The sequence below is a fragment of the Acinetobacter sp. GW821-FHT01C12 genome, assembly GCF_059422625.1.
On the sequence record NZ_JBWKXD010000003.1, the window covers coordinates 1 to 230,686 of the forward strand.

203 protein-coding genes, 1 tRNA gene and 4 pseudogenes (1 of these 208 cut by a window edge) are annotated in these 230,686 nt (G+C 38.0%); 111 read left to right on the plus strand and 97 right to left on the minus strand.

All coding sequences use genetic code 11. The annotated features are described in order from the left end of the window. Positions 1-163 precede the first annotated feature (163 nt). A complete protein-coding gene (locus AC07WY_RS09275; protein WP_494736241.1) occupies positions 164-1,537 on the minus strand; it encodes a dihydrolipoyl dehydrogenase in 1,374 nt (457 codons plus the stop codon). A gap of 142 nt (positions 1,538-1,679) precedes the next feature. On the opposite strand from AC07WY_RS09275, the gene AC07WY_RS09280 reads away from it, so the two are divergent. Continuing rightward, positions 1,680-3,695, plus strand: a complete 2,016-nt coding sequence (locus tag AC07WY_RS09280) for a CARDB domain-containing protein (protein WP_494736242.1) — start codon at positions 1,680-1,682, stop codon at positions 3,693-3,695. 352 nt (positions 3,696-4,047) lie between these two features. Here AC07WY_RS09280 and AC07WY_RS09285 read toward each other — a convergent pair whose 3' ends face one another. The 4 genes from AC07WY_RS09285 to thyA all read right to left on the minus strand — a co-directional run bounded on the left by AC07WY_RS09285 (position 4,048) and on the right by thyA (position 7,093). Then, positions 4,048-4,488 (minus strand): META domain-containing protein, encoded by a 441-nt coding sequence (locus AC07WY_RS09285; protein WP_494736243.1) that lies wholly within the window; start codon positions 4,486-4,488, stop codon positions 4,048-4,050. 77 nt (positions 4,489-4,565) lie between these two features. Next, complete coding sequence (locus tag AC07WY_RS09290) at positions 4,566-5,627, minus strand: Lnb N-terminal periplasmic domain-containing protein (protein WP_494736244.1); 1,062 nt, start codon at positions 5,625-5,627, stop codon at positions 4,566-4,568. Between the two features lie 31 nt (positions 5,628-5,658). Beyond that, positions 5,659-6,171, minus strand: a complete 513-nt coding sequence (locus AC07WY_RS09295; RefSeq protein ID WP_154130104.1) for a dihydrofolate reductase — start codon at positions 6,169-6,171, stop codon at positions 5,659-5,661. 79 nt (positions 6,172-6,250) lie between these two features. Further along, positions 6,251-7,093 (minus strand): thymidylate synthase, encoded by an 843-nt coding sequence (gene thyA / locus AC07WY_RS09300; RefSeq protein ID WP_151801587.1) that lies wholly within the window; start codon positions 7,091-7,093, stop codon positions 6,251-6,253. Between the two features lie 174 nt (positions 7,094-7,267). On the opposite strand from thyA, the gene AC07WY_RS09305 reads away from it, so the two are divergent. Next, on the plus strand, positions 7,268-8,065 hold the full coding sequence (locus AC07WY_RS09305) for a YwqG family protein (protein WP_494736245.1): 798 nt from the start codon (positions 7,268-7,270) through the stop codon (positions 8,063-8,065). Between the two features lie 407 nt (positions 8,066-8,472). After that, positions 8,473-9,000 (plus strand): hypothetical protein, encoded by a 528-nt coding sequence (locus AC07WY_RS09310; RefSeq protein ID WP_004726489.1) that lies wholly within the window; start codon positions 8,473-8,475, stop codon positions 8,998-9,000. A gap of 108 nt (positions 9,001-9,108) precedes the next feature. Here AC07WY_RS09310 and AC07WY_RS09315 read toward each other — a convergent pair whose 3' ends face one another. The 3 genes from AC07WY_RS09315 to lgt form a co-directional block, all read right to left on the minus strand. Further along, positions 9,109-9,480 (minus strand): hypothetical protein, encoded by a 372-nt coding sequence (locus AC07WY_RS09315; protein ID WP_494736246.1) that lies wholly within the window; start codon positions 9,478-9,480, stop codon positions 9,109-9,111. Beyond that, on the minus strand, positions 9,480-9,866 hold the full coding sequence (locus AC07WY_RS09320) for a hypothetical protein (RefSeq protein ID WP_494736247.1): 387 nt from the start codon (positions 9,864-9,866) through the stop codon (positions 9,480-9,482). The genes AC07WY_RS09315 and AC07WY_RS09320 overlap by 1 nt, the downstream gene beginning before the upstream one ends. A gap of 86 nt (positions 9,867-9,952) precedes the next feature. Next, complete coding sequence (lgt, locus tag AC07WY_RS09325; RefSeq protein ID WP_004726496.1) at positions 9,953-10,771, minus strand: prolipoprotein diacylglyceryl transferase; 819 nt, start codon at positions 10,769-10,771, stop codon at positions 9,953-9,955. 94 nt (positions 10,772-10,865) lie between these two features. On the opposite strand from lgt, the gene AC07WY_RS09330 reads away from it, so the two are divergent. Then, on the plus strand, positions 10,866-11,648 hold the full coding sequence (locus tag AC07WY_RS09330; RefSeq protein ID WP_262084986.1) for an NRDE family protein: 783 nt from the start codon (positions 10,866-10,868) through the stop codon (positions 11,646-11,648). Between the two features lie 51 nt (positions 11,649-11,699). On the opposite strand, the gene AC07WY_RS09335 is transcribed toward AC07WY_RS09330, so the two are convergent. From AC07WY_RS09335 to tatA, 4 genes are all read right to left on the minus strand, one after another. After that, positions 11,700-13,865, minus strand: a complete 2,166-nt coding sequence (locus AC07WY_RS09335) for a PhoX family protein (RefSeq protein WP_262084988.1) — start codon at positions 13,863-13,865, stop codon at positions 11,700-11,702. Between the two features lie 584 nt (positions 13,866-14,449). Next, a complete protein-coding gene (tatC, locus tag AC07WY_RS09340; protein ID WP_004818877.1) occupies positions 14,450-15,232 on the minus strand; it encodes a twin-arginine translocase subunit TatC in 783 nt (260 codons plus the stop codon). After that, complete coding sequence (tatB, locus tag AC07WY_RS09345; protein WP_004818879.1) at positions 15,229-15,684, minus strand: Sec-independent protein translocase protein TatB; 456 nt, start codon at positions 15,682-15,684, stop codon at positions 15,229-15,231. The genes tatC and tatB overlap by 4 nt, the downstream gene beginning before the upstream one ends. Positions 15,685-15,701: 17 nt before the next feature. Then, positions 15,702-15,926 carry a Sec-independent protein translocase subunit TatA gene (gene tatA / locus AC07WY_RS09350; protein ID WP_004726505.1) on the minus strand — a complete coding sequence of 75 codons (225 nt, stop codon included), beginning with the start codon at positions 15,924-15,926 and terminating at the stop codon, positions 15,702-15,704. A 174-nt stretch (positions 15,927-16,100) separates the two neighbouring features. Between tatA and AC07WY_RS09355 the strand changes: the two genes are divergently transcribed. Beyond that, positions 16,101-16,976 (plus strand): AEC family transporter, encoded by an 876-nt coding sequence (locus tag AC07WY_RS09355; protein WP_494736248.1) that lies wholly within the window; start codon positions 16,101-16,103, stop codon positions 16,974-16,976. 125 nt (positions 16,977-17,101) lie between these two features. Here AC07WY_RS09355 and rdgB read toward each other — a convergent pair whose 3' ends face one another. From rdgB to AC07WY_RS09410, 11 genes are all read right to left on the minus strand, one after another. Then, positions 17,102-17,725 (minus strand): RdgB/HAM1 family non-canonical purine NTP pyrophosphatase, encoded by a 624-nt coding sequence (gene rdgB, locus AC07WY_RS09360; RefSeq protein WP_494736249.1) that lies wholly within the window; start codon positions 17,723-17,725, stop codon positions 17,102-17,104. Between the two features lie 84 nt (positions 17,726-17,809). After that, the gene (locus AC07WY_RS09365) at positions 17,810-18,307 is read right to left on the minus strand and encodes a hypothetical protein (protein ID WP_494736250.1); all 498 of its coding nucleotides are present in this window, start codon (positions 18,305-18,307) and stop codon (positions 17,810-17,812) included. Positions 18,308-18,334: 27 nt separating this feature from the next. Then, positions 18,335-18,712, minus strand: coding sequence for a nuclear transport factor 2 family protein (locus AC07WY_RS09370; protein WP_262084992.1), 378 nt, complete (start codon positions 18,710-18,712; stop codon positions 18,335-18,337). An 84-nt stretch (positions 18,713-18,796) separates the two neighbouring features. Continuing rightward, entirely contained in the window at positions 18,797-19,393 is a 597-nt protein-coding gene (locus AC07WY_RS09375; protein WP_262084993.1) for a tetratricopeptide repeat protein, read from the minus strand. After that, complete coding sequence (gene metW / locus AC07WY_RS09380; RefSeq protein ID WP_004726517.1) at positions 19,390-19,983, minus strand: methionine biosynthesis protein MetW; 594 nt, start codon at positions 19,981-19,983, stop codon at positions 19,390-19,392. Before metW ends, AC07WY_RS09375 begins: the two co-directional genes overlap by 4 nt. Continuing rightward, complete coding sequence (gene metX / locus AC07WY_RS09385) at positions 19,983-21,143, minus strand: homoserine O-succinyltransferase MetX (RefSeq protein WP_004726519.1); 1,161 nt, start codon at positions 21,141-21,143, stop codon at positions 19,983-19,985. The genes metW and metX overlap by 1 nt, the downstream gene beginning before the upstream one ends. A gap of 464 nt (positions 21,144-21,607) precedes the next feature. Continuing rightward, on the minus strand, positions 21,608-23,305 hold the full coding sequence (leuA, locus tag AC07WY_RS09390; protein WP_004818892.1) for a 2-isopropylmalate synthase: 1,698 nt from the start codon (positions 23,303-23,305) through the stop codon (positions 21,608-21,610). Between the two features lie 278 nt (positions 23,306-23,583). Continuing rightward, on the minus strand, positions 23,584-24,684 hold the full coding sequence (locus tag AC07WY_RS09395; protein ID WP_494736251.1) for an alpha-hydroxy acid oxidase: 1,101 nt from the start codon (positions 24,682-24,684) through the stop codon (positions 23,584-23,586). A 62-nt stretch (positions 24,685-24,746) separates the two neighbouring features. Further along, positions 24,747-25,430 (minus strand): Fe2+-dependent dioxygenase, encoded by a 684-nt coding sequence (locus tag AC07WY_RS09400; RefSeq protein WP_209826917.1) that lies wholly within the window; start codon positions 25,428-25,430, stop codon positions 24,747-24,749. Between the two features lie 72 nt (positions 25,431-25,502). After that, on the minus strand, positions 25,503-27,842 hold the full coding sequence (locus tag AC07WY_RS09405; protein WP_494736252.1) for a TonB-dependent receptor: 2,340 nt from the start codon (positions 27,840-27,842) through the stop codon (positions 25,503-25,505). Positions 27,843-28,261: 419 nt separating this feature from the next. After that, positions 28,262-30,487, minus strand: coding sequence for a TonB-dependent receptor (locus tag AC07WY_RS09410; RefSeq protein ID WP_419335133.1), 2,226 nt, complete (start codon positions 30,485-30,487; stop codon positions 28,262-28,264). A gap of 430 nt (positions 30,488-30,917) precedes the next feature. On the opposite strand from AC07WY_RS09410, the gene tig reads away from it, so the two are divergent. The 4 genes from tig (at position 30,918) to AC07WY_RS09430 (ending at position 35,311) form a co-directional block, all read left to right on the plus strand. Continuing rightward, positions 30,918-32,249 carry a trigger factor gene (tig, locus tag AC07WY_RS09415; protein ID WP_004726530.1) on the plus strand — a complete coding sequence of 444 codons (1,332 nt, stop codon included), beginning with the start codon at positions 30,918-30,920 and terminating at the stop codon, positions 32,247-32,249. 189 nt (positions 32,250-32,438) lie between these two features. Continuing rightward, complete coding sequence (gene clpP / locus AC07WY_RS09420; protein WP_004726532.1) at positions 32,439-33,050, plus strand: ATP-dependent Clp endopeptidase proteolytic subunit ClpP; 612 nt, start codon at positions 32,439-32,441, stop codon at positions 33,048-33,050. Between the two features lie 36 nt (positions 33,051-33,086). Next, complete coding sequence (gene clpX / locus AC07WY_RS09425) at positions 33,087-34,397, plus strand: ATP-dependent Clp protease ATP-binding subunit ClpX (RefSeq protein ID WP_034609735.1); 1,311 nt, start codon at positions 33,087-33,089, stop codon at positions 34,395-34,397. 164 nt (positions 34,398-34,561) lie between these two features. Next, entirely contained in the window at positions 34,562-35,311 is a 750-nt protein-coding gene (locus tag AC07WY_RS09430) for a DUF2846 domain-containing protein (protein ID WP_004726536.1), read from the plus strand. Positions 35,312-35,371: 60 nt separating this feature from the next. On the opposite strand, the gene AC07WY_RS09435 is transcribed toward AC07WY_RS09430, so the two are convergent. From AC07WY_RS09435 to AC07WY_RS09450, 4 genes are all read right to left on the minus strand, one after another. Continuing rightward, entirely contained in the window at positions 35,372-35,905 is a 534-nt protein-coding gene (locus tag AC07WY_RS09435; protein WP_494736253.1) for a DUF2059 domain-containing protein, read from the minus strand. 57 nt (positions 35,906-35,962) lie between these two features. Beyond that, positions 35,963-36,496: a DUF2059 domain-containing protein gene (locus tag AC07WY_RS09440; RefSeq protein ID WP_004726539.1), complete on the minus strand. Its 534-nt coding sequence runs from the start codon at positions 36,494-36,496 to the stop codon at positions 35,963-35,965. A 10-nt stretch (positions 36,497-36,506) separates the two neighbouring features. Next, a complete protein-coding gene (locus tag AC07WY_RS09445) occupies positions 36,507-37,055 on the minus strand; it encodes a hypothetical protein (RefSeq protein WP_494736254.1) in 549 nt (182 codons plus the stop codon). A gap of 82 nt (positions 37,056-37,137) precedes the next feature. After that, positions 37,138-38,664, minus strand: coding sequence for a fumarate hydratase (locus AC07WY_RS09450; protein WP_244014929.1), 1,527 nt, complete (start codon positions 38,662-38,664; stop codon positions 37,138-37,140). Positions 38,665-38,927: 263 nt separating this feature from the next. Here AC07WY_RS09450 and AC07WY_RS09455 point away from each other — a divergent pair, with 263 nt between their 5' ends. Further along, entirely contained in the window at positions 38,928-39,539 is a 612-nt protein-coding gene (locus AC07WY_RS09455; protein ID WP_494736255.1) for a class I SAM-dependent methyltransferase, read from the plus strand. Positions 39,540-39,819: 280 nt separating this feature from the next. Next, complete coding sequence (locus AC07WY_RS09460) at positions 39,820-42,006, plus strand: TonB-dependent receptor (protein WP_494736256.1); 2,187 nt, start codon at positions 39,820-39,822, stop codon at positions 42,004-42,006. A gap of 161 nt (positions 42,007-42,167) precedes the next feature. On the opposite strand, the gene pta is transcribed toward AC07WY_RS09460, so the two are convergent. The 3 genes from pta to AC07WY_RS09475 all read right to left on the minus strand — a co-directional run bounded on the left by pta (position 42,168) and on the right by AC07WY_RS09475 (position 47,486). Next, positions 42,168-44,309, minus strand: coding sequence for a phosphate acetyltransferase (pta, locus tag AC07WY_RS09465; RefSeq protein ID WP_262085000.1), 2,142 nt, complete (start codon positions 44,307-44,309; stop codon positions 42,168-42,170). A 276-nt stretch (positions 44,310-44,585) separates the two neighbouring features. After that, on the minus strand, positions 44,586-45,803 hold the full coding sequence (locus tag AC07WY_RS09470; RefSeq protein WP_034610100.1) for an acetate/propionate family kinase: 1,218 nt from the start codon (positions 45,801-45,803) through the stop codon (positions 44,586-44,588). Between the two features lie 417 nt (positions 45,804-46,220). Beyond that, the gene (locus tag AC07WY_RS09475) at positions 46,221-47,486 is read right to left on the minus strand and encodes a glutamate-5-semialdehyde dehydrogenase (protein WP_262085001.1); all 1,266 of its coding nucleotides are present in this window, start codon (positions 47,484-47,486) and stop codon (positions 46,221-46,223) included. A gap of 303 nt (positions 47,487-47,789) precedes the next feature. Between AC07WY_RS09475 and AC07WY_RS09480 the strand changes: the two are divergent. Next, positions 47,790-48,837 (plus strand): annotated as a pseudogene (locus AC07WY_RS09480) (alpha/beta fold hydrolase); the annotation flags it as partial. A gap of 77 nt (positions 48,838-48,914) precedes the next feature. Then, positions 48,915-49,136 (plus strand): annotated as a pseudogene (locus tag AC07WY_RS09485) (alpha/beta fold hydrolase); the annotation flags it as partial. Positions 49,137-49,269: 133 nt separating this feature from the next. Here AC07WY_RS09485 and AC07WY_RS09490 read toward each other — a convergent pair. Continuing rightward, a complete protein-coding gene (locus tag AC07WY_RS09490) occupies positions 49,270-50,115 on the minus strand; it encodes a class I SAM-dependent methyltransferase (RefSeq protein ID WP_262085002.1) in 846 nt (281 codons plus the stop codon). Between the two features lie 257 nt (positions 50,116-50,372). Continuing rightward, the gene (nagZ, locus tag AC07WY_RS09495) at positions 50,373-51,392 is read right to left on the minus strand and encodes a beta-N-acetylhexosaminidase (RefSeq protein WP_494736257.1); all 1,020 of its coding nucleotides are present in this window, start codon (positions 51,390-51,392) and stop codon (positions 50,373-50,375) included. A 196-nt stretch (positions 51,393-51,588) separates the two neighbouring features. Between nagZ and AC07WY_RS09500 the strand changes: the two genes are divergently transcribed. The 11 genes from AC07WY_RS09500 to AC07WY_RS09550 all read left to right on the plus strand — a co-directional run bounded on the left by AC07WY_RS09500 (position 51,589) and on the right by AC07WY_RS09550 (position 66,892). Further along, positions 51,589-53,772 carry a carboxy terminal-processing peptidase gene (locus tag AC07WY_RS09500; protein ID WP_419335117.1) on the plus strand — a complete coding sequence of 728 codons (2,184 nt, stop codon included), beginning with the start codon at positions 51,589-51,591 and terminating at the stop codon, positions 53,770-53,772. 210 nt (positions 53,773-53,982) lie between these two features. After that, positions 53,983-56,058, plus strand: coding sequence for a putative bifunctional diguanylate cyclase/phosphodiesterase (locus tag AC07WY_RS09505; protein ID WP_262085005.1), 2,076 nt, complete (start codon positions 53,983-53,985; stop codon positions 56,056-56,058). Positions 56,059-56,243: 185 nt separating this feature from the next. After that, on the plus strand, positions 56,244-56,603 hold the full coding sequence (locus AC07WY_RS09510; RefSeq protein ID WP_494736258.1) for a hypothetical protein: 360 nt from the start codon (positions 56,244-56,246) through the stop codon (positions 56,601-56,603). Between the two features lie 215 nt (positions 56,604-56,818). Then, entirely contained in the window at positions 56,819-58,408 is a 1,590-nt protein-coding gene (locus AC07WY_RS09515) for a peptide chain release factor 3 (protein ID WP_004723253.1), read from the plus strand. 140 nt (positions 58,409-58,548) lie between these two features. Then, positions 58,549-59,316, plus strand: coding sequence for a hypothetical protein (locus tag AC07WY_RS09520; RefSeq protein WP_270382754.1), 768 nt, complete (start codon positions 58,549-58,551; stop codon positions 59,314-59,316). 225 nt (positions 59,317-59,541) lie between these two features. Continuing rightward, a complete protein-coding gene (locus AC07WY_RS09525; RefSeq protein WP_494736259.1) occupies positions 59,542-60,516 on the plus strand; it encodes an RsiV family protein in 975 nt (324 codons plus the stop codon). Then, positions 60,516-61,337: a TatD family hydrolase gene (locus tag AC07WY_RS09530; protein WP_494736260.1), complete on the plus strand. Its 822-nt coding sequence runs from the start codon at positions 60,516-60,518 to the stop codon at positions 61,335-61,337. The genes AC07WY_RS09525 and AC07WY_RS09530 overlap by 1 nt, the downstream gene beginning before the upstream one ends. Before the next feature lie 113 nt (positions 61,338-61,450). After that, the gene (gene acnA, locus AC07WY_RS09535; RefSeq protein WP_494736261.1) at positions 61,451-64,210 is read left to right on the plus strand and encodes an aconitate hydratase AcnA; all 2,760 of its coding nucleotides are present in this window, start codon (positions 61,451-61,453) and stop codon (positions 64,208-64,210) included. A 136-nt stretch (positions 64,211-64,346) separates the two neighbouring features. Further along, positions 64,347-65,108 (plus strand): tRNA threonylcarbamoyladenosine dehydratase, encoded by a 762-nt coding sequence (locus AC07WY_RS09540; protein WP_494736262.1) that lies wholly within the window; start codon positions 64,347-64,349, stop codon positions 65,106-65,108. Positions 65,109-65,207: 99 nt separating this feature from the next. Continuing rightward, positions 65,208-66,317, plus strand: a complete 1,110-nt coding sequence (locus tag AC07WY_RS09545; RefSeq protein WP_494736263.1) for a DUF695 domain-containing protein — start codon at positions 65,208-65,210, stop codon at positions 66,315-66,317. 65 nt (positions 66,318-66,382) lie between these two features. Then, the gene (locus AC07WY_RS09550) at positions 66,383-66,892 is read left to right on the plus strand and encodes a hypothetical protein (protein WP_494736264.1); all 510 of its coding nucleotides are present in this window, start codon (positions 66,383-66,385) and stop codon (positions 66,890-66,892) included. A gap of 27 nt (positions 66,893-66,919) precedes the next feature. Here AC07WY_RS09550 and AC07WY_RS09555 read toward each other — a convergent pair whose 3' ends face one another. Next, complete coding sequence (locus AC07WY_RS09555; protein ID WP_167468923.1) at positions 66,920-67,057, minus strand: hypothetical protein; 138 nt, start codon at positions 67,055-67,057, stop codon at positions 66,920-66,922. 103 nt (positions 67,058-67,160) lie between these two features. Here AC07WY_RS09555 and AC07WY_RS09560 point away from each other — a divergent pair, with 103 nt between their 5' ends. Then, positions 67,161-68,051 (plus strand): LysR family transcriptional regulator, encoded by an 891-nt coding sequence (locus tag AC07WY_RS09560; RefSeq protein WP_262085012.1) that lies wholly within the window; start codon positions 67,161-67,163, stop codon positions 68,049-68,051. Positions 68,052-68,129: 78 nt separating this feature from the next. On the opposite strand, the gene dusA is transcribed toward AC07WY_RS09560, so the two are convergent. Together dusA and AC07WY_RS09570 are read right to left on the minus strand one after the other, a co-directional pair. Further along, entirely contained in the window at positions 68,130-69,134 is a 1,005-nt protein-coding gene (gene dusA / locus AC07WY_RS09565; RefSeq protein ID WP_154130081.1) for a tRNA dihydrouridine(20/20a) synthase DusA, read from the minus strand. 200 nt (positions 69,135-69,334) lie between these two features. Continuing rightward, complete coding sequence (locus AC07WY_RS09570; RefSeq protein WP_494736265.1) at positions 69,335-70,090, minus strand: SDR family NAD(P)-dependent oxidoreductase; 756 nt, start codon at positions 70,088-70,090, stop codon at positions 69,335-69,337. A gap of 123 nt (positions 70,091-70,213) precedes the next feature. On the opposite strand from AC07WY_RS09570, the gene AC07WY_RS09575 reads away from it, so the two are divergent. Continuing rightward, positions 70,214-71,122: a LysR family transcriptional regulator gene (locus tag AC07WY_RS09575; RefSeq protein ID WP_244014955.1), complete on the plus strand. Its 909-nt coding sequence runs from the start codon at positions 70,214-70,216 to the stop codon at positions 71,120-71,122. Positions 71,123-71,228: 106 nt separating this feature from the next. Here the strand turns inward: AC07WY_RS09575 and AC07WY_RS09580 are convergent, their stop codons facing one another. Together AC07WY_RS09580 and AC07WY_RS09585 are read right to left on the minus strand one after the other, a co-directional pair. After that, positions 71,229-71,543 (minus strand): AzlD family protein, encoded by a 315-nt coding sequence (locus AC07WY_RS09580; RefSeq protein ID WP_004723188.1) that lies wholly within the window; start codon positions 71,541-71,543, stop codon positions 71,229-71,231. Further along, the gene (locus AC07WY_RS09585) at positions 71,540-72,250 is read right to left on the minus strand and encodes an AzlC family ABC transporter permease (RefSeq protein ID WP_244014957.1); all 711 of its coding nucleotides are present in this window, start codon (positions 72,248-72,250) and stop codon (positions 71,540-71,542) included. The genes AC07WY_RS09580 and AC07WY_RS09585 overlap by 4 nt, the downstream gene beginning before the upstream one ends. 173 nt (positions 72,251-72,423) lie before the next feature. Between AC07WY_RS09585 and AC07WY_RS09590 the strand changes: the two genes are divergently transcribed. Continuing rightward, entirely contained in the window at positions 72,424-73,293 is an 870-nt protein-coding gene (locus AC07WY_RS09590; RefSeq protein WP_244014959.1) for a LysR family transcriptional regulator, read from the plus strand. Between the two features lie 175 nt (positions 73,294-73,468). Here the strand turns inward: AC07WY_RS09590 and AC07WY_RS09595 are convergent, their stop codons facing one another. Then, positions 73,469-74,191 carry a FadR/GntR family transcriptional regulator gene (locus AC07WY_RS09595; protein WP_004818986.1) on the minus strand — a complete coding sequence of 241 codons (723 nt, stop codon included), beginning with the start codon at positions 74,189-74,191 and terminating at the stop codon, positions 73,469-73,471. Between the two features lie 129 nt (positions 74,192-74,320). Between AC07WY_RS09595 and AC07WY_RS09600 the strand changes: the two genes are divergently transcribed. The 8 genes from AC07WY_RS09600 to AC07WY_RS09635 all read left to right on the plus strand — a co-directional run bounded on the left by AC07WY_RS09600 (position 74,321) and on the right by AC07WY_RS09635 (position 82,249). Next, positions 74,321-75,073, plus strand: coding sequence for an SDR family oxidoreductase (locus tag AC07WY_RS09600; RefSeq protein WP_004818987.1), 753 nt, complete (start codon positions 74,321-74,323; stop codon positions 75,071-75,073). 26 nt (positions 75,074-75,099) lie between these two features. Continuing rightward, positions 75,100-75,942: a fumarylacetoacetate hydrolase family protein gene (locus AC07WY_RS09605; RefSeq protein WP_004818989.1), complete on the plus strand. Its 843-nt coding sequence runs from the start codon at positions 75,100-75,102 to the stop codon at positions 75,940-75,942. A gap of 114 nt (positions 75,943-76,056) precedes the next feature. Then, positions 76,057-77,334, plus strand: a complete 1,278-nt coding sequence (locus AC07WY_RS09610; protein WP_004818991.1) for an L-fuconate dehydratase — start codon at positions 76,057-76,059, stop codon at positions 77,332-77,334. Positions 77,335-77,578: 244 nt separating this feature from the next. Further along, complete coding sequence (locus AC07WY_RS09615; RefSeq protein WP_494736266.1) at positions 77,579-78,403, plus strand: amidohydrolase family protein; 825 nt, start codon at positions 77,579-77,581, stop codon at positions 78,401-78,403. A gap of 35 nt (positions 78,404-78,438) precedes the next feature. Beyond that, positions 78,439-79,227 (plus strand): SDR family oxidoreductase, encoded by a 789-nt coding sequence (locus AC07WY_RS09620; protein WP_419335085.1) that lies wholly within the window; start codon positions 78,439-78,441, stop codon positions 79,225-79,227. A gap of 23 nt (positions 79,228-79,250) precedes the next feature. Then, positions 79,251-79,586 (plus strand): L-rhamnose mutarotase, encoded by a 336-nt coding sequence (locus AC07WY_RS09625; protein WP_244014968.1) that lies wholly within the window; start codon positions 79,251-79,253, stop codon positions 79,584-79,586. Positions 79,587-79,611: 25 nt separating this feature from the next. Next, positions 79,612-80,841 (plus strand): L-fucose:H+ symporter permease, encoded by a 1,230-nt coding sequence (gene fucP / locus AC07WY_RS09630; protein ID WP_004818999.1) that lies wholly within the window; start codon positions 79,612-79,614, stop codon positions 80,839-80,841. Positions 80,842-80,932: 91 nt separating this feature from the next. Then, on the plus strand, positions 80,933-82,249 hold the full coding sequence (locus AC07WY_RS09635; RefSeq protein ID WP_494736267.1) for a carbohydrate porin: 1,317 nt from the start codon (positions 80,933-80,935) through the stop codon (positions 82,247-82,249). 171 nt (positions 82,250-82,420) lie between these two features. Here AC07WY_RS09635 and AC07WY_RS09640 read toward each other — a convergent pair whose 3' ends face one another. Beyond that, the gene (locus AC07WY_RS09640; RefSeq protein WP_494736268.1) at positions 82,421-82,993 is read right to left on the minus strand and encodes an HD domain-containing protein; all 573 of its coding nucleotides are present in this window, start codon (positions 82,991-82,993) and stop codon (positions 82,421-82,423) included. Positions 82,994-83,469: 476 nt separating this feature from the next. Here AC07WY_RS09640 and AC07WY_RS09645 point away from each other — a divergent pair, with 476 nt between their 5' ends. Further along, complete coding sequence (locus AC07WY_RS09645) at positions 83,470-84,153, plus strand: Crp/Fnr family transcriptional regulator (RefSeq protein ID WP_494736269.1); 684 nt, start codon at positions 83,470-83,472, stop codon at positions 84,151-84,153. 168 nt (positions 84,154-84,321) lie between these two features. Here the strand turns inward: AC07WY_RS09645 and AC07WY_RS09650 are convergent, their stop codons facing one another. The 7 genes from AC07WY_RS09650 to AC07WY_RS09680 form a co-directional block, all read right to left on the minus strand. Beyond that, positions 84,322-85,584 (minus strand): mechanosensitive ion channel family protein, encoded by a 1,263-nt coding sequence (locus AC07WY_RS09650; protein ID WP_004819007.1) that lies wholly within the window; start codon positions 85,582-85,584, stop codon positions 84,322-84,324. Between the two features lie 257 nt (positions 85,585-85,841). Then, positions 85,842-86,189 (minus strand): hypothetical protein, encoded by a 348-nt coding sequence (locus AC07WY_RS09655; protein ID WP_262085061.1) that lies wholly within the window; start codon positions 86,187-86,189, stop codon positions 85,842-85,844. 140 nt (positions 86,190-86,329) lie between these two features. Continuing rightward, complete coding sequence (locus tag AC07WY_RS09660; RefSeq protein WP_494736270.1) at positions 86,330-86,746, minus strand: lysozyme inhibitor LprI family protein; 417 nt, start codon at positions 86,744-86,746, stop codon at positions 86,330-86,332. A 501-nt stretch (positions 86,747-87,247) separates the two neighbouring features. Continuing rightward, a complete protein-coding gene (locus tag AC07WY_RS09665) occupies positions 87,248-88,438 on the minus strand; it encodes an MFS transporter (RefSeq protein WP_494736271.1) in 1,191 nt (396 codons plus the stop codon). A gap of 22 nt (positions 88,439-88,460) precedes the next feature. Beyond that, entirely contained in the window at positions 88,461-88,892 is a 432-nt protein-coding gene (locus AC07WY_RS09670; RefSeq protein ID WP_262085063.1) for a RidA family protein, read from the minus strand. Positions 88,893-89,262: 370 nt separating this feature from the next. Continuing rightward, positions 89,263-90,135, minus strand: a complete 873-nt coding sequence (locus AC07WY_RS09675; protein ID WP_494736272.1) for a S66 peptidase family protein — start codon at positions 90,133-90,135, stop codon at positions 89,263-89,265. A 24-nt stretch (positions 90,136-90,159) separates the two neighbouring features. Beyond that, a complete protein-coding gene (locus AC07WY_RS09680) occupies positions 90,160-91,086 on the minus strand; it encodes a DMT family transporter (RefSeq protein WP_494736273.1) in 927 nt (308 codons plus the stop codon). Between the two features lie 930 nt (positions 91,087-92,016). Here AC07WY_RS09680 and AC07WY_RS09685 point away from each other — a divergent pair. The 4 genes from AC07WY_RS09685 to AC07WY_RS09700 all read left to right on the plus strand — a co-directional run bounded on the left by AC07WY_RS09685 (position 92,017) and on the right by AC07WY_RS09700 (position 95,766). Further along, complete coding sequence (locus AC07WY_RS09685) at positions 92,017-93,144, plus strand: Re/Si-specific NAD(P)(+) transhydrogenase subunit alpha (RefSeq protein ID WP_004723168.1); 1,128 nt, start codon at positions 92,017-92,019, stop codon at positions 93,142-93,144. Between the two features lie 11 nt (positions 93,145-93,155). Beyond that, positions 93,156-93,476: a proton-translocating transhydrogenase family protein gene (locus tag AC07WY_RS09690; protein WP_004723166.1), complete on the plus strand. Its 321-nt coding sequence runs from the start codon at positions 93,156-93,158 to the stop codon at positions 93,474-93,476. A 3-nt stretch (positions 93,477-93,479) separates the two neighbouring features. Beyond that, positions 93,480-94,934 carry an NAD(P)(+) transhydrogenase (Re/Si-specific) subunit beta gene (locus tag AC07WY_RS09695; RefSeq protein WP_151801647.1) on the plus strand — a complete coding sequence of 485 codons (1,455 nt, stop codon included), beginning with the start codon at positions 93,480-93,482 and terminating at the stop codon, positions 94,932-94,934. Between the two features lie 124 nt (positions 94,935-95,058). Continuing rightward, positions 95,059-95,766: an XAC2610-related protein gene (locus AC07WY_RS09700; protein WP_494736274.1), complete on the plus strand. Its 708-nt coding sequence runs from the start codon at positions 95,059-95,061 to the stop codon at positions 95,764-95,766. 181 nt (positions 95,767-95,947) lie between these two features. Here the strand turns inward: AC07WY_RS09700 and secF are convergent, their stop codons facing one another. The 11 genes from secF to queA form a co-directional block, all read right to left on the minus strand. Next, the gene (gene secF / locus AC07WY_RS09705; RefSeq protein ID WP_004723159.1) at positions 95,948-96,916 is read right to left on the minus strand and encodes a protein translocase subunit SecF; all 969 of its coding nucleotides are present in this window, start codon (positions 96,914-96,916) and stop codon (positions 95,948-95,950) included. Positions 96,917-96,926: 10 nt separating this feature from the next. After that, positions 96,927-98,828, minus strand: coding sequence for a protein translocase subunit SecD (gene secD / locus AC07WY_RS09710; RefSeq protein ID WP_004723158.1), 1,902 nt, complete (start codon positions 98,826-98,828; stop codon positions 96,927-96,929). A gap of 53 nt (positions 98,829-98,881) precedes the next feature. Continuing rightward, positions 98,882-99,211, minus strand: a complete 330-nt coding sequence (yajC, locus tag AC07WY_RS09715) for a preprotein translocase subunit YajC (RefSeq protein ID WP_004723156.1) — start codon at positions 99,209-99,211, stop codon at positions 98,882-98,884. A gap of 134 nt (positions 99,212-99,345) precedes the next feature. After that, positions 99,346-100,476, minus strand: coding sequence for a tRNA guanosine(34) transglycosylase Tgt (gene tgt / locus AC07WY_RS09720; RefSeq protein WP_004723155.1), 1,131 nt, complete (start codon positions 100,474-100,476; stop codon positions 99,346-99,348). A 275-nt stretch (positions 100,477-100,751) separates the two neighbouring features. Next, complete coding sequence (locus AC07WY_RS09725) at positions 100,752-101,168, minus strand: hypothetical protein (RefSeq protein ID WP_056514982.1); 417 nt, start codon at positions 101,166-101,168, stop codon at positions 100,752-100,754. A gap of 238 nt (positions 101,169-101,406) precedes the next feature. Then, positions 101,407-102,420 (minus strand): AAA family ATPase, encoded by a 1,014-nt coding sequence (locus AC07WY_RS09730; protein ID WP_494736275.1) that lies wholly within the window; start codon positions 102,418-102,420, stop codon positions 101,407-101,409. Between the two features lie 11 nt (positions 102,421-102,431). Then, entirely contained in the window at positions 102,432-103,148 is a 717-nt protein-coding gene (gene pnuC / locus AC07WY_RS09735) for a nicotinamide riboside transporter PnuC (protein WP_494736276.1), read from the minus strand. Positions 103,149-103,499: 351 nt separating this feature from the next. Then, positions 103,500-104,069 carry a LemA family protein gene (locus AC07WY_RS09740; protein WP_419335066.1) on the minus strand — a complete coding sequence of 190 codons (570 nt, stop codon included), beginning with the start codon at positions 104,067-104,069 and terminating at the stop codon, positions 103,500-103,502. A 19-nt stretch (positions 104,070-104,088) separates the two neighbouring features. Beyond that, on the minus strand, positions 104,089-105,114 hold the full coding sequence (locus AC07WY_RS09745) for a hypothetical protein (RefSeq protein WP_096733038.1): 1,026 nt from the start codon (positions 105,112-105,114) through the stop codon (positions 104,089-104,091). A gap of 88 nt (positions 105,115-105,202) precedes the next feature. After that, the gene (locus AC07WY_RS09750; protein ID WP_494736277.1) at positions 105,203-106,225 is read right to left on the minus strand and encodes a hypothetical protein; all 1,023 of its coding nucleotides are present in this window, start codon (positions 106,223-106,225) and stop codon (positions 105,203-105,205) included. Positions 106,226-106,371: 146 nt separating this feature from the next. After that, the gene (gene queA, locus AC07WY_RS09755) at positions 106,372-107,409 is read right to left on the minus strand and encodes a tRNA preQ1(34) S-adenosylmethionine ribosyltransferase-isomerase QueA (protein WP_494736417.1); all 1,038 of its coding nucleotides are present in this window, start codon (positions 107,407-107,409) and stop codon (positions 106,372-106,374) included. Between the two features lie 184 nt (positions 107,410-107,593). Between queA and AC07WY_RS09760 the strand changes: the two genes are divergently transcribed. The 3 genes and pseudogenes from AC07WY_RS09760 (at position 107,594) to AC07WY_RS09770 (ending at position 108,837) form a co-directional block, all read left to right on the plus strand. Further along, a tRNA-Leu gene (locus tag AC07WY_RS09760) sits at positions 107,594-107,680 on the plus strand. Between the two features lie 221 nt (positions 107,681-107,901). Further along, a pseudogene (locus AC07WY_RS09765) lies at positions 107,902-108,205 on the plus strand (tyrosine-type recombinase/integrase); the annotation flags it as partial. Positions 108,206-108,300: 95 nt separating this feature from the next. Further along, on the plus strand, positions 108,301-108,837 hold the full coding sequence (locus AC07WY_RS09770) for a hypothetical protein (RefSeq protein ID WP_494736278.1): 537 nt from the start codon (positions 108,301-108,303) through the stop codon (positions 108,835-108,837). Between the two features lie 115 nt (positions 108,838-108,952). Here the strand turns inward: AC07WY_RS09770 and AC07WY_RS09775 are convergent, their stop codons facing one another. The 4 genes and pseudogenes from AC07WY_RS09775 to AC07WY_RS09790 form a co-directional block, all read right to left on the minus strand. After that, complete coding sequence (locus AC07WY_RS09775; protein ID WP_494736279.1) at positions 108,953-109,693, minus strand: IS5 family transposase; 741 nt, start codon at positions 109,691-109,693, stop codon at positions 108,953-108,955. Positions 109,694-110,014: 321 nt separating this feature from the next. Beyond that, complete coding sequence (locus AC07WY_RS09780; RefSeq protein WP_494736280.1) at positions 110,015-111,070, minus strand: SH3 domain-containing protein; 1,056 nt, start codon at positions 111,068-111,070, stop codon at positions 110,015-110,017. 126 nt (positions 111,071-111,196) lie between these two features. Beyond that, positions 111,197-111,337: a hypothetical protein gene (locus tag AC07WY_RS09785; protein ID WP_494736281.1), complete on the minus strand. Its 141-nt coding sequence runs from the start codon at positions 111,335-111,337 to the stop codon at positions 111,197-111,199. A 67-nt stretch (positions 111,338-111,404) separates the two neighbouring features. After that, a pseudogene (locus tag AC07WY_RS09790) lies at positions 111,405-111,611 on the minus strand (IS5/IS1182 family transposase); the annotation flags it as partial. Positions 111,612-111,691: 80 nt separating this feature from the next. Between AC07WY_RS09790 and AC07WY_RS09795 the strand changes: the two are divergent. From AC07WY_RS09795 to AC07WY_RS09870, 16 genes are all read left to right on the plus strand, one after another. Continuing rightward, on the plus strand, positions 111,692-112,639 hold the full coding sequence (locus AC07WY_RS09795) for a hypothetical protein (protein WP_494736282.1): 948 nt from the start codon (positions 111,692-111,694) through the stop codon (positions 112,637-112,639). Between the two features lie 99 nt (positions 112,640-112,738). Further along, positions 112,739-115,510 carry a type VI secretion system Vgr family protein gene (locus tag AC07WY_RS09800; RefSeq protein ID WP_494736283.1) on the plus strand — a complete coding sequence of 924 codons (2,772 nt, stop codon included), beginning with the start codon at positions 112,739-112,741 and terminating at the stop codon, positions 115,508-115,510. A gap of 29 nt (positions 115,511-115,539) precedes the next feature. After that, the gene (locus AC07WY_RS09805; RefSeq protein ID WP_494736284.1) at positions 115,540-116,526 is read left to right on the plus strand and encodes a DUF2515 family protein; all 987 of its coding nucleotides are present in this window, start codon (positions 115,540-115,542) and stop codon (positions 116,524-116,526) included. A gap of 21 nt (positions 116,527-116,547) precedes the next feature. Next, positions 116,548-117,438 carry a hypothetical protein gene (locus tag AC07WY_RS09810; RefSeq protein ID WP_494736285.1) on the plus strand — a complete coding sequence of 297 codons (891 nt, stop codon included), beginning with the start codon at positions 116,548-116,550 and terminating at the stop codon, positions 117,436-117,438. A 43-nt stretch (positions 117,439-117,481) separates the two neighbouring features. Continuing rightward, a complete protein-coding gene (locus tag AC07WY_RS09815) occupies positions 117,482-118,375 on the plus strand; it encodes a hypothetical protein (RefSeq protein WP_494736286.1) in 894 nt (297 codons plus the stop codon). A gap of 8 nt (positions 118,376-118,383) precedes the next feature. Beyond that, on the plus strand, positions 118,384-119,883 hold the full coding sequence (locus tag AC07WY_RS09820) for a hypothetical protein (RefSeq protein WP_494736287.1): 1,500 nt from the start codon (positions 118,384-118,386) through the stop codon (positions 119,881-119,883). Beyond that, positions 119,884-120,429, plus strand: a complete 546-nt coding sequence (locus AC07WY_RS09825) for a PAAR domain-containing protein (protein WP_419279890.1) — start codon at positions 119,884-119,886, stop codon at positions 120,427-120,429. It begins immediately after the preceding gene. After that, complete coding sequence (locus AC07WY_RS09830; RefSeq protein WP_494736288.1) at positions 120,426-121,127, plus strand: alpha/beta hydrolase; 702 nt, start codon at positions 120,426-120,428, stop codon at positions 121,125-121,127. Before AC07WY_RS09825 ends, AC07WY_RS09830 begins: the two co-directional genes overlap by 4 nt. Further along, positions 121,111-121,518 carry a hypothetical protein gene (locus AC07WY_RS09835; RefSeq protein ID WP_494736289.1) on the plus strand — a complete coding sequence of 136 codons (408 nt, stop codon included), beginning with the start codon at positions 121,111-121,113 and terminating at the stop codon, positions 121,516-121,518. Before AC07WY_RS09830 ends, AC07WY_RS09835 begins: the two co-directional genes overlap by 17 nt. A gap of 462 nt (positions 121,519-121,980) precedes the next feature. Next, on the plus strand, positions 121,981-122,343 hold the full coding sequence (locus AC07WY_RS09840; protein ID WP_419279882.1) for a hypothetical protein: 363 nt from the start codon (positions 121,981-121,983) through the stop codon (positions 122,341-122,343). A 380-nt stretch (positions 122,344-122,723) separates the two neighbouring features. Then, positions 122,724-123,254, plus strand: a complete 531-nt coding sequence (locus tag AC07WY_RS09845) for a hypothetical protein (RefSeq protein ID WP_419279880.1) — start codon at positions 122,724-122,726, stop codon at positions 123,252-123,254. 15 nt (positions 123,255-123,269) lie between these two features. Further along, positions 123,270-123,962, plus strand: coding sequence for a hypothetical protein (locus tag AC07WY_RS09850; RefSeq protein WP_419279878.1), 693 nt, complete (start codon positions 123,270-123,272; stop codon positions 123,960-123,962). Positions 123,963-124,916: 954 nt separating this feature from the next. After that, positions 124,917-125,897, plus strand: a complete 981-nt coding sequence (locus tag AC07WY_RS09855) for an aspartyl/asparaginyl beta-hydroxylase domain-containing protein (protein WP_494736290.1) — start codon at positions 124,917-124,919, stop codon at positions 125,895-125,897. 455 nt (positions 125,898-126,352) lie between these two features. Beyond that, positions 126,353-127,630: a sensor histidine kinase gene (locus AC07WY_RS09860; protein WP_419335061.1), complete on the plus strand. Its 1,278-nt coding sequence runs from the start codon at positions 126,353-126,355 to the stop codon at positions 127,628-127,630. A gap of 138 nt (positions 127,631-127,768) precedes the next feature. Further along, a complete protein-coding gene (gene glnE / locus AC07WY_RS09865) occupies positions 127,769-130,519 on the plus strand; it encodes a bifunctional [glutamate--ammonia ligase]-adenylyl-L-tyrosine phosphorylase/[glutamate--ammonia-ligase] adenylyltransferase (protein ID WP_419335059.1) in 2,751 nt (916 codons plus the stop codon). Positions 130,520-130,545: 26 nt separating this feature from the next. Further along, a complete protein-coding gene (locus AC07WY_RS09870; protein ID WP_004723137.1) occupies positions 130,546-131,472 on the plus strand; it encodes a branched-chain amino acid transaminase in 927 nt (308 codons plus the stop codon). A 133-nt stretch (positions 131,473-131,605) separates the two neighbouring features. On the opposite strand, the gene AC07WY_RS09875 is transcribed toward AC07WY_RS09870, so the two are convergent. Both AC07WY_RS09875 and AC07WY_RS09880 read right to left on the minus strand, forming a co-directional pair. Next, on the minus strand, positions 131,606-132,628 hold the full coding sequence (locus AC07WY_RS09875) for an NAD-dependent epimerase (protein WP_419335057.1): 1,023 nt from the start codon (positions 132,626-132,628) through the stop codon (positions 131,606-131,608). Then, entirely contained in the window at positions 132,625-133,794 is a 1,170-nt protein-coding gene (locus tag AC07WY_RS09880; protein ID WP_494736291.1) for a nucleotide sugar dehydrogenase, read from the minus strand. Before AC07WY_RS09880 ends, AC07WY_RS09875 begins: the two co-directional genes overlap by 4 nt. Before the next feature lie 236 nt (positions 133,795-134,030). Here AC07WY_RS09880 and AC07WY_RS09885 point away from each other — a divergent pair, with 236 nt between their 5' ends. The 4 genes from AC07WY_RS09885 to AC07WY_RS09900 all read left to right on the plus strand — a co-directional run bounded on the left by AC07WY_RS09885 (position 134,031) and on the right by AC07WY_RS09900 (position 137,601). Further along, positions 134,031-134,798, plus strand: coding sequence for a hypothetical protein (locus AC07WY_RS09885; RefSeq protein ID WP_004723130.1), 768 nt, complete (start codon positions 134,031-134,033; stop codon positions 134,796-134,798). Positions 134,799-134,836: 38 nt separating this feature from the next. Next, positions 134,837-135,823, plus strand: a complete 987-nt coding sequence (locus tag AC07WY_RS09890) for a stealth family protein (protein ID WP_262085075.1) — start codon at positions 134,837-134,839, stop codon at positions 135,821-135,823. Positions 135,824-135,833: 10 nt separating this feature from the next. After that, the gene (locus AC07WY_RS09895; protein ID WP_419335051.1) at positions 135,834-136,592 is read left to right on the plus strand and encodes a glycosyltransferase family 25 protein; all 759 of its coding nucleotides are present in this window, start codon (positions 135,834-135,836) and stop codon (positions 136,590-136,592) included. Positions 136,593-136,689: 97 nt separating this feature from the next. Next, positions 136,690-137,601 carry a glycosyltransferase family 32 protein gene (locus AC07WY_RS09900; protein WP_494736292.1) on the plus strand — a complete coding sequence of 304 codons (912 nt, stop codon included), beginning with the start codon at positions 136,690-136,692 and terminating at the stop codon, positions 137,599-137,601. Between the two features lie 98 nt (positions 137,602-137,699). Here the strand turns inward: AC07WY_RS09900 and AC07WY_RS09905 are convergent, their stop codons facing one another. From AC07WY_RS09905 to AC07WY_RS09915, 3 genes are read right to left on the minus strand one after another with little or no spacing between them, the layout of a single operon-like run. Further along, complete coding sequence (locus AC07WY_RS09905; RefSeq protein WP_494736293.1) at positions 137,700-139,631, minus strand: acyltransferase family protein; 1,932 nt, start codon at positions 139,629-139,631, stop codon at positions 137,700-137,702. 38 nt (positions 139,632-139,669) lie between these two features. Then, positions 139,670-140,587, minus strand: a complete 918-nt coding sequence (locus tag AC07WY_RS09910) for a WaaZ-like lipopolysaccharide core biosynthesis protein (protein WP_494736294.1) — start codon at positions 140,585-140,587, stop codon at positions 139,670-139,672. 53 nt (positions 140,588-140,640) lie between these two features. Continuing rightward, the gene (locus AC07WY_RS09915) at positions 140,641-141,546 is read right to left on the minus strand and encodes a glycosyltransferase (protein ID WP_494736295.1); all 906 of its coding nucleotides are present in this window, start codon (positions 141,544-141,546) and stop codon (positions 140,641-140,643) included. 141 nt (positions 141,547-141,687) lie between these two features. Between AC07WY_RS09915 and AC07WY_RS09920 the strand changes: the two genes are divergently transcribed. Continuing rightward, on the plus strand, positions 141,688-142,494 hold the full coding sequence (locus tag AC07WY_RS09920) for a glycosyltransferase family 25 protein (RefSeq protein ID WP_262085081.1): 807 nt from the start codon (positions 141,688-141,690) through the stop codon (positions 142,492-142,494). Positions 142,495-142,549: 55 nt separating this feature from the next. Here the strand turns inward: AC07WY_RS09920 and AC07WY_RS09925 are convergent, their stop codons facing one another. The 4 genes from AC07WY_RS09925 to AC07WY_RS09940 all read right to left on the minus strand — a co-directional run bounded on the left by AC07WY_RS09925 (position 142,550) and on the right by AC07WY_RS09940 (position 146,520). Continuing rightward, positions 142,550-143,413, minus strand: a complete 864-nt coding sequence (locus tag AC07WY_RS09925; protein ID WP_262085082.1) for a lysophospholipid acyltransferase family protein — start codon at positions 143,411-143,413, stop codon at positions 142,550-142,552. 10 nt (positions 143,414-143,423) lie between these two features. Continuing rightward, entirely contained in the window at positions 143,424-143,642 is a 219-nt protein-coding gene (locus AC07WY_RS09930) for a hypothetical protein (RefSeq protein ID WP_004723114.1), read from the minus strand. Positions 143,643-143,780: 138 nt separating this feature from the next. Then, positions 143,781-145,565 carry an aspartate--tRNA ligase gene (gene aspS / locus AC07WY_RS09935; protein WP_004819069.1) on the minus strand — a complete coding sequence of 595 codons (1,785 nt, stop codon included), beginning with the start codon at positions 145,563-145,565 and terminating at the stop codon, positions 143,781-143,783. Between the two features lie 190 nt (positions 145,566-145,755). Further along, positions 145,756-146,520, minus strand: a complete 765-nt coding sequence (locus AC07WY_RS09940) for a DUF4184 family protein (protein WP_262085083.1) — start codon at positions 146,518-146,520, stop codon at positions 145,756-145,758. 138 nt (positions 146,521-146,658) lie between these two features. Between AC07WY_RS09940 and znuD the strand changes: the two genes are divergently transcribed. The 3 genes from znuD to AC07WY_RS09955 all read left to right on the plus strand — a co-directional run bounded on the left by znuD (position 146,659) and on the right by AC07WY_RS09955 (position 152,096). After that, entirely contained in the window at positions 146,659-148,752 is a 2,094-nt protein-coding gene (gene znuD / locus AC07WY_RS09945) for a zinc piracy TonB-dependent receptor ZnuD (protein WP_494736296.1), read from the plus strand. 396 nt (positions 148,753-149,148) lie between these two features. Beyond that, positions 149,149-150,612, plus strand: coding sequence for a phospholipase D family protein (locus tag AC07WY_RS09950; RefSeq protein ID WP_494736297.1), 1,464 nt, complete (start codon positions 149,149-149,151; stop codon positions 150,610-150,612). 89 nt (positions 150,613-150,701) lie between these two features. Beyond that, a complete protein-coding gene (locus AC07WY_RS09955; RefSeq protein ID WP_494736298.1) occupies positions 150,702-152,096 on the plus strand; it encodes a tetratricopeptide repeat protein in 1,395 nt (464 codons plus the stop codon). A gap of 132 nt (positions 152,097-152,228) precedes the next feature. On the opposite strand, the gene AC07WY_RS09960 is transcribed toward AC07WY_RS09955, so the two are convergent. Beyond that, the gene (locus tag AC07WY_RS09960; RefSeq protein WP_004723101.1) at positions 152,229-152,681 is read right to left on the minus strand and encodes a hypothetical protein; all 453 of its coding nucleotides are present in this window, start codon (positions 152,679-152,681) and stop codon (positions 152,229-152,231) included. A 169-nt stretch (positions 152,682-152,850) separates the two neighbouring features. On the opposite strand from AC07WY_RS09960, the gene AC07WY_RS09965 reads away from it, so the two are divergent. After that, positions 152,851-153,348 carry an RcnB family protein gene (locus AC07WY_RS09965; protein WP_494736299.1) on the plus strand — a complete coding sequence of 166 codons (498 nt, stop codon included), beginning with the start codon at positions 152,851-152,853 and terminating at the stop codon, positions 153,346-153,348. A 153-nt stretch (positions 153,349-153,501) separates the two neighbouring features. Here AC07WY_RS09965 and AC07WY_RS09970 read toward each other — a convergent pair whose 3' ends face one another. Further along, a complete protein-coding gene (locus AC07WY_RS09970) occupies positions 153,502-153,996 on the minus strand; it encodes a phosphate-starvation-inducible protein PsiE (RefSeq protein ID WP_004723097.1) in 495 nt (164 codons plus the stop codon). Between the two features lie 340 nt (positions 153,997-154,336). Here AC07WY_RS09970 and AC07WY_RS09975 point away from each other — a divergent pair, with 340 nt between their 5' ends. From AC07WY_RS09975 to AC07WY_RS09985, 3 genes are all read left to right on the plus strand, one after another. Next, positions 154,337-154,678 (plus strand): hypothetical protein, encoded by a 342-nt coding sequence (locus AC07WY_RS09975; RefSeq protein WP_494736300.1) that lies wholly within the window; start codon positions 154,337-154,339, stop codon positions 154,676-154,678. Positions 154,679-155,200: 522 nt separating this feature from the next. Continuing rightward, positions 155,201-155,614 (plus strand): ADP-ribosylation/crystallin J1, encoded by a 414-nt coding sequence (locus tag AC07WY_RS09980; protein ID WP_494736301.1) that lies wholly within the window; start codon positions 155,201-155,203, stop codon positions 155,612-155,614. Positions 155,615-155,624: 10 nt separating this feature from the next. Next, a complete protein-coding gene (locus AC07WY_RS09985) occupies positions 155,625-156,251 on the plus strand; it encodes an FMN-binding negative transcriptional regulator (protein ID WP_494736302.1) in 627 nt (208 codons plus the stop codon). A gap of 221 nt (positions 156,252-156,472) precedes the next feature. Here AC07WY_RS09985 and AC07WY_RS09990 read toward each other — a convergent pair whose 3' ends face one another. The 5 genes from AC07WY_RS09990 to AC07WY_RS10010 all read right to left on the minus strand — a co-directional run bounded on the left by AC07WY_RS09990 (position 156,473) and on the right by AC07WY_RS10010 (position 164,788). Then, entirely contained in the window at positions 156,473-158,254 is a 1,782-nt protein-coding gene (locus AC07WY_RS09990; RefSeq protein ID WP_494736303.1) for an acyl-CoA dehydrogenase C-terminal domain-containing protein, read from the minus strand. 192 nt (positions 158,255-158,446) lie between these two features. Next, entirely contained in the window at positions 158,447-160,249 is a 1,803-nt protein-coding gene (locus AC07WY_RS09995; RefSeq protein ID WP_034610112.1) for an acyl-CoA dehydrogenase C-terminal domain-containing protein, read from the minus strand. Between the two features lie 471 nt (positions 160,250-160,720). Continuing rightward, a complete protein-coding gene (locus AC07WY_RS10000; protein ID WP_494736304.1) occupies positions 160,721-161,239 on the minus strand; it encodes a hypothetical protein in 519 nt (172 codons plus the stop codon). 611 nt (positions 161,240-161,850) lie between these two features. Then, entirely contained in the window at positions 161,851-163,497 is a 1,647-nt protein-coding gene (locus AC07WY_RS10005; RefSeq protein ID WP_494736305.1) for an acyl-CoA synthetase, read from the minus strand. Between the two features lie 235 nt (positions 163,498-163,732). Continuing rightward, entirely contained in the window at positions 163,733-164,788 is a 1,056-nt protein-coding gene (locus AC07WY_RS10010) for an AraC family transcriptional regulator (protein ID WP_419335030.1), read from the minus strand. 122 nt (positions 164,789-164,910) lie between these two features. On the opposite strand from AC07WY_RS10010, the gene AC07WY_RS10015 reads away from it, so the two are divergent. The 10 genes from AC07WY_RS10015 to AC07WY_RS10060 all read left to right on the plus strand — a co-directional run bounded on the left by AC07WY_RS10015 (position 164,911) and on the right by AC07WY_RS10060 (position 174,387). Beyond that, complete coding sequence (locus AC07WY_RS10015) at positions 164,911-166,665, plus strand: neutral/alkaline non-lysosomal ceramidase N-terminal domain-containing protein (RefSeq protein WP_419335028.1); 1,755 nt, start codon at positions 164,911-164,913, stop codon at positions 166,663-166,665. A gap of 12 nt (positions 166,666-166,677) precedes the next feature. Next, positions 166,678-167,991 (plus strand): D-arabinono-1,4-lactone oxidase, encoded by a 1,314-nt coding sequence (locus AC07WY_RS10020; protein ID WP_494736306.1) that lies wholly within the window; start codon positions 166,678-166,680, stop codon positions 167,989-167,991. 52 nt (positions 167,992-168,043) lie between these two features. Beyond that, positions 168,044-169,204 (plus strand): alanine racemase, encoded by a 1,161-nt coding sequence (locus AC07WY_RS10025; RefSeq protein ID WP_494736307.1) that lies wholly within the window; start codon positions 168,044-168,046, stop codon positions 169,202-169,204. A gap of 219 nt (positions 169,205-169,423) precedes the next feature. Continuing rightward, positions 169,424-171,346 (plus strand): threonine--tRNA ligase, encoded by a 1,923-nt coding sequence (thrS, locus tag AC07WY_RS10030; protein WP_004723075.1) that lies wholly within the window; start codon positions 169,424-169,426, stop codon positions 171,344-171,346. 5 nt (positions 171,347-171,351) lie between these two features. Further along, positions 171,352-171,903 (plus strand): translation initiation factor IF-3, encoded by a 552-nt coding sequence (gene infC / locus AC07WY_RS10035; RefSeq protein ID WP_081401514.1) that lies wholly within the window; start codon positions 171,352-171,354, stop codon positions 171,901-171,903. Between the two features lie 88 nt (positions 171,904-171,991). Continuing rightward, positions 171,992-172,324, plus strand: coding sequence for a DUF7709 family protein (locus AC07WY_RS10040; protein ID WP_494736308.1), 333 nt, complete (start codon positions 171,992-171,994; stop codon positions 172,322-172,324). A 180-nt stretch (positions 172,325-172,504) separates the two neighbouring features. Further along, a complete protein-coding gene (locus AC07WY_RS10045; protein ID WP_262085098.1) occupies positions 172,505-173,122 on the plus strand; it encodes a glutathione S-transferase N-terminal domain-containing protein in 618 nt (205 codons plus the stop codon). A gap of 89 nt (positions 173,123-173,211) precedes the next feature. Further along, the gene (locus tag AC07WY_RS10050) at positions 173,212-173,499 is read left to right on the plus strand and encodes a hypothetical protein (RefSeq protein ID WP_004723070.1); all 288 of its coding nucleotides are present in this window, start codon (positions 173,212-173,214) and stop codon (positions 173,497-173,499) included. A gap of 35 nt (positions 173,500-173,534) precedes the next feature. Then, on the plus strand, positions 173,535-173,957 hold the full coding sequence (locus AC07WY_RS10055; protein ID WP_419335022.1) for a hypothetical protein: 423 nt from the start codon (positions 173,535-173,537) through the stop codon (positions 173,955-173,957). 4 nt (positions 173,958-173,961) lie between these two features. Further along, positions 173,962-174,387: a YqaA family protein gene (locus AC07WY_RS10060; protein WP_262085100.1), complete on the plus strand. Its 426-nt coding sequence runs from the start codon at positions 173,962-173,964 to the stop codon at positions 174,385-174,387. A gap of 56 nt (positions 174,388-174,443) precedes the next feature. On the opposite strand, the gene AC07WY_RS10065 is transcribed toward AC07WY_RS10060, so the two are convergent. Both AC07WY_RS10065 and AC07WY_RS10070 read right to left on the minus strand, forming a co-directional pair. After that, complete coding sequence (locus AC07WY_RS10065; protein WP_262085101.1) at positions 174,444-175,199, minus strand: TonB family protein; 756 nt, start codon at positions 175,197-175,199, stop codon at positions 174,444-174,446. Positions 175,200-175,336: 137 nt separating this feature from the next. Then, on the minus strand, positions 175,337-176,587 hold the full coding sequence (locus AC07WY_RS10070; RefSeq protein WP_494736309.1) for an MFS transporter: 1,251 nt from the start codon (positions 176,585-176,587) through the stop codon (positions 175,337-175,339). 224 nt (positions 176,588-176,811) lie between these two features. Between AC07WY_RS10070 and rpmI the strand changes: the two genes are divergently transcribed. The 6 genes from rpmI (at position 176,812) to ybiA (ending at position 179,654) form a co-directional block, all read left to right on the plus strand. Next, a complete protein-coding gene (gene rpmI / locus AC07WY_RS10075) occupies positions 176,812-177,006 on the plus strand; it encodes a 50S ribosomal protein L35 (protein ID WP_002054552.1) in 195 nt (64 codons plus the stop codon). Between the two features lie 11 nt (positions 177,007-177,017). Then, positions 177,018-177,377, plus strand: coding sequence for a 50S ribosomal protein L20 (rplT, locus tag AC07WY_RS10080; RefSeq protein ID WP_004723060.1), 360 nt, complete (start codon positions 177,018-177,020; stop codon positions 177,375-177,377). Between the two features lie 224 nt (positions 177,378-177,601). Beyond that, complete coding sequence (locus tag AC07WY_RS10085) at positions 177,602-177,979, plus strand: hypothetical protein (RefSeq protein WP_262085102.1); 378 nt, start codon at positions 177,602-177,604, stop codon at positions 177,977-177,979. Positions 177,980-178,114: 135 nt separating this feature from the next. Then, positions 178,115-178,312, plus strand: a complete 198-nt coding sequence (locus AC07WY_RS10090) for a hypothetical protein (protein ID WP_004723056.1) — start codon at positions 178,115-178,117, stop codon at positions 178,310-178,312. A gap of 98 nt (positions 178,313-178,410) precedes the next feature. After that, entirely contained in the window at positions 178,411-178,941 is a 531-nt protein-coding gene (locus tag AC07WY_RS10095; protein ID WP_494736310.1) for a P-loop NTPase family protein, read from the plus strand. 164 nt (positions 178,942-179,105) lie between these two features. Then, complete coding sequence (ybiA, locus tag AC07WY_RS10100; RefSeq protein ID WP_494736311.1) at positions 179,106-179,654, plus strand: riboflavin biosynthesis intermediates N-glycosidase; 549 nt, start codon at positions 179,106-179,108, stop codon at positions 179,652-179,654. A 44-nt stretch (positions 179,655-179,698) separates the two neighbouring features. Here ybiA and AC07WY_RS10105 read toward each other — a convergent pair whose 3' ends face one another. After that, the gene (locus tag AC07WY_RS10105; protein WP_494736312.1) at positions 179,699-180,727 is read right to left on the minus strand and encodes a hypothetical protein; all 1,029 of its coding nucleotides are present in this window, start codon (positions 180,725-180,727) and stop codon (positions 179,699-179,701) included. A gap of 217 nt (positions 180,728-180,944) precedes the next feature. Between AC07WY_RS10105 and pheS the strand changes: the two genes are divergently transcribed. The 3 genes from pheS (at position 180,945) to AC07WY_RS10120 (ending at position 184,731) form a co-directional block, all read left to right on the plus strand. Beyond that, on the plus strand, positions 180,945-181,925 hold the full coding sequence (gene pheS / locus AC07WY_RS10110) for a phenylalanine--tRNA ligase subunit alpha (RefSeq protein WP_004723046.1): 981 nt from the start codon (positions 180,945-180,947) through the stop codon (positions 181,923-181,925). A 131-nt stretch (positions 181,926-182,056) separates the two neighbouring features. Beyond that, positions 182,057-184,438 (plus strand): phenylalanine--tRNA ligase subunit beta, encoded by a 2,382-nt coding sequence (pheT, locus tag AC07WY_RS10115; RefSeq protein WP_494736313.1) that lies wholly within the window; start codon positions 182,057-182,059, stop codon positions 184,436-184,438. Continuing rightward, on the plus strand, positions 184,435-184,731 hold the full coding sequence (locus tag AC07WY_RS10120; RefSeq protein ID WP_004723042.1) for an integration host factor subunit alpha: 297 nt from the start codon (positions 184,435-184,437) through the stop codon (positions 184,729-184,731). The genes pheT and AC07WY_RS10120 overlap by 4 nt, the downstream gene beginning before the upstream one ends. A 552-nt stretch (positions 184,732-185,283) precedes the next feature. On the opposite strand, the gene AC07WY_RS10125 is transcribed toward AC07WY_RS10120, so the two are convergent. The 3 genes from AC07WY_RS10125 to trxA all read right to left on the minus strand — a co-directional run bounded on the left by AC07WY_RS10125 (position 185,284) and on the right by trxA (position 187,853). Then, positions 185,284-185,532: a hypothetical protein gene (locus AC07WY_RS10125; RefSeq protein ID WP_056514861.1), complete on the minus strand. Its 249-nt coding sequence runs from the start codon at positions 185,530-185,532 to the stop codon at positions 185,284-185,286. A 381-nt stretch (positions 185,533-185,913) separates the two neighbouring features. Next, positions 185,914-187,182 (minus strand): transcription termination factor Rho, encoded by a 1,269-nt coding sequence (gene rho / locus AC07WY_RS10130; RefSeq protein ID WP_004723038.1) that lies wholly within the window; start codon positions 187,180-187,182, stop codon positions 185,914-185,916. A 344-nt stretch (positions 187,183-187,526) separates the two neighbouring features. After that, positions 187,527-187,853: a thioredoxin gene (gene trxA / locus AC07WY_RS10135; protein ID WP_004723035.1), complete on the minus strand. Its 327-nt coding sequence runs from the start codon at positions 187,851-187,853 to the stop codon at positions 187,527-187,529. Positions 187,854-188,145: 292 nt separating this feature from the next. Here trxA and ppx point away from each other — a divergent pair, with 292 nt between their 5' ends. From ppx to AC07WY_RS10160, 5 genes are all read left to right on the plus strand, one after another. Beyond that, positions 188,146-189,666, plus strand: a complete 1,521-nt coding sequence (gene ppx / locus AC07WY_RS10140) for an exopolyphosphatase (RefSeq protein WP_004819129.1) — start codon at positions 188,146-188,148, stop codon at positions 189,664-189,666. Positions 189,667-189,768: 102 nt separating this feature from the next. Continuing rightward, complete coding sequence (locus AC07WY_RS10145) at positions 189,769-190,593, plus strand: acetyl-CoA carboxylase carboxyltransferase subunit alpha (RefSeq protein WP_004819131.1); 825 nt, start codon at positions 189,769-189,771, stop codon at positions 190,591-190,593. Continuing rightward, positions 190,530-191,909: a tRNA lysidine(34) synthetase TilS gene (gene tilS, locus AC07WY_RS10150; protein WP_494736314.1), complete on the plus strand. Its 1,380-nt coding sequence runs from the start codon at positions 190,530-190,532 to the stop codon at positions 191,907-191,909. Before AC07WY_RS10145 ends, tilS begins: the two co-directional genes overlap by 64 nt. Next, complete coding sequence (proC, locus tag AC07WY_RS10155; RefSeq protein WP_494736315.1) at positions 191,906-192,736, plus strand: pyrroline-5-carboxylate reductase; 831 nt, start codon at positions 191,906-191,908, stop codon at positions 192,734-192,736. The genes tilS and proC overlap by 4 nt, the downstream gene beginning before the upstream one ends. A gap of 26 nt (positions 192,737-192,762) precedes the next feature. Further along, positions 192,763-193,332: a YggT family protein gene (locus AC07WY_RS10160; RefSeq protein WP_004723028.1), complete on the plus strand. Its 570-nt coding sequence runs from the start codon at positions 192,763-192,765 to the stop codon at positions 193,330-193,332. A gap of 139 nt (positions 193,333-193,471) precedes the next feature. Here the strand turns inward: AC07WY_RS10160 and polA are convergent, their stop codons facing one another. Beyond that, positions 193,472-196,234, minus strand: coding sequence for a DNA polymerase I (polA, locus tag AC07WY_RS10165; protein ID WP_096733204.1), 2,763 nt, complete (start codon positions 196,232-196,234; stop codon positions 193,472-193,474). Positions 196,235-196,396: 162 nt separating this feature from the next. Here polA and AC07WY_RS10170 point away from each other — a divergent pair, with 162 nt between their 5' ends. Continuing rightward, entirely contained in the window at positions 196,397-199,114 is a 2,718-nt protein-coding gene (locus AC07WY_RS10170) for a DUF2339 domain-containing protein (protein ID WP_494736316.1), read from the plus strand. A 405-nt stretch (positions 199,115-199,519) separates the two neighbouring features. Continuing rightward, positions 199,520-199,852: a DUF2834 domain-containing protein gene (locus AC07WY_RS10175; protein WP_419335000.1), complete on the plus strand. Its 333-nt coding sequence runs from the start codon at positions 199,520-199,522 to the stop codon at positions 199,850-199,852. Positions 199,853-200,046: 194 nt separating this feature from the next. On the opposite strand, the gene AC07WY_RS10180 is transcribed toward AC07WY_RS10175, so the two are convergent. Both AC07WY_RS10180 and AC07WY_RS10185 read right to left on the minus strand, forming a co-directional pair. Beyond that, positions 200,047-201,222, minus strand: coding sequence for a thiolase family protein (locus AC07WY_RS10180; protein ID WP_494736317.1), 1,176 nt, complete (start codon positions 201,220-201,222; stop codon positions 200,047-200,049). Between the two features lie 117 nt (positions 201,223-201,339). Continuing rightward, positions 201,340-201,762: a GspH/FimT family protein gene (locus tag AC07WY_RS10185; protein ID WP_494736318.1), complete on the minus strand. Its 423-nt coding sequence runs from the start codon at positions 201,760-201,762 to the stop codon at positions 201,340-201,342. Positions 201,763-202,246: 484 nt separating this feature from the next. Here AC07WY_RS10185 and omp38 point away from each other — a divergent pair, with 484 nt between their 5' ends. The 3 genes from omp38 (at position 202,247) to AC07WY_RS10200 (ending at position 204,457) form a co-directional block, all read left to right on the plus strand. Next, entirely contained in the window at positions 202,247-203,278 is a 1,032-nt protein-coding gene (gene omp38, locus AC07WY_RS10190; protein ID WP_262085117.1) for an outer membrane protein Omp38, read from the plus strand. Positions 203,279-203,395: 117 nt separating this feature from the next. After that, positions 203,396-203,851: an OmpA family protein gene (locus tag AC07WY_RS10195; RefSeq protein ID WP_262085118.1), complete on the plus strand. Its 456-nt coding sequence runs from the start codon at positions 203,396-203,398 to the stop codon at positions 203,849-203,851. Between the two features lie 75 nt (positions 203,852-203,926). Next, positions 203,927-204,457 (plus strand): cysteine peptidase family C39 domain-containing protein, encoded by a 531-nt coding sequence (locus AC07WY_RS10200; protein WP_262085120.1) that lies wholly within the window; start codon positions 203,927-203,929, stop codon positions 204,455-204,457. Positions 204,458-204,532: 75 nt separating this feature from the next. Here AC07WY_RS10200 and AC07WY_RS10205 read toward each other — a convergent pair whose 3' ends face one another. From AC07WY_RS10205 to AC07WY_RS10220, 4 genes are all read right to left on the minus strand, one after another. Further along, positions 204,533-205,738 (minus strand): RtcB family protein, encoded by a 1,206-nt coding sequence (locus AC07WY_RS10205; RefSeq protein ID WP_419334997.1) that lies wholly within the window; start codon positions 205,736-205,738, stop codon positions 204,533-204,535. Positions 205,739-206,133: 395 nt separating this feature from the next. Beyond that, positions 206,134-207,597, minus strand: coding sequence for an amino acid permease (locus AC07WY_RS10210; RefSeq protein WP_004723010.1), 1,464 nt, complete (start codon positions 207,595-207,597; stop codon positions 206,134-206,136). Between the two features lie 2 nt (positions 207,598-207,599). After that, positions 207,600-208,631, minus strand: coding sequence for a methyltransferase (locus AC07WY_RS10215; protein WP_262085122.1), 1,032 nt, complete (start codon positions 208,629-208,631; stop codon positions 207,600-207,602). Between the two features lie 69 nt (positions 208,632-208,700). Then, positions 208,701-210,074, minus strand: a complete 1,374-nt coding sequence (locus AC07WY_RS10220; RefSeq protein WP_494736319.1) for a uracil-xanthine permease family protein — start codon at positions 210,072-210,074, stop codon at positions 208,701-208,703. A 174-nt stretch (positions 210,075-210,248) separates the two neighbouring features. On the opposite strand from AC07WY_RS10220, the gene typA reads away from it, so the two are divergent. The 3 genes from typA to AC07WY_RS10235 all read left to right on the plus strand — a co-directional run bounded on the left by typA (position 210,249) and on the right by AC07WY_RS10235 (position 213,489). Next, positions 210,249-212,084, plus strand: a complete 1,836-nt coding sequence (gene typA, locus AC07WY_RS10225; RefSeq protein ID WP_004723004.1) for a translational GTPase TypA — start codon at positions 210,249-210,251, stop codon at positions 212,082-212,084. Positions 212,085-212,277: 193 nt separating this feature from the next. Beyond that, positions 212,278-212,709 (plus strand): large conductance mechanosensitive channel protein MscL, encoded by a 432-nt coding sequence (gene mscL, locus AC07WY_RS10230; RefSeq protein ID WP_004723003.1) that lies wholly within the window; start codon positions 212,278-212,280, stop codon positions 212,707-212,709. Positions 212,710-212,850: 141 nt separating this feature from the next. After that, positions 212,851-213,489, plus strand: coding sequence for a hypothetical protein (locus AC07WY_RS10235; protein ID WP_096733220.1), 639 nt, complete (start codon positions 212,851-212,853; stop codon positions 213,487-213,489). Positions 213,490-213,744: 255 nt separating this feature from the next. On the opposite strand, the gene AC07WY_RS10240 is transcribed toward AC07WY_RS10235, so the two are convergent. Together AC07WY_RS10240 and mutM are read right to left on the minus strand one after the other, a co-directional pair. Then, positions 213,745-214,029, minus strand: a complete 285-nt coding sequence (locus tag AC07WY_RS10240) for a peptidylprolyl isomerase (RefSeq protein WP_004819160.1) — start codon at positions 214,027-214,029, stop codon at positions 213,745-213,747. Next, positions 214,026-214,877 (minus strand): bifunctional DNA-formamidopyrimidine glycosylase/DNA-(apurinic or apyrimidinic site) lyase, encoded by an 852-nt coding sequence (mutM, locus tag AC07WY_RS10245; protein WP_262085123.1) that lies wholly within the window; start codon positions 214,875-214,877, stop codon positions 214,026-214,028. The genes AC07WY_RS10240 and mutM overlap by 4 nt, the downstream gene beginning before the upstream one ends. Before the next feature lie 389 nt (positions 214,878-215,266). On the opposite strand from mutM, the gene AC07WY_RS10250 reads away from it, so the two are divergent. The 4 genes from AC07WY_RS10250 to AC07WY_RS10265 all read left to right on the plus strand — a co-directional run bounded on the left by AC07WY_RS10250 (position 215,267) and on the right by AC07WY_RS10265 (position 220,905). Beyond that, the gene (locus AC07WY_RS10250) at positions 215,267-216,565 is read left to right on the plus strand and encodes a carbohydrate porin (RefSeq protein ID WP_262085124.1); all 1,299 of its coding nucleotides are present in this window, start codon (positions 215,267-215,269) and stop codon (positions 216,563-216,565) included. Between the two features lie 20 nt (positions 216,566-216,585). Beyond that, positions 216,586-218,724, plus strand: a complete 2,139-nt coding sequence (locus tag AC07WY_RS10255; RefSeq protein WP_494736320.1) for a TonB-dependent receptor domain-containing protein — start codon at positions 216,586-216,588, stop codon at positions 218,722-218,724. 19 nt (positions 218,725-218,743) lie between these two features. Beyond that, the gene (locus AC07WY_RS10260; protein WP_262085126.1) at positions 218,744-219,871 is read left to right on the plus strand and encodes an NADH:flavin oxidoreductase/NADH oxidase; all 1,128 of its coding nucleotides are present in this window, start codon (positions 218,744-218,746) and stop codon (positions 219,869-219,871) included. A 110-nt stretch (positions 219,872-219,981) separates the two neighbouring features. Beyond that, positions 219,982-220,905, plus strand: a complete 924-nt coding sequence (locus AC07WY_RS10265) for an AEC family transporter (RefSeq protein WP_262085127.1) — start codon at positions 219,982-219,984, stop codon at positions 220,903-220,905. A gap of 39 nt (positions 220,906-220,944) precedes the next feature. On the opposite strand, the gene AC07WY_RS10270 is transcribed toward AC07WY_RS10265, so the two are convergent. The 5 genes from AC07WY_RS10270 to AC07WY_RS10290 form a co-directional block, all read right to left on the minus strand. Next, the gene (locus AC07WY_RS10270; RefSeq protein ID WP_209826796.1) at positions 220,945-221,757 is read right to left on the minus strand and encodes a tetratricopeptide repeat protein; all 813 of its coding nucleotides are present in this window, start codon (positions 221,755-221,757) and stop codon (positions 220,945-220,947) included. 222 nt (positions 221,758-221,979) lie between these two features. Beyond that, entirely contained in the window at positions 221,980-222,687 is a 708-nt protein-coding gene (locus tag AC07WY_RS10275) for a DsbC family protein (RefSeq protein WP_262085128.1), read from the minus strand. Between the two features lie 102 nt (positions 222,688-222,789). Further along, positions 222,790-224,529 (minus strand): DKNYY domain-containing protein, encoded by a 1,740-nt coding sequence (locus AC07WY_RS10280; protein ID WP_494736321.1) that lies wholly within the window; start codon positions 224,527-224,529, stop codon positions 222,790-222,792. A 110-nt stretch (positions 224,530-224,639) separates the two neighbouring features. Beyond that, the gene (locus AC07WY_RS10285) at positions 224,640-224,960 is read right to left on the minus strand and encodes a low molecular weight protein tyrosine phosphatase family protein (protein WP_166783178.1); all 321 of its coding nucleotides are present in this window, start codon (positions 224,958-224,960) and stop codon (positions 224,640-224,642) included. Continuing rightward, positions 224,957-225,214 (minus strand): hypothetical protein, encoded by a 258-nt coding sequence (locus tag AC07WY_RS10290; protein WP_239046415.1) that lies wholly within the window; start codon positions 225,212-225,214, stop codon positions 224,957-224,959. The genes AC07WY_RS10285 and AC07WY_RS10290 overlap by 4 nt, the downstream gene beginning before the upstream one ends. Before the next feature lie 175 nt (positions 225,215-225,389). On the opposite strand from AC07WY_RS10290, the gene AC07WY_RS10295 reads away from it, so the two are divergent. From AC07WY_RS10295 to AC07WY_RS10310, 4 genes are all read left to right on the plus strand, one after another. Further along, positions 225,390-225,635 carry a hypothetical protein gene (locus AC07WY_RS10295; RefSeq protein ID WP_004722984.1) on the plus strand — a complete coding sequence of 82 codons (246 nt, stop codon included), beginning with the start codon at positions 225,390-225,392 and terminating at the stop codon, positions 225,633-225,635. A 377-nt stretch (positions 225,636-226,012) separates the two neighbouring features. Next, positions 226,013-228,937, plus strand: coding sequence for a type VI secretion system Vgr family protein (locus tag AC07WY_RS10300; RefSeq protein ID WP_494736322.1), 2,925 nt, complete (start codon positions 226,013-226,015; stop codon positions 228,935-228,937). Between the two features lie 2 nt (positions 228,938-228,939). Beyond that, positions 228,940-230,442 (plus strand): N-acetylmuramidase family protein, encoded by a 1,503-nt coding sequence (locus AC07WY_RS10305; RefSeq protein WP_494736323.1) that lies wholly within the window; start codon positions 228,940-228,942, stop codon positions 230,440-230,442. 12 nt (positions 230,443-230,454) lie between these two features. Further along, a protein-coding gene (locus tag AC07WY_RS10310) for a hypothetical protein (protein WP_494736324.1) crosses the window boundary here: on the plus strand, positions 230,455-230,686 show its beginning. The gene runs 404 nt beyond the window's last position; the window shows 232 of its 636 coding nt (coding positions 1-232); the start codon lies at positions 230,455-230,457; its stop codon lies beyond the right edge, outside the window.

The window sequence follows — 230,686 nt, forward strand, 5'->3', positions numbered from 1 at the left end:
CCATGTGAGAGTAAGTCATCGCCAGCTTTTAAATCTAAAACACCCCGATCTCTAGCGAGAGCGGGGTGTTTTTTTATGCCCAGATGAAAGAAAAAGATAAGAAATTAAGAAGCAAAATAAAAGCTCTAGCCTTAGCAGGAGCTTCATTCAATAGGCAAAAGCGTTATTTAAGTTGTCTTCGGGCATGTTTTAATGCAGTTCTTAAGCCTTCTTCCAAGGTTGGGTGATAAAAAGGTTTTGCTAATATCTCATCAATTGTCAGCTGTTCTGCAATGATCCAAGAGAGTAAGTGGGTCATATGTTCGGCAGACTCAACAAAAAGTTCAGCCCCTAAGAGTTTTCTGCTTTGCTGATCTACATAAACTTCAACAGCACCTTTATTTTTACCTAAAACCAATGCGCGACCTTGTTTTTCATAAGAAGCAAAACCTGTAACAAAGGCTGTGTCTGATTTTGACAGCGTGGCAAAGTTTTGCCCAGCAATCCCCATTTCTGGACTACAGAACACAATACCTAAAGGGGATAGGTTATTTAAGTTGTGTATATTGGGAAAATTTAAACAACTTGAAACGACATTTCTTCCTTCATTTGCAGCCTCATGTTGTAAAGGCGTTTGGGTAAAAGCATCGCCAATAATAAATATTGGAAAATCAGCCAGTTGTTTAGTGGTGGGATGAACTGGTAATTGTTTTAAATCTGAGAATGACTGATCAATGTTTTCGAGGGACAAGGTTGATAAGTGTGTAGCACGACCAGTCGCATTTAAAATATAGTCAACCTGTATGGATTTAGATTCATTATTTTCAATAAATGATATTTCAACCCCATTTTTAATATCTTGGATTGAATCAGGTAAAACTTCAAATTTAATATTCAGTTCTTTGGATAATTCCGCTTGAGCGATTTCTTGTAAATTAGGGCTACTAAGCACCCCCACTTTTTTGCTTCTTGCAAAAACAGTCGTATTTACACCTAGGCGATGCATTGCTTGAGCTAATTCAATTGCAATCACACCGCTCCCGATCACGGCAATAGACTTAGGCAGTGTCTCAAGCTCAAATACTTCATCTGAAGTAATCAGTTTATTGCCTAGTTTATTTTTCCAATCTTGGTTATAGGTCGGCGTTGAACCTACAGCAAGAATAAATGATTTAGATTGATAATGTTTTCCATCGACCTCAACCGTATTTGCATTTACAAATTTAGCTTCGCCATCAATTTTATGTGCAGTTTCCCAACTTTCTACATCTTTTAGCGTCGCACGAGCAAAGCGGTCACGTAAATTTCTGACATGTTGCATAACTTGACGTGTATCGATCTCTGCTTTTACCTCTAAAGCGACTTCTTTGGCATTTTGAATGTCATACATCCGATTTGCAGTTGAAATGAGAACTTTACTTGGCATACAGCCAACACGGACACAGGTTGTATCCCATGGACCTTTATTGATAATCAGTATGTTAGATGTATATTTGATTGCTTCTTTATATGCACTAATACCCGCAGTTCCTGCGCCAATGATAATGATGTCGTACATGATATAAACCTGATTTTAAATAATAGTAATTACATTAAAAAACATTTTGAAATAGCATATTTACACATATAGATAACTATGCTTACATAGCATTCAAAATAATCTACAACAATTTTTGGGGATTCTTAGGTTGAGTAAAATTATGGATACTAGAAAACTTACTGGAAAGTTAAGTGCTATTGCAATTTCTATTTTGTTAGCAAGTTGTGGTGGGGGCGGTGGAGGTTATTATGATAAAAATGATAACGGAACAGGCAATGGTAATGGTGGAACTACAGTTGAAGCTGTGAACATTACAAATATTGCTTTATACGATGTAAATAACGCAGTTACAAACTCTATTACTGCTGCTGGTGTAACAGCAAAAGTAAAAGTGACAGATAAGACTGGTAAAGGTATTAGTGGTGCAGTTGTCACCTTTAGTGGGGAAGGCGTAGTTTTTGGGACAACAAATGCCGCTGTACTTACAAATGCTGATGGTGAAGCCAGTATTTCAATTAAACCCCAAGACTTAAATACAACGGGTGCATATCAGATATCTGCTACTGCAAATTATAATGGTACTTCAGCAACAACAAGCCCTTATAATTTCAGCTTACAAGCAGCAAATATTGTCTTAGTGGGAATGGTTGCAGCAACGACTGATTTAGAGTCTGGTGCATCAACAAATATCACATTAAAGACACAAGATGCAAATACAAAAGTTAATCAAAATAACGTTACTGTGAATTTTAGTGCATCATGCGGTACCTTTGAACCAGCAATTGTTGCTTCTTCAAACCAAGGTGATGTTACGACTTCTTATAAAGCGATTGGGACTGATGGGAAGTTATGTGAGGGTACACATACAATTAGAGCTTCAGGTTCGAATATTCCTGAATCAAAAGTTGAAGTAAATATAGCCGCTACTGAAGCAAACTCTTTAGTTTATACAACGACTAATGCTGTAAATTTAGGTATAAAAAATAGCGGTTCTGCTGCATCAGGTCAAATTGAATTTACTTTGTACGCGAACGGTACACCAGCCGCGAATAAAGATGTAAACATTGAGCTGGTTCGTGCTCCTGAGGATTTAAGTTTTATCTCTTTAGGTAATCGTGCGATTAAAACTGTAAAAAGTGATCCAAATGGTAAAGTTGTTGTAACTTTATATCCAGGAGATAAACCTGGACCTGTGGAAATAAAAGCAACACTAGTATCAAACAATACCGTCTCCGCTTTATCTAAAAATGTAGCAGTTTCTACAGGTAGAGTAACTCAAGACGGTTTCAGTTTATCTGTTAGCAAAAATGCTTTGCAGAACAAGGTTGATGGTGATAGTGCAACGATCAATGTGATGCTGAGGGATCGTACTGGTAATCCTGTACCAAATGGTACGGTTGTGAGCTTTGTTAGTGAAGGCGGTGTTGTTACCCCTAATTGTTCTACTACAGATGGACGATGTTCAGTAACATTATCAGTGCAAGATCCTCGTCCTTTAGATAATCGAGTTACTGTTTTAGCTTATGTTGAAGGGGATAAGCAGTACATTGATAAGAATGGTAATAATCTTTATGATGAAGGTGAACCATTTGCTAAATTGGTAAATGATAGTACTGGAAAATTAGTAGAAGAAAATACGAATATTGGTGATTTCTTTCGTGATGATAATGAAAATAATCAATATGATGCAAATTTTGGTGAATATATTTATAAGCGTAGTTTTGGAAACTCATTATGTGGTCTTTCTACAATAGATCAACCAAATATTGCAGGTACATGTAATAGTGGTTTAAGTGCTGTTCTCCGTCAGCAGTTACTATTTGCATTTTCAGAAAATACAGCAACATTTACAAATGTGACTGCTAGCGGTAGCTTATTGTCTTTTAATTTATATGGGAACAGTATGCAAAGTGTTCCTATGCCGACAGGTTCTACTGTAAGTGTTACACCTGAAGATAATACCAAAGACAATAATTTGTCCTGTTCAGCTGAACTAGTGCAAGGAAGCTCTCCAGTAGCAAGTGTTTTTAACCTATTAACACCAACAACATTTAAAAATAGTACACAAGCATTCTATGGCTATCGCTTAAAAGAGTGTGCGGTGGGTGATATGTTCAAGGTGTCAGTTGCTGCTCCTGATGGTAAAGTTTCAACGATATTTGTTGCATATAAATAGAGAAAAAGTACTTTGATAAAAAACAGCGCTTCGGCGCTGTTTTTTATTTAACAGATGTTCCCATACTTACCCCAACCGTAGGTCTTACATTCATTGAACTACATGCAGATAAAAGTAGACATGAGATCAAGATAAGGCCAATAACTTTCATAGAAATATCCAAATTTTAAGTTGTTGTTATTCTAATCCCATTGATAAGACGGCGTGTGTAGTAAAATTATTGTCTTTCATTGATTGAGTTAAAATTTTTATTCAATTTCATTGTTGATATTGGATTCTATAATCTGAGGTGTTTAAAAGCCTAACGTTTTAAGCTTTTAAACTGTATATATAAATAACTGATTCGGTGATGTTATGGTGTTGTAAATTGCAAAACACGATTACCATATTGATCAACTAACTTTAACGTTTTGTCATAGACTTGATAACCTTTCACTTTATTGAGTGCTTCAGTATAGTCAGCCGCAAGTTTCATAGTGTCCTGACAATACATACGAGTAGAGCCGAGTTGTCCTAAGGTCAAGTGTTGTCCTTTGATCGCATAGGCGCCCATAATGCGATTACAGCCATCTGCTCCACTTATCTGTAAATCTGAACCAAATTGAATGCTTGGTATGTTGTGAGCATTTGGCGTTGCTTTATATTCTGTTGCACCAATATGCGTGAGTGTCCAATTTTTGTTTTGCAACAAACTTAAATTTTGGCTTTGTTGATCGGCACTTGGTGTAGATGCACATCCAGAAAACAAGAGCGTTGCTGTGATGAATGTGGTTGCGAGTATGGATTTAAACATGCGTATTCTCCTAATTTTAATGATTATATAAACAAAATTGAGTTAAACCATAAAGACGAGCTGACTAAAGCTATACATTATTGAGCATGTTCATCAGGTAAACCAAAACGAATCACTTTAGAAAAGTTATCGCTATTTTGATATTTAAACTGAGCATATTCAGCCGTTCTTGGATTGATATGTGCTTTTTTATACCATTCTTTGATTGACCATTGATGATTTAATGCACCCAAATCATAAAGATAATTGGGTAAATAACCTGAAGCCAATAAACGATAATCTGTTGGTAATTTTTCAGGGGAAATCGCCTGAACCATATCAAAAACCAAAGTTGTACAGTTACTAGTTAGGGTGTTGTACCACTTTGGATGTTCTGCCAAAGCGGAAGATTTCAAAAGATACTCTTCAAATAATGCTTTGGTTTCTGCTTTTGGTAATTGAATCGGGAAAAAATAAACCTGTTCACCTCGAATATTACTTCGTGTATAAACAATATCTTTTTCATCTGCAGCGATTAGGCTTAGCTCAAATTGTCTAAAAAACCCACCAATTGCAGAAAAATTTTCATTTTTTTCTTTCCGAATTTCAATAGAAAAAACGAGTGGGCGCTGGTTTAAAAAATCAAAGCTGACCAAGGTATGGGCAATATGTGGTCCCATCCAATAAGAGGTGATGATATTGACGCCTGTAATCTCATCTAAGTTGTAGCTTCTGGTTTCCCAGCGTTCGTCATATTGATCAGGGGAGTGCCAATTAAAGTTGCGGACATTATGAATCGTGACAAGATTACCTTGCTGCTGGTAAGTAAAAATTCTGGAAACTTCTGGACTCCATTGACGATCTTGCTGCGCAGGAATATTAAAGTACCAGATTAAGCTGACAATAAAGGCGATGATATAGATCAGACTGTCCGTTTTTCGGCTAAATATATTTTTAGTAAAATAGATCCCAAGAATACTCAATGCAAAAATAATCCAAATAGGGATGATGATATAACTGAAAATCTTTCCTAATGGGTGTTGAATCCAAATCGCGAAACAAAACCACAGGCTGCTCAATACCACAAATAAGCTAAACAAGGAATGGATTATCCCCATTCCAAGTGTATGCAGTATTGATCTTGTTTTTAAGCTATCCATAAGCCACTATTTTTGTTCATAAAGTTCAGTGCTATTTTCGGTATGTTGCAAACTCAAAAGCAATAGCTGTTTTGTCATCAACATGTGACTCGCTCGCAACTTTTTTAAATTCCGCTGGAATTTCTGGATAATACGCGTCACCTTGTACATCGAGCTCAATGTGGGTGAGCTCTAAACGATCGGCAATGTGCATGGTTTGTTTAAAAATTTCACCACCACCAATGATAAATATACTGGCAGGTTTTTCTGATGCCAATACATCAGGAATCGCTTGCTCCAAAGCAGCATCTATACTATGGGCCGTTTTAACCCCAGCAAAGCTCCAATCCTGATCACGGGTAATTACCCAATTGACACGTTTAGGTAATGCACGTCCCATCGATTCAAGCGTTTTACGTCCCATCACCACAACACCACCTTGGGTGATTTCTTTGAAGTGCTTAAGGTCTGCTGAAATATGCCATGGAAGATCGTTCGCTTTACCAATGCAGCGTTGTTGATCCATTGCAACGACATGCACAATTTCAAAGTTTTTAAATGTCATAATGAATTCGCTTATTATCCATTGGAAAATTTTCCCTCCTATTACAAGGAGGGAATAAGGAAAGACTGGATTAAAATATTTAAACAGCTACAGGTGCTTTAATTGCAGGATGTGACTCATAACCTGTAATTTCAATATCTTCAAATTTAAAGTCAAAAATATCCTTAATTTCAGGATTTAACTTGAGTTGACACAATGGTAAGGGTTCACGTGTTAACTGAAGTTTTGCTTGTTCAAAATGGTTAACATATAAATGTGTATCACCACCAGTCCAGACAAAATCACCTACGCCTAAACCACAAACTTGAGCAACCATATGAGTCAGTAGAGCATAGCTGGCAATATTAAATGGCACCCCTAAGAAAACATCTGCACTACGTTGATAAAGTTGGCAAGACAACTTTCCATCCTGAACAAAAAATTGGAATAAAGTGTGGCATGGCGGTAAGGCAACTTTACCTGCTTCATTTGGGTTCCAGCCAGACACAATCAAACGACGTGAGTTTGGATTGGTCTTGATTTCATTGACCAACCAACTGATTTGGTCAAAACCATCATTTTCAAACAAACCATTGTCTTTTTGCGTTGCGCCAAAGTTACGCCATTGATGACCATAGACTGGGCCCAATTCACCCTCAGGGCGTCCAAAACGGGCAGTCTGCTCAGCGGTAGACCATTCATCCCAGATTGAAACCTTATTGTCTTTTAAATATTGAACATTGGTGTCGCCTTTTAGGAACCACAGCAGTTCAATCACAATTGAGCGGAAATGAACTTTTTTAGTGGTCAGTAGCGGAAACCCTTTTGACAAGTCAAAACGCATTTGATGACCAAATACAGAACGAGTACCTGTACCAGTACGATCACCTTTGTCACCGCCATCGTCTAGGATATGTTGTAGAAGGTCTAAATACGCTTTCATATAGTGTCCAATTTGGGGCGTCTATACGACACAAATGACAGATTATGTCGCATGATTACCCATTCGTAATGTTTCTGAATAGCTTCAGAGTTTATACTAATCTGACTCTCTTTTTAAGCTAGATTATTTTCTGTTTTGCATCCATCTAACATCTAAAACTAAGAGTATTTGAAAATGAGTATAAATTTGAATGAGCTCCCAGCATGTTTACAGCCTTATAAAACGCAAATTATTGCGACAAAAAAAGACAGTATAGAAATATCATTAGTGCCGACTGAAGATTTACAGATTTGGCAAAGCAAAGTGGGTGGAAATCCTTATTTACCTGTAGGCAAGCAATATCCGCAGAGTGCGGAGGGGGATGACCTACAATTATTGGCGCAGATCAATTTTGCAGAATTGCCAGAAAATCAACATTATCCAAAATCTGGAATTTTACAGTTTTTTATCAATCCGCATGATGATTTATATGGTCTCAATTTTGATGATCAAAAAAAGCAAGATGGCTTTCGCATGGTTTTTTATGACAAGATTGAGCAAGATCTTGCACTTTTACAAAGCGATTTTCCAAGTTTTGCTGAGGACGATATTTATAGTCCTATTGCAGGGCAGTCTGCGATTCAGTTTGAGAAGGCTGAAAGCTATATTGATATGAACAATTTTGATTTTTCTCAAAAAGTCACAGACCCTTATGAAAGAGACGATGAAGAAGAGTTTTGTGATGAATACAGTGAAGTTTTTTCCGCAAGCGGTCATCGTTTAGGGGGATATCCATTTTTTACTCAATCTGATCCGCGTGAATACAATGAATCTATTCAAGATTATATTTTGCTGTTGCAGATTGATACAGGTGAAGTTGAAGGTATTGAGATCATGTGGGGCGACTCAGGTGTAGGGAACTTCTTTATTCATCCTGATGATCTTGAAAAAAGAGATTTCTCTAAAGTGGTGTATAACTGGGATTGTTATTAAGCAGCGACGGCATAATTTCTAAAAAGCTGATGTTGATAACGTCAGCTTTTTATTGAAAAAATCTTTCTTTGGCATACGATTTTGCTGAATTTACAAAACAAAAGTGTGACTGAATTGACAGTTTAATGTGTTGATTAGATTAAGAAAATATTTTAATGATACGGCCGAGTAAACTTTTATTGATTAATTTTTAAACAAACAAACCCAGATGATGAATTATGTAATGTCAGCAGTTTCAGTAGCTTGAGGCATTACAAATGAGATTTATTAACACTTACATATTTTTTTACATGTTTTAAGTCTACATTTTAAGAATTGCTGATTACTATTCATGGCTTGTGAAAAGTTGTTATTGGTTTAAACAAGGTGGTTTGAATCAATTCAAAAGGCCAGTTTGAGGACAATGCATGATTTACGACCACAATGTTAATATGAATGAATACGTGAATCCCACGGTTCATATTCAGATTCGATCGGAAAATCAAAATAATAATTTTCGACCAGATGAATACTTAAAAAATAAAGCATTTGAAACTTTTAAAAATCAAACTGAAGCATTTAAGAAAGAAAGCTTAATCGATATTAGCAAATTTACTGAAAAACTTGTCAGTATGTCGCGTAGTACTACTGCACATCGTTGTGCAAGATATGTGCGTATAGCACTTGAATCAGCTGGTGCACGTTTTTCTGATCATCCTGTTGCCGCTTCAGATTGGGGTTCGACTTTAACTGAGATTGGTTATAAGCAAATCCGTCCTGACTTCGATAATCCTCAAGAAGGTGATATTTATATCATCAACAGCACCAGTCGCCATCGTTATGGTCATATTGCTGGATTTACAGGTTCTCAATGGGTTTCTGATTTTAGACAACGTAGTTACGATGTGTATAAAGACCCAAATGTAACCTATGAATATTATCGTCTAGCTGCTTAGTTTCACAGTCAAAAGCATTTAATCTATTACGGATTAAAAGATAAAAAAGGAAGCTTTTGGAATGAAAGGCTTCCTTTTTTATTACTATGCTTTTTTACTACAACACCTTTAGTCAAAACGTTTTGCGCGATTTTGATAAATTGACATGATAAATAGACCCAATGCAGCAAAACCAATGGCTTGAATCGAGGTCAATATTTTATGTTGTGCGGGTAAAAAAGCCATTAAAAGCATAAGTGCAAGCAATGGATAGATTGAAAATAAAATTTTAAAACCTTGAACATAGACATTATGTTGAGCAATTTTTAGCCCTAGCATTTTTAATAAATGCGTAGAGATTCCAATTGCTAAACATATCACGGTAAACGTTGAACTTAACCTCTCAATCGTGGCGCAATAATAAATTATCACACAGGTTAAGATTGAGATGATCACTTTCATTTCACGGCTACAGCGCGCTGAATACCAAAAATCTAACATTATTTAGATATTTGTTCAGATGAATTTTTATTGAGTAGCGAGAGTGGTGAAAAAATACAAACCGCTAGGGCCATAAAACCAATACCTTGAGCGCCTGGGATCAAAATTTCACCATTGTTCATATTTTTAAAAACCAATGCCAAAACTAAAGCCAGTGGAATCCAAGTCAATAAACGATAAAGAAATCCTGTTGGGCGTTGGGCTGCAAAATGAACCTTACAGTAACGACAAATCAGAAAAATAATACCTGTACCTGCAAAAAGTAAAATATTATCAAGGGTTAGAGGCTGGTACCAATATAGTCCAATAGTAACCAGCGCCAATAAAATAAGGAAAATGAGCTTCTTTGCAACCGAGACTTTAGGATCAAACCAAAATTCAAGCATAGTGATTTCGTTTAAATTGAATAATGATAATTTAGCATAAAAAAGGTGAAGCTTAGCTTCACCTTTTTAAACTTAGCCCATAAGGCTTAAGTATTTTTTTGTGGACCCCAGTCAAAAATTTTCTTTTGGTAAGCGTACCAAATTAACCATAATCCAATCAGAATCATTGGGAATGAGAGGATTTGACCTTTGGTCATCCAGCCAAACAGGATATAACCTTGATCTGCATCAGGTTCACGGAAGAATTCCATAAAGAATCGAGCACAGCCATAACCCATTAGAAAGATTGCAGATACGGCATAACGTGGGCGTGGTTTAGCACTATAGAACCATAGAATAAGGAACAGCAGCAGTCCTTCACACAGCGCTTGATAGAGCTGAGATGGATGACGAACCAAATGTAGTGGATCAGTCGGGAAGATCATACCTAGCGCAAAGTTAGGGTCAGAAACTTGACGACCATATAATTCACCACCTATGAAGTTACCAATTCGACCAAACATCAAGCCCGTCGGTACACAGGGTGCAATGAAATCTAGTGTTTCAAACCAAGTTTTCTTGTATTTATGGCACCACAAAAGCATGGCGATCATTACACCAAGGAAGCCCCCGTGGAAACTCATACCGCCAGTCCAGACTTTAAATAGCCAGATAGGATCTGCTAAAAATTTGCCAAACTCGTAAAATAAAACATAGCCTACACGACCACCGAGCACAACCCCAAGTGCGCCAAAGAACACCAGATCTGAAACCATTTCAGAGTTCCAGTCAGCACGTTGTTTAGCGCGATAAGTAGCAAGTCCCCAAGCACATAAAAATGCCAAGAGATACATCAGTCCATACCAATGGACGTTGAGTGGACCCAGTGATATCGCAATTGGGTCAATATTCGGGTAGGTGAGCATTCCTAATCCTTGATTTTCTATTTTGCACAGATTTTAGCTGAAACATATTAAAAATGTTGTACATTCAATGTGTAAACTTCATGGAATGTATTTTATGTGTATTGTGGCATTGGCTTGGCAAGTTTTGGATGATTTACCTGTTTGTTTAATTTCAAATCGTGACGAATTCTACCATCGTCCAAGCACTCAATTACAGTCATGGGCGAACAGTCCGATTATTGCAGGGCAAGATTTGCAATCAGGCGGAACATGGATGGGGGTTACACCACAGGGACGTTGGGCAGTGATTACCAATTATCGTGATGGTGCTGATAAACAAACTTATCCCACTACGCGTGGCTATTTGATTCAAGCCTTTTTAGCGTCAGATCAAACACCAATTCGTTTTGCACAAGCATTGGAAAAGCAGCAAAGAGATTATGCGGGTTTTAACTTATTTGTGGGTGATCGACAGCAAGCTGTTTATATGAGTAATCGCGGTGAAGCCCCACAAGTGTTATCCCAAGGTGTATTTGTTGTTTCAAATGGCTTGATGTCAGATGATTGGGAAAAAACCAAGCATTTACGTAAACGCTTTACCCAAGAATTTTTACCCATGTTGCAAGTTCCTGCTATCCCAGAGCAAGATCTACAATTCGCTGTTTGGGACATTTTAGAAGATGAACGAAAAATTATTCCTGATTTACTGCCCAATACTGGAATTAATCCTGAAATGGAAGCGTTGTTGTCTTCAACATTTATTCAAAGTCCAATTTATGGCACACGCTGTTCCAACTTTTTAAGAATAAGCAGTACGCAGATTGATTGGATCGAAAAAACACAACAAGGTGAACATATGGGCGAGTTAGTCGAGATTAAGCGCACTATTGAAAAATAAAAAGCCATAGCAACTTTCGTCACTATGGCTTTAAAAAATAAATTTAGTTGATTAGCCAGCAATTACACCGCCATCTTTACGAGTAATGACGACCGTTGCCGAGCGTGGGCGAGCGGTCTTATTGCTTGGATCTTTTTGTGAGGCAGGCCAGTTACTTGATGGCTTATCAAAGCTAGGTGAGTCTTCACCTGGATGCTGAACATTGATAAAAATGGCTTTATAGTCGGGTGTCATGGTGACACCTGTGATTTCACATTGTTTTGGGCCTGTTAAGAAGCGACGCAGGTTTTCATCAGTGACTTGTTTACCTACGATCGTTTCTTGCCCAGCAGATGTTATTGCTTTTGCACCATCACCGACTTTACCAGGGAGTGCAGCAAGCATCATACAGTTGGTGGTATCTGTATAAGCACCGTCATCCGTTTGAATCCAAAGTACACCACGTGGATCGAACCACATACCATCTGGTGAAGATAAATCATTGTTATCATTTAAACCAGACAGATTGATATTGCTGGCCATTTTTGCTTCAGCACCAAAGAGGTAGATATCCCAAGTAAAGCTTTCAGCAGTGGTTTTATTATCTTTTTCATGGAAGCGAATAATGTGACCATTTACATTGCCTTTACCGCCTTCTGGGTCGCTATAGTTTCGTGGATTTGCGGCATCTAATGCATGTGCTGTACCACGGTTCGAGTTATTGGTTAGTGTGACATAGACTTCACCATTCTCGGGGTTCACCGCAACCCATTCTGGGCGATCCATTTTGGTGGCTTTGACCGAATCACCTGCTAAACGTGCAAAAGTAGTGACATCGGCTTGAGATCTAAAAGGATAGACGGTATTGCTATCATTTAAACCATTTTTACCGTATGCCAATTCAATCCATTTACCTGTACCATCATTATTGAACTGCGCAACATATAACTTGCCACTGTTCATATATTTATCGCCAGCGCGATAGCCACCATTTACATCTTTTGCATCCCACTTCGCATCAGATACAAATTTGTAGATATATTCGCCACGTGAGTCATCGCCCATATAGAAGGCCAGATTTTCCCCTTCGATTAAACGGCTTGAGCGACAGTCTTCATGTGCAAAGCGACCTAAAGATGTACGTTTAACTGGGTTTGAACGACTATCGAATGGATCGATTTCAACAATCCAACCAAAGGTATTTGCACCGTTGCGATAATCTTTGTCTGCTGAGTCAGCGGTAATTGAAGCGTTCCAACGGTCATATAAGTCTTGGCTCTCGATCGCCCCAATCGCAGTTTCCCAGCCATAACGTGAGCTGGCACCATCTTTTAAACCATAGCGATTCAGTGCGATGATTTCAGCAGCGCTGCGTTTTGCATCATCACCTTTATTACGCACAAAGTATCCAATAAAGTTTTCTTCTGTGGTGAGGTAAGTCCCCCAAGGCGTATAACCATTACCACAGTTATTATGTGTGCCACGTGTTTGCTTTGCTGAGCTTGAGTATTTGGTTTTTACCAAATCGGAACCTGCAACTGTACCTGCAAAGTCCATGACCGTTGACGCTGTAATACGACGATTAAATGGAGAGCTTTTTACAATCTCTACTTTTTGTGTAGTTGCATCTTTCTTTAATTCAATGACGGAAACACCGTGTGCATTGACTTCACGAATCACTTCATCTTCTGGGCGACGACCATTTACTTTTGTTGCACCTTTAGGATGTAAGAAGGTTTGGTTAATGTATTCATGGTTCATGACCAGTAAGCCACGGTTTGAGGCTTTCGCATCATATTTAGAGCTATTGGAATTTAAGCCAAAATAACTCATACCATCATGACAATCGCCTGAACGCGCTGTAAAGCTGACCCCTGAAGGAACATTATTGTCATCCCAGTCAGGGATCGTTTGCGTTAATGGATCACCTAAAGCATAAAGCACATTTGCCTCATAACCAGCAGGAACAGTGACGATGTCATTGAGGTTTTTTGCAACAGGGTTAAAGGTGAATTTTTCTGGTTTTTTAACGGTTGTTGTTGGTGTTGAATTATTGTCATCGTCGTCATTACAGCCGACTAGGCTTGATGCTAAAGCGAGAGCAGCTGCACCACTTGCTGTTTTTGTAATTAAACTACGACGAGAAATCCGTTGTTCTAAAATGTCACGGAAATGTGTGTTATTCGAAGTATTGTTATCTAACTCTTGATTTTCATGATATGGCGTGAGGTCTGTCATACGATTCCCTTTGGCTTTAAGTCTTGATTAAATGTGATTTTGATTCAGCTTAAAAACATACAGAACAAATGTGTAAGATCTCTTACTCTTATATTTAATATTGGTTAAATTTAATCTTATTTTAAGAAAGTAATAGGATTGTCATATTTGTATTTAGATAATTACTGTGCTGTTCAATTTCTATAAACATTGTGATATGACTGATTGAGCTTGATATGTGCTTGGTGAATTGAATCAACAGGATTAACTTGTAGTTATTTTTTTTATAGAGATGTTTCATAAAGAGATTTTAATAATAGGCTTCTTTTCTAAGCGCTTATTAAAAGCATAGATCAACAGAAAGTCCCCCTCATCCTAACCTTCTCCCGAGGGGGAGAAGGAACTTTCAATCGCAATATAATTCACTCAACATGATCATTTTTGACTTATGAAATAGATCTAATGTATTCGAATAAAAGGGCTCTGAAGATTAAGCAATAGACTTTTTTTTATAGTTGTTTCTAAAAAGAATTTAACACGCTTAAAAATAAAAAATGACCTCAAAAGAAGTCATTTAAATATTAAAAAGCTTTTTATTTTGATACTTAAGCATCTACAGTTTTACGCTTTTCAATCACTTTACCCAGCAATAAACCCAGCTCAAATAGCATCCACATTGGAATTGCGAGCATGATCATTGAAATTGCATCTGGTGGGGTAATAAACATAGATACGAAGAAACATCCCACCACGATAAAGCGGCGCTTTTCAGCCAATGTTTTAGTGGTGACCAAGCCAACTAAAATTAACACTAAAGTAATGATCGGGATTTCAAATGTTACGCCAAAGACCAAGAATAATTTTAGGCAGAAGCTTAAATAACTATTGATATCAGTCATTGGCGCGACGGTTTCTGGTGAAACACTGATAAAGAAATGCAGGATAGATGGCAATGCAATAAAGTAAGCAAAAGCAATCCCTGAATAAAACAGCACAATACTGCCAAACAACAACGGAAATGCTAGATTTTTTTCTTTTTCGTATAATGCAGGTTTAATAAAAGCCCAAAGTTGATAGATGATAAAGGGCATCGCCAACATCAGCGCAATAAAGAAGTTTAACTTAAACGGCGCCATGAAGGTTGCTGTAACATCAGTTGCAATCATGGTTGAAGTTGCAGGTAATTGTTTTCTGAGTGGTTCTGATAATGCAATATAGGTCTTATTGGCAAATGGCAATAAACAAAAAAATATAGCGATGAGTGCGCCAACAATTTTAAATAAATGCTTACGTAACACCATCAGGTGTTGAGTAATCGGCATCGCATCTAAAGGCGGCGTCTCGGTAGATGAGGCATCATGTACTTGTGGTGCTAATGAGTCGCTCATACAGCCACCTTCAATTGCGGTACTTCTTTAACAAGAACAATTTGTGGTCGAGTTACAGTACAGTTTTGTTTATCTAACCAAGTCTTTGACATATAAATAGCGGGAACCGTAATATCAAGTTTATGATAAGTCGTGTGAATTTTTTTATTGTCTGTTATTGCGAGATGACTTTCTTGTTCTACAGCAATTTTTTGTTGCTGTAACTCCTGCATCTGAGCCTGCATTTTTTGTTCAAGTTCTTGAATTTTTTGCATCTCTTGTTGCATTTGTTCTCTAAATTCAGAAAGACGTAATTCACGGTCGATGTCATTTTGGACACTACTAATTGCACGTTTAAATTTGCTATACCATTTGGCAGCAAAACGCGCAGCTTCAGGAAGTTTATCTGGTCCCAATACCAAGAGAGCAATGATCCCAAACACTAACAGTTCTGAAAATCCAACATCTAACATGATCTACGCCTCACCGATTAGTGTTTTACTGTAGAGTTCACATCAGTATTGCTTGTTTGATGTTCTAGTGTACGCGTTTCAGTCAGTGAAGCAGTTGTTGCCTCTTCTTCTTTAATTGATTTCTTAAAATCTTTTACGGCACCACCAACATCTTTACCTAAGTTTTTTAGCTTTGATGTACCAAATAGTAGAATCACAACAATTGCAAAAATAAGTACATGCCAAATCGATAATCCAGCCATAGTTTTAACTCCTATTTATTAACAGCTATAACAACAGTTATCCATGACAAAAAAGTGACACTAATATTTCAATTTAAAGACAGACAATATTTATAGATTATTTTGATATGTTAAACGTCATCTATATTTGGAAAATGCTAGTATGTTCATGATTTGAGAATAAGGTGTAGTATTGTGGCTTTGTTATTTCCAGTTTTATCATTTATCTGTGGGCTGATACTGGCGAATAGCAAATTTTCAGTAAACTTAAAATCACTCATGTCTTTGCTGTTGGCTCGCTTATTTATCCCGATTGTGATTATTTACAATATGGTATTTTATAAATCGGGTAGTATTGCTTTAATTTTATTTGCTTTTTTCTCATGCTTTACGCTTTTCTTTATTTATCTCACGCTGTCTAAAGATCGTTTAGCTTCATTGTGTTTTAGCTATACCAATATGGCATGGCTCGGCTTTCCGATTGCCTTGGCTATATTTGGTCCAGACAATAGTATGGTGATGATACCGCTCTATATCGGGGTTTCAATTTTTGGAAACTCTTGGGCTGTGACTTCGGTGAGCTCAGCTCCACAATCCAAACGATTGCTTATCAAAAAAGTATTGCAATCGCCACCTGTGATTGCCTTGATCATTGCAGGGCTTTTACGTTGTTTTGATGTGCAACAGTTTCAGACAAATGATTGGATTAATTGGATTTATACTCTGGCTAAATGGAGTATGAGTTTTACCGGTATGTGTGTATTGGGGATGTGGTTAAGAAAAACAAAAGTCCATATCGAGGATTTACTGTCCAGTACTAAGCTCGCAATATTAAAGTTAGTTTGTGGTGTTGTATTGTGCAGTCTGGCTTATTTCTTTTTACCTGTTCCACAGATCCATCAATATATTGGGGTGATGTTTTTACTGTTTTGTTTACCGCCAGCCGCCAATATTGTCGCATTGGAAACCCACTATCAAGGCACTGGCGTTTCAGCAAAATATATTGCTTCAGGAACGATAGTCAGTTGTGTGGTATGTGTCCTATACGGTGCATTGATTCATTTTTTATAGTTTTATCGGTTTATTTCGCTTCGTTTTAGATAAGCTTTAGCGATATCTATCATATTCCTCCTTTGCTCAACGGCGAGGAGGAATCTAACAAAATCATATGATCTTAAACGGCTGGTTTTAACTGCTTATTTCAAGCTTGCTTTAAACAATTGCATCGCCTGACCTCGATGGCTAATTTTATTCTTTTCTTCTTTACTCATTTCTGCGCTTGAAATATTTAGCTCGGGTAGCCAGAACAGTGGGTCATAACCGAAACCATTTTCACCACGAGCTTGCTCGAGTACTTCACCTTGCCAGATCCCTTGGAAGATTTGTGGTAAAGGGTCATCTGCATGTTCAACCAATGCCAATACACATACGAACATTGCTTCAATCGCTTGATCGTCTTGGCGTAAAGGCTTAAGGTTTTCCAGCAATTTTGCATTATTGGCTGCATCATCGCCATGTTCACCGGCATAACGTGCAGAGTAAATTCCAGGTGCTCCACCAAATACGGGAACGCAAATCCCAGAATCATCTGCAATCGCAGGTTTACCTGAAATACGGCTTGCATGACGTGCTTTGATAATTGCATTTTCAATAAAGCTTAAGCCATCTTCAATCGCGTCTTCGATATTCAGTCGACCTTGAGGAATCACTTCAACGGGTAAAGCCAATTCAGCAAACAATTTTTCAAATTCAGCAATTTTGCCTTTGTTATTGCTTGCGAGTACCAGTGTTCCTTGTGATAACCAATCTTTTGATGACATGATGCAGACTCAAAATTTAAAATTGAATTATTTTAACTTAATCTGTGTCATAAAATATGGCTAAATTCTCTTGTTCTTTACGCTTTACTGGATGTGTTTTGCTTTTGCGCTAATGCGTTTGTCCAATTCTTGTTTTAAATCGAGAACATCCTCATTTTTCATAAAACCTAGTCCAAGATTGAGTTTCTGTTTGCTGTTATCTTTCATGATAAAAAGTAAATAATATTGTCGATCAAGTAAGGTTTTTTTTAGCTCAACTTCATAGATCTCCGGTATTTTAATGTTTTTTTTAATTATCACTCGACCTTTAAAATCAATGCTTCTAATCATGTCTTGGGAGAGGGTTAAAATAGGACGTTGATTGCTAAACATCTGAATAGCTTTATTACTGAAAAAATAAGCAATGAAACCCAAAGGCGTAACAAGAAATAGCGAAAAGAGACTTTTTAAGCCATTCTTCCATTCAAACATTTCCAAGATTAAAAGCATGGTCGCAGCCCAAAAGGGGCAGGTCAAAATTCCAGAAAAAATCGCCAAAGGAATCATTTGTTTGCGTGAAGCATAATATTTTTTCTTTTGCATATTTTTCCATACATAGAAGAATTCGATTTACTTTTCAAAAGCACAAGTGGTGCCTTGATGGAAAATCATTTGCCATATACCGTGATCATTCATAACCCAAATTGAACTGCGTAAAGCCACATTGTATTGAGCTTGAGTTGCCACATTGATTTGATGGCTTTGATAGGTCAGTAAAACGCTATGATCAGATAACGGCTGAACTTGAAAATCCTGTGCTTGAATGATGTCGCTATCTGTATCATTTAAAAGTGCTTCAATCATTTGGGCTTTATGCACAACCCACCCTGATTTGGTAATTTCTTTAAAATCTGGATGTAACCGTTGATCAAGTATTTGAAAGTTTTGACGATCACGATGATGCAACCCGCATTCATATTGAATTAATTGTTTGAATAGGTCTTGCATTGTCAACAATCCCAGCTGAAATACTTAAATAGATGGCAGTAAAAAAAGCACCCGAAGGTGCTTTTATGATTGATGAGAATCAAATTATTGAGCTTGAATCCATTGATCTGCACGTTGTGTTGCAGTACGAATTTGGTCTTGAGTTAAGTTAGCAGCCAAAGCAGTTTTCTTGGTTTGCGACATGTTAATTACTTTATTGTCTAACATACCATCACGTGTAGAAAGCTCATACCACTGATAAGCGCCCATGTAGTTTTTCTTTTGCTCTTCCATCACCGCAAGATTAAAGCTTGCACGGTTATCGCCGTGGCTTGCTGCTTTTTCAAAGTATTGACGTGCAGATGTTTCGCTTTTAGAAACGCCTAAACCATCAGCATACATACGACCAACATTTAACTGAGCCGCAGAAATACCTTGGTCAGCCGCAGCTTTAAACCATGTAAATGCTTGTTTAATGTCTTTAGATACACCGCCAGTACCAGCCTGGTAATGTGTTGCTAAATAAAATTGTGCAGCAGGTTGACCAGCTTTGGCTGCTTTTTGCAAATCTGTCACATTCATATGTGCATATTGCGCTGCCATTGCTGATACAGATTGTTGTTGCTGCGGTACATAGTCCGCATGGGCTTGAATACTCACTAGCCCAAAAAATAACGTACTGCCTAATAATAATTTCTTCATAGAGCGCTCACTCGATAAATAGCGACTTCGCCGAACAAATTCGGTATGGCTTTACTTAAAAAGCTACCTTGTTGGTTCCCATTTACAGCGAGTCGATCAATAATTTGAATCTGATTTTCAGCACATAATGCTTCAAAATCACGAAAGGTGCATAAGTGGATATTAGGTGTATTGTACCACATATACGGTAAGGCATCAGAAACAGGCATCTTGCCTTTCAGTGCAAGGAAAGACCGTGTTTTCCAATACGCAAAGTTAGGAAACGTAATAATTGCTTGTTTCCCCACACGCACCATATCGCGCAGAAGCACATCAGGTGCATCTACAGCTTGCAAAGCTTGTGCCATAACCACATAGTCAAAAGACTGGTCGGCAAAGCGTCCCAAACCGAGGTTTAAGTCTTGTTGTATAATATTTAACCCTTTGCTGACGGCAATTGCAATCTTTTCTTGATCGATTTCTAGCCCGTAAGCATGAATTTGCTGTTTTTTGCTCATTTGTGACAATAATTCGCCATCACCACAACCTAAATCGAGCACACTCGCACCAGCATTGATCCATTTTTCTGCAAGTTGTTGGTCAATACGCATTACAAAGCCTCCTTAGGTGTTGAATTAAGGTGTTCAATACCACCTAAAAATGCACGTAAGGATTTGACGTACAAGGGGATAGGGAATAGGAATGAGTCATGGCCCTGCTCAGCATCAATATCCAAATAACTCACAGGCTTTTGATTGGTAATCAATGCATTAACAATCTCTTGCGAACGTTCTGGGCTAAAACGCCAGTCTGTTGTAAATGACACCACTAAAAAGCGGCATTTGGTATTAGATAGGGCTTTCGTCAGTGACTGTTCATATTCACGTGATGGATCGAAATAATCCAGGGCTTTGGTCATGATCAGATAAGTATTGGCATCAAAGTTACGGCTGAATTGTTCGCCTTGATAACGCAGATAGCTTTCAACTTGGAACTCAACATCGAAACCATACATAAACTTGCCTGATTTTAAATCACGGCCAAATTTTTGTTTCATGGCTTCTTCAGAGAGGTAGGTAATATGACCCACCATACGTGCCAAAATTAAGCCACGTTTTGGATAACTATCGAGTTCTAAATAACGGCCATTGTGAAAATCTGGATCAGATAAAATAGACTGACGTGCCACTTCGTTAAATGCAATATTTTGTGCGGAAAGCTTTGGTGCGCTGGCAATGATGACACATTTTTGTAAACGGTCAGGATAGTCCACAGACCATTGTAAAGCCTGCATGCCACCTAAAGAACCACCAATGATTGAATACCAAACATCTATCCCTAAGCGATCAGAGAGGAGGGCTTGGGTTTTAACCCAATCACGTACAGTCACTAATGGAAAGTCGGGACCGTATGGGCGATTTTCATTTTCAGGGTTAGGTGAAGTGGGTCCCGTTGAGCCACTACAACCTCCGATATTGTTGAGTGCGACCACGAAAAACTTCGAGGTATCAATGGCTTTACCCGGCCCAATACATGCATCCCACCAGCCTGTTTTTTTATCGTCTTCATGGTGATAGCCAGCCGCATGATGATGTCCGGAAAGTGCATGGCAAATCAAAATTCCATTTGATTTATCTGCATTGAGCTCACCATAGGTTTCCACCATGATTTCATAGCGTGGCAATACTCGACCACACTCAAGCTCTAACGGTTCTTCAAATTCAAACTTTTGTGGAGTAACGAGCCCCACTGAATCAGCTGGAAAAGACACTGGAAATGTTCACCTTAAAATTTTAGAAGGTCGATAAATTACGGATATTAGAGATATCTAAGTCATCTGTATGGCTAATAAATTAATGATATTCCATGGTTTTCACAATAGCTTTTATCATTAAAGTTCACTTCATGATGAGTGATGATGTCTAGTAGCGTCACAATGAATGTTTTGACTTTGCTGAGGCGCAACGTATTCTTCTTTCGAAAAAATGAAAAGCTTAAGCTTTATAAGAGAGCGATCTTGTCAAACTTTGCTTCTCATCACCAAGCATGTTCACTACTCACCAACACCAGTCTGATCTCAAACAATCATGGATGAAATTTCCATGTATCTTTTTATCTTTAAATTATTTTTAAAAGATATAAAGCTGTTTGAAGAGATTGCTTGATAACATCAATAAATAAAAGAAAGGATACCACTAGGGGGCATCCTTTCTAAAGTCTTTTAATTGATATCGCTTATACAGCAGCAGCGATCACTTGTTCAGTACTTAAAACACCTTGGTCAATTAAACGATTGGTTGCCGCAATGATTGCTTCAATTGAAGAGGTGACGATATTGTCATGTACACCAGCACCGAATGCAGATTTACCAGTACCTTGAACTTGAAGTTCGATCAATGCCAATGCTTTTGCATGTGCGCCTGAACTGATACTGCGTTCTTCGTAGTTTAAGACATCAATTGGTAATTGAAGTGCATTTAAAATCGCAGAAATTGGACCATTCCCTTCACCACGTAAGCGCTGAGTTTCACCATTGATGACCACATCAAGCTCAATCACTTGGCTACCATTTTCATCTGACAATCTATAATTTTTCGCTGAATAATGTGCATCTTTTGCAGCAACATAGGTGTCTTTAAACAAGGTCCAAATTTGTTGAGCTGAAACTTCAACGCCTTCTTCATCTGCAACTTGTTGAACAATTTGTGAGAATTCAATCTGTAAGCGACGAGGTAAAACCACGTTATAGTTTGACTCTAATAAGTAGGCAATACCGCCTTTACCCGACTGTGAGTTGACACGGATCACTGCATCATAATCACGACCTAAGTCTTTAGGGTCGATCGGTAAATAAGGCATATCCCAAATTTCTTCGTCTTTTTGGAACTCAAAGCCTTTTTTAATTGCATCTTGGTGAGAACCAGAGAAAGCAGTAAAAACCAAATCACCAGCATATGGGTGACGTGGATGTACAGGTAAACCAGTACATTCTTCTATTGTGGCAATAATTTCATTAATGTTTGAGAAATCTAACTCACATGCTACACCTTGTGTGTACATGTTTAATGCAATTGCAGCAACGTCTACGTTACCAGTACGTTCACCATTCCCAAATACACAACCTTCAACACGATCAGCACCAGCCATGATCGCTAACTCAGATGCTGCAATACCACAACCACGGTCATTGTGACAATGTACTGAAATAATCACACCATCACGACGTTGCAAATTACGATGCATCCATTCGATTTGGTCGGCATAGACATGCGGACCTGAAACCTCAACAGTTGCAGGTAAATTTAAAATGACTTTATTGTCAGGTGATGCTTCCCAAATTTCAGTCACTGCATCACAGACATCTTTAGCAACTTCTAATTCTGTTGCTGTAAAACATTCTGGGCTGTACTGAAAAATAAATTCAGTTTCAGGCTGTTTTGCTGCATATTCTTTTACTTTGCTTGCTGCATTGATGGCCAATTGTTTTGCACCATTGACATCAACATTCAATACTTTTTTACGGAAAGTGGGTGAGTTCGAGTTATAGATATGCACAATGGCACGTTTCGCACCTTGTAAGGCTTCAAAGGTACGTGCAATTAAATGATCACGCGCTTGCACCAAGACTTCGATATAAACGTCATCTGGAATATGACCTTCTTCAATCAACTTACGAGTGAAATCAAAATCAACTTGTGATGCTGAAGGAAAGCCAATTTCAATATGTTTAAAGCCGATTTTGACCAACATTTCGAACATTTTGAATTTTTGCTCAATGTTCATTGGCTCGAAAATCGCTTGGTTACCATCACGAAGGTCGGTACTCATCCAAATTGGCGCTTTATTGATTTCGTTATTTGGCCATTGACGGTCAGGCAAGTCTACACGTTGATACATGCGACGATATTTTTTACTTGGATCAGCCAACATCATGAGGGAACTCCTTGTGTAGTTGTTGTTGCTCGTCTCTTGGGTAAAGGCAACTTACTACAAATATAGATTGTGTCTATCTGTTCAATTTACAAGTGTTTTTAAGATGAAAACACAGTAAATTTTCATAAACTTATACGTGGGTAGCACGAGATAAATCTAAACACTGATAACTTACAAATGGTTTAACTTGAGATTAATTCTAAAACAATTATCTTGGAAATAATTTCCTTAATTTGCATAAAAAATATCAGTTGAGAGAAAATTTTCCTTTGAATGACTTAATCTTGAAAAATATATTCTTGATTGATTTCTTTTACGGTAGCAGTTCCCATTAATGCCATGGTAATTTCAAATTCTTCCTTTAAAATTTTAATTACATGGGCGACACCTAAAGCACCAGCAACAGAGAGCCCGTAGATCGCAGGACGGCCAATCAGCACCGCAGATGCGCCTAATGCCAATGCTTTAAATATATCGGTACCACGACGGATTCCACCATCCAAAAGCAAAGGAAAATCATGAGGAACAACTGCCTTAATTTTTGCTAAGGCGATCAGTGGGGAAATACTCGTATTGAGTACTCGTCCGCCATGATTAGAAACGATTAAGCCTTTTACGCCGATTTCGACTGCTTTTTTTGCATCGAGTGGATGTAGCACACCCTTTAAAATTACAGGCAAATGGCTATGGGCAATTATAAATTCGATATCTGCCCATTTGGGTGCAATTTGCATTAAACCGTTGAATACAGGATGTTGATGCTCAGAAATTTCGGGCAGGGGAATGTGGGTGGGTGTATGGGGGTGTTGCATGCCTTCTGGCAATTGAAAATTCACCCGACGTTCACGATCACGAATCCCTGTATGCGGTGAATCTACTGTAATCACAAGTGCTTTAAAATTTTGTTGTTCTGCGAGTCGAACTAAGGCCAATGATTTTTCACGATCACCTTGCCAATACAGTTGGAACCATTTCAGCGGGTTTTCTTGTTTTAAACTTCGCATATCGGTATTGGTGAAAGTGCTCAGTACAATATTACTTCCTAAAACTTCGGCTGCCAGTGCAGCCGCAGCTTCGCCCTCTGGGTGGAACAATTGTTGATGTCCAATCGGTGCAAGAAAAATTGGATGAGGAAATTTTTGCCCTAAAATTTCACATTCTGTCGAGCCTTGAGTTAAGTCATTGAGCAGTCTTGGAATCAGTTGAATATTTTTAAATTGTTGTAAGTTTTCTTGAACACTTTGCTCATCCATCGCCCCACCTTGCAAGTAGTGCCAAGTGTTTTCAGGCAGATGCTGTTCAGCTTGTTTCTCGTAATCCGCAATTGTCTGTAAATATGCTGGAATTTGAGTGAGTGGTGCTTGGATTTTTTTACTCATTTATTGATTGTCCAAATTTATACAAAACACTTTCATTACAATAATGACTTGCGAGCTAAAACTTATAAATCACTCCATTCGCGTAGGAGGTTGTGATAGATCCCCGTAAGACTAATCACTTGTTCATGTGTTGCAGACAGTTCGATGGTCAGCTTTTGAATATTTTGATCTAAGTCAAAGAGAATTCGTCGTTGCGCATCGGATGATACAAAGCTTTGTACCCAAAAGAACGAGGCAATACGTGCACCTTCAGTGACTGGGTTAACCTGATGTAAACTGGTAGAAGGATAGACAATTGCATCGCCAGCTGGAAGTTTTACTTCTTGTGTGCCAAAAGTATCTTCGATCACCAGTTCGCCGCCATCATATTCATCGGGATTGGTGAGAAAAACAGTGCAAGACACATCTGTCCTTAAGTACTGATTGAGTTGAGGATGGCGACGGATAGCATTATCAACATGCATCCCAAAATTTCCGCCGTGTTGATAACAATTAAACAGCGGAGGTAAAAATGTTTTTGGAAGTGCGGCACTAAAGAACAAAGGATTTGCGTTGGCAGCATTTTGAATGATTTGTCCAAGCTCTAATGCTTGTTGAGAGTCTTGAGCCAGTTGTAAATTATTTTTTAAATGCGCAGATTGATAGCCTGTTGTTGCTTTTCCATCTGTCCACTCTGCTTGAGAAAGTGTCTGACGACAATGATTCAGTTCATCCAGACTGAGTAAATTTGGAATGTGTAAAATCATGATTTTCTTCCCCAAAAAAGAAACAGCGTCTGATGAATCAGACGCTGAATTTTAACATAGATTGGCTAAATCTTAGAACTTATAGTTGATGTTGAATACGCCTTTGCGACCCTCACCAGGCATTGCCCAACCATTGTTACGGATATGGCTATAGTACTTCTCATCACTTAAGTTTTGCCCCAATAATTGGAAACTTAAATCTTTGTTGTAGCTGTACGTTACAGAAGCATTGTGAATCACATAATCTTCAGACTTGACCTGTGGCACAAGATTATTCGTCGCTGAACGTGTGCTTAAATACATTTCACCTTGATAGGTTAAGCCATAGCCAGCTTGCCACTGATCATTGAATTGATACGTTGTCCATAAGCTGCCTGAAACTTTAGGAACATTGACCAATTTGTCACCTTTTTGGAAGTCAATATTCGGTGAACCATTGACTTTAGTTTGGTCGTATTCTCCTTCCATATAAGCAGCACTAGCTGTGATGTTCCATTTTGGCGTAATTTCACCGGCTAAACCAAGTTCAACACCTTGTACATAGTTTTTACCATCTAATTTGGCATCTGGTTGTCCAGGTATATCATTGGTTACACGGACTTTATCTTGTTCATTACGAAATACTGCGGCAGACACTAAGAAGTTAGGATTTGCTTGCCACTTTGCCCCCACTTCATAGGCAACTGCATTCTCTGGGTCTGTACTGCAAGAATTTGCTGTGATTGCATTGTTGGTAATAGTTTGAGAACAGCCACCACTTGCAGTATTTTGTACCGGCTTTTGAGCATTAGCATAAGACAAATAAAGACTGGTTGCTGGTGTTGGTTTAAATGTCAAACCAGCATTATAGGAAATTAAATTATCAGACTGTTTATAGTTTTGACCACGAGTTACCGCTGCATTAGTTGTTGAAATAGTATCTGAACGATATTGACCGTCAGTATAATCATTACGCACACCAAGGTTAAGTAACCATTGTTCACCAAACTTTAAAGTATCAAACAAATACGCTGAATAAACATTTAAGTAGCCTTCAGCAACACCTGTTTTACGGAAATTTGTTGGACCATGCCAAAAGTTATCTGGATTGTACACATCCATGTAAAGCGGGTTAGTAATAGAACTACCTGCTGATGAACCATTTGAATTATATAAATAGCCAGCTGTGGTAATCGCATAGTCTTCACGACTAAAGCCCACCCCAGCAACAAGAGCATGATCGACAACGCCAGTTTTGAATTGCACATTGATGTTGGTGTCATTGGCAAATTGCTTATTATGGGTATCACGATAATAACCACGTGGGCCAGAAATATAATATGAACCCTTTGGAACAGTAATCGTGGTTGAACCAGAAGTTACATTACAATTTTTATAGCCAGTTTGGTTGGTATTGGTCAGTGCTGTTGGTGATGTGCCATCTGCTAAACAAAATGTTCCTTGTGGTGCAGAAACAGTTGCTTTTTGTTGAATGTCACTATAACGAGTAATGGAGTTCAGTTTTGCGTTGGGACTGATCTCGCTTTCTACTTTAAATGTGACAACCTGATTTTCAATATCTTGTTGATCTAAGTTGCTATAGCCATAGTTATTTTTATCTGAAATCCCTTTGACAGGTTTGCCATTATAATAAGGAACGCCGTACTGTGGATCATTTTCATCTTTTTGATATAAGTAAGATAAAGTTGCCTTAGTCGTATCACTGATTCCAAAAGTAACCGATGGCGCAATTCCCCAACGTTTCATTTCTTCATCACGACCCGCATAGGTGTTTTGATGCCCCATTACATTTAAACGAAATGCTAAATCTTCATCTACAACTTTATTAAAATCACCTGTAAAGCGTTTATAGCTATCTGAACCAAAACCTAAAGTAACTTCATTGCTGTCACGATTCTTAGGCGTTTTAGAGACTAAATTGACACCACCACTGATTTGTCCTACACCATTTTCAACAGAATTCGCACCTTTGATGATTTCAACAGCTTCATAGTTGAATAAATCAGAACGGTTGGTTAATGCTGCATCACGTAAGCCATCGACAGTTGTGTTATAGGTTGCATCATAACCCCGTAGGTTGATTTTATCGCCATAACCACCACCACCTTCGCCAGCACCAAAACTAATGCCTGGAGTTGTTGCAAGGGCTTGTTGTAGTGAAAGTAAGCCTTGATCTTTGAGAGCTTTTTCCGTGATGACCTGAACGGTTTTAGCTGTATCTAAAATGGTTTCTGTACGTTTAGTTGAAGATGTTTTTGCTGCTAAATATGCAGTATTTTGTTCTGCTCGAGCTTGAATCGTTGGGAGTTGTACTGTTGTATCTTCAGTTGCTGCAAAAGCTAGGTTGGGTAAAGCAATTGCAAGTGCAACTGTTTTAACTTTTTTGTTTTTTACAGAATTTTTTTGAGCCATTTTTTGCGTCCATCGCAGGTTGTGTCAAACTTAACCAATACTGCTCAGGAAACTTCATGACGCAATAATGGAGAAATTGTTAAGGTATGTAACTAGTGTTGCGAATTCTAATGATAATTATTTTCATTAACAATAAATAGTAAGTGATTATTCATACGGAAAAACTGTTTAATTCATTCAATATAATTAAAGAAAGCTATAGGAGATATGATTGATGGAGTTTGATCATATTGCTGAAATCTAAAGTATTTTTAATGATTGGTAAAAAGTAACCATTGGAAATTATAGAATTATTTTTTAGTAAGGGTTAATAACAATGAGATTTATCTTTAATAAAAGACACAACAAGCTAAATTATAGGTAAAAAATGGCCCCTATGAACAGGAGCCATTTCACTTTAATTTTTAAAGTATTAACTATTAATATTTAAAGTTAATTGATAAGACAGCATTACGGCCTTCAGCTTCTGTTGCATAGTGAGATGCATAGGCTTTAGTAAAATAACGCTTGTCTGAAAGGTTGTTTACATTAAGCTGTAAATCAACATTTTTGTTAACATTGTAACGAGCCATTGCATCATAACGGACATAACCAGATACATACTTAGTATTCGCAGCATCACCATAGACTTTGTCCATACCTAATGCACCAGCACCAACAGTTAACTGTGGAAGAACTTGATACGTTGTCCAAAGTGTTGCAGAGTTTTTAGGTACGTTAGGAAGTTGTTTGCCTTTCGCTGGGTTAGGGTATGTACATGTTCCAGCACGATTACATGACGGGCCAGGATTGGTCATTTCACTGTCTAGATAAGAGTATCCAGCCGTAATATCCCATTTGTCTGTAATTTTACCTGTAGCACTAAGTTCAACACCATCAACTTTACTTTCACCACCGTTGGTGTAGGTGCCAGCATCTAATTGGATACGAGTATTTTGTTTTTCTGTACGGAATACAGCAGCTGTCAAGTTTAAGCGATCATTGAAGAGGTCCCATTTAGTTCCAACTTCATAGGTACGTGCTTCTTCTGGCTTTAAGTCCATATAAGCTTGTCCGATCGCTTCCGAACCATCACCACCATCAACACCCACTGGGTTAGCTGATGTTGCATAGCTTGCATAGATCGAACCATTTTTCATAGGTTTATATGTCAAACCAGCTTGGTAAGTAAAAAAGTCTTTATTATTTTCTAGTTTAGCGCCTGTTGCATTCGTCACTTGTTCAGTGTCAAATTTGTCCCAACGAACACCTAGGTCAAGTAGCCATTGTGGATTAAATTCAATATTGTCAAGCAAATAAACTGATGTAACTTTTGTTGTGGTTGTAGTGGTATTACGATTGGCAACTGCTGAACCTAACCATTCTTCTTTCGAATTTGGATTTGTTAAAGACGTACACCATGCATCATTGATTTTACAATCGCTGTTGAAACCACCAGTTGTAGTACCTGTATAACCTGGATAAGTAGTTGTATAGCTACCTTTATCTGATTTTTGATCACTATATTCTGCACCAACATTAAACTTATGCTTAATTGCACCAGTGTTAAATTTACCAGTCAATGCAAGTTGATCTGTGAAAATATCTGTGTCAGTAATACGTGAGTTAATACGACGCCAAACTTTATCATTTAGGACATTACCTTTTGAGTCATCTGGTTGAGTCCAAAGATAATCATTCGTTGACTTGTTATACACTGCAGTATTGGTAATGGTTAAATTGTCAGTTAAATCATGTTCTAATTTAATTGTACCAATTTGGTTTTCTTGTTTTTGAAAATCACGATCATGTAAACCATAGTAAATGCCTTGTTTAACATCTACAGGCTTACCAAAAGTTGCTTTTTTCGAAGCATCATAATTATATGGCACACCCGAATCAGGTGTATCGTCTGACTTTAAATAGTAGTAACTTAACGTTGCACGAGTCGCAGTGTCTAAGCCAAAAGTAATACTTGGTGCAATACCAGCACGTTTATATTCTGCGCCGTCATGTTGGCCCGCTTTCTCATTTTGGTGTCCCATTAGTGCAATACGAGCAGCAATCCCATTGCCAAAGTCTTTATTACCATCTAGGGTAATACGTTGGTAGTTATCTGTACCACCCGCAACAGAACCCTCTAAAGCATCGCCTTTTTTAGCGACTTTAGAAATCATGTTTACACTACCACCAACTGATCCAGCACCACCAAGTGAAGATGCTGACCCTTTAATAACTTCTACTTGTTCTACTGCAAACATTTCACGGTTTTGTGAAGTGGAATTACGCACACCATCCACAAACATAGAACTTTCAGAGTTATAACCACGAATAAATGGACGATCACCATTTGGGTTACCACCTTCACCAGCGCCAAGGGTAATTCCTGGAACTGTACGAAGTGCATCTGCAAGTGTTGTTACTTGAGTATCTTGAATCAGTTGTTTTGAAATAACAGATACAGATTTAGGTGTATCCAAAAGTGGCGCAACAAATTTTGTATTGGCAGACTGATCTACTTTTAAACCTTGTTCAGTCGTTGCTTGTGCTTTAATTGTTGGTAGTTTTGCGATTTCGTCTTGAGCGATGGCTGACGTTGCAATAACTGAAAGAGATGAAGCGATTGCTGTAGTAACAATCTTTTTGCGTGATTTGATAAAAGACATACTTAAACTCACTAAGAGTAGTGCAAATTTGTATGCGAATAATAATGATTCTTATTGTTTATTTCATCTGTTTGAAATTGAATTTGTCGATGGTTTTAAATGTTTATGATGAGAAAATGAATTAAAAATGCATTGAAATTTCACTTAACTTTTTGAATTTTATTTATTTAATTTTATTTCTAGATATTTCAAAATGTAAATAAATTTATTCTAATGTCATTAAAGTATTTGAATTTGGTAAATTTCTCAAAATATGCGGATTTCTTGGTTTGGCTGCAAAGAAGGGGGTTGGTTTAAAAAAGCAACATAATGGGGAAATCTGTGACCGAAATAAAATGATTTACACAGGTGTTTTGTATATATTCAAATGTTGTCATATAATGTGGCACTTTTTGAAAAACTGTAATTATTAAATTCTATCGAGGAAGCCATGCAAGTAACTTCTGAAGCGGTTTCGGGCGTTGCCCGTCGTTTAAATGTATCTGTACCGACGAGCCGTATTAACGAGCAGTTTGAAGCTCGCTTGAAACGCACTGCCAAAACTGTGAAGATCAACGGCTTCCGTCAAGGTAAAGTGCCAGTAAACGTTGTACGTCGTGAATACGGCGCTGGTATTTACCAAGAAGTTGTAAACGACATCATTCGTGACACAGTATTTGAAGCAATTCAACAAGAAAAAATCAACGCTGTTGGTATGCCAAATATCGACAAAGTTGAAAACAAAGATGATGCTTTAGTTTATCAAGCTACAGTTGAAGTTTATCCTGAAGTTGAAGCTAAATTTGAAGGTCTTGAAGTATCACGTAAATCATCTGAAGTAACAGATAAAGACGTTGATGCAATGCTTGAAAACCTTCAAAAGCAACGTGCTGAATGGACTGAAACTAAAGGCATGGCTAAAAAAGACATGCAAGTAACTTTCGATTTTGAAGGTACTGTTGATGGTGAGAAGTTTGAAGGCGGTGCTGCTGAAGACTTTAAACTTGTTTTAGGTTCTGGTCGTATGATCCCTGGCTTCGAAGACGGTATCGTTGGTATGAAGAAAGGCGAAGAGAAAGTGATTGATGTAACTTTCCCTGAAGACTATCAAGCTGAAAACTTAGCAGGTAAAGCGGCTCAATTCAAAATCACAGTTAAGCTTGTTGAAAAACAAAAACTTCCTGAAATTGATGCTGAATTCCTTAAAATCTTCGGTTTAACTGAAGAAGAAGGCGTAGAGAAATTAAAAGCTGACGTTCGCAAAAACATGGAACGTGAAGTAAAAAATGGCCTACGTAACCAAGTAAAAGGTGCAACTTTTGATGCACTTGTTGCTGCAAATGACGTAGAAGTTCCTGAATCTATGTTGGCTCAAGAAATTGACCGTCAACGTCAACAAATGATTCAACAATTTACTCAACAGTTTGGTGCTCAAGGTGCTAAAGCATTTGACAGCAGCATGCTTCCAGATGAATTGTTCAAAGAACAAGCTGAAAAAGCAGTTAAACTTGGTGTATTGGTAAGCAAAGTATTGGCTGATGCTAAACTTGAAGTAGACCAATCACGTGTTGATGCTTATATCGAAGATATGGCTTCTTCTTATGAAGATCCAACTGAAGTGATTGAATATTTCAAAACTGATAAGCAACAACGTGCTCAAATCGAAGGCGTAGTGTTAGAAGATCAAGTTGTTGATCATATCTTAGCTGCTGCTAAAGTAACTGATGAAGTTGTTAGCTATCAAGATTTGTTAAAAGAGCAACAAGCGCGCCAACAAGGCTAAGTTGTTTGATCTAAAAAAAGGCGCTTTGGCGCCTTTTTTTATGAGATTAAACATGGATTTAATCATTCCATTCACAATACTTATGCAAAAAATATCTGATATTAAGTTGGGAATATTTTGCATTTTCAGCAATTATCCCTCATATTGTGAACATGAGTGAAGTAACAAGAATTCAGGAATAAATAACGTATGTATGTTCCATCAATTGAAAGCGCTTTGGTGCCAGTAGTCGTAGAACAATCTTCACGTGGTGAGCGTTCTTTCGATATTTTTTCACGTCTTTTACGTGAACGTGTGATTTTTTTAACTGGTGAAGTTGAAGACAACATGGCGAATCTTATTGTCGCGCAAATGTTGTTTTTAGAAGCTGAAAATCCAGATAAAGATATCCATTTATATATCAATTCACCTGGTGGTTCAGTGACTGCGGGTATGGCAATTTACGATACGATGCAATTTATTAAGCCTGATGTAGTGACCTATTGTATGGGCCAAGCTGCATCTATGGGGGCTTTCTTATTAAATGCTGGTGCAAAAGGTAAGCGTTATTGCTTGGAAAATGCGCGCGTGATGATTCACCAACCATTAGGTGGTTTCCGTGGTCAAGCATCGGATATTGAAATTCATGCACGTGAAATTTTATTCATCAAAGAACGTTTAAATCGTTTAATGGCTGAACATAGTGGTCAAGATTACGAAACTGTCGCTAAAGATACAGATCGTGATAATTTTATGACTGCACAGCAAGCAAAAGAATATGGTTTAGTGGATCAGGTATTAAGTAAACGACCTCAAGACTAAACATTTATAGATAAGATTTAAGAATTTGGAGTGAAAATGTCCGATCTTCCTCAAGGACAAAAGCATTGTTCATTTTGCGGTAAAACGCAGTCTGAAGTCGGTAAGCTGATTGCAGGCGAGGACGCATATATTTGTAATGAATGCGTGGATGTGTGCTTAGACTTAGTGCAAACGAGTCAACAGGTGGAAACAGGTGATTGGGCAACACGTCCATTGCCAAAACCACATGAAATTCGTGCGGCTTTGGACCAGTATGTAATTGGTCAAGACACAGCAAAGAAAACACTTTCAGTTGCAGTGTATAACCATTACAAACGTTTAAAAGTATCTCAAACAGGGCATAAGCCTAAAGATGCCGTTGAAATTGCTAAAAGTAATATTTTGCTGATTGGACCGACAGGTTCAGGTAAAACATTACTAGCACAAACACTTGCACGTTTGCTTGATGTACCTTTTGCAATGGCTGATGCAACAACTTTGACCGAAGCTGGTTATGTTGGTGAAGATGTTGAAAACATTATTCAGAAACTTTTGCAAAAAGCGGATTACGATGTAGAAAAAGCACAAAAGGGCATTATCTACATTGATGAAATTGACAAGATTACCCGTAAATCTGAAAATCCTTCAATTACACGTGATGTGTCTGGTGAGGGTGTGCAACAAGCATTGTTGAAAATGATTGAAGGTACGGTTGCGTCAATTCCGCCTCAAGGTGGACGTAAACATCCACAACAAGAGTTTATTCAAGTTGATACTGCAAATATCTTGTTTATCTGTGGTGGTGCGTTCTCTGGTCTTGAAAAAGTTGTTCAACAACGTCAAGAAAAAGGTGGCATTGGTTTCACGGCAGACGTAAAGAATAAAGACGATAGTAAAAAAGTATCTGAATTATTCCGTCAAGTTGAAGCCGCAGATTTGGTGAAATTTGGTTTAATTCCAGAATTCATTGGTCGTTTACCTGTGATTGCAACACTTGAAGAGCTTGATCAAGAAGCCTTGATGCAGATTTTAACAGAACCAAAAAATGCATTAACGCGTCAGTATCAATATCTTTTTGAGATGGAAAATGTAGACCTTCTTTTTGAAGACTCTGCTTTACGTGCGATCGCGAAAAAAGCGTTAGAGCGTAATACAGGTGCGCGTGGTCTGCGTTCTATTTTAGAAAATGTATTGCTTGAAACTATGTATGACTTACCAAGTCGTTCAGACATTGGTACTGTGATTATCAATGAAGCGGTGATTAACGATAAAGCTGCACCAGAGTTCAAATCTGAACGTCAACCAAAGCATGAAAATACTGAAGTTGAAAAAGTAGATTTGAAGGTGTTGGATACAAAATCAGCTTAAAAGCTGGATTCTGATACATCCTCAGTGCAATTCATCTGAAACGTGCAAGTAGCTTGACTATTTGCACGTTTTTTATTTTTAAATGGTCATTGAAATGTTAAGCTGGCTGTAGACAATAGGGTTTATTAAAAACGAAAATAAAAAATACGCGGTGAGGGAAAATCATGCGTTACATCGGTCTAGTCGTTTTGATCAGTTGTGGGTTGGCAGCTTGTCAAAGTCATCAATCTGTTGAACAGCAACCTGCAAAAGTTGTTTCAACTTTAGATCCTATCGATTTCAAAAAAGAAGATTCGTTGGTTCATGAAAAGCTTGAACAATATAAAGTTGCATCATTCTCTACCGGATCTTGGGTCAATCAAAAGCCGGGGCAATACTTTAAGCTGGTTAAGCCTCAGAATCCTCAAGCTGCGATTGTGTATTTTTATCGACCGGATAGTCGTTGGAATAGACAAGAAATTATTCCAAACAATTTTTTTCTGAATGGTAAGAAAATTCCAAGCTTGATCAGTAATCATTATTACTGGATTGAACTGGCTGAAGGTGACTATAAATTAAGTCTCAGTCGCCCATTAACGGTTTTTCATTTCCAGAAACCCAAAGTTGCTTACTTCTCAGTGGAAGCTGGCGGGCAATATTTTGTCAAATATGAAGAAGAAAAATTTCGCGGTGGTCCCAATGGTGAAGCAGGGTTATTACGTGTAGGGCCTTTAATGCAAATGCCTACTCGACAAGGGCTCAAAGAAATTGCAATGACTCAACTGAAAACTCCAGGCCTTAATTTCGTGGCTGAAGTGACTGCAGATGGTCGTGTGATCAAACCTAAAGAAAAAATCAAAGGTGAACCGTACAAAGTGAGTGATGATGTGCATTTGGGGCAGCAGTTTAAACTTTGGAACCCAATGACTTGGTGATCTATCGCTAGAGGATGCTTGATATAGAAAAGAGAGCGTGGCTCTCTTTTCTTATTTGTTTTATTGAGTATTTGCGGCCTTTTTTAAAGCATCTAGCTTTTTAGTCACTTCTTTAAAGTCTTCAGATGCGGTTTGTACACTTTTAATCAGTTGGCTGTTCATGACTTTCATGGTTTCTTGAGCAACTTGAGGTGTTTTTTTCAAAATAGACTGTCCAATTGCACTTGAATAAAAATCAATTTGAGCTTGAACTTCTTCAGCACTGTATATGTCTTTATAAATCTTAAGATAAACAGGTTTGATTTGATCCCAAGCAACAGTTTTTTTACTTTGCTCATACATTTTGTCAGCAAGCTCATTGGCGACAATTTGTTCTTGTGGATTGAGCTGATCTTTTTTTACTGTCATTTGAATGATTTGGTAAGCTTGTTGATCTAACTGAGGGCGAATCTGTTGTATGGTTTCTTGTAGCAGTTCATCAATATTCATGACTTTTAATAATTGTTGAACTTGTTGGTCTGAAGCGGGCGCTGCAAAAGCAAAATTTGTGCTGATACATGCGCTTGCAAGTAGTAAGTGTCGGAGTAATTTCATAAAATACCTATATAAGTTCTGGTTGTAATTCACATCATAAAATGGTTGAGTAAAAGCTTATTCAACTTGAAGAATTGGCTTTAAAATCGTTTCCATTTTTTCTTTCAGGGCTTTTTGATTTTCTACTTTTAGCATTTTTTCTTGAGAAAACTTTGCGGTTTCTTGCATGACTTCTGTCATAAGCGTGTTCATCTTTTGATTGATAGATTGTCCAATCGGTGTACTTAAAAAAGCGATATTGGCTTGAACTTCTTCTTCAGTAAAGGTCTTTTTAAATAATGATTTAAACATGTTGAGATATTCTGGGTCAGTCACCAGCTGTTGTTGAATATCACTATACAGCGCACTAATTTGTAGTGCTGCATTTTGTTGATCGATATTCAATGTTTGAGCCCCCGTCACTTGGCGAACAAGAGCTTCTGCTTGATCGTCAAAGTAGGGTTGCATATCACGAGTACTTTGTTTGAAAATCTCTGAGATATTGGAGAGCTGCATCAATTTGTCGACACTTTTATCTGTTGCTGGAGATGCAAAACTTGACACTGTGATACAGCATAAACTTAAAGTTAAAACGAACTGCTTAATTTTCATAGGTTTTCCTTTATTTATTTTCATCTAAATGATGCAGTTGCTGAATAATTTCTCCAATTTTATTGCGATATTGTTGGATAAATTGAGGATCATTGACTGCCTTATGAATAGCAGCATTGCTTTCTATGAATATTTCTGTGTCAATATTGGCAAGTTTTGTGTATAGCTCTTGGCTTGATGTTGTATCACGCTGAGAGAGCATATCAATTTCTTGAGAACTTAACGATTCTAAAAGAATTTGTTTGGTTTGGGCGATAAATTGTGGATCTCGGAGAATATTTTCTGGTATTGCCTGATAAATCTCTACAATTTGAGGGATGATTTGTTTTTCTTTATCAGTGAGTTCTATTGTACTTAATCCGTTTTTGATTAGATTTTCTGCTTGATTTTGATAGATCCGTTTTGCACTTTCATTGTATTGTAGGCGCCATATTTGATTGGTAATGATACCTTGCGCTAATCGGTCAATGGCATCACTATCTGTGTTTGAGGCAAAACTTTGAATAGAGATCAAGCATACAAATAACCCAGAAAAAATAATATATTTTATAAAGTTCATGATCTGACTCAAAATAAAAAGCACTCTAATCATAGAGTGCTTTTTAAGTGATGCTCAAGCTTAATCTAAGCTTTAGATCAGATTATTGTGCAACAGCATCAACCACTGGGATTTTACCAATTTTGGCTTGCCAGATTTTAGGTGCAGTCGCATGAATAGAAGTACCATTGACATCAACTGCAACAGATACAGGCATGTCTTGTACTTTAAATTTGTAAATAGCTTCCATACCTAAGTCAGCAAATGCAACAACTTCTGCTTCACGGATGGCTTTAGATACTAAATAAGCAGCACCACCAACAGCCATCAAATAAGTTGCTTGATTGTCTTTGATCGCTTCAACAGCAGCAGGGCCACGATCCGCTTTACCGATCATACCGAACAAGCCTGTTGCTTCAAGGACTTGACGTGTGAACTTGTCCATACGTGTTGCTGTTGTTGGGCCAGCAGGGCCTACAACTTCATCGCCTACAGGATCTACAGGCCCCACGTAGTAAATGAATTTACCTTTGAGATCTACAGGTAACTGTTCGCCTTTATTCAACATGTCAACCATGCGTTTATGCGCAGCATCACGACCTGTATAGATGGTACCGTTCAATAATAATGTATCGCCCGGTTGCCATGAGTTCATTTCTTCCTGTGTGATATTGTCTAAGTCTACACGTTTAGACGTTGACGTATCCCAAGTCACTTCAGGGTAATCTGAAAGTAAAGGCGCTTGAATATGTGCGATACCTGAACCGTCTAACTGGAAATGAGCGTGACGAGTTGCAGCACAGTTTGGAATCATACCAACTGGTTTACCAGCAGCATGGCAAGGGTAGTCTTTGATCTTGATATCAAGCACTGTGGTTAAACCACCAAGGCCTTGTGCACCGATACCCAATGCATTTACTTTTTCAAAGATTTCAATACGCAGTTCTTCGATTTGGTTCTGTGGACCACGGCGAAGTAACTCGTCCATATTGATTTCTTCCATGAGCGATTCTTTTGCAAGCATCATGGCTTTTTCAGCAGTACCACCAATACCAATACCGAGCATTCCTGGAGGACACCAACCCGCACCCATCGTTGGTACAGTTTTAAGTACCCAATCTACGATCGAGTCAGAAGGGTTAAGCATTGCCAGTTTAGATTTATTCTCTGAACCACCACCTTTCGCTGCAACAGTAATATCGACTTTATTGCCTGGAACGAGTTTGTAGTGAATTACAGCAGGTGTATTGTCTTTGGTATTTTTACGACCAAAAGCAGGATCTGCTAAAACTGAAGCGCGGAGTACGTTACTATTTTCTAAATAACCTTGGCGTACACCTTCATTGATCGCATCATCTAAGCTCATGGTTAAATCAAATTTAACATCTAAGCCCACGTCAACAAATACGTTAACAATACCAGTATCTTGACAGATTGGACGATGACCTTCTGCACACATACGTGAATTAATTAAGATTTGTGCAATTGCATCCTTTGCAGCTTGGTTCTCTTCACGATCATAAGCACGGCTCATCGCTTGGATAAAGTCTTGTGGATGATAGTACGAAATGAACTGAAGCGCGTCCTTGACCGATGTGATCAAGTCATCTTGTTTGATAATAGTTGTCATATCAAAAATCTCTTGAGCGGGCTGTTAGCTAGCGGGCTAAATTATACGTGATATTGCTTGTTTTGTGGTGGCTTAGATCTAATTTCAGCCTAAAGTTTTATGATTTTATTTAAGAAACTCAGCTTATATTTTGATTGATCAAGTCAACTTTTCTACTTTTTATATAAATGATGATAAAGCCGTATTGAAATAAATTTCAGATTTTACAGGGTGAAAAGCTCTATACTCTATTGAGTCAAAAGCTTGGGCTAAATAACAACAACATGGAAAACTATACGCATCTTGCGGAAAATATTATTGAAATTTATACAAAGCATGCTCGTGCATGGACTGAATTACGCGGGGAATTTCTTTATGAAAAAGCGTGGTTGGATCGCTTTTTAGCTTTAATTCCCGCTCACTCCCATATTCTTGACTTGGGTTGTGGTTCAGCAAAGCCAATTGCAGCTTATTTGATTGAGCAAGCAAATACTGTGACAGGTGTTGATAGTTCTGATGTGATGATTGAAATGGCAAAACAGAATTTTCCTGAGCACACTTGGATTTTAGCTGATATGCGAACTGTAAATTTAAATCACAAGTTTGATGCAATACTCGCTTGGGATAGCTTTTTTCATCTTACACCACAAGATCAGCGAGATATGTTTGAGATTTTTAATCAATATACAAAAGCTGGCGCTGCTTTAATGTTTACCAGTGGACCATCACAGGGTGAAGCGGTTGGAGAGATGTTTGGTGATGCGCTGTATCATGCGAGCTTATCATCCGCTGAGTATCATGAACTATTTAAAAAATATAATTTTGAAGTGATAAAGATGATTGCTGAAGATCGTGATTGTACTGGGCATACTGTTTGGTTAGCCAAGAGAATATAAAATACCTAGATGAAAATAAATTAAGCAATAAATACAAAAATATCTAAAAATTTTAATATTCTCAAATTAAGAGATTAATATATTTTAATTGTGGGTATTGAAGTTATTTTTTAGTTTAATTTCTAAATAAGTAAAAATAATCTTAGCTAATTTAATATACTTTTCACGTTTATTTTTTTACCTATCATTATTTTGTAGTTAAATTAGCGTGTTATTGTAAATTTTAGTGAAAAATCATATTATAATGATAATAATTCTCATTGTTTTTCTTGGTGCAATAATGCCTTTTGTTAAAAAAAGCTTAACTTTAATGATGCTGTCGACGGGAGGACTTTTCGTTTCCTCTTTAACATTTGCAAATACAGGTAGCAGTGAAGAACAGAAAAAAAGCACAGCAACGCTTCCCACCATTGTCATTGAAGCAATGAATGATGGTGACCCAATAAAAACATATGTGGACTATAAACAAGCCAATGTTACGAGAAATGGTTTAGATAAAAAAGATATACCACAAACGATTGATACAATTGATGTTTCTAAATATAAGCTGTATGGCGCAAATGATCTGAGTGTTATGTTACAAGGCACGCCGGGCGTTTCAACCAGTTATGATATGCGTGGTGATGGTATTATGCTGCGAGGGTTTAGTGCGGATTCTGGAGATATCTATCGTGATGGCGTGCGTGAAAGTGGACAGATACGTCGCAGTACCGCCAATGTTGAACGAATTGAAATTTTAAAAGGTCCTGCATCTGTATTATATGGCCGTAGTGGCGGTGGTGGTGTGATCAATATGGTCACCAAATATGCAAATTTTGATTCGGGAAGCTCAGTTGGGGCATACGTGGGTTCTTATGATAATGTTGGCGGAACGCTTGATATTAATAAAGTGCTTAATGATAACTGGGCTGTACGTTTGGTTGGTGAAAAGTCCGATACCAATAGTTTCCGTTCTGATATCGGTGCCAATGAGGAAATGATTTCTCCAAGTGTGACTTATCGTAGTGATGATGAAAAACTACTTTGGACGACCGAATTTACTTACGACAATATACATCGAGTTCCTGATCGTGGTCCTTCCTATGAGAACTTGCCTGCTGGGACTTCAATTAAGATGGGGTTTGCTCAATCTGGGGATTATGTAGAAGATATTCTTCAAACAATGCGTACAGATGTTAAATATGAATTTGCGCCAAATTGGAAATTTCATTGGGGCTTAAGTCATCGTGAGTCGGAACAAAATTTTGATCATTTTTATTTAGGCTCGATGTGTACTGCTGACGTGAAGCCAACGAATACAAATAAAGGATGTTATAAAGGTTATGTCAATCAAATTTATTATTGGCAGCAAACAACCAATAAAACTACAACTAATACTTGGGATATAACTGGTGAGTTTAATACTGGTGCGATTAAACATAATGTTCTAGTCGGTACAGACTGGTCTTATGAACAGCGAGAACCTTTACTATCAAATAAAAACAAGGATGGATCATTGATTTATGGATTTGTGAACCCACTAACAGGTGATCGTTTTAGTAACCGTGGCACAGGGCATATTACGACCTCTCACAATTATAATGAAGGAACAAATTATGCGCTTTTCCTTCAGGATCTCATTAGCTTTAATGATCAGTTTAAAATGATGTTAGGTGGGCGTTATGATTACTATGAGTCAAAAACCACAAATAAATTAGAGAGTTCAACATCATATCGACAATCACGTGCAGTTAAAGATGAGACATTTAGCCCAAATGTAGGTTTTGTATGGCAACCCGTCCCTGAACAAAGTCTATATGCATCTTATAGTCGAAGTTTTTCACCTTTTGGCGGCAATATGGGCGTCAATGTTATAAATGCAACCGATGATCTAAGTGCATTTAATTATGAGCCGCAATATCTTGATCAATATGAAGTGGGTATAAAAAGTGATTGGCTGGATTCTAAGCTAAATACACAATTATCTGTATTCAATATTAAAAAACATAATATCCGCGCGCGTAAAGATCCAGATGATAATAACTCGCCTTATGTTGTTGTTGGGGAAAATGAATCTAAAGGATTAGAGTTTAGTTTTATTGGTCAGGCACTGAATAATATTTATGTTCGAGGTGGCTATGGTTATACAGATGCCAAAATTACTAAACATGATTTAAGACCTGAATTGGTTGATAATAATTTACGCAATGTTTCCAAGCATACAGGCAATTTATTTGTACGTTATCTTCCTACCGAAAAAATTTATGGTGAGGTTGGTGCAACCTATATGGGGGATTATTATACTTCTGATGAAAATACCACCAAAATGCCAGACTGGACTCGTATCGATGCTGCAATTGGTTATAAAGATGATAAATGGGGCGCGACGATTGCTGTGAATAATTTAACAGATAAAGAATATTGGCGTTCAAACGCTATGCCGGGTACTCCTCGAAATTATTTATTCCGCGTGAACTATTTCTTCTAAGTTTTAATCTGATTGAAAATAAAGCTGTCTAATTGCCATGATAGCAATTGATTCGATGGGGATATCAGTATCATAAAGACTGATTTATGAGTTTTTAGTCAATATATTATAAAAAACCACCCAATTGATTTGGGTGGTTTTTTATGTCTAGCAGATCAGCATTAATGTGCGGCTTGTTGTTCTGACTGAATCGCGGTCAATGCAATGGTAAAGACAATATCATCTACCAATGCACCACGCGACAAGTCATTTACAGGTTTATTTAAACCTTGCAGCATTGGACCAACACTGACCACATTAGCCGAGCGTTGAACTGCTTTATAGGTGGTATTGCCTGTATTGAGATCTGGGAAGATAAATACATTGGCACGCCCAGCAACTTGAGAGTCTGGTGCTTTAGAGCGGCCAACGCTTTCAACAGATGCAGCATCATATTGTAAAGGACCATCAATCAGTAAATCTGGACGACGTTGTTTGGCAATTTCCGTGGCTTTTGCAACTTTTTCAACTTCTGCACCTGCGCCTGAAGTACCGGTTGAATAAGAAATCATGGCAATACGTGGATCAATACCAAATGCTTTTGCCGAATCTGCAGATTGAATTGCAATCTCTGCCAATTGCTCAGCATCTGGATCAGGGTTGATCGCGCAATCACCATATACATAAACTTCGTCTGGTAACAGCATAAAGAAGATTGAAGAGACCAAGGAGTATTCTGGTGCAGTTTTGATCAGCTGGAATGCAGGGCGCACTGTATTGGCGGTGGTGTGCACAGCACCAGAAACCAGTCCATCGACTTGATCAAGTGCCAGCATCATTGTACCGAGTACTACAGTATCTTGCAGTTGCTCACGTGCTTGTAATTCGTTGAGTTTACCTTTGCGTAATTCAACCATTTGGGTCACGTAGTTTTCACGGATCAGATCTGGATCTATAATTTCTAAATCCACAGGGAGTTCAATATTACGTGCTTTGGCGACTTCAAGTACCGCTTCAGGTTTTGCTAACAATACACATTGCGCAATACCACGAGATTGACAGATCGCTGCAGCTTGAATGGTACGCGGCTCATCGCCTTCAGGCAGTACAATACGTTTTTTTGCAGCAATAGATTTTTGTACCAATTCATGACGGAATGCAGAAGGAGATAAACGGGGTTTATAGTCACCATTCAACATTTGGGTCAACCATTCTGGATCAATATGGCTTGAAACGAAGCGGGTCACTTGATCGGCACGTTCAGTATCATCCACAGGAATTTCATTGCTTAAATTGGCAAGTTGCTGTGCTGTTTCAAAGGTACTGAGTGGTGTATGTAAAATCGGTAGACCATTTTTAATTGCAGACTGGCAGAACTCTAAAACCAATGGATTTGGCTCATGGTGTTCAGTTAAAACTAAACCTGCGAGTGGAATGCCATTGCTGGTGGCTAAACTACTGGCCAATAACACATCAATACGATCGGAAGCACTGATAATCAGTTCGCCTGCAACGAATTTTTGTAGCTCATGTTCAATATTTGAAGCAATTAAGCTGCTGTGCAATACACGGCGTGTGTTGGCTTTGCCCTGATTAATCCACGTGGCTTGAATTTGTTTTGCTAAGTCTGAGATGCGAGGCACACTCAAGGTGTCACTGAATGGAACTAAGCCAATAATTGGAAATGTTGCTGAGCCGATGTGTGCATGAGTTTTTTGAATTTCAGTTTTAAATTTTTCAGTATCTGCAACTAAACGTAAGCTTGGATCAATGGTCACTGGAATTTGTGCAGATTCAGCAGGTAGACCACGGGTACGCATAAACAATACGCCTGCATTACGCGATGATGATGCACCACCAAAATTACGTACTTGTGCTTCAACTTTTTCAGCAGTTTGTTCTGGTTTTTCGATATTGGCATTGCTGACAAAGATAACTTTAGCATCTAAAGCTTGCGCCAAAGAGGCATTTAAATCACTGGCAAAAGCATCACGTGCAGTAGGGACTAAGCCTTCTACAATCACAATGTCATGGGACTTTGCAATTTGGCGTTGTAAGCTGACTGCTTCTTCAAGGAGCTCATCAGTTTCACCATCATTGAGCTGTTGCGTGATTTTTGTATAAGCTATCGGTTCAACCGTATCTAATTTTGAGATATGACGGTAAAGCGCAGTGGTGCGGTCTGGTTCAGCGATTAATTCTTGTGAAAATGGTTTTACAAAGCCTGCTTTAACGCCTTGGCATTCCAATGCATAGACTAAGCCTAAACACGCAGACGTTAAGCCTACGCCTTCCCCAGTTGGAACCAATAAAATTGTTTTCATAGACGATTCTTTAATCAGTAAAAATATGTGAATTTATGGGTAAATTGAAGATGAATATCTCCAATCATCTGTTTCACTCAACATCTTTTTAGTGGTGTATACAGTGATCGCAAAACGATATTCATCTACAAGACTGGTTTATATATTTATGCCAGCTTAAACGATTACAAAACAGCTTTATATCAAAAATCTGCTCAAGATCATTTTTAATAACGAGCTTGAGTATGCTGCTATTTCAATAGGTATACTCAAAGCTCGTACAAGACTTACGACAGCTTAAGCTGTCGCAATATCAGATTCAGGCTTTTTTGCGGCCTGTTGTACCTCGTGTTCTACAACATGAACGGTTTCTTTGGCAATACGACCTTCTTCATCGGTTGGTATGACCCAAATTTGAGGACCTGTTCCAGCATCAATTCGACCTTCTGTACCACGTTTTAAACCATCATTCTGTTCTTTGCTGAGGTTGAAACCGAAGTGTGGTAAGTAAGCAATGGTTTTTTCACGAATATAGGCAGAGTTTTCACCAATACCGCCAGTAAAGAATAAACCATCGATACGTGGTAAACCGCAGCTTAATGCCGCAAGTGATTTGGCTAAACGATAACAGAATACTTCAATCGCCAAAGTCGCATCTTCATTGCCTTGTTCTGAAGCTTCAATCAAGGTACGCATATCATTTGAAAGATCTGATAAGCCCAGTAAGCCTGATTCACTATTCAGCATTTTATCAATTTTATAGATGTCCCAGCCTAGATTTGAAGCAAGGAAGCTATGAATACTTGGATCAACATCACCACTACGAGTACCCATCACCACACCTTCAAGCGGAGTCAGTCCCATGGAGGTATCGACACTTTGACCATTCCAAATGGCGCAAGTTGAGCTACCATTGCCTAAGTGTGCTGTTAACCAACCGCCATGTTTGTAGCTACCCGCGAGTTCAGAACCACGTTCAGAAACATAGGCATGACTGGTACCATGGAAACCATAACGACGAACGTTGTGTTGTGTATACAGGAACTTTGGTAAAGCATAACGATATGCATGTGCAGGCATGGTTTGATGGAATGCTGTATCAAATACTGCAACTTGCGGTAATTCAGGGAATAGGCGCATTGTCGCATCGATACCGACTAAATGAGCTGGGTTATGCAGCGGTGCAAGTGGTGTTGCTTCACGAATTTTTTCTACAATTTCAGGCGTCAATAACTCAGCTTTGGTTAAGGTACCGCCATGAACAACACGGTGTCCAATGGCTTGAGGTTTATACTGTGATAAACGACCTAAGATGGTTTCTAAAGCTTTTTCATGGTCTGCATAGGGAATTGAAAGCTCAAGCGGTTGATTGCCCGCCGTGATTCCTTTAATACGTGCATCAGCAGAGCCTAGGTTTTCTGCTAAACCAAAGATTCGATCTTCACGACGTTCAGAAACAAGCGCATATTTGATTGATGAAGATCCGCAGTTAATTACTAATACTGATGTAGACACGTTTGAATACCCGAAATTATAATTTAAAAAAGTCATCCTGATTGATCTGATTATGCTTGTTTATAAAGGGCAAATTAGATCAGCAGTCATGTTGTACCATGTGTAGTTTTTTTGTCCTAGATAGACTTTAGGTGATTAGACTTTTGGACTATCGACCTGATATTGATTAATAATTAATATTTATCAATTGATTGTTAAAAATTATCACTCATTGTTGTTTTAATCTATCTGCATTATATAGTTTCTTGTAAATAATCTTGTCCTATCCAAAGGCAATCTTTGCGTCTTTCTAAAAGACAAATACATATTTTTTATCAAAATTTTAAATTGATTGATGTTTATTACGGTGTATTAAAAATAAAAAACTCAGCACTTATGTTTGAGATAAATGCTGAGTCGAGTTATTCAAGCTTGGAATCAATGACGAATTTGACCATCGCCTAAAACAATCCATTTTTGCGAGGTTAAACCTTCAAGACCGACTGGGCCACGGGCATGGATTTTATCGGTAGAAATACCAATTTCAGCACCTAAACCGTATTCGAAACCATCAGCAAAACGCGTCGAAGCATTGACCATGACTGAACTTGAATCTACGCGGGTCAAGAATTGACGCGCTAAGCTAAAGTTTTCAGTGATGATTGCATCGGTATGATGTGAGCCATATTTGTTAATATGTTGAATGGCTTCTTCAATCCCAGTCACAATTTTCACTGCCAAGATTGGACCTAAATATTCTTCATACCAATCTTCTTCACTAGCTGGTTTTACAGCATTGCCTAAGATTTTTTGAACATTGATACAGCCACGCAATTCAACGTTTTTTTCTGCATACAGCTCTGCGATACGGGGTAAAAACTCTTCCGCAATTTTTTCATCAACCAAGAGTGTTTCCATTGCATTACACACACCATAACGATGTGTTTTTGAGTTTAATGCAATAGGAAGTGCTTTATGTAGATCCGCCTGAGCCTCAACAAAAACATGGCAGTTTCCATCAAGATGTTTAATCACAGGAATGGTTGCTTCATTGGTAATGCGTTCAATCAAGCCTTTACCGCCACGAGGTACGATGACATCGACATACTCAGACATGGTAATCAATTGACCCACGGCAGCACGGTCAGTGGTGTTAATCACTTGTACACAAGTTTCAGGTAAGCCCGCTGCTTTTAAACCATGTTGAATGGCTTCAGCAATTGCTTGATTTGAATTCAATGCTTCAGAGCCACCACGTAAAATGATGGCATTGCCAGATTTTAACGCAAGTGAGGCCGCTTCAAGGGTAACGTTTGGGCGTGATTCATAAATCATACCGACCACACCTAAAGGCACGCGCATTTTACCAATCTGAATACCTGTTGGACGGAAAGCAAGATCCGTGATTTCACCAATCGGATCGACAAGGCTGATGACATCTTTTAAGCCTTGTAACATCCCTTTAAAGCGTGTGGGGTTGAGTTCTAAACGATCAAGTAAAGCACTATCCAATTGATTGTCACGACCTTTGCTCATGTCAATGTGGTTGGCGGCCAAGATTTGCGGTTGACTATTTTCCAAAGCAGTATAAATCGCAGATAAGGCATTATTTTTTGCAAGTGTAGTTGCGCCTGCCAAAACACTAGCGGCTTGGCGTGCTTGCTTCCCTACAGTTTGCATATACTGTTCAATTGAGTCTTGCATAGCAGTTTATTTGATCATTAAAAATTTCCCTTTGATAGTAGCAGTCTAAGTAAAGCCAAGGAAGTATTTCACTGAAATAAACTTATTTTGCAGCGTTGAAGCGTTAAATATCTTGCAAAATCTTTTGCCATTTAAACTGGATAAACGGTCAATTTAGCGATTGCGTATAAATCACACATCTGTAAGAATGAAACAATAAGGACATTGATGTGATACAGAATTCATACGTATCACGAATTTGAAAGAATAATGCGGGTCAAAATCTTGCATATTAAAAGAATAAAGCAAGGATGGAGGAAGGATATGAATTCCATTATCCAAATGGACACAGAATCACACCAATCTTTATCAAGCTTTGGTTTTTTCGACATATACCACAAAAACAGTTTTAAGCAGGAGCCAAGAACAACTTGGATTGATGGCTGGAAAATTGAGTATATGGCGATCGCAGATCCACGAACAATTCACAATACCCCGATTGTGATTGTGGGCGGAGCGTTCCAAAACTTTAACTCATATAAGTATTGTGTTGAGCAGTTCTTTGAAAGTGGCCCAGTCATTTTGATTGATTTGCCCTCTATGGGCGCCAATCAACAAATCACCAATATCGACTCTGGTTTATCTGCGGGGACATTAGAATTACCTGATCTTTCTCGTATGTTGGGACAGTGGCTTGATATTGTCGCGATTGAAAAAGTTGCTGTGGTGGGAATTTCTTTAGGTTCTGTGATCGCTTCATTTTTTGTTGATCAACGCCCTGAACTGGTCGAAAAAATGATCTTGATGGGGGTGATGCAAGAAACTCGTAAAAGCTGGCGCATGTTGTTAGAAGAATCATTGATGTTGATGAAAGAACAACGTATGGGCGAGTTTGGTCAGGCCGTGATTTTGTATTTAGTCAATCATGCCAAGCTCGATAAAACGCGTATGTCGCCCACAGCCAAAAGATTATTCTTTAAGCAAATGGCTGAGTTTTCAAATACTGAACAAGAACGTTATGAAATCAATTGTAATCGTCTATTGCGGTTAAGCCATGTACCGGTTCCTCAAGTGAATACACTGGTGGCATGTGGTCAATACGACAGTTTTACCTTACCGCATGAAAATGCAAACTTTGCTTTGCAATGCCCAGATATGCAGTTTGCAATGATTGCCAATGCCGATCATGTTCCTCAATTACAACGCCGTAAAGAAACCATGACTTTATTCACCACTTACTTAAAAGGTGGGTCGATCCAAGGACTGGATGGGATTGTCAATTTCACACGAGAACAAATGCAGCATATCGAGCGTCGTGGTGAAAATCGTATTCAAGTACTTGATCCACATCGTCAGTTGACACATCGCCATTCAAATAAAGTGATTCAGGTTGATGTGATTGATTTAAATTACTTTGGTTTATTGATGCGTCTGGATCATCAACAAGATTTAGCTTTTGTAAATCAACATACCCGTGATTTGGCTTTAAATTTGAGTGATGATGAAGGTGAGTTTGCGATTGAATGTTTGATTTTTGAAACCTCCGCATCTGGTGTTCGCGCACTATTTAAGCATGGTAGCTTTGAAAATGCAGATCGCTTATTACGGTTTATTGCACGCCAGACCCAAGCAGTGCAGTTATGTATAGCGCAAGAAGGCGCAGTAGCTTAAGCCTTTGATATATTGATCTGTTAAAAAACCAGTCTTTTGACTGGTTTTTTATTTCTTAGAATTGAAGTATTTAAATCTCGAAGTGTTAATGTTTCGAAGGATTTAAGTCTCCAAATTTCAATACATGATTGCTTTAGCGTTGTGCATCAATCATCCACACCAAATCACCTAGATGTTCTTCAGTATTGTATTCAGTTGAATCTGTATTGAAATAGACACGGGGCTGAATCACGTCAACTTTTTGAAAACCAGCTTGGTAGATAAAATTTCTGACTTGTTCTGGTGTGACAAAGTGAAAAGTAAAAGCACTTCGTGACATGACTTTTAACAGCTTGCTGCTGTTCCAAATCACTTTTGCCAATTTGTTTTTTACTGGTTCAGGGTAAAGGTCGGTGAGATAATGCAGACTGTTAAAGTCTTGCCCATAATGTGCAATCGATTGAATCAATTGTTGTAACAGCTCTTTGGTGAAGTAGTTGATTAAACCTTCACTGATCACGACGAGTGGTCGTTGTGGATCAAATACCTCAAAGGCTTTTTTAAAATCCTCTGTAAATAAGTCGACGGACAACACATCTGGGCTCTTGTGATCAATTTGCTTAAGCGCCGCTTGCTTGGTTTTTGCCATACCGGGTAAATCTAATTCACGATAATCAATCAAGGGATAATGTTGTCTAAACCACCAGCCTCTTGGTGACAGCCCCGCGGCTATTTCCAATACTTGTAAGTTCGGAGACTGTTCAATCAGTTCAGCTAAGCGCTCATCCAACATGGTATGACGTTGCTTGAGTGTGGTACGCATACTGCCACCGACATATTTTTCTCCCCAACTTTCTATTGGGTGGGCAATCATAGCTAAAGTTTTACCTTTGGATGTGGCAAATAAGGGATGAGAAATGCCCATTTGATACCAAATATAGCCTGTGTAATGGGCTGTAAATGAAATATGGCGGTGCTTGGAAAGTTGCTGGTTTGACATAGTTATCCTTAACTTTTATTTTTTCTAATGGGGTCATGATGAAAAGCAATTAAAACACAACTAAAAATTTAATTTTGCTTCGTCGTCTTTTTTGATCCTTTGAACCCTCCTTTTAAAAGGAGGGTGGCTTAAATCTCTTTAATCATTAAGGGCTTATTAATCATTGAAGGCCTAAGATCCACCCCATTGATCATCAAGAGGGGGCAGGAGAATTGAGTTATCTAGCGCAATATCCTATGGATAGCTCGCTATTGGTTTTAAAGTGAATTTTTAAATTCTTCAATGACTTTTTTGACAGCTTGCCATTCATTTCCAAGATCAAATGTTTCATCAATACTGATCTGCGGAATTTTGCCACGCATACGTTCTAAACGTGCTTGATTCGGTAAAGGTAAGTTTTCGATCTCAGCCAATGCAATACATGCCGATTCACGGTTATTACACACCAAGCCCATATCACAACCTGCTTCGAGGGCAGCACGGATACGTGCATCTGCTCCGCCTGCAACACAAGCTGCTTGCATGCTTAAATCATCCGAGAATAACACACCATCAAATTGAAGCTCTTGGCGTAAAATCGTTTGAATCCAGTAAGGTGAAAAACCAGCAGGATTTGGATCTACTTTTTCATAAATCACATGTGCAGGCATAAGTGCATCCAGCTGGGTTTGTAGCTGAATAAAGCTTTGCATATCCTTGTTATAAATGTCTTGGTATTCACGTGGATCAATTGCTGCAGCAACATGTGAATCTGCTTTCACAGAACCATGTCCAGGAAAGTGTTTTCCTGTGGTTGCCATACCCGCACGTTGCATTCCTTTCATAAATGCGCTGGCAAGCGGCACAATATCTTGTACATTTTTTGCAAAGGCTCGATCGCCAATCACATCACTAACGTCATTCAGATCTAAAACAGGTGCAAAACTAAAATCAATCCCCACTGCAAGTACTTCAATTGCCATGAGCCAACCACATTGTTCAGCCAGAGTTAAAGCTTTTTCAGGTTGAGTTAAGTAAAGCTCACCAAAATGCCCCATGGCTGGTAGTAGGGTAAAACCTTGTTTTAGGCGTTGTACTCGTCCACCTTCTTGATCAACGGCAATAAGAATGTCGGGACGAATTTGGCGCATATGATCGGTTAAAGCGCGAACTTGAGCGGGTGATTCTATATTTCTTGAAAATAAAATCATGCCACCGACTTGCGGAGTTTGTAATAGTTCAATATCTTCTTGAGTAAGTTCTGTGCCTGCAATATCAAGCATCAATGCGCCGATCATAGGAATCCACGGTTGTATTTATATAAACTGGGAAACAATACCCGATTTCTGCAATGATTTGCTACACTTACTCAGTACAGATTATGCTAAAACTACACAACATAAACAGATAAAGTCGTTTAAGATATTGAAACTGTTGAGTTCAGATTGAAAAACGATATAGAAATTGGAAAACCCAAGGAAGTATTAAGAATTTATGAAAATTCAAACTCTCGCTTGCGCTATAGCACTTGCAACAGGTGGTTTATTCTTTACCCATACCATCAATCAGGCAATGGCGGAAACCAATGCTACAAACGTGTCTCAATCGATTCATCCTTCACAAGATCAAGCCTTAGTGACACGTCAACTTGCAACATTGATTGACCGTCAGCATTATTTGAATATGCGTTTAGATGCAAATACATCAAATCGTATTCTCGACATGTATATTGATAGCCTTGATCCAGAGCACACCTTATTTTTAGCTTCAGAAATTGAACAATATAAAAAGCAATATGGTGCAACACTCGGCGCAAAATTAAAAGCAGGCGATTTGTCTGGACCATTTGCGATTCATGCGCATTATCGTGCACGTTTAAAAGAATTTTATGAATTTGAATTGGCTGAACTTAAAAAGCCCCAGAACTTAAATCAGCCAAATGAATTTATTGATGCAGATCGTGAGAAAGCTGAATTCTTTGCCAGCAAAGCCGAGTTGCAAAACTATTGGCGTAAGATGTTGGTGTCGCAATTAATCAATCTCACCATTGCCAAGCAAGAAGATCAAGCCAAACAAAAAGCATTAAAAGATGATCCAACATTGGCCAATGGTCAGGATTTGGCAGCATCAGAAGATCTTACACCTGTTCAAACGCTTACCAAGCGGTATACCCGCCAACTAGAGCGTATTGGACGAACCAAGAGTGATGATGTACTGGAACGTATCCTCAATGCAATGACCTTGACCTATGATCCACACAGCAATTATTTCCCACCTGTTGATGCTATGGAGTTGAATCGTCAAACCACCTTACAACTTGAAGGTATTGGTGTTTCGATTCGTCCTGAGCGTGGTAATGAAGACTATACCAAGATTGAAACCATTGTAGATGGTGGGCCTGCAAGTAAGACAGGGCAGGTCAAATCTGGTGATCGCATTATTGGCGTTGCACAAGATGGCAATAAAATGGTCGACGTGATTGGTTGGCCAAGTTCTGAAATTGTCGGCTTGATTCGTGGTAAACGTGGCACCAAGGTGTCAGTGAAATTGTTGGCTGCGGGCGCTTCTATGAGCCAAGCACGAGTTGTGACCATTACTCGTGATGTGATTCAAGAAGAAGATGCCGGTGTGCGTTCACGTACTGTAGAGCTAACACGTGATGGTAAAAAACATAAGTTTGGTGTTTTAGAAATCCCATCTTTCTATCTGAACTATCGCGCACGTCGTGCAGGGACTGAATACCGTTCTGTTTCAGAAGATACCAATAAAGCATTGAAGTCACTTGCAGCACAAAATGTTGAAGGGATTATTATTGATTTGCGTAATAACCCAGGTGGTTCTTTAGAAGAAGTTGCCAAAATGATTGGGCAAGTGATTAAAGAAGGCCCTGTGGTTCAAATCCGTGATGGTAACGGCAATGTGAGCGTGTTTGAAGACACCGACGGTGGTGCGCAAACCTATGCAGGACCTTTGGCTGTTTTGGTTAATTTAGCCTCGGCTTCTGCCAGTGAAATTTACTCTGCTGCCTTACAAGATTACGATCGTGCTGTAATTTTAGGAAGTACGACTACGGGTAAAGGGACTGCGCAAGTTCAATTGGATAGCCTTGCTTATGGTCAAGCAACCTTAACGCAACGTAAATTCTACCGTGTGACTGGTGGCAGCACCCAAAACAAAGGCGTGATTCCAGATATCAAACTGGTGGATATTTATGATGAAGAGTTTGGTGAGCGTAAAGCTAAAAATGCTTTGAAATGGGATACGATTCCAACTGCGCCGTTTAAACGTGAAGGGTCAATTCAACCGTATGTGGCGCAGCTTGGCGAAAAATCAAAAGTTCGTGCGGCAGGTGATCCTCAGTTCCAATACTTAGAGACGCGTAAAGCGATTGCTCAAGAAACCAAGGATCAAAAACGAATCTCTTTAGATATTGATAAACGTAAAGCAGATTTGGTGGCGCTTGAGGCAAGAACATTGGCTGCGGAGAATAAGCGTCGCACTGAAACAGGATTAAAGCCATATTCAAATTGGGAAAGTTACCAAGCAAGTTTGGATGCATTGGCTGAATCAAGAGCGAAAATGAAGGTAAACCAACGTCCGGCATTGCCAGAGGAAGAGACCTTTGTGAATGAAGCTGCCAATGTTCTGTTAGATTTGGCACATCTAACAAGTAAATAACTAAAAATTCTATTTAGGTAAAATAAAAAAGCATATCTCGGATATGCTTTTTTTATTTCGATTCAAAAAATAACTTGACGTTCAATAGGATAGTGATATTTTAAGTAAAACGACCGTTCTTTAAAAAAGGTGAACCTTCTCGCAATTTTGCGTTGTATATATAGAGGTTGCTTATAACAAAAATAGGTTCATTACTGGAAGTAAATTTTTATGAGTTATATGAGTTATGATAGTAATCTCGTAATAGGTTCTGCATGTATTGCAGTTATCATCTGTTACGTAGCTATTTCATTAGAACAACTCATATTTACACAACATACCCCTCGTCTACAGAAAATTATCTTATGCTTAAGTGGCATGGTTTTTGGCTTCGCCATTTGGGCAATGCACTTTGTCGGAATGTTGGCTTGTGATCTACCGCAAGGTTATTCCTTTGATTTAACATTAACCGTGATCTCCTATATTATTGCGGCCATGGCTTCGACTTTTGCGATTTGGCTCACCACTCAAGAGACTTTGCCAATTGTACGGTTGATTTTAGGTGGCGTGTTGATGGGACTGGGAATTTCTGGAATGCACTATATCGGCATGCTGGGGTTAACTATTCCAAATCAACAAGTTGATTATGATGTTATTTTAGTGATGCTCTCTGTCATCATCGCGATCAGTGGTTCAGGATTGTCTTTCTGGCTCGCATTTAAATATAAGAACTCTTTTAATCATAAGATGCTTTATAAAATTGCTGTATCAATCATGATCGCACTCAGTATTGTGGGAATGCATTATATCGGTATGGCAGCAGCAACGATCTCATCGGTGCATGACAATCATTTTGGAAGTCAACTACACGAAGGGCAAGGTATTTTATTGTTTACCATTATTTTTGTAGCGAGTTTAATACTTGTCTCTGCTTTTTGTGTGGCGATTTTAGAACGAAGATTAGAAGAACGTAGTTTACAGTTATTACAAGCCAATAAAGAGCTTGAAGACTTAGCACTTCAAGATAATTTGACTAAACTTCCAAACCGATTATTTCTCGTTGAATACACCGATGCTTTATTTTTAGATTATAAGGACATACAGTCTAAAATTGCATTTATTTATATTGATTTAGACCGCTTTAAATCTGTTAACGACGCATTTGGTCATCATATCGGTGATGAGCTTTTGGTTAAACTCGCCCAGCGTTTATATCCGTTACTTAAGGATGGGCAAAGACTCACTCGTATTGGTGGAGATGAGTTTATTCTGATTCTTGAAGATTCTAATCGTAATGAAGCTGAAGAGATTGCCGAATTGTTCTTACAAAAAATACAAGATGGTTTTCAAATCTCAGGTAAAGAAATTAATATTTCTGCCAGCATTGGCATCGTATTTTTCCCCGACCATGGGCAGAACCTACAAGATTTATTGATCAATGCTGACTCCGCCATGATGCAATCTAAAGAGCAGGGGCGTAATACTTTTAGTGTTTATAGCAGTTCTTTAGACCAACAACACCAAAGCCGTAGTCAATCTAAACTCATCAATGATTTATATAAAGCAGTCGAAGAACAACAATTTATTCTATTTTATCAACCTAAATTTACAGCGGACTACCAAATTTGTGGGGTAGAAGCTTTAATCCGTTGGAAGCATCCAACCCTAGGCTTACTAGCCCCGAGTATGTTTATTGATGGTGCTGAGCAAACGGGGCTGATTATTCGTATGGGCTATTGGGCCTTAGAGAAAGCATGTAAGCAAATTCAAGAATGGGAAGATAAAAAATATGCTTTTGGTCCCATCGCCGTAAATCTTTCAGCAGTACAATTTGAACATAAACATTTGATTGAAACTTTAGAAAAATTGATTCAAAAATACCATGTCAAGAATGGTAATTTAATTATTGAAATTACTGAATCTACAGCGATGCATCATATTGATGACAGTATTCAAACCTTTGAGAAATTAAGAAATTTAGGTATCCGACTGGCAATTGATGATTTTGGAACGGGGCATTCGAGTTTCTTGTATTTAAAAGATTTACCAGTAGATGAATTAAAAATAGATCGAGAATTTATCCGTAATTTGTGTGAAGGTTCAAAAGAACAAATCATTTTAGAAAGTATTATTCATTTGGCGATTCGTTTGGGTCTGGTGGTGACGGCAGAAGGCGTTGAAACTGAACAGCAGGCGCAGATTCTTAAACGTTTAGGTTGCCAGCAATTACAAGGTTATTTGTTAGGCATGCCGCTACCTGTAGACCGTTTGGAAACCAATTATAGTATGGTTAAAGCTCTACCTTAAATATAAAAATATTCAGCAAGCTAAAGACTTACTACAATCATTCAAAATCTAGATGGTGTTGATAAACATCGAGATCACCAAATATTGAATCTGACAAATCAAAACAGTACATGTACATTCTCTTATTTAGAATAATTCCAACTTTAGCTTCACAATGACTGTCTTAATTATCGGGATGATGTGATATGAAATTAAAAGATATTTATGTAATTGTTGCACTACTGTTGTGTAGTGGGTTGGCTTATGCAAACGACTATAATGACGATGCGGTCAAGAAATGCTTTGATTTTGGAATTAAACAGAATGGGGAAAACGCTAAAATTTTGAATATAAAATATTTTAAAAAGAACAGTATTATTATCAATCGTTTTGATCAAAAGCTTGGAAATCAATATATTTCAACAGAAATTATGGGAAAAATTTACAAGAGTGAAAAGGAGCAGTGGAGTTTCGTTTGTTTGCTTGAAGATAGTGATCATGTTCAGTACTTTACGCTTTTAGATGATATGTACTTAAATCGCTTGGATGATCGTCACGAAAACTAATGTATAGATTTGGACTAATTTCAGCTCAGTATTGCTCTTCCTGTTTCTGGAATTTTTGCGATGTCTGCGCGATCAAAGTGCTTAATCATATAGCAACAATCGTTAAAAACGACGCTAAATCTGATACAATATCGCCAATTTTTGAATTCCCATTTTCCAGTTCAAGTACATATTTATAAATGTGTACATAACTGTGTACATATTGTAGATTTTTTATGTTTAAAGATGAATTAGCGGCGCAAGTCGCTCAGCGACGTACCTTCGCTATTATTTCCCACCCCGATGCTGGTAAAACCACAATGACAGAAAAACTGTTATTGTGGGGTAAAGCAATCCAAGTTGCAGGTATGGTTAAAAGTCGAAAGTCTGACCGTTCTGCGACATCTGACTGGATGGAAATGGAAAAAGAGCGTGGTATTTCGATTACCACCTCAGTCATGCAGTTCCCTTATAAAAATCATGTCATCAATTTACTTGATACACCGGGACATGAAGACTTTTCTGAAGATACCTATCGTACTTTGACTGCTGTTGACTCCGCGTTGATGGTGATTGATGGTGCAAAAGGGGTCGAGGAACGGACCATCAAATTGATGGAAGTGTGTCGTATGCGCGATACCCCGATCATTTCTTTCGTCAACAAAATGGACCGTGAAATCCGTGAGCCATTAGAATTGCTTGATGAAATTGAAAACGTGCTTAAAATCCGTTGTGTGCCGATTACTTGGCCATTGGGTATGGGGCGTGACTTCGCGGGTGTATATAACATCATTGAAAATAAGCTTTATGTATATAAAGCGGGTTTTGGTTCGACCATTACAGATATTGAAATTCGTGATGGCTATGACTATCCAGACATTCGTGAAAAAGTCGGTGATCTGGCCTTTGCTTCATTTGAAGAGTCTTTAGAGTTGGTGCAAATGGCGAATGATCCGCTAGATCCAGCGGAGTTTTTAGCAGGTCGTCAAACACCAGTATTGTTTGGTACAGCGTTAGGTAACTTTGCGGTTGACCATGTATTAAATGCATTTATTCAGTGGGCACCACAACCAAAAGCGCATCCAACACATGAACGTACTGTTGAAGCAACGGAAGAAGGCTTCAGTGGATTTGTATTTAAAATCCAAGCCAATATGGACCCAAAACACCGTGACCGTATTGCCTTCATGCGTATTTGTTCAGGTAAGTATGAGAAAGGTTTAAAGATGAATCATGTGCGCATTGGTAAAGATGTGCGTATCAGTGATGCATTGACATTCCTTGCGGGTGAACGTGAGCAACTTGAAGAAGCTTGGCCTGGCGATATCATTGGTTTACATAACCACGGTACCATCCAGATTGGTGATACATTCACTTCTGGTGAAAAGCTCCATTTTACCGGGATTCCACACTTTGCACCTGAAATGTTCCGCCGTGTACGCTTAAAAGATCCATTGAAATCTAAACAATTGCAAAAGGGTTTAAAAGAGCTTTCAGAAGAAGGTGCAACGCAGGTGTTTATGCCGCAAATCAACAATGACTTGATTGTTGGGGCTGTAGGTGTACTTCAGTTTGATGTGGTGGCGTATCGTTTGAAAGAAGAATACAAAGTAGATTGTATTTATGAGCCAGTGAACATCAACACAGTGCGTTGGGTTTCTTGTGATGATGAAAAGAAATTTAATGAATTTAAGAAAAAGGCACATGACCAACTTTCTGTCGATGGTGGTGGGCATTTAACTTATCTCGCACCAAGCCGAGTGAATCTACAATTAATGCAAGAGCGTTATCCGGATATTCAATTCCGTTCTACACGTGAGCATTAAGTTCTGCTAACTTATTGCAAAATGTAAAAACAGCTTCCTTGTGAAGCTGTTTTTGTATCAAAATACAATGCTTTTTGTCCAAAGGGATTTATGCAGTGCAATTTTCAAAAAAAATAATTTCAGTGCTTTGCTTAAGTACAATGGTTTTGGTTGCATGTGATTCTAAAAAAGATCAGGACAAAGATGGTTCTGTATTACAACCCAAACAAGAAGCCGCTGAAGTTTTACCCTATTTAAATATTCAAGAAACCAAAGCTGATTATGCCTTACCGTTTTGTGAAAAGAACAATTGCATTGAAATTGATATTCAAACCATTAAAACCCAAGACAATTGGTTAAATCAGTGGATTGCAAATAGTCAGTCCAACGTGATTCAGGCACAGATTGATTTAAAACAGAATATGACCTTACAACAGGCCATTAATGCTTTTGTCAAAAAGTCAGATACTTGGCAAGAAGAGTTCCCGAAAAATAAAGCCTTTGAACTGCATATGCAAACGCGTATGGCTTCACAACGTAATCAGTATGTTTTGTTGCAAGTTTCAGTCAATAGTTTACAAGCGGATGTCAGTATCAAAGAACGACAATACTTTTTTGTTGCTGACCGGAAATTGAAGAAAAGCTTAAGTATCTTAGATGTGATTGATGCCAAACATCAGAACCAACTGAATACTTGGGTCCAAGAAAAATATGCGGAATGGTTGGAAAAGCAAAATAGTGATGTGAAAAAGAATGCGCCTAAAAAGTTATATTGGGGGCAAGCCGATTGGTTCTTTGATGGTGAAGGTGTTGGCTTACATTATCGCGCCAATGAAATTGTCGAAGATGGTACCCAATTGGATATTTATTTGAGTAAAGAACAGACGCAAAAAATACTCAAGCCTGAAGTGTATCAACGTATGTTCTAAGGTGTATCTTGATTATTCTGCCATTTTAGCTGGATTCTAAAGCGTAACGGTTAAGATCATTGGTCCTTGTTAAATTAATTATATGATCACTAAACTTGAGCCATGTATTGCAATAACGCTTCAATTTTCATACAAATTTTGATTGAGGATTTGTATAGAGAAGAATAGGCTAATGAATATAGAGATTAAAAAATCTTGGCTTTATTCGTTGGATAGGTTTGTGAAATGTTAAATCAAAAAAGTACTTTAGCGCTTTCAATTCTGGTGATCACTTTAGGGTTAACTGCATGTCAAAAATCTGACTCGAAAAAAGCAGAACCAACAGTTGATCAAAGTGCTGCATCTCAAGTGCCTGATACATCAATGTTATTACAGGGTGATACAGAAAAAGTAAAATTGACACTGCCTGAGTGTAATGGCAATACATGCCCTGAGTTTTCTATAGAAAGATTAAAAAGTAATCAGGATTTTGTTGATGAAACGATTGATCAAGCGATTTTAGATAATCTGGATAAAATGCTGGATATCGCGCAATTGAGTAAAGCAAAAAAAGATGCAGATCAGCAACAAACGGCTTCACAAGCTTCAGCAAGTGAGGTGCAAGCCAATAAAACCCCTGTTCAGCAATTGCAAGAGCGGGTGCAACCTTATGCAAATTCATTCCTTGAGATGGATAAAGAGCTTAAAACATTAGGGGCAAGTGGCCAGATCACGATTAGTTTAAGTCCTAAAATTTTAAACTCAGATAAACCTTTAGCGACGGTGGTATTAAATACCAGTAGTTATTTAGGTGGTGCACATGGGGCATCTGCGCAAACCTATTTTAACTTTGATTTGGTGAGTAAAAAACAAGTTGGCTTGGATCAAATTATTGAAGCCAATCAAAAAGCTAAATTTGAAAAATTGGCACATGATGCATTTAAAACTTGGGTCATCGATTCAAAACTTGCTGAAAGCGTCAATGAATATGAACAGGCGTGGAAGTTTACATTATCAGACAATTTCTATTTGGGTAAACAAGGTCTGATTTTACAATATGGTGAATATGATATTGGGCCTTATGTTGTTGGCTTACCGCGTTTGATGATTCCTTACGATCAGTTAAAAGGCGTGCTGAAAAGTCAATATTTCCCAGCGGAGATGCAAGTTGATCAGCCAAGCAGTTCTGCACCTGTTGCAAGTGGGAAAGCGAAATCCTAATGCCTTGGCCTTTGTTTGATACACATACGCATTTTGATGTTCCTGATTTTGATCTGGATCGGGAACAATTGGCGTATCAAGCAAAAAAGGTGGGTGTAGAACATTTGATTTTGATTGGGTTTCTATATGAACGCTTTCAAGATTTGATTGACACTCAGCAATTTTTAAATCAGCTAGATAATGCGCCCCGTAGCCATCTTGCGCCGGGGTTGCATCCCTTTTATATCGAACAACACCGTCTAGAGCATTTAAATGCTTTGGAAAATATACTGAAAACTGAAGCGTGTATTGCGGTTGGTGAAATTGGCTTAGACACGTTTCTTAAACAGCATAAACAAGCTGAAATTTTTCAAAAACAACAAGATTTTTTTTCAGCCCAAATTGAACTTGCCCAACAATACGATAAACCCATTCTTCTACATATTCGTAAGTCACATGCTGACGTGCTTGCAATGTTGAAACAGCACCAGTTTAAACATGGTGGTATTGCACATGCTTTTAGTGGCGGGATAGAGGAAGCAAAAGCCTTTATTAAATTAGGCTTTAAACTGGGTGTCACAGGACAAATTACCAATCCAAATGCCAAAAAATTGCATGCAGTTGTACAAGCGGTTGGTGCAGAACATTTAGTGCTAGAAACCGATTGCCCAGATATGACACCACTGTGTTGCCAGACGTCTGACCAGCAGCATACCCGTAATACACCAGTGAACTTGCCTTTTGTCTTGGCAGGTTTAGCAGAAAGTTTGGCAATGGATCAAGCAACACTGGCAGATGTGTTGTGGAAAAATTCACATGAATGCTTACATATAGCGATGTAAATTTGAATAAAAATAACCAATCAACAACACCTAAAATAAATATTTGTCTTAGATTTAAAGAAGTACTCCAAGTAGCCAATAAGAAAGTTAACGCCAAGCTGGAGGTTCAACCAATGGCAAAATATGGTCATATCAATCGTTTAAATTCTCTACAAGACCTAACTGTAGGGGATACAAGATATAAAATTTTTAATTTAAAACAGGTTCAAGCGAGTTTAGGTGATATTTCAAAATTGCCTAAATCACTCAAAGTATTATTGGAAAATTTACTTAGATTTGAAGATGATCAAACCGTGAGGCAAAGCGATATTCAGGCGATTGTCGATTGGCAAAAAAATAAAACTTCAGATCAAGAAATCCAATATCGCCCTGCACGGGTCTTGATGCAAGATTTTACCGGTGTACCTGCTGTGGTAGATTTGGCTGCGATGCGTGCAGCTGTACAGAAAGCCAATAAAAATCCCAATTTAATTAACCCTTTATCTCCAGTAGATTTGGTCATTGACCACTCTGTGATGGTGGATCACTTTGGGACAGATCATGCCTTCGACGAGAACGTCGAAATTGAGATGCAACGTAATGGAGAACGTTATCAATTCCTCCGTTGGGGGCAGTCTTCTTTTGATAATTTTAGTGTGGTACCGCCCGGAACAGGGATTTGCCATCAAGTCAATTTAGAATACCTAGCTCAAGCTGTGTGGCTGGGTGAAAGTGATGGCGAGGTATTTGCCTTTCCCGACACTTTAGTCGGTACAGATTCACATACCACAATGATCAATGGTTTGGGTGTATTGGGTTGGGGTGTGGGGGGAATTGAAGCCGAAGCGGCCATGCTTGGACAACCGATTTCGATGCTGATTCCAGAAGTGATTGGTTTTAAATTGACAGGGAAATTGCGTGAAGGAATTACCGCAACGGATTTGGTTTTAACCATTACTCAGATGCTACGTAAAAAAGGCGTGGTGGGTAAATTTGTTGAATTTTATGGTGATGGGTTGGCATTTTTACCGCTTGCAGACCGTGCAACCATTGCCAATATGGCACCTGAATATGGTGCAACATGCGGCTTTTTCCCGATTGATGAAATCACTCTAGGCTATATGCGTTTAACGGGTCGTAAAGAAGACCGTATTGCATTGGTTGAGGCTTATTGTAAAGAACAAGGCTTATGGCGTCATACTGGGGATGAGCCTGTATTTACCGATGTGCTTGCTTTGGATATGGGAACCGTCGAAGCAAGTGTTGCTGGCCCGAAACGTCCGCAAGATCGAGTGGCATTGCCTGATATCCCACAAACTTTTAGTGCCTTAATGGCGCTGGATCTTAAACCAGCTAAAGGTGAAGAAAAAGAACGTTTAGCCAATGAAGGTGGTGCAGGTACAGCAATTGATTCAAAACAGTCTGCTCTACAAAATGAAGAACCGCATTGTGTGATTGATGGTAAACGCTATCCATTGACGGATGGTGATGTGGTAATTTCAGCGATTACTTCATGTACCAATACCTCTAATCCAAGTGTGATGTTGGCTGCGGGTTTGTTGGCAAAGAAAGCCATCGAAAAAGGCATTCAACGTAAGCCATGGGTGAAAAGCTCTCTAGCACCAGGCTCTAAAGTGGTGACCGATTATTTAGAAGCAGCAGGGCTATTACCTTATTTGGACCAGTTGGGTTATAACCTCGTTGGTTATGGCTGTACCACATGTATTGGTAATTCAGGACCTTTACCTAAACCGATTGAAGACGCTATTCAGTGCCATGACTTGAATGTTGCATCGGTACTTTCAGGCAACCGAAACTTTGAAGGGCGGGTACATCCACTGGTAAAAACCAATTGGCTTGCATCACCGCCTTTGGTGGTTGCGTTTGGTTTATTGGGTACCATTCGTAGTGACATTACCAGCACAGCATTAGGGCACGATCAACAAGGTCAACCAGTATATCTCAAAGACATTTGGCCGAGTCAAATCGAGATTGATGAGGTGCTGCAAAAAGTTAATACAGCGATGTTCCATAAAGAATATGCGGCAGTTTTTGATGGTGATGAAAAATGGCAAGCAATTCAAATCCCTGATTCTGAAACCTATGAATGGGATGAAAACTCAACGTATATTCGTCATCCTCCGTTCTTTGACGGTATTGATCAACCCGCGAAACCAATTAAAGATATTCTCAATGCAAATATCTTGGCCGTTCTTGGTGACTCAGTCACAACAGATCATATTTCTCCAGCGGGGAATATCAAGAAAGACAGCCCAGCAGGTCGTTACCTAGAAGCGCAAGGTGTCGATCAAAAGGACTTTAACTCTTATGGATCTCGTCGTGGTAATCATGAAGTGATGATGCGAGGAACCTTTGCCAATATTCGTATCAAGAATGAAATGCTCAATGGTGAAGAGGGCGGCAATACCCTCTATATCCCGACAGATGAGAAGTTAGCCATTTACGATGCTGCGATGAAGTATCAGCAAGATGGTACGCCGTTGGTCATCATTGCAGGTAAGGAATATGGTACAGGTTCATCACGTGACTGGGCGGCGAAAGGCACCAATCTTTTAGGAGTAAAAGCGGTGATTACTGAAAGCTTTGAACGAATCCATCGTTCAAATCTGGTTGGTATGGGGGTTTTACCGTTGCAATTTGTGGATGGTCAAACCCGTCAATCACTTAACTTAACTGGACATGAGCAACTGTCGATTTATGGTCTTTCTGATGACATACAACCGCATGAAAGTTTAGATGTGGAAGTTAAACGTGTCGATGGTTCAATAGATCGTTTCAAAGTGTTATGCCGTATTGATACTTTGAATGAAGTGGAATACTTTAAAGCAGGTGGTATCTTGCATTATGTACTGCGTAATTTAATCGCTTCATAGCCTAATCAATAAATCACGATATATTTCAGTTCTCCAAGCCCTGTATAAAATGCAGGGCTTTTTTTATTGTGTTGGAGCAAGACACACTGTCGATAAATGAGTAAAATAGCGGGGTATTTTTGAGTTGATACTAGACATGACTGAACTTTTCCAAAATGATGAATATGAGCGCCGTTTTGCAGGTGTAGCCAAAATTTATGGAGAAGAGACATTCAATCGCTATGAAAAAAGTCATGTCATGGTGATCGGTATTGGTGGGGTTGGCTCATGGGCGGTTGAGGCCTTAGCACGTACAGGGATTGGCGAGTTAACACTGATCGATATGGATTCAGTGGCTGCTTCAAATATCAACCGACAGCTGCCTGCAATGACCTCTACTTTAGGCCATGAGAAAATTGAAGTCATGGCGGAACGTTGCCGTTCAATTAATCCTCGGATCAAGATCAATTTGATTGATGATTATCTCAGCCCAGATAATGTAAAAGAAATTCTAGAAAATGTTCCCGATATTATTTTAGATTGCATCGATGACGTTAAAGCAAAATTTGCACTTATGCTACATTGTCGTTTTAATAAAATTCCTTTGATTGTTTCGGGTGGGGCAGGTGGTAAGCTTGATCCTTTAAAAATTCGTGTTGCTGATTTATCTAAAACAGAACAAGATCCGATGCTTGCAAAATTAAGGAGTCAGTTGCGCGCCAAAGGCATTTGTAAGAAACCAAAAGAAAAATTTGGCATTACGTGTGTGTATTCAATTGATAATCCTTTTTCCAGTGCTGATGTGTGTGCGAGTGCAGGCTTGCGTTGTGGTGGATATGGTTCGGCTGTGGTGGTGACTTCTAGTTTTGCGATGGTCGCCGTTGCAGAAGTGTTGAAAAAGTTAGATCGGATCAAATAAGCGCTTGGTATTTTTAAGTAAAAGTTTAGATGCATTTAAAAATCATAAAAATTCAGTTAAATTAATCTGAAATAAACGCAATAACAGAGAACAATCAAAGTGAGTTTTTTCAAAAAGTTATTTGGAAAGAAAGAACAACAAATACAAATCAATCGAAACCGCTATGCTGAATTTTGGCAATGGTTTGAGCAGCATCAACAGGATTTCCATCGTATTGTGGATGAGTTAAATCAAGATATGATTCAGGCGGATTTCTTTGATAAATTATCGCCTGAATTGGCCAAAGTTCATGGTGGAATTTTTTTCCTTACCGGGATGCTTGACCCACAAACAGCTGAATTGATTTTAACGCCAGATGGTGTTGTGGCAAATATTGTCTTTGTAGAGGAGTTGGTGGCAGCAGCCCCTGAAATTCCTGGCTGGAAATTTACCGCACTTAAACCCGCAAGTGATATTCAGCAAACCAGTATTGGTATGCATGGTTATGAATTTAGTCAAAAAACGCTATCGTTTTATTTAAAAGACCATGAAGAATATCCAGATGAAACTGATCTCGTGGTTGTACATGATCAATATAATGAAGCTCAAAAAGCTGAATTCTTACAAGCGGTTTATATCTTTTTGGATAATTATTTGGGCGAATATGATTCGATCACAAAGCTAGATCAAGTTTCGCTACAATTCAGACAAGATGCTGAAAAAGAATTAATGCCTATCGATCGTTTAAAGAATATTTTAATTTTAAAGAACAGTGAAATTTCTCGCTTAGACAAAATAACCCGTTCAAGCACTGATGACGATGAATATATCAGTTTGGAGGGGGAGACCAATGAAGGGTTGCCTTTGGTGGCGATCTTAAACAGTACCCTTTTAACATGGGATCAAAAGGCTTCTCATTCGTGGATGCTGCTGATAGAAATACCTTATGCTGGTCAGAACTCAAGTGGTATGCCGTCTGCAACAGATTATGAGTTGCTTAATGAGATTGAAGAAGAATTATTAAATGAGCTAAAGGATTTTGAAGGATATTTAAATATTGGACGAGAAACTGGTAATAACTTAAGAACCATGTATTTTGCTTGTAAAGAGTTTAGAAAACCCGCCAAAGTTATAGATCAGGTTGTTGAAAAATATCAGAACAACTTTGAAATCGATGTCAGCCTATTTAAAGATAAATATTGGCGTTGTTTAAATAAGTTTGGTCGTTAACTATGCTGAAAAGTCGCTTGAAATGCGCTATAGCATTCAGACCATAGACATGGACAGCTTAGAGAATGAAGCGGCTTTTTAATCGACCTATCCCCGATATTAAAATAACCCTATTGGCGATCCTGTTGATTGGCGGAATTGGATATTATCTTTATTCAACGGTTCGTCATTTTCAGGCGGTCAACCAATTGGATGAAGCTAAAACAATAATGCGCGATATACAGAACTTGTTGGGATGGTCAATCCTTCAACCTCAAGCGGATGCAATTCAAGTCTGTAATTTGCAAAATATCCAACAGATCAGCAAACAAGAAGAGTTTCAAAAGATCAAGCAACTGTTGGGCTGGAATGTCAATATTCAACAACACAGCAAATATGTTGAAAGCATAAACGTGTATGCTGCGCCTGATTTACACGGCTGTATTATACATGCTCATTTTCGAAAAGACGCCTTTGTGAGTGATGAGCTTGCTGGCAAGTATATTACTTACCAATATGATTTTAAAAAAAGCACCACAACATGCGTCACCAATATAAAAAAGTATGCTTTAGTGAAATCTTGCACGCGCTTGTAAAAAACATACTTTATCTGTTCCGCTCAATCAGTCCTGTAAATAAATAAACTCAGGCTGTTGGGGCACTTTGCCTGTTTGTTTTGCGATAAAACCATCATAAAGATTGAGTAAAACAACAGCGCAAATAATACAAATAAAAACCAGTAATTGTTTGGATATGCTCATACTATTTCTCTCTGATCTAAGTCGCTTTAAGTAAAGTCTAGTGAAATTAAACAATCTAATCTAATATAGAAAAAAGCAGGATTGATCTAATTTTGAGATGAATATGGCGACGTTCAAACAATTTAATTATTTGATTAGAATCGTAGAGGAAGGTGGTTTTATTGCAGCTTCTGAAAAGCTGTTTATTGCCCAATCAGCTTTAAGTCGTCAGATCAAGCTTTTAGAGGACGAAGTAGGATTTGAAATTTTTGACCGCAGTGATAAAAAAATAAAACTCACTCAAGCAGGGCAGTTCTTTTATGCTCAAATTAAAAATAATTTACTGAACTTAGATCATATTATTGAAAATGCTAAAGATATTGCAGATGGACAAAATCGACTCATTAAAATTGCACACTCAAGTACTATTACCATGAGCTTAGAAAAAGTCAAAGTATTTGATCAAACCTCAAAGCATCTGAATGTTAATTTCGAGATCAACAACTTGTCATCTGAAGACCAAATTCTTGCACTGATGAAAGGAAATATTGATGTTGGTTTTATTCGCCCACCTGTTTTAAATCGCTTAGATGAGTTACATGCAACCACGCTCTACCCTGAACCTTTGTACGTTGCACTTCATCAAAATCATATGCTAGCTTCAGAACGCAGTATTAAAATCCAACAGTTAAGACATGAAAATTTTGTTTCTACACCGCATGCAGAACGGGGCGGATTAAGTTATTTGGTTGCAAACCTTTGCCTAAGTGCTGGTTTTTCTCCAAAGAAAGCGGCGGTTCAGTCCCGTAAAGTTTCACAATTGCAATTGGTGGCTGCTGAAATTGGAATTTGTATTGTTCCTGAGGAATTTAGGCATATTCTACCTAAACAGGTACGACTGATTGCTTTGGACGCTGAAAATGCATGGTCTGATGTTGTGATGGTCTGGAGTAAAAATGCAGATGGTGTCATTCAGCGATGTACTGAATACATGATCAAACAGTTTCAACGATGATCTTTAAAGACCATCGTTTGATTGAAAAGATAGCTATGGATTAAGATTATATTGAGTTGTAGAAATTTTCAGTCGTGATCAGACAGACTGTTCACGAATATAATCTTCTGTACGCTTCATGGCTTCTTTAATATTGATAATGGCATTTTCAACATCTGCAAATGTTTTGGCATTACCGCCACTTAAAGCCTGACGCCATTTACGAGCACCGGGAAGATTTTGGAATAAGCCTAAAATATGGCGTGTAATAATCGATAGAGGTGCACCTTCTTGCATACGTTTGGCAATATAAGGCAGCATTTGATCGATAATATCAAAGCGATCAGGTAAGTCTAAGTTCCAGAGTTGACCTAATTCTGCCAAGAGGTAAGGGTTGTGATAAGCCTCACGCCCAATCATGACTCCATCAACATGCTTTAAATGTGTTTGCGTTTCAGCGAACGTTTTAACCCCACCATTGATCTCGATCAGTAGCTCAGGACGCTCTTGTTTTAAACGATACACATCTTCGTAGCGTAGTGGTGGAACATCGCGGTTTTCTTTTGGTGATAAACCTTGAAGCAATGCAATACGGGCATGTACGATAAAATTATCACATCCAGTTTTCGCAACGGTATCGACAAAATGTAGCATCTCTTCATAAGATTGCATGTCATCAATACCTATGCGGTGTTTTACAGTAACTGGAATATCAACTGCATTACGCATTTCAGCAATACATTCTGCAACCAAGTCAGGCTCTGCCATTAAGCAGGCACCAATCTTATTGTTTTGTACGCGGTCACTTGGGCAGCCCACATTTAAATTGATTTCGTCATAACCCCAGTCTTGCGCCATTTTGCTACAAGTTGCAAGATCTTTCGGATTTGAACCACCGAGCTGTAGAACAATTGGATGTTCTTCATGGTTATAGTCCAAATGACGATTTGCTCCACCGTAGATAATGGCACCTGTAGTAACCATTTCTGTATAGAGGATAATATTGGGGTTAAACAAACGTGCAAAGAAACGATAGTCACGAGTTGTCCAATCCATCATCGGAGCGACCGAAATACGAGGCGTTAAAGATTGGAGCTCAGACATACAGTCAACCTGAAAAAGATAGAAAAAAAGCAAGTGCGGATTATACGTGCTTTATTTTAAAATCAATAGCCATACTCAAAAGATAGAATTTGTAAAATTAATGAATATTAATTTTTTGTATTTGCTTAGAACCCCGATATGGCAGAGTTATATGAAATTTGCATAACTCCACCAATATGTTAAAGCTGTGCGAGTTAAAACTACAACAGCATACCACCAGAGGCTTCTATTCTCTGACCTGTGATCCAGTTAAATCCTTCACTAAAAATCGCAGCGATTGCTTTTCCAACATCATCCGCTTCACCAACACGGCCTAATGCCGTGATAGATGCGATCATCCCCTGAACTTGTTCACTATTGCGGACGGCACCGTCTCTAAAATCAGTCGCAATAGCTCCGGGCGCAATCGTGTTGACACGAATCCCTTTGGAGGCGAATTCTTTTGCCATATAACATGTCATGACTTCTACAGCGCCTTTTGCCATGGCGTATGCAGCTGACCCAGGCATAGAAAAGCGTGTTAGACCAGAGGATATATTTACAATATGACCGCCATTTTCAATGAGTGGTAGCAATTTTTGAGTGAGAAAAAATGGACCTTTCACATGGATATTGAGCATATCATCTAGATCATCAATACTAGTTTCTTCAATACTCGTATGTAAACCTGTCCCAGCATTATTGAGTAGGTAGTCAAAACTTTCACGACCAAATTGCTCTTTTAATACGAAACTCAAGCTTTTTACCAAATCATCAAATAATGTGATATCTCGAATATCAGATTGAATGGCAAATGCGTTTTGACCTTTTTCTTTAATCTTCTCAACCACGTCTAGAGCGGCTTTTTCATTGCGATGATAAGTCAAAATAATGTCAATATTTTGCTCAGCGAGTTTAAGCGCTGCATCTCGTCCTATTCCACGACTCCCTCCGGTGATGAATGCGATTTTATTCATGTACTGACCTCATATTATGCTGATTAACTGTTGATAAAATTAAAGTACAGGAATTAATTGTCTTGATAAATGTAAGTAATCAGATAAGACTGTTCATAAATAATGAACAATTGGAAGTGATGTATGGATAAGATTGAGACGATGAAACGTTTTATCGCTGTTGTACAAAATGGTAGCTTTACCCGTGCTTCAGAACAGCTCAAGATTCCTAAGTCAGCAATCTCTATGTCAATCACTAAGCTTGAAGATCATTTAAAAACTCGTTTACTTTATCGAAATACAAGACACCTTTCTCTTTCAGAAGCAGGTCAGCGCTATTATGTCGAATGCTTAAGATTATTGGATGAGTTAGAAGGCTTAGATAACCAATTTCAACAACAAAGTGAAGAACTCAGTGGTGTGATTAACATCGATATGCCAAGTCGGTTTTTTTCTAGCGTGGTGGCTCCCCATCTACCTGCATGGTTTCAACAATATCCAAAAACACAGATTAAGCTGCTTGGCGTTGATTATCGTATTGATCCTATCAAGGAACGAGTAGATTGCGTAATCCGTGGAGGTCAGCTTGAAAACAGTAATTTAATAGGACGCCATTTGGGTATTATGGAAATGGTTAATTGTATTAGTCCCAGTTATGCGGAACATTACGGTATACCAACATCATTAGAGGATCTTAAAAATCATTATATTGTTGATTATTCTCATGCTGACACCCAGTCGCAAAATGCTTTTGAATACAATCAAAATAATCAAACCTACCTTGTACCAACTCCAAGTCTAATCAGTGTCGGCACAACGGATGCCTATTTAGCTGCAGGTTTAAATGGACTAGGGATTATTCAAATTCCCAGAATTGGTGTTAGACAACAATTGGCAAATGGTGACCTTATTGAAGTATTAACAGCGTTTACCAGTGCACCGATGTCTTTGTCGATTTTATATGAATCGCGAAATAATCAACCCCGCAGACTAAGTGAATTTATTAATTGGTTGATTCTTCTATTCAAAAAAATGAATCACGATACACTGTAGTTTCACTAAATGAACCCGATGTCGTTTATGCGCAATGTGTAGTCATTGCTCAATTTTGTTTAGGTTTAATATAGCCAAAGGCAGCTTCTTTGAGCTCCCTATCATTTCATACAAAATACTGACGGAATAAGGCTGCGGCCAATATTCCTGCAGCAATCGCCAACAGTGGTTTTTTAAGCAGTAGCATAACGATCAATGTTGTCAGTAACGCCAAACGAGCGCCATGATCACCTTCAACCGCAATAGGAGCCAAAAGTGCAACCAGTACAGATCCTGACATTGCATTAATGAATCGTTGCACACGATCGCTAATAGGTACATAAGACATAATCAAAACACCACCCCAGCGAGTGGCTAATGTCACAATGGCCATAATAAAAATAATAATTAATGGATAAGTGGTGCTAATCTCTAAGTTCATAGCTGTTTCTCTTTCCAGAAAATTCCGACAATTCCGCCAAATAAAGCCCCCACAACGACATGACTATTTTCTGGTAAGTACCAATAAGCCAATAATGAGCTACAGGCTGCGATTGTCCAGATGATGAGTATTCTGAGATTTTTTTGTCCACCGACAACCATCGCCAGTAGAAAACAAGCCATGACCATATCTAATCCCAGCAATGCAGGATGATGAATGACATTACCAAAATAGAAACCCAGTCCTGTGCCTAAAACCCACGCGAGCCAAAGCGCAAGGCCTCCTCCAAACAATAAGCCCATCCCTGATTCACCACGATTAAATGCTTGTAGTGAGAGTGCCCAATTGGCATCAGAAATAACCAGCAAGATACTGTATCGTTTGATGGGAGGCAGGTGGCGTAACCAAGGGTAAAGAGATGCGCCCATTAAAAGGTGCCGAGCATTGATAAAGAAAACTGTGACTATTAAGGGAATCAGTGATATTTGCGCGCCCCATAGTTCTAAAGTCGCAAATTGAGATGCTCCTGCAAAAACAAAGCTACTCATTAACATGATAGAGCTATTGTTTAGTCCTGTTTGCGTTGCTGCTAAACCGAAAGCAGCCCCAAAAATTACCACGAAAGATGAAATTGGAAGAAGGCTCTTAAAGCCTGACCAAACTTGGGAATGACTTAAACTGTAAATATTTGGGTCAACATTCGACAAAATAATTTCCTTATCTTTTTAAATTTTCTAGTGAGCTATATACCTAATGATCGCTGATGAAAATTAGGGGAAATTTCCTTCTTTTCTTAATAAATTATGGACTTAGAAAGTTAGAATGAAAAGCGCATAATTCTTACATATACTATTCGAAAATCGAATAATTTGGTGAAATCATGAATCTACAAAATCTACAGATTGATTGGTTAAAATGTTTTGTCGCAGTTGTTGATACAGGTTCTCTTTCAAATGCAGCACCTGAGCTATACCGTTCACAGTCTGCTGTCAGTATGCAGTTAAAAAAACTGGAAGGTGCTTTAAAATGCCAACTTTTAGTTCGAACGCATAGACAAATTCAACTTACTTCTGAAGGGCAACTTCTTTTAGGTTATGCAAGACGGATACTTGATCTACACCATGAAACACAAATGGCTTTTAATGGAGAAGAGTTAACTGGTCGGATTAGACTAGGTGTACCCGATGATTATGCTGCTAAATATTTAACGCCTGTGCTTAAACGTTTTGCACCGCGTTATAGTGGCGTTGAAATAGAATTTATCTGTGAACAATCGACTTCATTGATCCCACGTATAGAAAATGGCGAGATTGATTTAGCATTGATTTCAAGGGATAACCCCCGTCAAGGCACCTTATTGTTTCATGAGCCAATGGTGTGGGTAGGTTCTCCCCAATTTGAATTATGGCGTGAAGATCCGATACCGATTGCTGTTTATGAAAGTACCAGTTTAGCCAAAAAAAGTGCGATCAATTCGCTCGCATTGCAAGGTCGCCGTTATCGGGTAGTTTATAATAGTTCTAGTTTAATCGGGCAAATTGCAGCAGTTGAAAGTGGTTTGGCCGTCGCAGTTTTTACACAATGTAGCGCGCCTCCGCATTTAGAAATTTTAGGAGCAGAGCATGGACTAGGTCCATTAGCACCCATGGAAGCATCTGTATATAGAAGTCGAGTCTCGCTTAATTCAAAAGCGGTTGATCATTTATATGAGCTGTTAATTAAGACATTAAGGCAATCCATTACCTATTAAAAAGATTTTTATTCGGTACCTCATCTTCTTATGTATCAATATGATGTCTTCGGATGAGATGAGTTGTGCTTTTTATTTAAACATAAACTAAATCTGAAAAAGTTAGAAAAGCACAAAGCGAATTAAATGTGCTTTATTTTAAAATCAAAAGTTGCTCATCCTAAATAACCCAAATTTATACTTTTCTTGAAAATATATTAATGACATTCTGCAAATGCTTCTGCATGGCTTTATATGCCGCAGCACCATCTTGGCTCTGGATTGCTGCCATAATTTCCTGATGTTCATGCTGAGACCTTAAAGGCATATCTTCAGGAGTGTATAGACTACGCATACGACTGAACAACTCGGTATATTGCTTCCCAAGTAAGTATTTCAGAAAAAAAGAAAAAGCACTGTTTTGGCTCGCTTCGGCAATACGAATATGAAATAAACGATCTCCAATATGCTCACTGGAATGTTCCAAATTATCTCGGACATTCATAAAAAACGCTTCTTTAATCTCTTCTAATTGTTCATCTGTACGATGTTTTGCGGCAAGTTCAGCGAGATACGGTTCAATTTGCAAACGTGCTTCTAAAACTTCAAAAGGTGTAACAGCAGAATCCTCTTTTAAATGAGGGATCAATAACGGATGAATATTGGTATTAAAACCCGTTTGTTCTAAATCCTGATCTTGTTGATCTTTAATGACATACACGCCACTGCCAAGTTTAACTTCGACAATCCCATTGACTTCAAGTGCAATGATTGCTTCACGTACAGAAGTACGACTCACACCTAACTGCTGGGCAAGATCGCGCTCAGGCGGTAATTTGGAGCCTAACTGATAAATTCCATTTTTTATATCATCTTGAATTTTATTAAAGATATTTTGATAAAGACGAGTTTGAGTCATAAATTTCAACTTTTACAAAAAATTGGTCTTGCCAAAACCCTTTTGATCAATTAAATTGACTAGACCAATTAATTGGTCTAGTCAATTTGGCATTTACCATAGTATAAAGTAAAAAGCAGGGACGAAGGTATGAGATTGATAAATAAAACGTGTGTGATTACGGCAGCAGCTCAGGGAATTGGTAGAGCCACTGCATTAAGCTTTGCAGAACAAGGTGCAAAAGTAATCGCAACAGACATTAATTTGGAGCTGCTTGAACAACTCAAAAGTCATTCTGACAATATTCAAGTTGAATATTTAGATATTACTAATCCTCAGCAAATTATTGAATTTTCTAAAAAATATCAGAAAGTCGATGTGTTGTTTAATTGTGCAGGTTGGGTTCCAGCGGGTTCAATCTTAGAATGTGATGAAACACAGTGGCAACGTGCTTTTACAATGAATGTAGATTCGATGTACCACATGATTCAGGCTTTTTTACCAGCAATGCTGAAAAGTGCCAATGCCTCAATTATCAATATGTCTTCAGCGGCATCAAGTATCAAAGGTGTGCCGAACCGCTTTTCCTATAGTGTCACTAAAGCGGCAGTCATTGGTATGACCAAATCCATAGCAGCTGATTTTATCGGTCAAGGGATCCGTTGCAATGCGATTTGTCCGGGAACTGTGGATTCTCCTTCACTGCATGATCGTATTGAAGCTCAAGCAAAAGAACAAAACAAAACCATTGATGAAGTCTATGCTCAGTTCGTTGCTCGCCAACCTATGGGACGAGTCGGTAAAGCAGAAGAAATAGCAGCACTCGCACTCTATCTTGCAAGTGATGAATCCTCATTCACAACTGGAACCATCAATATGATCGATGGTGGTTGGTCAAATTAATTTTCAAGCAGATCTAGGATAGAACAATGAAATTATTAAGATATGGTGTAAAAGGACAGGAAAAGCCAGGAATCTTAGATCCACAGGGACAAATTCGGGATTTGTCCTCAGTGATTCAAGACATCAATGGTCAGGTGCTTGCGGCCGAGTTAGATCAAATTCGAAATCTGGATTTATCGAGTCTGCCTTTGGTTGCTGAGGGTGTGCGCCTTGGTGCATGTGTGGGTAATATCGGTAAATTTATCTGCATTGGTTTGAATTATTCTGACCATGCCGCAGAAACAGGTGCAGAAGTTCCCGCTGAACCAGTGGTTTTCAATAAATGGACCAGTGCAGTGGTTGGACCAAATGATAATGTGGAAATTCCAAAGAATTCATTCAAGACAGACTGGGAAGTTGAATTGGGTGTCATCATTGGTAAAGATGGTCGTTACATTAGTAAAGAACAGGCAATGGACTATGTTGCAGGTTATTGCGTGATTAACGATGTTTCTGAACGCACATTTCAGCTTGAAGGCACAGGAACTTGGGATAAAGGAAAAGGCTGCGATACTTTTGGTCCAACCGGTCCATGGTTAGTCACCAAAGATGAAATTGAAAATCCACATAATTTGAAAATTTGGTTAGAGGTCGATGGTCATCGTTATCAGGATGGCAATACCGATACCATGATTTTTGATGTACCAACCATTGTGAGCTATTTAAGTCAGTTTATGAGTTTACAGGCAGGTGATGTAATTTCTACAGGCACACCGCCAGGTGTAGGACTTGGGCAAAAACCACCTGTGTATTTAAAAGCAGGGCAAGTGATGCGGTTAGGTATTGAGGGATTAGGCGAACAACAACAGAAAGTTGTTGATGCTGAATAAGCCAGATTTATCTCAATAGATTTAATTTTTAAGTAATACAAAAGAGGCATTTAAATTCGATGTCTTAGGAAGACTTGTCTTTAAAAAAGCTCAGAATTTAAAAAAGGAATAGGAATGTTAAAAATAACGGATTTAGAAGTATTGGATATTCGTTTCCCTACTTCACAGCAGTTGGATGGTTCAGATGCAATGAATCCAGATCCAGATTATTCAGCTGCTTATGTCATCTTAAAGACGGATCATCCAGCGCTGACAGGACATGGTCTGACATTTACCATTGGTCGTGGTAATGAAATTTGCTGTGCAGCAATTGAAGCGATGCGTCATCTTGTTGTTGGTCTAGATATCGATGAAATTAAGAAAAATCCTGCTTTGATGTGGCGACATTTAACTTCGGATAGTCAATTGCGCTGGATTGGTCCAGACAAAGGGGCGATGCATTTAGCGACAGGTGCAGTGGTCAATGCAATTTGGGATTTATGGGCGAAAAGCGAAGCTAAACCGGTTTGGAAACTGGTTGCAGATATGACTCCTGAACAGTTAGTGAACTGTATTGATTTTCGTTATTTAACCGACTGTATTACGCCTGATGAAGCATTGGATCTATTGAAATCTAATGAGATTGGTAAAGCACAACGTGAGAGTACCCTGCGTGTAGAAGGCTATCCTTGTTATACAACTTCAGCCGGTTGGTTAGGTTATAGCGATGAAAAACTTGCACGACTTTGTCAGGAAGCTGTTGATGAAGGCTTTAACTATATCAAATTAAAAGTGGGTCGCGATATTGAAGAAGATAAGCGCCGTGTCAAGATTGCGCGTGACATTATTGGTCCTGACCGTCATTTAATGATTGACGCCAATCAGATTTGGGAACGTGAACAAGCCATCGACTGGGTTAAACAGTTGGCATTTTCAACCCCATGGTTTATTGAAGAACCCACATCACCTGATGATGTCGAAGCGCATCGTGCTATTCGATTTGCGATTCAGCCGATTCAAGTGGCTACAGGTGAAATGTGCCAGAATCGCATCATGTTTAAACAATTTATTATGCGTGAAGCAATTGATATTGTTCAGATTGATGCTTGTCGAATGGGCGGAATTAACGAGGTATTAGCTGTATTACTGATGGCCGCAAAATACAAACTTAAAGTTTGTCCGCATGCAGGTGGCGTAGGCTTATGTGAATATGTTCAGCATCTTTCTATGATTGATTATTTATGGTTCTCAACTTCCAAAGAAGGTCGTGTCACAGAATACGTTGACCATTTACATGAGCACTTTATCGATCCTTGTGTGATTCAAAATGCAGCTTATATGCCCCCAACACTCGCGGGTTTTTCAATTGAAATGAAACAGGCATCCATAGAGAAATATCGATTTAAGGGTTGATTGACTGAGTTATTGAGGGTCAAGCTCATGCATGCCAAAGGGAAGTGGTATGCAAGTACTATTAGATCAGTCTGATATGCAATACATGGTTGAAATGTCAACAAATTTTAGTACCACAGGACATGATTCATAAAGTAAATCTAACTGATTTGTGGTTTTATCGTGGATGAGTTTTTAAGGGTGATTTTAACGTTCATCCAATCTGGAAAGAATGCAAGTGCATAAAGCCACAAGGAGTATATAAGTGATTGATAGTCATATTCATTTTTGGAAATACAATCCAGTTGAATTCCCGTGGATGACGGGTGATTTAAGTGTCATTGCACAAGATATGTCGCCTGAAGATTTGTTGGCACAATTGCCTGCCAGAATAGAGGGTTTGATCGCTGTTCAGGCAAGACCTTCTTGGGAGGAAAATGAATATCTGAATGGGCTGGCAGAGCAACACTCTATCATCAAAGGCATTGTGGCATGGTTTGATTTTAAAAAAGACGCTGAAATACAGTTGGAAAAATTCAAACAAAATAAGCGGATAAAAGGCTTTCGTCACATGCTTCAAGATGAGCCTGATCCTACAGCCTATATGTTGAACAACCACCAATTTAATCTGGGCGTAGAAAAAATTCAGCAGGCTGAGTTGCTTTATGGCGTTTTGATTCACCAGAAAGATTTGGATGCAGCCGTAAAATTTTCCCAACAGCATGATCAATATGAGTTGGTAATAGATCATTTAGCAAAACCTCAGATGTATTCCAGTGAAGGTTTTTCTGTGTGGAAAAAGAGCATGAAAGAATTAGCCGCTTTAGCGCATGTAAATTGCAAAATTTCAGGTTTGGTGACAGAGGCGGGCACACACTGCAAAGCACAGGATTTTCAAGCCCACCTTGATATTGCCTTAGAACTTTTTGGTCCTGAACGCTTGCTTTGGGGATCGGATTGGCCTGTGTCTTTTGCGACCCATCGTTATGAAACATTATTGGCATTTTGGGATGAATGGATATGCAACTGGAGTGCCTCAGAACGTCAACAAGTCGAAATAGATACACCTAAGCGCTTATATAAGCTATGAAATTTAAAAGATTTTAAATATAGGAGATAGGAAAGATGGATTTACACCTCAAAAATAAAGTCTTTATCGTTACGGGTGGTGGTGCAGGAATTGGTGGCGCAATTTCATTATTGCTCGCACAAGAAGGTGCAACGGTTGCTATTTTTGGTCGTTCAGACCTGAGTTCCGAATTTGAAATATCTTTACAGGGAACAGCAGCAAACTACTCCTTTCATCAACTGGACTTGACTGATGAAAAAGCCTGCCAAGAAAAAGTTCAGAATGTCATTGACCTATATGGACGTCTAGATGGTTTAGTCAACAATGCAGGAATAAATGACAATGTTGGACTTGAAGACAGTATTGATGCATTTAGACAGTCTTTAGATAAAAACCTGATTCATTATTTTACAATGGCTCACTTTTGCATACCGCATCTCAAACAAAGCAAAGGCAGCATTGTCAATATTGGTTCTAAAGTCGCAGTCACAGGGCAGGGACATACCAGTGGATATGCTGCTGCAAATGGTGGCCGATTGGCTTTAACACGAGAGTGGGCAGCGCAATTTAAAGATGATGGCGTCAGAGTCAATGCGGTTTTACCTGCTGAAGTCATGACACCACTTTATCAACGCTGGGTAGATAGCTTTGATAACCCAACCCAAAAGTTAGCACAAATTACCCAAAATATTCCGTTTGGTCATCGTATGACGACGACCAATGAAATTGCAGATACCACGGTATTTTTACTGTCTGATCGTTCTTCGCATACCACTGGACAACTTTTATATGTCGATGGTGGTTATACCCATTTAGATCGAGCCTTAGATCAAAACGAAGACTGATATGCCGCAAAGTGGAGCGAAAAATGAAACGCTATTGTTTGGCTTTAGACCTAGTGGATGATGCTGAAAAGATTCAACAATATCAGCAGTATCATCAAAAAGTATGGCCCGAAATCATCACCAATATTCGCAATCGTGGTGTGCTGGATATGCAGATTTGGCAAGTCGAAAATCATCTTTTTATGATCATGGATACTACCGACGATTATGACCCTGATGTTGCAGAAAATGTTGCTGTTTCAGAACCGAAAAATCTTGAGTGGGAAAGTTTGATGTCGCAGTACCAGCAAGTACTGCCTAGTGCAAAACGTGGTGAAAAATGGATCGAAATGGAAAAAATATTTGATCTAAAACAATAATCCGAATGATATAAGGAATTCAGCCATGAAGGCAAAAATTACAGAACCTCAATTTAGGATGGGGTTGATATTGGTCACGACACTCTTCTTTATGTGGGGATTGTCGTATGGTTTGGTCGATGTTTTAAATAAACATTTTCAGGAAGCTTTGCACATTTCTAAAGCACAATCGGGGCTGATTCAGGCTGCGTATTTTGGTGCCTATTTTGTGATTGCATTACCTGCGGGTTTATTTATCGAAAAAAAAGGCTACAAAGCTGGGATTATTCTCGGTCTTTCTCTTTATGCAATCGGGGCACTGCTCTTTGTCCCTGCCGCAAATATGATGACATTTAGTTTTTTCTTATTTGCATTATTTGTACTTGCCTTGGGATTAGGTTGTTTAGAAACAGCTGCAAATCCTTACTCATCTGCATTGGGACATCCGTCAACTGCTGAACAGCGGCTCAATTTATCTCAGTCTTTTAATGGTCTAGGGCAATTCTTTGGTCCACTGATTGGCGGTTTATTTTTCTTTAACTCTGTAGAGGGTGACAGTGCTGCAAGTTTTGATGCTGTGACCTATACCTATGTCGGTATTGCTGCAATTGTCATTGTTTTGATTGTATTTTTTGCTAAAGCAAAACTACCTGATTTGCGTGAAAATGAGGCGAAACTGGATGCAGCCAATCTTCAAAATAACAATGCATCGATGTGGTCACACGCAGAATTTAAATTTGGCGTCATCACCCTGTTTTTCTATGTCGCCGCGCAGGTGGGGGTAGGTGCATTTTTCATTAACTTGGTGGTAGAAACTTGGCCACAGAGTTCAAGCCAACAAGGCGCATATTTCTTATCTATTGCCATGCTGGCTTTTCTGATTGGGCGGTTTGTCAGTACAGGCATCATGTCAAAAATATCTGCCAACCATTTGTTGCTGATTTATGCCGTGATTAACAGTGTGCTGTGTATCGTGATTTTATCTGGCGCTGAGTATATTTCAGTGATCGCAGCGATTGGTATTTTCTTCTTTATGTCGATTATGTTCCCAACTATTTTTGCGATGGGAGTAAAGAATCTAGGATCTAAAACAAAAATTGGTAGCTCATTTATGATCATGGCGATTGTGGGCGGTGCAATCATGCCTTTTTTCATGGGGAAATTGGCTGATCACTATGGAACTCATATTTCCTATCTATTGCCATTGATCTGCTTTGTGATCGTATTTTTCTATGCGAAGAGTTATCAAAAAATCGCATTGGCACAGATCAATTAATATCCCGATTTTATCGCAGTGAGTGCGATAAGCGTGATAACACCGCCATTTAATAATAAAAGGCGAAAATTATAGGATTAAGGACAATACAATGAAAATTCAAAATGGAAGCCGTAGAAAAGTACACTTCGCAATCCTTGCATTATCAAGTGGTTTAACGATGAGCTCTGCCATGGCAGCAGATGCTTTTCGTGTAGATAGCCCATGGATGTTTGGAGATTGGAATGGTAAAAGAACTGAGTTAAAGGACCAAGGCTATGACTTTAATATCGGTTATACAGGTGAGTTTGCAGGTGTCATCAATGCAGATCGTGATGGTAAGGGTAATGCTTATGCTGATCAGTGGGCTTTTGGTGCAAACTTTGATTTAAATAAGATATTGGGTTGGCGTGATACAGAAGCAAAAATTGTCATTACCCATCGTGGTGGAAAAGCCCTGAATACTGAAGCGGATGTTATGGCACCTCAATTTAACCAAACGCAAGAAGTCTATGGTCGAGGACAAACTTGGCGTTTAACAGACTTATGGATTAAGAAGAAATTTGTAGACCAGCGATTGGATGTGAAACTAGGGCGTTTTGGTATTGGTGAAGACTTTGCAGGTTTTGATTGTGAATTTCAAAACCTTGCTTTATGTGGTGGACAGGTTGCCAATTGGGCTGGAGATCAATGGTATAACGGTCCTGTCAGCCAATGGGCAGGAAGAGTTAAATACAATATTCACCCAGAATTGGCCGTTCAAATGGGAGTTTATGAACGTAATACGGTCAACGCAAATGCGACTACTGCCAGTGATGGTTTTAACTTAAGTACAGATGGCTCAGATGGTGCAGTGATTCCATTGGAAATTGTCTGGCAACCAAAAAAAACCAGTAACAATTTGAGTTTACCAGGAGAGTACCGACTTGGATATTTTGTAAGTACGGTGGATACGCAGAATGTTCAGGTGGATTATTCTGCTCCGGGAATCTCCCAAAAATTTGATGCTGATCATCATAAATGGGCTGCATGGCTTTCAGCAAAGCAACAATTGACTCGCCATCATGGCGATGAATCTCGTGGTTTGACCCTGATGGGGCAAGCCACTTTTTATGATGACAAAACCAGTGCATATAGCGATGCGCAAAATATTGCAGTGGTCTATAAGGGATTATTTGATGCTCGCCCAAGCGATGAAATTGGAATCGGTTTAGCGCGGATTGGGGTAAATACCGATGCGATCAAATTTAATGGCAAAGTCGAGAATGAAAAGTTTGATGATGAATTGGATGCAGAAATTTATTATGGCTTAAAAGCGACTCGTTGGTTGACAGTGCGTCCAAATATTCAATATGTAAAAAATATTGGTGCCAATAAAGCCTATGGTGATGCATGGGTCGGTGGGGTGAAATTTAATATGAATTTCTAAATATTGAATACGCTTAAATATTAAAACTGAGTTGACTTCTAGACTCAGTTTTAATTTGTCAATTATCTGACACAATAAAATCTGTCGCTATTATATTAAAGGTGTGAATTTATAAATGATATAGTTTTTTATAGCAAGCAAGCCCATGGTTAGAGCATGGGCTTTTTATCTCTATTTACTGTTATTAATTTTTTGCATTGTTTCTGTATCCATGAGGACACGGATACTTTTAAATAATGGATGTTTATCTGTATATTTTTCACCATAGCTAAGATTAAACTCATAATCAAAGTCATCAGGATTAATTCCTTGATTATGCTGTAAAATTGTTTCTAGCTTATCCAAAGCCTTTACTGCAACAGCTTCTTGCGTTAGACCAGCTTCATATTCTTCCCATAACCCAAGTATGGTGTTTCTTAGGGGAGCATCTAGGGATTGAGTAAGTAATAATAGATCGTTACGTTCTTGAACGTCTTTATCTGGATGGTTTTTCGTTTCAGTCGCTGGAACATCACCATTGATTGTCTCGCCTAAATCATGAACAAGACACATCTTTAAAACCTTTGAAAAGTTTAGATATTTTAATTCATCTTCAAATACAAGAGCTAACAGGGCAAGCCTCCATGTATGCTCGGCTGTACTTTCAATTCTACCTTTAGAGGTATGAGAGGAACGCATTATATTTTTCAGGTTTTCAGCCTCTTTCAAAAAGAGTAGACGACCTTTAATAATGTCAGTATTCATTTCGGTTTCTTATTCCTATCAAAATTATAGATTTTTACTTTTAATAAGCTTAATAAATGCTTTTTAAAGTAATCTGTTTTGATTCTGGTTACTACGAGAGCAGCTACAGGCTTATGTATTAAATAGAAGCAATCAATAACATAATATCCAGATGACTTTTTGCTAACATCTTCAATTCAGGCATATGCGTTGATCGCTGCATTGTAAATTTATCAGCCGAAGCATTGTATATGGATCAGTAAGGGGCTCATCGTGACACAACTTTGGCTATTGGAGTGGTCTACAGCTTATGCTTCAAGATAAATTAAAAAAAGGACAGATGACCTTTTTTTATATTGACCGTAAAATACCTTGTCTCAAGAAGATAACTTGGGTCATGTCACTGTTTATTACCTATTATCTAGGCCCAGTATAGGTTTCAAATATTGATAAAGACTTTGAAAATATAGATAGTTTTGAATGAAGAGTCGTGAAAGATGAGGACTAGTAGTAATGATGAATTAATACAGAATTATATCGATAAGTTTTCTTTATCGCGTTATTTTTCTCCAATATTGTTAGAAAATTTCTTATTAAAACAAATAGAAGCAGGTGAGTATCTGCTTGCACAAGGAAGCTCGCTAAGTAGCCTCTATTTACTTGTGAATGGAAAATTACAAGTAGAACATTACCAAAAAGATGGGAGTTGTGCCGTATTCTCTATTGAAAGGGCTTTTTCCGTGATTGGTGATTTAGAGCTTTTTTTAAATAGAGATATAGGTACAGTAAGTACGGTGACTGCGATTTCAAAAGCGGATATTCTCGAGATATCCCTGAACAAAATTGAGCAATATGCGTTTAACGATCCAGCTTTTCTACGTTTTATCTGCTGTCATCTCAGTCAAAAATTATATGCTTCTACTCAACTGTTAACAAATGCAACGCTTCCAGCATTTATAAAAGTACGTAAATATTTAGCAATTAGGGCGGAAATGGAGGGGAGTATGATTCACTTGGAAAAACGTGATTCTATTGCTGCTATGTTAGGAATTTCGACCAGACAGCTAAATCGGATTTTAAAAGATTTATCAGACTTAAACATCATTCAGTTTAAAAATAAAACGTTAAAAATTTTGGATAATGACTATCTCGCTGAAATAGAACCGATAGACCTTTTATAATTAGATAGCGGTGAAATAAAAATAGAATTATGTTCAAGATATTTAGTGAGGGTTTTAGCCGTCAAGTTTATGCTTTGAATTGATTATGGAGGACGCTACAAACCTTCTTCTTTCATTGCAAGCAAGCCCATGGTTACCGCATGGGCTTTTTTGATGTAAATGAACAACTCAGGACAGAAGTTCCGAACTACTTTCAGCATGTTTTGACAATGAACGTAAATCTGAACCAGAAGGAGCCTGATAAATTTTTAGCCCAAATTCAGGGATAATTGCCATCAGATGGTCAAATATATCAGACTGGATTGCTTCATAATCATTCCATACCGTTGTATTGGCAAATGCATAGATTTCCAGCGGTAATCCCTCACTCGTTGGTTGTAACTGACGGATAATTAGGGATTGGTTTTTAGCAATACCAGCGTGTTGTTTTAAGTAGAACTCGACATAGGCCCGAAATGTTCCAATATTGGTTAGGCGGCGCTGGTTATAAACTGACTGATCTTCAAATTGTTGATTAAAGCTGTCCAATTCAGATTGTTTATTATCCAGATATTGATCCAGTAACAGGAACGCTTTTAATTTCTGTTGTTCTTCATGGGTAATAAAATGAATGCTGGTTTGATCAATAAAGATTGAGCGCTTAATGCGTCTCGCCCCCAACAATTTCATCCCACGCCAGTTTTTAAAGGTGTCCGTCACCAACTTATTGGTCGGAATTGTGGTAAAGGTTTTATCAAAATTCTGTACGGTAATGGTATGTAAGGACATATCAATAACATCACCATCTGCATTTAATGTTGGCATTTCAATCCAGTCACCGATACGAACCATATCGTAGGAAGAGATTTGCACCGATGCCACCAAGGACAGAATTGTATTTTGAAAAACCAGTAACAATACCGCTGCCATCGCACCAAAACCAGCAAGCAGGGTAAAAACATCTTTCTTTAAGAAGGTACCCAAGATCAGCAGACCACAAACGATAAACAGAATCAGCTTGATCAGTTGAAGATAGCCTTTGATGGGCTTATTCAGTGATTTTGGATTACGTTGATAAAGCAAATTGAAAACATTTAAAAGTTCACTGATGGCCAATGCAATGGTCAGGAAGATAAACGCCTGTGCAGCCATTTGTATCAGGCCAACCGCTTTTAAGGACAAATGTGGAACTGTGGTTATACCATTTAAAATAACAATGGCAGGAACAATATTCGCCACTCTGCGGATAACACTATGCTGGGAAAAAATTTCACTGTGTGCAAACTTCATTTTTGAAATAAGTTTACGTATCCCACGAACAACAACTTGTTTTGCAATATAATTTGCGACAAAGGCGAAAAAAATTAGAATGGATAATGATGTTAGCATCTCTAGCCATGGATACTGATCAGACCATTCCTGAATATTCTTTAAGAAGGCAAATTTATCCAAAAGTACAACCTCAAAATAGCAGATACGCTATTGTATTGATTGTGAATGACAATAATTTATAAAAATACTTTTTAGCTACATTCGGGCATCAATTACTTACTCAACAAGATTGACAGACTCTCAGAAAGTCCAAGTGAGTATGTGAAGATAAGTATGCAACCGTTGGGCATAGATAAACCCAGTTTCACGGATCACAATATGCCAATCAACAGTACTTTATTGAATACGATGGGATGCTAAGTTTTAATTTGTGAGACTCAATAGTGGCTGATTTTATCCGCAAGATTGGCAATACGGTTCAGACGGCAAGACTGTGCATCTAACATTTGTCCTTGTCCTTCGGTTTTCGGATCCCAATTACAATACTTGTCGGTGTTTTCCCACCATGCTGCGATTTCATCCATCTGCCGGTCTTTTTTCACACTGTCTGGACGACTGATGATTTTGGCAAAGGCCTGTTGAACGCGGTTCTTATGTTGGGCATATTCTTGGTCCATACAGCTTTGCATTTCAAATGTTACTGCACCGCTTTGCTTGATACATTGGCTATAACTGCTGCTTAATTTGGCATGAATATAAGAATCATCTGGAAGGGGACGAGACATTTCATCATCGGCAAAAGCTGCAAAAGGAAGAAGAGAGATGAACAACAATGTAGTAGTTTTAAATTTTTTCATATATTTGACCTTTAGTTTTATCTTGATCTCGGTATGTGTTCTTGAATATCTCTATGCTTTGATTCGCATTATTGAAGCAAAATCAGATAGCGTTGCAATTGTGCGGTACGGGCTGCAATACGCTGTATATCATTAAGTTCAATTTGCAAGTTGTCTGGCTGTGATTGGCCATACAACGTTGTTTCCAGTTCAGCATCACTTTGACGTGATTGTAGCCAAATACGTTGTGATGCAACCAGTTTCGATTTCTGGGTAGCATTCAAATGCGATTGTAATTTTTTATAGGTACTATTCAATTGCGTATCTTGACGTTCAGCCTCATCTTTTAGACAAGTTGCCTGTTCAATAATACCTTGCGCACTGTTGTCACAGTTTATAAAAGCTTGGCTTAATAAGTTTTCATTTCCTATTGGTGTAGCGAAGACCAAGCTTGAAAAAGAACATAAAAAACTGATCGGTAAGCATGCTAATCGTATTTTTTTCATAAGGGATAAACTCTTGATTGATCTATCAGGATGAATGTTGACTGTTGTGCGAGCTGAATAAAACCTTGCTTGAGTATCGTCAATCACGCTTTAGCAAAGACAATACAGGGTTATCATTTTGACCAAAGTGTATCAACTTTAAATTTGAATAATCATGGATATTTGGATGTTTTTTTCCCAAAATATAGATTGTCCTGTACAAATTTCTTTAAAGCTCTGAGATTTATCTTCCGTATAATTACTGCTCCTCAACTGTTTATTCATATAGCTTCAAGATAGTAACCCGCATATCCATTTAAATTGAAATTGTGTACATCGCATTTTTTGGAATTTTATCGCAGACTATTGATGTGAATATATTATGATCGGTTTTTTCACACAATGGTTACAGTGAATATTATTCAAATAGAATGATTTGGGTATCCGTATTTTTATTAAAATAATAAGTCTCTTAAAAAATCAAAATCCCTCAAATTTGAGAGATTTTGATTTTAGAATGCTTTAAATGGTCTGTGCTCTATTGAGATATAGACGATCTAGCAGAGAAAATAGTGCAGAACCCATAACCAGACATACACCAACAAGACAAGTCATGGTCCAACCTCCATGATGCCATGCATAAACCCCTAAAGCGGAACCACATGCACCACCTGTGAAATAGGCTGTCATATAGATAGAGTTAATCCGAGATTTCGCATCTGGGCGTAAACGGAAAATGATATTTTGATTGCTGGTATGAACCACAGCGAGTCCAAAGCTAATCAGGCCATACCCTAAAATATAACTGGTGAGGTACTTTCCACCGAAATAAAGCAATACCCAACTGACGATCATTAACGCTACCCCAATCCATGTCAGGATACTGGTATGTCCACGGTCTGCAATTTTACCAATTTTTGCAGTGGCTAAAGCACCAAATACCCCAATGATCGTTGCAACACCAACCAAAACATCAGGTAATTTAAACGGTTCAGAAGTCAGTAAAACAGCAATCGTTGAAAATAAAATACTCATGGCTGCAAATGCAAAGCCACCAATAATTGCACGATAGACCAAACGACGTTCTTCTTTTAACAGCACACCCATCGAGTAGAAAATTTTGCCATAACTCATTTTAAACACAGGTACATGTGGCAGACGTTTTTTCAATAAATAGGCAAGAATCAACATTAATACCGCACTGACAAAGTAAATCAGTTTCCAGTTAAACAGGTTAGATAACAAACCTGCAAGACTGGTGGAAAGTAATAACCCAACCAATAGCCCACTCATTAAAAAGCCAACAACTTCTCCTGTTTTTTCAGGTTTAACTGCCATCGTTGCAAGTGGAATTAACACCTGAGCCGCAACTGAAAATAGACCTGTAATAATTGTGCCAACCCAAAGCATGGGTAAATTGACAGCAAAAGCACACATCAATAAACCAATCGCGGCACAAAACATTAACCAAGGAATAAACTTGATTTTATTGACAATATCACCCATGGGCACAATGAATAAAAGACCAAGCGCATAAGACACTTGGGCAAAGGTCACTGTAAGTGCCACTTGTGATTCTGGCATGTTGAAATAGAGTTGAATCGAGTGAATCAGCGGCTGACTATAATAGTTTGCTCCTGCGCATAAACCGCAGGCAATCGCCATCAGCCAAAGTAATGCTTTATTTTGGCTAATATCGAGTTGAGCATTCATAAAAATATCCTAGTTCTTGGAGTTACATACAATAGGCAGTTGCTTCAATTTCAATGAGCATTCCTTGTAAAGCAAGACACGGGACAGGAATCAGTGTACACGCAGGGAAAGGTTGATCTTTCCAAAGTTGTTGCATTTCCTGAATTAAAAACTGATGTTTTTTTGTACTGTGATCGACCACAAGCACTCTTAAAACAGCAATATCCAATAATGATGCATCAGCCGCTTGTAGGGCATGTTGCAGATTGACAAAAGCTTGATGAACTTGTTGTGCAAAATCTTGGGATAATTGTCCTTGTTGGTTTTCACCACCTTGTCCAGATATATGCAAAATACGCAAATAATGGCGTACTTCAGCCACATGACTATACGCAAATGCTGTTGGATTATAAAGTGTATTTGGGTTAATCATTTGGAACGATTTGATCTGCGCGGATTCTGATCTGGAATGCATGGATGACTCTTTTGATTGACTGGAAATTTCCGTCAGTATCAAAGCTCAAGTTAACTTAAGGTCAAGTGAAAATGCCAAGAAAAAACCGAAGCAACTGATCGTATTTATGAATGAACAATCAAGGGGCTGTTAAACAAGAAAACCGTCATATAGAAAAGTGATCAGAAGAAGCACTATGCAAGTGAAGTATTGCTCAGGATTAAAAGTATATAGTTTGTTTATCTTTGCTTTGATGCTCTTAGGAAATCCCAGTAAGCACTGACTAGGATTTCGTAGAGGCCTATCTTAAGCAAGTTATTGGCTATTTTTATATTCAATGAGCTGAAATAGCCCTGTACTAAAATACCCCAGTTATTAAATAACCTAGCCGTTAAATAATGAGTTGTGAATCTACAATCTTGCCCGTTTTCCCTAACCAAAATGGACGGTTGACTTCACCATGACCAAACCAGTCACACTGGTAAAGTGGGATGTGCAGTGGATCGAGATGTTCTTTCACAATCTCAACAATACTTTGCGGGACATTTTTTTGTGGGCATTGATAAAAATCACCCAAGACCAAAGCCTTTAAGTTTGAAGTATCAATACTTTGTAGGAGCTGAGTCAATGAACGTTCAATTCGATAATAGGGTTCGCCGACATCTTCAATCAGTAAAACACTCGGCTGATTCAGTTTTAAGGCAGACGGTGTGCCTTGTAAAGTACACAGTACAGTAAGATTTCCGCCTAAGATTTTAACATCTTCAATGTGCTGATCTTGAGCAAAACCATTTGCGCTGGATAAGGGATAATGACCGTGTTGGTTTATATCCGCAGATAACAGGCTGATGGTTTTTAAAGCATCATACGACAGAGGATTATTGTCTAAATTTTTAACGGCAATTTCCTGAAATACAGGCGCATGTAAAGATTGTCCATGATACATCGCGATATAGTTTAATAACACGGTGGTATCTGAATAGCCAATAATGGGTTTATTTAAAATCCACTCACCTAAAAATGGCAATAACATTGCAGCGCCAGTACCACCACGACCACACCAAATTGCATCAATGTTTGGATCTAAACATGCCTGTTTTAAATCTTGAATACGTTGTTCAACTGTACCTGCCAAATAGCGATGTTGTGAAAATACATGTTCACCCAAACTGACTGTATGACCTAACTGTTCCAAATGCGACTGTGCCAACTGGATATTTTCAACATCTACACAGGCACTCGGCGATACAATTTTAAAATGCATATTCCTTCCAAGCTTCCGCACAATTTAGTGTGCAAGTTTCTTTTTAGACAAAGTAATCATCATGACACCGATGATATTCAGTAAACAACCAAACCATTGTATCGCATTCATATGCTCACCGAGCAAAGCCACAGCCAAAATAATGGTTAGGATCGGGCCAATCGAACCAATCATAGCTGCTTGTGCAGCACCTAAACGAGAAATACTTTGCGCGACCAAAATCGTCGGTAAAACTGTCACCAATAAGCCTAAGGCAATACCATACCAAATGACTTGTGTCGGAAGTTGAGTAAGCAGTTGAATCGGCTGGGGTGTTACAATAATAAAATGGGTTAACGTACCAAAACATGCAATGCTTAATGCCAAACCAGTGTAATTCCATGAACCAAATTTTTGAATTAAACGTGGGGTCATGAGTAAGTACGTCGCAAAACAGACCGCACTGGCAAAGACTAAACTCACGCCTAGCCAGAAATTTCCTTCATGCGGTACTGTGCTTTGCTCTTGTAACATCACAATCACTGTACCACCATAGCTTAATGCAATCGCTAGTATGGTTCTAAAGTTGAGTTTTTGCTTATAAATAAAGCTTGTGGCAATTACTGTCAGTGTTGGATAGAGAAATAAAATAATACGTTCTAACGAAGCACTGATATACATCAGACCAGCGAAGTCGAGCCAACTTGAAAGATAATAGCCCATCAAACCTGCAGCAACCAATAAAGCCCAGTCTTTTCCTGTCATATTTTTATTATGATGGCGATTGAACCAACACAGTAAAAGGAAAAAAGGCAGGGCACTTGCCATTCGCAATGCCATAAGCACGGTGCTGTCAACCAATGGTGATAATGCGTAAGCCTGTTTAATAAAAATAGCTTTGGTACTAAATAAGAAAGCCGCACCAAGTGCGAAAATCGAACCGAGTTGGGTACTGGATAAAGAAAGTTTCATGAATTTGACTGCATTGACGATGTCGCTATACGACATGTAAATTTGAACAAGCAGTATAAATGTTGTTTTCAATCAGTGGAAATACAAAAAAAGAATGAATTGGCTCAATAAAAGGAATATAAAACACACTTGCTTACTTCTTTTTGTGTGGATTTAAGTAGCATTAAAATAGATTGAAATAAAAATTGTATAAAAATCAACCTTGAGATCCTTGTTTATAAACTGCTCAAATTCAATATGCTTTTTTTTGCACAAAAAAGGTGCAACATCGTAATGGTTGGTTCAAGCTGTTCGAGTATTATTAACTGACAAAATGGCAAATAAAAAAAAACTAAAATTTTTTGTAATTGCTTTAGACTCAGTTCTAAGGTAATTCTAATGGTTATTCCAAGTACTTTTTTTTATTAATGAAATTAAAAAATGTAATAAAAACCGACTTACATTTTTGACGGAAAAAATGATAGAAAAGGCCAATATAAGCTGATAAAAAAACCATGTAATTTGTCAGAAAGGTCAATAGAGATGTTGGTTTTTATGCTAAATCTATTGTTTTATGGAGTATTTAAACAGCAAGCTGGAATGCTTAAAAGTGAATCATACTGCTGTAAATGCCAATCAGTAGGGTAGGGTGAGCAGCTTAAAATATCCAAATAAGCTTAAAAAAACATCATTTTTAAAAATTGGAGACAGGATATGTCAAAAAAACTGAGCAGGATAATACGAGAAAAATACAATAAATTGAATATAGGGTATGTCGCACAATTATATTTATGAATCATCAGTTCAAAATATGGGTATTTATTAAATAAATATTGGGTGGTATTTTAAAAAAGTTCAATTAGAATCCAAAAATTCATAACAACGCATCTGGGGGAAACATCGGGTTATTTACGATGTTTACTTGAAGAAAAATTAGCTTGAGGAACGCTCATGCAGATTGGAATCCCAAAAGAATCTGTCGTCGGTGAAAACCGCGTAGCCGCTACGCCAGAGACAGTAAAAAAGTTGATTAGTGCTGGTCATAGTATTGTCATTGAACGAGGCGCTGGTAAAAAAGCGGCTTATATTGACAGTGCTTATGAACAAGTCGGCGCTAAAATTACAGATGATGCCTATACAGGTAGTCAAATTATTTTGAAAGTTCGTGCACCACAAGGTGAGGAAATTCAAAAGCTTGCCGCTGGAACAGCTGTGGTAGCAATGTTTGACCCATACCGTAATACTGAACTTGACCAATTTGCGTCACAACAAGTGTCTGCATTTGCGTTAGAGCTTTTGCCACGAACACTGTCTCGTGCGCAAAATATGGATGTATTGTCTTCTCAAGCCAACCTTGCAGGTTATAAGTCGGTGTTATTGGCCGCTGCGGAATATCAACGTATGTTCCCAATGCTGATGACTGCTGCAGGTACTGTGAAACCCGCTCGTATCGTGATTATGGGGGTGGGTGTCGCAGGTCTTCAAGCCATTGCAACTGCAAAACGCTTAGGCGCAGTTGTTGAAGCAACAGATTTACGTCCAACTGCACGTGACCAAGTCGAATCGCTTGGTGGTAAGTGGTTAGATGTACCGATGTCTGATGAAGAAAAACAAAAAGCTGCCGATGCCGCTAAAAATGGTTATGGCTGGATGCCAGGCGAGCAATATATTCAAGACCAAGCCATCATCGTAGATAAAGCCGTGTCAAATGCAGACATTGTGATTACTACTGCGTTGTTGCCAGGTCGTGATGCACCTCGCTTAATCAAAGCTGAAACTGTTGCCAAAATGAAACCAGGTTCAATCATCCTAGATATGGCGGTTGAATCAGGCGGGAACGTTGAAGGTTCTAAGAACGGTGAAAATGTTGTCACTGACAATGGCGTGACGATTTTAGGTATTCCAAATATTCCTTCTACAGTATCGACAGAAGCTTCGGCACTGTATGCACGTAATGTTTTCAATTTCGTAGAAACTTTGTTTGATCAAGAGAAAAACTTTGCCATCAATCAACAAGACGAAATTCAAAAAGCACTTCTAGTAACTCATGGCGGTCAAGTACTGCTGAAGCGTGGTTAAGGAGAGTCATCATGGTTGAAACTATTACTATTTTCGTCTTAGCCATCTTTGTTGGTTACTACGTGGTTTGGGGTGTCACACCTGCATTGCATACGCCGTTAATGGCAGTAACCAATGCATTGTCCTCAATTATCGTTGTGGGTGCGATGATACAAACTGTTGGAATTCCTGGTGTTGTAGATGCAAGTGTACAATTCCAGTCCGTGAATGTTGTTAGTGTACTTGGTGCAATTGCAGTGTTCTTGGCAAGTATTAACATTTTTGGTGGCTTCGCAGTGACTGCACGTATGCTTGAAATGTTTAAGCCAAAACAAAAGAAAAAAGAGGGCTAATCTATGGAATTTATTCGAGAATATGCGGATTGGTTCTACCTTGTAGGTGCTGTCCTTTTCATCTTAACCTTACGTGGTCTTTCAGGCCCTAAAACTGCGATTGCTGGTAACCGTTACGGTATGATCGCTATGGCGATTGCGGTAATCACCACATTCTTTGTCGCAGATCATCCTGTTGTATGGATGATTGGTGGTGCAATGGTGTTGGGTGCAATTGTCGGTATTGCACGTGCACGTACAGTTCCAATGACACAAATGCCAGAAACAGTGGCGTTGATGCACTCACTTGTCGGTTTGGCTGCGGTATTAATTGCAATTGCTGCAATTTTACATAATAACCAACTGACTGCTTTGTTTGCACAAAACGAATCTGCTTTAACCGCTGCTGGTGTACAGCATGCGCATATGAGTAAAGTTCATTTATTTGAATTATTCGTCGGTTGCTTCGTTGGTGCGATTACCTTTACTGCATCTGTATTTGCTTATGGTAAGTTAGCTGCAAAGAAATGGGCAAAAACCATTTCAGGTGCTTGGGTTAAACCTGTTCAAGCGATCATTTTTCTGGCTATGCTGGCGTGTGGTGTGTATTTCTTTACCACAGGCAATATGCAAGCATTCTGGGCAATGACTGCACTGGCATTGGCATTTGGTTGGGTTTGGATTGCACCAGTCGGTGGCGGTGATATGCCAGTGGTGGTTTCACTACTGAACTCATTCTCTGGCTGGGCTGCGGCAGGTATTGGTTTTACACTTGAAAACAACATGCTGATTGTTGCGGGTTCGCTGGTGGGTTCATCAGGTGCGATTCTGTCTTACATTATGTGTAAAGCAATGAACCGTTCAATCATCAATGTATTGTTTGGTGGTGCGATGGGTGGTACGGCTGTAGCATCGGTTGATAAAGGTGAGCAAGTTCAACGTAATTACCGTTCTGGTTCTGCGGATGATGCGGGCTTCTTGATGTCGAATGCGGACAGCGTTGTGATTGTACCGGGTTATGGTATGGCGCAAGGTCGTGCACAAAACGCAGTGAAAGAATTGTGTGAAATCTTGAAAGAGCAAGGTGTAACGGTTCGTTTTGCAATCCATCCAGTTGCAGGTCGTATGCCTGGTCATATGAATGTATTGTTGGCGGAAGCTGATGTTGCATATGAAGACATCTTGGAAATGGACGAGATCAACTCTGATTTCCCAGCGACTGATGTTGTACTGGTAATTGGTGCGAATGACGTTGTTAACCCAGCGGCTAAAGATGATCCAAGTTCACCAATTTATGGTATGCCGATTCTTGAAGCACATAAAGCACGTACCATTATGGTAATCAAGCGCTCTATGGCAACAGGTTATGCAGGTTTAGACAATGACTTATTCTACAATGACAAAACCATGATGATTTTTGGTGATGCCAAGAAAGTTGTTGAAGAGATGACAAAAGCAATCAATGGTGGTGGGCACTAAGCCGCTATCGGATTAAATCCACCCCAATCCTCCTTTGATAAAGGAGGGAGTCTAACCGCCTTCGGGCGGTTTTTTATTTAAGCAATTTTAATGCTATGATTTTGATAAAATTGACTGAATAAAAATGATGAATCAACCATTTAAAATAATCTGTAAAAGCTTGGGCATCTATCTGGCATTTTCCTTGTCTATAACGCATGCACAAGTTTTTGAAATTCAAGATGGCTCGAAACACTATGATGCCGTAATTGATATTGCATGTGAAAAAGATGAGTGTGGGGCTAAGGCTGAAGTAAAACTATTAAAAAAGGGCAGCAAAGCGGTATTTCAAGTATTTCACTCTGATGAACTGACCATGTATTTGGACGAAAAGTTTAAACCGAGTGTTAATGTTATACAGCTTTATGGCGAGCAAAGCCCTTTGATTTTTGATGATTTTAACTTTGATGGAACAGAAGACCTCGCAATTAGAAACGGCAATTATGGTTCTTATGGCGGTCCTGTGTATGACATTTATGTATTTAATCAAAGCAAGAATAAATTTGTTTTAAGTCAGGAACTGTCTGTACTCACTCAAGAAAATTTAGGTATGTTCGAGCTAGACAAAAAGCGCAAACGTATCATCACCTTTAATAAAAGTGGCTGTTGCTACCATATTCGTTCTGAGTATCAAGTTGTACCTAGAAAAGGTTTATTGCTGGTTCGAGAGTTTATTGAGGATGCAACCTCACCACAAGGTGATCAAGTTGAGGTTACAGATCGCAATCTGGTCAATGGAAAATGGAAGGAAAAGACCAAGTATTATCCAACTGCAAAATATTATGCTCAGTAGTCACAATTTACCTCGTATCGCTATTCTGTATTGACATCGCTATATGATGTAAATCAACAGATGCTAAATTGTGGGGCAGAGTAAGGCTTTATGAATAGAACAACTTCTTTACATTGTGATGTTAAATTGTAAGCATAAAAAAGCCCATCCAAAGATGAGCTTTTTTAATTAAAACTGAAACTTAGTGAGGAATATGTTCTTCATCTTCAAATTCAGGTTTAACTTGTACGATAAAGTCTTGACGGTTAAGACCACGCCACAATGCAAATGCGGTACCAATATAGATTGAAGAATACGTGCCTACAAATACACCAATAAACATGGCAACTGAGAACCAGTGTAAGCCATCACCACCCAAGAACATCATTGCAAGTACAACCAGCAATAATGTCATCGAGGTATGAATGGTACGTTTTAAGGTTTCAGTTAAGGCAATATTCACAATTTCTAACGGTGTTGCGCCACGAATCTTACGGAAGTTTTCACGGATACGATCCGATACAACAATGTTATCGTTTAACGAGAAGCCGATTAAGGCAAGAATAGCCGCTAAAACAGTAAGGTCAAATGGCCATTGCATCATTGCAAAAATACCAATCGTTACGATCACATCGTGCAGTAATGAAAGCACTGCACCAACTGCAAGTTTAAACTCGAAGCGAATGGTCACGTAGATCAGCATAAGCAGCATCGCAAGCGCTACAGCACCTGCAGAGCGTAAATATAGCTCATTACCGACTTGACCACCGACAGAGTCAACTTTGTGAACAACAGCAGTGTTATTCGGCAGTTGAACTGCTTTGGTGATGGTATTGCTTAAGTCTTCAACTTTAAGGTCTTGCGCTGGCATACGTACAATTAAGTCTTTATTTGAACCTAATGTTTGTACAACTGCATCTTTAAAGCCAGCTTTATCCAAATTAGAAATCACGTCTGCTGGTTTTGCCGCATATTGATAGTTCAATTCTGCAGAAACACCACCAGTAAAATCTAAACCAAGATTTAAGCCTTTGGTTGCAATAAAGAAGATACTTGCAATGGTCAAAAGGATTGAGATGATTGCCGCTGGTTTGGCAATCTTCATGAAATTAATTACATGCTCATCATCAGGGCGACCATATTTCTTTTTCGGTTGAGTCACATCAGTCATCTTCGATCTCCTATATGCTCAACTTATTCAAGTTACGTTTTCTGCCATATACCAATTGGACAATTGCACGTGTTACTGTAATTGCAGTAAACATTGAGCAAATAATACCAATCATCAGCGTTACAGCGAAGCCTTTGATCGGACCTGTACCAATAGCAAACAGAATAAATGCAACCAAAAATGTGGTTAAGTTTGAGTCGAGAATGGTGTTATAGGCTCGATCATAACCGGCAATAATGGCTTGTTTGGGCGAGGCGCCCCAGCGCATTTCTTCTCGTATTCGCTCACAGATCAGTACGTTGGCATCGACCGCCATACCAATGGTGATTACGATACCGGCAATACCTGGCAAGGTCAGTGAAGCCCCGATCCAAGACATGATGGTGAGAAGCATTGCCAAGTTAATCACTAATGCTACATCAGCAATTAAACCAAATAGACGGAAGAACACGATCATCCAGATTGCAACAAGCAGGAAACCAACTTGCGTTGATAATACGCCTTTATCGATGTTCTCTTGTCCCAAACTTGGACCAACAACACGTTCTTCTACAAAGTACATTGGTGCAGCTAAAGCACCAGCACGTAACATCAATGCAAGTTCAGCTGCTTCTTGAGGAGAATCTAAACCAGTAATACGGAAAGATGAACCTAAAACCGCTTGAATATTTGCAGCATTGATTACCACAGATTCAGTATATGGGGTACGAACTTCTGTCATTGCACCTGTAACTGGATCAGCAACAGAGGTGATTTTTTGTTTATTTTCAATAAACAAAACCGCCATACGTTTGCCAACAGCAGTACGGGTTGCATCTGACATCAACTTACCACCAGCAGTATCTAAAGTAATATTTACTTCAGCGCCACCACTATCTTGGCTAAAACCGCTTGATGCATTTTGTACACGTTCACCCGTAAGGATACGGCTGCGATTTAATAACAGTTCACGACCACTGTCCAAAGATTCGTAAGCAAAAACTTCAGTACCAGGCGGTAAAGGTTGACCATTATATTTACCTGTGAAACGGTCAATATATTGATCATTTAAATCAGACACTAAACGGAATTCAAGGTTTGCAGTACGCCCCAAGACACGTTTAGCTTCGGCAGTATCTTGTACACCAGGCAATTCAACCACAATACGGTTGCTACCTTGGCTTTGTACCAATGCTTCAGCTACACCTAACTCATTAATACGGTTACGTAAAGTGGTTAAGTTTTGGTTGAGTGCATAAGATTGAATATCTTGCTTGGTCGCATCGTTATAGGTCAACTTAAGCGTAGAACCTGTATCCGTTGCTAAAGCTTGTTGATTGAACTTATTCCCATCACGACGTAAAAAGTCCATTACCGCTGCACGGTCATCATTATTTGCAAACTGAATCGTAATGGTATTGTTGTTCAATGAAAGACTATTAAATTTAATCTTATTGTCACGGAACTCACGACGTAAGTCTGTTGCTGAGGTTTCCATACGTTGTGCAATAGCTTTGTCCATATCCACTTCAAGTAAGAAATGAACACCACCACGTAAATCCAAACCAAGCTTCATTGGCTTAGCGCCAATTTTTTGCAACCACTCAGGTGTGGTTGGTGCAAGGTTTAATGCAACGGTATAGTTCTCACCCAAACCTTTGCTGAGGACATCTTTTGCTTTTAACTGTGCTTCAGACGTATTTAAACGTAGAAGGGCAGCATTGTTGGTGAAGGTATTATCATGACTGCTAATATTTTCACTTTTTAAAATTTGCTCTGCTTTTTGTATGACAGACTGATCAATTGTGGTACCAGCCTTGGCACCAGAAATTTGAACAGCAGGTTCGTCAGGATACAAACTCGGCAGCGCATATAATGTACTGATCACTAGTACCACTAGAATCAATATATATTTCCATGCAGGGTAACGCATTCGCTTTCTTCTTAAAATGAAAAAGTCGTGCTAAGTGCACGACCGTTTTATGATTAAAGGTTATTTAATGTGCCTTCAGGGAGTACTGAAATAACACTTGCACGTTGAACTTTGACTTCATTTCCTTTGCTTAATTCAACCACTGCAAAGTCGCCATCAATTTTTAGGATACGACCCATTAAGCCGCCTGCAAAGACAATTTCACTGCCAACACCTAAGCTTTCGATTAAAGTACGGTGTTCTTTTGCACGTTTTGCTTGAGGACGCCAGATGAGAAAATAAAAGATTGCAACAAATACTACAATCATCAATATGTTTGCCATCATGCCTGGGCCTTGTGCAGGCGCTGCTGCAGCGTGAGCAGAAGAAATAAATAAGCTCATTCTAATTTCCTAATGTTAAAAATTATCTGCCATTTTCATGGCTTTTAAATTGACTTGTTCAGCAATTTACCTTGTCTTGGGTTTCAGCGCAAATACTGTTGAATTAATCTTCAATTCAACTTTATATTGGGGCATTAGTCAGCAGGACAAGGAGGAACTTCTAAACCGCGACGTTGATAGAAATCAGTCACGTATTCATCAAAAGTTCCCTGATCTAAAGCATCACGAATATCTTGGGTAAAACGTTGGTAATAACGTAAATTGTGGATCGTGCCCAACATCGAACCGAGCATTTCACCGCATTTTTCTAAATGGAATAAATAAGCACGGGTGAAGTTGGTACAGGTATAACAGTCGCAATGTGGATCCAGTGGGCTTTGATCATGACGATATTGGCTGTTACGAATCCGAACCAAACCATCGGTAACAAAATAATGACCATTACGTGCATTTCGAGTTGGCATGACACAATCGAACATATCGACACCGCGACGAATTGCTTCAACGATATCTTCTGGTTTACCCACACCCATCAAATAACGTGGTTTATCTTCTGGCATTTTTGCAGGCAGATAATCCAAAACTTTGATCATTTCTTCTTTGGGTTCACCGACAGATAAACCACCAATCGCAAAGCCATCAAAATCAATTTCTTTAAGACCGTTTAAAGACTCTTCACGAAGGTCTTCATACATGCCGCCTTGAATGATTCCAAACAATGCATTTCTATTTTTTAAAACATCGTGATGCTGAGTCTTACAACGCTTCGCCCAACGTAATGACAGTTGAAGCGATTTTTGTGCTTCTTCATGGGTTGCTGGGTATGGCGTACATTCATCAAAAATCATCACAATATCTGAGTTCAATGTATGTTGAATATCCATTGAAATTTCAGGAGATAAAAAGACTTTTGAACCATCAATAGGTGAGCGGAAAGTCACCCCTTCCTCTTTGATTTTACGCATAGCACCCAGACTGAATACTTGGAAGCCTCCTGAATCAGTAAGAATCGGTTTGCCCCATTTCATAAACTCATGCAAACCGCCGTGTTCACGGATAACATCTAGTCCAGGACGTAAGTAAAGGTGGAAGGTATTGCCTAAAATAATTTGTGCTTTGATATCTTCGATATCGCGTGGCAACATGCCTTTAACTGTGCCATAAGTTCCCACAGGCATGAACACAGGTGTTTCAATCACACCATGTTCTAAAGTTAAACGACCACGACGAGCACGCCCCGACTGACCTAATTTTTCAAACTTCATAAATAACCTAAATCTGGCGAAAAAACAGTTCGCTGATTGATAATTGCAAAAAGGGGGCTATTTTCCCTGATTTTATGGTCGAATACCAGTCATGTTGTTTTTCATAATGTTAAATTTAAAATTATTGATTTAGCGGCTTGAACATCAATAGATTGATAGGAGAATCATTTTTTATCGTTGAATAATTATTTTTTGAATATCAAGGTATTATTTTTATGCAGCTCAAAAGCGAATAGTGGTTCGCTTTTGAGCTTAGATTTGGACAAGATAGAAAATTAGTCTTTTGCCTTACGACCGATAATGATCAAGGCGATAACTCCCAGAATCATGATGAATATTCCATAATGATTCCAAAAATTACGCTGCATTTTATTTTCTTGGTATTCAGGATTTTTACTTAAGGTTGAAATGACATCATCAGGTAATTCATAAAAAGTATCTGGTTCTGCATCGGTCATGCCGACCAAGGTGCAGTCCCATGTTTTGACATCTGCCCATAAGATTCCAAAGTGACTACATTTATATCCTGCATTTAAACTTTTAAGATCTTCGTATTGACTTAACACTTCTTGTGGAAACGGGCCAACTTTAAACATTTCATCGCCTGTATTAAAAACTAACAGGCCTTTCGCTTGAGCAGGGGCTTGCCAGAGAAAACACAGACATAACATCATGAATAATTTTTTTAACATTTGATTTACTCCAATCTTTAGATTGTCTTTTTATTAAGTTGATCATTTTTAGTTGATCGTTTTGTTCTAAAAATAGTCATTTTTTAGCGGTTTGAAAATATCAGAAAATGATCGAAATGTCATTTTTTATGTTGAAAATAAACAGGATTATGGCTGAATTTTTATTCAAATTTCCACATGGTGATTTAGGCGATATGTTTCGAGTCAAATATACTCAATCGCCATAATCGATTCCTGATCATGGCTTTAAAGCTGATCCAAAAAAATTGTTGAATTTATCAAACTGATTTAGCACTTGTTCAACCTTGGCAATCCGTTGTTCTAAACTTCCTGTTAAAGCGATGTATGGAATCCGACGTTGTTTGAGATCCGCAATAATTTGCTGATGAAAAATAGCTCTTTTTTGGGGACCGCTACGATCCCAAGTGTCGTCATAAGCAATATCATCTTCACACAAGAAAAATAAGTCATAGCGCTGTGCATTTTCGAGTGCAAGTTGTTTGAGATGCTCAGGTAATCGGCCATGATAATCCATACAAAACATCGCTGTGGTTATCGCGTTGGTATCTACAAATAAATAACGGTTCGCATCTAAAGTGGCTTGATCTTCATAGGCGATATGACGATCTGCAATAATGTTGAAATCCTCAAAACCGATACGACGATCAACTTGGTGAGTTTCCCAATATTCACGCCCATATTCTGGGGCAAAAGTGGTTGCATACTTTTTCGCAAGCGCTTCAACCAGAGTCGACTTGCCTGTAGACATGGCACCGACAAAGGCGACTTTGCTAATCAAATCTGCATAGACACAGTTGGGGATAAATTTCCGATTTTGAAAGGCATTTGCTCGAATCATTGTAGCGGAGATCGGCACCTGTAGACGTGACTCATCCACTCTACGATCAATTGCATTGAGTGCAGTGCTGACATGCTCACCATAAAATTCACTACTATAAAAATGCGAAATTTTCACGCCATTGAGCTTTTGAATGATGTAATTTTCTTGTTCTATTTCAAAAGCCCGATCATTGGAATAACCCTCAGGCCCATCCCATGCCTCAATCACATGAATTTGAGGAAATAAATCTCTGATCCATTGGGCGCGAATGTTTAAGGGGATAGTTGTAATTGAACTTTGATAGATCAATACATACAGCTCATCTACCTCTTGTAATGCTGTTTCAAATACATGCATATGACCTGCATGTAAGGGTGCATATTTACCGAGTGTCAGTCCGATTTTTTTCATAGTTTTTAAATTCAATAGGATGAGTTTGAATAGTTTTGTGCAAGTTTGTTCCAGTTATAGTAGCCATAGATGGCATTGATCAGAAAGGCCGACCACATCAATAACATCATTGCACCATCACCACTACCATCAAGGGTTCGGATCGCCCACATTAAAATACTGAAGATATTTAAAGTAATATAAAACCACCATTGCTCTTTAAAACGCAGTAGCATCAAAATCGTTGCTGTGATTGCAAGAATATTGGTGGTTGCATCTATATAAGGCGTATTTTGAGAGGGAATTTGGGCAAGCAGATAACCGAGTATCGCAATACAACCTATATTGCTCAGGATGATCAAAATCAAATACGCCTGCCGAAGGGTATAGGCCTGTTGTAATTGTTTCTCTTTGGTATGTTTCTGCCAAAGTAGCATGCCGATCAAAGCGGTTGGGACAAAGAACAAGAGATTCAGTCCCATTTCGCCATAAAGGCCGTTGTTATAGCAAATCCATGCATAAGCACAGCTATTAAATAAACCAAAACTATAATTGAGAATATTGCCTTTTGCTGCCAATACCACACAGAGAATTCCACTGAGTAATACCACGAAATTAAACCATGTATCTTGTTGAACTAAAGTAATGATACAGCCGATGAAAATAAAACTAAAAAGCCAAACAATTTCAAATACATTCCAGTTTTTGAAAAGAAGGCGAAAGGAATGGTTGGAAAAGATTTTCAACATAGGGTTTGTAATTCTAAGTAATGCTGCTGGTGTGATTTGCTGGTAATTTATACTCGATTTAAATCCTACAGACGATTTGAAATTTTAGTTTAATCGCATGCAAGGGCTGGATTGTTGACCATTGTTTTAACAAGCTTGTTGATAAATCCATTGCCAGTATTTGTTTTTTACGTATTTATTCAAGTAATGTTTGATCAAAGAACCTTCCCAATATTTCTTTGAGACTAGCGTGTTTTTTGCCGCTACGTCGTTACGAACTACTCATTTAGAATGACTAAATGTCGTATTTCGTGCCTAGTATCGCCTAAAAAACACATGTAGTCGCAAACTTAGACGAATTGTCTACAGACCCTAATTAAAATTAGGCTTGTAATCAAAATTCTGAGTGACCACATTGTCGGAAAATGGACGAATTGTTTTCTTTGCCAAAGTAATGGTATTGATCATATTGTTTGGAAAAATTTCGATGGTGTTATTAAATTCTTCAACATTACGGTTAAAGATGGTGATTGCTGCACCGACATTTTCATTTTGTTCTTGAATATCATCCATCATTTTTGCATACAAAGTATCTGCTTTTAGTTCAGGATAATTTTCAACCACCACATTTAAACTTTTCATTAAATCTTGATTGAGTTTTTCAACATGTTGTAATTGAGAAACATCAGTATTATTTAGATTTAGATTCAAAATTTGCTGACGTAACTCGGTCACTTTTTCCAAAGTTGATTTTTCAAACTGTGTATATTGCGCCAAAGTTTGCTCTAAAGTTTCCAGTGTTTTTACTTTCTGGCGTTCAAAGTTGGCAACTTCAGCCCATGCGCGTTGTGTCGCATTGAAATAACGCACAATGTTATTTCTGACCAGAATACCCCAAACGATCAGAACAATAAAAATCCCAATAAATATGATTATACCCATTTTGATTATTCCTTTTGATTTATGAAATCAAGTTTAGCATGCACTGTTTAAATTTTTCATATTCAGGCATGGTTAATGTTCTTAAATGTCCACGAAGTGCTGAAATATCCTGAAGCTTTTGTTTTTTACGACGAATGCGAAAGAGATCTTGATCTCCCATATAGCACAGCATATTTTCTTCAAAATGATAAACAATATCACCTGAATAGTGTTGAAAAAAATCACTTAATTTTAAGGTGATACTTGGACTAATGGTACGGGCAAGTTGATGTTGATCATAGCCAAAAATATATAAATTTTGACTGACCAGAATATCCGCAGTTTTCCATATTTGGGTATAGGGCGGAATAAATTCATGATGTTTATTACTGGCGGCAAAGCCGAGGGCGGGCAATTGAAAAATAAAAGCACCCCATTGGTTTTTATGAGTTTCCTTAATTATCTGTTTTTCACCCTGGGTATTGGGCAGTGAAAACTCATCGACATAATGATACTGAAATAACATCACATGATGTTCTTGTTCACCATCAAACCATTTGGTGGATGCAAATTGTTCAATCTCATTCAACACATTGCCTTGCGAAAACAACGGAAAACTTTGTTTTAACTTACTCATGACCAAAAAGCTATTGCTTGTTGTGGAGATATGACTTGGGGTTTTATTAAAATCTAATTCGTAGCGGAGAAACATCATGCGCTGTTCTAAAAAATTGATGACTTCATCAATTGGATCGCTTTGCTCATAAATTAAATAAGCAGCAAAACAGCATAACAAGGCTGCTAATAGACTCAGTGGGTAGGGAATATAGTGATGAATCAGCCAACCAAAAATTGCAGTCAGTACCCCAATCATAAACAGCAGTCTGGGGATGAGGTTATGAAAAAATAATTCTCTACATTCTCCCCACGGATGTAAGCCATCTAAAATATCTTGTGCAGATTGAGCCTGTTGTCCAATTTCCCAAAGCCGAGCGATATTGCGCATCACATGTTTATTTTTTCTTGTGCGTAGGTGAAGTAATCGCTCAACGGTTTCTATAGGCATGGCAAATAATCATGATTGAAGTCTATTAAAGTTCGAATTCCAGATTGATCAGTATGCGATAAATTATTGTATCGACAAAGTAAATTGTTTATTTTTCAACTTTATTTGTCCCATAATGAGGCTGGACTTCTTGTAGAATGGTGATCAGTGAATCTTTAAGCTGTTCATAATCAGGCATGTTCATGCTTTCAAGTTGTGCAGCCAAATCATAGACAGTTTGAACTTTATCGACTTGCATTTGCGCTTTGGTAATATCTGTTTTAAACAGCCAGCACAAAGAAGGGCGCTGAGCTTGAACATAAAAATCACCTTTAAAATTAGCCATGGCTTGATCAAGCATTAATACATGATTTGGTGTGAAAAATTTGGCAAGTTGCATTTCATTTATGCCACTTAATTGGTACTGATTGTCGAAACGAATATCCCCACTTGACCATTTTACCCCAAGACGGCAGGCTCGATTTTGTTTAGATGAAATACTGATACCTTGAGCAGGGAAGTTTTCTAGGATAATCCCCCATAAATCATAATGACGATATTCAGTCTTTTTCTTGCCTTCTGAATCACGAGTTTCGATTTCATCCACATAATGATAATTAAACAGCATATATGGATAGTTGATGCCGTTGACCTGCCAAGCGCCATAAATGCAATGACCAATGGTATTTTCATGATCCCCTAAACCAAATAATGGGAAATTATAGGGAGACTCAATATTTTCATCGAAGGCATTGGGATAGAAGCGAATTTGATATTTTGCTTCTAGGTTCTTTTGATGAGCATCTTCAACCAATTGATTGAGTGCTTTTGTCGAAGTGCGCTTATAGAAAGCAAAAGCCACACTCGCACCCGCAACCAGTAAGAGTATCGGGTGGGTAAAAATAGCCAGTACAAATAAGCCAATCGCAATCGTAATAAAAAGCCAAAACGTATAATTTTGAATAGACAGACTCGGATCATCTTGCCAATTCTTTAAACTTGCAATGATCTGTTCAAAATCCTGATTTGACGAGAGTAACTGATTGATCGCATGGATATTGTGCTGAGTCTTGCCATTGTTGGCGTGTTGTTGACTAAAGGCATTTTGAATTTTTGTCAGTAAATCATTCATCTTTATTCATTATTGTAGCAAGTGCTTAGATGCCTGATTGTAACGAAAAAATGATTTTGAATGCAAAGTGTGATGTTTAAACCACACTTTGCATATTGGTATGCTGACTAAGCAATAATTTTTAAATACATTGTGCTTCGTTGGATCTAGTCATTTGCATTTTCAATCAGCATTGCATCGCCATAACTAAAGAAACGATATTTGCTTGCAACAGCATGTTGATATGCATTCATAATATTGTCACGGTTGGATAATGCAGATACCAACATTAACAAGGTAGATTCTGGTAAATGAAAGTTGGTGATCAAGCGATCAACCACACAGAATTGATACCCTGGATAAATAAAGATTTGTGTATCACCTGTCCACGCGGCAATTTCTCCACCAGACGCTTGTGCTGCACTTTCTAAGGCGCGTGTTGCTGTCGTTCCAACGGCAATCACTTTGTTGCCACGTGCTTTGGTTTCTTGAATCAATTTTGCGGTTGCTTCAGGCACATCACACCATTCACTGTGCATGATGTGATTTTCGATCTGATCTGTACGTACGGGTAAAAATGTTCCAGCACCCACATGCAAGGTTACAAAAGCTTTATTTACGCCTTTTTGCTCTAATTTTTCTAATAGGGCTTGGTCAAAGTGCAAACTTGCTGTCGGTGCTGCTACGCTTGCTAATTTGGTTGGATCGTTAAATACGGTTTGATAGCGTTCTGTGTCAATGGCTTCTGCTTCACGGTTAAAGTAAGGCGGAATAGGCAATTGTCCGTATAAATCTAAAACTTGCAAAATAGGCTGAGAAAATTCCACCACAAATAAGTTTTCATGACGCCCTGTTACCGTCACTTTAACTTCATCTTTGCCAATAAATAACTCAGCACCTGCTTTAGGCGAATTACTGGCTTTGATATGACAATGTGCAATGGTCTGATCAAAAATACGTTCAACCAAAACTTCAATAGCACCACCAGAGGCACGTTTACCTTTTAAACGTGCTTTCATCACTTTGGTATCATTGAGTACCAATAAATCACCTTCATTGAATAAATCAAAAACATCGGTGAAGTGAAGATCTTGGTATGAACCATCTGCATTGAGATGTAAAAGGCGAGAAGCGCTACGTGTTTCAAGTGGGTAGCGCGCAATGAGTTCGTCGGGAAGTTCGAAATTAAAATCGGAGAGTTGCATCATGAGGAAGAAAAACTGACATTTGGGATTTAAAAACTGCCGCTAGTATAGTCGTTTTTCAAATTAATGGCTGAAATTGATGTTTTATAATCCAAAAAAAACAAATATGCCTTAAAATTAAACAAATGTGAAAACTTGTCGTTGACAAGAAAATGAAACGCGCTATTATACGCACACAACCTCTCCCGAGGTGGTGAAATTGGTAGACGCGGTGGACTCAAAATCCACTGTCAGCGATGACGTGTCGGTTCGAGTCCGACCCTCGGGACCATTAGTTTAGGTTAAACAGATTGGATAAACCCCGAAGCCTTGATACACAAAGGCTTCGGGGTTTTTTCGTTTCTGGGTGTTGGGTTTTTTTAAGGTATTTTGAGGTATTCATTTACACATTTTATTTTTGTGGGTTTATTTATGGAAATTAGGGACTTGGTGTAGATATGAGTTTGTCTGTTTAGCAGCAAGCGAATGGCTCTTGGCGAGCGGATTTGGTAATTGGCGATGAAGATTGATCGTAAAGCATTGCCTAAAGTTTTCACTTGGCCTGACTCTTCAATAGATACATTATTTAGAAAGACGAGGAAGCAAGCAGGTTTATGTAGACTTAACTTTTCATGATTCGAGGCATGAAGCTGCAAGTTTGATGGCCAAGCGAATTAAAAATGTTTCAACGTTATGCAAGAATTTTGGTTGGAAAGATCCCAAGTTTACTTTGGTTTATTACAATTCAACAAATGAAGAGATTGTAGCTGAATTAAATCAATCTGAAGGGCTAAGAAATATATTTAACAAAGTTTAAAATTTGGTATTGAAAAATGAAATTGGAGCCATAAATAAGGATTATAAAATTAGAAATTAATTTTAAAATTTAAACACTTAATTGAAGGGTAATTTATGACTACCAAAATTTATGGAAATTTACAGCATTTTAAAGATCTGGTTAGTGAATGGAAAAGTGTTGTAACTGGAAAATTGGAATATTATTCAAATATCATTGATGATGCTTTCACACATTTTAATGATACCAACAATAGTGCTGATTATCTGAGTGATGAGAAAATTGATAATAGACATACCTTAGAAAGTTTAACTTCAGAGAAAAATGTCGCGAATATAAAAATAGCTGAGATAAAAGATTTAGTAGTAGAGATTTCGAATAATGCAGAGTTAAAATTTGAAAATCTGTATGCTGTTTCCTTCGATGAAAATGGTACTACTGATGTATTTGAGGATTTAATTGCGCATGAAATATGGATTGAAGCCCGAATGAATGAGTTTTTAGCTACAATGACGAAATATGAGCTTGATTATGTTGAAAACTATAATATTTTTAAAGGCAAAAACTCACTATCTTCCCTATTTCGTGGAATCAATAACTTGCACTACAATTACTATCTTAAAAGACTAATCATGTTGACAGCAGATGAATAAAACCAAGTTTTAGACATCTAATTGTAAAATTCCATTATAGATTAGATGGATTTATCTATAATTAATTTTAACTTATAAATTAGGGTCTGTTGACATTTGTAGCGTATATTTTGCTCTATAAAGGCAACCATATAAATATACAAGCTAAAGCTACCGCACTCTGATAATTTCTCTTTAGCTTGTCATATCTTGTTGCAATACCTCTAAACTGTTTTAATCGTGCAAAGGCATTTTCTACTAAGTGTCTAATTTTATATAAATGCCAATCCATATGATCATTATTGAGTTGGGTATTGGATTTTCGTGGAATATTTGCATGTGTCTTTTGTCTTTGTTCACGTAACGTTTCTGAATCATATCCCTTGTCTGCACATAATGTTTCAGTCGAATTTAAATCTAATTTTGAAACTAAATCAGGCGCGACTTTGACATCATGAGTTGTACCATCAGAAATAATAACTTCTATTGGGTTGCCATCAGCATCAACAGTCAAATGTATTTTTGAGCTATTACCACCAATACTTTTGGAAATATTTTGATTCTTAATCTCAGCAGAATGTTGATGGGCCCTGATATGACTTCCATCAATGAAAACCCATTCTTTATCCGCATGTTTACTAAATAATTTAAATATTTTCATAAATTTATTGTCCGCAGACCAACGACAATACTTTTTAAATATTGAGTTTGATTTGCCAAATTCTGTTGGTAAATCTCTCCAAGGACAACCTGTTCTGATATGGTAAAGGATAGCTTCAATAAAATTTCTCAAATTTTGTTTGAGATAAATCCTAAAATTACGGAAAATAGATTTTAGCTTAGACCAGTGTTGATCTTTCAGCATTGTTCGAGGCATAGCGAGTAGTAAATTTGGTTTTGCGATTAAATTTTACTATCTCGCTATTTTTTTATACAGTAAATGTCAACAGACCTTAATCTCAATGATTTTTATATTAAATCTTGTGAATTTTAATTGTTGTATTTGTTGAGGTATTTTTAATGTGGTTATTTTAACTGTCATTAGTCAATTATCAAATTTTATTTGGTCTAGAATTGATTATGGGATCACAATTTTAAACTGAAAAAATGGGAATATTTCTTTTCACATTTAGGTTGCTTAGCAATATTTTATTTAACAAACTGGCTTGTTTTGAAAGATGCTCTCTTCAAGTTGATCCTAAGGTTTAATTATTGTTGTATACCTTCGTAATACATATCCTTGAATCTTTTCTCCATTGTATTCAACCTCGACTTTAAGCCAAGATTTATGTAAGCATGGTTCATCAATGATGTATAAAATTTTACCTGCCTCAATTGTTTCTAATAGTGTAGATGATTGCTTAGGTAAATCTCTTAAATTTAGGTCAGTAAGAGAGATTCTCTTTCCATACAGAGTACTTAATTCATTTTTCTTTATTTCATTTTTAACAATAGATTTTACTTCTTTGGAAGAGAGATAATATGTAATTAAAGGTTTGGTTGCATATTCAAAGATAGTCATTTGAAGTTGATCATTAAAGGAATGAATAAGATAAATAATAATAATCATAGCAATTGTTGCTGCTAAGCTTTTTCCTTCAGATTTTTGGGCTGAAGTATCAAATTCTTCTAATTCATTAAAATAAGTTGTTACTTCAGTTTTAATTTCCTCACTTGTATTAAGCTCTTGTGCTGCTTGTATAGCATCCTCTACTAACTCAGCTCTAATATCAGCTGATAACAAATTAAGATGTCTTTGAATGTTTTGTCTCGTAATATGGTCGGTTAAATATGATTTTTGAAAATATAAGTCTGACTTAGCTATTTTCTGAGACAAAGAAAGAAGAGTTGAAAAATTATATCTAGTTACTAGATTTTGGTACAAGCTATATCTTGGACTTAGAAGTGATTGAGGAAAAAATAAACTTGATGTAGGGTTAATAAAATTAGGAGAGGATATTAAATTTTTCTTTTGTGAATCAATTATTTTTTGTAAATTTATAGGAAGTTCAAATGCTTTATTTATTTGTTCATGTTTATTAAATATTTCTCTCAAAGCATATGATGAATCATAAAATTTCTCTAATTTTTTTTGTGTATTTACCACCATTTCAATAGATTTAGGAAGTTGAAATTTTTTATTAAATGCCTCGGAAATTTTTAGAGCCCTTTCTAATCTTCCATTAAACGCATCATTAACTTTTAGAATTTTTTCTAAGTTCGTTAATGAATCATTTTTATCTTGAAGTGACATGAGATTTTCTTAAAAGTATGATTTAACTAATCATACTTTTAAGCATTGTTAAGTCAATCACTTTGTTTGGGTGATTAGAAAACTCTTATAATAGGGTTTTATTTTAAACGTTGTCTTCAACCTGATTCAAAATTTCCCGATTTGTTCTTGAATAATAAATAAAGTTGCTGATACTGATTTACCAGTTAAGCTTTCACAATTTTCAATACTTTCAATTAATAAAGCTAAATATTTATCTAGTAAGGGTAATTTAGTTCGAACGTCCATAATTTTTTACTCCTTCTCATATATGGCTGAAAAGCCATTTGCAATGCATCTTAGTTTCGACCAAACTTCAGCGATGATAACCCGAACATTTTTCCATATTGTTCGATCCAATCGTTTGACCGTTTTGAGTAGCTCATTGCGTTCTCTAAAACTAAAACTTGATTTTCCATGGTTTAGCATTCCTTCTAGGAGGGATAACTGTGTGGGCTTGCCGATGTATAATCATCTGACGACACTAATTTGTATCATAAGCATCATCAGGGTAGACAGAGTCATAGTAGAATACTCTAAAAAGACCTCTTTAACTTTTAAGTAAAACTTGATAAAAAGAAAGATTATTGATGGTTAAGAAAATTGTTAACAGTTATGGTTCGGAAATATAAACTTTACCCAATAAAAACAATCAAGGATTGGGAGGGGGAAGATTGGGATGTTTATGAGGAAAAACGGTTATCGAATGGACTAATGCTGTTTAGAGGTCGAATGAATGAGAGGGTATATGGGCACAATGCAACTATCCTTACTCCTGAACTTGCTGAATTTATTAAGCAGAATAAGTCGATAAAATTGCCAGTATTAGCTGAACAGCTTGGATTTTCTAAAGATGTATTAATCCGTTTTAAAAAGCGCCTTGATATACAAAAGAAAGTACCTAAACCAGATTATGATTGGGTAATTGCTCATCAAGATGAGATTTTGTATGAATCCCATGAAGTATTATTGGATAAATATCAATTACATTCGGGTCAAGTGAGTCGTTATACTCGTTATTTAATTGAAAAAATTGGAATTGTTCAAACTCGCAGTAGAAAAAAACACAGGGTTTTATTGGAAATTGAAGAAAAAATTTTAACTCATCAGGACATTATCTTGTCATGCAATAAAATTGATGACTTGGTTGAAGTGATGGATATCTGTATTCCAACAGCAACAAAAATTCATAAAAATATGTGTAAGGAACATGATCAACGAACAACGGCAGAAAAATTAAAGCACAAGCGATTTGAAAAAAAACAATGGCTATTAAAAAATCAACAAGCTCTATTAAGTAATGATTTACCTGTTGAAGAAATTGCTCAAAAATTTAAACTCACAAAAAATCAAATCATGTCAGCAAGAGCACGCTTGAAGCAGCTACTTAATATTTCTAAAAGACCATCAGTATTAAAATGGGTAAATGCGCATCAACATGATTTATTAAATTTAAATCACCTAGAACTGCAACAGAAGTATCAACTCTCTTTAAAACAGATAGACTATCGAAAAAATTTACTTAAACAGTTACAACAAAAAGAGACATAAATTGATATTCAAATTATAACGGTAGACAGGTCTGTATAGACAGATCATCAAAATTTTTAGTATAATGGGGTGAATTTAGAAAAACTTAACAATAATTTTATGTTAAATAATATTTACTCTGCCTTGGAGCAGCTTGGATTGGCTGCACAGAAACGTGCCTTACACGTACAGTTCAGCAATAGCTCGCTGAATGATCAAGTCTTCCTTCAACGTGTCGATGGTACACATGAACTCAATGTTGGTGTTCATTTACAACTGATCTGCCTGTCTACATCGGCAAATATACCTTTGAAAAACTTTATTGGTTCTCAAGTAGCCGTTGATATCGTCAACGATAAATCAGAACTCAATCGAATTTCTGGGATTGTGACAAAGGCTGATGCTGGCGCGAGCGATGGTTCTCTTACAATCTATCGCCTCACGGTAGAAGACCCAACCGCATTGTGGAAACATCGTAGAAACAGCCGTGTGTTTATGGCAAAGTCTGTCGTGCAAATTATGGATATTATCTTTCAGGAATGGAGAGAAAAAAGCCCATTGTTTGCTTCAAGCCTGACACTGGATAAAAGTGGCTTAAGCAAAGACTATGATGTAAGGCCATTCATTATGCAACATAATGAATTAGATGGAGAATTTATTAAAAGGATTCTAGCATCTGAAGGCGTGACGACTTTAATTGATGAGGCACAACGTACAGTTTCTAATTTTAATGAACAAATCCAACCACAAAAACTACGTTTAATCGATGACAATAATCAATTTAAATCACTTGATCGACGTAGCATTCGTTTCCACCGTAGCAGCGCTACAGAGCTTACAGACAGCATAACCGCCTTTACTGGGTTACGTTCAATTCAACCCACAGCTGTACATATCCAGAGATGGCAAGCTGATGCATTGGAAACAGAAGAAGGTGCAGGCTCTGTTTTAACTAAGCATCGACATTCAGACAATCAAGATTCAGCAAGTTTAGGATTAGAACAAGCATGGCATTTTAGCCCTGCATGGATACAAGACTTAAATGGTGAAGATGGTGCAACGCCATCGAGCAACAGTCAGATTGAAAAGTTTAACCAAAATCTAAGCAATTATTACGATTCACAAGCCAAACAGTTTACAGCTACCTCGACTGTACGTGATGCACATGTAGGTTATTTTTTTGAGCTAGATGAACATCCGACAATATCTCAACTAGAGTCTCATGATAAGCAGTTTCTGATCATATCTAAACGTTTTTATAACCAAAACAATTTACCTAAAGACTTGACCAATCAAGTTGAAACTTTACTGAAACAAAGCCATTGGCAAGCAGCGACCATCACAGCAAACAACAATGATGAACGTCAAGCCAATGAATTAGTCCTACAACGACGTAATATTACGATTGTCCCTCAATATAATCCCTTAACCCAAAGACCAACTGCTCACCCAATGCGCGCCAAAGTAGTTGGACCAAGTGGAGAAGAAATCCATGTGGATGAATGGGGGCGAATCAAAGTTCGTTTTCTGTTTACTCGAAATGAAGATCATCGTCATGATGGTGGAGCAGGCTCGAACGACAATGATACAGACTCAGCTTGGGTGGATGTACTGACTCCATGGGCCGGCGAAGGCTATGGGGCGAGATTTTTACCCCGTGTTGGAGAGATTGTCGTTATTGAGTTTTTTGATGGTGATATCGACAGACCATTTGTCGTGGGGCGTATTCATGAGGCGCACCGTCACCCAACCAAGTTTGATGACAAAGGCAAGCTACCAGAGACCAAAAAGTTATCAGGGATAAAAAGTAAAGAATATAAAGGCGGTGGGTACAATCAGCTCCGATTTGATGATAGTACTGGACAAATCAGTGCTCAGCTCCAAAGTAGTCATGGAGTCAGCCAACTGAATCTTGGAAAGCTTAGCCATCCTAAACATCAAGCGGAAAGTGATGATCGTGGAGAAGGTTTTGAACTCAGGACGGATGAGTGGGGTGCGATTCGAGCAGCCAAAGGACTCTTTGTAGGTACAGATGCACAAATGAATGCCGCTGATAAACAGCTTGATATAGAGGTTGCGATCCAACGGCTTGAACAAGCTTTGGAACAAGTCAAAATATTACAAAAAGGCGCTATACAAGCAAAGGCTGACCCAAAAGATGGTTATACACGTTATCCGAGTTTACAACAGCAACTGGATGACCAACTTAAGACTATGGCAAAACCGAACATTTTGATTAGTACACCTACGGGTATCGCTGTAACTACACCGAAAAGTCATACTTACCAAGCAGGTGAAAGCATAACAATAGTTGCGAATAAGCAAATTGATTTGAGTAGCATGGGGCAATTCACAGCCAATAGTCTGAGTGGTATGAGCCTATATGCTCAGCAAGGCGGAATGAAAGTTCTAGCCAACCAAGGTGAGGTGCAGATACAGGCGCAAAATGATGCATTACAAGTAGCTGCCTTGAAAGATATTTCCATTACAAGTAGTCAAGGTTCAGTCACCATAGCGGTTCAAAATGAAATAACACTTGGTAATAAGAGTGGTGGGTATATCAAAATCAAGACCGATGGCTCGATTGAGATCGGTAGTCCTGCACTGGTAGAAGTGAAGTCTCAAATGTTTAATACATTGGGTGCAGCAACATTAAAATTACCTCTACCCAGCTTCGAAAATGTGCTGAGTTACAATGAAAGTTTTAAATTACTTGATCCATCAGGCACTGTGATTCGTGGTTTAGCTTATAAAATTACAGGTATGGATACAGATGTTTTGGGAGAGACTGCCGATACTGGTCTTTCTGACAAAGTATTTTCTCTAACTGAACAACAAATTCAATTTGATCCAGTTTGGTATGAACTGGTAGATGAAGAAACATCCGAATAATGATTTGATTTTGACTTGAGAAAAAATATATGGGTAATACAAGTACAACCAATCAAAAACAGGATTCCTGTACAGCGGTTTCTCTGAGCTGCGACCATTTATGGTCGATGGCGCAACAATTTGCTTATGCTCGATTGTGTGACAAGAAAGGTAATAACATCGCTCTTACTGCTATGTATAGTTCGCGTGCAAGAAGAATTGCGGCGACCTATGCGCGCTTTTATTTAGAAACAGAGGTTGGCGGTAATCCTAAACTCAAAGGTCGTTACTACTGGATGGCATTGGGGGCTTTTGCCAGTAAAACAGTTGCCTGCTCATTAGAGGATTTAAGAGTTATAGGTATAAGTTCGATCAGTATGGTGCATACTGGGCTTGCTAAAGGAAACTTTTGGTTATTTATGGATGTGGCATGCTGGCATTGGTATTGGAGTAATTACCCACAGAGTTTTAATGTCTGTGCAACAAAACGGGATGCTGAACAATGTGTGCCACAGGTCAAGGCAGTGTTGGACAAACTGCCTTGGGCTACTGAGGCGTTAAAGGCAGTTCAACGATTTAAATATAACGATAATATAAAAGAAGGGATGGTTTTGGTACAAAAGTTTGAACAAACAGCAAATCAAAATAAACGTCCTGCAATTCAATTTGAACACCTTATGGCGATTGCTAATCATGAACAAGGCAATGTATTGCAACCATTGATTTATGATGATTCTGCTTTTTCTGGTTGGGTAGCCGCACAACGTTGGCGATATATAAAATGGATGACACCAACTTTAAAAATTGTATTTTCACATACATGTGACACCAATCAATCTCGGTTGGAGTCGATCGCTCCAGATGACACTATACTGGAAAACTTTGCGAGTCGAATGGATTGGATTGGTGATGTTGCTAAGCAGTTTCACAGTTTAATGCAGGGTACTAAACAAGACAGTGATAAAGTCTATATGGAACAAGAGTTAAGAACCATTGCAGCTTGGGTCGACTATAAAGATAAACTCGATAAACTGTGAGTGAGTAAATAAGAGGGCGTAATGAAAACCATACGAAATATGATTAAGCTATGTTTATTGTTATGTAGCCTAGCGAACACTGCATGTAGCCAACAGCTCTCATCAGATGATAAAGGAAATACAAAAAGCATGAATGATTTAACCTTATACTTTAACAAAGAAACTGGGGCGCAGTTTGTTGCACGAACACAATCCAATTCAGAGAATCCTTTACCAACATCTAGTACTACATTTTATAAACTACGTTGGCATAAGAACCCTATAGATATTCAAATTGAACATGGTGCAAATAGTATTACCTTACATCATGTGATTGGGGCGCTAACTGGAGTTGCTAATCCCAGTGAGTTAATTTCAGAATATGATATTTCGGCTGGTTTAAGCAATGATGATACCATGAGTCATGACCAAGCACGTTTAGCCATGTTGGCACTTTTTAAAGACTTAAAACAAGCAGGTTGGCAACGTTATATTAATTTATCTGATCCAAGATTGAACGGTAAAGATGCATGGGATTATGCAAGTAAGGAATTTTATGAGCTTGATCCAGATTATGTTTATACACTGGATGAATGGATGCGATTAAAAGATGGTTCACGTTGGATGTTACAAGCCAATGGGGTTTATTTAACCATCCAAATGTACCGAGAACAAAGAAAAATGGATCCACAACAACCAGGGGCATATTACGTAAGTTATAAATTTGTATCTGAGAAAGAATACTACGCACCATATTTTAAGGATGATGATTTAAAAAAATCGGCAATCAATGCAACACGTTGGGTATCGTTATATCCTGGTGTCAAAAAACAAATGAATCAAATACGAGCAAAAACCGAGGCTGAGCTTAAGGCGCAAGGAATCACGATTGATGAAAGTTATCAAGACCCAGCATTGGTGAGTAAAAACTAAGGTATTCACTATGATCTGGGGCTTTGTGAAAGGAAAGGGCGGAATGCAAGTGCTAAGGTATTGGCTTCGACAATGTTTATTATTATTGGGTGTGCTTGTCTTGATCGCGTGTAGTAATCAGTACGCACCCTCCAATAACGGAAATAGTAACCATATGAATCCTTTAACTTTGTACTTTAACAAAGAAACAGGGGTACAGTTTGTTACGCGAACACAACCCAATTCAGAGAATCCTTTACCAACTTCTACGACTACTTTTTATAATCTAGATTGGGACAAACATCCTATTGATGTAGTGATTGAACATGAACCAAACAGTATTACCTTACATCATGTGATTGGAGTACAAACATCAGTTGCAAATAGTAATGATTTAATTACAGGTTATAGTGTTTATGCTGGTTTAAGCAATGACGATACGATGAGTCATGACCAAGCACGTTTAGCCATGTTGGCAATTTTTAAAGATTTAAAACAAGCAGGTTGGCAACGTTATATCAGTTTATCTGATCCAAGATTGAACGATAAAGATGCATTGGCTTATGCAAGTAAGGAATTTTATGAGCTTGATCCAAATTATGAATATAGCTTGGATGAATGGATGCAATTAAAAGATGGTTCACGTTGGATGTTGCAAGCCAATGGGATTTATTTGTCGATTACAGTTCGGCGTGATCAAACTAAGATGGATCAGCAACAACCAGGGGCGTATTACGTAAGTTATAAATTCCAATCAGAAAAAGAATATTATGCACCATACTTTAAGGATGATGATTTAAAGAAATCGGCAATCAATGCGGCGCGTTGGGTATCGTTATATCCTGGTATCAAAAAACAGATGAATCAAATACGAGCAAAAACCGAGGCTGAACTTAAGGTGCAAGGAATCACGATTGATGAAAGTTATCAAGACCCTGCATTGGTGAGTAAAAACTAAGGCGCATTATGTCAAAAAGTGTACGATGGATTATTTTTACAATTATTGTCTTGGTCATTTGTGATTGGGTGATCATCAGTTACTGGCGAGACAATAATGAAATCGAGGTATCCTCAACGATACTCATCAATATGCTTATTGGTTTACCTTTGGCTATTGTATTTTGTGTTTTTGCGATTACTCGGTTGTTTGCATTTGCTAAACGAAAACCAGACGCCCCCGTTGTTTCAGAAATTACTGAAGAATCTCCTCCCAGCACTGAAGATGAAATAAAAATAAAGTATATCGGGCAAAAAATATCTGTTTTGGCAACAGCAGTCAGCACACCTTTTGGCGAAAATTTGACACAAATTATGATGCAACTCGATGATAAAAAATTGCCAGAGCCTGATCCATTGTTAAAATTTCAGATAAGTTATCCTTATTTGAGTCGACGTATTGAATCTCTCTCATCATTGAATGATCAAGAAAACTCAGCATTACACGCTCGACCACTATTTACAGATCGCGCGAAACGCGTAGAGCAGATGACCACGCATTTGTTTAAACAATTGGCTTTGGTTATACAAAGTATTCAGATTAAAAATTTGAATTTTAATCAAGAGGAACGTGATAAGGCGAAGAATCAGCAAGCCATACTGCATCCAGAATGGGTCTCACAAACTAAAAAGACAGTGTCAGAAGAACTTCCTACTGTATATCGTCCTCACCCTAGCTTAAAAATAGTTTATATATTACCAAATCATATCTCAGAAGTTGAAAGGGATACGTTATTTGATCTTTTAAAACAACATTTAAATTTGATGGGTATCAATGAACAACATGATGTTGATTATTTTATGACTCATGTCGAAAGCAGTGAAGGAACTCAGCTCATTATCCATAATGCTGTAATGGAGCATTTGGATATTGATCATGTAAGTAGCCCACAACTCCTTTTAATCATGGGGGCAGACTCATGGATCGATCAACTTCATCTTGATGTTAAATTCAATCAAGAACAAAAAGCGGTACAACCCTCAGAGGGTGGTTTTGCAGTGCTGTTCTCGGATCAGCAAGGCACCACGGATATAGAACCGATTGCTAATATTACGATACCGTTGTTGTATAAACCGCATCAAAGTGCTGAGACTTTAAATCTCATTCAAGCGATTGAGCAACTTCAGCAAGCATATAATTTTCAAAAAAATGATAAAGTTTTGGGTGATGATGAAATCGTATTTACGGATCATGCTGTAACACATACCAAATCTTTGGCTGACTTGATGTCCGTATCTGATCATTTTCAGATTGAAGATGATCAATTTGTCTCTATCAGCCCAATCCTCAACGATACTGCTGCAATGGTTTCTGGTCTATCATTAAGTCTTGCAATAGAGAATTCAGCTGAAAACAAAAAAAACACTTTGCTGATCCATAATGCAGAAAGTCAATTTGGATACTGTTGGATGGTTACATCTCCAAAACACTGTATTGATGGGTCTACCAGTCAAGGAGAGTCAACTTAAATGTCACAACCGATTATTTTAGAAGGTGATTTGACCACGACAGGGGGACGTATGATTCCTTCTCAAACGGCACGTAAATCAAATGGTAAAAATATCATTGTATTGGGAGATAAGTTTTTTTGCCCAGCGTGTAAAGCTATGGGGGCTGTTATACAAGCAAGTGATCTTCAATTTTGTAACAGTGTCGGCGTTGCTTATCATGGGTGCAAAGTGAAATGTGGTTGCCCTGGTAACCATATTGTGATGGCAACCCAATCAGTTGATCTTGTTGATAAAGGTTCAAGTGGGAAATCAACCAAATCAAATACCAATCATGTAATTGCGCAAAGTCTTGTTTCCGACAAGACCTATGAACATCAATTTGTATTGGTCGATGAGTTTACCCAGATTCCGCTTGCAGATCGATTTTATAAAATAATCATGGATGGTGTAACAGTTACTGGAAAAACGGATAGCCAAGGGCAAACACAGTTAATGACAGCTTCTGAAATGTTAGAAGTGTTGATCGAGGTCTATCCTGAAAATTATGAGGAGCCATCCAAATGATTCCTGTAATCGTCGGTACTGGTAGTAGTACACTCGTATTAAAGTCTGATTCGGCGACTAAAACAGTAATTCCTGTAAATAAGCCACGCGGAACAGTGTTTTGGGGCGGTGCAGGTTTAGATGGACCATATTTAAAGCCAATGGTTCAAGCATTTATAGATGCAGGAATCCACTATATATGGGAGGGATTAAGTAATACTGCAACAAAAATAATACCTGGTACTATCGGTACACTCATAGACGCTGCACGTACAGGGATGATGATTAAAAATGATGATGGCACTGACAACTGGCGCGTTTATCCACCTGCTTCAACTCAAGCGGCAAAGCAGTTTAATCTAATTGGCTATTCTTATGGTTCAATGCTTGCCGCACAAACTGCCAAGTCTTATGCAAACCTTGGCTATGTGGTTGACCATGTGGTGTTAATCGGTTCTCCTATAGATGCTGACTTTTTAGCCATGTTAAGAAAACACAAAAATATCAAGAAACTGATCATTATTGATTTAACCCAATATGGTGATCCGATTTATGCAGGGATGAGTTTTTCTGAACTTGTTGAGAATTCAATTAAACTAGGAATTCAAATGAATAGAGATAAAGCGGAAGGGCATTTTTATTATGGACATGTGATCCCTGATTCTCCACGACGCTGGGCAGAACTTGCTAAAAGGATTAAAAATGAAGGTTTGGAGTAGTCAATATCTGAAGAAGAATTTTTTTCTCATCCTTTATCTTGGTTCATGGTTTTTACTGGCACTCATATGGTTGATTTATTTAATCACAGTGCTCAATTCAACCATTACATTTGCTGATGCAACAGTCGGTAGGGCAGTTGTATGGATAGCTGTTGTATTTATATTAAGTTTTATTCCTGTATTGCATATTCTGCTATTTTTATATTGGTATTTAAAAAAATGGCGAACTCAAAATAATTTAATTTATGTTTTAATTTGTCTGTTGATCGTAATTATTTCATTTGGGTGGTCATCAAATTATATTAGTCGGAGTGTTGAAAAAGATAAAAAATCAAAGGAATCGATTGCATTATCTTATACTAACATAACTGACTTGCTTAACTCTTGTTAAATATAAAGCTGAAATGCATTTTACGGTTTATATAGCCGTTTTAAGTTAAGTGTTTAATATGAAAATATTGAATAGCCAGATATTTTTAGTTTTATATTATATTGCTTTTGGCATCATGGGATTTAGTCGGTTTTTTTTACTTAATATATACATACTATTCTGAAGTTACTTTAAATTCCGTATATCTTGGCCCACTCATAATGTTCTCTCCTATGCAAAAAGAATAGACGATATTTGTCTAGGAAAGTGGTGACAGTCCATTATCTAACTAAAAGGTGTCTTCAAAATCAGTGGCTATTCACATTAAGGCAAATACCGAGTTTGTGAAGGTGTTGAAAGGTATGCCTAGCACTGGGGATGAAAGTAAGGCTGATAAGGATAAGTAAAATTTTAATGGATATTTATGAGTATCTTAGATACTATTTGGGAGTCAATATTTGATAAAAAAAACAGGAATAAATTATGAAACAACACCAAAGAGCCGCGCTTGCATTAGCTGTATTAAAACTTGAAAAAAATAATTCTATTAATAGTGTATATGACTACAGCCAATCTACTCACCCCAATATTTCGGGTCATGCAAATGATAGAGAAGTTAAATTGTATGACTATGATCGAGGTGCTTTCTTTGATGGCAACTTTAATGGTGTTGAATTCAGCTTATATGATTATGGGCATAGTGAATTTATATCACTAAAGAAAAAAATGGATGGTAAATATGAAGGTTACCATTATGGAAGTAGTAGTTTCTATGAAATAACTGTGCGTGGCAACAATGTTAGTTTTTATGATTATGGAACAGGGGAATATTACGATTTCTCATAATTTAAAATTATAAATTAATAATGTTGAGTGCAAGTAAGTGCTTTATTTATCAAATTTTATTATCGGTGTTTGGGTGTTTTTTATATGGTCAATTATATTTTATATAATTAAACCAAAGTACTTTTTTATTACTATCAATCATAGTGTTATTTCAAGATTCAATCTTATTGTTTACTGGTTGCTTATATCAGTAGTTGCATTGATTGGGCTGTGTTTACTGATTATAGCGAGTGGTTTTAAAGAGGGGGTGGACCAGCCTATAGGTTTTTTTTGTTGGCTTCGTTGCTGGTATTCCACTCTTATACTTTTTAAATAAAAACAAGTTTAATGTTCAAAAGGTAATTAAAGCTAAATCTTTAAAAATTGAAAAAGCATTGCATGTGGTTAAGATAAATAAGCCACCAGTAGCTGAAAATATTGCGACAATTGAACCAGTGGTAGAGAAATTTGAAAAAGAAAATATTCAAACTACTCAACCTAATGATAAAAATATTGAAATAAAAGTTAAGCCATATAAAGAGCCAACAGTATATGTGTCACCACCTATAGGTGAATATCAATCTTGGAATAGAATATCATATCATGATAAAGTCGATTCAGAAGAAGATACTGTTGATATAGAACTGGATAGCCAACTACCTGAATATAGTGGTTATCGTTATAGCCTTGAATACAAAGATAGATTTGGAATATTAACTAATCGTGGCATAGCTATTACAGCTGTACACAAACATTATGGCAATAATCGCTGGTACTTTTTAGCAGATACAAATGCAGGTGAGCGGACTTTTAAATCTCAACGTGTTGTTCGTTTAAAAGATCAATGGTTTGGCAAGACTTATAATACAGCAAAAGAAATAAGAGAACATATTTTATCTGAATATGATGTCATTGAAGATTTTGATAACTAAAGTAGTTTATATATTATGAGTCAAGTAACAGATTACAATCAACTTTTGACCAATTTAGGGTTTTCTGAAGAGTTTAAGTCAATTGTTGTAATTGTATTTTCAACTTTACTTTTATTAACAATGACGATGACAGTACTGGAAAAGTCAGGTCTTCTAAGTTTGTTAAGTAAAATTTTTAAAAGACCTAACCCTACAGAGCATGAAATAAAGTCACTTGATGAGTTAATGAAATTAGAGAAAATTAAAGATAGTGATGCTAAGAAATACCCGTACTATAATATCTCTTTTATTTTGAAAGAGATTGCACTCCTTAATAATTATTTTAAGTCTAATTTAAATGATTTACATACTTTAAAGTACATGTTTTCACGACAAGATAATAAACGAGCTTGTAGGTTATATTCACCCAGCATAACTCCTTTGTTTGTAAAAAAAGTAAATGACTCATATGAGTTGAAAGGATGGGTAAATAATCGGTGCTTTATTTATATTCCTGCGGCTTTATGGTTAGCTGGCTATGTAAGTCTTGCTGTTTGGCTGCTATATGGCTTTATAGGAACTGAAGTTTTTAAGAAAGGACTGTGGATTGGTATCATTTTTTATATTCTGATTGTTTTTATAACATTGTTTATTGCATGGCTGTTCAGTTTTTTAATTTTACCACTTCAGGCTAAGTTATTTGTTGGATTAAAAAAAAGAGATATTTAATAAATTATTAAAGCTACCTAAGTAGCTTTTTCTTCAGCCAATTAAATAAAGAAAACCTGCTGCGCTGCTAATCAGACCAATCTATACATCTACGATAAAAGGAAAAATCCACATTATTTTAGATCCTTATGTATTTGCTAATTTAAATGTAATTGACCATGAGAATTTGTATTAATACCTATACTTTGATGTTTCAAATACTTTATTTCACTCATCAAACGTGTGCATTGATATTGATAATCCAACATCATGCAGAGAATGAGTAAAGAAATAATCATAAGAACACCAATTGCAATAAATCCGTAAATCATCGATAAGCTCTTTTGTTGTTTTCGTGATTAGTTTGACAAGTAATACATAAGGTTACTGCACCATACTTTTGACGTTCTGGTGGAATGTTATTACCACACTTTGATCGAGATGGAGTGCTGTAGTCTCTAGGTGTAACTAGACCTGTTCGAGTTGTCTTTATTGCGCTATATCAAGTATGTGTACCATTGTCATTCCTCGCTTGTTGATCATGTATAACTACTGTTTTTGGTATAAATGAGGTGAAAACTGTACCGCTTTGATGCTCAGGTGGAATGTGATTGCCATATTCTTCACATTCTGATTGTGAGTGTTCCTTCGATCCCTCTTTAATGACGCATTTTTATAATAAATATCAGTATGCGATAAATAGTACCTGATCATTTAACAATGACAGTTAAAATTTTTAATTTCAATCATTTAAAACTTAACCAAAGGTGTACATATTTCTTGCCTATAGGAAAATTAATTAGTTATAATTAAAAGTGTTTTAAATAATTTGAAAATATTTTATTTTTCCCGCTATTTTGAAAAATAACTAAATGATCTCAGTGCGGCTTATCCAGTAAAGAAGATTGGTTTTATTTAAGGAAAATCAAGGACACACCATGGAGATACAGAAATCATAATCGGAGTAAAATTATAATGAATCTAAGTATTATGATCATCATTGGTTTAATCGTGTATTCGATAGCAGCCATGACTTATGTATACCGTTGGCGAGGAAAAGCACGTTATGAGTCACTTTCACAATATTTAAGAAAAAGCTGGCCAATATTTGCACCATTTAATTGTGTTCTTTATATGACGACACGCAGCTTTGCAAAAAAGCCAATATTAGATGCTGATTTTTTGGAAAATATTGAAGTACTTAGAGCCAATTGGACAATTATTAGAGATGAGGCAATAGCATTAGTGTCATCGGGTGTGTTTGAAGTGATCAAGACACCTGGAGCAGACGGTTATTATGATGTTGGTTTTCGCACTTTTTACAAACGTGGTTGGAGTAAATTTTACTTAAAATGGTATGGAACAACGCATGTTTCTGCGCAAAGATTATGTCCCAAGACATTGGCATTACTTAATCAAGTCCCTGCTATTCGCGGTGCCATGTTTTCACTGTTACCAGCAGATTCTGAACTGAGTTTACACGCTGATCCTATTGGTAGTAGTTTTAGATACCATCTCGGTTTGCTGACACCTAACTCTGAAAATTGCCAAATTAATATTGATGGGCAAACCAGTACTTGGTTTGATGGTAAAGATTTTGTCTTTGATGAAACCTATCCACATTTTGCATATAACACAGCTAATTCAGCGCGTTTAATTCTGATGTGTGATGTTGATCGCCCAATGAACCTATTTGGACGAATTTTTAACAGTGCTTATCGTATCCTTGTTAAAGGTACAGTTGTTCCAAACACGCCTGAAGATAAAAGAGGGGTGTATAGTGCGATTTTTAAATTTTTTGCGCCATTTAGGCAGTATTCAATACAATTCCGTGAAAAGCATTTCAAGACGTATAAAACACTCAAATTCATTTTAAATTTAACGCTGCTATCTCTGATTTTTATGATCTTGTATGGCTTGGTTTATTTATTTGAAATGCTCTTTTTAATGAATTAAAAATAACGTATTTTCTCACTCATTTAAGGCATATTCTTGCTCTGATTGATGCCGAATTTTACTATTTTGTCTTTTGATCTTTGCTAGCTCTACCCCCATGCTTTTGGTTATGGGGGCCAATAGGTTGATATCTGATATATGAATTTGATCACTATGTTTTAAACCATTGGCTTTTATAAGATGCTTCGTTTTTTCTATTTAAATCATAAAAATATATAAAGCTGTAACTGACTACTTATGTTGAAAAAAATGTGAAATTTATCGAAACTTTCACCCCATTGTTTTTATTTGGTTGTATTGCTGTTATATTGTTTTATGTGAACATTTGTAAGTGCTCTTCCAAGGCTGTATTTTGCATTCTGTCTTAAGTTTTGATGTATTTGGAAGAAATTGATATTTAAAAGTGGGCGATTTAAATAATTAACGTGTTAACTGAAAGTGCAAATGAGGTAAACATGAAATTAGAATTCTTAGAAGCTCATCAGACCGAACAGCTCAGCGCTTGTCGACTTTCGCTGATTTTAGGGGTCTATACCTCAAATAATAAAATTGAACGCTATTTACGTGTAGCGCGTGCCGTTCTCAATGTAGAAAATGCTTTTTTTACTTTTCATAATGAACCTTATATTTGGGTTGCAAATGAAGACGGTGATTTCAAAGCCGCGTCAGTTCCGCATAAACTGAGTTTATCACCGTATTTTGGCAATCAGCTCATCGTTTCAGAAACCCATAAAAATTATGAAAAATTTTCACAATATATGGCTGAAATTGGAATAAAACACCAACGCTTATTGTGCTATGACTTTAAGTTAGAAGATGATGATTCTATTGCACATGTTTATTTTTATGATGATAAAGATACAAGATTTACAACTAAGCAGCAGGCTTTATTAGAAGAACTTAGCTCAGGTTTGGTGACGATTTTAGCGCGTAAATCTGAATCTCAAGATTACTATGAGTTATATGAACAAGAACGTGCTTTAAATTTTAGTAAGACCAAGTTTTTCCAAGTCATTGCACATGATTTACGTGCGCCGTTTCATGGGTTAATTGGCTTTTCGGATGTTTTAGCAAACGAACGAGAAACATTAACTGATGATGGTATACAGGATATTGCAGATTATCTGCATGATACCTTGCAATCAACTTATTCCCTACTTGAAAATTTGCTCAATTGGGCGATGGCAGAAGGTGGGCGTTTTGTTTATCATCCGATTAATTTTAAATTAAAACAGACCACAAAGATCGTTTACGATGTGCTTAAGCCTTTGGCAGTAAATAAAAATATACAACTGATTGAAAATGTTGCTGAGGATTTAAGCGTTTTTGCAGATATGAATATGGTGACCTCGGTCATTCAAAATCTGGTTTCAAATGCCTTAAAATTTACCCGTACTGATGGTTCTGGAAAAGTTTCCATTGTTGCGCACCCCGTAGGGAAAAATATAGAAATTATTATTCATGATACTGGTTTAGGAATGACGCAGTCGCAAATTGAGCAACTGTTTGAACCACAGATCAAAGCCAGTATAAAAGGCACCATTGGTGAACGAGGAACAGGTTTAGGGCTGGTTCTATGTAAACGATTTGTGGATCTCAATCATGGAAAAATCTCTGTAAGCTCTAAAACAGGTGAGGGAACGACTTTTATTGTTGCGTTACCCGCTGCAAAAAATACCCATCAAACTTTAGTTTGTCCTGAAATCAAGCAAGATAAAATAAAAATTTCATAATTCTATATTTGAATAATTTAGTTTGATTGTGAGTGATGGTTTTTTGAGCTTTGCTTTTTAAGAAAAGTACAAAAACCTCCCTAAACGTAAAGCAAACTGCTATAAATAAGTTGATAAAACATAAGTACAGGCTTTTCAATGAACATTGAGCAATTGCAAAAAACATTACATGCAAGTCAGTATGCAGAACAAGTATTAAGTCTACATCAAGCTACTTTAGAACATGATTATGCAATTGATCAATTTCAACAATCGCTCAGTACAGTTCAAATTCAACAACTTGTTTACGAGCATTTAGTCAATATTCAAGATGAAAATACGTGGATGAAAGTCTTACGTATTCTTCGTGCACGCTTAATGTTTCGCTGGATTTGGCAAGATGCCAACCAACTGACCAATGTGGTGAAATTGACACAAGAACTGTCTGATTTTGCAGATGCCTGTATCGTTGCAGCAAAAGATTTTGCCCGAATTCCTTTGCTGGCAAAACATGGCGAACCGATGGGGTATAACGGTAAGATTCAAGATTTGATCGTCATTGGGATGGGCAAGCTTGGGGCACAAGAGCTGAACTTATCTAGTGATATTGACCTGATTTTTGCCTTTGATGAACAAGGTGAAAGCAATGGGCGTAAGTGTATTGATGTACAGCAATTTTGCATCTTGTGGGGGCAAAAACTGATTTATTTATTGGATCATATTACCGCAGATGGTTTTGTATTCCGTGTGGATATGCGTTTACGTCCTTGGGGAGATGGTTCAGCATTGGCAATAAGTCATGTGGCTTTAGAAAAATATTTAAGTCAGCATGGGCGTGAATGGGAACGTTATGCATGGATTAAGGCACGTATTATCACGGGTGGGCAAGACGGTGATAGTTTATTGGACATGACCCGCCCATTCGTTTTTCGTAAATATGTAGATTACACCGCTTTTGAAGCCATGCGTGAAATGAAAGCCATGATTGAGCGAGAGGTGGCTCGGCGTAACATAGCAGACGATATTAAGCTGGGTGCTGGTGGTATTCGTGAAGTTGAATTTATTGTGCAGGTTTTTCAGCTGATTTATGGCGGAGCAAAATTAGAATTACAAGACCGTCAATGCCTTGTTAGCCTAAAACATTTGGGTGAGGCAGGCTTACTCGATCATCAATCCGTTGAGGATCTTGAAGATGCTTATTTATTCTTACGACGCGTAGAGCATGCTATTCAAGCCTTGAATGACCAGCAAACACAATCTTTACCAACCGAGCCTGAACTTCGTCAGCGAATAATTGATACCTTGGGTTTTGATGATTGGGATGCTTTTATTGATTTTCTCAACCAAAAGCGCAACAAAGTGACTTTTCAATTTGAGCATTTGATTAAAGAAAAAGGGCTAGATTCTCCGATTGAAAGTTTTAGTCAGCTGGAAAGCCAACTCAATGAGATCTTAGACAGTAATGCACAAAATCTGATTCATGAATTTTGGTATGGTCATGCAATCAAGAAACTGCCTGCTAAAGCTGTACAGCGTTTAAAAGAATTTTGGCCGCATTTGGTTGAGGCAGTGTTACAGTCGAATAGTCCACAAGTGGCTTTAATGCGATTGATGCCATTGGTTGAGTCTGTAATGCGCCGCACTGTGTATTTGGTGATGCTGATTGAAAGCAAAGGAGCGCTGCAACGTTTGGTCAAAATGGCGACAGTCAGTCCATGGATTTGTGAGGAATTGACACATTATCCAGTTCTGCTGGATGAGTTTTTATCCATGGATTTTGAGCTGCCTCGACGAGATTATTTGGAAGATTCGCTACGTCAGCAATTACTGCGTATTGAAATCGATCAAGTTGAAGATCAAATGCGAGTATTGCGTTTATTTAAAAAATCCAATGTGCTGACCGTTGCCGCAAGTGATGTACTGGCAGAAAGCCCATTGATGAAAGTTTCGGATGCTTTAACGGATATTGCAGAAGTTTCTGTGATCGCGACATTAAATTTGGCTTATCAGACGGTTGCTAAGCGTCATGGTTATCCTGTCGATGCAGAAGGCTTACGTTGTTCATTAGATCATATGGCCTATGCTGTGATTGGTTACGGCAAAGTAGGGGGTATTGAACTGGGCTATGGTTCAGACCTTGATCTGGTTTTTATTCATTATATGGATGAGCAAGCAGATACCGATGGTCAAAAGGCCATTAGCGGTTTTGAATTTGCCATGCGTGTTGCGCAAAAATTTATGTCTTTGATGACCACACAAACTTTAGATGGTCGAGTCTATGAAATTGATACTCGTTTGCGCCCCTCTGGTGAAGCAGGTTTATTGGTCACCAGTTTAAAAGCATTTGAACAGTACCAACTCAAAAGTGCCTGGTTGTGGGAACATCAAGCAATTGTTCGCGCACGCTCAATCGCAGGTGAGCAAAGCCTAAGAGCAAAATTTGAAGAATTGCGTTGCAGGGTTCTCACATTACCGAGAGAAGAAGAGACGGTTCGCAAAGAAGTCTTGAACATGCGTCAGAAGATGAAAGATCATTTGGGTTCCTCAAAAGATCAGAAAAAAGATGGAATTTTTCATCTAAAACAGGATGCAGGTGGTATCGTTGACATCGAATTTATGGCACAGTATGTCGTATTAGCCTGGAGTGGGACGAATCCTGATCTCGCCCATTATTCCGACAACGTACGAATCCTTGAAGATGCCGCAAAGGCAGGTTGCTTATCCAGCGACGATGTATCCGCATTGATTCAAGCTTATCTCAGTGAACGCGCCGAGAGCCACCGTTTGGCACTTGCAAATCATAATATGCAAGTGAGTGCTGCGGATTGGCACGATACCCGAGAGGTCGTTTGCAAGTTATGGCAAAGATTAATTGATCCAACAGCGAGTTTCGCTTTGGAAAGTGAATAATTGTGTAAAAATTTGGAGTGTGCGCCATGAATTTGGCTGATCGTGATGGTTTTATTTGGCAAGATGGACAAATGGTTGATTGGCGTGAAGCTAAAATTCATGTCTTAACTCATACATTACATTATAGTATGGGTGTTTTTGAGGGTGTCCGTGCTTATGAAACACCTAACGGTACTGCGATTTTCCGTCTCCAAGACCATACAAAACGTTTGTTAAATTCTGCAAAAATTTATCAAATGAAAGTTCCATTTGATCAAGCAACTCTTGAACAAGCTCAAATTGATGTTGTCCGTGAAAATAAATTGGCGTCATGCTATTTACGCCCAATTATTTTCATTGGTTCGGAAAAATTAGGTATCGCTGCAACTGATAATACCATTCATGCGACAGTTGCTGCATGGAGCTGGGGTGCTTACCTCGGCGATGAAGCAATGGCGAAAGGTATTCGTGTTAAAACCTCATCATTTACCCACCATCACCCTAACGTGACCATGTGTAAAGCCAAGGCTTCAGGTAACTATACTTTGTCTATTCTTGCACACCAAGAAGTGGCACATTCTGGTTATGATGAAGCAATGCTTATGGACCCTCAAGGGTATGTATGCCAAGGTTCAGGTGAAAATGTATTCTTAGTCAAAGATGGTGTATTACATACACCAGATATTGCTGGCGGTGCATTGGATGGGATTACGCGTCAAACGATTATCACCATTGCGAAAGATATGGGTATTGAAGTTGTTGAACGTCGTATTACCCGTGATGAATTCTATATTGGTGATGAAGCATTCTTTACTGGGACTGCTGCTGAAGTGACGCCGATCCGTGAATATGATGATCGTGAAATTGGTTCGGGCGCTCGTGGTCCGATTACTGAGAAGATTCAAAAAGCATTCTTTGATGCTGTTCAAGGTAAAGATCCAAAATATGCACATTGGTTGACTTATGTAAAATAAGTGGCTGAATGCTAAAAAGGATTCCTAGTGGAATCCTTTTTTTGTGCTTAAATTTGAGTGTTGAAAGAATTTAAAGAGTTGAAAGAAAAATTCAAATGCTAAAATTAAGCTTTAAACTGAACAATGCTATTGATTAAACCTGATAAAAGTCTCGATACCAATCTACGAATTGCTTAACACCATCTTCAACAGATACCAAAGGTTTGTATCCGACCATCTGTTCTAAAGCACTGCTATCCGCAAAAGTATCCTGCACATCGCCTGGTTGTAATGGAAGTAATTCTAAAATTGCTTCTTTGCCTAATGCTTTTTCAATAGCATGAATATATTCAATCAATTTTACTGGATTGTTATTGCCGATATTGAAAATACGGAAAGGCGCATAACTGGTCGATGGATCAGGATTTTTGCTGTCCCAATTTGGATCAGGTTGCGCAATTTGATCACTTGAACGAATCACACCTTCCACAATATCTGAAATAAAAGTGAAGTCACGGGTATGGTTGCCGTGATTGAAGACAGGGACAGGCTGATCTTCAATAATATTCTTGGTAAACTTAAACAAAGCCATGTCTGGACGGCCCCAAGGACCATAGACGGTAAAAAATCGTAAGCCTGTTGTCGGTAGGTTAAAGAGATGACTATAACTGTGCGCCATCAGTTCATTGGCACGTTTGGTTGCCGCATAGAACTGTAAGGGATGGTTAACGCCATGTTTTTCACTAAATGGCATGGTGGTATTTGCACCATAAACACTACTGGTACTGGCATAGGTTAAATGTGGTATTTTGGCATAACGACATGCTTCAATAATATTGGTAAAGCCAATTAAATTACTTTCGACATAGCTCAATGGGTTATCTAATGAGTATCGGATACCTGCTTGCGCAGCCAAATGAATTACCCGATCAAATTGATGATCTTGAAAACATTGATCAACAAGCGCCTTATCTGCAAGATTGGCATGAATAAAAGTGAATGTTTGCTGGGTTTGTGCCGCCGTATCTTTGAGAACCGCTAATCGGGCTTGTTTTAATGCGGGATCATAGTAATCATTCATATTGTCAAAGCCGACAACATCATCACCACGCTCTAAAAGTTTTTTTGCAACATTGAAGCCAATAAAACCTGCTGCACCTGTGACAAGGACTTTCATTCATCTGCTCCGAAAATATCTCGTGTATAGACTTTATCTAATACATCACTTAAGTCATTAGAAACCCGATTGGCAATAATCACGTCACTTTGCTGTTTAAATTGTTCTAAATCATTGACGACTTTGGACTTAAAGAACTCATCTTCTTGTAAAGTTGGTTCATAGACAATCACTTCAATTCCCTTAGCTTTGATGCGTTTCATCACACCTTGGATCGCCGACGCTCTAAAATTATCTGAACCACTTTTCATCACTAGGCGATAAATACCAACTTTATTGGGGTTACGTGCAATCACCGAATCTGCGATAAAGTCTTTACGCGTACTGTTTGAGTCAACAATAGCTTGAATCAAATTACTTGGAACGTGATTATAGTTAGCTAAAAGTTGTTTGGTGTCTTTGGGTAGGCAATAGCCACCATAACCAAATGACGGATTGTTATAGTGATTACCAATACGTTGATCTAGACAAACACCATCAATGATTTGATGAGTATCTAAGCCAAAAATTTGCGCATAGGTATCCAGTTCATTGAAATAGGCAACGCGCATAGCAAGATAGGTATTGGCAAATAACTTAATTGCTTCAGCTTCAGTTGCGTCGGTAAATAAAATAGGGCTGTCCTTTTTGATGGCGCCTTCGATCAATAAGTCAGCAAACAGTTTAGCGCGATCAGATTTTTCCCCAACAATAATACGGGAAGGGTACAAATTGTCATGCAATGCCTTTCCTTCACGTAAAAATTCTGGAGAAAAGATAATATTTTCAGTGTGGAGTTTTTCTTTTAAGCCCTTGGTAAAGCCGACAGGGACAGTTGATTTAATCACCATCACTGCATTGGGGTTGACCTCTAAGACTTGCTGAACCACGCTTTCGACACTTTGCGTATTAAAATAATTGGTTTTAGTGTCGTAATCCGTTGGGGTCGCAATAATCACAAAATCCGCATTGCGATAAGCGGCTTGGTAATTTGTCGTGGCTGTAAAATTTAATAATTTTTCTTTTAAAAATAATGAAATATCCGCATCTTGAATGGGCGATATTTTATTATTGAGCAAGTTAACCTTAGATTCTAAAATATCTACTGCAACAACTTCATGATGTTGTGCAAATATCATTGAATTGGATAAGCCAACGTAACCTGTTCCAGCGACTGCTATTTTCATAAAAACCTAATATAGAAAATGTGCTTGCAAAAGTTGTATTCAATTTCACAGAGCGTTCATTCAAAGATTGTTCAATAAAATATCGAACAATTAAAAAATGACTATGCTCAATGTAAATTGTTAGCGCATCATAGCATATTCTCGTGAAACAAATTGTTCAGCATATGCAATCGAATACAGTAACTTGGCGACGGTAATGGTATGATATGGGGATTGCTCAGGTGGAAGATTGATGCATGCAGGTCAATGAATCAAATTTACAGTCGAATTTAGTTGAATCAGAACAGAATATCGTTTTGTGTATGAAGTGGGGCAGCAAATATGGTGCTGATTATGTCAATCGCCTATATAACATGGTCAAACGACATACCACAATTGATTTCCAAATGGTGTGTTTGACTGACCGTACAGAAGGTATTAATCCAGAGGTTCAATGCTTTCCAATTCCGCCGTTAGCATTGCCTGAAGGAAGTCCTGAACGTGGATGGAATAAGTTATCAACTTTTGAACCTGACTTATATGGTTTAAAAGGCAATTTATTATTTTTAGATCTTGATGTGGTCATTGTAGACAACATTGATGACTTCTTTAGCTATCCGGGTGAATTCCTCATTATTCACGACTGGAAACGTCCTTGGCGTGTGACTGGCAATAGTTCAGTTTATCGTTTTAAGTTGGGTACTTTTCCTGACATCTTGCCTTATTTTCGTGAAAACTTTAAAGAAATTAGTCATAAATTTCGAAATGAACAAGAATATCTGTCTTGGTATGTCGACCAGCAGCAAAAACTCAGCTACTGGCCAAAAGATTGGTGTAAGAGTTATAAATACCATTGTTTGCAAAAGTTACCACTTGCTTATTTTAAGCCACCAGTCAAGCCACAAGATGCCAAAATTATTATTTTCCATGGGGAAATTAATCCACCTGATGCCGTGACTGGCGGTGGAGGTAAATGGTACCGCTATGTGTTGCCTTCAGACTGGATTAAAGACGCTTGGCAATAATTTTATTTAGATGATTAGAACATTTGAGAACAATATAGATGCAAAACCTTGATATCGTGATTGCTTGGGTCGATGGCAATGATGTTGAGTTAAAACGTAAACGTCAGCAATACCTCACAGGTGGTGATGCCTCAGATGCTGTGAGCGATACACGTTTTGCCAGTAATGATGAGATCTATTACAACATTGCATCTATATTGAAGTATGTGCCTTTTTGCCGTCATATTTTCATTGTTACAGATAATCAGCAGCCTGAATTTTTAAATGAATTTGTAGCGCAAGGTCTTTGTGATGCAAATAAAATTCGTGTTGTTGATCATCGTGAGATTTTTGCCGGTTATACGCAATTTCTACCCACGTTTAATACCCGGTCAATTGAAAGCATGTTATGGAATATCAACGGGCTTTCAGATTATTTTATCTACTTAAATGATGACTTCTTTTTTAATTCACCCGCTCAAATTGAAGATTTTCTTGAGAGCGATAAAATCGTCACCTATGGACACTGGAAAAGTTGCTTTAGTTACAAGACCAAGCTGAAATATCGTCAATTTTTAAATCGTAATTTTAATAAACCGATTCAACCCGGTCATGTGATAGCACAAATGCTGGGTGCTGATATTTTAGGATTTAAAGAATTTTTTGAAATCCATCATTATCCACACTGTGTCGATCGTAAAATTTTAAGTGAATACTTATTGCATCATCCAGACCTACTAGAAACACAGATTAAATATAAATTTAGAAGTGTCGAACAATTAAATCCGATTTCATTGATGAATCATTTAAAGATTCAAAAAAATGAAGCTGTTTTAAAGCCTGATTTAGCTTTGGCTTATTTGAAAAATGCTGAAAGCTTAGCTGCGTTTGTAGAAGCATTGAATCAAGACAATATTAAATATGGTTGTATCCAAAGTTTAGATCAACTGAATTCTGAGAATGCTGCACAGGTACGTCGTAAAATGATCGATAAATTATATGATTATTTGCCTAAATCAGTGATTTCAGCCAAAGCTTTATCGTAGGAAGCCAATCATGAAAGTTAAAACATATCTGATCAATTTAGATGGTAGTGATGAGCGGCTTGCTCGCGCAACAGAACAGTTACAGGCGGTAAACTGGGAGTTTGAGCGTTTTTCTGCTTATGATGGCCGCGGCAAAGAACTGTCATCTTTTCAGGATTATGATGATGCGTTGACGCAGCAAACTTTAGGAAGACGTTTACTCAATTCTGAACTGGGTTGTTATCTCAGTCATTATGGCTGCGCTCAGAAATTTTTAGCAAGTGATGCGGATTATCTTGTTGTCTTAGAAGATGATATGAAAATTACAGCTGATTTCAAACAATCTATAGATCAAGTTTTAGCTTATTTAGATCGCCATCAAGCGCTAGATTGGTATCTGGTGAATTTAGCGGCAAAGAAGAAAAAGCTAGCCAAAGATATTACTCAGTTAGGTGACTATTCATTGTGGCATGCTTATTATTTTCCTATTCGTGGTTTGGGCTTAATCTGGTCACGCAAAGGTGCTGAAGCGTTTATTGCGCAAGGCAAAACAATTGCCATGCCTGTTGATATCTTTTTCCAAACTTGGCTGAGTAAGAATGGAAAAGGATTGGGTGTTTGGCCTGCTTTTGTTCGTCCAGCAGGTCTAGATAGCGATATTTTAGGTACAGTTGCAACACAAGGAATATCTCGTAAAGAGAAAGAAAATCGTGATCACTCTTATGGTTTTAAGAAGCAAAAACGTATGTGGCGTGATCGGATGTATGCATTTAAACATCTTTATTTTTAATTGTATTAAGATGTAAGTGGATAATTGTTAGTTAAATATACTGTGTAAAATGTATTTTTATTGGGATTGCTTTAGGTAAACGTTGTGGATTTATTATATGAAAATTTTTAAAAAACTATTTTATTTAGCTAAATTTCATATGATGTACTATTACAAAATTAGACATACCAATAAAAAAATTGATAACTATGCAGGACAACTGGTTTTTAATCCTGTTGCTAGCTCTATCGAATTGCCAAAAAAAATATGGATATATTGGGAAGGTAATTTTCCCAAGTTTGTAGAGAAGTGTGTTCAAAATATTCAAGAAAAAAACCCGTCTTATCATGTATATGTACTTAATCCAGAAAATGTAAGTGAGTACAGCGATATAGATTTCTCCTTATTGAAGGATGCAACACCTCAACAAAAGGCTGATTTACTCAGATTTGATCTATTATACCAGCACGGTGGGATTTGGTTGGATGCCAGTATTATTGTTTATGATAATTTGGACTGGATTCCTGAACTGATGCAAAAAAATCAGACAGAATGTTTTTCTTATTATCGTAAAAAAAATACCATAAATATCGATTACCCTGTATTGGAAAATTGGCTATTGGCAAGTGTTAAAAATAATGTTTTCTTTAAACATTGGTATGATGAATTATATTTAGCAATTCAGCAAACGCCTAAAAGTTATGTACAAAATATTCGAAATACAGAAAAAAATAGCAAAGATTTTTTTCAAAGAATTAGTAATCTGGAATATTTAGTCGCCTATGTTGCATGTCAAAAAGTACTAAGACGATCTTTTCCAAGTATTACTTTGATTGATTGTGATGAAAATGCATTTTACTACCAAGTGAAAAATCGTTGGGTAAAAGAAAAGATTTTGATTGATATGGCAATTAATTATCCAGCGGAAGAATATCCTAAGTTAATAAAACTTGCGGGAAAAGAGCGTAATTATTTATGTCAATATTATGATAAAGGAATGTATTTTAAAGGCTCCTTTATTGATTTTTAACTTTAAAGTTTATTTAATCATGTTTGAAAACTAAGCTTTGATCTTATCTAGGAAATCAAAGCTTAGTTAGATTAGAATTTTCCCAACATAAAAATTAACTATTCCTGCTTAGATAAAAACTGTTTAAGTACTTTATATTTAGCTTGTTGGGTAAAGTACTCTTCAGAAGACAATGAACCAAAAACAGATAAATGGCGACCATCCAAAGAATAGGGAATACTTTCTTTTGCCATATGATTTGGTTTAAACAAATCAGTTTGTGTGAGCAATAACGTATTTGGATAGCGTTGGGTCATGTCTGTAATGAGGCGCGATGCGGTTTTTTGCTGTTTAGCTTTAACATTATCGAAATAACTATTAAGATTGAAATTTCGATGTAACCACAATGATCGTTTGTATAAAATGCTAATATTTGCGTCAAAAGCATAAGGTTCAGACATCACAATAACTTTCTTATGAGATTGATTGGCGAGTTTTAGCAAACTCTCAAAGCTCTGTTCTTGATGCTGTTGTACAATATCGGACCAGCGACCTGCAAAAATTAATGCATTATATTGATTTATATTGTTTTTTAAGTAGTCTCTGTTTAGCATACATTGCTGATAGGCAGTAGAATTTTTATCCCCGGTAAATTGTTTATCTGTACTTGGATAACACCAATTGGTAGTAATTGCGTGGATATTTAAGTTGAGTTCTTTCCCTAAATAATGCCAGAAGGGAATATTATGACCAGCAAAAGAATCACCGAATAAAAGCACGGGTTGAGCATCTGCTTGCTTCGATCCGATATGACATTCAAGTCCCTGTTGCCCCACCTTCAGACTATGATCATCTTTAATGTTATAAAAACACCAGCCATTGGAAACTTTTGGCATTTCTAACTTTTCATTGTGTTGTAAATACAGTGAATCTGCACGATTCTTTAAACCATCCTTATTGATGTATGAATAGAGCATAGACGAAGAGATAAGAATGATAAAGAATAGTAAATAACAGTAATATACCTTAATATTGACTAAATATTTTCTTGAACTTTCAATATATTTATAGCTTAACCAACCTAAAATAAAAGAAATTAGAATCGCTAAACTAATATTGACTAAATTTTTTTCAAAGAAAAAATATCCGAGTAAGAAGGCGACAGGCCAATGCCATAAATAAATGGAGTACGAAGCACTGCCTATATTTTGAATCAATTTAAATTTGGTAAAGATTGAATTTTGTTGGTTGGCAATAAGAATAAGCATCGTTCCAACCACAGGAACTAATGCATTATAGCTTGGCCATATTGTATCTTGACCAAATAGAAATAAACTTAGTGCAATACTTGCAAAACCAATAATTTCAAGACAATGCTTTATCGGTTGAGTAGGCGTATATGTTCTAAAATAGTAGTAAGCCAAGCCACCAGCAAGCAACTCCCAAGCACGAGAGGTGAGCTTAAAAAAGGCATAGATAGAATCTTTAGATGAGATATAAATAGAAAAGCTTAAAGATGAAATACATAATAAGATTAAAAATATCCCTAAGAATTTTTTATTTTGAATAATTTTAAAATATAAATAAACAAGAATAGGAAATAATATATAAAATTGCCATTCTACTGATAAAGACCAGGTATGAAGTAAGGCTTTATCATGAGAGCTTACAGCAAAATAATCGCCTGCTTGACGATAATATAGGTCATTGGATAAAAAACTTAGACTATATTTTGCATCTTTAGCAAATAGCTTGAAGTCTTCTGGGATGAAAAAAAACCATCCACAAATTGTCATGATTAAGACGACAAAGAAAAGTGCAGGAAAAATTCGTGTGATTCGTGCTAAATAAAAATTTATAAAAGAAAAGCTATTTTTTTCAAGGTTCTCAATAATAATCTTTGTCATTAGATAACCAGAAATGACAAAGAAAACATCGACGCCTAAGAATCCAGCAGAAAATCCTGAAACGCCGAAATGGAACAGAACAACAAGTATTACAGCATAGGCGCGAAGCCCGTTGATATCATCACGAAAAGTTTTGGTTTGCATATTGAAGACAAATTAAGAGCTAAGGTGAATCCAAAGCGTTATAAAAGCTTTGGATCTAATTTCTCAAAAGACTCTATCGCACTTTTCAGTGAAAGATTGTAAACTTTAATATTCTGCTTGTTTAAAAAGTGAGAGGCGGCCTCAAATGCTGGAAATATTTCAGTTAAATATTGGTCGAGCATCGTCGGTTGCTTATTGCTACTTTTTTCATAAAAACGTGGTTGATTAAAGTTATTCATATCTAAACCTGCCAAATAAATTTCTTCATAAGACAGAGAATAAATAATTTGTAAAGCGACATAGGATACTGTGAAATAATCAAAAATGGAGTCACGAATATGCAAGGAAAACCCTTTACCACCCTCTAGATAAAAATAGTCTTGATGGGGATCAATGGCGATACGTGGACCTAAAAATCGCTCAACGATTCCTTCAGTAATCGTTTCAATAATTTTGATCTGACATTTTATTTGGTCAGGACTGATTCTTCTTAGAATTATGTCAAGACAGCGATGGGTGGTGAAAAAAGTACATTGGCTTTGGAGTACTTTAAGCACTAAGTCAAAACGATTTTTAGTAAAATTGAAGTCAATAATGACATAATATTTAAAATGAACGTAGTCCAATGATATTGAACCATTAATTCCAATATAATCTATATCTTGTCTTTTAAAAACATCTTCGGGGCATTTCTGAACGGAAGGACCAGTTGCAACCAGCATGCTTTTTTTACAAGTGCGTGTTGGCATAGCGGAATTGTCAGCAATGAGCTTCTTACGAAAATACACCTGATCAATTCCACCAAGCTCATTTCTTTTGACAGAATAATAAGGCCAGTATTTGCGATTATGTCGATGTGTTTTAGGATGGCTATGTTTATAAATAAATTTATAGATATTTCTTAAAACAAAATTTGAAAAGAATAATTGAATCGATTTTGGTGTTTTATGGTTCATATAGTGTCGTAATGAGAAAATGAGTGAAGATGGAAAATTGTCTATTCGACAATTTATCCATCTAACGTAAATGTAGGCTTTTTAAATTTAGCTTTAATTTTTCGGATTTGCTTGCTCAACCAATTGGTTTCTTGATCTGGGCGAGTCACTTTATTCCCTTGGTAGTTAATTTGAGTTGCTTTTGAAAAAGTTCCAAAAGGTTCAATTAAATAATTTTCAGGTTTATAACCAAGTTCCAGCGCTTCTGCATAATATTGATCAAATAATTCAATCAAATCTTGGCGAGGATGAGGCATTATTTTGCCATCAAACCAATGTTTTTGATTCACTTCGGCAAGACGTGGAATTGCATATTTATGGCTAAATTGAGTTCCCATGTCTGAGTAGTGTAATACTTTGATTTGTTCGATCGCTAAGTCTTCACCATCAATATTGTTATAAGAATCTTGATAAGGTTCAACCAATTGAGGCTTGTCTTTGATAAGACGCATTAAATTTTTATGACTGTTTGGATTGGTACGGATTTCATTAAGTGGTGGCAGGTATTGTTTGGCTTTCTCACAATCCCATACACAAGTACATAAACGCGCTGTACTTTTTCCGCCTTTAGCAATAACAATTGCATCATTATTCATAGGATGTGACCAAAGTTCTGCAATATCACAGAGCACGACGACATCTGCATCCATATAAATTGCACGACCTGTGAAATCACATAACTCAGGTATTGCCCAACGGAAACCAGAAAAAGGGGTTGCCCATTTTTCTGTAGACCATCCTTTACCTGTTTCTTGATCGCTATACCATGGACTATTTATGTCATGACTAAGTTGCATCCAAATAAATTCAACATTATGCTGTGTATGTTTACGAACACTATGTTCTAATACCATGAGTTGTTCAAGGTCACAGTTATTTGGATCACAACCTACAAAAATTTTAATGTTTTCACTAATCATTATTTATAGCCCCTAAAATCACATTTATTAGAGTGGTGCCATATAGTATATCGCTAAATGCGATTAATTTAAATGAACATTAATCTTTATCGTAGGTCGATCTCAAAATTAAATTTATAAGTAATTGTTGTAAGAGTTTTTATGAAAAAAGTTGTCATTAGTTTATCAACTGCTCAAGAGCGCCGTAAGCATATTATTGCTGAATTTGAAAAACAAGAAGTAGATTTTGAATTTTTTGATGCGATCACGCCTGCAAATATAGATATGGCGACATCTAAACTTGGTCTGGTCGGGTATACAACTGCTTTACACCAAAACGAAGTCGGTTGCTTACTAAGCCACATGCTGTTGTGGAAGAAAGCAATAGATGAGCAGCTCGATTATATTGTAATATTTGAAGATGATATTTATTTAGGTGATCATGCAAAAGATTTTTTATTGGATGATGTATGGATTCCAAAAGAATGTTCAGTAATCAAATTAGAAATCTTTTATAAAAAAATTGGGGTGGCGTTAAAACAACATAATCTTTCGGCTCCCGATGCCCGTAAACTATTGTTATTACGTGAAGCACATATGGGATGTGGCGGATATATCATATCGCAAGATGTAGCAAAAAAATTGCTGAATTTTATTGTTGAATCGAAAGTATTAATCCCAGTGGATCATTTTTTGTTTAGAGAGTGTCCAGAGCTTGCCGTGTATCAGCTTAGCCCCGCATTGTGTATTCAGGATATGATATTGACGAATGGTAATACACAGTTCCCAAGTGCCTTGGAAGAAGTTAGGAATATTAGAAAAGGGAAGTATTTGAAAAAGGAAAAATTGAAATTTAGCGCTAAATTGAAAAAAGAATGTTCACGAATTGTTAGGCAAATTCAAAAAATGATGATTAAACTGGCAAAGTTTAGACAAGGTATTCGGACCGTGAAAATAAAATTTCGTTGAACATTAATGCTTTAGATATATGTTTTGAAGTGTTGATTGCTAGGAAGGAATTTGCTTATTTATACAAGTTCCTGCCACCCTCTAACTTCCTAAATCGTTTATAACCCCATAAATACTGTTCAGGAGCGATATTAATCATTCGCTCCATCTCTTTATTCAATGTATCAACTGAGAGTTGTAAGTCTTTAGAATTAATATCTTGAGATAGTGCAGTAAAATGTAAATCAAAACCTGAGAAATCAGGGCGACGGACACAGGTTAAACCCACGACTGAACATTGGGTTTTTGCTGCAAGCTTCGAAAGCAAAGTTGAAGAAAATGCTTTTTGCCCATAAAAGTCAGAATAAATACCTCCAGACTCTTTGGGAATATGGTCGGGAAGGATAGCGGTAAACCCACCTTGTTTTAAATGTTTAAATAAGGCACGTACACCAGTATCATCAGTGGGTACCAATGTTGCATTTAAGCGTTGGCGAGACTCTAGCATAAACCGATCTAAGTCTTTATTTCGACTCGGCTTATACATGATAACGGGATGAGTATGTTGATTGATCCACGCATTCATGAGTTCCCACGCTCCAAAATGAGGGACTACACCAATACAACCATTGGGATTCTTCAAGGCATTGAGAAAAATCTCAGCATTATAGACCTGTTTAATTTGTGCTAAGGCGAACTCTGGAGAAGATCCCCAAACTTTAATTGACTCTGCATAAGTCATACATTGACTTTTTAAACTGGCTTTAATTAGTTGATTACGTTGTTGTTCATCAAGCTCAGGATATGCCGCAGTTAAATTCAATTCAGTGGTGCGTTTTGCTGAAGAATTACTCATAAACAATAAATTCCCGACACCTCTGGCAATACTTTGTATCATCGCTAGAGGTAATCGAGAGAAAGTTTTAAGTAGCTTATACATTTAATTAATATTAGTCGCGGTCAGCATTGCCTTTCAACACCAAGTAAATCAGCGCTGAAATAATAAAGAAACCAGCAATAAAACTGCTCATGCTGAAATATAAAATACGCTGATAAGTATCTAAATTAAACAACTGATGGCTTAGGATATAACGCATAAATCCCCATTGAACCACTGAAAATACAATGATAATAATTGTATGACGAAGCACATTAGGTCGCATAGCCATAGGTTTTCACCTCAAAAGTTAACAGCGATAGTATGCCATTTATGAGAACTTATCTCAATTAGAACCTATCGAAATAAAATACATACGAAAAACAGAAAACCCTGCATAGCGCAGGGTTTTCGACGCAACCGCCAAAAATTATTTAGCTTCTTCCGCTTTCGGTTTTTCGCGTAAACGAATACCTAAGTCACGCAATTGATTTGGTTCAACTGGTGCAGGTGCTTGAGTTAGTGGACACTCAGCAGTTTTAGTTTTCGGGAAAGCAATCACATCACGGATAGATGATGAGCCTGTCATCAACATCACTAAACGGTCTAAACCAAATGCTAAACCACCATGAGGAGGCGCACCGAATTTTAAAGCATTTAATAAGAAACTGAATTTTTCTTCAGCTTCTTCTTCGCCAATACCTAAAGCTTCAAAAATTGCTTTTTGCATTTCTAAAGTGTAGATACGCAATGAACCACCACCGATTTCAGTACCATTCAATACCATATCGTAAGCAACAGAAAGTGCTGCGCCAGGATTGCTTTTCACTTCTTCAACGCTTGATTTTGGAAGTGTGAATGGGTGGTGAACAGACGTCCATTTACCATCATCAGTTTCTTCGAACATTGGGAAGTCAACGACCCAAAGTGGCGCCCACTCGGTTGTTGACATGTTCATGTCATGACCGATCTTGATACGTAAAGCACCCATTGCATCATTTACAACTTTGGCCTTATCTGCACCAAAGAATACGATGTCACCATTTTCAGCACCAACGCGCTTTAACAAATCAAGCACGATTGGTTCGATGAATTTAACGATAGGTGATTGAAGACCTTCGATACCTTTTTCAAGTTCATTGACTTTAATATAAGCCAAGCCTTTCGCGCCATAAATTCCAACGAATTTAGTGTATTCATCGATTTGGCTACGTGGCAGTGAACCTGCACCAGGTACACGAAGTGCAACAATACGACCTTTAGGATCTTTTGCTGGACCTGCAAATACTTTGAACTCAACGTCTTGCATCATGTCGGCAACGTCTACAAGTTTCAAAGGAATACGTAAGTCCGGTTTGTCAGATGCATAATCACGCATAGCGTCTGCATAAGTCATACGTTGGAATTTGTCGAATTTCACACCAAGAAGTTCATTGAACATCTTAACGGTCATACCTTCCATCAAATCCATAATATCGTCATCGTTTAAGAACGATGTTTCGATGTCGATTTGAGTGAATTCTGGTTGACGATCTGCACGTAAATCTTCATCACGGAAACATTTTGCGATTTGGTAATAACGGTCTACACCACCAACCATCAACAATTGTTTAAACAATTGTGGTGATTGCGGAAGCGCGTAAAAGCTACCATTTGAAACACGGCTAGGTACTAAATAGTCACGTGCACCTTCAGGTGTTGCACGTGTCAAAATTGGTGTTTCAACATCCAAGAAACCATGTTCATCTAAGTAGTTACGAATTAACGTCGTTACTTTAGAACGGAAACGTAAACGATCAATCATTTCTGGACGACGAATATCAAGGAAACGATATTTCAGACGGATTTCTTCAGAAATATTGGCATTTTCATCATTCAATGGGAATGGTGGAGTTTCAGATGCAGCAAGAACTTCGATTTCTTTACCTAAAACTTCGATTTGACCGCTCACCATATTGGCATTTTCTGTGCCTTCATAGCGACGACGTACACGTCCTACAATTTTTAATACATATTCTGAACGTGCTTTATCCGCAGTTGCAAATGCTTCAGGAGTATCTGGATCGATGACGACTTGAACGAGACCATCACGATCACGCATATCAAGGAAAATCACCCCACCGTGGTCACGGCGACGATGTACCCAGCCGCAAAGCGTTACAGTCTGGTCAATTTGAGCTTCGGTTAAAGAACCGCAATAATGAGTTCGCATCATAGCGTTAAAAATCCAACTATATGGGTTAAGGAAGCGAGTACGTAAACAGCGCATCGCCTAAAAATGTAATGTGAGATTATGCCTCTTTGAGCGGTGAGTCACAAGGACTTGGGGCAAAAACTACTGTATAGCCAAATAAATTTAAGCTAATTTCTAAAAACTTTCAGTGACTCAATCGGCAAATAGAGCATTATTTAAGATATTTTTTATAATTTAAATAATGAAACAATAGGCAACCTAAAGTAAAACAAAGGATTGAACCTTGGGTAAAGGCTTTCATAAAGAAGCCAATCAGTACATATAGGTCAGTGTCTTGAGGAACGAAGCCTGTACTTTTGGCAATATAAACATAATACAAGCAACCACTAAAAAACGCAGTTACAAATAAACTTATACAGAAAAAATTTACTTTAGGATTTCGTATTTGACTGGCTCTATATTTAAAAAAGTAATGCAAGCCCATCCATATTAAAAACGGTAAAGCAGCAGCAGAACAGCCGATTTGTAGGACTTTATGCATCGGATAAATACGATCAAACATACTGACGGGTTGCGCTAAAAACGCTTTAAAAGCGAAAGTTCGAAAATCTAAATGAGTTAAACCATCCCAAATAATATGGGTTGCTGTACCTAAGATAATCGCCAATATCGTCCAAATTAGAAATTTAAAAAAAGTTGAAAATGAAACGATGTTTAATGGTTTTTGAATGCCTAAAAACTTAAATAATAATGGGCGATATAAGCTATACCAAAGTAAGCAGAACAGTAATCCCACCAATAAATCTGGATAGATGATTCCTTTAAACTGATGATTTAAATAAATTTCAGTTTTAACCAACACTCTATACAAATCTGGTGTCATTGTGCCAATCGCGAGTGCTGCAATCGGCAAGCGATTTCCTGAAAGTTTGGACAAAGGTGGTGCTAAAACAGCATGTGAAAGTGTAAAGGGCATTAGAATATTAAAAAGTTAAGCAATGGTTTTGAGCTGATTCTATATAAAAAGCCAAAGTGCAAATGTTTTTTATTGCAAAAATATTGAAATGTTATAATATAACATTATTCAAAAATATTGAGCTTTGAGAGCAATCGCATGTCCTTTACCAAAAGTGCCCTAACACTTTCCATTTCTGCAGTTATTTCAACTTCTATTTGGGCTGAAGATCAAACCAATACTGAAAAAAATCCACAACAATTAGAAACCATTACCGTTGTTGGACATCCCTTGGTCCGTTCAAGTCAAGATTTTGGCGTTGCAGATGAAACTGTTTCACGTGAAAAACTACAACAGGCGGGCACGACTTTAGGTGAGGCACTCAAAGATGAATTAGGGGTCTATTCCAATACCTTTGGGGCGGGTTCTAGTCGCCCTGTAATTCGTGGGCAAGAGGGGGCACGGGTTAAAGTGACTCAGAATGCAACAGAGACGATGGATGTTTCAAGCTTGTCACCAGATCATGCAGTCACTGTAGATCCGCAACTTGCACAAAAAATTGAAGTCATTCGTGGACCATCAACATTATTATATGGGGCTGGATCTGTGGGTGGTTTAGTCAATGTAGTTGACAGCAAGATTCCGACAGCGATGCCTGAAAATGGTTATGAAGGCAATGTTGGTCTGCGTTATAACACGGGCAACGACGAAAAAATGGCACATGCTGGAGTGACTGTTGGATTAGGTTCAAATGTTGCATTACGTGTAGAAGGCTTAAAACGTGACGCCAATGATTATATTACCCCGAACTATATTGTAACTGAAGAGCATGGTGATCATGCACATAGTACGAAAGAGCGTCGAGTTGGCAATACATTTTCAGAGTCTGAAAATGTAAATGTGGGCTTATCTTGGATCGGTGAGCGTGGTTTTGCGGGTGTGTCTTATAGCAATCGCCAAGATCAATACGGTTTACCTGGGCATAGCCATGAATATGAGTCATGTCATTTACATGGCTTATCACTGCATTGTGGTGGGCACGATGATGACGATCACTCTGGTCATGATCATGGTGAAGAAGAGCATGATCACGCTGAAGCAGGGCCATGGATTGATATGAAAACAGAACGTTATGATTTCCGTTCTGAGCTCAATGAACCTTTTGCTGGCTTTAAAAAACTTCGTGCACAAGCAAGTTATACTGACTATCAACATGATGAAATTGAAGGAAGTACAGCAATGACAACCTTCAAGAGCAAAGGTTATGAAGGTCGTGTTGAGTTGTTACACAATCCGATTGCTGCTTGGGAAGGGGTGTGGGGTGTCCAAGCCAGCCAGCAAAAATTAGATATCACAGGTGAAGAAGCGGTTCTTGCACCAAATAAAACCCAAAAATATAGTGTATTTGGCTTAGAGCATCGCCAATTTGATGATTTTCATGTGGAATTAGGGACTCGTTTTGATCATCAAACAGTGGATGTCGATTCAGCTCAAAAAGACTTTGATGGCAATGCATTCTCATATTCTGGTGCTGTGAATTGGGCATTTGCACCAAATTACACGCTCTCTTTAACGGGTTCTCATCAAGAGCGATTGCCTTTAGCACAAGAACTTTATGCTGATGGAAAGCATTATGCAACCAACACCTATGAATTGGGCAATCAAGACTTAAATAAAGAGAAGTCAAATAATGTGGAATTAGGTCTTCATTATGACAATGACAAGTTGAGCTATCATGTACATGTCTATCAAAATTGGTTTGATAACTACATTTATGCCAAAACTTTGGATCAATACGAAAACTTCCGTTTGATCAAATATAGTCAAGATAAAGCCAAGTTCTATGGTACAGAAGGTGAAGTCGCTTATCAGTGGAATGATGTGTATAAAACCAGTCTGTTTGGTGACTATGTACGCGGTAAAATTGAAGATGAAAATGCACCGCGTGTTCCTGCTGGTCGTTTAGGCGCTCGTGTAAATGCTGAGTTTGATGAGCGTTGGTCTGGTTCAGCAGAATATTCACATGTGTTTAATCAAGATAAATTTGCGTCTTATGAACAAGAAACCAAAGGTTATAACATGGTGAACCTAGGCGTTGCTTATCAATATCCTTTGGCCAACAAACAAGAAGCGAAAGTATTCTTTAAAGCCAACAACCTGTTGGACGAGAAGATTTATGAACACACTTCTTTCTTATCGAATATTCCACAAATTGGACGTAACTTTGTCATAGGTATGGACTATAAGTTCTAATTATTTGCAATCATTCACCAAATCGTTATTGAAAAATAAAGGAATTCGACCTAGGCTCTAAGGGTCTGCCAATACTTCATCTGTATTTGCGACAACGAGTGTTTTTTAGAGGATACAAGGCATGAGCTATGAAATTTAGTGATCTAAATGAGTAGGTCATAACGATGTAGCATCAAAAAACACTCTAGTCGTCTCTGCTGCGCCTTGCGCTGCAAACAAAGCAGTGCTTTGTTTTTTGCTCAGGGTTGTGGTTAAAATTATCTCAAACATCGTTATGAAACATGAAAATAGTCTCGCTATTCTCTTCATTTCATGCCTCGTTTGCTCAATTTTAGCCGACAACGCAAGTTATATATGAAATGTTGACAGACCCTAAATTGGTCTAGGTCTTTTCTTATGCGTATCTTCAATAAAATTCAAAACAAACTGAATTGGTCAAAACGTCGCTATTTCAGCATTATTATCGGCATATTGGCCTTAGGATATCTTTCCTCTGCGATTTATCATGTTTATAAACCACTTCCTAAAGGGCTGAATTTTACCGGACCATTGCGTCACGCCAATGTAAAATTTATTGCCGATGAAACCTATATTGATGCGCAAGGGAAGCAGCAACTTGATCAACATATCTTTGATCAGGTGTTACAGCTGATTAAGCAAGCCAAGACCACCATTGTGATTGATATGTTTCTATTTAACAGTGAAGTCGGAGATTCTAAAGTTCAGCAACGAGAATTAACTAAGCAATTAACCCAAGCCTTGATTAATGAAAAAATTGTAAACCCAAGCTTAGAAATTAAGTTTATTACCGATCCAATCAATTCTGTTTATGGTGGAATTCAGCCTGAACAATATCGCCAATTACGTTTAGGTGGTATTGACGTGATTGAAACGAATTTAACACCACTCCGTGCATCTAATCCTACTTGGTCTGGGATATGGTATTTATGCTGTCAGGATATTGGCAATAACCCAAATAAAGGCTGGCTGAATAATCCATTTGGTAAAGAAAAAATTACAGTTCGTAGCTATTTAAATTTATTTAATTTTAAAGCCAATCATCGTAAAACCATCGTGGTTGATACCGCGGAAGGTTGGAAAACTATCGTCACATCTGCCAATCCTCATGATGGTAGCTCACGTCACTCCAATATCGCATTAATGGTTGACGGTGCAACTGCGACAGATATTTTAAATACTGAACAAACCGTCGCGCATATGTCGGGAGGTGATACGCCTTTTGTTGCTTTCGGCAAACTACCTGAAAAGCCAAATGATCCTCAGGTTCAAGTACTGACAGAAAAAGCAATTTATGATGCGGTCTTAAACATGTTGGCGTCAGCAAAAGCCAATGATCAAATTGATTTAGCTATGTTCTATTTGTCAGAACGCCAAATTGTTAAAGGTTTAGTTGCTGCCAAGCAACGTGGAGTGAAATTACGTATTTTGCTTGATCCCAATAAAGATGCATTTGGTCGTCAAAAAAATGGTATTCCAAACCGTCAAGTGGCTTCAGAGTTAAATGACGCAGGAATTGATGTGCGTTGGTGTAATACCCAAGGTGAGCAATGCCACAGTAAGATGATCGTAAAGCATAATGCGCAATCTGCGGAAATGATTTTAGGTTCTGCCAACTTTACCGCACGTAATTTAAAAAATTATAATTTGGAAACTGATTTACGCGTGGTTGGCAATCCACAACAACAAGTCTTTATCGATGCTGAACAGTATTTTAATACGGCTTGGTCAAACTTAAATGGTCGTCAAATGAGTGTGGATTACAGCAAGTATGCCGATGAATCAAAACTTAAATACGGGGTTTACCGTTTTATGGAATGGAGTGGTTTGTCGACGTTTTGATTTATTCAAAAAATATGTATCGAAATGAATAGATTTCGGTACATAATTTAAAGCTTGGTAGATTTTTTAATAACAAAGCTGAGCTTTAAATGAAAACATTACAAACATCATTTTTAAAATCATTACTTACACTGAGTCTGTTTATTTCACCACTTAGTTTTGCAGAGAGTGCTTTAGTAGTTCAAGCAAAAACATTGCAAACAGGTAGTCCCACTGTCTCAATCAATATTGACAAAGCCATTCAATTGTTCAAACAAGCTGCAGAACAAGGTGATGCAGAGGCTTATTTTCTACTTTCAAAATATTATTCTAATTCAGCAGATTATCGTTTTTTACCTGAAAATAGTCATTTATATAAACAGCTGCGTTTGGAAGCTGCTCAGCGTGGTAATTTTGACGCATATTTATCATTAGATTTAGAAGCGGGTATAACTGAAGGTTTTGGTATTTCTAATGATATCAGGCAAAAACTAATAAAAATTCGCCCACAAATTTTAAAACTTGCTGAACAAGGTGATGTTGAAGCCATACGTACATTCGTGCTTGCATTAGACCAAGGGACTGAGAATTATAGTGATGAACAGTGTCAATGGTTATATAAAGCAGTACAGCAAGGGGATTTATTGTGGGCGGGATCTAGTATCCAGAATTGTCCAGAAAACATTCTAAAAAAACTGGGTGCCAAGACGAAAGCTGCTTATGAAAAAGATCATAAAGATAGTGATTTAGCTCATTTTCAAATGCTTCAGCAACGTTCGAATCAAGGTGATATTGGAGCAAAAATAAAATTACTTGAAGATTATGTTGCTGACTCATACTTGTCAGAAAAGGATATTAAACAGCTCGAAAATGAGGTTTTAACGCATTATCAAAAACAAGCATCTCAAGGTGCGAGTGATGCGTATTTGATGCTTGCATTAAAAAAAGATGCTGATAAAGATAAGCAGAATTTGTATCTAAAAGCTGCGCAATTAAATAATCATGTGGCATTAACAGAACTTGGATCTGACTATTTATGGTCAGATGATGAAAAACAAATAGATATTAATAAAGGTCTAATTTATTTAAAAAAAGCTGCAGCACAAAACGATCCTGATGCAATAAATTATCTCGGTGTTTGGTACTATAACGAAGAAAATGAAGGCTATGATGAAGCACTTGCGCAAAAATATTTTAAACAAGCTGCTCAACTAGGATCTGTCAATGCAATGGATAATTTGGCACGCATCGAAGATGAACCAGAAGATTATCGTTGGGCTGTTTTGGCTTATGAAAATGGATCATCTGAAGAAGATACGCAAAGTAAAGCCCTAGAAGCGTATCAAACAGGCAAGGGCACAACTAAAGATCCGATCAAAGCGAGAAATCTAAAAACATATATTCAAATGCGAGCCCAGTTCAACAATAATTTAGGTGGCTTGATTGAAAGTATCAATAATGATACTGAGCGTACTGAAACTGAATCTAAGAACCGAAAAAGATAAACTCAGTTCTTCAACCTTAGTGTTGATCAGTTAAACATTTTTAAAACCTCCCCTCTTCAGAGTAAGCTATGCTTGTAGCTGCGAAGAGGGAGGTTAACGAATTGAAATGTGTGCTTAGCTGTCGCTTTCTATTTAGTTTTTGGGATTTGGTGGAACTAACTCATCCAAATCTTTATTTGAAATATGATCTAACTCATGTAAATCAGTTTTGATTTTCCATTTGCTTTCATCATCTACGGGTTTTGGTAAACGTGCCTCTAACCAGTCACACACCACATCGGGCGAAAAATCTGCATGGTTACATTGAATCACCCAAGCTAAAAATTGTTTCGCTTCACCATTCATATACGGAGGAGGAGAAACGGGTAAAAACTGAGTCGGAAGACGTTCATTTTTAGAAATATAATTTAGAACATGACCAAGTTCTTGTACAGTTTGCCATGCTAAAGGATGGTCAATATTGATTTGAAACTTAAACCACCATGCTTGTTTGCCATCTGAACCATAGCTATCAATAAATGCCTCTTGCACACTTGGGATTTTGCAAAAAAATTGATGTAAACGGTCAAAGCTCAGTTCAGCCACAATACAGCACTCATCAGATTAAAATTATATTTTATCAGATTGATGTCAGAATTTACCCAAGTTGATGTATAAACAATAAAGAAGATTAAATTTTGACTGTAATTCATCCATTATTTATCTTGAATGATGTATTAAGCTGTTGTGTATACGTTCAAGTTTGGAGGTTGAAATGAAACAGATACTTGGTTTAAGTGTCTTGATGTTGATGCTTTCAGCAACTTCAACAATGATATGGGCAGATGCTAAAGATTGGGCGAATTATCGCAGTGTTGAGCGGCCTCAAAAGAAATATCCGACAACGACCTATAAGTATACAGATCAATATGGCCGCCAAATGTCACAGGAGATTCCTGTTCGACCTCAATACCAGCATCCCTATCCAACGTACCCAAGTTATCCGAATAGGCCCTATCCGCATCCAAATGGCCCACATCCAAGTTATCCACCACAAAATGGTGTGACGATTATTTATAATCACCAGTTTCCAACCCGGACGGAGTATTCAGGTAGCAGTTATGGGTATGTAAATGGCGAGGGCGGTCATATAGAAAGTTCGCAATACACGTTGATCAGTGATTGGCGCCGTTATGGTTTACCTGATCCACAGGTTGGCATGCATTGGATTTTCCAGAATGGTCGTTATTTACAAGTACCCAATGATCGCTGAACGTGATTTAAAAGCATCATCATGATCAATAGCAATGTATTAAATTTTCAACACATTAAAAAAGTCCCTTCTCCTCTATGTCTTGCGCTTGCATAAGGAATTTCTTTAATTTTGTTTAGGGAGAAGAGCACGCGTATGAATCAAGACAAGGGACTAGGCCAGTTCATCGTCTTCTGGTCGTGGTGTTTTGCCATGAGGCAATGATTTTTCAGTATGCTTATCGCGAATGACGGAAGGATATGTCCAAGATGCATATCTCACGATCAAAATTGCAATAGCTAAAATTAAAACCGATCCTGTGATAATCACTAAATCCATATCTGCTTTATGGTCATGCTGTATATCTGAAATTAGTAACCGCGTAAGTGCGGTGATTGCGATATAAATTAAGAAACGTACAGGCATGTGGTTGGTCTTAAAATAGATCCCCACCATTGCACCTAATTCCAAATAGATAAATAACAATAAAATATCGTCAATACTGGCGTATTGTTTCACGGTTAAGATTTCAATAATTGTATGTACCGCTGACCAAGCGATCATACAGCCAATGATAAACAGCGCAATATAATGAAATGCTTCTACTGCAATATTGCCCAATTTATCGAGGAGATTTTCTATTTTCTCTATACGTGGATCTTTATTCATAACATCCTCTATTTGCGTGAGCTATTTATGATTAAACACTATGCAAATTTCATGCACATGAAACTAGTGTTTATATTGCATTTAACAGTGGAGTGGGGGAGTGTTTATGATCATATTTTTCAAAAGAAAATTCATGAATTTGGCTGCTCATCAAATAGTGTTTCACCATAATTTTGGTTAAAGCAAAACACGCTCTCCCTATATTGGAATATGTGAACATATTTTTGTATTGTCTAAATGCAGGATGAACGAATAGTGTAAAGTCATAAACTATAAACCATGTTAAATTGTCATTAGGATAATTTTTAAATTTAACTTTAATTATGAATGGATAGAAAAGATGAAAATAAACCCCATAATTTTATGTTTCAATATTCTGTTATTTACACAATTCTCGAATGCTGATGCGATCAAAACTCCCACGGTAGCTGAAGCAAAACAAGCAACAGCTGAGTTGTTAGGAGCAAAAATCGGTGCAATGATTTCAGAAGTTAAATTGGGAACATGTATTCCTGCCGTAAACGCTACACACTCAGGGCAAGTTGCATGCACTGTTTCGGTCAAGTTGGGTGCCGCAACTAATGAAACGCAGTCTGATTTTTATCAAGATAAGGGTAAATGGGTTGCTATACCTAGTGAATCTCAAGATAACTTACCATTTCCAGATCCAAAACTACATTGATCATTGATCCACAAAAAATGCCCGATAAATCGGACGATTGATCACTTATTTTGAGTTGATGATGAAATTAAACTTGATTGGTAAGCTAATCTTAAGTGCATTCATAATTACTTCTTACCAGTTTTGATTTTAGCAATAGGGGCATTTAAATCAGGCAAGAGATATTGGATGAAGTAATAGGTCTAATTTTCTAGTTATGCTCTTTTGCACAGGACAATGATTTATTCAGTATGGTTATCACGAATAACTGAAGGATCTATTTTGGATATTCACAGACATCTGATTGGTCTAAAAATAGAGAAGCCTATATCACCCCTAATTCTAAATAGAGCAATAACAATAAACCCAATACTGGTTTATTCGTGTGCTATTTATGATTAAACACTATGCAAATTTTATGCACATGAAAAGCGTGGCGAAATGTTTATATTGAATAAATCACAACGATTTAATTAAGAAATTGATCATTTCATTTGATTAGGCTATAGATAGATTATTTTCAATACAATTAAAGGAATAACAATGTATTTGTACCGACCAATTGGGCTTTTTGAATATCAATTGATTGAAAAGAGTGGCTTTAAAAATTTCCCACCAAGATTGTATTGGCAGCCTATTTTCTATCCTGTTTTAAATCAGAAATATGCTGAAAAAATTGCTTTGGACTGGAATACCAAAGATCAAGCGAGTGGTTATATTGGCTATGTCACTCGTTTTGAACTGAGTGATGAGTATCTGGCTCAGTTTGAAGTACATACGGTTGGGGATGACTTTTGTCAGGAGTTATGGATTCCCGCTGAGCGACTAGACGAGTTTAATCAGCAAATTATAGGCAACATTGAAGTGGTTAATATTTTCAAAGGTGAAGCTTTTACTGAAAATGCTGAATTACCTGAAATATTTAAAACCAGCCCAGATGGCTCGAAAGAGTATTAGGAAATAAAACATGTATCTTCCTACTCATTTTAAACAAGAGAATCTTCCTGAACTTTTCGATTTAATTGAAAAGAATCCATTGGGAAGTTTGATGGTTATCTATGATGGTGAAATTGAAGCGAATCATATTCCTTTTGAATTGGATCGTTCATCTGGCAAGTCTGGATTGTTACGTGGGCATATTGCTAAAGCCAATCCTTTATTGAACGTGTTAGAACAGAGTCAATCGGCCTATGTGATTTTCCATGCTGAACAAAGTTATATTTCACCGAATTGGTATCCAGGAAAATTTGAGCATCATCGGGAAGTACCGACATGGAACTATCGTGTTGTGCATGTGAAGGGAACAATTCGAAAAATAGATGATGAAAAATATTTGCGTGGTATTTTGGCGCGATTGACTCGTCAGCATGAAGCGCCACAGGCGCTACCTTGGAAAATGGGGGATGCACCCAATGATTATATCGAAGCGCAATTAGAAAAAATTGTGGCGATTGAAATTGAAATAGATTCAATTGTAGGAAAATTTAAAGTCAGTCAAAATCGCAGTGCTGTGGATGCCACAAGTGCAGCAAATGCTTTGCAAAACCAATCTCCCGAGATGGCTGAATCGATTCGGAAGTTTTATCCAAAGTAAGATTATCTGATGTAACTTGATTTATATTGCGATCAACTTTTGTAGCTACACGATATAATTGCACCATCATTGATTTTAAGATGCATAGAAAAGCAAACATAGCTGCTTTATGACGTCCAAGAGATATAGATCAGCAGACGTCTTAAAAATAACATCAGTTGCAAATAAAAAACGCCCGAATCATCGGGCGTTTTAATGTTTTATTTCAGTTGATGATGAAATTAAGCCTGATTAGTAAAATAATCTTCGCTGAAATTCATAATAACTTCTGCACCTGCTTTGATTTTAGCAACACGTGCATTTAAATCAGGCAAGAGGCGTTGGATGAAATAATGAGTCAATGCAAGTTTGTCTTGGTAGAATTGACCTTGCTTATTTTTTGCAGCATTGGCAATACGAGCAAACATATAAGAGAAGCTTAATAAGCCAACAACATGCAGATACTCTACTGCCGCAGCATTTGCGAAATCAGCATTTTCTTTTGCACGTTCTAAAATATGCTGCGTAATCATATCGACTTCAGTTGCAATATCTAAAGTCGCATCTTTAATGAAGTTTAAGTCGGTATCTAGACCATTGGCAAAATCACGGATCTCTTCAATATATTCAGCAATGAATTCACCATTACATTTAATTGTTTTACGACCAATTAAATCTTGTGACTGAACGCCGTTGGTGCCTTCATAGATTTGTGCGATACGTAAGTCACGAACACACTGTTCCATACCCCATTCACGAATATAGCCATGTCCACCAAACACCATTTGTGCATCGATTGCAGCATTAAACGCAGTATCTGTTAAATAGGCTTTGGCAATTGGCGTTAATAATGCAACACGATTATTTGCCTTCGCTACAGCTTCAGGATTGGTTGAAAATTTCGTAATGTCGAGTTGTTGACCAACGTAAACAGCAAATGCACGAGAAGCTTCATTGTTGGCACGTGCATTGAGTAACATACGACGTACATCACCATGTACAAGGATGCTGTCCGCAGGTTTGTTTGGAGATTTAACGCCTGTTGCACTACGGCCTTGTACGCGATCAGTCGCATATTGTGCTGCATTTTGGTATGCATATTCAGAAGCGCCTAGGCCTTGAATACCCATAGACAAACGTTCGTAATTCATCATCACGAACATAGCTGCAAGCCCTTCATTTTCTTTACCAACAAGGAAACCTTTGGCTGCATCAAAGTTCATGACACATGTTGCAGACGCTTTGATTCCCATTTTGTGTTCAATTGAACCAGGCCCCGCTGTATTACGTTCGCCTAATGAACCGTCAGCATTGACGAGGAATTTAGGTACGATAAAGAGTGAGATACCACGTGAACCTGCAGGTGCATCAGGTGTTTTTGCTAAAACAAGATGAATGATGTTGTCAGCAAGATCGTGGTCACCACCAGTAATGAAGATTTTAGTACCAGTAATGTTATATGTACCATCTTGGTTAGGTTCAGCTTTAGTTTTGATGATCCCTAAATCTGTACCTGCATGAGGTTCAGTTAAACACATCGTACCAGACCATTCACCTGAATAGATTTTAGGTAAATAGGTTTCTTTCTGTTCTTGAGATGCATAGCTGTTTAACGCCATACCAGCACCAACAGAGAGAAGTGGGTAGAGCATGAATGATGGATTGGTAGCAAATAACATTTCATCTGCAAGTACAGTCAGCATTTTTGGCATTGCCTGACCGCCCCATTCCTCTTCAGCACCTAGGCCAATCCAACCGCCTTCAGCGTATTGTTGGAATGCTTCTTTAAAACCAGCAGGTGTCGTGACTTTGCCATTTTCATAATGAGCGCCTTCTTCATCACCTGTGCGGTTTAAAGGAAGCGTAACATTTTGTGCAAATTTAGCCATTTCTTCTAAAATTGCTTCAGCCGTTGCCGCATCAACATGTGCAAGCTTTTCGTTGGCTTGCCAGAATTGCTCTGCATTGAAAACGTCATTCAGAATGAATTTCATATCTGCAAGTGGCGCATTATAAATTGGCATGTTCGTTCACCTGTTTATTGTTTGAATCTGTAGACTTAGATCAGTTTAACCAACAAGCATGTATGTTGTTAGATGGTCTAAGTAAATAACGCTCTATTTATAAAGAAAAAGGACTGCCAAAGCTATGACCGTCCTTTCTCAATTTCTGCACTCTTGAGTACAGTTTTCTAAATACCTAGCTCGGCATTCTACTTAGAATGCAAAGTCTTCAGCATCTAGTGACATCAATGGATCTAAGCCACCAGCGATCACGTCAACATGTGAACGAACGCGTGGTAAGATTTTCTTGAAGTAGAAACGAGCAGTCTTAATTTTTGCATTATAGAAGCCAGTTTCAGTAGAGCCTTCAGCAAGTTTTTGTTGAGCAACAAGCGCCATGCGAGCCCATAAGAATGCAAGCGTTACATAACCAGAGAAGTATAGGTAGTCAACCGCAGCTGCGCCTACTTCATCTGGATTTTGCATAGCTTTCATACCGATTTGCATGGTTAAATCACCCCACTCTTTGTTAAGAGCAGCAAGTGGTTCAACAAATTCTTTTAGGTCAGCATTGTCTTTGTTTGCTTCTGCAAATTTATGGATGATCTTGGTGAAGTCTTTCAACATCGCACCTTGCGTACCCAATACTTTACGGCCTAACAAATCAAGTGCTTGGATTTCAGTTGTACCTTCGTATAAGCAAGAGATACGTGTATCACGTACAATTTGCTCCATACCGTGTTCAGAAATAAAGCCGTGACCACCAAATACTTGTACACCATGCTTCGCTGATTCAGAACCTGTCTCAGTTAAGAATGCTTTTGCAATCGGTGTTAATAATGACAAGATATTGTCGGCAAATTTACGATCTTCTTCAGTAACACCTTGCTCTACGATATCTGCATATTGAGATAAGAAGTAAACCAATGCACGACCACCTTCAGCAAAGGCTTTTTGTGTCATCAACATGTTACGTACAGCTGGGTGAACAATGATTGGATCAGCTTCTTTCTCTGGTGCTTTAGGACCAGAAAGTGAACGCATTGCCAAACGATCTTTCGCATATGCAAGTGCACCTTGGAAAGAAGATTCAGATGCTGTTAAACCTTGAACAGCAGTACCAATACGTGCAGTGTTCATGAAGGTAAACATTGCATGTAAACCACGGTTTTCAGGCCCAATCAAGAAACCTTTTGCGTTATCAAAATTGATCACACAAGTTGCGTTACCGTGGATACCCATTTTGTGTTCGATTGAACCACAACGAACTGCATTACGGTCTGCAATAGAGCCATCTGCATTTACGTTGAACTTAGGTACGATGAATAACGAGATACCTTTAGTGCCTTTAGGAGCACCTGGTAAACGCGCCAACACGATGTGAACGATGTTCTCCGCCATATCGTGTTCACCAGCAGAGATAAAGATTTTCTCGCCAGAGATTGCATAGCTACCATCTGCTTGTGGTTCAGCTTTAGAACGGATAATCCCTAAGTCAGAACCTGCATGAGATTCTGTTAGGCACATAGTACCAGTCCATTCACCTGAAACAAGTTTAGGTAAATATGTTGCTTTTTGCTCAGCAGAACCATGATGCTCGATTGTACGAACCGCACCATGTGAAAGACCAGGGTACATACCCCACGCCCAGTTTGCTGCACCTACCATTTCAGAAATAGCTGTTGCTAAAGAACCAGGTAAACCTTGACCACCATGTTCTTCTGGAACTGAAAGAGAAGGGAAGCCTAGTTCTACATATTTGTCATAGGCTGCTTTAAAGCCTGTAGGCGTAGTGACTACACCATCATTCCATTTACAGCCTTCACTGTCACCGATTTGGTTAAGTGGAGATAATTCATTTTCACAGAAATCCGCGCCAGCTTCTAAATATTGATCAATCAATTCACGGCTTACGGTTTCTTGGAATGCAGGGAGTTTCGCGTAATGTTCTTCAGCATTTAATAATTCATGCAAAACGAAGTGCATATCACGTAAGGGTGCTTTGTATTGTGGCATATCGGTTTCCTCAATACTGGTTAAACCAGATTTATAATCTTCATAAATACGACGTGTGTCTTCTATGACACATATTTGTTCCGCTACATCGTGCAACATCTTATAGTGACGTACAAGTATTTCATGGTTATTTCTCTGTGACTGTAAAGTCAAAGAAAAAAGGCTTGAAAGCTGTAAGTGCATTGAGTGTAAACACTTTTCATTGAAAAATAAGGATACAAATAGTCAAAATCGTAAAAACTTGTGTCCAATAAAATGCCAGTCAAAATATGATGAAAATGTCATTCATATTTTTAAAATGTAGCGAAAAGATTGAAGTGCAGACTTGATCTTGGATGAGACGTGATTGGATGTGTGGTTAAAACTACAGATATTGAAAATGTTTTTAGTGTTCAAATGCAATATGACTCTAAATGATTTAAACCAATAGACGCACTGCATACTTTTTTAAGGGTGATATTTTTATGGCAATCACTCGCCCCAAAGTCGATCCACAATGTCTTCTACCGAGTATTCAAAATATCGCCCTGTTTGATCTTTATTGCGCTGAAACAATTGATGCTTAAATGCTTTAAAATTGATTTTTAAAAAATTGTAGAAATAGCCCCCAGAGAATATGGTGCGGAGGTAAAAAGCATTGATGAATTCATTTGCATGCTGAGTGTTAAAGTCTGAGCTTTTAATCCGCTGGACGATTTCAGTAAGCTCTTGTTTTGAAATATTGTGGATGATTTTAGGCTCAGGTAGGCAAATATCAAAGCTTAAATTTTCGATGCCTTCGGCTTCCCACCACTCCCAAAGATCGTATTGAGAAATGTCTTTACTGGTAATTTCTGTGAGCTTTTCACTGAGTTTTTGATATTCAAGCGAATCTTCATCACCAAACTCATCGCAATAGTCGGTGTAATTGGCAATCAATTTGAGTACGAGCGGGTAATGTTGTTGTGCTGTTTCAAAATTGGGTTCTATTTCTGTACGAAGTCTATTCATTGCTATGTATTAGAACTCTTGCGAAAATAAGCTTTGGGACGATTTTTAAATGTGGTCAAGCTTTATTAACTATGAAAATTTTACCATTACATAGAAATTAAGTGTGTGAAGATCAAGTTTGCAATGCCACGCTTTACATTTAAAGTTTAAATCGCTTTGCGTAGGCGATGCCTCACTTTTCAGAGATGAAAAGATGACAAAAATCTTCTGTTGGGTGAGGGGCACGTCCTGTACCCCCACCCAACATGGCGACATCCATGTCGCCTCACGATAGAAAGACCATCTATGTTTCATCAATATTTAAAAGTATGCAAGTATTGAATGCTGATTTTTGACTATAGCCAATTTCTAAAAGCTCTATCACAAAAATACCCTGTAAAATACCATTTTGTATGGCTTTAGAGTGTGCTAATAAATTAAGTAATCAGCTATAACGCAAGAAGTCTATTTTACCGTATAAATTAGGGTCAGAAAAAATCATGAGCTTATCAAAGTGACTTTATATTTGAATTTAATCAGTATTTTTCGTGTCCACTCCTTTAGACAATCAACTTTGCTTAAACAAACCAAAGGTGACTTCTATTTAGGAGGGGAATAATGAAAGATAAAAATCACTGAAACTCACCCACTGAGCGCTCTTTTGCCCAGTCGCGTAAGATAAATTTTTGCAATTTACCTGTCGATGTTTTTGGAATCTCACAAATCACCACATTTTTAGGGACTTTAAAGCGTGCCAAATGCTGTTTGCAGAATTCAATCACCTCTTCTGGTGTAATTTCAGCACCGTGTTTAAGTTCAATAAAGGCACAAGGAACTTCTTGCCAACGCGGATCAGGTTGCGCAACCACTGCCGCAGTCATAATTGCGGGGTGAGTATAAAGAACCTCTTCAACTTCTAAAGATGAGATATTTTCACCACCTGAAATAATGATGTCTTTTGAACGGTCCATAATTTTTGCATAACCATCGGGCTGGCAAACCGCTAAATCACCCGTATGAAACCAGCCACCTTTAAAGGCTTCTTCTGTGGCTTTGGTATTTTTTAAATAGCCTTTCATAACAATGTTGCCACGGAACATAATTTCTCCCATTGTCTTACCGTCATTAGGCACAGGTTGCATCGTTTCAGCATCTAACACACGCATACCATCTTGTAATGGATACGGTACACCTTGGCGCGAATGTAATTGTGCTTGCTCTTGAATGGATAGGTCACTCCAACCTGCTTGAGATGCACATAATGCAGAAGGGCCATAAGTTTCAGTGAGACCATAGACATGATTGACTTGAATACCGATATGATGCATTCCTTCAATAATTGCCGCAGGCGGTGCAGCACCAGCCACCATTACTTCTACATGATGTTCAAATTTAATTTGTTGTTCTTTCGGGGTGTTGATCAACATCGATAAGACAATCGGTGCACCACAGAAATAGTCAACTTTGTATTGATCAATAAGTTGATAAACCAACTCAGGATCAATTTTACGTAAGCAGATATTGGTACCGCCATTGGCTGCAACAGTCCAAGCAAAACACCAGCCATTGCAATGGAATAGTGGAAGTGTCCATAAATATTTACAACGTGGCGTCATACCACAGGCGATGATATTACTGGCCGCATTGATATAAGCACCACGATGGTGATAAACCACACCTTTCGGATTGCCTGTAGTGCCAGAGGTATAATTTAGACTAATCGCATCCCATTCATCCTGAGGTAAATGCCACTCAAAATCTACATCGCCGCCTTTTAGCCATTCCTCATATTCAATTTGACCAATACGTGCAGTAGCATCATTGTTTTCGTATTCCTCATCTGCAACATCAATGATATAGATCTGTTGAGCAATAAGCGCTACCGCTTCTTTAGCCAAAGCCGCAAACTCAGGGTCAACCAAAAGAACTTTGGTTTCAGCATGCTCTAACATAAACGCAATGGTTTTGGCATCTAAACGAGTATTCAGGGTATTTAAAACAGCACCAGCCATAGGGACTGCAAAATGCGCTTCGACCATCGCAGGGATATTGGGTAAAAGAACTGAAACAGTATCGTTTTTTTGAATCCCAAGATTTTGTAATTGATGGGCAAATTGACGACAACGTGTATAGGTGTCACGCCAGGAGATATGACGAGCACCATGTACAATCGCATCTTGATTTGGATAAATGTAGGCTGCACGCTCTAGGTAACGTAAAGGTGATAATGCTACAAAGTTTGCAGGGGTTCGTGGTAATTGATCATAGGCACTGACCATGTTTAGCTCCATCTATATTTGTTCTAATTTCCGTGTTTAAAAGATATGCATAAGCCTGTCAGAATTCATTTAGGCTTTAGTCGAGTACTCCAGCTAAATATGCATCGTTAGACATCTTTACCCTTATTTAAATATTTTTTGGAATATTTAATTTATTGAATTAAATTAATATTTTGGAAGATTGATGTAATGTTAATCCTGATTTTATGCAGAATCTTATTTAAAATCCCGTTATTCAAATATGAATAACTGAACTCAGCAGTTTCGCTTTTTTGTATTCCGTTGGCGAAGATCCAGTCCATTTTTTAAACGCACGACGAAATTCCCTTAACTCACTAAAACCAAGGTTGAAACTGATTTCACTCATCGATTGATTTTCTTCAATCCATTGTTTGGCTTTTTTTTCTAATACCTGTTGCTTTAATAACTGAAAATTTAGCCCCTCATTGAGTAGTAAACGCCGTAAATGGCGTTCGCTAAAATGAAAATATTGTGCTGCTTGTTGCATATCAAAGCGTTCAGGTAGATGGCTTTCAATCAAATGTGCTAATACCTTTGCCAAACTGTGTTGATTCATTTGATCAAATTGTTTTAAAGCTTGATCACAAATCAGAATTGCACTTTGATAATTGACAGGGCTATAGTTTTTAAGACTTCTCGACAAGAGTGTTTTGTTAAATCGGATGATATTTTTAGCCGTTTTAAAATAAATTGGGCAATTAAAAATTCTTTGATAATCATTGATGTATGTCGAATGATCATAGCTCAGTTCCAGACTCACCAACTCATAGCTCTCGTCAAGCATCATATTGACACAGGTAATGATACTGGCAAAAACTTCATCACAGAAAAATGCTTTTAGCTCACCACAGTTACTTCGCTCAGAAAGTTCAATTTCACAATAATCATCAACAAGATTGACGGTTAAATCTAAGACACTGCCTGAAATGGGATGATAGTGCAGTGCGGTCTCCAATGCTTCAGCTACTGTTTTACAAGCTTGCATGGCAAAGCCCAAAATACCAATTGAAATCTGACCTTCACTACTGCCCAGCAATAAGCCTAAATTTTGTTGCTGGATATCTTTAACTGCGAGATGAATAACCTCACAGAGTTCTGAAAAGCCAACAAAACCATGCCCTTGGCGAATTTGTTCCAAGTCTAAATTCTGTGCTGTGAACCAATTGTCATATTGCCAGTGATGTTGTTCTGCATAATGAATCAAACTCGTCAGTATCATTGGTGGAATATAAAATTGAGAATTGGCAATTTCCTTTTGCTGCAAGCTCATAAAGTCCGCTTCGCCCCCCATATTATTGTTGCTTTTACCCTAGTTGGTATCGCATATTTTTGATTAAGATTCAATCTGCTTCTCGTGTTCGCTGATATAAAAAAGATAAAGGATGACCGCATATGTTTATGGTGGGTTGGGATAAACAAGAAATAAACATTCAGCCGCAAGGTTATGCCATGTTTGGTTATGGTATGTGGTCGCATCGTGCTTATCAAAAACGCACAGCATTGTTTGCTCGTACATTCACTATCCGTCGTTTGGCTTTAGAACAGCCCATTATTTTTTGTTGTCTGGATTTTGGTTGTATTACTTATGCGATCCGCAGTGGTGTTGTTGAACGCTTAAAGCAACAACTAGCTGAGCAATTTAATGAACAGCATTTGGTCTTGATGGCAACTCATACTCATTCTGGCCCTGGCGGTTGTGCTTATGAAGTTTTATACAATATGCCGACCCCAGGTTTTGTTCCAGAGCATGTTGAAGCTGTGGTAAATGCGGTCATGCTCAGTATTTCCAATGCCTTAGACACTGAAAAAGAAACAGAACTTCGTTATCAAAGTTGCCAATTTCCTGATGATATTCCAGTAGCATGGAATCGATCATTGCAGGCATATAATCGTAACCCCGATGTGATTCAAAGAACTGAAGCAGAAACCCATCTCGCCTTAAACCGTGAAATGCAATTAATCGGTTTTTATCGTGATGATCAATTATGTTCATTTATTTCATTATTTGGAGTGCATGCAACCTGTTTGAGTAGTCAACTCAAAGCCCATGATGGCGACAATAAAGGCTATGCTGCTGCGTTAAGTGAACATTATCTATTCACACAAGGTATTCCAAACCCTGTTGCAATTTTTGCACAAGCAACAGCAGGCGATGTATCGCCACATTTTCATGGCCCCAAACAAGATGTGATTCGCAATAAAATTAAGGGCGAAAAAGAATATCAATATGCTGAACAAAATGGGCGTTATCAAAGTGAAATTGCGATTAAAGCACTGACTACACCGCTTGAAAAAAACACCAACAATGCGATGGAAGCATGTTTACTCCAAGGTAGTATCGATGCTGTTTTATCTTATGTAGATCTGAGTCAAGTCGATGTGCCGAGTGAATTTAGCCAGGGGATACAAGGCGCTAAAACCAGTGCAGCTTGCCATGGCGTCGGCTTCTTCGGGGGAACGCCTATAGATGGTAAGGGGACACCTACAGCGATTCTTAAAGTGATGTCTTTACTTGCTAAGCGAGTACGTAAGCAACGTTTAGCAAACTCGAATTCTCTGCAGTACAGCAAATATAAAGCACTCTATGACTCACAATTCCCGAAAGAGATTGTTTTAGAAAGTCTGGATAATCAGTTGCTGGGTAAAGGTTTAGATTTTTCACCAAGCATTTTTGATCCTTTAATTGCAGAAATGAATCGCCAAGTTAAAGCAGGTGCCATTCAAGACAGCCCACTGGTTCCAAGTGTTATTCCGCTACAGATTATCCAAATTGGTCAATTGGCTTTGATTTGTTGCCCCGGAGAAATTACCACAACAGCAGGGCAACGTGTAATTCAGACTATAGCAAAACAGTTCTCAAAGCATCATGGTATCTCAAAGGTTGGCTTGGTGTCTTATTGCAATGATTATATGGGCTATATCACCACCAATGAAGAATATCAGCAACAAGCTTATGAGGGTGCACATACCTTATACGGTCAATGGACACATGCGGCAATTCAGTACAAATTTCAGCAATTGGCAACGCAGTTGAGTCTAGATAAATCTCACAGAGCATATGACCAAATCACACGCCCCGCAGCGATTCCACCACACGAAATAGAAAAAAGAACAAATCACGGCAATTTAAAAACTGCTGTACGCTAAAGGATGAGCATTATGAATCAATTGATTAATCAAGCACCGAACAAGCACAAATTAAATCAGCAAAAATGGAACAATTGGTCGGGCTATCAACAGTCTCACCCTGAGCAGATTTTAAAGCCTGACAGTCTTGATGAGTTAAAACACATTGTCCAAACCCAAGCAAAGATTCGAGTGGTGGGAGCAGGGCATTCATTTACACCTTTGGTGAGTACCGATGCAACATTGCTGTCTTTGGATGGTCTTTCTGGTGTGGATCAAGTCAATACTGAATTTGCCCAAGCCAGTATTTGGGCAGGAACACGATTATTTAATTTAGGGCAATATTTAGAACCGATGCAGCAATCTTTAATGCAACAGGGTGATATTGACCAGCAAAGTTTAGCTGGTGCTGTCTCAACAGGAACACATGGTACAGGTGTAGGCCTACATTGTATTTCAGGTTATGTACAAGCATTTGAATTACTCACAGCATCAGGAGAAATTCTTCATTGTAATCGCCATGAAAATCCAGATATTTTTGCAGCAGGGCGAGTGTCTTTAGGAAGCTTAGGGATTTTGACTAAAATCACCATGCAGAATAAACCACGCTATAAGCTCAAAGAGCAGGTTAGACTGTGTGCGGTCAAAGACTTTTTTCAAAATATTGACCAATGGAAAGCACAACATCGGCATATCGAGTGTTTTGCATTTTCTCATGCAGATAAATTGATTTTAAAAACTTTAGATATTACTGAAGATGAGGTTCAACCGCGCACTGAATCATGGCCATCTGAAGATACGTTATTAACCCTATGTTGCGAATTAACCAAATCTTTTCCGGCATTGAACCCAAAACTACAAAAGCTCTTAGGCGTTTTTATTAAGCCAAGCACATTTGTTGATTGGTCAGGCAAGATTTTCCCGACACCGCGTGAAACGAAATTTAATGAAATGGAATATCAGGTTCCAGTTGAATTGGGTGTGGAATGTTTGCAAGCTGTTCTAGCAGCGCTAAAAAATTCAAAAGCACAAACCTTTTTCCCTGTGGAGTTTCGATTTGTCAAAGGTGATGATATTTGGTTGAGTCCGTTTTATCAGCGGGACTCTATTTCCATCTCAGTACATCAATATTATAAGCAAGCGCCTAGGCAATTATTTGATGAAGTTGAGTCGATTTTGCAACATTATCAGGGGCGACCACATTGGGGGAAAATGCATAGTATGACAGCAACACAACTTAAAACCTTATACCCTAAGTGGGATGCATTTATGCAGTTGCGAGAACGACTTGATCCAAGTAGAAAGTTTTTAAATCCTTATTTAGAAAAGCTATTCTTATCTGAATAATGGATAAAATTAAGTGAATGGGTAAAACTAAAATAGACCATAAAGGTAGACTATGAACAACTTTTTTGAGCAATTAAATCGTGATTTAAAACAGTCAAATGGTGCATTACCTCGGTTAATTGTTGATGATCAGGCGCTTGAACAAAATCTACAATACATTGCCAAAAAGCTTCAATACGGAAGCCATTTGCAACCACGTATCGTGGTAAAGTCTTTGGCATGCTTAGCATTATTAAAAACCATTAGTCTAAAGCTTTCGACTCAACGGTTTATGGTGTTTCATATGCCACAGCTTTTACCAATCCTTGAGAACTTTTCGGATGTAGATGTGTTGTTTGGGAAACCGATGCCTGTAAGCACTGTTCAGCATTTTTATGCGATGAATCAAAATTGCAGACAAGCCGATATACAATGGTTAATTGATTCCAAAGCACGTTTATTACAGTATCTTGAGGTTGCAAAACAGTTTAGCTTAACGCTTAAAATCAATATTGAAATTGATGTGGGTTTGCATCGCGGTGGTGTTCGTTCCGATTTTGCACTCATCGAAATATTAAGATTGATTGAACAAAATCCTGAGCATTTAGTACTTGCTGGCTTGATGGGCTATGATGCCCATGTGACGAAGCTACCTTCAGTGATTAAAAAGATTGATGTCGCGTATCGAGAGTCACAAGACATTTATCAAAATTATAAAAATATTATTCAACAGCAATTTCCGCATTTATGGCGAGCTGATCTTTGTTTTAATGGTGGTGGTAGTCCTACATTTTATCTCCATGTGGAGCAAAGTGTGTGCAATGATCTTTCTTTTGGCTCTATGTTACTTAAACCAAGCGACTTTGACAGCGATGGTTTAAGTGTTTTACAAGCTGCATTATGGATTTCAACCCCTGTTTTAAAAGTACTGCCATTTACCCAGTTACCTGGATTAGAAGTTTTAGATAAATTACCACATAGCTCTAAAGCCTTATTTGTTTATGGTGGATATTGGATGGCGCATTATGTTTATCCGCGAGGGATTCATCCGCATGCACTTTATGGGCGGAGTACCAATCAGGAAATGGTTAATGTGCCTAAAAATACTGAAATAGCTGTTGATGATTTTGTATTTTTAAGACCCACACAAAGCGAAGCGATTATTCCTCAATTTCATAAATTATATTGTTATAAAAATCGAGATTTTGAAGCGTGGGAAACCTTTAGAGAGTAATGTGCCAAAAAGAGGAAGTTGGTGGATAATCAAAAGTACAATTTAAATCAGAATAAAGAATAATTTTAAGACAAAGGTTTATAAATATGCTGTAAAGGTGTAAAATTCGACACACTTTTATTTTGTTCCACCGATTTTATCTTGAGGATCTTCCTCGATCATAATCTCGCGGTGACATGCTCCATTGTACGGGGCATCACTCCTTAAGGATTTTTAAATATGCCTATTATCACATTGCCAAATGGCGATCAAAAAAGTTTTGATCAAGCTGTTTCCGTTATGGAAGTTGCTCAAAGTATTGGACCTGGACTGGCTAAAAATACAGTTGCTGGGAAAGTAAATGGTCGCTTAGTCGATGCAAGTGATTTAATTACCGAAGACTCAACCTTACAAATCATCACTCCAAAAGATCAAGACGGTGTAGAAATTATTCGTCACTCTTGTGCACACTTGGTGGGTCATGCGGTAAAACAACTCTTCCCTGAAGCAAAAATGGTGATTGGTCCGGTCATTGAAGAAGGTTTCTACTATGACATCTGGATGCCTCGTCCATTTACTTTAGATGATATGGCTGCAATCGAAGCGCGCATGAAAAAGCTCATCGATCAAGATTATGACGTCATTAAAAAAATGACACCTCGTGATGATGTGATTGCAGAGTTCACTGCACGTGGTGAAGATTATAAGTTACGTTTGATTGCCGACATGCCTGAAGAAACTCAAATGGGCTTGTACTATCATCAAGATTATTTAGATATGTGCCGTGGTCCACACGTACCGAATACTAAATTTTTAAAGTCATTCAAATTGACTAAAATCTCTGGCGCTTACTGGCGTGGTGATGCTAAGAATGAACAATTACAGCGTATTTATGGTACTGCTTGGGCAGACAAAAAAGAATTAGCAGCATATATCAAGCGTATTGAAGAAGCTGAAAAGCGTGACCATCGTAAAATTGGTAAAGCTTTAGATTTGTTCCATATGCAAGAAGAAGCACCAGGTATGGTGTTTTGGCATGCCAATGGTTGGACGATCTACCAAGTGCTTGAACAATACATGCGTAAAGTTCAACAGGACAACGGCTACCAAGAGATTAAAACACCACAAATTGTAGACTTCACTTTGTGGGAAAAATCGGGTCATGCTGCCAACTATGCAGAAAATATGTTTACGACACATTCAGAAAGTCGTAACTATGCGGTAAAACCAATGAACTGCCCATGTCACGTTCAAGTGTTTAACCAAGGTTTAAAATCTTACCGTGATCTTCCAATTCGTTTGGCAGAGTTTGGTTCATGCCATCGTAATGAGCCATCAGGTTCGTTACACGGGATTATGCGTGTACGTGGCTTTACTCAAGATGATGCACATATTTTCTGTACAACTGAACAAATTGGTAAAGAAGTTGCAGACTTTATTAAACTGACTTTAGATGTTTATAAAGATTTTGGTTTTGAAGAAGTTCAAATGAAATTGTCTACACGTCCTGAAAAACGTGTGGGTGCTGATGAACTTTGGGATGTTGCAGAAAAATCTTTAGCAGATGCTTTAGATGCTGCAAATCTTAAATGGGAAGAACAACCTGGAGAAGGTGCTTTCTACGGTCCGAAGATTGAATTTTCATTAAAAGACTGTTTAGGACGTATCTGGCAGTGCGGTACAATTCAGTGTGATTTTAACTTACCGTTACGTTTAGACGCTTCATATGTAACAGAAGATAACGATCGTGACCATCCTGTGATGTTACATCGTGCAATTCTTGGCAGTTTTGAACGTTTTATTGGTATACTAATTGAACACTACGCAGGCTTTATGCCACCATGGTTGGCTCCAATCCAAACATGTGTCATGAATATTACGGATTCTCAAGCGGAAGCTTGTGAGCAAGTCGTCGCAAAACTCAAAGAAAATGGAATTCGAGCAATTTCAGACTTGAGAAATGAGAAAATCGGCTTTAAGATTCGTGAGCGTACACTAGAGCGTATTCCATACCTATTGGTACTTGGAGATCGAGAAGTAGAGGAAGGGACTGTGAATGTTCGTACTCGCTCTGGAAAAAATTTAGGTACTATGTCAATAGACGCATTTATTGACCTAGTGAAAGCAGCCGTAGCCGAACGCGGCCGGTATATTGTGGAGTAAGAAAGATTAAACAGCCTGACCGTAACCAACAACAAGGTGCTAAAAGTAATCGTCCTGCATTAAATGATGAGATCAAAGCGAAAGATGTGCGTCTCGTTGCTGCAGATGGAGAGCAAAAAGGCATCGTTTCACTTGCTGAAGCTTTGCGTGCTGCTGAAGAAGTTGATCTTGATCTTGTTGAGATCGTGGCGAATGCAGAGCCACCTGTTTGTAAAATCATGGATTTCAACAAACATTTATTTGACTTGAAGCAAAAGCAAAAAGATGCGAAAAAGAAACAGCATCAAGTTCAAGTGAAAGAAATTAAGTTGCGCCCTGGTACAGACGTTGGTGATTACAATGTTAAGTTGCGTGCTATTCTGAAGTTTCTTGAAGAAGGCAACAAAGTCAAAATTACTCTACGTTTCCGTGGTCGTGAAATGGCTCACCAACAGTTGGGTCTTGCACAATTGCAAAAAATTGAAGCAGACGTAGCAGAGTTTGGTATTGTTGAACAAGCACCAAAAATGGAAGGCCGTCAAATGGGTATGTTACTTGGACCTAAAAAGAAAAAGTAATTATTCATCTGTTAAAAAAGCACTGCATTAAGCAGTGCTTTTTTACGTTAAAATGTAGGTGAATTAATCTGAATCGAGCGGAGTTGATATGTCATCTACTCAAAATCCAAATGCGCTATCGAGTATTAACCAAAAAATTATTCAAGCAGGTGAGGTCTTGCCTGTGGTTAAATTAAAGGATGGTAGTGCTGTACAAACGGGCACAGTGGCAACCATGTTGCATAATATCAATCTGTATAACTCAGGTTTAAGAGGCGAGATTGAACAAGAACTGATCCTCGCGATCCCCACCTTAGTGAAAGTTGGTTTATTTGATTTATTTAATCCAGATGAGTGGATATTGGGAAACAATGCAGGTCGTAAATTTGTGGGTGAGAAGGCCAAAGCATATATAGATGCAATTGCTGAAGTAGATATTTGAAATCAATATCATAATATGAGAACGTACTGTGTTTAATAAAATGCAATAACATAATTTTAGAATAGATTATTAGAATAATCTCTTTTTATAGCATACTGAATCAAGCCAATTCATGTTATAAAAGTAAACGATTAACGCAATAAAATTCAGAAAATACGTGAAAACGAAGAAGGATGAAATATGATTGATCTCTATTATTGGGGTACTCCCAATGGTCATAAAATTACCATTGCACTTGAAGAAATGGGTTTGGATTATCAGATTTTTCCCATCAACATCTTAGAGAATGACCAGTTCCAGCCTGATTTTCTTCGTATCTCACCCAACAACAAAATCCCCGCGATTGTCGATCAAAATGGTCCAAATGGTGAGCCGATTTCAGTGTTTGAATCAGGTGCAATCTTGCAATATCTTGGCCGTAAAACAGGACTGTATTATCCAAGCGATGAGCAAGATCGTGTTGAAGTTGAACAGTGGTTAATGTGGCAAATGGGCGGGTTAGGACCGATGTTAGGGCAAAACCATCATTTTGGTAAATTTGCTAAAGAAAAAATTCCTTATGCAATTGATCGTTATGTTACTGAAACTCAACGTTTGTATGGTGTTTTGAATAAGCAGCTCATTGGACAAAAATATGTGGCTGGTGAATATTCGATTGCAGATATGGCCATTTTACCGTGGGTATTACGCTATGAGTGGCAGCAAATAGCGCTAGATGATTATCCTTATGTTAAAGAATATATTGAGCGTTTAACTGCGCGCCCAGCGATACAAAGAGCGCTATCAATCAAAGTGTAAAATGTATTTTATGTTAAGATGAGAAACCACGTGACGTGGTTTTTTATTTTTTAAATAATCGATTTTTGGATGGTTGGCGGGCTTTAGTCATGAAAGATTTCTTTTTGAACTTTACGAAAATATTAGAAACAAATCCAAAAATCTACTGGAGTATTATTGTCGGTATTGCCGGTTGTTTAATGCTCTATATTGCGGAAATTGTGCATATCCAAAATATTTTAGAGCAATTAAATGGTCAAGCGTCAGCCCTGATTAGAAGCGTGATCGACCCGATTGCGCAACGCTATCAATGGTCTCGGATTATCTTTATGTTATTGGCGATCATTTGGGCGCATTTTCAGTATCGTAAAACCAAAAAAATGCTAAATTTAGGATAATTGAACTGTAAGTAGTGCATTCAACAGGGGAGAGTATGAAGCAAAACTTTGTTTGGCATTTCCTTATCTCTTTTGGTGTGATGCTGATCACAGCAATGCTTTGTAGTATCTTGCAGTATCACTCTGCATATGATTATTTCTGGTTTATTATTTTTAGCATCGTGAGTGTTTCAGGCTTGGTTTTTGCTATGGTCTTTGGTATTTTTCAAAGTAAATTACAGCAAAGTCTTTTGAATACCACTATCTTACTCGTTTTGCTTTCGCTTTATTTTATTGTTTTATTCTACGGCTTTATTCATATCAAAATCGATTGGCAAGCGATTTCAGAGGGTAAAGCTCAACTCACATTGTTGCAGAAATTTTTTAAATCAGATCTTTCATTTTGGTTGGCTTTTTTTGCTCCATTTATACTGTCATTCTTGACTTATACCTTAAAACCTAAACCCAATATTAGCTAATTTTATGGCTTATTTTCTATTATTTCTCTCTGCATTTGGCGCTGCTACTTTACTCCCGTTGCAGTCTGAAGCAGTATTGGTTGGGCTACTGGTACAAACACAATATTCTGCGTATTTACTGCTTGCTGTTGCAACGATTGGCAATGTTTTAGGTTCATGCGTGAATTGGTATTTGGGACTCAAAATCGAGCAGTTTAAAGATAAGAAATGGTTTCCCGTTTCTGAAAAAAATATGCTTAAAGCGGAAGAAATATATCAAAAGTATGGCTTTTGGTCTTTGTTATTAAGCTGGACTCCAATTATTGGAGATCCAATCACACTTATTGCAGGGCTAATGAAAGAGAACTTTTGGCGTTTTCTTTTGATCGTGACCATTGCAAAAGGTGGTCGCTATGTTTTTATTTATTTGGTGTATATCGGATTATTTTAATAAAAAGGTTAAAAACACAAACTATCTTTAACCTTGAAAGACGCATCTTGATGAATTTATTTACATTCATTGATTTTAAATTGAATCGCATCATTGAAGCTGGATTGTTTATAGATCCATAAAGTACGATAAGAACGTTTTACATTGATTGATGCATGCTCAACGGCTGCAAGTACTTGTTGATCAAGTGCATTAATACCAGAACGTTGAGTTAGCTTAACTTGGGTAATTTCGCCTTGCTTATTGGCTTTAAATTTAAACTTTACTGTGCGATCTTTATTTTTTAATAGTGATTGATCCAGTGCAAGTTGTGGTTGTTTTAAATAAACAAAGGCAACCGACTTATCGAGTTGTTGTTTGTTCCAATTTTTTGAATTAAAGCTATATGTACATTGCTTAGCGCGCTGAACATGATCCGTTGCATTCTCTAGTGTTAAGGTAAATGTTTGATAACCGACTAAAGCAATGGCTTTTCCATTTTTGGAATAGGGTTTTACTTTTGCATTTTCCACAGCATCTACAAGTTTCTGATCCAATGCACGGATGCCTGTACTCTCTTGGATATCGGCATCTGTGACTTCACCAGCATTATTGGCTTTTACGCGAATGATCGCTGAACGATCTTGATCTTTTAATTCAGCGATTTGATAGTGAATTTGAGGAAATTTGACCCATTGTATACGTGTAGTCAAATGCTGAGGATCATTTTGTTCAGATTGCTCCCCTTTGACTTTTATTGTAGGAAGTTTATCCGCACTATAGCTATAGGTTGAAAGGCACAATAAACAAGTGGTAAAAAGAGCTTTATTCATAGGTTTGGCAATCCATGCAGTTTAATACGCATGAGAGTAGTTTAATTGCGCAAAGTATTTATCGAATTTTGTATTCTCGCAATAGAAAATGCACCCGAAGGTGCATTTTTTTACTGTTTTTTATTCAGCCAAACACATTATTCTTGGCCTTTGGTGATGTCTACTTTGAATAAATCAGAAGTTTTTACCCAACTTATTGCGACGACAGCCAAGGTCATACATCCACCAAATACAGTGGCTGTGATTGTTCCTAAATATTTTGCAGCCAGCCCAGATTCAAATGCGCCCAATTCATTACTCGATGAAACAAACATCCCATTCACCGCAGCGACACGGCCACGCATATTTTCAGGTGGGTAAACTTGTAAAATGGTTTGGCGTACAACCACTGAGATACTGTCACAAGCACCAGTCATAGCCAAAGCAAATAAAGAGAGCCAGACGTTGTTTGAGAATGCAAAGATAATGGTAAACACCCCAAAACCAGCAACAGCAATCAGCATATTTCGCCATGCATGATGTGTAGGTGGAAATTTGGTTAAAGCGATCATGGTTATTAATGCGCCAATAGAGGGAGCCGCACGTAAATAACCTAAACCTTCAGGTCCAACTTTTAGAATATCTTCTGCAAAAATTGGCAGTAGGGCAATCACACCACCAAACAGCACTGAAACCAAATCTAAAGATATGGCCCACAGTACAATTTTGGTTTTCCAAATAAAGCGAAAACCTTCACTTAAACTTTCCCAAAGATTGTCTTGTTCCATAGTTGGAAAAGTACGCTTCTTTAATAAGTTAATCAGACAGAAGCAAATAAATAAAAGTACTGCTACCGAGAGTAAGCTATTTTCACGACCGATTCCTGCCAGCATAAAACCACCCAGCATTGGGCCAATAATGACACCACTTTGCCATCCAATCGTGGTCCATGTTGCACCATTGGCATACAGTTCACGAGGAATTAAAAATGGTTTTAATGAGGTTGCTGATGGATTATAGAAACCTCGGATGGTACCCAATCCAAAAATAACCGCATAAATCCCCCAAGACAGTGTAGTCACACCAATTTGGCCATGATCATAACTGTGAAATAACCACCAAAGCACCAATGGCAAAGGGAAGGAGAAGAATAAGCAAACTTTCATAATGGTTTGTTTATTCAACTTATCAGCAAAATAACCACCCCAAAGCGACAGTGCAATAAACGGGATTGCTTCTGCTAGTCCAATCAGACCCAAGGTAAGCGGGTCTTTGGTAATTTGATAGAGTGAATAGGCAACAATAATTTCTTGAATTAAAATTGCGAGTGTTAAACAAAATTGATTGATGGTAACAATTGAGAAATCTCGATAGCGAAGCGCAGCAAAAGCATCCTGTGCAGGGGTCATAACTGTCCAGTTTTATCATGATGTGATGATTATAAAGATTTCATCCTGATTTTTCTTATAAAACTAGGTGAAATTTACATCGAAAATTACATTGGGGAATTGTGAAATTGTTGGATGTTTTGCTTTTGTTTTGTACAGAGATGATTTAGAATACTGCCTCCCTTACCTGCAGGTCGTTGTCGCAATGGTGCGAACGTACCGAACAGGTGTTTAAAGAGGTTGTTATGGCTAAGTTAAAAACTCGCCGTGGTGCAGCTAAGCGTTTCAAAGCGACTGCTAACGGTTTCAAGCGTAAACAAGCGTTCAAACGCCACATTTTGACCAAAAAATCTGCTAAACGTATTCGTCAATTGCGCGGTTGTGTCATGGTTCACGTAAGTGACATGAATTCAGTTCGTCGTATGTGCCCATACATCTAAGGAGATTATAAATGGCTCGTGTAAAACGTGGTGTACAGGCTCATCGCCGTCATAAAAAAATTCTTGCTCGTGCTAAAGGTTACTATGGCGCGCGTTCACGTGTTTATCGTGTAGCGTTCCAAGCAGTAATTAAAGCAGGTCAATACGCTTACCGTGACCGTCGTCAAAAGAAACGTCAATTCCGTGCTTTATGGATTGCGCGTATCAATGCTGGTGCTCGTCAAAATGGTTTGTCGTACAGCCGTATGATCGATGGCTTGAAAAAAGCTCAAGTGATCATCGACCGTCGCGTACTTGCTGACATCGCTATGCATGACTCAGTTGCATTTGCTGCTTTAGCTGAAAAAGCTAAAGGTGCATTAGCTGCTTAATCATCTTTGATGATTAAAAAAGACCGCTTTTTAGCGGTCTTTTTTATGCCTAAAAATTTATTTTCAAACTCTTGCAGGAATTTTTAAGATGAGTTTTCATTGAGTTTGATTGTTCTAATACAGCGCTAATCAGTAAAATTTGTATTGATGTATAATTTGTCATTACGGATGCTCTAACTATTTTGTTATGGCATTGAATTGACCAAACTATAGAATCTAGTCTTATGCGCAAACAATATCACTTTCGCCAAGTTGGTGAAGACACTTATATTTGGGATGTGCATCATTTGGTTGAGCTGAGCCAAGAGTTCCCAATCCATGAAGTTCTATTATCCGATATACAAGAACTCAATGAAGCGTATTGGTTTCCAGATACACATCCAACAACACAGCAAATGATTGAACATTTTCAACTGATACAACAGGCAGATCTAAGTTATCCAATTATTCTATCTGCTGATGGTAGAGTGATGGATGGTATGCATCGTGTGGCAAAAGCAAAATTACTCGATCATCTCACGATTAAAGCCGTCAGGTTTGAAATTACGCCACCAGCAAATTTTATCAATATTGACGAGGATGATTTGGATTATGCTGATTGAGCAGGCCATCCGAATGATTTAAACATTCAAATAACTTTGCATACACATTACACAATATCAACGTGAAAACATTATTGTTTTAGAAATAGCTCGCATAGAGTAGAACAACGAATAATAGAAAATGATGGAGTGGGTATGCGTGTTGAGATTGAAGGTTTACAACAAGGTGCAATTGAAGTTGAATTGCAACTACTACCCAGAGTTGGGGAAGTTTTAAAAGTGATGTATGGTGCAGATGCTGAAGTTAAAGGTGAAGTAACAGCAGTTGAGCACTATATCAATCAACATGCAAATGAACATAAAGTGATACTCAGCATACGGCCCGTATTTTGATATAGATCAGCTAAAATGATTAAATCATGATTGGGTTGTTATGTGATCTAAAGTAGCTTATTTGGCTACTTTTTTATTTTTAGAGGGTTCTTAAATTTATGAAACGCATCAATGTCGTGGGGACTTCTGCGTCAGGAAAAACAACATTTTCAATAAGATTAGCTCAAAAATTAAAGTTCACCTATATTGAATTGGATGATTTATTTTGGCTAGATGATTGGCAAGAGTCTACCGATGATGCATTTTTTCAGAAAATTCAGGCGAAACTAGATCAAGCTAAATCTGGTTTCGTCATAGATGGTAATTATACGCGAACTACGCATATCAAATGGCAAGATATCGATACCGTAATTTGGTTAGATATCCCTTTTTATATCAATCTTTACCAATCCATACAACGAGCTGTTCGTCGTGCTGTTTTTAGACACAGACTTTGGGAGAGTTCAAATAATCGTGAAAGTTTTAGTAAAATGTTTAGTCGTGACTCGATTATTTGGTGGATGATTAAAACGCATCAAAAAAATCGTCAGCAATATATAACGATGATGAATGATCCTCAATATTCACATATCCAATTTATCCATTTAAAATCGCGAAAAGATATTGATCAATTTTTGAGTTTAATTTAAGTCCTTTATAAGTTAGGATAAATTTTGAAAAAATATAACAAAACGTGTCGAATATTTTATGAAAAATTAAGTGGAATCGTGATTGAATAAGAGGTTCATGCGAATGATGGTGATGGCATAACAGAAGTATCGTATCAGTGGGATATTAATCATAGGAAAATAAAATGAGAGATTCTCAATTTTTAACAACTTTACAAGAACAAGTAAAGAACGGGCAAAAGTATAGTTATTTGTGTTTTTGGGGGCATAGTCAAAAGACTTCTGGAAAAATAGACAAGAGCTGTTTAAGTCAATGGTTTCCTGCAAAATTTGAAATTGATGGTGTCAATTATCAAAGTACAGAACAGTATATGATGGCGCAGAAAGCCAAACTATTTAATGACGAAGATATTTTTCAGAAAATTTTACAAACAGATGATCCTAAGAAAATAAAAGCATTAGGTCGTTTGGTCAAAAATTATCAAGATGAGGTTTGGATTGCTCATCGTTATGAAATTGTGGTTCAAGGTAATTTGGCTAAGTTTTCTCAAGACAATGATCTTAAAGCCTTTCTACTAAGTACCTCAGATCAAATCATCGTTGAAGCCTCACCTGTAGATCAAATTTGGGGGATTGGACTTGCAACAGATCATGTTAATGCGACAAATCCAAACGCATGGCAAGGTTTAAATCTTTTGGGTTTTGCCTTAATGGAAGTGAGAAAGCAACTTTAAAGTTGCTTTCTTTTTAGGATTAATTTTATCAGATAGATAAGACATTATAGTCCAAAATAATAAGCGGCAAGGCAGATTAATATGGTCACAATAATTAATGCAAAAACACCTGTTTTACCTGGTTTATGCTCAGGATTTGCCTTGCTGTTAAACGCTTGACGCTGCTCGGTTTTGATATTGTCATGCGCATCAAAGGGTGAAGCAATTTGTTTCGGTGTTAAGCGTGCAGATTTATAATGATTTGCAACTTTAACAATAAATTTTGATTTTAAATCTTCAACTTTTTGGAGGAAATGGCGCAAATTCATTTGTTCTTCAGGGCTCATGATTTGCTCATTCTCATCATAGGGATGCTTTAATTTTGTAGAGATAAAGCTTTCTAATGCATCGATACGACAGAAGGTTTCATGTGTGTAATCAGCTTGATAGTCAGTGGGTAACAGCGCAAGTTTAAGGCTTGAATCCTCGGTCGTGTATAGTGTTTCATCTAATCCATAATAAGGTAAATCTTTATTTACAGGTTCTGGAAAACCTTTGGCATATTGAGTATCGAACAATTCATTGTCTGTATAAACTTGAATATCATCCCAATTCGGTTGAACTAAATCTTGTTCAATCCGTTTAATCAATTTTGCATTGAGATCATAGCGCCAAAAAATCTCGGTACGTAAATTGGAGCGTTGTTGCTCAGGCGCTTCATAATCATTGTCTGCGCTATACCATTCCGCCAATTCTTTACCAAAAATCCATGCAGTTTTCTTTTGTTGATCATGGCTAACAATAAAGTGTGGGATGGCTAACAGTTCAACATTGGCATTTGGATTTTGTTCATCGTTTAAAATGCTCGCGCTATGTAAGCTGAGTCGATACACGCCTTGTTTTTTTAGCCCTTCAAGCCAAATCTGAAAATGCTGTGCCAATAGGTGTTGGTTGGTTAAATCACGGAAGCCAAAAGCATGCTGATTAAAAATGGCATGATTGACCCAACGAGAAAAACTGATCCCTTGAGTGAGATACTCATTGCCATAAGTGACGAGTGTAAGTTGACGTTTCCAGATTTGATCGAGTGCCATTTTTTATAGATCTCAGCGACATTAAATCCATTTTATACTTTTTATAAATCAAAGTTCTAGCATTTCAACAGGAATCAAACAGGGAAATATACAAATTATTTAGAATAAGTTGTGACTAATCGTATTTTTTGTAAAGCGGAAACTTCATTCAACTGCATAAAAACTGTTAGAATATAGAGTTATATTATTTTTCTAAAATATTGCTTTGAGAGTTACTATGTCACTGGAAGCCCTGACCACTGAAGCGCTCGCTGCGATTGCAGCAGCTCAAGACCTGACTACACTCGACCAAGTACGAGTGCAATTTACAGGGAAAAAAAGCCAGCTTGCGGAACAATCTAAGGCACTTGGCAAAATGGACCCTGAAGAGCGTAAAGTTCAGGGCGCTGCAATTCATGCAGTACGTGAAGCGATCAGTGCAGCATTGACTGAACGCCAAACTGAATTACAGAAAGCTGAATTAGAATTAAAGCTAGCAAGTGAAACAATTGATATTACTTTGCCAGGACGTGGGCAAGCTGTAGGAAGTATTCATCCCGTTACTCAGGTTCAAGAACGTATTTGCCAATTCTTTACCAAAGCGGGTTTTACTGTTGCGACAGGGCCAGAAGTTGAAGATGATTATCACAACTTTGAAGCATTGAATATTCCAGGACATCATCCAGCACGTGCGATGCATGATACGTTTTATTTTGATGCAAACCATTTATTACGTACCCATACTTCAGGTGTACAAGTACGCACAATGGAAAACTCGCAACCACCGATTCGTATCGTTTGTCCGGGGCGTGTCTATCGTTGTGACTCAGATCAGACCCATTCTCCTATGTTTCATCAAATCGAAGGTTTATACGTTGCTGAAAATACCAGCTTCGCAGAATTAAAAGGTTTGTTGATTAATTTGCTAAATGAATTTTTTGAGAAAGATTTAAAAGTACGCTTCCGTCCGTCTTATTTCCCATTCACAGAGCCAAGTGCTGAGGTGGATATTATGGATGAGCGTGGTCGTTGGTTAGAAGTTTTGGGTTGCGGTATGGTGCATCCAAATGTTTTACAAGCTGCGGGTATTGATCCTGAAAAATATAAAGGCTTTGCATTTGGTCTTGGTGTAGAGCGTTTCGCAATGTTACGTTATGGCATCAATGATTTGCGTATGTTCTACCAAAACGATGTGCGTTTTTTACGCCAATTTGCTTAACAAATTTATACCTCTCCCTGACCTCTCCTAATGAGGAGAGGGGATGTCCAAGATAATGAGACGAAGGGTTCTGCCTCTTTTTAAAAGAGAGTCAGAGAGGAATTCATAGATATTGAATATAGGTTTTAGAAATGAAAATTAGCGAAAATTGGCTTCGCACATGGGTCAACCCTGCAATTGATAGCGATACTTTGTCTGATCAACTGACCATGTTGGGACTTGAGGTTGATGAACTGGTTCCCGCAGCTAAACCATTTACAGGTGTGGTGATCGGTGAGGTTTTAACTGTTGTACAGCATCCTGATGCAGATCGTCTACGTGTCACTACGGTGAATATTGGTTCGGGTGAACCTTTGCAAATTGTATGTGGTGCACCAAATGTACGTGCTGGAATGAAAGTGCCAGTTGCAACCATTGGTGCAGTGCTCCCAGGTGATTTTAAAATTAAAAAAGGCAAACTTCGTGGTGTTGAATCACAAGGAATGCTGTGTGGTGCTTCAGAAATTGACCTTGAAGATAAAATTGATGGCCTGTTAGAACTTCCTGCAGATGCACCTGTAGGCGCAAATATTCGAGAATATTTAAATCTTGATGATCATGTGATTGATATCAGCATCACGCCAAACCGTGGTGACTGTTTCAGTATTCGTGGGGTGGCACGTGAAATTGGGGTAATTAACCAATTGCCTGTAACAGCACCTGAAATTCAAGAGGTTGCGGCTACGATTGCTGATCAGAAGCAAGTTGTTGTGACAACGGATGGTTGCCCTCGTTACTTAGGTCGTGTGATTAAAAATGTAAATACCAAAGCAGCTACGCCTGCATGGATGGAGCAAGCTCTAGCACGTTCAGGTATTCGTCAACACAGTATTCTTGTTGATATTACCAACTATGTGCTTATGGAACTTGGTCAACCGTTGCATGCGTTTGATGGTGGTCAGGTTCAAGGTTCAGTGCATGTGCGTCAGGCAAGTGCAAATGAAAAGCTTGTTTTGTTAAATGAACAAGAAATTGAATTGACTGAAGATGTTATGGTGATTGCAGATGATGTAAAAGCATTGGCGATCGCAGGTATCATGGGTGGTTTATCCTCATCTGTAACAGATGAGACCACTGAGATTTTCCTTGAATCTGCATTCTTTGCACCATTGCATATCGCAGGCCGCGCACGCCGTTATGGTTTGCATACAGATGCATCACAACGCTATGAACGTGGTGTGGACTTTGAATTGCCTATGATCGCAATGCAACGCGCTTCACAATTGATTCAGACCCTTGCGGGTGGTGATTTCGGTCCAATTACCGTATCTGAAAAAAATGAATTGTTGCCTAAACGCGAAGCAATTGAGTTGAATCAAGCGCAAGTGGATCAATTGCTGGGTTATCAAGTTCCTACTGCATTTATTACAGATGCGCTGCAACGTTTAGGTTGTGAAGTGACTGTAAAAGCTGAAGGTGAATGGACTGTTGTACCACCATCGCATCGTTATGATATGGCAATTTATCAAGATTTAATTGAGGAAGTTGCGCGTATACATGGTTATGACAATATTCAAATTAGTCTGCCAGTGATTGATGTAAAACTTGCTAAACATCAGGATCAATTTGAACTGACTCAGTTACGTCAAACTTTAGTAACACTGGGTTATCAAGAGGCGATCAGTTTTAGTTTTGCAGATTTAAAACTTGAGAAACAATTGAATTCACAAGTAAATCCATTGGCGCTTGCAAATCCGATTTCAAGTGATTTGGCAGTCATGCGTTCAACTTTACTTTCAAGCTTAATTCCATGTGTTCAGTACAATATTAATCGTCAACAAAGTCGTGTACGTTTCTTTGAGCTAGGACTACGTTTTGATTATCAAAATGCGAAAAGTATAGAAGATTTGAAACAGATTCCAACTTTGGCTATGATTGCTGTAGGATCAAAACAAATTGAATCTTGGCATGGAAAAGCTCAAGTTATGGATTTCTTTGATCTCAAGGGCGAGGTCGAAGAGATTTTAGCAGCTGGACGTGTTCACGTTGAATATGTTCGTTCTGATCGTGAATGGTTACATCCAGGTCAGTCTGCGGAAATTCTCGTGGATGGGAAATCAGTAGGTTATTTAGGTCGTCTACATCCATCTTTGGAAAATGCACTGGATTTGAGCACAACTTGGATCGCAGAGCTCGACCAATCGGCTGTTTTGCAAACTTATGTATCTAATTTTACAGAATTATCACGATTTCCATCGGTTAGACGTGATATTGCGCTTGTAATTAGTGATAAGATTAATGTTAGTGAAATTCAGCAACTTATCGAAAAAACGGGTGGAGAGCTTTTAGACTCTACTTGGTTATTTGATGTGTATACAGGGCAAGGTGTTGAACAAGGTAAGCGCTCTTTAGCATTTGCATTGTTATGGCAACATCCATCACGTACACTCGAAGATGCTGAGATTAAATCCGGTATGGATCATATTATTCAAGTGTTAGAAGACACTTATCAAGCGACATTGAGGGCCTCATGACAGCATTAACAAAAGCAGAAATGGCTGATCATTTAAGTGAGCTTACGAGTTTAAACCGTCGTGAAGCAAAACAAATGGTCGAGTTGTTCTTTGACGAGATTAGCCAAGCATTAATTGCAGGCGAACAAGTCAAACTCTCAGGTTTCGGAAATTTTGAACTACGTGACAAACGTCAACGTCCAGGTCGAAATCCTAAAACTGGAGAAGAGATTCCAATCTCAGCACGTCGAGTTGTAACATTCCGTGCAGGTCAAAAATTTAGACAACGTGTGGGTACAGAACAAGAAGATTAATCGGCAATTTGTGTGTCGTAAGATGAAAGCTCTGTAATCTAAAAGTTTTGTAAGATAAAAACCCTGAGTAATCTGCTTGGGGTTTTTTATTGTAAAAAAGAAACATCATTTGAATTCGATCAACTAATTTTTGCTGTAATCACTGTGGTAAGACTGGAATATCGTTTTTATCCCAATTTCCAAAGATCAAATGGGTTTATGTGGGTGAGGTTTGTTTAAAAATAGAGTAGGGGGGATTTTGTAATTGTTGGGTAAAAGTGGGACTCTTATGCGGGATAAATTTATTTTAAGAAAGTTCTTAGCATCTTTATAAAAATGCAAATAAGTAAACCTATTCTAGTATTGGTTAAGTTGATCTGAATACGCTTGCAATTTTAAAGGGCAATAAGCAAAGTAAAATAGAGTCGTGTGGTTTTGTACTTGTTGGATTTACGGGTTCTGTAGTGAAGGGTAATGCGGTTTGTTTATGATTATTTAAACTTTAAAGTAAAAAACAAAGAAAAAAAGAGAACCTAAAAGGTTCTCTTTTCTTGATAATAATCTAAGCGATTATTAGTGAGCAGCTGAAGCAGCAGCTGAAGCATCAGCAGCAGCAACAGTAGCTTCAGAAGCAGCAGCAGTAGCAGCAGAAGCGTCAGCAGCAGCAGCGTCAACAGCAGCAGTAGCTTCAGAAGCAGCAGCTACAGCTTGAGAAGCAGCAGCATTTGAATCAGCAGCAGCTTCTTCAGTTTTTTTAGCACAACCAACGAAAGCTAAAGTAGTAGCAACTGCAGCAGCAATAGCGATTTTTTTGAATAACATGGCATCACTCTCATAAATTTAATTGAGACAAAAAACCCAAGTTAGCCTGTTTTTTGCTTTTTGCATGAGCAGTCTAACTGGTATGCGAATATGCTATCACTGCGCATTTTGAATTGCTACTGTTTATCTTAAAAAAACCGACCAAATTGATGAAAAAATGATGTTTTTTTAACAGTATTTTACAATCAAGTTGCGTTTTTAGATTGGTTTATTGATAAATAAGTTATTAATAAATATAAAAAATCTTAATGAATAATTTTTATATTCAAATATTTGCAATATCGTGTAACGTTGAAATTCGATGATTGTATATTTATGTAAATAATGTCAACCAAATAAAAAGGCTACTCTATAGAGTAGCCTTTTTAAGTATTTATGGAATTAGTTGGCAGCTTTGCGCTTCATTTGATCAAAGAAATCATCATTGGTTTTGGTTTCTTTCATACGATCCAACAAGAATTCCATCGCCACTAATTCATCCATAGGATGAAGAAGTTTACGAAGAATCCATACTTTACGTAGGTTTTCTTCGCTCATGAGACGCTCTTCACGACGCGTACCTGATTTTTTGATATTCATTGCTGGGAAGACGCGTTTTTCAGCAATACGGCGATCAAGGATGATTTCTTGGTTACCTGTACCTTTGAATTCTTCGTAGATCACTTCATCCATTTTACTGCCTGTTTCAATCAATGCAGTAGAAATAATGGTGAGAGAACCGCCTTCTTCAATATTACGTGCAGCACCAAAGAAACGTTTAGGGCGTTCTAAGGCATGTGCATCAACACCACCAGTAAGTACCTTGCCTGATGAAGGAACAACAGTGTTATAAGCACGTGCTAAACGCGTGATTGAGTCAAGTAAGATCACAACATCTTTTTTGTGCTCTACCAGACGTTTGGCTTTTTCAATCACCATTTCAGCAACTTGTACATGGCGAGCTGGAGATTCATCAAAGGTTGATGCAACAACTTCACCACGAACAGTACGTTCCATTTCGGTCACTTCTTCAGGACGTTCGTCGATCAGAAGAACAATCAAGAAACATTCAGGATTGTTACGCACAATAGATTGGGCAATGTTCTGTAATAACATCGTTTTACCCGCTTTTGGCGGTGCTACGATAATTGAACGTTGACCTTTACCGATGGGTGCAACCAAGTCAACGACACGCGCTGTCAAATCTTCAGAAGAACCATTACCCAGCTCCATAACCAATTGCTCAGTTGGGAAAAGTGGTGTGAGGTTTTCAAATAGAATCTTATTGCGTGAGTTTTCAGGGGTGTCATAGTTAATTTGATTAACTTTTAATAATGCAAAGTAACGTTCACCTTCTTTAGGTGGGCGAATCGTACCTGTAATCGTATCACCAGTTCGTAGATTAAAACGACGAATTTGTGAAGGACTAACATAGATATCATCCGGACCTGCAAGATAAGAACCTGCAGCGGAGCGTAAAAAGCCGAAACCATCAGACAAAATTTCAAGAACACCATCACCAAAAATTTCTTCGCCATTCATTGCATGGCGTTTGAGGATGGCAAAAATGATGTCTTGCTTACGGTTACGAGCCATTCCTTCAAGGCCCATAAACTCAGCAATTTTAATGAGTTCGCCGATCGGTTTTTTCTTGAGTTCAGTTAAATTCATAAATGGTCAGATTGAATAAGGATGTGTGGAACACAGATAAAGAGAAAAGAAGCAAAAGTCGCCAGCAGTGTAATAGGTGAGTTGAAATTGTATAGACACAAAAACAAACTCAGAATCTATGTAGTTCTTTCGAGGAGAAATATGTAAAACAATTTCTGTTGCCGAACGGCGATCTTATGTGTTGTCCTTTAAGAAACAGGAAGAGAATCCTAATGTTCCTTGAGCATGGAATATAAGTTAGATCAACAAGTTTGTCAAATTATAGTCGAAAAAAAATACGCTAGAAAATCAAGCGTATTTCTCATTTTCCTAGATTTATACAAATAATGTATAAATTCAGCAAATTAAATATTTTCTTCAATGAATGCAGTTAATTTAGATTTTGGCACTGCACCAATTTGTTGAGCAACAACTTCACCATTTTTAAACATCAATAATGCTGGAATGTTACGAATGTTGTAGTTGACCGCAGTTGCTTCACACGCAGTTACATCAACCTTAACGATTTTAACTTTACCTTCAAATTCAGTTGAAAGTACTTCAAGGACTGGTGCAATCGCTTTACACGGTGCACACCAGCCTGCCCAAAAATCTACGATTACAGGGATATCAGATTGAAGTACATCTGCATCAAAGTTGTCATCAGTGGTATTTACGATATTGCCAGACATGGATTTTGCTCCAAAATATTTTAAAGATGAATCTATCTATGGATATAAGTATTACATAGTCATCTTTAACAATGTAGGGGGATGTTTAAATTTTCATTCTAATTTGTGAGTTTGTCCAATTGATGCTCACGATATTTACAATCGGATCTTTAGAAAAAGCAGTGAAACTGTCACATAATTGTCATATATGCTGAAAAAGTAATGACTCATCAAATTGTCTAAATAAATGGCTTTTAAAAAGCGTGTATGTGAATTAATCTAAGCAGCAATTCAGTATGAGTTTGTATAAATAATGTCTGATTTTTTGATTGATGAAGAATTACTTGCTGCGATTGATATGGGGTCAAATAGTTTCCATTTGGCAATTGCTCGTGTGGATCATGGTGAAGTTAAGAAAGTTGCTTCTATGTCAGAAAAGGTTCAGCTTGCGGCTGGATTAGATGAAAATAAAAACTTAACTGAAGCTGCACAGCAACGGGGCTTGGCTTGCTTAGCGCGTTTTGTTGGACGTTTAAGTTCAGTACAGCCGACTCGACTCAGAATTGTAGCGACAAATGCGCTGCGTCAAGCGAAAAATGGGCATGAATTTATTCAAAAAGCTGCAGAGATCTTGCCAAAGCCCATTGAAATTATTGCGGGACGAGAAGAAGCCCGACTCATTTACTTGGGTGTTTCCCATACCATGGCCAATAGTGGTCGTCGTCTGGTGATTGATATTGGTGGTGGATCTACTGAACTGATTATTGGTGAAGAGTTCGAGCCGATTCATACCGAATCTTTACAGATGGGCTGTGTGGCCTTTACTAAAGCCTATTTTGCCGATGGTGATATTAACAACAAAGCTTTTGATAAAGCTGTGGTTGCGGCACGAAAAGAATTATCTTCGATTGCAAATACCTATAAAGCTGCAGGCTGGGATACTGTGGTGGGTTCTAGTGGAACCATCAAAGCGTGTCGTCAAATTGCAGTCAATATGGGCTGGAGTGATGAGCAAGAGAATCTGACTCGTGAAGGTTTAGAAAAATTAAAAGATAAATTGCTGAAATTTAAAAATATTTCAGATATGGAATTTGATGGTTTAAAAGAAGATCGCCGAGCAGTATTACCTGCAGGTTTAGCGATCCTTTATGCTGTGTTTGAAGTCTTGAATATTGATAAATTGGTGTATTCAGATGGAGCATTACGTGAAGGTGTAATGTATGACTTGCTCGGCCGTTTCCAACATGAAGATATTCGCGATCGTAGTGTACAGGCGATGATGGGACGCTATGGCGCAGATGCAAAACAGGCTGAGCGCGTGGTTGAAACAGCACAACATTTGTTTAATGCTGTTGCTAATACACTCAACTTAAACAGTGATGATAGCGATCTGTTGCGTCGAGCTGCTTATTTGCATGAGATCGGTTTAGCCATTAGCCATAGTGGTTATCAAAAGCACAGTGCTTACTTATTACAACATTCAGACATACCCGGTTTTTCACAAATTGATCAAAATCATTTGTCACATTTGGTCGCTCATCACCGTCGTAAATTACGCGTAGATGCCAAACTAGACGTGTTAAAAGTGGGCGGCAACAAGCTTGTGTACTTGTGTTTGTTGCTTCGTCTTGCAGTTTTACTAAATCATAGTCGTAGCGATGAGATGCTTCCTGCCATTGAATTGACGGTAGAGAATGAGCAACAATGGCAACTCAGCGTTTCTGGTGATGCCAAACAATGGCCATTGCTGGTTGCAGATTTGCATGATGAGCAAGTGCAATTTAAGCATTGGGACATTGAATTGAATATTCAGTCGGAACAGTTTATCGATTAACTTAAAGGTTTGGTGATGATGGAGTGATCAATCATTTTATATCACTTAAACCTAAACTTCCGATGCGTAATCCATCGGTGAATTAGGGATAATACTCGACTTATGAAAAATAAAGCTGCTCAATCTCAAGCTTGGAAAACGGTTCAAATTGCACGTCACCCTGAGCGTCCGCAATTTTTGGATTACGTAGGCGAAATCTTTACTGAATTTGATACCTTGCATGGTGATCGTTTATACGGTGATGATGGTGCAATGGTGGGTGGATTGGCTCGTTTTAACGGTCAGCCCGTAATGGTTGTGGGTCAACACCGTGGTCGTAGCACGCGTGAAAAATTACAGCATAACTTTGGGATGTGTAATCCTGAAGGATACCGAAAGTCGCAACGCTTACTCGATATGGCGGAACGCTTTAATCTTCCGGTGTTTACCTTTGTTGACACCATGGGAGCATACCCGGGTATTGGTGCTGAAGAGCGTGGACAAGCAGAAGCAATTGCAACCAGCTTGGCGCAACTTTCAAGCCTTAAAGTGCCAGTCATTGCGACTGTTTTAGGTGAAGGTGGTTCTGGTGGTGCTTTGGGCATCGGTGTTGCAGATCGCGTTATTATGTTGTCACACAGTATTTACTCTGTGATTTCACCTGAAGGTTGTGCTTCTATTCTCTGGAAAACTGCAGATAAAGCAGAGCAAGCCAGTGAAGCACTTGCATTAACTGCCGACAAGCTCAAAGAAATTGGTATTGTTGAATATGTGGTTGATGAAGGTGAGGGTGCTCATTTACATCCTTTTGAGGTTATGGAAAAACTCAAGGATGTGTTAAAACAAGCGCTTGATGAATTACAGCCAATGACTGCGGAAGAACGATGCGAAGCACGTTATCAACGTTTAATGAAGTTTGGCAGCGACAATTTAGGTCTTGCTTCTTAAAACAGTATTCTCAATTTCCTGAAAATACCCGTTTCTTAATCGGATGTAGTGGTGGGATGGATTCCATGCTGTTGCTACATCTAATGGCACAACTTTTCCCCAAGCAAATTCGTGCAATTTATGTTAATCATCACCTGCAAAAAGTCAGTGATGTGTGGGCTGATTTTGTTGCTCAACAATGCACGGCGCTGAATATTCCTTATATTCTTCAGTCGGTTCAAGTCACTCAAGGCAATCTTGAGAATCAAGCACGTCAAGCGCGTTATCAAGCCTATTTACAGCATATCGATGAAAATGAGGTATTGGTTCTTGCACATCATCAGCAAGATCAGGCTGAAACGTTAATGTTGCGTTTGTTGTCAGGTGCTGGGGTTACAGGTCTATCTGCGATGCAATCCATCGATCAGCGCGATCAATTGCTGATTTGGCGACCTTTACTCGATACTTCCCGTGAGCAGATTTGCCAATGGGTTGAGCAACTGCAAATCGATTATGTGGACGATCCTTCCAATTTAGATACACATTATGACCGTGCATGGTGTAGACATGAACTTTGGCATATTTTGCAAAGTCGTTATCCTAAAATGCAGCAAGCATTGGCACGTACCAGCTATTTAATGCAAGATGCTGATGAAATTCTCAATGAGGTGGTACAGCAGGATTTAAGCTTTTGTAGTCATCCTGCACAATTGGATTTAGCCAAATTGGCCTCTCTTTCCCCTGCTAGACAGCGGCAACTTTTATCGGTATGGATGAAAGGTGAAGGGACATACCGCCCAGCCTTGGACATGGTGCAAAGGCTACAAGATGAAGTAATTGAGTCTAAAACAGATGCGCAAGCTGCTTTACATTGGAATCATTTTTATTATTTACGTTATCAAAATCAGTTGTATCGAATTGAACAAAACCAATATTTAGCATCAAAATCTAAACAATTGCCTCTAGAACAGGAAGTTCAATTTCAGCTTCATCAACAACTACAATTCACATCTGGTGTGTTTCAGATCGAAAGCTCTAAAATGGGCCTGGCTTTTGCATTATTCAATCATAAGCTAACATTAAAGCCGCGTTTGGGCGGTGAAAAAATTCACCTTTATGGCAGAGTAGGTGCTTGGCCTTTAAAAAAAGCCATTCAAGAGGCACATATTTTTCCGTGGATGCGTCATACAATTCAAATATTAAGTGTAGATAATGTTATGCTTGGGGTGTTTACACCAAATGGTTTTTGGTTGGCGCAATCTGAATATTGTGAAGTGGGTGGATGGCAACCAAATTTAATCTCTGAGTTAAAAACTAAGGTCGAGCGTGATTCATGAGTGCAGCGTTAAATTGTAATATTACTTTCATTGGTGGTGGGAATATGGCACAAGCCCTTATCGGTGGCTTGTTGAGTCGTGGATTACCTGCAACACGTATTACAGTTTCTGACCCCTTTGAAAATATTCGACAATTGCTACAAGAAAAAGATGTTCATGTGACTGATGATAATATCGCAGCAATTAAAAATGCCGATATTGTTGTTTTTGCTGTAAAACCTCAAGTTTTGGGTGGGGTGCTTAAACCTTTAAATGGTTTACTCGAAGATAAATTATTGATCTCGATCGTTGCTGGTGCTGAAATTAAAACGATTTCAGACTTAACCGGCAGTGAGCGTGTTGTTCGTGTTATGCCGAATACCCCTGCTTTGGTTCAAACTGGTGCACATGGTATGTTTGCGAAACCAGAGGTCAGTGCTAAAGACCGCGAATTGGCAACACAAGTACTTGCTGCGACAGGTTTAACGCTTTGGGTGAGTTCTGAAGCACAGATTGATGCTGTAACTGCTGTTTCTGGTTCTGGTCCTGCATATTTCTTCTATATGATGGAAAGCATGATTCGTGCTGGAAAAAATATGGGTTTAGATGAAAAGGTTGCGACTGCTTTAACTTTACAGACAGCACTTGGTGCAGCACAAATGGCAATTACCAGCTCAAATGCACCTTCAGAATTGCGTAAAAATGTGACTTCTCCAAACGGCACTACACAAGCTGCTTTAGAAGTATTTGATCGTGCTCAAATTTCTCAAAATATTCAGACAGCTTTAGCTGCTGCGCAGAAGCGTAGTCAGGAACTGGCTCAAGAATTAAGTGACAGCATTAAATAATTATTGATTTTTAGGAACGTTCCAGTATGGGTGCAAATTCTGCGCAAATTTTTGGCATTATTATTAACGTAGCGATTTTGCTCGTATTCTTTCGTTTTTTAATGCAATTGGCCATGGTGAGTCCATACAATCCAGTGGTGATGTCGACAGTCAAAGCGACAAAAATCGTGGATATGTTTGGGCGAATTTTTCCGCCTTTGGCCAAAGGGCGAGTAAATACAGCTGCATTGGTATTGCTGGTGGTGTTATATCTGCTTAAAATTTTTGGAATGATGTACTTGCAAGGTGCAATACCCAATAGTCCTGTACATTTGATCATTTTAACTTTTGTGACCATGATCCAAGATTTGATTCGTTTTTGTCGCTATTTAATTTTTGCGACCATTATTCTCAGTTGGGTGGTGATGTTTACTCAGTCAAGATCACCTTATATTGAAGTGATTCAAGAGCTTGCTGAACCTTTATTGGCACCGTTCCGCCGTATCATGCCAAATATGGGAATGATTGATCTTTCTCCAATTTTAGCGATTTTGGCATTGATCATTGCTGAAAAAGTTATGGATTATGCTGCGATTGCATTACTAACAGGTCTTTAATTCACCAGTTTAAATAGTAAAAGGACTCAATAGAGTCCTTTTTTTATGCATGTTAAAAAATATAACATTGAGTATGTTTTCAACAAAAGATGACCGCTCCCTAACCCTGTTCTAGAAAGTTAGGGAGCGTTTCAAAGGCTTAATGTGCTTCACCCCAATTCTTGCCTTGACCGACTTCAACAACTAACGGTACTGATAAGGTAACGACTTTTTGCATCACATCTTTAATCTGTGCAGCCAATTGATCTGCAATAGCTTCATCGACTTCAAACACCAATTCATCGTGTACTTGAAGTAAAAGTTTGGCCTGATCTTGGGGTAAGATTTTATTGACTTCAATCATCGCCATTTTAATGATTTCAGCCGCAGAGCCTTGAAGTGGCGCATTAATCGCAGCACGTTCAGCACCTTTACGCACCATCATATTTCGAGCATCAATATCTGGTGTATATAAACGACGACCTGTAATGGTTTCTACAAAACCTTGTTCCAATGCCACTTGGCGGGTACGTTGCATATACTCATAAATACCCGGATAACGATGGAAGTATTGCTTAATATAGTTTTGTGATTCTTCGCGAGTAAAGCCCAGTTGACGAATCAAACCAAACTCAGACATACCGTACAATAAACCAAAGTTAACGGCTTTGGCTTGGCGGCGTTGATCAGAGGTCACATTTTCCAGCGCTACACCCAAGACCTCAGATGCTGTACGACGGTGTACATCTTGCCCATTTTGAAAGGCGTCAACCAAAGCATCATCTTGTGAGAAATGCGCCATTAACCGTAATTCAATTTGTGAATAATCGGCTGCCAATAGTACACGCCCTTGAGGTGCAATAAAGGCTTTACGAATCTGACGACCAATTTCTTCACGTATCGGAATGTTCTGTAGATTTGGATCGGTTGAAGACAAGCGTCCCGTTGCTGTTAAGGCTTGATGGTAACTGGTATGTACGCGATGGGTATCGGGATTGGCTTGTTTGACTAAGGCTTCGGTATAGGTACTTCTAAGCTTGGTTAAACCACGATACTCAATGATCAGTTCAGTAATTGGATGATCGATTTTTTCTAAAACCGCTTCAGAGGTACTGTATTGTCCCGTTGCAGTTTTTTTGCCACCTTTTAAACCTAATTTTTCAAATAAAACTTCACCGACTTGTTTGGGGGAACCGACATTAAAAGATTCACCAGCGATTTCGATAATTTGATTTTCAAGATTTTGAATAGTATTGGCAAAGTCCACACTGAGTTGATCTAAGAAGCTTAGATCAAGTTCAATCCCATTTTCTTCCATGGTCGCCAAAACACTGGCTACTGGCATTTCAATGTGATGTAAAATATTGATCAGTTCAGGAATTTCTTTTAGCTTACGTTCCAAAACTTCATAAAGGCGGTAGGTGACATGCGCATCTTCTGCTGCATAATGTCCAGCGGTTTCAATCTCGATTTGATTAAAGGTCTTTTGTTTTGCACCTTTACCAGCAACTTGTTCAAAAGTCGTGGTCAAATGGCTCAGATAAACGCGCGCAACATCATCCATACCATGGCGTGTTGTTACTGCATTCAAGACATAAGAGGCCAGCATGGTGTCAAAATACCAGCCTTGTAAATGGATACCGTGATTTTCAAAAATATGCGCATCATATTTTAAATGATGTCCAATTTTTTCAACACTTGGATCTTCAAGAATCGGTTTGATTTGCTGAATAATCGCATCGCGATTGAGTTGCTCAGGTGCACCTTCATAATCATGTGCCAAAGGGATGTAATAAGCATCATTGGCATCAAAAGCCACTGAAAAACCGACCATTTCAGCGATACGGTAATCTAAACTTGTGGTTTCAGTGTCAATTGCAAAACGTTTTTCTGTGCTTAAGCGCTGGAAGAGCTTATCCCATGCTTCTTGACTTAAAACAGTATGATAAGTGGCTTCACCAAGGCGGTCATCAACACTCGAACTTGTTGCTTGATCTGTAATTTCATTTTCAACAGGCTGCTCAGTTTTGCTAATGCTTTGTGTTGTTTGTTTATAGGCAGGGCTATTTGGATTATTGGGATGATCTAGCGATTGTAATTGATTACGGAATTCAAGTTCCGTATACAAGTTGCGTAATGCTTCAACATCAGGTTCACACAGCTTTAAATCATCATAGCTCAAGCTTAAATCGAGATCGATAACAATACTTGCCAATTGATGATCAAGTGCAATCCCTTCAACATTGTCTTTTAAACTTTGTCCAACTTTACCTTTGATATTGTCAACATTTTCTAAAATGCCAGCAATCGTACCATATTCATTTAACAGCTTAGCAGCCGTTTTTGCACCAACACCAGGTACACCACGAATACCATCAGAGGCATCACCCATCAAGGTTAAATAATCAATAATTTGATCTGGACGGACGCCAAATTTTTCGATTACACCATCGACATCCATCGGTTTGTCTTTAAAACTGTCTTCGAGGGTCACTTTATCCGTGACCAACTGCGCCATGTCTTTATCACCCGTAGAAATCAAAACTTGATGACCGGCTTTTTCAGCACGTTTTGCCAAGGTTCCAATGATGTCATCCGCTTCAGCACCCGGAAGCGTATGTAATGGAATACCTAAAGCACGAATCAAGGCATGCAAATAAGGGATTTGTTGTGATAATTCTTCTGGCATGCTTGGGCGGTCACCTTTATATATCGGTGACAGTACATGGCGGAAAGTGGGTTCAGGTGTGTCAAAAATAACCGCCATATGTGTTGGTTGCACACGACGCATCAGTTTTTGAATTGCAGAAATTGCCCCGCGAATCGCATTGGTCTGTAATCCAGTTGATGTGGTTAAAGGTGGGAGTGCATGAAAAGCACGAAATAAAAAGTATGACCCATCGACCAATACAAATGGTGGCATTGATATTTTCCTAATTCAAATAACCGCTTTATTGTACGTGATTTTTTGCGCTTGCGAAGATGCAACAGTCATCCTTGTGTTACTGAATATCTGATGAATTCACATAATCATCAGGCAAGGCTGTTGTATCATCGAGTTACTCAGGATCGAGAAAGATGAAATATGCTCAAAGGGCAGCGTGAAATCCGCATCATTTGGTTAATGATGCTAATCATTATCGCAGTCAGTGCATGGTTTTTAGATGCACGGATATTGACCTACATCTGTGGTTTGGCATTTGTCATGAGTGTGATGCAGTATGTGGATGCGATTCAAGATCCATTGCAACAGATCGCGCAACAGACACGGGTTCCACTGCAAAGCACCTCGAAAGTGCCATTATATGTCTCTTCGATTATTGCTGTTGTAGGTTTAACACTGCATTTGAGCTGGATGGTGGGTTTAGGTCTAACTGCTTGGATTTTCTTTTTCTTACGCTGGCTACGCCGTTTAGAGCGCTATTTGAGCCAAGTTCAATTGCAAATTCAACACTTGAATTTGTCAGAACAACAATCTCCAGATTTAAACAATCCATCATCTATACAACACAACATCGGCACGCCACAAGATTCGTCTCTAAACTTAATGGGGCAAATTCGCCAATGGATTTTTCAAGGCAACCCTGTTTTGAAAGTTGCAATCTTAGTTTTGGTGATTGGTATTGTGTTACTGCTGCGTTTTGCGACAGAGCATTGGCAATTAAGTTTAGCGGTCAAACTTTCAATCGTTGCCTTGTCCAGTGGAGCAATCACCGCGTTGGGTGTGTTGCTACAAAATAAAAATCGCAGTTTTGCCTTGGCAATAGAGGGCTTGGGGCTGGCGGGATTATTTTTAACTTTATTCTTTGCCTATTACAATCAAGTGATTCCGAGTCTTTATCTGGCAAGTTTGTGTTTTGCTATAATTATGGCACTGACACTGAGTTTAAGCTTAAAGCAGCAAAGCGTGGAATTGGCATTGATGGCAGTGCTTATTGCTTATATTGCGCCATTTACGTTGCCTGTGCGAAATGCAACGGTAGCAGAACTGATGGCTTATTATTTAGTGATTAACATTGCGATTGCTATACTCAGTACCTTAAGACCTTGGAAATATTTAAATCAGATCGGTTTTTTAGTGACTGTAATCATTGGTGGTGGTTATGCGTTCTATCATGGCTATAGTCAAGAAAAACAGTCGCTCACGATACTTATTCTTGCACATCTCACAGTATTCATTTGGCTTGGTTTTCGATTCAGTCAATTGATCGCCAAACAGGATCTTGAGCAATTTAAACTGAAACCCAGTTTAGATGTTGCATTGATTTTTGGCGCACCGATTATTGGCTATTTATTCTTATATTTAATGTATTTTCATCAAGAACTGATTCTTGCTGGCTTTAGCTTGGGTTTTGCTGTGGTGTTTGCAGGGATTTATCAGCTTTCAAAACGTAACCAGTCTATTCAACTGATTTCTCAAAGTTATTTTAGTTTGGCATTGATTTTTATTGCTTTAATTCCACCGATTCTTCTGTATGGTCAGTGGAGTGTAGTGGGTTGGGCTGTTGAAGGCCTCTGTATTTTTGGCTTTGCTTTATATCGACAATCAGTGATCAGTCGTTATATGGCGATTGCCTTGTTGATTGTTGCAGGCTGTTCAAGCCTTTATTACTTGTTTGAATTGCCTGATTTTCCAACCACGATGTATTGGTGCTTAAGTTTAAGTTATATCGCCGTGGTGTTATTGGCAAATAGCCGTGATGATTTTCGCAAACAGATCAGTTCAGTAACGACCTTGTTTTTAAGTCTACTGATGATTTCTGCAACCACGATGATTCTTGCATTATTGTTAGATCACTTAGAGGGAGAAAATCGATATATATACACTGTATTGATTGTGGTTATTGCTTATCTGTTTATGAATGAGTTGATGTTATGGCTAAAGGCCAGATCAACATGGTTGATTCCAAAATGGATTGGGGTAATTCCCGTCTATGTATTTACACTCATTTTATTGCTGGATATTAGTAAAAATGGCATGTTGCTATGGACCAGTGATATTGAACGATGGGGTATCGCAGTTTCAGGTTTAGTGCTAGCGGCAGTCTGGTTAAGACCTTCAAAATGGCTACAGTTTGAAAGTGAATGGCTCAGTTTAGGTGTTTTAATCAGTTTAAGTCTCAGCAGTCTTAGTTTAATTGCAACGATGCCTTATATCAGCGTGGTAATTTTACCTTTAGTGTTTTGTGGATGGTGCTTCTTTCAGAAAAACTCAGAATGGACCATGTTTTGGCAAACGCGAAGCAGTTTGTTACTGATGTTGATTTGGATGATTTGTTCTCAGCTATTTTCAGAACAAGCATTTCAAGGATATTTATTGCCAATCTTAAACCCATTTGATTTGGTCAGTATCGCCATGTTAATTGGTTTTTTCTGGATGCTAAATCTTCAATTTAAACACGGTTTAAAACAGGGTATTGACCATGGGATACTTGCTGTACTGTGTGTTTTAAGTTTGTTATGGCTGAGTAGTTATATCATTCTAAGAGCCTTACATGTGTATTTTGCTACACCTTATAACCAACTGAGTCTTTGGCAAGATGCCACTGCGCAACTGAGCCTAACCTTACTTTGGGTGAGCTTAGCCTTTATTGCGATGAGCTTTGCTAGCCGTAAGTTATTACGTCCTTTATGGATTTTAGGGGGAAGCATTTTGGTGATTGTCACCTTAAAATTGGTACTGTTTGATTTATCTCATATTGGAACGTTAACGCGCGTGATTTCTTTCTTGGGTGCGGGTTTTGTGATGCTGATTATTGCCTATATTGCCCCGATCCCAGAGCAGAAAAATTTAAATCCTTAATTATGAATTGAGCGATATTTAAGTTGTTAAAGTGAAAGCAAAATAAAGAGGCGTCTACCATGTAATAGACGCCTCATCCAAGTCTTATCTCCCAACGAGAGAAGGAACTTTCAATACCCATATGATTAACTTCATATGATCATTTTTTATTTATGTAAGATCCTTAGTGTATTGCTTTAGATTTGCAAATGATCAACAGATACAGGAATAAAATTTATGAAGAAAAGAGTTCGATAATATCGAATACTGACAACCAGTATTGCGCCTCTTAAAAAATGAACTATTATGGTTGTAAAATAAGCATTTTGTGCTTAGTAAAGAGAACAAGGTTGAGCTATAACTTTTGTATTCGTAGATATTTTTTCTTGTTTTAAAACAAGTATGAGCTGATATATAGAAATAATTATGAAAACAATATATGCATTATTAACCTTATTAGGAATAGCACTACCATTTTCACAATTTACACTTTGGTTGGTCGAATATGGATTTGATGTTGCTTTATTCCTACAACAAATCATTGAGAATCCATTAGCTGCTTTTGCTTGGTTAGATGTTGTTGTGACCGTCATTGTTATTGTATTTATGGTTTTTAACGAGGGTAAACAACTTAGAATGAAAAAAATATGGATTCCCATTGTTGCATCATTTATTGGGGGAGCTTCTGTGGGGCTTCCTCTATTTTTGTATATGAAGCAATGTCAGCTTGAAAATGTGGATTTGAAAACATCGATTTGAAAACATCTAAGTCCTTTCGTAGTTTTAATAACTTGGCGATGACTTACTCTATTCTGACGAGTCTTATAATTTTCGATTCTTTATAAATAGTCACTTATCTGATGTCTATTGAAGTGCGTGATGTAGTTGAAGACACAATAAAAGAGGCATCTACCAACGAGTAGACGCCTCTTTTAATTCAAGGATTGAAATGCTTAAAGAATTTCAATCGCTACAGCAGTCGCCTCACCACCACCAATACAAAGCGCAGCAATACCTTTTTTACCACCCGTACGTTTTAAAGCATGAATCAAGGTTAGGATGATGCGTGAACCTGTAGAACCAACAGGATGACCGAGGGCACATGCACCACCATGAATATTGACTTTTTCAGCGTCCAATTTAAATTCATCGATAGGGCACATGGTAACCATAGCAAATGCTTCATTAATTTCCCATAAGTCAACATCTTGAACATCCCAACCGGTTTTATTCAGTACCTTTTGGATTGCACCTACTGGGGCGATGGTAAATTCAGAGGGATGTTGTGAGTTTGAAGCATAGGCAACAATTTTTGCTAAAGGTTGAAGGCCTTTTGCATTAGCATGATCCGCAGAGGTTAAAACCAGCGCAGATGCACCATCTGAAATTGAACTGGCATTGGCTGCAGTGATCGTTCCATCTTTGGCAAACGCAGGGCGTAAGCTAGGAATTTTGTCGATATTGGCATTAAATGGTTGTTCATCTTGATCGATAACAACATCGCCTTTACGGCTTGAGACTGTGACAGAAACGATTTCGTCTTTAAACCAACCTTCAGTAATGGCTTTTTGTGCGCGTTGTAAAGAACGAATCGCAAAATCATCCATCTGTTGACGTGTATAGCCTTTGCTATTTGCCATATCTTGAGCAAAAGAACCCATTAAACGACCTGTTTCGGCATCTTCTAGGCCATCAAAGAACATATGGTCTTTTACTTCGCCATGGCCCATGCGATATCCGCTACGTGCTTTTGGCAAAAGATAAGGTGCGTTAGTCATCGATTCCATACCGCCAGCAACAATCACATCTGCTGAACCTGCTTTGATTGCATCCGCAGCCTGCATAACTGCTTTCATGCCTGAACCACACAATTTGTTAATGGTTACAGCACCGGTTGAATCAGGTAAGCCAGCTTTGCGCATTGCTTGGCGGGCCGGGCCTTGTTTTAAACCCGCAGGTAAAACACATCCCATAATGACTTCTTGTACATCATTTGGTTGTAAGCCCGCACGGGCAATGGCTTCTTTAATCGTCGCAGCACCTAGTTCTGGTGCAGTCAAACTGGTCAGGCTTCCTTGAAAACCACCCATAGCTGTACGCGCACCATCCACAATTACGATGTCAGTCATTGTTTTAATCTCCAAATGATTATTCTGTGAATATATCCAAAACCTAAGCAGTATATAAAAAATAGTATAAGAATAAAGTCTAGCGATTGAATATATGCTGACCGTAGAGAACAGTTTTTAACATTCAGGTGGTGGCCCTAAATTTATCGCACCCATTCGTCCGATTTTGTAGCGCTTATTATTTTCTGAATCATATTGGCTACAATAATAGAAACTTCCAGGTGAACCTCTGGGTAAACCTGTATCACCTTGTAAAGTCAATACATCTCTACTACTGGCACTTCCCACCCAAGTCAGCTTGCCATATTTAATTTTATTTTCAGTTTTGAGGAGTATGAGGTCATCGTCATCAATCTGCTTGTTTTTATTTTTGTCTGTAAAAATAAGTAATCCTTTGTTCCATTTATCTTTTTCACATCGAATTAAATCTTCAGATGAGCAAATCACCACAGTGGTATGTCGAACTAAAGCTTGACTTCTTGCATAAGAAACATGCTGTTGAATATGTGTGGAAATGATTCTAATCTCTTGTTTTTGCATCCAATTATGGTAATGGGGCAAACAGATTGAGCAGATAATTGTAAGGATACAAATAGTGGTGATAAGCTCGAACAAGGTAAGACCTCGCGCTTTACAATAAAAATACATCTTTGGGTCTTCTGTTAAGTCTTGTTTTTTATTTGAAAAATAATGATTTTTCTATTAAATTTAATTGAAATGTTAACGTAGTAAAATATTTATTACTATCAGTTTCTTTTACTGCTAAAATGCACGTAGCAAAAAGATAAGCGATCCACGCAAAAAAATTGAGTAAAAAGTTACCGAATTACAACGGAAATTGTAAGTAATTTTGTCAATAATTTACTTGATTAAAGTTATCAAGCACTTGGAAAAAGCCTCAAGTGTTTGTATGATTCAACGTGAGTAGCTTAAAAATAATACTGGGGTATTAAAATTTATCTCAGGATAGCCAATAAATTTTAGGCTAAGCTTGAACAACAATTGTTATCTCTGGAGGATATCCATGAAATTGAGTCGTATCGCACTTGCTATGCTTGTTGCCGCTCCATTCGCTGCTGCTAATGCTGGTGTAACTATTACACCTTTACTACTTGGTTACACTTTCCAAGACTCTCAACACAACAATGGTGGTGATAAAGGCGAGTTAACAAACGGTCCTGAATTACAAGACGATTTATTCGTTGGTGCTGCACTTGGTGTAGAACTTACTCCATGGTTAGGTTTTGAGGCTGAATATAACCAAGTTAAAGGTGATCTTGACGGTACTGGCGTAGCTGGTTCTGAATACAAGCAAACTCAAATCAACGGTAACTTTTATGCTACTTCTGATTTGATCACTAAAAACTATGACAGCAAAATCAAACCGTATGTATTGTTAGGTGCTGGTCATTACAAGTATAAACTTGATGACATGTCTTACCATAACAACGAAGAAGGTACTTTAGGTAATGCTGGTGTTGGTGCTTTCTGGCGCTTAAACGATGCTTTATCTCTTCGTACAGAAGCTCGTGGTACTTATAACTTTGACGAAAAATTCTGGAACTATACTGCTCTTGCAGGTCTTAACGTAGTTCTTGGTGGTCACTTGAAGCCTGCTGCTCCTGTAGTAGAAGTTGCTCCAGTGGTTCCAGTTGCTCCAACTCCAGTTGAACCAGCTCCACAAGTTCTTACTGAAGATTTGAACATGGAACTTCGTGTGTTCTTTGATACAAACAAATCAAACATCAAAGATCAATACAAGCCAGAAGTTGCTAAAGTTGCTGATGCGTTAACTACATTCCCGAATGCGACTGCTCGTATTGAAGGTCATACAGATAACACTGGTCCACGTAAGTTAAACGAACGTTTATCTTTAGCTCGTGCTAACTCTGTTAAATCAGCGCTTGTAAGCGAGTACAACATCGATGCATCTCGTTTGTCTACTCAAGGTTTCGCTTGGGATCAACCGATTGCTGACAACAAAACTAAAGAAGGTCGTGCTATGAACCGTCGTGTATTCGCGACAATCACTGGTAGCCGTACTGTAACTAAATAATCCTTTATTTAGTGAATAAAAAGGCGACTCAATTGAGTCGCTTTTTTATTTAAAGTCCTTATAATTCTAGAATATCTAAATAAAATTGAATCAGAAATTAATAATTACAGGTTAACGATGAAATATATCATTTTAGGACTGGTACTCATGGCATTAAATGCCTGTACGTCGACACCAATAGATTCAAATCGTGTTTCAATCCAAAAACAATATCCAAACGAAGTGAAGTCATTGAAAAATGGGCTGTCCATATATTTTCAACCGAAATCGACAGACATTGAAGCTGAGTATAAACCTGCTTTATCTGTTGCCTCACAATTATTGAAAGACAATAAAAATTTTGTTCTTTACATTGAAGGCCATACAGACAGTACAGGCTCTTTGGCTGCAAATAATAAAGTCTCCTTAACACGCGCGAATATTGTCAAAGATTTTCTCTTAAACGAATATCAGGTCAATCCAGAGCAATTGATTACGCTCGGTTTAGGACCAACCAAGCCAATTGCTGATAATAAAACAGCTGAAGGTAGAGTGAAAAATAGACGAGTAATGGTGACTTTAAAAATTAAGTAATTTCGATAAAGCCTCTCAATTTGATCTTACAGCGTTATAATTGTTGATTGTGATTTCTACAAGTTTGAAAATTGAATGAGCGTGCAACTGCCTAAAGCCTTATTAGACCTCGAATCAAATTGCGGTATTTTTGCTGTTTGGATGTTATTGCAAAATTACTCAATTCAGTTAGATATTCAACAGTTGGTTAAACTTTGTCATCACGATGCAGAGGATGGTACTTTTACAATTGGTTTAGCGATTGGGCTGAAAAAATTAGGTTTTGATCTGTCTTTTTATACAGATGAAGACTTAAATATTCATGAAAAAGAAATCCTCCGTTATCAAGATGCGAAGAGGTTAGGGGTGCAGATTAGTCCAGCGTTAAGCTATCAAGAAATCCAAGCCTATATTGAACAAGGGTGTAATGTTATTGTTTTTTATGACACTTTAGAAGGCATTGGAAATCATTCGTTGGTTTATTCGATAAATGATCAGGAAATTTGTTTTTATGATAATTTTGATGCCATGCCGAAAGCAGTCTTTGAGCAACAACGGTTAGCTGAGGGAATTTGTCAGCAAGCAATTGTGATTTATCCCGATATTCCATCTGTACGTTATTGTTAATTCAATTGCAAATGTAAATCTCAGTAAATCGAAATTTACTGAGATTTATGATCAAAATTGAGGGTTATTTTAGCTTTAGCCTTTAATACACAATACTTGTTTTAGTGTATGAACCACATCAATCAAATCATTTTGATTGGCCATAACTTGATGAATATCCTTGTAGGCACTTGGAATCTCATCAACCACTCCTTTATCTTTACGACACTCAATGCCTGCAGTTTGTGCAATCAAATCTTGCTGATTAAACAAGTGTTTGGCTTTAGAGCGACTCATTTTACGTCCTGCACCATGTGAACATGAACAAAACGAATCTGGATTACCTTTGCCTTTAACGATAAAAGATTGCGCGCCCATTGAACCAGGGATAATCCCATATTCATCAAGCCCTGCACGAATTGCACCTTTACGTGTAACAAAGACATCTTCACCAAAGTGAAGTTCTTTCTGCACATAATTATGATGACAATTAATCGCTTCTTTGGTCATTTGAAAACTTGGTAATAAAGGGCGAATTGCTTCTAAAATTAAACGCATCATCTCACGTCGGTTTTCAAAAGCATATTCTTGAGCCCATTCTACAGCTTCCACATAATCATCGAAATTTGTCGATCCTTCTGCAAAGTAGCTCAAGTCTTTATCAGGCACGTGACCAAAACGATGTTGTGCTTCTTTCTTGGCACGTTCGATAAAGTAAGTGCCAATCACATTACCTAAGCCACGACTACCTGAATGCAGCATGACCCAGATATCATCATTTTCATCAATACACAGTTCAATAAAGTGATTACCACCACCTAAAGTCCCGAGTTGCTTTTGCCATGTAACATCAAAACTGCGTAACATGCGTTTTAAAGCAGGGTGTTTGTCTGTAATACGCTGGAGCTTTTTATCTAAGGGTGAAAGTGTTGAAGACTTAGCTTTGATTTGTTTGTGCATTTCAAAGCCGACGGGTACTTTTCTTTCAATGGCATTGCGTAAAGTACTTAAATTATCAGGTAGTTGAGATGCTTTTAAACTAAGTCTTAATGCATTCATACCACAACCGATATCCACGCCAACCGCAGCAGGAATGATGGCATTCTTGGTGGGAATAACACTTCCTACAGTTGCGCCTTTACCCAAATGTACATCTGGCATCACTGCGATATGTGAATGAATAAATTGTAATTGTGCCATTTTTCGCAGTTGCGTTAGGCTTTCTTCATCCACATCTTTTGTATAAATTTTTACAGGAACGCCATATTCTGCTTTGGCGTTTAAAATCATTTGTATGCTCATTTTTTTTCTCGAAGCAAATTTTTTTATTGTCCGAAGGCGGTTACAATACTATTGTCAAAGCAATGATCGATTCAAATTTTAAAGACAATAAAAAACCTAGCGAATGCTAGGTTTGACTGACATTCGGACACTTTGATTAATTCAGTGCCCGTGAGTAGACGACTGCTTAATCTTAATTTAAAGTTTTCTCAAGTTGGTGCATGTCGTACTCCTCTACTTTTTGATTTAAAATCAAAGGTGAAAATTCTGGTTGGAAATGATCCAATGAGCGTTATTCTATAAAGAAAAAAAACTTTGTCAATGAAACATAGCAAATTAATTTTTAATTCACGTTGAATTGCTATTATAAAAAACAATAAAGCAGCTAAAAAGCTGCTTTATTAACATCAAGTGATTTACTCTTTTTCGACTTGAATGGGTTGTACATCCATCTGATCATAAGCGATCAATTTAGATTTGTGTTTCCACTTATAGCCAAGCCAGATAACAAGGAACAGCGGAATACTAATATACGTAGACAACACACTCATCCATTTTCCATCAAGCACAGCTTCTGCATTTTGGCCAAGTATAATGATGGCACAAAGAATAAAGGCAAACCATGGACCAAAAGGGAAGAATTTTGCACGATAAGCAAGATCTTCAAGTTTATAGCCTTGAGCCAAATAACCTTTACGGAAACGATAATGTGAGATTGCGATACCTAACCAGACAATAAAACCGCACATACCTGACATGTTTAGCAACCACGTAAACACGACACTTTCACCAATAAAGGTGGTTAAGAAACACAGTGCCGCAATTGCCGTTGTTGCATATAGTGCATTCATGGGTACACCGCGAAGATCGAGTTTAGAGAAAACTCGTGGTGCTTTACCTTCACGTGCCATATCAAACAACATACGTGTTGATGAATACATACCTGAATTACCTGCAGACATAATTGCAGTCAAAATCACCGCATTCATTAAGCCTGCTGCAAATGCTAAACCTGCTTTTTCATATAACAGGGTAAATGGTGACAGGGTAATGTTTCCATCACCTTCCGCAGCAAGTGCAAGGTTTGGATCTGTATACGCAACCAATGTACCAATGATAAAGATACACAAGATATAAAATAAGAGAATACGCCAAAAAATTTGTTTAATAGCGATTGGAATGGTTTTTTTCGGATCTTTAGATTCACCTGCTGCAACACCGACCATCTCTGTCCCTTGGAACGAGAATCCAGCGATCATGGCCACACCGACTAAGGCTTGAAAGCCACCAACAAATGGCGCTTCACCAACGGTCCAATTCTTGGTAATTGAATCTGTTGGATCTAACATGATTTTACCAATCATGAATAAGCCAATGACAATAAAGAAGATGATGGCAATCACTTTAACCAGTGAAAATAAAAATTCACTTTCACCAAAGCCTTTTACAGTTAAGGCATTGATACAGAAGATAATCGCAAGGAATAGCGCACTCCACCAAAAGCCGGGGATGTCTGGAAACCAAAACTTCATGATGAATTGAACGGCAACCAATTCAAATGCAACGGTAATGGCCCAGTTATACCAGTAGTTCCAACCGAGTGCGAAACCAAAACCTTCTTCTACATACTTATTACCATAGGTAAAGAATGCGCCTGATGTTGGATTGTGGGTTGCAAGTTCACCTAAACTGGTCATCAAGAAATAAATCATGATACCAATCAGAACATAAGCAAGTAATGCACCACCAGGTCCAGCGGTGGCAATCGTTTGACCCGAAGCAAGGAATAACCCTGTACCAATAGAACCGCCAATGGCGATCATGTTTAAATGTCGTGCTCCAAGCTTACGCTGGAGTTGAGGATGATCTGTTTCGCTCATCGTTATTCCTTACTACTTTTTTGAGTGTTGGCGAACAGCACTTTAAAGCCTTGTTGATCTGCTTTAGTCGTACATTGACTAAAACTCTGCTCAATGAGTAATGGGTAATTTAGGAAGCGGTTTGCCACAATCCATAATTCACCACCTGATTTTAAATGTCGTCTCGCAGTTTTACATAACGTTTCACTGGCATTGTAATCTGTTTGAATACCTTGGTGAAATGGAGGGTTACTCACAATGGCGTGTAAGAACAATGGCGCATCTTCAATCCCTGTGACTGCTTTTATTTCAAGTTGTTCTAAAGGTAAATTATTTTTTTCAAAAGTCATTTGCGTTGATGCTAAAGCAAAAGCATCGACATCTAAAGCAAAAATACGATTTTTCGGATTAAGTTTACTCAGATAAGCACTGATGACACCTGCACCACAACCAAAGTCCGCAATCTTTCCAGACGTCACTTGTTTGAGATAAGGTAAAAGCACTGCAGTTCCAATATCTAGACGATTTTGGCTAAATACACCAGGGAGTGCACAAATGCTAAGTTCTCCAGCAGGTGTTGGAACATTATAGACTTGCGCCCATTCTGCTAATGGCTTTGCTGTTACGGTTTTATCTGTGGTGAGTTGCCACATTTGACAATGACGTGCGCTATCAAGCTTGATGGCTCGACCATAAGGCTGGAGTTGTTTTGCAGCACGTTCTACCCCACCTTTTTTCTCTCCAACCAAGAAAATCGAAGCGCCAACAGCTAAACGACTGACTAAATTGTGCAAGATATAGTTGAGTAGCTCTTTTGATTTTGGAACAAAAACAACAGCCTGATCAAATTCAGCTTCTGGCAGGTCAGTACCAAAATGTACCGTTGCCTGCTGATTCTGAAAATATTGAAACTCATTGTAATTCCAAGTCCAAATGCTTGCTTCGATGTTATGAGCTAAATTAGAAAGTAGATCATCCGTTGCTGCATTTACAAATAGCACGCGTCCAGAAAGGTAGTCATGCTGTCGAATGACAACTTCGCTTTTTGGCTCCATATTCACCATCCATCAATAAAAATTAGCGCAATGCCCAGTCTAAGCTGGGCATTATAAAGAATAGATTTATTATTTTTTAGTTTCGGGTAAAACTAAATTCAAAATTAATGCAGCTAGCCCGCCAGTTGCGACACCAGAACTAAAAATATTACGCGGTAATTCTGGCAAATGTTCCAAAATTTGAGGAACTTGTGCAACCCCTAGGCCGAGACCCAAAGAGATTGCAATAATCAATAACGCACGACGGTCTAGTTGAATTCCCGATAAAATGTTAATGCCTGAAGCAGCAACTGCACCAAACATTACCATAACCGCACCACCCAGTACCGCTTGCGGTACCGCCTGAATGATACCAGCAACAGCAGGGAATAATCCCAGAATGATGAGCAGGATTGCAATCCAAATCCCAACAAAACGACTTGCAACACCCGTCAACTGAATTACACCGTTATTTTGTGCAAAGACAGAACTTGGGAATGTGTTGAAGATCCCTGCAAGGAAAGAGTTGGCACCATTGACCAATACACCACCTTTAATTCGTTCCATCCACACTGGGCCATCTACAGGCTGATTTGAAATTTTAGAGGTTGCAGTAACATCGCCGATTGCTTCTAAAGACGTGACAAGATAAATAAACGCCATAGGAATAAATAAGCTCCATGAGAAGCTAATTCCAAAATGCATTGGTGTCGGAATTTGAATCAATGGAGCATCTTTTAAACCAGAAAAATCCAAATAGCCCATAAAACCCGCAAGAATATAGCCAATGACTAAAGCAATCAGAATTGCAGAACTTTTCACCCAAACCACTTTAAAGCGATTGAGAAGAACGATAATTGCCAACACTGTACATGACATGATGAGATTGTCGGCACTGGCAAACGTATGACTTTCCATGGCTTGGTAACCGCCACCCATGCTGATTAAACCTTCTTTAATTAAGGTTAAACCAATCAATAGCACCACAATCCCTGTAACCAAGGGTGTGATCAGTTTTTTTACCCAAGGTAAAATACGCGAAACACCCATTTCAATAAATGAGCCAGCAATGACCACACCAAAAATAGATGCCATAACCGCTTCTACTGGTGTGCCCGCAGCAACCATGGCAGAACCAATCCCAATCATTGGACCTATAAAGTTAAAGCTTGTGCCTTGGACAATCAGGAGGCCTGCACCAAAGGGTCCAATTTTTTTACATTGTAAGAATGTTGCCACCCCAGAAATCACCAATGACATGGAAAGAATCATATTGGTATCTTGAGGAGAAACACCTAAAGCTAAACAAATTAGTAAACCGGGTGTTACAATTGGAACAATAATCGCAAGTAAATGTTGCAAAGCCGCAAAAAAAGCGATGAGTGGTTTTGGGCGATCATCTAGACCATAAACAAGATCAATTTGAGCCTGTTTATGATTGGGAGAGGGGTTAGAATTGGACATGGCACAGCAATTGGAAGTGGCAAGATGGCGCTATTCTAATCGCTTTACACACTATTACAAAATAAAAAGCCTGCTGTTGTGAAAAAAACTTGTAACTGTCAATAAACTGTCACTACTAAAAGTTAAGATTTTTCTGTATAATTTGCCCTCAAATTTAAAGCGTATCGAATTTACATGTCTGATATTAAAACTCTCCGTAATATTGCCATCATCGCGCACGTCGACCATGGTAAAACGACTCTTGTCGACAAACTTTTACAACAATCAGGTGCACTCGGTGACCGCGCGGGTGAGATTGAGCGTGTTATGGATTCGAATGCGCTTGAGTCTGAACGCGGTATTACCATTCTTGCAAAAAACACTGCAATCAAATGGTTAGACAAGCGTACAAATACTGAATACCGCATCAACATTGTCGACACCCCAGGACATGCTGACTTTGGTGGTGAAGTTGAACGTGTAATGTCTATGGTTGACTGCGTACTTCTTCTTGTCGATTCACAAGAAGGCCCAATGCCACAAACTCGCTTTGTAACACAAAAAGCGTTTGCTCGTGGTTTGAAGCCAATTGTTATCATCAACAAAGTAGATAAGCCAAGTGCTCGTCCAGACTGGGTAATTGATCAAGTATTTGATTTGTTCGATAACTTAGGCGGTAGTGACGAACAGTTAGACTTCCCAATCGTATATGCTTCAGGCTTACGTGGTGTTGCTGGTCCTTCTCCTGAAGAATTAGCGGAAGATATGACGCCGTTGTTCGAAACAATCGTAGATATCGTTGAACCACCAGCAGTTGATATTGATGGTCCATTCCAAATGCAAATTTCATCACTTGACTATAATAGTTTCGTGGGTGTAATTGGTGTTGGCCGTATTCAACGTGGTTCAGTAAAAACCAATACACCAGTGACTGTGATCGATAAAGATGGCAAGACACGTAACGGTCGTATCTTAAAAATTATGGGTTACCATGGTTTAGAGCGTGTAGATGTAGATTCTGCTCAAGCGGGTGATATCGTATGTATCACTGGTTTAGATGCATTGAACATTTCTGACACAATCTGTGATCCTAAAAATGTTGAAGCATTACCTGCATTGTCTGTAGATGAACCTACAGTTTCGATGACATTCCAAGTAAACAACTCACCTTTTGCTGGTAAAGAAGGTAAGTTTGTAACTTCACGTAATATCCGTGAGCGTTTAGATCGCGAATTGATCCATAACGTTGCTTTACGTGTTGAAGATACTGACAGTCCAGACCGTTTCAAAGTTTCTGGTCGTGGTGAACTTCACCTTTCAGTATTGATTGAAACAATGCGTCGTGAAGGCTTCGAGATGGGTGTTTCTCGTCCGCAAGTGATCATGAAAGAAGTTGATGGCGAAACTCAAGAACCATACGAAAACGTTACTTTTGATGTTGAAGAACAACATCAGGGTTCTGTAATGGAACAAATGGGTAACCGTAAAGGTGAGTTGACCAATATGGAAGTTGACGGTAAAGGCCGTATCCGTATTGAAGCGACTGTTCCATCACGTGGTTTGATTGGTTTCCGTTCTGAATTCTTAACCATTACCTCTGGTACTGGTATCATGACTTCAAGCTTCTCGCATTACGGTACAGCTAAACAAGGTGCAGTTGCGAAACGTCAAAACGGTGTGTTGATCTCTATGGTTAACGGTACTTGCTTAGCGTTTGCATTGTTCACTTTACAAGACCGTGGTCGTCTATTTGCTGAACCACAGTTAGAAGTTTATGAAGGTATGATCGTGGGTATGAACTCTCGTTCAGACGACATGACTGTGAACCCAACCAAAGCGAAACAGTTAACTAACATGCGTGCATCTGGTACAGATGAAGCGTTAACGTTAACACCTGCAATTAAATTCACGCTTGAACAAGCATTAGAATTTATTGAAGATGACGAATTAGTTGAAGTAACACCTAAATCAGTTCGTATTCGTAAAAAATTCTTAACTGAAAATGAACGTAAACGTGCTTCACGTGGCTAAGCGTTCAAACTGGAAATAATTTAATTTCTAGAAAAAAAACCGCAATTTTTTAATAAATTGCGGTTTTTTTATATAAATGTAAAAGGATATTGGTTTTTAATAAAAAGCGAGTAAATTAGGCGGAAATATATGTTGAAACATAATGTATACTTCGTCACATAAAAAATACGCAAAATCGGCGTGGAGTTAAAGTATGAGTATTCTTTCAGAGTTCAGAGAATTTGCCATTAAAGGCAATATGATGGATTTGGCAATTGGTGTCATCATTGGTGGTGCTTTCAATAAAATTATCGACTCATTAGTGAAAGACGTGATTATGCCTTTAATCACAGTGATTACGGGTGGTGGTGTTGATTTTACTCAAAAATTTGTCGTACTTGGCGATAACCCAAATAACCTTTCATCATTGGATGAATTGACCAAAGCCGGGATTAACGTACTGACCTATGGTAATTTCATCACAATTGTATTGAACTTTCTGATCTTAATGTGGGTGGTTTTCTTGTTGGTTAAATTCCTCAATAAAATCCGTAAACCTGCTGAAGAAGCTCCAGCTGCTACACCAGAAGATATTGCATTACTGCGTGAAATTCGTGATGAATTAAAGAAACGCCCTGAAGCTTAATCTTCATCAAATTGATTCAAATTACAGTATTTTAATATGTCTAAAGCCTGATAAAGCTATTAAATCATTGTAAAAGAGTTGAATGAAACGGTACGATCAAGTACCGTTTTTTATGCAAGCAAGAAAATAGAGATGGGGCTGATGAAAAAAAACATAGGGATTATGGCAATACTTATCAGTTTGTATGCATGTTCAGAGCATCCAAAAGAGCAGCAATCCGCTGATACTCCAACATCTACGCAAGCGGACCAAAGCCGACCTGCTAGTGGTTTAACTTTTAATGAAATGCCAAATGAAGATACCCGCTACGTCACTATAGAAACCGACTCGGTAGATGAAAATGAAACATTACTGTTGGCCCTACAAACACGTTTATTAAAAGCCAATTTTGAGTTTATAGAAAAAGACAGTGGTAGCTCTTGGTCTGAAAATGATTGTTCTCTGAATAAAGTGATTCAAGTAAAAGGTGAGGGCATCCGCTCTTATAAGGCAATCAGTAAAGTTAAGTTAGGTGATGAAAAACAATATCGCCCAGATTTTGTTTTGCTGGTTTTTGCTTTTAAGGATGAACAGCTTGCTGAACAAAGCTTTCAAATGCTTAAGTCTGCTGTCTATTCAGCAGGAGGGTACTGTAATGGTAAATCTCCTGAAACCATCGTTAGAAATGGCAATGAAATATTTTACTTTACCACTCGGGAGGAAGCATTTAGATCATATATTGATGATTATGCGAAGTTTATCCATGAATTTAAACCTGAGCAAATTGATTCAAAAATATAGGAGGGTTTGAATTAACGAGAACAGCTCAGATTTTTATTGTTTTGTTGTCTTAATAAACAATAAGGTTTAAAGCAAATATTAACATCCTTGTCATTGCGCTACGTGATAGACACACTTTGAAAGCCTGAATGATCGAAAAGCAAAAGTATTTTAATTTAGCTTCAGTGATGGTGGTGGTTGGTATGACTCTAATTTGAGCGTCACCGAATAGGGAGAGATCCTTTCAACTTCATACCAAGAATGTAAATCTTTAAACTAAAAATCCATGCGAAATTTAATTTCAACCAAGTGAAAGCCGAATTGGCTTTTTACTGGACCATGAAGTACACGTTCAGCAGCGGTAAATACCAGTTTATCAATCACAGGAACAAGCTGTCCTTTTTTTACTTCACCCAGTTCACCACCACGTTTTGCTGAATTACATGTGGAATGCTGTTTAGCCACTTTGGCAAAATCAGCGCCATCATGGATCTTCTTCTTAAGTTGTTCAGCCAAGTCCTTATCTTTGACGAGAATATGTCGAACGATTGCAGTTTTCATTTACTTTTTCCTCGTGGTTTTTGTGGGATGCTCTTCGCGATCTTTAATGGCTGGCATTGTGGGCAAAACACACTGGCTCTTTGTCCTAACTTTAGATTTTCTAAAGTGGTTTCACAGTTAATACACATCTCACCCGCACGACCATAAGCCAATAAGGTCTGCTGAAAGTAGCCATTCTCACCCATGGCGTTGCTATAGTCTCTTAAGGTTGAACCACCCAAATCAATCGCTTGCTTTAAAATACGTTTAATTTCGATAACCAATTTTTGAATTTGTGCTTTCGTCAAACTCGAAGCAGGCTGTGCCGGATGAATCCCTAAATTAAATAAGCTTTCGGTTGCATAAATATTGCCTACACCCACAACAATATGATTATCCATGATTGCAACTTTTGTGCCGACATTTTTATTTTTAAACTTTTCTGCTAAATATTCGGCATGAAATTCATCACTCAATGGTTCAGGCCCTAAAGTATCAATCAATTTTGTTTGACTTTCCTCATTCAGCCAAATGATACAACCAAAACGTCGAGGATCATGATAGCGCAGCTGTGTGTCTTCAAACTGAATGATCAGATGGTCATGCTTTCTAAGTGCTTCATGTTCATCACAGATTCTAAAACTACCTGACATACCCAAATGCCATAACATGCTATGGGTTTCAAACTCTGCCAAAATGTATTTTGAACGACGCGTTAAGCGAACGAGTTTTTGACCTTGAAGTTGTTGAATATCTTCGGGTATAGGCCAGCGTAACCGTGACTCACGCACTTGAACATGAAGAACTTTCTGGTCGATCAGGGGGAGTAAACTGGCTTTTGTTGTTTCAACTTCTGGTAATTCAGGCATGCACTTGTCACATTGGTGTGAGGACTGAATATTGTATGCAAGAATTGCATTGCGTTAAAGGGCGGTTGCGTTGAGCCTACGACTTTAGGTTAAAATTATGGATATGATCGTTGAATAAGATTGAATTATTGTTTTTAAGTGATTGTTATTTAAAATAAAGTTTATTAATAAAATAAAGTTTTCCAATTGATAAAAAATATCTGATAGTTATATGTAAAAAAATGTGTAAATTTCTAGTGAATTGTTTACTGAAATAATTCTTTTTATCTCGATATTTCAGGAAAAATAGTCATTTTAAAGCTGGAACTTTCTATTAAATTTAGACGGCTAAAGTGATTGAGTGTTGACTGGTTTATCTTTATTCGTTTTGTTCCTGATTAGGCTTTCCCATGAAAAAAATTGCTTATCCTTTATTGGCAATCTCTGCATGTAGCATGATGTCTTTTGCATCAGCTGAAGATGCGTTTAATTTACACGGTTCAACCATGACGGGTGATTGGAATGGGAGTCGGACTGAACTTGCAGAAAAGGGAATCAAATTTGATGGCACCATTGCCATGGACAGTTCATATCTCGCTGATGGTGGTTATGATGCGCACCAAGCGCCAACATTTGCGACACAATTCGGACTGGGTACAACCTTGGATATGGGGAAACTGGCGGGTTGGAATGATGTGACTATTCGTGCTTTAGTTACAGCACGTCAAGGTGAAAGTACTTCACTCAGAGGCATTCAAGCACCAGATGCACCACAATGGGCAAACTCGCAAGCCAATTGGGGACGTGGTAATTCAGGGAGCCGTCTCAGCGAATTATATATAGAAAAGAATTTTAAGGATCAAGGACTAAGCTTGCGTTTAGGTCGTATGGGTTTAGGTACTGAATTCAATACCATGGCTTGTGATTTCCAAGGCAATGCATTTTGTGCAGCACAGATGGGGAAATGGCAAGGTAAGCTTTGGTATAACACACCAGTCTCACAATGGGGCGCACGCTTAAAATATCACATCAATCCTGAACTATTTGCACAAGTGGGGGTGTTTGAATACAACCCTGATAATGCTTTAGAGCGTCAAGGCTGGAATTTGGATACAAAGCATGCCGATGGTGTCAATATTCTTTCTGAAGTGGTGTGGTCACCTAAGCAGGGTGTGAATAATTTACCAGGCAGTTATCGTATTGGTACGCTTTACAATACTGCTGATGAGGCTAAAAATCAGTACGATGTTGCTTATAAAGCAGGAACTAAGGCTGAAGATCGAACATATGGCGGTTGGATTGCATTTGAACAGCAATTGACTTCAACTGGAGAGGGGAAACGTGGTTTACACAGTTTTGGTAATTTCACCATTCATGATCGTACGACGACAGCCGTAAATGATTCACAGCAACTTGGCCTAAAATACTATGGTCTGTTTGATGCTCAACCAAACGATATTCTTGGTTTGGCGGTAAATCGGGTACATTTGAATGATCGGTATACTAATTATGTGAATAGTGCTCGCTTAGGAACAAATTTAAGACAGTTGAATGAAGATGCAGAGTATAATGTTGAGTTGAATTACTCATATTACCCTGCCAAATGGTTCATGCTTCGTCCTTTAGTGCAGTATGTGGTACATCCTGGTGCAACCAATCAGGTGGACAATGCGTTTGTCGTTGGCTTGGGGTCTAAAATTATTTTTTAATACCACCCGAGGACACCTTTATGCAAAGAGTGAAACATCTAAAAATTAATACAACACTACTTTGCTTAACGGTATGTATCACACAGAGTTTATATGCTGAAGTGGAATCTCAAGATTCCATTCAGCAAGATTCTACTCAGCAACTTCCAACCATCAAAATTGAAGCAACACGTTCAGATACCAGCATATTAAACACCCCAGCATCGGTATATAGAGTCGATCAACAACAAAGTCAAAATAATATTGGGGTAAACCTCACTGAAACACTCAAAGGTATTCCGGGTTTACAGCTCAATAATCGTGAAAATTATGCCCAAGACTTACAACTGTCTATGCGCGGATTTGGCGCACGTTCAACTTTTGGGGTCCGTGGAATTCGTCTTTATGTCGATGGGATTCCTGCGACGATGCCAGACGGACAAGGCCAAACTTCAAATATTGATTTAACGAGCTTAGATCATATTGAAGTGCTTGGTGGGCCCTTTTCATCACTGTATGGAAACTCCTCTGGGGGGACTGTTCTCACCACGACCAAAGAAGGAACAGGGCGTGATTCGGTCGAGTTAGGATATTCAGGTGGCAGTAATAATAAAGGCCGCGCTGACATCACCTTACAAGGTGGTGCAGATAAGGCCAATGAACCGAGCTATGTGATCAGTTCTTCTTATTTTGATACCGATGGTTATCGTGACCACAGTGCCGCAAGAAAAGTGTTGAGCAATGCCAAACTCACGTGGGACTTAGATGATGGTTCTAAGATCAATTGGCTGATCAATCATGTAGATATTTCCGCTGATGATCCACAAGGTTTGACTCGTGAGCAATGGAAGCAAAATCCTAAACAGGTTAATGACAGTAAAAATATCTATGATGTTCGTAAAGATATTAACCAAACACAGACAGGTATCAATTGGACTAAGCCCCTGAATGATCAACAAGAGCTTTATAGTATGGCTTATATTGGTCATCGTGAAGTGACTCAATACCAGTCTATTCCAAGTTCTGCTCAAAAGAATCCACGTCATGCAGGTGGAGTGATTGATTTCGAACGAGATTTTTATGGTGCTGATTTACGTTGGACTGGCAAAGACTTATTACCGAATACACGGATCAGTGCAGGCTTGGCTTATGATGCGATGAATGAAGATCGTCAAGGGTATGAGAATTTTAATGCCAAGGGCGAATATGGGGTAAAAGGCAACTTACGCCGTGATGAACGAAATACTTTATGGAATTTAGATCCATATTTACAGGCAGCTTGGCAATTTTTGCCGACTGTACGTCTAGATACAGGGTTACGCTATAGCAATGTCCATTATGAGTCGAAAGATCACTACATCATTGGTTTGAATGGCGATGACAGCGGTCAAACCGATTATCAAAAACTGCTCCCATCAGCTGCCTTTACTTGGGAAGTTACTCCAGACCTTAGTACTTATATCAGTTATGCCAAAGGCTTTGAAACACCAACCTTTACCGAAATGGCCTATCCAACAGAAGGAACGGCAGGGATTAACTTTGCGCTTAAACCTTCAACCAGTGATAACTATGAACTTGGTTTAAAAGCACAAAATCGTCTAGGTAATTTTACCGCCGCAGTTTTCCAAAGTAATACTCAAGATGACATCGTTTCTGCGGGAACACTCAATGGACGTGCAACCTATCAAAATGCAGATAAAACACTACGCCAAGGGGTAGAGCTGTCTTGGAATAAAAAGTTGTGGAAGAATTTAACAGCTCAAGCCAGTTATAGTTTCCTTGATGCAACATTTGATGCAGACATTCCCAACACAGATCCTAAAAAAGTTATCCAAAGTGGCAATTACATTCCCGGAATTGCAAAAAACCAAGCCTTTGTATCTTTCGGCTGGTTGCCTGAGCAGGGCTTTAATGCAGGTGTCGATGTTCGATATATGGATAAAATCTATGTAGACGATCTCAATACAGATACTGCACCAAGTTATACAGTAACCAGTATGAATGTCGGTTATATCTGGAAAAACAACGATTGGAAAGTGCGTAGTTTTGCTCGAGTTGATAATTTATTCGATAAAAATTACGTCGGTTCAGTCATTGTGAATGATGGTAATAGTCGATTCTTTGAACCTGCTGATGGTATTAACTGGAGTGCAGGACTCAGTGTCACCAAACAGTTCTAATTCATTGGGAAAATAATTTATGTCTGCTCAACCAAAGTTATTTGAATCTATTCAATTTGGTTCACTCTCACTCAGCAATAAAATTATTATTGCGCCAATGTGTCAATATTCGGCAACAGATCAAGGTGAAGTGACCTATTGGCATGAACAGCAATGGGCAAATTACGCTTTGTCAGGTGCGAGCTTATGTATTATTGAAGCAACAGCGGTTCAAGCCGAAGGGCGGATCAGTTATGCCGATGTAGGACTTTGGAATGATACGCAACGGGATCAAATCAAAGCTTTACTCAATAAGGTAAAAAGTATTGCTCCAACACCTTTTGCTATTCAGCTTGCGCATGCAGGCCGTAAAGCTTCGACTGAAAAGCCTTGGTTGGTCAAGCAGGGGAAAGGTCAGATTGCGCCAGATCATGAACATGGATGGCAAACTGTATCAGCCAGTGATATTGCTTTTAGCCCGAATGATATTGCCCCGCATGAATTAACCATTGATGAAATTAAAATAATTATTCAAGACTTTGCGCAAGCGGCGATTCGTGCTGTAGACGCTGGTTTTTCACTGATTGAAATTCATGCAGCGCATGGGTATTTACTGCATCAATTTATGTCGCCGTTATCTAATCACCGAACTGATGAATATGGTGGAAGTTTTGAAAATCGTATTCGTTTTACACTAGAAGTTTTTCAAGCCATTCGAGCAGTTGTACCAACTGACTACCCTGTAGGTGTACGTATTTCTGCAACTGACTGGATGGATGCAGAAAATAGCTGGAATGTTGAATCAAGTATTGGCTTATCAAAAGCTTTAGCGCAACTTGGTGCTGTTTATATCCATGTATCCTCTGCGGGATTACATATTCAACAAGATATTAAAGTGGGTGCAAATTACCAAGTGCCTTTTGCAAATGCGATTAAAAAACAGGTGAATATTCCTGTAATTGCAGTAGGCTTAATTACCGAAGCTGAGCAAGCTGAACAGATCCTTCAACAAGGCGAAGCAGATGCAATTGCATTGGCAAGAGCGATTTTATATGACCCACGCTGGCCTTGGCATGCTGCAGCAAAATTGGGTGCGAAAATCTCGATTGCACCACAATATTTACGTTGTCAGCCGCATGGAATCAAAGATTTGTTCTCAGCATATTGATGGCATAACAGTTTTGATTCACTCATTATTCTTTAAACGTATTTAAACTGAATAAAGATATATTCTAGGATATATCTTTATTTGTATGATCTGGAAAAGGAACGGCTTGAATGATTTTTTCGGTAATTTTTCCAGTATTTTTCCTGCTATTTTTGGGTTTTATATCTGTCAAAATCCAATTGATCTCTAAAGAGCAAATTACTGCAATTGGTGCTTTTGTAATCAAAATTGCATTGCCTGCTTTATTACTTCATGCACTGGCTGCAAAAGATTTACATGAGATTTGGTATCCTGCTTATTTCTTTGTTTATGCAGGCGTCACTTTTAGTCTATTTATTTTGGCCTTTATTTTAGGGCAAAAGCTTTTTAACAACCATTTTACCCATGCTTCTGTATTTTCACTAGGCGCATCAATGTCCAATACCGGGTTACTGGGCGCAGCAATTTTGACTTTGCTGATGGGTAGTGAAGCCATGATTTATATTTCACTGATTGTGATCATTGAAAGCGTATTTCTTGTACCGCTGATGTTAACCTTGGCAGAAATAGGGCGACAAAGACAAGCCAATTTAGCCGCTATTTTAAAAACAACATTTCTGACTTTATTAAAAAACCCATTGTTCTTGTCAGTGATGATTGGCATGAGCTGTGCGATCTTCGAAATTCAAATTCCACATGTATTAGACCAAGTATTTGCCTTGTTAGGTCAGACTGCCTCACCTTTAGCGTTATTTATTATTGGTGGTGGGATGGTTGGGATTACGATTCAATCACTTAATCTGCAAACTATTTATTTGGTGGTTTCTAAAAATATCTGTATGCCGATATTGGTTTATTTAGGCTTGACTCATTTAACCGATTTGGATCAAAAGATGATTTATGCAGGTACCTTGATTGCGGCTTTGCCTATGCCTTCTATATTTGGAATTTTTGGGCAAGTCTATGGTTTAAATGAAAAAGCACTGACACCATTGATGATTAGTACTTTATTGAGTTTTATTGTGGTGAGTGTTTTGATTGGTGTTTGGTGGTAAAAAAATACTCTCTTGCGAGAGTATTTTTTTAAGAGCTGCTTATTTTTTTGCTGGTGCTGCTGGAGCAGGTGTTTTGCCTTTTTCAGCAATCAGTTTGTTTACAACATCCAAAGACTCTTTTGCCTTAGGCACATTATTTTTAGCAAGTTCTGAGAAAATCTTTTGTGCTTCTGGTAGATTTTGATCAATGATATTGCCATTGGTCAGCATATTTCCGACAGCCATTAATGCTGGGATATATCCCTTTTTAGCTAAATCTTGGATTGATTTTAAACCTTGATTAACTGCTGCTGCATTCTTCTTCTTTAAACCATCAGTGATGTCATACAGCGCTTTCGCATGAATTGCAGGTGCAAAATCTTTTTTGACTAAAGGATCAAGTTTTTGTAAGCCAAGCTTGTCAGATGCGGGTGTGCCTTCAGCAAATAATAAAACCGCAAGTTCCACTGTAGCATCATCAAATCCTTGAGCAGAGGACTTTTCTAAGTATTCACGAACTTTCTTTTCGTCTTTGGCTAAGCCCAATTGACCTACCGCATAGCTTTGCGCCAAGACATAACTTGCAACAGGATAGCCTTTTGCTGAAGCATCTTGATAATATTTCAAAGCTTTCTTATCGTCTTTGGTTGTGCCTTGTCCCGTTTGGGTTAAATAACCTAAGTTATATAAGGCTTGCGCATTGCCAGCTTTTGCAAGACGTTCAAGTTCTTGATACGCCGCAGGATAGTTTTTTGCTTGAATCAGCTCTTGTGCTTTGACAAATGCAGGGTCAACGTTACTTTTAGCTGTATCTGCTGCAAATGCAGAAATACATGAAAAGCTGAGTAGTGTAGCGAATAGAATCTTTTTCATTTTGACGATATACCTTGTTTTAATTTCAACATAATTCCATTTATGGTGTGAGAACATTGTTGAGGACGTTTTTATCATAATTTGAAAATTATAAATGTAAACATGCCTATTGTATAAGTTAGTGTATTTAAATTTTAATTTATTTATAAATAAGAAAGAATTAAGGATATTTTAACAACATTAAAGCCTAGAGAAATTTTTTATTCTCTAGGCTGTGGGCTGTTATTTTACTGCTTTGAGGAGTAATTCAATTTCGCCTGCTTCACGTGCGCCTGAAATACGGGTGCCATCTTGTAAGAAGAATGTTGGTGTACCATCGACTTCGAGTGATTTTGCTAAAGCAATATTTTTCTCAATTGGGTTCGTACATGACTTGTTTGAAGTCGGTTGTTTCTTATCAATTAAATAGTCTTCCCACGCTTGGTACTGGTTTTTAGAGCACCAGATTTGCTGTGAAATACTTTCAGCATTTGGATGTAAACGGGTAATTGGGTATAAAAATAAGTAAACGGTTAAGTTGTCGATATTTTTTAATTCTTTTTCAAGATGTTGGCAATATGGACAGTCAGGATCACTAAATACGTAGATTACACGTTCACCTTTACCTTTGACATGCTTAATGGCTTGTTTCAAAGGTAATGATTTTACATCAATACTTTTTAGCGCTTGCATACGTTCTTCGGTCAGATTTTTTTGTTCTTTAAGATCAATTAAATTGCCGACAAAGAAATATTTTGCTTCTTCATTGGTATAAACAATACGCCCACCCATATAGACTTCATAAACATCTTTAATTGGTGAGTTTTGTACCGATTTCACCTGAATCTCAGGATATTTGTTTTTTAAGTTTTGCTGCAAAGTTTGAATATCTGCATGTGCAGAAGAAAAGCTAAAAAGACCCAAAGTCAGAAGAGATAACCAGATTTTCATGTTAAAGCTCAAAATAATAATGTGGATATTGTGCACTCAATAATGATCAAAAATATATTGAGATCATGTAATTGCCAATGTGATATTCAGTTGATACCACGCTTAATTTCGTATTGTATTCTGGATACCATGACGTGTTAACTCATTTCTGAGTTGTTGGATATATTGATTTAATTCTACTTGTGAGTCACTCCGTAAGCGTAATTGCGTACTAAAATTAAAGATTCTGCTACGTTTTCCATTGCGCTGTAAAATTTGAAAGTGCCCAATATAACCGCCATTTGCTGTTGTCCTATGGGTACTAAATTCAACGCATGTGACCTGATCTAAAGGGTAAGAGGTCATCATCAAATTACTGACGATCAGTTTATGATTGCGTATATAAAATGGGGCAAAACTTAAATTAAACCGTTTAAATATCCACATCAGCATACTCAAAAAAGTTACGAAAATGATCGGAACAAACAAGCCCCAATATTTGTCTGAGTGGTTAGTTGTCTCTACTTCGAGCAATTCTGTGTGTTTGGCTTCAACAATCTTTTGCTCATCAATCCATTGTCGAATATCGTCAGTGCGTGGTTGAGTTCTCAGTAAATTTTGAATCGTTTGTGGGTCGCGAATATGATAAATCGTGGCCTTAACCAGTTGGCTATTTCCTAACTGATCAAAATAGTAAAACGCATTGCCATTTTTCCATACAGTGCCATAGTTGTAATTTACATCCCCAAGTTTTTGCCATGTGGAATGAAGTGGTTCAGCTAATTTTAGAATATGGGTGGATTTGGAAGAGGCTGATCCTTTATTGCTGCGATATTCACTGGCTTGTAGATAGAGTAGTTGTGAGCCATCAGAAAAAATCAGCGGTGCGATTTCTTTAAATGCTTTGCCTAAAAATGGACTATCACCTGCGCGACGCATTTTTTTCTTATTCAGATCAAAATAATAAATCCCCGTGTCGTTATAAAACAAAGCATGGTTAATATGATCGCCATGTTCGCTTAAGAGATGATAAGGCGCGTATTGCGGATCAAAGGCAAATTCGTTGACATAGACCATACCATCGACAGGATTGAGCAAATAATATTGGTTATTTAAACCGCCTATTTCAATACTATAAAGCTTTCCATTGTCTTTTAAATCGAGCAGGGTATTGTTGTAAAAGACATTTTTTCCATCCGCTCGATAGGCATAGTTATGTTCACCTAAGACAAGTTTGAGTTGGTCTGGATTGGCTCCTGAAAGTAATTTCCCTTGAAAATAGGTGAATGTCCCATTACTTGCCGTATCATTTTCGGAATTGACACGATAAGGCAGATTGCCTGATCCAAGTTTAAAATAGGGGTAGAGATAACTTTGTGGTTTTGAACCTAGGGCAAAATTTTGTTGCATGATTTGCCACACTTCTCGAAGCGCACTTAAATCCTTATTTCGTTCGGTGGAGGGGGAGCAATACCAAGTGTCTTTTCCAGCAGTAAAATAACCATCCCCAATAGTTGTCACCTGTTGAGGTTGCACACCTTTTAGAATGATATTGCCACAATAGACATGCAGTTTATCTGCACCAAGTTGTCGGTATTGGTAATTATCATTGGGTAAATAAAAACTTTGAACATCTGCTTCTGGGATCAAATAATCACCATTGCTGGGTACAGCGGCATAGATTTGGTTGTTATATTTTTCAAATATCCCAAGTTTTTCTGTAGTCGCCGTAAAAGGAATCTCATCTGAATTTGAGTCAGAAAATCTAAATATAAAACTAAAGCTGAATAGAAACGCGCATATCACCAAGATAAGCGTAAAGGTTTTAAGGATAGAAAATACTTTTAGTGGATTCTGCATCATTTATTTTATTGTTAAATATTGATTGGATTGAGCTATGGTAATTTAAGGTTATTTTGTCATCATTTTAGTGATGAATTGTTCGTGTTAATTGATGACAAGGTCTTTATCATTTAAGGCAAATAGGGTTGCATGGTCTCTGTTAAAATTTCAATTAATTCTTCATCCATATAGTGATAATCGTCTGGAATATCCAATACCATGACTTTTTTATGCTGTAACTGGTTGGGGAATTTCTCTTTGATATTTTGTTTATGTTTTTGCTCCATGACAAAAATCATATCTGCCCACGCAATATCTTTGGCAGAAATACGATGTTTGGCGTGTTTACTTGTTCCCGCGGAACGTGTGGAAATGCCATAGCCCACTGCAAAGACACGCTCGGCAGTGGGACTACGCCATTGGTTACGACTACAAATAAAAAGGGTGTTCAATCAGCAGTCTTCCAAAAATCATATTGTGCTTGTTTTCGTCTTTTGGCAGAAGAAATACGTGGATATTCAATTCTTAATTGTTTCGAGCGAGATCTTTTTAACGATCTGTTCCAAAGTAATTTCCAGTCTTTTTCTGGTTTCCAAAGGGTTGAAGTATGTCTGCAATCTCGGCCACGGTGTAAATAATTTACCTTACGTCTCCAAGCACGATTGCGGTTTAATTCATTTTCAAAATATTGTTGTGTAATGTCCATAGATAAAACTCATGAGTTGATCGGGTTCAGCAGCCGCGATAACACATGATTGGGCTATTTTATAAGTATTTATCTGGGTAAACAAGCTGAATGATTTTGATAATGTTTATTTAGGGCCATTTTAAAGGCAATGAAAAGGGTATAATTCTGGCTAAATAGAACGTGTGAGTAGACGATGTTTATTAAAGGCATTAGACGTAATTATGACAAAGTCAGCCAAGATGACAGTATTGCCGATGAAGATAAGATAGATGCCTTGTTGATCAAACTGGGTGGTGAGTTTCTTGTCAGTAAGGATGACCGTGTCTATATTTTTGAAAAAGATGGTCAGACGGCCAAGTTTGATGCAAAACATGCACGGGCATTTCACTTTAAAGATTATTTGTGTAAAGACATGAATAAATTATTTCATGGGTTTTAATCAACAGCTAAATCTATTGGGCTTTTGGTGTTTACCATGAGCCTGATGTGCTACTACCATTTGAGCTGTCGCTTAAATCTCTACTGCTACTTGATGAGCTTGAAGTAGAAATTGAATAGGATGATCGTGCTAAAGTTGATGGTCTTTCTTTAAACCATTCTTGATATTCTAATGGATAATTATGTTGATAAGGTTTGGCAATTGAATCTAACAACGCCTAGAACAAAAAATAGTATAAAGGCACAGAAAAGAATAAATATCTAAAAAGATCGCAGCAAAATTACATATAGTGATCACATGAAAAATCACCTAAGTGTAGACAAAATAAGGATTTTTTTGTAGTCTGTATTGCGATTTTTAACAAATATTAAAAAAACATGTCGAATAATATTTATTTTGCCTTAGAAAAATGTGGGCTGACTGCTCAAAAGCGTGTTTTGCATATCCAATTTAGCAATCCTGATTTGATTGCTCAAGTGTTCCTACAACGTATTGATGGGATGCATGAATTAAACAAAGGCATTCATTTACAATTGATTTGCTTGTCTACGTCAATGAATATTCCATTAAAGCAATTTATCGGTAGCCAAGTGGCTGTCGATATTGTGAATGACAAATCAGAACTCAATCGAATTTCAGGGATTGTGACCCAAGCAGATGTGGGCGCGAGCGATGGTGCGCTGACGATTTACCGCCTGACAGTTGAAGACCCAACAGCACTTTGGAAGCATCGTAGAAATTCCAGAGTGTTTATGAACATGTCTGCACCTCAAGTGGTTGAAGTTATATTTCAGGAATGGCGCGAGCGAAGTCCATTGTTTGCTTCAAGTCTAACATTGGATAAAAGTGGCTTGACCAAAGACTACGATGTTCGCCCATTTATTATGCAGAATAATGAACGGGATATAGACTTTGTTCAACGTCTGCTTTTTTCTGAAGGGATTAATACTTTAATTGATGAAGCCGAACTTAAAGTATCGCGTTTCAGTGAACAAATCCAAGCGCAAAAGCTTCGTTTGATTGACAATAATACTCAATACATCAGCTTAGAACGCAAAAGCATCCGCTTTCATCGTAGCAGCCCCACCGAAAGGCAGGACAGCATTATCTCATTTATTGGACAGCGTTCTATTCAACCAACATCAGTACATATTCAACGTTGGCAAGCCGATGTATTAGACATAGATGAAGGTGCAGGCAATGTACAAAGTAAGCATCAACATAGTGAAAACTACGACAATGCCAGTTTAGGTCTTGAGCAAGTTTGGCACTTTAGCCCAGCATGGATCCAAGATCTGAATGGAGAAGATGGTGCAACAGCATCAGGTAATCGTCAAATTGAACGTTTTAATGAAAATTTGAGTAACTACCATGATTCTCAAGCCAAACAATTTACCGCAATATCTACAGTACGTGATGCACATGTGGGTTATGTCTTTGAATTAAACGGGCATCCCGAAATTGATCAACACGATTTTTCCGACAAGCAATTCCTAATCATATCGAAGCACTTTTATAATCAAAACAACCTACCAAAAGACCTGACCAATCAGGTTGAAAATTTGCTTAAACAAAGCAATTGGCAAATGACCAATATCACAACAAACAATAGTGATGAGCGTCAAGCCAATCAGTTGGTGCTACAACGTCGTAATATCACCACTGTTCCAGAATACGATCCACTAAAACATCGTCCGATTGCATCACCGCAACGTGCTAGGGTGGTTGGACCAAGTGGAGAAGAAATTCATGTTGATGAATGGGGGCGTATTAAAGTTCGCTTCCTGTTTAGCCGTAATGATGACAATACCCATGATGGCGGTGCGGGTTCTAATGACAATGACACAGATTCAGCGTGGGTCGATGTTCTGACCCCATGGGCAGGTGAAGGCTATGGTGCGCGATTCTTACCGAGAATCGGTGAGATTGTTGTGATTGATTTCTTTGATGGCAACATTGACCGTCCATTTGTGGTTGGTCGCATCCATGAAGCACAACGTCATCCAAGTAAGTTTGATGACAAAGGCAAACTGCCTGATACCAAGAAACTGGCAGGAATCAAAAGTCGAGAGTATCAAGGTAGTGGCTACAATCAGCTAAGGTTTGACGATACCACAGGTCAACTCAGCAGTCAGTTACAGAGCAGTCATGGGATGAGTCAACTCAACCTCGGTAATTTAAGTCATCCCAAAGAGACAGACACCAGCGAAGGACGAGGTGAAGGCTTTGAGCTGAGAACTGACCAGTGGGGTGCAGTAAGAGCAGGACAAGGTTTACTACTGAGTACTTATGCTCAGGATTCTGCTTCGGGCAATCACCTTGATGTGACAGCAGGCAAAAATCAATTAGAAAGTAGTCTGAATAACTCTAAAGCATTGAGTGAAGTTGCCAAGAATCAACAGACTGATCCTTTAGAAAACTTAGATCATTTGAAATCGTTTATTTTTGCTTTGGAAAAAGATGACTCAGATGAAGCCAAGAACCAAGCCGATGCGTTTAAACAGGCGTTAATGATATTGGCTTCACCAAACTCAATTGCGCTTACCAGTAATGAAGATATTCATCTTTCAGCAGATGGGCAAATCAGTCATACAGCAGACAATAGTATTAACCTAAGCACCCAAAAGAGCTTCTTAGCACATGCACAAAACAAGATTAGTTTGTTTGCAGCACAAGAAGGGGCAAGGTTATTTGCAGGTAAAGGTAAAATTGAAATTCAAGCGCAGGGAGATGGTGCTGATGTCATTGCACGTAAAGACATTCAAATCATTTCTACAGAGGATACAGTTTATATCATTAGCCCTAAAGAGATTCGATTGGTTGGGGACACTTCTGAGGTAAGGATCAATGGTTCAGGTGTATTTGCGACGACACCAGGATTGTTTGAGGTGAAGTCGGGGCAGCAGAAGTTTGGGGGAGGGCAACAAATTGTATCTGAGATAAAAACTTTGCCCCAAGTACCAACAGGTCATAGCTTAAAGTTTAAATATATATCTAACCTACCTGATCAAATTAATAGTCAAAATAAAAACCTTACATTAGGAAAGGAATTGTTTATTGTTTCCAGAAAAAATAATAAATTGATTCAAAAATATTTATTAAATGGGAATGCAGGAGATAATAAATATTCTTTTTCTGGACGTTTTTATACACCTTTTAATGAAGATGTAGATGCTATTTTGTTTATGAGTAATGCCCCGCACTTATTCTTTAATCAAGATGATGACTTAGAGGAAATAGATTTTGATACTTTTGATGGAAATGATTTAATTATTACAGAAGCAGATAATAATAAGGTTTAAAAATGTCTAAATTATTAAAAATAAAACTTTTGATTTCGGATTCTAAAGGGGTTCCTATAAAAAATATTAATGTTCGAACTAAGTATGTTAATGGGGCATCTTTTCTCGATGAAAAAACTAATAACTTTGGATATCGAATAGTTGCTGTTTCAGATAATAGGGAGTTTGAAGTTTATGTTGAAAAACCAAATGGAGAAATGGAGTTTATCAAAAAATTAAACTCGCATTCATCAAGCAGTAATGTTCAGAAAATTTTTATAAAAAGGCCTATTAGTGCTTATCAAACCAAAGGTGGTGGTGGCCTAAATAATTTAAAAATAAAATTGATAGACGTAGATGGGCTTATACTTAAAAATTTCCCTATACAAACAGGTTATAATAAATCTACTAAATTTTCTAATAGAACAACTAATGAAAATGGTATAGTTGAATTTCAAGCCTCCCCTAACAGAATAATAGAAATTAAATCTATAGATTTGGCAGATAATTTTATTGCTATCGGTTATTTTAATTCAAATGAAACATCTACTGTTAATGTTAGGCATAAGTATAAGTTGAAAAATTTTATTTCTAAAACTACAGCTACAATAGTGGATATTGATGGTACTCATATCTACCCTGATGTAAAAGTAAAAATTACATATAATAACAGCTCGGGTGTAAAAACTATTAAAAGTGGCCTGTTAAATATAACGACTCTTATAGGTTATCCAATTGAATTGACTTTTTACAAGCCGGATAATACACCATTAGAAACAAAAACTTATGTTGCTTCCAGAGTAAAACCTATTCATGGGTTTGAAATTCGTATGCCTGTTAATTTAACTAGTGGAACAACGAATCCTAATAGGCCAAATAGCACTCAAACCTCTCCAACAGGGCTAAATGATTTTTTGACCTCTTGTATTCCATTATATACAGGAGATATGATTACTGAAGATGATTATGTAACTGCGGCTACTCAGTTAGGCTGTGAAGTGGCAGCAATAAAAGCAGTTGCAAAAACTGAAAGTCCTAGGGGAGCTTTTAGTACATTATTAGGAAAAAAAGCGCCTACTATTTTATATGAACGTCACTATTTCCAAAGGTTTACAGCATATAAGTATGATGCAAGTCATTCTATCTTATCAGGGCCTCAAGGGAATTATGGACTGTACTCTGCACAATATAAAAAACTAATAGAAGCAATGGCAATTAATGAAAATGCTGCGTTAAAAAGTTGTTCTTGGGGGAAATTTCAAATCATGGGAGCAAATTTTAAGAATTGTGGGTATTCAAATGTAGCAGAAATGGTTAAAGATGCCTTTAAAAATGAAAAAGTGCAGTTAAATCAATTTGTGAATTTCATAAGATACGATCCAAATCTAGTAGCTGCTATTCAAGCAAAACAATGGACAAGATTTGCAAAGGGATATAATGGTACCAAGTATTATAAAAATGCTTATGATAATAAAATGAAAACTGCTTATGAGATATTTAAGAGCAATCCAAGTCAATTACCATAGGATATTTACTGAATGAATAAAAAAATGCTTTTTTCTATCTTTACGATAGGCTCTGTTTACACACAAGTGAGTTTAGCTAATACAAAGTATGTTCATGATGAAAAGGATCGCCAATGTTTATATATAAATAGTAATCAAAAAATTTTGTTAGCTGGTATGAATGAAAAAACCTATTTCTTCTTTCCTTGTAATAAAATTATATCAACATACGATATTAATTTTTCAAAAGGGACTTACTTAATAT

Excerpts from the sequence above, each read along its gene's own strand:
- pheS (WP_004723046.1), top strand. The coding sequence starts at position 180,945 with ATGTCACTGGAAGCCCTGACCACTGAAGCGCTCGCTGCGATTGCAGCA.
- AC07WY_RS09520 (WP_270382754.1), top strand. The coding sequence starts at position 58,549 with ATGGTTTTGGTTGCATGTGATTCTAAAAAAGATCAGGACAAAGATGGT.
- AC07WY_RS10255 (WP_494736320.1), top strand. The coding sequence starts at position 216,586 with ATGCAAAGAGTGAAACATCTAAAAATTAATACAACACTACTTTGCTTA.
- AC07WY_RS10260 (WP_262085126.1), top strand. The coding sequence starts at position 218,744 with ATGTCTGCTCAACCAAAGTTATTTGAATCTATTCAATTTGGTTCACTC.
- AC07WY_RS09775 (WP_494736279.1), bottom strand. The coding sequence starts at position 109,693 with ATGCCTCGAACAATGCTGAAAGATCAACACTGGTCTAAGCTAAAATCT.
- tig (WP_004726530.1), top strand. The coding sequence starts at position 30,918 with ATGCAAGTAACTTCTGAAGCGGTTTCGGGCGTTGCCCGTCGTTTAAAT.
- AC07WY_RS09540 (WP_494736262.1), top strand. The coding sequence starts at position 64,347 with ATGACTGAACTTTTCCAAAATGATGAATATGAGCGCCGTTTTGCAGGT.
- AC07WY_RS09635 (WP_494736267.1), top strand. The coding sequence starts at position 80,933 with ATGAAAATTCAAAATGGAAGCCGTAGAAAAGTACACTTCGCAATCCTT.
- AC07WY_RS09695 (WP_151801647.1), top strand. The coding sequence starts at position 93,480 with ATGGAATTTATTCGAGAATATGCGGATTGGTTCTACCTTGTAGGTGCT.
- AC07WY_RS09850 (WP_419279878.1), top strand. The coding sequence starts at position 123,270 with ATGAGTCAAGTAACAGATTACAATCAACTTTTGACCAATTTAGGGTTT.
- AC07WY_RS09835 (WP_494736289.1), top strand. The coding sequence starts at position 121,111 with ATGAAGGTTTGGAGTAGTCAATATCTGAAGAAGAATTTTTTTCTCATC.
- AC07WY_RS09940 (WP_262085083.1), bottom strand. The coding sequence starts at position 146,520 with ATGCCCTTTACACTTTCACATGCTGTTTTAGCACCACCTTTGTCCAAA.
- mscL (WP_004723003.1), top strand. The coding sequence starts at position 212,278 with ATGAGTATTCTTTCAGAGTTCAGAGAATTTGCCATTAAAGGCAATATG.
- AC07WY_RS10280 (WP_494736321.1), bottom strand. The coding sequence starts at position 224,529 with ATGATGCAGAATCCACTAAAAGTATTTTCTATCCTTAAAACCTTTACG.
- AC07WY_RS10220 (WP_494736319.1), bottom strand. The coding sequence starts at position 210,074 with ATGTCCAATTCTAACCCCTCTCCCAATCATAAACAGGCTCAAATTGAT.
- AC07WY_RS09810 (WP_494736285.1), top strand. The coding sequence starts at position 116,548 with ATGAAAACCATACGAAATATGATTAAGCTATGTTTATTGTTATGTAGC.
- AC07WY_RS10160 (WP_004723028.1), top strand. The coding sequence starts at position 192,763 with ATGGGTGCAAATTCTGCGCAAATTTTTGGCATTATTATTAACGTAGCG.
- AC07WY_RS09655 (WP_262085061.1), bottom strand. The coding sequence starts at position 86,189 with ATGTCTCGTCCCCTTCCAGATGATTCTTATATTCATGCCAAATTAAGC.
- AC07WY_RS10120 (WP_004723042.1), top strand. The coding sequence starts at position 184,435 with ATGACAGCATTAACAAAAGCAGAAATGGCTGATCATTTAAGTGAGCTT.
- AC07WY_RS09805 (WP_494736284.1), top strand. The coding sequence starts at position 115,540 with ATGGGTAATACAAGTACAACCAATCAAAAACAGGATTCCTGTACAGCG.
- AC07WY_RS10235 (WP_096733220.1), top strand. The coding sequence starts at position 212,851 with ATGAAAAAAAACATAGGGATTATGGCAATACTTATCAGTTTGTATGCA.
- ppx (WP_004819129.1), top strand. The coding sequence starts at position 188,146 with ATGTCTGATTTTTTGATTGATGAAGAATTACTTGCTGCGATTGATATG.
- AC07WY_RS09690 (WP_004723166.1), top strand. The coding sequence starts at position 93,156 with ATGGTTGAAACTATTACTATTTTCGTCTTAGCCATCTTTGTTGGTTAC.
- AC07WY_RS10055 (WP_419335022.1), top strand. The coding sequence starts at position 173,535 with ATGAAGCAAAACTTTGTTTGGCATTTCCTTATCTCTTTTGGTGTGATG.
- AC07WY_RS09330 (WP_262084986.1), top strand. The coding sequence starts at position 10,866 with ATGTGTATTGTGGCATTGGCTTGGCAAGTTTTGGATGATTTACCTGTT.
- AC07WY_RS09930 (WP_004723114.1), bottom strand. The coding sequence starts at position 143,642 with ATGGCTATGCGACCTAATGTGCTTCGTCATACAATTATTATCATTGTA.
- AC07WY_RS09750 (WP_494736277.1), bottom strand. The coding sequence starts at position 106,225 with ATGAATGATTTACTGACAAAAATTCAAAATGCCTTTAGTCAACAACAC.
- AC07WY_RS09855 (WP_494736290.1), top strand. The coding sequence starts at position 124,917 with ATGAATCTAAGTATTATGATCATCATTGGTTTAATCGTGTATTCGATA.
- AC07WY_RS10275 (WP_262085128.1), bottom strand. The coding sequence starts at position 222,687 with ATGAAAATCTGGTTATCTCTTCTGACTTTGGGTCTTTTTAGCTTTTCT.
- ybiA (WP_494736311.1), top strand. The coding sequence starts at position 179,106 with ATGAGAGATTCTCAATTTTTAACAACTTTACAAGAACAAGTAAAGAAC.
- AC07WY_RS09600 (WP_004818987.1), top strand. The coding sequence starts at position 74,321 with ATGAGATTGATAAATAAAACGTGTGTGATTACGGCAGCAGCTCAGGGA.
- trxA (WP_004723035.1), bottom strand. The coding sequence starts at position 187,853 with ATGTCTGGCAATATCGTAAATACCACTGATGACAACTTTGATGCAGAT.
- AC07WY_RS09985 (WP_494736302.1), top strand. The coding sequence starts at position 155,625 with ATGTATCTTCCTACTCATTTTAAACAAGAGAATCTTCCTGAACTTTTC.
- AC07WY_RS09965 (WP_494736299.1), top strand. The coding sequence starts at position 152,851 with ATGAAACAGATACTTGGTTTAAGTGTCTTGATGTTGATGCTTTCAGCA.
- AC07WY_RS10195 (WP_262085118.1), top strand. The coding sequence starts at position 203,396 with ATGAAATATATCATTTTAGGACTGGTACTCATGGCATTAAATGCCTGT.
- AC07WY_RS09975 (WP_494736300.1), top strand. The coding sequence starts at position 154,337 with ATGAAAATAAACCCCATAATTTTATGTTTCAATATTCTGTTATTTACA.
- AC07WY_RS10270 (WP_209826796.1), bottom strand. The coding sequence starts at position 221,757 with ATGAAAAAGATTCTATTCGCTACACTACTCAGCTTTTCATGTATTTCT.
- AC07WY_RS09370 (WP_262084992.1), bottom strand. The coding sequence starts at position 18,712 with ATGCAAGACCTATTCAAACAATTAATTCAATATGAATGCGGGTTGCAT.
- AC07WY_RS09280 (WP_494736242.1), top strand. The coding sequence starts at position 1,680 with ATGGATACTAGAAAACTTACTGGAAAGTTAAGTGCTATTGCAATTTCT.
- pheT (WP_494736313.1), top strand. The coding sequence starts at position 182,057 with ATGAAAATTAGCGAAAATTGGCTTCGCACATGGGTCAACCCTGCAATT.
- AC07WY_RS10085 (WP_262085102.1), top strand. The coding sequence starts at position 177,602 with ATGCGCAAACAATATCACTTTCGCCAAGTTGGTGAAGACACTTATATT.
- AC07WY_RS09530 (WP_494736260.1), top strand. The coding sequence starts at position 60,516 with ATGCCTTGGCCTTTGTTTGATACACATACGCATTTTGATGTTCCTGAT.
- AC07WY_RS09460 (WP_494736256.1), top strand. The coding sequence starts at position 39,820 with ATGCCTTTTGTTAAAAAAAGCTTAACTTTAATGATGCTGTCGACGGGA.
- AC07WY_RS09820 (WP_494736287.1), top strand. The coding sequence starts at position 118,384 with ATGTCAAAAAGTGTACGATGGATTATTTTTACAATTATTGTCTTGGTC.
- AC07WY_RS10050 (WP_004723070.1), top strand. The coding sequence starts at position 173,212 with ATGAAAGATTTCTTTTTGAACTTTACGAAAATATTAGAAACAAATCCA.
- AC07WY_RS09405 (WP_494736252.1), bottom strand. The coding sequence starts at position 27,842 with ATGGCTCAAAAAAATTCTGTAAAAAACAAAAAAGTTAAAACAGTTGCA.
- clpP (WP_004726532.1), top strand. The coding sequence starts at position 32,439 with ATGTATGTTCCATCAATTGAAAGCGCTTTGGTGCCAGTAGTCGTAGAA.
- AC07WY_RS09880 (WP_494736291.1), bottom strand. The coding sequence starts at position 133,794 with ATGAAAATAGCAGTCGCTGGAACAGGTTACGTTGGCTTATCCAATTCA.
- AC07WY_RS10095 (WP_494736310.1), top strand. The coding sequence starts at position 178,411 with ATGAAACGCATCAATGTCGTGGGGACTTCTGCGTCAGGAAAAACAACA.
- metW (WP_004726517.1), bottom strand. The coding sequence starts at position 19,983 with ATGCGTATTGACCAACAACTTGCAGAAAAATGGATCAATGCTGGTGCG.
- rho (WP_004723038.1), bottom strand. The coding sequence starts at position 187,182 with ATGAATTTAACTGAACTCAAGAAAAAACCGATCGGCGAACTCATTAAA.
- AC07WY_RS09295 (WP_154130104.1), bottom strand. The coding sequence starts at position 6,171 with ATGACATTTAAAAACTTTGAAATTGTGCATGTCGTTGCAATGGATCAA.
- clpX (WP_034609735.1), top strand. The coding sequence starts at position 33,087 with ATGTCCGATCTTCCTCAAGGACAAAAGCATTGTTCATTTTGCGGTAAA.
- AC07WY_RS09950 (WP_494736297.1), top strand. The coding sequence starts at position 149,149 with ATGCGTATCTTCAATAAAATTCAAAACAAACTGAATTGGTCAAAACGT.
- AC07WY_RS09490 (WP_262085002.1), bottom strand. The coding sequence starts at position 50,115 with ATGTCAAACCAGCAACTTTCCAAGCACCGCCATATTTCATTTACAGCC.
- AC07WY_RS10020 (WP_494736306.1), top strand. The coding sequence starts at position 166,678 with ATGAATCAATTGATTAATCAAGCACCGAACAAGCACAAATTAAATCAG.
- AC07WY_RS09285 (WP_494736243.1), bottom strand. The coding sequence starts at position 4,488 with ATGTTTAAATCCATACTCGCAACCACATTCATCACAGCAACGCTCTTG.
- leuA (WP_004818892.1), bottom strand. The coding sequence starts at position 23,305 with ATGATGTTGGCTGATCCAAGTAAAAAATATCGTCGCATGTATCAACGT.
- AC07WY_RS09275 (WP_494736241.1), bottom strand. The coding sequence starts at position 1,537 with ATGTACGACATCATTATCATTGGCGCAGGAACTGCGGGTATTAGTGCA.
- tatC (WP_004818877.1), bottom strand. The coding sequence starts at position 15,232 with ATGAGCGACTCATTAGCACCACAAGTACATGATGCCTCATCTACCGAG.
- AC07WY_RS09550 (WP_494736264.1), top strand. The coding sequence starts at position 66,383 with ATGAAGCGGCTTTTTAATCGACCTATCCCCGATATTAAAATAACCCTA.
- AC07WY_RS10065 (WP_262085101.1), bottom strand. The coding sequence starts at position 175,199 with ATGAATAAAGCTCTTTTTACCACTTGTTTATTGTGCCTTTCAACCTAT.
- AC07WY_RS09575 (WP_244014955.1), top strand. The coding sequence starts at position 70,214 with ATGGATAAGATTGAGACGATGAAACGTTTTATCGCTGTTGTACAAAAT.
- tgt (WP_004723155.1), bottom strand. The coding sequence starts at position 100,476 with ATGAAGTTTGAAAAATTAGGTCAGTCGGGGCGTGCTCGTCGTGGTCGT.
- AC07WY_RS09610 (WP_004818991.1), top strand. The coding sequence starts at position 76,057 with ATGTTAAAAATAACGGATTTAGAAGTATTGGATATTCGTTTCCCTACT.
- AC07WY_RS09890 (WP_262085075.1), top strand. The coding sequence starts at position 134,837 with ATGCAAAACCTTGATATCGTGATTGCTTGGGTCGATGGCAATGATGTT.
- AC07WY_RS09310 (WP_004726489.1), top strand. The coding sequence starts at position 8,473 with ATGATTTACGACCACAATGTTAATATGAATGAATACGTGAATCCCACG.
- AC07WY_RS09730 (WP_494736275.1), bottom strand. The coding sequence starts at position 102,420 with ATGAAAAAAATCGGACTGACACTCGGTAAATATGCACCCTTACATGCA.
- yajC (WP_004723156.1), bottom strand. The coding sequence starts at position 99,211 with ATGAGCTTATTTATTTCTTCTGCTCACGCTGCAGCAGCGCCTGCACAA.
- AC07WY_RS10305 (WP_494736323.1), top strand. The coding sequence starts at position 228,940 with ATGTCTAAATTATTAAAAATAAAACTTTTGATTTCGGATTCTAAAGGG.
- AC07WY_RS09885 (WP_004723130.1), top strand. The coding sequence starts at position 134,031 with ATGCAGGTCAATGAATCAAATTTACAGTCGAATTTAGTTGAATCAGAA.
- thyA (WP_151801587.1), bottom strand. The coding sequence starts at position 7,093 with ATGAAAGCGTATTTAGACCTTCTACAACATATCCTAGACGATGGCGGT.
- AC07WY_RS09645 (WP_494736269.1), top strand. The coding sequence starts at position 83,470 with ATGAGGACTAGTAGTAATGATGAATTAATACAGAATTATATCGATAAG.
- AC07WY_RS10045 (WP_262085098.1), top strand. The coding sequence starts at position 172,505 with ATGATTGATCTCTATTATTGGGGTACTCCCAATGGTCATAAAATTACC.
- dusA (WP_154130081.1), bottom strand. The coding sequence starts at position 69,134 with ATGTCTGAGCTCCAATCTTTAACGCCTCGTATTTCGGTCGCTCCGATG.
- AC07WY_RS09605 (WP_004818989.1), top strand. The coding sequence starts at position 75,100 with ATGAAATTATTAAGATATGGTGTAAAAGGACAGGAAAAGCCAGGAATC.
- AC07WY_RS09665 (WP_494736271.1), bottom strand. The coding sequence starts at position 88,438 with ATGAATGCTCAACTCGATATTAGCCAAAATAAAGCATTACTTTGGCTG.
- AC07WY_RS09875 (WP_419335057.1), bottom strand. The coding sequence starts at position 132,628 with ATGAAAGTCCTTGTCACAGGTGCAGCAGGTTTTATTGGCTTCAATGTT.
- AC07WY_RS10090 (WP_004723056.1), top strand. The coding sequence starts at position 178,115 with ATGCGTGTTGAGATTGAAGGTTTACAACAAGGTGCAATTGAAGTTGAA.
- AC07WY_RS09840 (WP_419279882.1), top strand. The coding sequence starts at position 121,981 with ATGAAACAACACCAAAGAGCCGCGCTTGCATTAGCTGTATTAAAACTT.
- aspS (WP_004819069.1), bottom strand. The coding sequence starts at position 145,565 with ATGATGCGAACTCATTATTGCGGTTCTTTAACCGAAGCTCAAATTGAC.
- acnA (WP_494736261.1), top strand. The coding sequence starts at position 61,451 with ATGGCAAAATATGGTCATATCAATCGTTTAAATTCTCTACAAGACCTA.
- AC07WY_RS10210 (WP_004723010.1), bottom strand. The coding sequence starts at position 207,597 with ATGAGCGAAACAGATCATCCTCAACTCCAGCGTAAGCTTGGAGCACGA.
- znuD (WP_494736296.1), top strand. The coding sequence starts at position 146,659 with ATGTCCTTTACCAAAAGTGCCCTAACACTTTCCATTTCTGCAGTTATT.
- AC07WY_RS10175 (WP_419335000.1), top strand. The coding sequence starts at position 199,520 with ATGAAAACAATATATGCATTATTAACCTTATTAGGAATAGCACTACCA.
- AC07WY_RS09685 (WP_004723168.1), top strand. The coding sequence starts at position 92,017 with ATGCAGATTGGAATCCCAAAAGAATCTGTCGTCGGTGAAAACCGCGTA.
- omp38 (WP_262085117.1), top strand. The coding sequence starts at position 202,247 with ATGAAATTGAGTCGTATCGCACTTGCTATGCTTGTTGCCGCTCCATTC.
- AC07WY_RS09515 (WP_004723253.1), top strand. The coding sequence starts at position 56,819 with ATGTTTAAAGATGAATTAGCGGCGCAAGTCGCTCAGCGACGTACCTTC.
- AC07WY_RS10180 (WP_494736317.1), bottom strand. The coding sequence starts at position 201,222 with ATGACTGACATCGTAATTGTGGATGGTGCGCGTACAGCTATGGGTGGT.
- secD (WP_004723158.1), bottom strand. The coding sequence starts at position 98,828 with ATGCGTTACCCTGCATGGAAATATATATTGATTCTAGTGGTACTAGTG.
- glnE (WP_419335059.1), top strand. The coding sequence starts at position 127,769 with ATGAACATTGAGCAATTGCAAAAAACATTACATGCAAGTCAGTATGCA.
- AC07WY_RS09445 (WP_494736254.1), bottom strand. The coding sequence starts at position 37,055 with ATGAACTTTATAAAATATATTATTTTTTCTGGGTTATTTGTATGCTTG.
- AC07WY_RS09290 (WP_494736244.1), bottom strand. The coding sequence starts at position 5,627 with ATGGATAGCTTAAAAACAAGATCAATACTGCATACACTTGGAATGGGG.
- AC07WY_RS10200 (WP_262085120.1), top strand. The coding sequence starts at position 203,927 with ATGAGCGTGCAACTGCCTAAAGCCTTATTAGACCTCGAATCAAATTGC.
- AC07WY_RS10295 (WP_004722984.1), top strand. The coding sequence starts at position 225,390 with ATGTTTATTAAAGGCATTAGACGTAATTATGACAAAGTCAGCCAAGAT.
- AC07WY_RS09990 (WP_494736303.1), bottom strand. The coding sequence starts at position 158,254 with ATGCCAATTTATAATGCGCCACTTGCAGATATGAAATTCATTCTGAAT.
- AC07WY_RS10005 (WP_494736305.1), bottom strand. The coding sequence starts at position 163,497 with ATGGTCAGTGCCTATGATCAATTACCACGAACCCCTGCAAACTTTGTA.
- AC07WY_RS09860 (WP_419335061.1), top strand. The coding sequence starts at position 126,353 with ATGAAATTAGAATTCTTAGAAGCTCATCAGACCGAACAGCTCAGCGCT.
- AC07WY_RS09825 (WP_419279890.1), top strand. The coding sequence starts at position 119,884 with ATGTCACAACCGATTATTTTAGAAGGTGATTTGACCACGACAGGGGGA.
- AC07WY_RS09500 (WP_419335117.1), top strand. The coding sequence starts at position 51,589 with ATGAAAATTCAAACTCTCGCTTGCGCTATAGCACTTGCAACAGGTGGT.
- AC07WY_RS09920 (WP_262085081.1), top strand. The coding sequence starts at position 141,688 with ATGAAAAAAGTTGTCATTAGTTTATCAACTGCTCAAGAGCGCCGTAAG.
- AC07WY_RS09555 (WP_167468923.1), bottom strand. The coding sequence starts at position 67,057 with ATGAGCATATCCAAACAATTACTGGTTTTTATTTGTATTATTTGCGCT.
- AC07WY_RS09905 (WP_494736293.1), bottom strand. The coding sequence starts at position 139,631 with ATGCAAACCAAAACTTTTCGTGATGATATCAACGGGCTTCGCGCCTAT.
- queA (WP_494736417.1), bottom strand. The coding sequence starts at position 107,409 with ATGCAACTCTCCGATTTTAATTTCGAACTTCCCGACGAACTCATTGCG.
- AC07WY_RS10265 (WP_262085127.1), top strand. The coding sequence starts at position 219,982 with ATGATTTTTTCGGTAATTTTTCCAGTATTTTTCCTGCTATTTTTGGGT.
- AC07WY_RS09870 (WP_004723137.1), top strand. The coding sequence starts at position 130,546 with ATGAATTTGGCTGATCGTGATGGTTTTATTTGGCAAGATGGACAAATG.
- AC07WY_RS09745 (WP_096733038.1), bottom strand. The coding sequence starts at position 105,114 with ATGCCTATAGAAACCGTTGAGCGATTACTTCACCTACGCACAAGAAAA.
- AC07WY_RS09910 (WP_494736294.1), bottom strand. The coding sequence starts at position 140,587 with ATGAACCATAAAACACCAAAATCGATTCAATTATTCTTTTCAAATTTT.
- tatB (WP_004818879.1), bottom strand. The coding sequence starts at position 15,684 with ATGTTAGATGTTGGATTTTCAGAACTGTTAGTGTTTGGGATCATTGCT.
- AC07WY_RS09675 (WP_494736272.1), bottom strand. The coding sequence starts at position 90,135 with ATGCATTTTAAAATTGTATCGCCGAGTGCCTGTGTAGATGTTGAAAAT.
- AC07WY_RS10185 (WP_494736318.1), bottom strand. The coding sequence starts at position 201,762 with ATGCAAAAACAAGAGATTAGAATCATTTCCACACATATTCAACAGCAT.
- tilS (WP_494736314.1), top strand. The coding sequence starts at position 190,530 with ATGCGAAGCACGTTATCAACGTTTAATGAAGTTTGGCAGCGACAATTT.
- AC07WY_RS10215 (WP_262085122.1), bottom strand. The coding sequence starts at position 208,631 with ATGGAGCCAAAAAGCGAAGTTGTCATTCGACAGCATGACTACCTTTCT.
- AC07WY_RS09400 (WP_209826917.1), bottom strand. The coding sequence starts at position 25,430 with ATGATTTTACACATTCCAAATTTACTCAGTCTGGATGAACTGAATCAT.
- AC07WY_RS09525 (WP_494736259.1), top strand. The coding sequence starts at position 59,542 with ATGTTAAATCAAAAAAGTACTTTAGCGCTTTCAATTCTGGTGATCACT.
- AC07WY_RS09970 (WP_004723097.1), bottom strand. The coding sequence starts at position 153,996 with ATGAATAAAGATCCACGTATAGAGAAAATAGAAAATCTCCTCGATAAA.
- AC07WY_RS09440 (WP_004726539.1), bottom strand. The coding sequence starts at position 36,496 with ATGAAAATTAAGCAGTTCGTTTTAACTTTAAGTTTATGCTGTATCACA.
- AC07WY_RS09785 (WP_494736281.1), bottom strand. The coding sequence starts at position 111,337 with ATGGACGTTCGAACTAAATTACCCTTACTAGATAAATATTTAGCTTTA.
- AC07WY_RS09740 (WP_419335066.1), bottom strand. The coding sequence starts at position 104,069 with ATGGGTATAATCATATTTATTGGGATTTTTATTGTTCTGATCGTTTGG.
- AC07WY_RS10010 (WP_419335030.1), bottom strand. The coding sequence starts at position 164,788 with ATGAGCTTGCAGCAAAAGGAAATTGCCAATTCTCAATTTTATATTCCA.
- AC07WY_RS09670 (WP_262085063.1), bottom strand. The coding sequence starts at position 88,892 with ATGCATTCCAGATCAGAATCCGCGCAGATCAAATCGTTCCAAATGATT.
- AC07WY_RS10040 (WP_494736308.1), top strand. The coding sequence starts at position 171,992 with ATGTCATCTACTCAAAATCCAAATGCGCTATCGAGTATTAACCAAAAA.
- AC07WY_RS10070 (WP_494736309.1), bottom strand. The coding sequence starts at position 176,587 with ATGACCCCTGCACAGGATGCTTTTGCTGCGCTTCGCTATCGAGATTTC.
- typA (WP_004723004.1), top strand. The coding sequence starts at position 210,249 with ATGTCTGATATTAAAACTCTCCGTAATATTGCCATCATCGCGCACGTC.
- tatA (WP_004726505.1), bottom strand. The coding sequence starts at position 15,926 with ATGGCTGGATTATCGATTTGGCATGTACTTATTTTTGCAATTGTTGTG.
- lgt (WP_004726496.1), bottom strand. The coding sequence starts at position 10,771 with ATGCTCACCTACCCGAATATTGACCCAATTGCGATATCACTGGGTCCA.
- AC07WY_RS10300 (WP_494736322.1), top strand. The coding sequence starts at position 226,013 with ATGTCGAATAATATTTATTTTGCCTTAGAAAAATGTGGGCTGACTGCT.
- AC07WY_RS09315 (WP_494736246.1), bottom strand. The coding sequence starts at position 9,480 with ATGTTAGATTTTTGGTATTCAGCGCGCTGTAGCCGTGAAATGAAAGTG.
- mutM (WP_262085123.1), bottom strand. The coding sequence starts at position 214,877 with ATGCCTGAATTACCAGAAGTTGAAACAACAAAAGCCAGTTTACTCCCC.
- rplT (WP_004723060.1), top strand. The coding sequence starts at position 177,018 with ATGGCTCGTGTAAAACGTGGTGTACAGGCTCATCGCCGTCATAAAAAA.
- AC07WY_RS10025 (WP_494736307.1), top strand. The coding sequence starts at position 168,044 with ATGAACAACTTTTTTGAGCAATTAAATCGTGATTTAAAACAGTCAAAT.
- AC07WY_RS10000 (WP_494736304.1), bottom strand. The coding sequence starts at position 161,239 with ATGAATAGACTTCGTACAGAAATAGAACCCAATTTTGAAACAGCACAA.
- AC07WY_RS09915 (WP_494736295.1), bottom strand. The coding sequence starts at position 141,546 with ATGATTAGTGAAAACATTAAAATTTTTGTAGGTTGTGATCCAAATAAC.
- AC07WY_RS10250 (WP_262085124.1), top strand. The coding sequence starts at position 215,267 with ATGAAAAAAATTGCTTATCCTTTATTGGCAATCTCTGCATGTAGCATG.
- AC07WY_RS10205 (WP_419334997.1), bottom strand. The coding sequence starts at position 205,738 with ATGAGCATACAAATGATTTTAAACGCCAAAGCAGAATATGGCGTTCCT.
- AC07WY_RS09475 (WP_262085001.1), bottom strand. The coding sequence starts at position 47,486 with ATGCAAGACTCAATTGAACAGTATATGCAAACTGTAGGGAAGCAAGCA.
- AC07WY_RS09660 (WP_494736270.1), bottom strand. The coding sequence starts at position 86,746 with ATGAAAAAAATACGATTAGCATGCTTACCGATCAGTTTTTTATGTTCT.
- rpmI (WP_002054552.1), top strand. The coding sequence starts at position 176,812 with ATGGCTAAGTTAAAAACTCGCCGTGGTGCAGCTAAGCGTTTCAAAGCG.
- nagZ (WP_494736257.1), bottom strand. The coding sequence starts at position 51,392 with ATGATCGGCGCATTGATGCTTGATATTGCAGGCACAGAACTTACTCAA.
- AC07WY_RS09335 (WP_262084988.1), bottom strand. The coding sequence starts at position 13,865 with ATGACAGACCTCACGCCATATCATGAAAATCAAGAGTTAGATAACAAT.
- AC07WY_RS09510 (WP_494736258.1), top strand. The coding sequence starts at position 56,244 with ATGAAATTAAAAGATATTTATGTAATTGTTGCACTACTGTTGTGTAGT.
- AC07WY_RS09955 (WP_494736298.1), top strand. The coding sequence starts at position 150,702 with ATGAAAACATTACAAACATCATTTTTAAAATCATTACTTACACTGAGT.
- AC07WY_RS09815 (WP_494736286.1), top strand. The coding sequence starts at position 117,482 with ATGCAAGTGCTAAGGTATTGGCTTCGACAATGTTTATTATTATTGGGT.
- AC07WY_RS09625 (WP_244014968.1), top strand. The coding sequence starts at position 79,251 with ATGAAACGCTATTGTTTGGCTTTAGACCTAGTGGATGATGCTGAAAAG.
- AC07WY_RS09430 (WP_004726536.1), top strand. The coding sequence starts at position 34,562 with ATGCGTTACATCGGTCTAGTCGTTTTGATCAGTTGTGGGTTGGCAGCT.
- AC07WY_RS09560 (WP_262085012.1), top strand. The coding sequence starts at position 67,161 with ATGGCGACGTTCAAACAATTTAATTATTTGATTAGAATCGTAGAGGAA.
- AC07WY_RS09590 (WP_244014959.1), top strand. The coding sequence starts at position 72,424 with ATGAATCTACAAAATCTACAGATTGATTGGTTAAAATGTTTTGTCGCA.
- AC07WY_RS09570 (WP_494736265.1), bottom strand. The coding sequence starts at position 70,090 with ATGAATAAAATCGCATTCATCACCGGAGGGAGTCGTGGAATAGGACGA.
- AC07WY_RS09505 (WP_262085005.1), top strand. The coding sequence starts at position 53,983 with ATGAGTTATATGAGTTATGATAGTAATCTCGTAATAGGTTCTGCATGT.
- AC07WY_RS09980 (WP_494736301.1), top strand. The coding sequence starts at position 155,201 with ATGTATTTGTACCGACCAATTGGGCTTTTTGAATATCAATTGATTGAA.
- AC07WY_RS09995 (WP_034610112.1), bottom strand. The coding sequence starts at position 160,249 with ATGCCACAATACAAAGCACCCTTACGTGATATGCACTTCGTTTTGCAT.
- AC07WY_RS09725 (WP_056514982.1), bottom strand. The coding sequence starts at position 101,168 with ATGTTAAAAAAATTATTCATGATGTTATGTCTGTGTTTTCTCTGGCAA.
- AC07WY_RS10060 (WP_262085100.1), top strand. The coding sequence starts at position 173,962 with ATGGCTTATTTTCTATTATTTCTCTCTGCATTTGGCGCTGCTACTTTA.
- AC07WY_RS09700 (WP_494736274.1), top strand. The coding sequence starts at position 95,059 with ATGATGAATCAACCATTTAAAATAATCTGTAAAAGCTTGGGCATCTAT.
- AC07WY_RS09595 (WP_004818986.1), bottom strand. The coding sequence starts at position 74,191 with ATGACTCAAACTCGTCTTTATCAAAATATCTTTAATAAAATTCAAGAT.
- AC07WY_RS09455 (WP_494736255.1), top strand. The coding sequence starts at position 38,928 with ATGGAAAACTATACGCATCTTGCGGAAAATATTATTGAAATTTATACA.
- pnuC (WP_494736276.1), bottom strand. The coding sequence starts at position 103,148 with ATGTTGAAAATCTTTTCCAACCATTCCTTTCGCCTTCTTTTCAAAAAC.
- AC07WY_RS09770 (WP_494736278.1), top strand. The coding sequence starts at position 108,301 with ATGACTACCAAAATTTATGGAAATTTACAGCATTTTAAAGATCTGGTT.
- AC07WY_RS09365 (WP_494736250.1), bottom strand. The coding sequence starts at position 18,307 with ATGCAAAAGAAAAAATATTATGCTTCACGCAAACAAATGATTCCTTTG.
- secF (WP_004723159.1), bottom strand. The coding sequence starts at position 96,916 with ATGACTGATGTGACTCAACCGAAAAAGAAATATGGTCGCCCTGATGAT.
- AC07WY_RS09680 (WP_494736273.1), bottom strand. The coding sequence starts at position 91,086 with ATGAAACTTTCTTTATCCAGTACCCAACTCGGTTCGATTTTCGCACTT.
- AC07WY_RS10170 (WP_494736316.1), top strand. The coding sequence starts at position 196,397 with ATGCTCAAAGGGCAGCGTGAAATCCGCATCATTTGGTTAATGATGCTA.
- AC07WY_RS09780 (WP_494736280.1), bottom strand. The coding sequence starts at position 111,070 with ATGTCACTTCAAGATAAAAATGATTCATTAACGAACTTAGAAAAAATT.
- AC07WY_RS09580 (WP_004723188.1), bottom strand. The coding sequence starts at position 71,543 with ATGAACTTAGAGATTAGCACCACTTATCCATTAATTATTATTTTTATT.
- AC07WY_RS09900 (WP_494736292.1), top strand. The coding sequence starts at position 136,690 with ATGAAAATTTTTAAAAAACTATTTTATTTAGCTAAATTTCATATGATG.
- AC07WY_RS09800 (WP_494736283.1), top strand. The coding sequence starts at position 112,739 with ATGTTAAATAATATTTACTCTGCCTTGGAGCAGCTTGGATTGGCTGCA.
- AC07WY_RS09925 (WP_262085082.1), bottom strand. The coding sequence starts at position 143,413 with ATGTATAAGCTACTTAAAACTTTCTCTCGATTACCTCTAGCGATGATA.
- AC07WY_RS09435 (WP_494736253.1), bottom strand. The coding sequence starts at position 35,905 with ATGAAATTACTCCGACACTTACTACTTGCAAGCGCATGTATCAGCACA.
- AC07WY_RS09895 (WP_419335051.1), top strand. The coding sequence starts at position 135,834 with ATGAAAGTTAAAACATATCTGATCAATTTAGATGGTAGTGATGAGCGG.
- AC07WY_RS10145 (WP_004819131.1), top strand. The coding sequence starts at position 189,769 with ATGAAAAATAAAGCTGCTCAATCTCAAGCTTGGAAAACGGTTCAAATT.
- polA (WP_096733204.1), bottom strand. The coding sequence starts at position 196,234 with ATGCCACCATTTGTATTGGTCGATGGGTCATACTTTTTATTTCGTGCT.
- AC07WY_RS09395 (WP_494736251.1), bottom strand. The coding sequence starts at position 24,684 with ATGAGTAAAAAAATCCAAGCACCACTCACTCAAATTCCAGCATATTTA.
- rdgB (WP_494736249.1), bottom strand. The coding sequence starts at position 17,725 with ATGTCATCAAAAGATTGGTTATCACAAGGAACACTGGTACTCGCAAGC.
- thrS (WP_004723075.1), top strand. The coding sequence starts at position 169,424 with ATGCCTATTATCACATTGCCAAATGGCGATCAAAAAAGTTTTGATCAA.
- AC07WY_RS10015 (WP_419335028.1), top strand. The coding sequence starts at position 164,911 with ATGTTTATGGTGGGTTGGGATAAACAAGAAATAAACATTCAGCCGCAA.
- AC07WY_RS09410 (WP_419335133.1), bottom strand. The coding sequence starts at position 30,487 with ATGTCTTTTATCAAATCACGCAAAAAGATTGTTACTACAGCAATCGCT.
- AC07WY_RS09375 (WP_262084993.1), bottom strand. The coding sequence starts at position 19,393 with ATGAAGAAATTATTATTAGGCAGTACGTTATTTTTTGGGCTAGTGAGT.
- AC07WY_RS09305 (WP_494736245.1), top strand. The coding sequence starts at position 7,268 with ATGAGTATAAATTTGAATGAGCTCCCAGCATGTTTACAGCCTTATAAA.
- AC07WY_RS09450 (WP_244014929.1), bottom strand. The coding sequence starts at position 38,664 with ATGACAACTATTATCAAACAAGATGACTTGATCACATCGGTCAAGGAC.
- fucP (WP_004818999.1), top strand. The coding sequence starts at position 79,612 with ATGAAGGCAAAAATTACAGAACCTCAATTTAGGATGGGGTTGATATTG.
- AC07WY_RS09620 (WP_419335085.1), top strand. The coding sequence starts at position 78,439 with ATGGATTTACACCTCAAAAATAAAGTCTTTATCGTTACGGGTGGTGGT.
- AC07WY_RS09640 (WP_494736268.1), bottom strand. The coding sequence starts at position 82,993 with ATGAATACTGACATTATTAAAGGTCGTCTACTCTTTTTGAAAGAGGCT.
- AC07WY_RS10290 (WP_239046415.1), bottom strand. The coding sequence starts at position 225,214 with ATGGACATTACACAACAATATTTTGAAAATGAATTAAACCGCAATCGT.
- AC07WY_RS10125 (WP_056514861.1), bottom strand. The coding sequence starts at position 185,532 with ATGTTATTCAAAAAAATCGCTATTGCTGCTGCAGTTGCTACTACTTTA.
- AC07WY_RS10240 (WP_004819160.1), bottom strand. The coding sequence starts at position 214,029 with ATGAAAACTGCAATCGTTCGACATATTCTCGTCAAAGATAAGGACTTG.
- proC (WP_494736315.1), top strand. The coding sequence starts at position 191,906 with ATGAGTGCAGCGTTAAATTGTAATATTACTTTCATTGGTGGTGGGAAT.
- pta (WP_262085000.1), bottom strand. The coding sequence starts at position 44,309 with ATGAAAACAATTTTATTGGTTCCAACTGGGGAAGGCGTAGGCTTAACG.
- AC07WY_RS09320 (WP_494736247.1), bottom strand. The coding sequence starts at position 9,866 with ATGCTTGAATTTTGGTTTGATCCTAAAGTCTCGGTTGCAAAGAAGCTC.
- AC07WY_RS09830 (WP_494736288.1), top strand. The coding sequence starts at position 120,426 with ATGATTCCTGTAATCGTCGGTACTGGTAGTAGTACACTCGTATTAAAG.
- AC07WY_RS10105 (WP_494736312.1), bottom strand. The coding sequence starts at position 180,727 with ATGGCACTCGATCAAATCTGGAAACGTCAACTTACACTCGTCACTTAT.